Annotated in this window: 221 protein-coding genes, 1 tRNA gene, 2 pseudogenes and 1 riboswitch (2 of these 225 running past the window's edge); of the genes and pseudogenes, 113 read left to right on the forward strand and 111 right to left on the reverse strand. The window is 57.3% G+C overall.

From position 1 onward, the window contains the following. The 10 genes from GOX75_RS07820 to cbiE form a co-directional block, all read right to left on the reverse strand. On the reverse strand, window positions 1-902 hold the 5' portion of the coding sequence (locus tag GOX75_RS07820) for a tetratricopeptide repeat protein (RefSeq protein ID WP_171122024.1). Its footprint begins 469 nt before the window's first position; the window shows 902 of its 1371 coding nt (coding positions 1-902); it begins with the start codon at window positions 900-902; its stop codon lies off the left edge, out of view. Between the two features lie 182 nt (window positions 903-1084). Beyond that, the gene (locus GOX75_RS07825) at window positions 1085-2269 is read right to left on the reverse strand and encodes a CaiB/BaiF CoA-transferase family protein (RefSeq protein ID WP_171122025.1); all 1185 of its coding nucleotides are present in this window, start codon (window positions 2267-2269) and stop codon (window positions 1085-1087) included. After that, window positions 2256-3875, reverse strand: a complete 1620-nt coding sequence (locus GOX75_RS07830; protein WP_171122026.1) for a thiamine pyrophosphate-binding protein — start codon at window positions 3873-3875, stop codon at window positions 2256-2258. The genes GOX75_RS07825 and GOX75_RS07830 overlap by 14 nt, the downstream gene beginning before the upstream one ends. Before the next feature lie 78 nt (window positions 3876-3953). Then, window positions 3954-4412: a DUF302 domain-containing protein gene (locus GOX75_RS07835; protein WP_171122027.1), complete on the reverse strand. Its 459-nt coding sequence runs from the start codon at window positions 4410-4412 to the stop codon at window positions 3954-3956. Window positions 4413-4554: 142 nt separating this feature from the next. Continuing rightward, complete coding sequence (cobF, locus tag GOX75_RS07840) at window positions 4555-5304, reverse strand: precorrin-6A synthase (deacetylating) (RefSeq protein WP_171122028.1); 750 nt, start codon at window positions 5302-5304, stop codon at window positions 4555-4557. Beyond that, the gene (cobA, locus tag GOX75_RS07845; protein WP_171122029.1) at window positions 5297-6025 is read right to left on the reverse strand and encodes a uroporphyrinogen-III C-methyltransferase; all 729 of its coding nucleotides are present in this window, start codon (window positions 6023-6025) and stop codon (window positions 5297-5299) included. The genes cobF and cobA overlap by 8 nt, the downstream gene beginning before the upstream one ends. Then, window positions 6022-7344: a cobyrinate a,c-diamide synthase gene (locus GOX75_RS07850; protein WP_171122030.1), complete on the reverse strand. Its 1323-nt coding sequence runs from the start codon at window positions 7342-7344 to the stop codon at window positions 6022-6024. The genes cobA and GOX75_RS07850 overlap by 4 nt, the downstream gene beginning before the upstream one ends. Then, the gene (gene cobM / locus GOX75_RS07855) at window positions 7331-8125 is read right to left on the reverse strand and encodes a precorrin-4 C(11)-methyltransferase (protein ID WP_171122031.1); all 795 of its coding nucleotides are present in this window, start codon (window positions 8123-8125) and stop codon (window positions 7331-7333) included. The genes GOX75_RS07850 and cobM overlap by 14 nt, the downstream gene beginning before the upstream one ends. Next, window positions 8122-8490 carry a cobalamin biosynthesis protein gene (locus GOX75_RS07860; RefSeq protein ID WP_171122032.1) on the reverse strand — a complete coding sequence of 123 codons (369 nt, stop codon included), beginning with the start codon at window positions 8488-8490 and terminating at the stop codon, window positions 8122-8124. The genes cobM and GOX75_RS07860 overlap by 4 nt, the downstream gene beginning before the upstream one ends. Next, the gene (cbiE, locus tag GOX75_RS07865) at window positions 8487-9686 is read right to left on the reverse strand and encodes a precorrin-6y C5,15-methyltransferase (decarboxylating) subunit CbiE (RefSeq protein WP_171122033.1); all 1200 of its coding nucleotides are present in this window, start codon (window positions 9684-9686) and stop codon (window positions 8487-8489) included. The genes GOX75_RS07860 and cbiE overlap by 4 nt, the downstream gene beginning before the upstream one ends. Between cbiE and GOX75_RS07870 the strand changes: the two genes are divergently transcribed. After that, window positions 9685-10416 carry a cobalt-precorrin-6A reductase gene (locus GOX75_RS07870; protein WP_171122034.1) on the forward strand — a complete coding sequence of 244 codons (732 nt, stop codon included), beginning with the start codon at window positions 9685-9687 and terminating at the stop codon, window positions 10414-10416. The genes cbiE and GOX75_RS07870 overlap by 2 nt on opposite strands. Here GOX75_RS07870 and cobJ read toward each other — a convergent pair. Genes cobJ through GOX75_RS07905 form a run of 7 tightly spaced genes read right to left on the reverse strand, consistent with a single transcriptional unit; the run spans window position 10407 to window position 18390 of the window. Beyond that, window positions 10407-11183 carry a precorrin-3B C(17)-methyltransferase gene (gene cobJ, locus GOX75_RS07875; RefSeq protein WP_171122035.1) on the reverse strand — a complete coding sequence of 259 codons (777 nt, stop codon included), beginning with the start codon at window positions 11181-11183 and terminating at the stop codon, window positions 10407-10409. The genes GOX75_RS07870 and cobJ overlap by 10 nt on opposite strands. Further along, window positions 11180-11908 carry a precorrin-2 C(20)-methyltransferase gene (locus tag GOX75_RS07880; protein WP_171122036.1) on the reverse strand — a complete coding sequence of 243 codons (729 nt, stop codon included), beginning with the start codon at window positions 11906-11908 and terminating at the stop codon, window positions 11180-11182. The genes cobJ and GOX75_RS07880 overlap by 4 nt, the downstream gene beginning before the upstream one ends. Further along, window positions 11905-12534 carry a precorrin-8X methylmutase gene (locus GOX75_RS07885; RefSeq protein WP_171122037.1) on the reverse strand — a complete coding sequence of 210 codons (630 nt, stop codon included), beginning with the start codon at window positions 12532-12534 and terminating at the stop codon, window positions 11905-11907. Before GOX75_RS07885 ends, GOX75_RS07880 begins: the two co-directional genes overlap by 4 nt. Next, on the reverse strand, window positions 12534-13655 hold the full coding sequence (locus tag GOX75_RS07890; protein WP_171122038.1) for a cobalamin biosynthesis protein CobG: 1122 nt from the start codon (window positions 13653-13655) through the stop codon (window positions 12534-12536). Before GOX75_RS07890 ends, GOX75_RS07885 begins: the two co-directional genes overlap by 1 nt. After that, window positions 13652-16945 (reverse strand): cobaltochelatase subunit CobN, encoded by a 3294-nt coding sequence (gene cobN / locus GOX75_RS07895; protein ID WP_171122039.1) that lies wholly within the window; start codon window positions 16943-16945, stop codon window positions 13652-13654. The genes GOX75_RS07890 and cobN overlap by 4 nt, the downstream gene beginning before the upstream one ends. A gap of 3 nt (window positions 16946-16948) precedes the next feature. Continuing rightward, entirely contained in the window at window positions 16949-18004 is a 1056-nt protein-coding gene (cobW, locus tag GOX75_RS07900) for a cobalamin biosynthesis protein CobW (RefSeq protein WP_171122040.1), read from the reverse strand. Then, window positions 18001-18390, reverse strand: coding sequence for a DUF1636 domain-containing protein (locus GOX75_RS07905; protein ID WP_171122041.1), 390 nt, complete (start codon window positions 18388-18390; stop codon window positions 18001-18003). The genes cobW and GOX75_RS07905 overlap by 4 nt, the downstream gene beginning before the upstream one ends. 84 nt (window positions 18391-18474) lie before the next feature. Next, a riboswitch (cobalamin riboswitch) is annotated at window positions 18475-18684 on the reverse strand. Window positions 18685-18822: 138 nt separating this feature from the next. On the opposite strand from GOX75_RS07905, the gene GOX75_RS07910 reads away from it, so the two are divergent. Next, window positions 18823-19779, forward strand: coding sequence for an NAD(P)-dependent oxidoreductase (locus tag GOX75_RS07910; protein WP_171122042.1), 957 nt, complete (start codon window positions 18823-18825; stop codon window positions 19777-19779). A gap of 6 nt (window positions 19780-19785) precedes the next feature. After that, window positions 19786-21588 (forward strand): AAA family ATPase, encoded by a 1803-nt coding sequence (locus tag GOX75_RS07915; RefSeq protein ID WP_171122043.1) that lies wholly within the window; start codon window positions 19786-19788, stop codon window positions 21586-21588. A gap of 328 nt (window positions 21589-21916) precedes the next feature. On the opposite strand, the gene GOX75_RS07920 is transcribed toward GOX75_RS07915, so the two are convergent. Further along, window positions 21917-22885, reverse strand: coding sequence for a Cfr10I/Bse634I family restriction endonuclease (locus GOX75_RS07920; protein WP_171122044.1), 969 nt, complete (start codon window positions 22883-22885; stop codon window positions 21917-21919). Window positions 22886-23154: 269 nt separating this feature from the next. Here GOX75_RS07920 and GOX75_RS07925 point away from each other — a divergent pair, with 269 nt between their 5' ends. Continuing rightward, window positions 23155-24363 carry a DNA cytosine methyltransferase gene (locus tag GOX75_RS07925; protein WP_171122045.1) on the forward strand — a complete coding sequence of 403 codons (1209 nt, stop codon included), beginning with the start codon at window positions 23155-23157 and terminating at the stop codon, window positions 24361-24363. Between the two features lie 43 nt (window positions 24364-24406). Here GOX75_RS07925 and GOX75_RS07930 read toward each other — a convergent pair whose 3' ends face one another. From GOX75_RS07930 to GOX75_RS07945, 4 genes are all read right to left on the reverse strand, one after another. Further along, complete coding sequence (locus GOX75_RS07930; RefSeq protein ID WP_171122046.1) at window positions 24407-24982, reverse strand: site-specific integrase; 576 nt, start codon at window positions 24980-24982, stop codon at window positions 24407-24409. Between the two features lie 128 nt (window positions 24983-25110). After that, on the reverse strand, window positions 25111-25458 hold the full coding sequence (locus tag GOX75_RS07935; RefSeq protein WP_171122047.1) for a hypothetical protein: 348 nt from the start codon (window positions 25456-25458) through the stop codon (window positions 25111-25113). Between the two features lie 635 nt (window positions 25459-26093). Continuing rightward, window positions 26094-26393: a hypothetical protein gene (locus GOX75_RS07940; RefSeq protein WP_171122048.1), complete on the reverse strand. Its 300-nt coding sequence runs from the start codon at window positions 26391-26393 to the stop codon at window positions 26094-26096. A gap of 58 nt (window positions 26394-26451) precedes the next feature. Continuing rightward, window positions 26452-27279, reverse strand: a complete 828-nt coding sequence (locus GOX75_RS07945) for a hypothetical protein (RefSeq protein WP_171122049.1) — start codon at window positions 27277-27279, stop codon at window positions 26452-26454. Window positions 27280-27431: 152 nt separating this feature from the next. On the opposite strand from GOX75_RS07945, the gene GOX75_RS07950 reads away from it, so the two are divergent. Both GOX75_RS07950 and GOX75_RS07955 read left to right on the forward strand, forming a co-directional pair. Continuing rightward, window positions 27432-28358 carry a hypothetical protein gene (locus GOX75_RS07950; protein ID WP_171122050.1) on the forward strand — a complete coding sequence of 309 codons (927 nt, stop codon included), beginning with the start codon at window positions 27432-27434 and terminating at the stop codon, window positions 28356-28358. A gap of 130 nt (window positions 28359-28488) precedes the next feature. Next, window positions 28489-28911, forward strand: a complete 423-nt coding sequence (locus GOX75_RS07955; protein ID WP_171122051.1) for a hypothetical protein — start codon at window positions 28489-28491, stop codon at window positions 28909-28911. Window positions 28912-28945: 34 nt separating this feature from the next. Here the strand turns inward: GOX75_RS07955 and GOX75_RS07960 are convergent, their stop codons facing one another. After that, on the reverse strand, window positions 28946-30361 hold the full coding sequence (locus GOX75_RS07960) for a tyrosine-type recombinase/integrase (protein ID WP_171122052.1): 1416 nt from the start codon (window positions 30359-30361) through the stop codon (window positions 28946-28948). Window positions 30362-30525: 164 nt separating this feature from the next. Further along, a tRNA-Cys gene (locus tag GOX75_RS07965) sits at window positions 30526-30599 on the reverse strand. Between the two features lie 225 nt (window positions 30600-30824). Between GOX75_RS07965 and GOX75_RS07970 the strand changes: the two genes are divergently transcribed. The 3 genes from GOX75_RS07970 to GOX75_RS07980 all read left to right on the forward strand — a co-directional run bounded on the left by GOX75_RS07970 (window position 30825) and on the right by GOX75_RS07980 (window position 33808). Then, entirely contained in the window at window positions 30825-31478 is a 654-nt protein-coding gene (locus GOX75_RS07970) for a protein-L-isoaspartate O-methyltransferase (RefSeq protein WP_171122053.1), read from the forward strand. Window positions 31479-31573: 95 nt separating this feature from the next. Beyond that, complete coding sequence (locus GOX75_RS07975; protein ID WP_171122054.1) at window positions 31574-32992, forward strand: TolC family outer membrane protein; 1419 nt, start codon at window positions 31574-31576, stop codon at window positions 32990-32992. Window positions 32993-33067: 75 nt separating this feature from the next. Continuing rightward, window positions 33068-33808 carry a hypothetical protein gene (locus tag GOX75_RS07980; RefSeq protein WP_171122055.1) on the forward strand — a complete coding sequence of 247 codons (741 nt, stop codon included), beginning with the start codon at window positions 33068-33070 and terminating at the stop codon, window positions 33806-33808. A gap of 3 nt (window positions 33809-33811) precedes the next feature. Here GOX75_RS07980 and GOX75_RS07985 read toward each other — a convergent pair whose 3' ends face one another. Beyond that, window positions 33812-35269: a cobyric acid synthase gene (locus GOX75_RS07985; protein ID WP_171122056.1), complete on the reverse strand. Its 1458-nt coding sequence runs from the start codon at window positions 35267-35269 to the stop codon at window positions 33812-33814. 41 nt (window positions 35270-35310) lie between these two features. Here GOX75_RS07985 and GOX75_RS07990 point away from each other — a divergent pair, with 41 nt between their 5' ends. Further along, window positions 35311-35901: a cobalamin biosynthesis protein CobQ gene (locus GOX75_RS07990; protein WP_254428704.1), complete on the forward strand. Its 591-nt coding sequence runs from the start codon at window positions 35311-35313 to the stop codon at window positions 35899-35901. 74 nt (window positions 35902-35975) lie between these two features. Here the strand turns inward: GOX75_RS07990 and GOX75_RS07995 are convergent, their stop codons facing one another. Next, window positions 35976-36296, reverse strand: coding sequence for a DUF6280 family protein (locus GOX75_RS07995; RefSeq protein ID WP_037310273.1), 321 nt, complete (start codon window positions 36294-36296; stop codon window positions 35976-35978). Window positions 36297-36514: 218 nt separating this feature from the next. On the opposite strand from GOX75_RS07995, the gene efp reads away from it, so the two are divergent. Then, on the forward strand, window positions 36515-37078 hold the full coding sequence (gene efp / locus GOX75_RS08000; RefSeq protein ID WP_170325421.1) for an elongation factor P: 564 nt from the start codon (window positions 36515-36517) through the stop codon (window positions 37076-37078). A 58-nt stretch (window positions 37079-37136) separates the two neighbouring features. Here efp and GOX75_RS08005 read toward each other — a convergent pair whose 3' ends face one another. Further along, window positions 37137-38081, reverse strand: coding sequence for an ABC transporter transmembrane domain-containing protein (locus GOX75_RS08005; protein ID WP_171122057.1), 945 nt, complete (start codon window positions 38079-38081; stop codon window positions 37137-37139). Between the two features lie 105 nt (window positions 38082-38186). Then, window positions 38187-38924 (reverse strand): folate-binding protein YgfZ, encoded by a 738-nt coding sequence (locus GOX75_RS08010; protein WP_171122058.1) that lies wholly within the window; start codon window positions 38922-38924, stop codon window positions 38187-38189. Window positions 38925-38996: 72 nt separating this feature from the next. Here GOX75_RS08010 and GOX75_RS08015 point away from each other — a divergent pair, with 72 nt between their 5' ends. Further along, window positions 38997-39671 (forward strand): TIGR04283 family arsenosugar biosynthesis glycosyltransferase, encoded by a 675-nt coding sequence (locus GOX75_RS08015; RefSeq protein WP_171122059.1) that lies wholly within the window; start codon window positions 38997-38999, stop codon window positions 39669-39671. Window positions 39672-39678: 7 nt separating this feature from the next. Here GOX75_RS08015 and GOX75_RS20565 read toward each other — a convergent pair. Further along, window positions 39679-40434 (reverse strand): annotated as a pseudogene (locus tag GOX75_RS20565) (hypothetical protein); the annotation flags it as partial. Window positions 40435-40509: 75 nt separating this feature from the next. After that, window positions 40510-41379 (reverse strand): MurR/RpiR family transcriptional regulator, encoded by an 870-nt coding sequence (locus tag GOX75_RS08025; protein WP_171122060.1) that lies wholly within the window; start codon window positions 41377-41379, stop codon window positions 40510-40512. 155 nt (window positions 41380-41534) lie between these two features. Here GOX75_RS08025 and GOX75_RS08030 point away from each other — a divergent pair, with 155 nt between their 5' ends. From GOX75_RS08030 to GOX75_RS08070, 9 genes are all read left to right on the forward strand, one after another. Continuing rightward, window positions 41535-42290, forward strand: a complete 756-nt coding sequence (locus GOX75_RS08030) for an N-formylglutamate amidohydrolase (RefSeq protein ID WP_254428705.1) — start codon at window positions 41535-41537, stop codon at window positions 42288-42290. Window positions 42291-42298: 8 nt separating this feature from the next. Further along, complete coding sequence (locus GOX75_RS08035) at window positions 42299-42871, forward strand: TRAP transporter small permease subunit (protein WP_171122061.1); 573 nt, start codon at window positions 42299-42301, stop codon at window positions 42869-42871. After that, window positions 42868-44187: a TRAP transporter large permease subunit gene (locus GOX75_RS08040; RefSeq protein WP_171122062.1), complete on the forward strand. Its 1320-nt coding sequence runs from the start codon at window positions 42868-42870 to the stop codon at window positions 44185-44187. Before GOX75_RS08035 ends, GOX75_RS08040 begins: the two co-directional genes overlap by 4 nt. Window positions 44188-44238: 51 nt before the next feature. Then, on the forward strand, window positions 44239-45273 hold the full coding sequence (locus GOX75_RS08045) for a TRAP transporter substrate-binding protein (protein WP_171122063.1): 1035 nt from the start codon (window positions 44239-44241) through the stop codon (window positions 45271-45273). 148 nt (window positions 45274-45421) lie between these two features. After that, the gene (locus GOX75_RS08050) at window positions 45422-47107 is read left to right on the forward strand and encodes a Na/Pi cotransporter family protein (protein ID WP_171122064.1); all 1686 of its coding nucleotides are present in this window, start codon (window positions 45422-45424) and stop codon (window positions 47105-47107) included. Window positions 47108-47163: 56 nt separating this feature from the next. Then, window positions 47164-48525 (forward strand): glutamine synthetase family protein, encoded by a 1362-nt coding sequence (locus GOX75_RS08055; protein ID WP_171122065.1) that lies wholly within the window; start codon window positions 47164-47166, stop codon window positions 48523-48525. Window positions 48526-48619: 94 nt separating this feature from the next. Beyond that, complete coding sequence (locus tag GOX75_RS08060) at window positions 48620-50002, forward strand: aldehyde dehydrogenase family protein (RefSeq protein ID WP_171122066.1); 1383 nt, start codon at window positions 48620-48622, stop codon at window positions 50000-50002. After that, a complete protein-coding gene (locus tag GOX75_RS08065; RefSeq protein WP_171122067.1) occupies window positions 49999-51144 on the forward strand; it encodes an iron-containing alcohol dehydrogenase in 1146 nt (381 codons plus the stop codon). The genes GOX75_RS08060 and GOX75_RS08065 overlap by 4 nt, the downstream gene beginning before the upstream one ends. A 58-nt stretch (window positions 51145-51202) precedes the next feature. Further along, window positions 51203-51982: an alpha/beta hydrolase gene (locus GOX75_RS08070; protein ID WP_171122068.1), complete on the forward strand. Its 780-nt coding sequence runs from the start codon at window positions 51203-51205 to the stop codon at window positions 51980-51982. Here the strand turns inward: GOX75_RS08070 and GOX75_RS08075 are convergent. The 3 genes from GOX75_RS08075 to parE all read right to left on the reverse strand — a co-directional run bounded on the left by GOX75_RS08075 (window position 51972) and on the right by parE (window position 55205). After that, window positions 51972-52253: a hypothetical protein gene (locus GOX75_RS08075; protein WP_171122069.1), complete on the reverse strand. Its 282-nt coding sequence runs from the start codon at window positions 52251-52253 to the stop codon at window positions 51972-51974. The genes GOX75_RS08070 and GOX75_RS08075 overlap by 11 nt on opposite strands. A gap of 298 nt (window positions 52254-52551) precedes the next feature. Further along, on the reverse strand, window positions 52552-53196 hold the full coding sequence (locus tag GOX75_RS08080) for a HEPN domain-containing protein (protein WP_171122070.1): 645 nt from the start codon (window positions 53194-53196) through the stop codon (window positions 52552-52554). Between the two features lie 50 nt (window positions 53197-53246). Next, window positions 53247-55205, reverse strand: a complete 1959-nt coding sequence (gene parE / locus GOX75_RS08085; RefSeq protein WP_171122071.1) for a DNA topoisomerase IV subunit B — start codon at window positions 55203-55205, stop codon at window positions 53247-53249. 174 nt (window positions 55206-55379) lie between these two features. Between parE and GOX75_RS08090 the strand changes: the two genes are divergently transcribed. Together GOX75_RS08090 and GOX75_RS08095 are read left to right on the forward strand one after the other, a co-directional pair. Continuing rightward, window positions 55380-56192, forward strand: coding sequence for a class I SAM-dependent methyltransferase (locus GOX75_RS08090; protein WP_171122072.1), 813 nt, complete (start codon window positions 55380-55382; stop codon window positions 56190-56192). Between the two features lie 119 nt (window positions 56193-56311). Next, complete coding sequence (locus GOX75_RS08095) at window positions 56312-56920, forward strand: carboxymuconolactone decarboxylase family protein (protein WP_171122073.1); 609 nt, start codon at window positions 56312-56314, stop codon at window positions 56918-56920. 4 nt (window positions 56921-56924) lie between these two features. On the opposite strand, the gene GOX75_RS08100 is transcribed toward GOX75_RS08095, so the two are convergent. Next, window positions 56925-57800, reverse strand: a complete 876-nt coding sequence (locus GOX75_RS08100; RefSeq protein WP_171122074.1) for an alpha/beta fold hydrolase — start codon at window positions 57798-57800, stop codon at window positions 56925-56927. A gap of 126 nt (window positions 57801-57926) precedes the next feature. Here GOX75_RS08100 and ppk2 point away from each other — a divergent pair, with 126 nt between their 5' ends. Next, complete coding sequence (gene ppk2 / locus GOX75_RS08105) at window positions 57927-58850, forward strand: polyphosphate kinase 2 (protein ID WP_171122075.1); 924 nt, start codon at window positions 57927-57929, stop codon at window positions 58848-58850. 104 nt (window positions 58851-58954) lie between these two features. Continuing rightward, on the forward strand, window positions 58955-60328 hold the full coding sequence (locus GOX75_RS08110) for an MATE family efflux transporter (RefSeq protein ID WP_171122076.1): 1374 nt from the start codon (window positions 58955-58957) through the stop codon (window positions 60326-60328). On the opposite strand, the gene GOX75_RS08115 is transcribed toward GOX75_RS08110, so the two are convergent. Further along, a complete protein-coding gene (locus tag GOX75_RS08115; protein WP_171122077.1) occupies window positions 60329-60730 on the reverse strand; it encodes a hypothetical protein in 402 nt (133 codons plus the stop codon). It lies immediately after the preceding gene. A gap of 11 nt (window positions 60731-60741) precedes the next feature. Next, window positions 60742-61944, reverse strand: a complete 1203-nt coding sequence (locus tag GOX75_RS08120; protein WP_171122078.1) for a pyridoxal phosphate-dependent aminotransferase — start codon at window positions 61942-61944, stop codon at window positions 60742-60744. A 91-nt stretch (window positions 61945-62035) separates the two neighbouring features. On the opposite strand from GOX75_RS08120, the gene GOX75_RS08125 reads away from it, so the two are divergent. The 3 genes from GOX75_RS08125 (at window position 62036) to GOX75_RS08135 (ending at window position 63258) form a co-directional block, all read left to right on the forward strand. Continuing rightward, a complete protein-coding gene (locus GOX75_RS08125) occupies window positions 62036-62428 on the forward strand; it encodes a helix-turn-helix domain-containing protein (protein WP_171122079.1) in 393 nt (130 codons plus the stop codon). Continuing rightward, the gene (locus tag GOX75_RS08130; RefSeq protein WP_171122080.1) at window positions 62425-62682 is read left to right on the forward strand and encodes a succinate dehydrogenase assembly factor 2; all 258 of its coding nucleotides are present in this window, start codon (window positions 62425-62427) and stop codon (window positions 62680-62682) included. The genes GOX75_RS08125 and GOX75_RS08130 overlap by 4 nt, the downstream gene beginning before the upstream one ends. Window positions 62683-62760: 78 nt before the next feature. Beyond that, complete coding sequence (locus GOX75_RS08135) at window positions 62761-63258, forward strand: MarR family winged helix-turn-helix transcriptional regulator (protein WP_171122081.1); 498 nt, start codon at window positions 62761-62763, stop codon at window positions 63256-63258. Here the strand turns inward: GOX75_RS08135 and GOX75_RS08140 are convergent, their stop codons facing one another. The 3 genes from GOX75_RS08140 to GOX75_RS08150 are packed head-to-tail and all read right to left on the reverse strand — an operon-like array spanning window position 63259 to window position 65107. Next, window positions 63259-63981: a DUF1194 domain-containing protein gene (locus tag GOX75_RS08140; protein WP_171122082.1), complete on the reverse strand. Its 723-nt coding sequence runs from the start codon at window positions 63979-63981 to the stop codon at window positions 63259-63261. Next, on the reverse strand, window positions 63978-64682 hold the full coding sequence (locus GOX75_RS08145; protein WP_171122083.1) for a DUF1194 domain-containing protein: 705 nt from the start codon (window positions 64680-64682) through the stop codon (window positions 63978-63980). The genes GOX75_RS08140 and GOX75_RS08145 overlap by 4 nt, the downstream gene beginning before the upstream one ends. Further along, complete coding sequence (locus GOX75_RS08150; RefSeq protein WP_171122084.1) at window positions 64679-65107, reverse strand: VOC family protein; 429 nt, start codon at window positions 65105-65107, stop codon at window positions 64679-64681. Before GOX75_RS08150 ends, GOX75_RS08145 begins: the two co-directional genes overlap by 4 nt. A gap of 175 nt (window positions 65108-65282) precedes the next feature. On the opposite strand from GOX75_RS08150, the gene thyX reads away from it, so the two are divergent. Then, window positions 65283-66194, forward strand: coding sequence for an FAD-dependent thymidylate synthase (thyX, locus tag GOX75_RS08155; RefSeq protein WP_171122085.1), 912 nt, complete (start codon window positions 65283-65285; stop codon window positions 66192-66194). Between the two features lie 61 nt (window positions 66195-66255). Then, window positions 66256-66564, forward strand: a complete 309-nt coding sequence (locus GOX75_RS08160) for a hypothetical protein (RefSeq protein ID WP_171122086.1) — start codon at window positions 66256-66258, stop codon at window positions 66562-66564. 78 nt (window positions 66565-66642) lie between these two features. Here the strand turns inward: GOX75_RS08160 and GOX75_RS08165 are convergent, their stop codons facing one another. Further along, complete coding sequence (locus tag GOX75_RS08165) at window positions 66643-66849, reverse strand: cold-shock protein (RefSeq protein WP_170382500.1); 207 nt, start codon at window positions 66847-66849, stop codon at window positions 66643-66645. 215 nt (window positions 66850-67064) lie between these two features. On the opposite strand from GOX75_RS08165, the gene GOX75_RS08170 reads away from it, so the two are divergent. Next, window positions 67065-67382 (forward strand): ArsC/Spx/MgsR family protein, encoded by a 318-nt coding sequence (locus tag GOX75_RS08170; protein ID WP_171122347.1) that lies wholly within the window; start codon window positions 67065-67067, stop codon window positions 67380-67382. Between the two features lie 41 nt (window positions 67383-67423). After that, the gene (locus tag GOX75_RS08175; RefSeq protein ID WP_171122087.1) at window positions 67424-67792 is read left to right on the forward strand and encodes a hypothetical protein; all 369 of its coding nucleotides are present in this window, start codon (window positions 67424-67426) and stop codon (window positions 67790-67792) included. Between the two features lies 1 nt (window position 67793). Here the strand turns inward: GOX75_RS08175 and GOX75_RS08180 are convergent, their stop codons facing one another. The 5 genes from GOX75_RS08180 to thrS all read right to left on the reverse strand — a co-directional run bounded on the left by GOX75_RS08180 (window position 67794) and on the right by thrS (window position 72476). Next, window positions 67794-68312, reverse strand: coding sequence for a DoxX family membrane protein (locus GOX75_RS08180; protein WP_171122088.1), 519 nt, complete (start codon window positions 68310-68312; stop codon window positions 67794-67796). Further along, window positions 68309-69070, reverse strand: coding sequence for a DNA-binding domain-containing protein (locus GOX75_RS08185; protein WP_171122089.1), 762 nt, complete (start codon window positions 69068-69070; stop codon window positions 68309-68311). The genes GOX75_RS08180 and GOX75_RS08185 overlap by 4 nt, the downstream gene beginning before the upstream one ends. After that, a complete protein-coding gene (locus GOX75_RS08190) occupies window positions 69067-69924 on the reverse strand; it encodes a DUF692 family multinuclear iron-containing protein (RefSeq protein ID WP_171122090.1) in 858 nt (285 codons plus the stop codon). The genes GOX75_RS08185 and GOX75_RS08190 overlap by 4 nt, the downstream gene beginning before the upstream one ends. A gap of 70 nt (window positions 69925-69994) precedes the next feature. Beyond that, window positions 69995-70297, reverse strand: coding sequence for a DUF2282 domain-containing protein (locus tag GOX75_RS08195; RefSeq protein ID WP_171122091.1), 303 nt, complete (start codon window positions 70295-70297; stop codon window positions 69995-69997). A 220-nt stretch (window positions 70298-70517) separates the two neighbouring features. Further along, window positions 70518-72476 carry a threonine--tRNA ligase gene (gene thrS, locus GOX75_RS08200; RefSeq protein ID WP_171122092.1) on the reverse strand — a complete coding sequence of 653 codons (1959 nt, stop codon included), beginning with the start codon at window positions 72474-72476 and terminating at the stop codon, window positions 70518-70520. A 253-nt stretch (window positions 72477-72729) separates the two neighbouring features. Between thrS and GOX75_RS08205 the strand changes: the two genes are divergently transcribed. The 4 genes from GOX75_RS08205 to GOX75_RS08220 all read left to right on the forward strand — a co-directional run bounded on the left by GOX75_RS08205 (window position 72730) and on the right by GOX75_RS08220 (window position 75903). After that, complete coding sequence (locus tag GOX75_RS08205; RefSeq protein WP_171122093.1) at window positions 72730-73479, forward strand: carboxylesterase; 750 nt, start codon at window positions 72730-72732, stop codon at window positions 73477-73479. Beyond that, window positions 73476-74459, forward strand: a complete 984-nt coding sequence (locus GOX75_RS08210) for a carboxylesterase (protein ID WP_171122094.1) — start codon at window positions 73476-73478, stop codon at window positions 74457-74459. The genes GOX75_RS08205 and GOX75_RS08210 overlap by 4 nt, the downstream gene beginning before the upstream one ends. Window positions 74460-74490: 31 nt before the next feature. Further along, complete coding sequence (locus tag GOX75_RS08215; protein ID WP_171122348.1) at window positions 74491-75105, forward strand: hypothetical protein; 615 nt, start codon at window positions 74491-74493, stop codon at window positions 75103-75105. A gap of 81 nt (window positions 75106-75186) precedes the next feature. Then, a complete protein-coding gene (locus tag GOX75_RS08220; protein ID WP_171122095.1) occupies window positions 75187-75903 on the forward strand; it encodes an alpha/beta fold hydrolase in 717 nt (238 codons plus the stop codon). On the opposite strand, the gene GOX75_RS08225 is transcribed toward GOX75_RS08220, so the two are convergent. Next, on the reverse strand, window positions 75894-76466 hold the full coding sequence (locus GOX75_RS08225; protein ID WP_254428706.1) for a DUF6151 family protein: 573 nt from the start codon (window positions 76464-76466) through the stop codon (window positions 75894-75896). The two genes, GOX75_RS08220 and GOX75_RS08225, sit on opposite strands and share 10 nt — an antisense overlap. A gap of 17 nt (window positions 76467-76483) precedes the next feature. Then, window positions 76484-77755: a polyhydroxyalkanoate depolymerase gene (gene phaZ / locus GOX75_RS08230; RefSeq protein WP_171122097.1), complete on the reverse strand. Its 1272-nt coding sequence runs from the start codon at window positions 77753-77755 to the stop codon at window positions 76484-76486. A gap of 110 nt (window positions 77756-77865) precedes the next feature. On the opposite strand from phaZ, the gene GOX75_RS08235 reads away from it, so the two are divergent. From GOX75_RS08235 to phaR, 3 genes are all read left to right on the forward strand, one after another. After that, on the forward strand, window positions 77866-79668 hold the full coding sequence (locus tag GOX75_RS08235) for an alpha/beta hydrolase (RefSeq protein WP_171122098.1): 1803 nt from the start codon (window positions 77866-77868) through the stop codon (window positions 79666-79668). 130 nt (window positions 79669-79798) lie between these two features. Further along, complete coding sequence (locus GOX75_RS08240; protein WP_171122099.1) at window positions 79799-80245, forward strand: phasin family protein; 447 nt, start codon at window positions 79799-79801, stop codon at window positions 80243-80245. Between the two features lie 139 nt (window positions 80246-80384). Next, the gene (gene phaR / locus GOX75_RS08245) at window positions 80385-80939 is read left to right on the forward strand and encodes a polyhydroxyalkanoate synthesis repressor PhaR (protein WP_171122100.1); all 555 of its coding nucleotides are present in this window, start codon (window positions 80385-80387) and stop codon (window positions 80937-80939) included. A 62-nt stretch (window positions 80940-81001) separates the two neighbouring features. On the opposite strand, the gene GOX75_RS08250 is transcribed toward phaR, so the two are convergent. From GOX75_RS08250 to GOX75_RS08280, 7 genes are all read right to left on the reverse strand, one after another. Beyond that, window positions 81002-82216 (reverse strand): DegT/DnrJ/EryC1/StrS aminotransferase family protein, encoded by a 1215-nt coding sequence (locus GOX75_RS08250; RefSeq protein WP_171122101.1) that lies wholly within the window; start codon window positions 82214-82216, stop codon window positions 81002-81004. A 104-nt stretch (window positions 82217-82320) separates the two neighbouring features. Then, window positions 82321-83625, reverse strand: coding sequence for an FAD-binding oxidoreductase (locus GOX75_RS08255; protein ID WP_171122102.1), 1305 nt, complete (start codon window positions 83623-83625; stop codon window positions 82321-82323). Window positions 83626-83634: 9 nt separating this feature from the next. Beyond that, complete coding sequence (locus GOX75_RS08260) at window positions 83635-84993, reverse strand: glutamine synthetase family protein (RefSeq protein ID WP_171122103.1); 1359 nt, start codon at window positions 84991-84993, stop codon at window positions 83635-83637. Continuing rightward, the gene (locus GOX75_RS08265) at window positions 84993-85673 is read right to left on the reverse strand and encodes a type 1 glutamine amidotransferase (protein ID WP_171122104.1); all 681 of its coding nucleotides are present in this window, start codon (window positions 85671-85673) and stop codon (window positions 84993-84995) included. The genes GOX75_RS08260 and GOX75_RS08265 overlap by 1 nt, the downstream gene beginning before the upstream one ends. 59 nt (window positions 85674-85732) lie before the next feature. Beyond that, on the reverse strand, window positions 85733-87052 hold the full coding sequence (locus GOX75_RS08270) for a glutamine synthetase family protein (protein WP_171122350.1): 1320 nt from the start codon (window positions 87050-87052) through the stop codon (window positions 85733-85735). 110 nt (window positions 87053-87162) lie between these two features. Further along, entirely contained in the window at window positions 87163-89349 is a 2187-nt protein-coding gene (locus GOX75_RS08275) for a xanthine dehydrogenase family protein molybdopterin-binding subunit (protein ID WP_171122105.1), read from the reverse strand. Between the two features lie 3 nt (window positions 89350-89352). Then, window positions 89353-89817: a (2Fe-2S)-binding protein gene (locus GOX75_RS08280; RefSeq protein WP_171122106.1), complete on the reverse strand. Its 465-nt coding sequence runs from the start codon at window positions 89815-89817 to the stop codon at window positions 89353-89355. Between the two features lie 141 nt (window positions 89818-89958). Here GOX75_RS08280 and GOX75_RS08285 point away from each other — a divergent pair, with 141 nt between their 5' ends. From GOX75_RS08285 to GOX75_RS08305, 5 genes are all read left to right on the forward strand, one after another. Further along, window positions 89959-90561, forward strand: a complete 603-nt coding sequence (locus tag GOX75_RS08285) for a TetR/AcrR family transcriptional regulator (protein WP_171122107.1) — start codon at window positions 89959-89961, stop codon at window positions 90559-90561. Between the two features lie 155 nt (window positions 90562-90716). Then, window positions 90717-91751 (forward strand): tRNA dihydrouridine(20/20a) synthase DusA, encoded by a 1035-nt coding sequence (gene dusA / locus GOX75_RS08290; RefSeq protein WP_171122108.1) that lies wholly within the window; start codon window positions 90717-90719, stop codon window positions 91749-91751. 31 nt (window positions 91752-91782) lie between these two features. Further along, window positions 91783-92607 carry a sulfite exporter TauE/SafE family protein gene (locus GOX75_RS08295; RefSeq protein WP_171122109.1) on the forward strand — a complete coding sequence of 275 codons (825 nt, stop codon included), beginning with the start codon at window positions 91783-91785 and terminating at the stop codon, window positions 92605-92607. Further along, window positions 92604-93386, forward strand: coding sequence for a hypothetical protein (locus tag GOX75_RS08300; RefSeq protein WP_171122110.1), 783 nt, complete (start codon window positions 92604-92606; stop codon window positions 93384-93386). Before GOX75_RS08295 ends, GOX75_RS08300 begins: the two co-directional genes overlap by 4 nt. 34 nt (window positions 93387-93420) lie before the next feature. Then, entirely contained in the window at window positions 93421-94149 is a 729-nt protein-coding gene (locus GOX75_RS08305; protein WP_171122111.1) for an STAS/SEC14 domain-containing protein, read from the forward strand. Window positions 94150-94403: 254 nt separating this feature from the next. On the opposite strand, the gene GOX75_RS08310 is transcribed toward GOX75_RS08305, so the two are convergent. The 3 genes from GOX75_RS08310 to ccmI are packed head-to-tail and all read right to left on the reverse strand — an operon-like array spanning window position 94404 to window position 96343. Beyond that, window positions 94404-94637: a DUF1289 domain-containing protein gene (locus GOX75_RS08310; RefSeq protein ID WP_171122112.1), complete on the reverse strand. Its 234-nt coding sequence runs from the start codon at window positions 94635-94637 to the stop codon at window positions 94404-94406. Between the two features lie 15 nt (window positions 94638-94652). Next, a complete protein-coding gene (gene ruvX, locus GOX75_RS08315) occupies window positions 94653-95117 on the reverse strand; it encodes a Holliday junction resolvase RuvX (RefSeq protein WP_171122113.1) in 465 nt (154 codons plus the stop codon). Further along, the gene (ccmI, locus tag GOX75_RS08320) at window positions 95114-96343 is read right to left on the reverse strand and encodes a c-type cytochrome biogenesis protein CcmI (protein WP_171122114.1); all 1230 of its coding nucleotides are present in this window, start codon (window positions 96341-96343) and stop codon (window positions 95114-95116) included. Before ccmI ends, ruvX begins: the two co-directional genes overlap by 4 nt. Before the next feature lie 196 nt (window positions 96344-96539). On the opposite strand from ccmI, the gene GOX75_RS08325 reads away from it, so the two are divergent. The 4 genes from GOX75_RS08325 to GOX75_RS08340 all read left to right on the forward strand — a co-directional run bounded on the left by GOX75_RS08325 (window position 96540) and on the right by GOX75_RS08340 (window position 101806). Beyond that, window positions 96540-97784, forward strand: coding sequence for a sarcosine oxidase subunit beta family protein (locus tag GOX75_RS08325; protein WP_171122115.1), 1245 nt, complete (start codon window positions 96540-96542; stop codon window positions 97782-97784). 75 nt (window positions 97785-97859) lie between these two features. After that, window positions 97860-98189 carry a sarcosine oxidase subunit delta gene (locus tag GOX75_RS08330; RefSeq protein WP_171122116.1) on the forward strand — a complete coding sequence of 110 codons (330 nt, stop codon included), beginning with the start codon at window positions 97860-97862 and terminating at the stop codon, window positions 98187-98189. Between the two features lie 43 nt (window positions 98190-98232). Continuing rightward, window positions 98233-101247, forward strand: a complete 3015-nt coding sequence (locus tag GOX75_RS08335) for a sarcosine oxidase subunit alpha family protein (protein ID WP_171122117.1) — start codon at window positions 98233-98235, stop codon at window positions 101245-101247. Next, window positions 101240-101806, forward strand: coding sequence for a sarcosine oxidase subunit gamma (locus GOX75_RS08340; RefSeq protein ID WP_171122118.1), 567 nt, complete (start codon window positions 101240-101242; stop codon window positions 101804-101806). The genes GOX75_RS08335 and GOX75_RS08340 overlap by 8 nt, the downstream gene beginning before the upstream one ends. A gap of 102 nt (window positions 101807-101908) precedes the next feature. Here GOX75_RS08340 and GOX75_RS08345 read toward each other — a convergent pair whose 3' ends face one another. Continuing rightward, window positions 101909-102676 carry an FkbM family methyltransferase gene (locus GOX75_RS08345; protein ID WP_171122119.1) on the reverse strand — a complete coding sequence of 256 codons (768 nt, stop codon included), beginning with the start codon at window positions 102674-102676 and terminating at the stop codon, window positions 101909-101911. Window positions 102677-102775: 99 nt separating this feature from the next. On the opposite strand from GOX75_RS08345, the gene GOX75_RS08350 reads away from it, so the two are divergent. The 3 genes from GOX75_RS08350 (at window position 102776) to GOX75_RS08360 (ending at window position 104925) form a co-directional block, all read left to right on the forward strand. Next, window positions 102776-103375, forward strand: coding sequence for a superoxide dismutase (locus GOX75_RS08350; protein WP_171122120.1), 600 nt, complete (start codon window positions 102776-102778; stop codon window positions 103373-103375). A gap of 3 nt (window positions 103376-103378) precedes the next feature. Continuing rightward, window positions 103379-104260, forward strand: coding sequence for a metallophosphoesterase (locus GOX75_RS08355; protein ID WP_171122121.1), 882 nt, complete (start codon window positions 103379-103381; stop codon window positions 104258-104260). A 212-nt stretch (window positions 104261-104472) separates the two neighbouring features. Then, complete coding sequence (locus GOX75_RS08360; RefSeq protein ID WP_171122122.1) at window positions 104473-104925, forward strand: host attachment family protein; 453 nt, start codon at window positions 104473-104475, stop codon at window positions 104923-104925. 35 nt (window positions 104926-104960) lie between these two features. On the opposite strand, the gene GOX75_RS08365 is transcribed toward GOX75_RS08360, so the two are convergent. Further along, the gene (locus GOX75_RS08365; protein ID WP_171122123.1) at window positions 104961-105524 is read right to left on the reverse strand and encodes a TIGR00730 family Rossman fold protein; all 564 of its coding nucleotides are present in this window, start codon (window positions 105522-105524) and stop codon (window positions 104961-104963) included. Window positions 105525-105647: 123 nt separating this feature from the next. On the opposite strand from GOX75_RS08365, the gene GOX75_RS08370 reads away from it, so the two are divergent. Beyond that, window positions 105648-107036 carry a LysM peptidoglycan-binding domain-containing protein gene (locus tag GOX75_RS08370; RefSeq protein WP_254428707.1) on the forward strand — a complete coding sequence of 463 codons (1389 nt, stop codon included), beginning with the start codon at window positions 105648-105650 and terminating at the stop codon, window positions 107034-107036. Between the two features lie 78 nt (window positions 107037-107114). Then, window positions 107115-108920 carry an ABC transporter ATP-binding protein/permease gene (locus GOX75_RS08375; RefSeq protein WP_171122124.1) on the forward strand — a complete coding sequence of 602 codons (1806 nt, stop codon included), beginning with the start codon at window positions 107115-107117 and terminating at the stop codon, window positions 108918-108920. A gap of 57 nt (window positions 108921-108977) precedes the next feature. Here GOX75_RS08375 and GOX75_RS08380 read toward each other — a convergent pair whose 3' ends face one another. After that, a complete protein-coding gene (locus tag GOX75_RS08380) occupies window positions 108978-112766 on the reverse strand; it encodes an efflux RND transporter permease subunit (protein ID WP_171122125.1) in 3789 nt (1262 codons plus the stop codon). Continuing rightward, window positions 112763-113995 (reverse strand): efflux RND transporter periplasmic adaptor subunit, encoded by a 1233-nt coding sequence (locus GOX75_RS08385; RefSeq protein ID WP_171122126.1) that lies wholly within the window; start codon window positions 113993-113995, stop codon window positions 112763-112765. The genes GOX75_RS08380 and GOX75_RS08385 overlap by 4 nt, the downstream gene beginning before the upstream one ends. Before the next feature lie 225 nt (window positions 113996-114220). Between GOX75_RS08385 and GOX75_RS08390 the strand changes: the two genes are divergently transcribed. From GOX75_RS08390 to GOX75_RS08410, 5 genes are all read left to right on the forward strand, one after another. Continuing rightward, complete coding sequence (locus tag GOX75_RS08390; RefSeq protein WP_171122127.1) at window positions 114221-114892, forward strand: hypothetical protein; 672 nt, start codon at window positions 114221-114223, stop codon at window positions 114890-114892. Between the two features lie 41 nt (window positions 114893-114933). Then, window positions 114934-116256, forward strand: coding sequence for a PQQ-like beta-propeller repeat protein (locus GOX75_RS08395; RefSeq protein ID WP_171122128.1), 1323 nt, complete (start codon window positions 114934-114936; stop codon window positions 116254-116256). A 48-nt stretch (window positions 116257-116304) separates the two neighbouring features. Continuing rightward, on the forward strand, window positions 116305-117768 hold the full coding sequence (der, locus tag GOX75_RS08400; protein WP_171122129.1) for a ribosome biogenesis GTPase Der: 1464 nt from the start codon (window positions 116305-116307) through the stop codon (window positions 117766-117768). A 165-nt stretch (window positions 117769-117933) separates the two neighbouring features. After that, window positions 117934-118920 carry a fatty acid desaturase gene (locus GOX75_RS08405; protein ID WP_171122130.1) on the forward strand — a complete coding sequence of 329 codons (987 nt, stop codon included), beginning with the start codon at window positions 117934-117936 and terminating at the stop codon, window positions 118918-118920. A 92-nt stretch (window positions 118921-119012) separates the two neighbouring features. Beyond that, the gene (locus GOX75_RS08410) at window positions 119013-119606 is read left to right on the forward strand and encodes a helix-hairpin-helix domain-containing protein (protein ID WP_171122131.1); all 594 of its coding nucleotides are present in this window, start codon (window positions 119013-119015) and stop codon (window positions 119604-119606) included. A 54-nt stretch (window positions 119607-119660) separates the two neighbouring features. Here the strand turns inward: GOX75_RS08410 and serS are convergent, their stop codons facing one another. Both serS and GOX75_RS08420 read right to left on the reverse strand, forming a co-directional pair. Beyond that, window positions 119661-120953: a serine--tRNA ligase gene (serS, locus tag GOX75_RS08415; RefSeq protein ID WP_171122132.1), complete on the reverse strand. Its 1293-nt coding sequence runs from the start codon at window positions 120951-120953 to the stop codon at window positions 119661-119663. A gap of 72 nt (window positions 120954-121025) precedes the next feature. Next, a complete protein-coding gene (locus GOX75_RS08420; protein ID WP_171122133.1) occupies window positions 121026-122687 on the reverse strand; it encodes a mechanosensitive ion channel family protein in 1662 nt (553 codons plus the stop codon). Between the two features lie 202 nt (window positions 122688-122889). Here GOX75_RS08420 and yajC point away from each other — a divergent pair, with 202 nt between their 5' ends. The 10 genes from yajC (at window position 122890) to GOX75_RS08470 (ending at window position 129915) form a co-directional block, all read left to right on the forward strand. Beyond that, window positions 122890-123177, forward strand: coding sequence for a preprotein translocase subunit YajC (gene yajC, locus GOX75_RS08425; protein ID WP_155151194.1), 288 nt, complete (start codon window positions 122890-122892; stop codon window positions 123175-123177). A gap of 33 nt (window positions 123178-123210) precedes the next feature. Then, window positions 123211-124872: a protein translocase subunit SecD gene (gene secD / locus GOX75_RS08430; protein ID WP_171122134.1), complete on the forward strand. Its 1662-nt coding sequence runs from the start codon at window positions 123211-123213 to the stop codon at window positions 124870-124872. Between the two features lie 2 nt (window positions 124873-124874). Continuing rightward, complete coding sequence (gene secF / locus GOX75_RS08435) at window positions 124875-125843, forward strand: protein translocase subunit SecF (protein WP_171122135.1); 969 nt, start codon at window positions 124875-124877, stop codon at window positions 125841-125843. Continuing rightward, entirely contained in the window at window positions 125836-126582 is a 747-nt protein-coding gene (locus tag GOX75_RS08440; protein WP_171122136.1) for a sulfite exporter TauE/SafE family protein, read from the forward strand. The genes secF and GOX75_RS08440 overlap by 8 nt, the downstream gene beginning before the upstream one ends. Window positions 126583-126591: 9 nt before the next feature. Beyond that, window positions 126592-126945 (forward strand): Mth938-like domain-containing protein, encoded by a 354-nt coding sequence (locus tag GOX75_RS08445; RefSeq protein WP_171122137.1) that lies wholly within the window; start codon window positions 126592-126594, stop codon window positions 126943-126945. Window positions 126946-127125: 180 nt separating this feature from the next. After that, a complete protein-coding gene (gene ccmA, locus GOX75_RS08450) occupies window positions 127126-127740 on the forward strand; it encodes a heme ABC exporter ATP-binding protein CcmA (RefSeq protein WP_171122138.1) in 615 nt (204 codons plus the stop codon). Continuing rightward, entirely contained in the window at window positions 127737-128393 is a 657-nt protein-coding gene (gene ccmB / locus GOX75_RS08455) for a heme exporter protein CcmB (protein WP_171122139.1), read from the forward strand. Before ccmA ends, ccmB begins: the two co-directional genes overlap by 4 nt. 61 nt (window positions 128394-128454) lie before the next feature. Continuing rightward, a complete protein-coding gene (locus tag GOX75_RS08460) occupies window positions 128455-129228 on the forward strand; it encodes a heme ABC transporter permease (protein WP_171122140.1) in 774 nt (257 codons plus the stop codon). Continuing rightward, window positions 129225-129383, forward strand: coding sequence for a heme exporter protein CcmD (gene ccmD / locus GOX75_RS08465; protein ID WP_171122141.1), 159 nt, complete (start codon window positions 129225-129227; stop codon window positions 129381-129383). Before GOX75_RS08460 ends, ccmD begins: the two co-directional genes overlap by 4 nt. Continuing rightward, complete coding sequence (locus tag GOX75_RS08470; protein ID WP_171122142.1) at window positions 129376-129915, forward strand: DsbE family thiol:disulfide interchange protein; 540 nt, start codon at window positions 129376-129378, stop codon at window positions 129913-129915. The genes ccmD and GOX75_RS08470 overlap by 8 nt, the downstream gene beginning before the upstream one ends. A 106-nt stretch (window positions 129916-130021) precedes the next feature. Here the strand turns inward: GOX75_RS08470 and acnA are convergent, their stop codons facing one another. Then, the gene (gene acnA / locus GOX75_RS08475) at window positions 130022-132712 is read right to left on the reverse strand and encodes an aconitate hydratase AcnA (RefSeq protein ID WP_171122143.1); all 2691 of its coding nucleotides are present in this window, start codon (window positions 132710-132712) and stop codon (window positions 130022-130024) included. Between the two features lie 229 nt (window positions 132713-132941). On the opposite strand from acnA, the gene GOX75_RS08480 reads away from it, so the two are divergent. Beyond that, window positions 132942-133643, forward strand: coding sequence for a thioredoxin family protein (locus tag GOX75_RS08480; protein WP_171122144.1), 702 nt, complete (start codon window positions 132942-132944; stop codon window positions 133641-133643). On the opposite strand, the gene GOX75_RS08485 is transcribed toward GOX75_RS08480, so the two are convergent. From GOX75_RS08485 to purB, 4 genes are all read right to left on the reverse strand, one after another. Beyond that, window positions 133644-134567 (reverse strand): lysophospholipid acyltransferase family protein, encoded by a 924-nt coding sequence (locus GOX75_RS08485; protein WP_171122145.1) that lies wholly within the window; start codon window positions 134565-134567, stop codon window positions 133644-133646. It lies immediately after the preceding gene. A gap of 107 nt (window positions 134568-134674) precedes the next feature. After that, window positions 134675-135766, reverse strand: a complete 1092-nt coding sequence (locus GOX75_RS08490) for a flagellar motor switch protein FliG (RefSeq protein ID WP_171122146.1) — start codon at window positions 135764-135766, stop codon at window positions 134675-134677. A gap of 68 nt (window positions 135767-135834) precedes the next feature. After that, the gene (locus GOX75_RS08495) at window positions 135835-136377 is read right to left on the reverse strand and encodes a hypothetical protein (RefSeq protein ID WP_171122147.1); all 543 of its coding nucleotides are present in this window, start codon (window positions 136375-136377) and stop codon (window positions 135835-135837) included. Window positions 136378-136753: 376 nt separating this feature from the next. Then, the gene (gene purB, locus GOX75_RS08500) at window positions 136754-138058 is read right to left on the reverse strand and encodes an adenylosuccinate lyase (RefSeq protein WP_171122148.1); all 1305 of its coding nucleotides are present in this window, start codon (window positions 138056-138058) and stop codon (window positions 136754-136756) included. An 88-nt stretch (window positions 138059-138146) separates the two neighbouring features. Here purB and GOX75_RS08505 point away from each other — a divergent pair, with 88 nt between their 5' ends. The 5 genes from GOX75_RS08505 (at window position 138147) to GOX75_RS08525 (ending at window position 140620) form a co-directional block, all read left to right on the forward strand. Further along, window positions 138147-138479, forward strand: coding sequence for a hypothetical protein (locus GOX75_RS08505; protein WP_171122149.1), 333 nt, complete (start codon window positions 138147-138149; stop codon window positions 138477-138479). Then, complete coding sequence (locus GOX75_RS08510; RefSeq protein WP_171122150.1) at window positions 138476-138898, forward strand: DUF6314 family protein; 423 nt, start codon at window positions 138476-138478, stop codon at window positions 138896-138898. The genes GOX75_RS08505 and GOX75_RS08510 overlap by 4 nt, the downstream gene beginning before the upstream one ends. A 76-nt stretch (window positions 138899-138974) precedes the next feature. Next, entirely contained in the window at window positions 138975-139562 is a 588-nt protein-coding gene (locus tag GOX75_RS08515) for a biotin transporter BioY (RefSeq protein ID WP_171122151.1), read from the forward strand. A 133-nt stretch (window positions 139563-139695) separates the two neighbouring features. Further along, window positions 139696-140253 carry a hypothetical protein gene (locus GOX75_RS08520; protein ID WP_171122152.1) on the forward strand — a complete coding sequence of 186 codons (558 nt, stop codon included), beginning with the start codon at window positions 139696-139698 and terminating at the stop codon, window positions 140251-140253. Between the two features lie 10 nt (window positions 140254-140263). After that, window positions 140264-140620: a hypothetical protein gene (locus GOX75_RS08525; protein ID WP_171122153.1), complete on the forward strand. Its 357-nt coding sequence runs from the start codon at window positions 140264-140266 to the stop codon at window positions 140618-140620. Between the two features lie 5 nt (window positions 140621-140625). Here the strand turns inward: GOX75_RS08525 and GOX75_RS08530 are convergent, their stop codons facing one another. Further along, window positions 140626-141840 carry a bifunctional alpha/beta hydrolase/OsmC family protein gene (locus tag GOX75_RS08530; RefSeq protein WP_171122154.1) on the reverse strand — a complete coding sequence of 405 codons (1215 nt, stop codon included), beginning with the start codon at window positions 141838-141840 and terminating at the stop codon, window positions 140626-140628. A gap of 241 nt (window positions 141841-142081) precedes the next feature. On the opposite strand from GOX75_RS08530, the gene GOX75_RS08535 reads away from it, so the two are divergent. After that, on the forward strand, window positions 142082-142270 hold the full coding sequence (locus GOX75_RS08535) for a hypothetical protein (protein ID WP_171122155.1): 189 nt from the start codon (window positions 142082-142084) through the stop codon (window positions 142268-142270). Window positions 142271-142274: 4 nt separating this feature from the next. Here GOX75_RS08535 and dddP read toward each other — a convergent pair whose 3' ends face one another. Next, window positions 142275-143618 carry a dimethylsulfonioproprionate lyase DddP gene (gene dddP, locus GOX75_RS08540; RefSeq protein ID WP_171122156.1) on the reverse strand — a complete coding sequence of 448 codons (1344 nt, stop codon included), beginning with the start codon at window positions 143616-143618 and terminating at the stop codon, window positions 142275-142277. A 123-nt stretch (window positions 143619-143741) separates the two neighbouring features. On the opposite strand from dddP, the gene GOX75_RS08545 reads away from it, so the two are divergent. Next, window positions 143742-144485 carry a DUF3445 domain-containing protein gene (locus GOX75_RS08545; protein WP_171122157.1) on the forward strand — a complete coding sequence of 248 codons (744 nt, stop codon included), beginning with the start codon at window positions 143742-143744 and terminating at the stop codon, window positions 144483-144485. Between the two features lie 36 nt (window positions 144486-144521). Here GOX75_RS08545 and GOX75_RS08550 read toward each other — a convergent pair whose 3' ends face one another. The 5 genes from GOX75_RS08550 to GOX75_RS08570 all read right to left on the reverse strand — a co-directional run bounded on the left by GOX75_RS08550 (window position 144522) and on the right by GOX75_RS08570 (window position 148993). Continuing rightward, complete coding sequence (locus tag GOX75_RS08550) at window positions 144522-145436, reverse strand: hypothetical protein (protein WP_371808144.1); 915 nt, start codon at window positions 145434-145436, stop codon at window positions 144522-144524. Between the two features lie 198 nt (window positions 145437-145634). Further along, entirely contained in the window at window positions 145635-146396 is a 762-nt protein-coding gene (locus tag GOX75_RS08555) for a lytic transglycosylase domain-containing protein (protein ID WP_171122354.1), read from the reverse strand. A gap of 95 nt (window positions 146397-146491) precedes the next feature. After that, window positions 146492-147121: an MSMEG_1061 family FMN-dependent PPOX-type flavoprotein gene (locus GOX75_RS08560; RefSeq protein ID WP_171122159.1), complete on the reverse strand. Its 630-nt coding sequence runs from the start codon at window positions 147119-147121 to the stop codon at window positions 146492-146494. Window positions 147122-147215: 94 nt separating this feature from the next. Then, complete coding sequence (gene glnA, locus GOX75_RS08565; protein WP_171122160.1) at window positions 147216-148622, reverse strand: type I glutamate--ammonia ligase; 1407 nt, start codon at window positions 148620-148622, stop codon at window positions 147216-147218. Window positions 148623-148654: 32 nt separating this feature from the next. Then, window positions 148655-148993 (reverse strand): P-II family nitrogen regulator, encoded by a 339-nt coding sequence (locus tag GOX75_RS08570; protein ID WP_170354532.1) that lies wholly within the window; start codon window positions 148991-148993, stop codon window positions 148655-148657. 169 nt (window positions 148994-149162) lie between these two features. On the opposite strand from GOX75_RS08570, the gene GOX75_RS08575 reads away from it, so the two are divergent. From GOX75_RS08575 to tig, 3 genes are all read left to right on the forward strand, one after another. Further along, a complete protein-coding gene (locus GOX75_RS08575; protein ID WP_171122161.1) occupies window positions 149163-150788 on the forward strand; it encodes an NAD(P)H-hydrate dehydratase in 1626 nt (541 codons plus the stop codon). A gap of 301 nt (window positions 150789-151089) precedes the next feature. Beyond that, window positions 151090-152214 carry a porin gene (locus GOX75_RS08580; RefSeq protein WP_171122162.1) on the forward strand — a complete coding sequence of 375 codons (1125 nt, stop codon included), beginning with the start codon at window positions 151090-151092 and terminating at the stop codon, window positions 152212-152214. Between the two features lie 182 nt (window positions 152215-152396). Then, window positions 152397-153728 (forward strand): trigger factor, encoded by a 1332-nt coding sequence (gene tig, locus GOX75_RS08585; RefSeq protein ID WP_171122163.1) that lies wholly within the window; start codon window positions 152397-152399, stop codon window positions 153726-153728. Window positions 153729-153825: 97 nt separating this feature from the next. On the opposite strand, the gene GOX75_RS08590 is transcribed toward tig, so the two are convergent. The 6 genes from GOX75_RS08590 to rpsF form a co-directional block, all read right to left on the reverse strand. After that, window positions 153826-154680, reverse strand: a complete 855-nt coding sequence (locus GOX75_RS08590; protein WP_171122164.1) for an acyl-homoserine-lactone synthase — start codon at window positions 154678-154680, stop codon at window positions 153826-153828. 95 nt (window positions 154681-154775) lie between these two features. Beyond that, window positions 154776-155477: a LuxR family transcriptional regulator gene (locus GOX75_RS08595; RefSeq protein WP_171122165.1), complete on the reverse strand. Its 702-nt coding sequence runs from the start codon at window positions 155475-155477 to the stop codon at window positions 154776-154778. A 196-nt stretch (window positions 155478-155673) separates the two neighbouring features. After that, complete coding sequence (locus GOX75_RS08600; protein ID WP_171122166.1) at window positions 155674-156150, reverse strand: lytic transglycosylase domain-containing protein; 477 nt, start codon at window positions 156148-156150, stop codon at window positions 155674-155676. A gap of 154 nt (window positions 156151-156304) precedes the next feature. After that, window positions 156305-156928, reverse strand: coding sequence for a 50S ribosomal protein L9 (rplI, locus tag GOX75_RS08605; protein ID WP_171122167.1), 624 nt, complete (start codon window positions 156926-156928; stop codon window positions 156305-156307). 12 nt (window positions 156929-156940) lie between these two features. After that, window positions 156941-157168 carry a 30S ribosomal protein S18 gene (rpsR, locus tag GOX75_RS08610; protein ID WP_005608650.1) on the reverse strand — a complete coding sequence of 76 codons (228 nt, stop codon included), beginning with the start codon at window positions 157166-157168 and terminating at the stop codon, window positions 156941-156943. A 27-nt stretch (window positions 157169-157195) separates the two neighbouring features. After that, entirely contained in the window at window positions 157196-157549 is a 354-nt protein-coding gene (gene rpsF / locus GOX75_RS08615) for a 30S ribosomal protein S6 (RefSeq protein ID WP_171122168.1), read from the reverse strand. A 288-nt stretch (window positions 157550-157837) separates the two neighbouring features. Here rpsF and GOX75_RS08620 point away from each other — a divergent pair, with 288 nt between their 5' ends. Next, window positions 157838-158356, forward strand: coding sequence for a hypothetical protein (locus GOX75_RS08620; protein WP_171122169.1), 519 nt, complete (start codon window positions 157838-157840; stop codon window positions 158354-158356). A 126-nt stretch (window positions 158357-158482) separates the two neighbouring features. After that, on the forward strand, window positions 158483-159055 hold the full coding sequence (locus GOX75_RS08625) for a YceI family protein (protein WP_171122170.1): 573 nt from the start codon (window positions 158483-158485) through the stop codon (window positions 159053-159055). Window positions 159056-159112: 57 nt separating this feature from the next. Here GOX75_RS08625 and GOX75_RS08630 read toward each other — a convergent pair whose 3' ends face one another. After that, a complete protein-coding gene (locus tag GOX75_RS08630) occupies window positions 159113-160339 on the reverse strand; it encodes a cytochrome b/b6 domain-containing protein (protein WP_171122171.1) in 1227 nt (408 codons plus the stop codon). 171 nt (window positions 160340-160510) lie between these two features. Between GOX75_RS08630 and fabD the strand changes: the two genes are divergently transcribed. The 7 genes from fabD to mltG all read left to right on the forward strand — a co-directional run bounded on the left by fabD (window position 160511) and on the right by mltG (window position 166841). Further along, complete coding sequence (fabD, locus tag GOX75_RS08635) at window positions 160511-161449, forward strand: ACP S-malonyltransferase (RefSeq protein WP_171122172.1); 939 nt, start codon at window positions 160511-160513, stop codon at window positions 161447-161449. Window positions 161450-161490: 41 nt separating this feature from the next. Continuing rightward, the gene (gene fabG, locus GOX75_RS08640) at window positions 161491-162228 is read left to right on the forward strand and encodes a 3-oxoacyl-[acyl-carrier-protein] reductase (RefSeq protein WP_171122173.1); all 738 of its coding nucleotides are present in this window, start codon (window positions 161491-161493) and stop codon (window positions 162226-162228) included. 209 nt (window positions 162229-162437) lie between these two features. Continuing rightward, window positions 162438-162671 carry an acyl carrier protein gene (locus GOX75_RS08645; RefSeq protein WP_008756330.1) on the forward strand — a complete coding sequence of 78 codons (234 nt, stop codon included), beginning with the start codon at window positions 162438-162440 and terminating at the stop codon, window positions 162669-162671. 140 nt (window positions 162672-162811) lie between these two features. Then, window positions 162812-163351 carry a GNAT family N-acetyltransferase gene (locus tag GOX75_RS08650; RefSeq protein ID WP_171122174.1) on the forward strand — a complete coding sequence of 180 codons (540 nt, stop codon included), beginning with the start codon at window positions 162812-162814 and terminating at the stop codon, window positions 163349-163351. 118 nt (window positions 163352-163469) lie between these two features. Then, window positions 163470-164213, forward strand: coding sequence for a HisA/HisF-related TIM barrel protein (locus tag GOX75_RS08655; RefSeq protein ID WP_171122175.1), 744 nt, complete (start codon window positions 163470-163472; stop codon window positions 164211-164213). Between the two features lie 201 nt (window positions 164214-164414). Then, window positions 164415-165680, forward strand: a complete 1266-nt coding sequence (gene fabF, locus GOX75_RS08660; RefSeq protein WP_171122176.1) for a beta-ketoacyl-ACP synthase II — start codon at window positions 164415-164417, stop codon at window positions 165678-165680. Beyond that, entirely contained in the window at window positions 165681-166841 is a 1161-nt protein-coding gene (gene mltG / locus GOX75_RS08665) for an endolytic transglycosylase MltG (RefSeq protein ID WP_171122177.1), read from the forward strand. Between the two features lie 34 nt (window positions 166842-166875). Here the strand turns inward: mltG and GOX75_RS08670 are convergent, their stop codons facing one another. Then, entirely contained in the window at window positions 166876-168138 is a 1263-nt protein-coding gene (locus GOX75_RS08670) for a DEAD/DEAH box helicase (protein WP_171122178.1), read from the reverse strand. Between the two features lie 515 nt (window positions 168139-168653). Here GOX75_RS08670 and GOX75_RS08675 point away from each other — a divergent pair. Beyond that, the gene (locus GOX75_RS08675) at window positions 168654-169016 is read left to right on the forward strand and encodes a hypothetical protein (RefSeq protein ID WP_254428708.1); all 363 of its coding nucleotides are present in this window, start codon (window positions 168654-168656) and stop codon (window positions 169014-169016) included. A 52-nt stretch (window positions 169017-169068) separates the two neighbouring features. Further along, a pseudogene (locus GOX75_RS08680) lies at window positions 169069-170295 on the forward strand (DNA-packaging protein). Window positions 170296-170369: 74 nt separating this feature from the next. On the opposite strand, the gene GOX75_RS08685 reads toward GOX75_RS08680, so the two are convergent. After that, the gene (locus tag GOX75_RS08685) at window positions 170370-171263 is read right to left on the reverse strand and encodes a class I SAM-dependent methyltransferase (protein WP_217354423.1); all 894 of its coding nucleotides are present in this window, start codon (window positions 171261-171263) and stop codon (window positions 170370-170372) included. Between the two features lie 348 nt (window positions 171264-171611). Here GOX75_RS08685 and GOX75_RS08690 point away from each other — a divergent pair, with 348 nt between their 5' ends. Further along, the gene (locus GOX75_RS08690) at window positions 171612-173255 is read left to right on the forward strand and encodes a hypothetical protein (protein WP_171122179.1); all 1644 of its coding nucleotides are present in this window, start codon (window positions 171612-171614) and stop codon (window positions 173253-173255) included. 155 nt (window positions 173256-173410) lie between these two features. Here the strand turns inward: GOX75_RS08690 and GOX75_RS08695 are convergent, their stop codons facing one another. Next, the gene (locus GOX75_RS08695) at window positions 173411-173749 is read right to left on the reverse strand and encodes a TraR/DksA C4-type zinc finger protein (RefSeq protein ID WP_171122180.1); all 339 of its coding nucleotides are present in this window, start codon (window positions 173747-173749) and stop codon (window positions 173411-173413) included. Window positions 173750-173833: 84 nt separating this feature from the next. Here GOX75_RS08695 and cysE point away from each other — a divergent pair, with 84 nt between their 5' ends. Continuing rightward, entirely contained in the window at window positions 173834-174643 is an 810-nt protein-coding gene (cysE, locus tag GOX75_RS08700; RefSeq protein WP_171122181.1) for a serine O-acetyltransferase, read from the forward strand. 7 nt (window positions 174644-174650) lie between these two features. Here the strand turns inward: cysE and GOX75_RS08705 are convergent, their stop codons facing one another. From GOX75_RS08705 to pgk, 7 genes are all read right to left on the reverse strand, one after another. Further along, window positions 174651-174887 carry a hypothetical protein gene (locus tag GOX75_RS08705; protein ID WP_171122182.1) on the reverse strand — a complete coding sequence of 79 codons (237 nt, stop codon included), beginning with the start codon at window positions 174885-174887 and terminating at the stop codon, window positions 174651-174653. A 156-nt stretch (window positions 174888-175043) separates the two neighbouring features. Then, the gene (locus GOX75_RS08710; RefSeq protein WP_171122183.1) at window positions 175044-176342 is read right to left on the reverse strand and encodes a pyruvate dehydrogenase complex dihydrolipoamide acetyltransferase; all 1299 of its coding nucleotides are present in this window, start codon (window positions 176340-176342) and stop codon (window positions 175044-175046) included. Between the two features lie 12 nt (window positions 176343-176354). Further along, window positions 176355-177725 carry a pyruvate dehydrogenase complex E1 component subunit beta gene (locus GOX75_RS08715; protein ID WP_171122184.1) on the reverse strand — a complete coding sequence of 457 codons (1371 nt, stop codon included), beginning with the start codon at window positions 177723-177725 and terminating at the stop codon, window positions 176355-176357. A gap of 3 nt (window positions 177726-177728) precedes the next feature. Further along, the gene (locus tag GOX75_RS08720; protein WP_171122185.1) at window positions 177729-178118 is read right to left on the reverse strand and encodes a VOC family protein; all 390 of its coding nucleotides are present in this window, start codon (window positions 178116-178118) and stop codon (window positions 177729-177731) included. Between the two features lie 3 nt (window positions 178119-178121). Beyond that, window positions 178122-179117: a pyruvate dehydrogenase (acetyl-transferring) E1 component subunit alpha gene (gene pdhA / locus GOX75_RS08725; protein ID WP_171122186.1), complete on the reverse strand. Its 996-nt coding sequence runs from the start codon at window positions 179115-179117 to the stop codon at window positions 178122-178124. Window positions 179118-179269: 152 nt separating this feature from the next. Next, window positions 179270-179569, reverse strand: a complete 300-nt coding sequence (locus tag GOX75_RS08730) for a septum formation initiator family protein (protein ID WP_171122187.1) — start codon at window positions 179567-179569, stop codon at window positions 179270-179272. 125 nt (window positions 179570-179694) lie between these two features. Continuing rightward, window positions 179695-180885: a phosphoglycerate kinase gene (gene pgk, locus GOX75_RS08735; protein ID WP_171122188.1), complete on the reverse strand. Its 1191-nt coding sequence runs from the start codon at window positions 180883-180885 to the stop codon at window positions 179695-179697. A 132-nt stretch (window positions 180886-181017) separates the two neighbouring features. Between pgk and GOX75_RS08740 the strand changes: the two genes are divergently transcribed. Then, window positions 181018-181524: a peptidylprolyl isomerase gene (locus GOX75_RS08740; RefSeq protein WP_171122189.1), complete on the forward strand. Its 507-nt coding sequence runs from the start codon at window positions 181018-181020 to the stop codon at window positions 181522-181524. Then, window positions 181517-182065, forward strand: a complete 549-nt coding sequence (locus GOX75_RS08745) for a peptidylprolyl isomerase (protein ID WP_171122190.1) — start codon at window positions 181517-181519, stop codon at window positions 182063-182065. The genes GOX75_RS08740 and GOX75_RS08745 overlap by 8 nt, the downstream gene beginning before the upstream one ends. A 51-nt stretch (window positions 182066-182116) precedes the next feature. Here the strand turns inward: GOX75_RS08745 and aqpZ are convergent, their stop codons facing one another. From aqpZ to GOX75_RS08775, 6 genes are all read right to left on the reverse strand, one after another. Continuing rightward, the gene (aqpZ, locus tag GOX75_RS08750) at window positions 182117-182803 is read right to left on the reverse strand and encodes an aquaporin Z (RefSeq protein ID WP_171122191.1); all 687 of its coding nucleotides are present in this window, start codon (window positions 182801-182803) and stop codon (window positions 182117-182119) included. A gap of 89 nt (window positions 182804-182892) precedes the next feature. After that, on the reverse strand, window positions 182893-183702 hold the full coding sequence (locus tag GOX75_RS08755; protein WP_171122192.1) for a zinc-dependent peptidase: 810 nt from the start codon (window positions 183700-183702) through the stop codon (window positions 182893-182895). Window positions 183703-183823: 121 nt separating this feature from the next. Further along, window positions 183824-184324, reverse strand: coding sequence for a polymer-forming cytoskeletal protein (locus GOX75_RS08760; protein WP_171122193.1), 501 nt, complete (start codon window positions 184322-184324; stop codon window positions 183824-183826). Further along, complete coding sequence (locus tag GOX75_RS08765; protein ID WP_171122194.1) at window positions 184314-185639, reverse strand: DUF5930 domain-containing protein; 1326 nt, start codon at window positions 185637-185639, stop codon at window positions 184314-184316. The genes GOX75_RS08760 and GOX75_RS08765 overlap by 11 nt, the downstream gene beginning before the upstream one ends. Before the next feature lie 179 nt (window positions 185640-185818). Then, window positions 185819-186655 (reverse strand): ferritin-like domain-containing protein, encoded by an 837-nt coding sequence (locus GOX75_RS08770; protein WP_371808145.1) that lies wholly within the window; start codon window positions 186653-186655, stop codon window positions 185819-185821. A gap of 63 nt (window positions 186656-186718) precedes the next feature. Beyond that, window positions 186719-187180, reverse strand: coding sequence for a peroxiredoxin (locus GOX75_RS08775; RefSeq protein WP_171122195.1), 462 nt, complete (start codon window positions 187178-187180; stop codon window positions 186719-186721). Window positions 187181-187248: 68 nt separating this feature from the next. Between GOX75_RS08775 and GOX75_RS08780 the strand changes: the two genes are divergently transcribed. The 4 genes from GOX75_RS08780 to GOX75_RS08795 all read left to right on the forward strand — a co-directional run bounded on the left by GOX75_RS08780 (window position 187249) and on the right by GOX75_RS08795 (window position 193796). Next, window positions 187249-190635: a DUF3971 domain-containing protein gene (locus tag GOX75_RS08780; protein WP_371808146.1), complete on the forward strand. Its 3387-nt coding sequence runs from the start codon at window positions 187249-187251 to the stop codon at window positions 190633-190635. A 44-nt stretch (window positions 190636-190679) separates the two neighbouring features. Next, the gene (gene queA / locus GOX75_RS08785; RefSeq protein WP_171122363.1) at window positions 190680-191726 is read left to right on the forward strand and encodes a tRNA preQ1(34) S-adenosylmethionine ribosyltransferase-isomerase QueA; all 1047 of its coding nucleotides are present in this window, start codon (window positions 190680-190682) and stop codon (window positions 191724-191726) included. A gap of 112 nt (window positions 191727-191838) precedes the next feature. Next, window positions 191839-193110 (forward strand): MFS transporter, encoded by a 1272-nt coding sequence (locus GOX75_RS08790; protein ID WP_171122197.1) that lies wholly within the window; start codon window positions 191839-191841, stop codon window positions 193108-193110. A gap of 110 nt (window positions 193111-193220) precedes the next feature. Continuing rightward, the gene (locus GOX75_RS08795) at window positions 193221-193796 is read left to right on the forward strand and encodes a DUF924 family protein (protein WP_171122198.1); all 576 of its coding nucleotides are present in this window, start codon (window positions 193221-193223) and stop codon (window positions 193794-193796) included. Here GOX75_RS08795 and GOX75_RS08800 read toward each other — a convergent pair. Continuing rightward, a complete protein-coding gene (locus GOX75_RS08800) occupies window positions 193793-194227 on the reverse strand; it encodes a hypothetical protein (RefSeq protein WP_171122199.1) in 435 nt (144 codons plus the stop codon). The genes GOX75_RS08795 and GOX75_RS08800 overlap by 4 nt on opposite strands. A 216-nt stretch (window positions 194228-194443) precedes the next feature. Between GOX75_RS08800 and lpdA the strand changes: the two genes are divergently transcribed. Continuing rightward, window positions 194444-195838 (forward strand): dihydrolipoyl dehydrogenase, encoded by a 1395-nt coding sequence (gene lpdA / locus GOX75_RS08805; RefSeq protein WP_171122200.1) that lies wholly within the window; start codon window positions 194444-194446, stop codon window positions 195836-195838. A gap of 141 nt (window positions 195839-195979) precedes the next feature. Here the strand turns inward: lpdA and GOX75_RS08810 are convergent, their stop codons facing one another. Further along, on the reverse strand, window positions 195980-197365 hold the full coding sequence (locus GOX75_RS08810; RefSeq protein ID WP_171122201.1) for a dipeptidase: 1386 nt from the start codon (window positions 197363-197365) through the stop codon (window positions 195980-195982). A gap of 332 nt (window positions 197366-197697) precedes the next feature. Here GOX75_RS08810 and hemA point away from each other — a divergent pair, with 332 nt between their 5' ends. The 4 genes from hemA (at window position 197698) to GOX75_RS08830 (ending at window position 202219) form a co-directional block, all read left to right on the forward strand. Next, window positions 197698-198921 carry a 5-aminolevulinate synthase gene (gene hemA / locus GOX75_RS08815; protein ID WP_171122202.1) on the forward strand — a complete coding sequence of 408 codons (1224 nt, stop codon included), beginning with the start codon at window positions 197698-197700 and terminating at the stop codon, window positions 198919-198921. 128 nt (window positions 198922-199049) lie between these two features. After that, entirely contained in the window at window positions 199050-200264 is a 1215-nt protein-coding gene (locus GOX75_RS08820) for a helix-turn-helix domain-containing protein (RefSeq protein ID WP_171122203.1), read from the forward strand. 71 nt (window positions 200265-200335) lie between these two features. Beyond that, window positions 200336-201457, forward strand: coding sequence for a flavodoxin-dependent (E)-4-hydroxy-3-methylbut-2-enyl-diphosphate synthase (gene ispG / locus GOX75_RS08825; protein WP_171122204.1), 1122 nt, complete (start codon window positions 200336-200338; stop codon window positions 201455-201457). Window positions 201458-201550: 93 nt separating this feature from the next. Next, window positions 201551-202219 (forward strand): DUF1194 domain-containing protein, encoded by a 669-nt coding sequence (locus tag GOX75_RS08830; RefSeq protein WP_171122205.1) that lies wholly within the window; start codon window positions 201551-201553, stop codon window positions 202217-202219. A gap of 42 nt (window positions 202220-202261) precedes the next feature. Here GOX75_RS08830 and GOX75_RS08835 read toward each other — a convergent pair whose 3' ends face one another. Both GOX75_RS08835 and GOX75_RS08840 read right to left on the reverse strand, forming a co-directional pair. Continuing rightward, on the reverse strand, window positions 202262-203020 hold the full coding sequence (locus GOX75_RS08835) for a DsbA family protein (protein WP_171122206.1): 759 nt from the start codon (window positions 203018-203020) through the stop codon (window positions 202262-202264). Then, window positions 203017-204399 (reverse strand): M48 family metalloprotease, encoded by a 1383-nt coding sequence (locus GOX75_RS08840; protein ID WP_171122207.1) that lies wholly within the window; start codon window positions 204397-204399, stop codon window positions 203017-203019. Before GOX75_RS08840 ends, GOX75_RS08835 begins: the two co-directional genes overlap by 4 nt. Between GOX75_RS08840 and GOX75_RS08845 the strand changes: the two genes are divergently transcribed. From GOX75_RS08845 to GOX75_RS08870, 6 genes are all read left to right on the forward strand, one after another. Beyond that, the gene (locus GOX75_RS08845) at window positions 204398-205555 is read left to right on the forward strand and encodes a pyridoxal phosphate-dependent aminotransferase (protein WP_171122208.1); all 1158 of its coding nucleotides are present in this window, start codon (window positions 204398-204400) and stop codon (window positions 205553-205555) included. The two genes, GOX75_RS08840 and GOX75_RS08845, sit on opposite strands and share 2 nt — an antisense overlap. Before the next feature lie 72 nt (window positions 205556-205627). Then, entirely contained in the window at window positions 205628-206848 is a 1221-nt protein-coding gene (locus tag GOX75_RS08850) for an N-acetylmuramoyl-L-alanine amidase (RefSeq protein WP_171122209.1), read from the forward strand. A 95-nt stretch (window positions 206849-206943) separates the two neighbouring features. Further along, a complete protein-coding gene (locus GOX75_RS08855) occupies window positions 206944-209433 on the forward strand; it encodes a PBP1A family penicillin-binding protein (RefSeq protein ID WP_171122210.1) in 2490 nt (829 codons plus the stop codon). 90 nt (window positions 209434-209523) lie between these two features. Next, complete coding sequence (gene prfB / locus GOX75_RS08860; RefSeq protein WP_171122211.1) at window positions 209524-210648, forward strand: peptide chain release factor 2; 1125 nt, start codon at window positions 209524-209526, stop codon at window positions 210646-210648. Window positions 210649-210834: 186 nt separating this feature from the next. Beyond that, window positions 210835-212229 carry an amidase gene (locus tag GOX75_RS08865; RefSeq protein ID WP_171122212.1) on the forward strand — a complete coding sequence of 465 codons (1395 nt, stop codon included), beginning with the start codon at window positions 210835-210837 and terminating at the stop codon, window positions 212227-212229. Window positions 212230-212265: 36 nt separating this feature from the next. After that, window positions 212266-213048 (forward strand): DUF2189 domain-containing protein, encoded by a 783-nt coding sequence (locus GOX75_RS08870; protein WP_171122213.1) that lies wholly within the window; start codon window positions 212266-212268, stop codon window positions 213046-213048. A gap of 9 nt (window positions 213049-213057) precedes the next feature. Here the strand turns inward: GOX75_RS08870 and GOX75_RS20330 are convergent, their stop codons facing one another. The 3 genes from GOX75_RS20330 to GOX75_RS08885 form a co-directional block, all read right to left on the reverse strand. Continuing rightward, window positions 213058-213810, reverse strand: a complete 753-nt coding sequence (locus tag GOX75_RS20330; RefSeq protein WP_254428709.1) for a helix-turn-helix domain-containing protein — start codon at window positions 213808-213810, stop codon at window positions 213058-213060. A gap of 292 nt (window positions 213811-214102) precedes the next feature. Then, on the reverse strand, window positions 214103-214663 hold the full coding sequence (gene ilvN / locus GOX75_RS08880) for an acetolactate synthase small subunit (protein ID WP_171122214.1): 561 nt from the start codon (window positions 214661-214663) through the stop codon (window positions 214103-214105). A gap of 67 nt (window positions 214664-214730) precedes the next feature. Then, a complete protein-coding gene (locus GOX75_RS08885; protein ID WP_171122215.1) occupies window positions 214731-216482 on the reverse strand; it encodes an acetolactate synthase 3 large subunit in 1752 nt (583 codons plus the stop codon). 422 nt (window positions 216483-216904) lie between these two features. On the opposite strand from GOX75_RS08885, the gene GOX75_RS08890 reads away from it, so the two are divergent. Further along, entirely contained in the window at window positions 216905-217750 is an 846-nt protein-coding gene (locus GOX75_RS08890; RefSeq protein WP_171122216.1) for a hypothetical protein, read from the forward strand. A gap of 91 nt (window positions 217751-217841) precedes the next feature. On the opposite strand, the gene GOX75_RS08895 is transcribed toward GOX75_RS08890, so the two are convergent. Beyond that, window positions 217842-218489 carry a response regulator transcription factor gene (locus GOX75_RS08895; protein ID WP_171122217.1) on the reverse strand — a complete coding sequence of 216 codons (648 nt, stop codon included), beginning with the start codon at window positions 218487-218489 and terminating at the stop codon, window positions 217842-217844. Continuing rightward, the gene (locus tag GOX75_RS08900; RefSeq protein WP_171122218.1) at window positions 218486-219919 is read right to left on the reverse strand and encodes a cache domain-containing protein; all 1434 of its coding nucleotides are present in this window, start codon (window positions 219917-219919) and stop codon (window positions 218486-218488) included. Before GOX75_RS08900 ends, GOX75_RS08895 begins: the two co-directional genes overlap by 4 nt. Before the next feature lie 248 nt (window positions 219920-220167). On the opposite strand from GOX75_RS08900, the gene GOX75_RS08905 reads away from it, so the two are divergent. The 3 genes from GOX75_RS08905 (at window position 220168) to GOX75_RS08915 (ending at window position 224671) form a co-directional block, all read left to right on the forward strand. Further along, window positions 220168-221250 (forward strand): TRAP transporter substrate-binding protein, encoded by a 1083-nt coding sequence (locus GOX75_RS08905; protein ID WP_171122219.1) that lies wholly within the window; start codon window positions 220168-220170, stop codon window positions 221248-221250. 122 nt (window positions 221251-221372) lie between these two features. Next, window positions 221373-222299: a TRAP transporter small permease subunit gene (locus tag GOX75_RS08910; RefSeq protein ID WP_171122221.1), complete on the forward strand. Its 927-nt coding sequence runs from the start codon at window positions 221373-221375 to the stop codon at window positions 222297-222299. Window positions 222300-222316: 17 nt separating this feature from the next. Further along, window positions 222317-224671, forward strand: coding sequence for a TRAP transporter large permease subunit (locus tag GOX75_RS08915; RefSeq protein WP_171122223.1), 2355 nt, complete (start codon window positions 222317-222319; stop codon window positions 224669-224671). Window positions 224672-224809: 138 nt separating this feature from the next. On the opposite strand, the gene GOX75_RS08920 is transcribed toward GOX75_RS08915, so the two are convergent. From GOX75_RS08920 to GOX75_RS08935, 4 genes are all read right to left on the reverse strand, one after another. Continuing rightward, window positions 224810-225199, reverse strand: a complete 390-nt coding sequence (locus tag GOX75_RS08920; protein ID WP_171122225.1) for a VOC family protein — start codon at window positions 225197-225199, stop codon at window positions 224810-224812. Window positions 225200-225205: 6 nt separating this feature from the next. Further along, the gene (locus GOX75_RS08925) at window positions 225206-226030 is read right to left on the reverse strand and encodes an arginyltransferase (RefSeq protein WP_171122227.1); all 825 of its coding nucleotides are present in this window, start codon (window positions 226028-226030) and stop codon (window positions 225206-225208) included. Window positions 226031-226108: 78 nt separating this feature from the next. Further along, window positions 226109-226540 carry an RDD family protein gene (locus GOX75_RS08930; RefSeq protein ID WP_171122228.1) on the reverse strand — a complete coding sequence of 144 codons (432 nt, stop codon included), beginning with the start codon at window positions 226538-226540 and terminating at the stop codon, window positions 226109-226111. Between the two features lie 67 nt (window positions 226541-226607). Continuing rightward, window positions 226608-226641: the 3' end of a DUF2852 domain-containing protein gene (locus tag GOX75_RS08935; RefSeq protein WP_171122230.1), read on the reverse strand. The gene runs 389 nt beyond the window's last position; 34 of the gene's 423 nt are visible here — the last part of the coding sequence; its start codon lies beyond the right edge, outside the window — the gene reads right to left on this strand; the stop codon is at window positions 226608-226610.

The raw sequence follows: 226641 nt of genomic DNA on the forward strand, positions 1-226641 counted from the left end.
CTGAGATCGGCCAGTTCTTCCCAGCGGTTGCCAACATTGACGCCCTCAAGCTCAAGCCGCGATAACAGAGAGGTGGCGTTCGAGATGTCGCGGTAGTCGTCGGTTTTGTCCTGACGGATATAGTTGTCATACAACTCCATCACCTGATCGACCTGACCCAGATCCAGATGCATCAGCGCCTTGTGCCACCAGACGTGGTAGCGGAAGTTGTTGCAATGGGTCCAGGCGTCCTCGCGCCCGGCCAACCAGTCCAGACCCAGTTGTGCATTGCCTGTCATCTCATGCACATGTGCGACGGCGTGCAGGCCCCATGCATCGTCGGAGGCCATCCACAAGGCCTGACGACCTGCGATCTCGGCTTTTTCATAGGCGCCCGTTTCTTCCAGCGCGAAAGAGTGGCAGCCCAGCAGATAGCCGCGCCCCGCGTGATCAGGTTCATACGCGGGCATCACCCTTTCGATGGATCGGCGCATCCCGGCGGAGTCACCCAAAATAAACCGGGTGGCATGGCTAAGCTTCATTGCTAGCGTATCTTGCGGATGCGCGCGCAGGACCTCTTCGAACTTCTGTACAGCCTGCGAAGGCAGATCGGCCAGATAAAGCTCCAATGCATCAACATACAGACGCTCGCGGTCTGTGACTGGCTGACGCTCCATCGCGGCCTTTGCAGAGACCAGCGCGTCGGTTGCAACAGGCATCATCTCGCGCCGCCCCAAGAGGATCATGAACAAGCCTTTGACCGCGTGACCCAGCGCAAAGTCGGGCTCAAGTTCCAGGACAGCGACCAGGTGCTGCGGGGTGACCGCCGCGTGCGCCATGAATCCAAGCAGCACCCCGTTCCATGCTTCGACGCTTGTCGGGTGGCTCAGAGTGTTCATCTGTCCGAAAACGTCTTGTTTCATGCTCGTGGTCCGATCCAGTTTTGAATATGTTGCTCTATTCGACTTACCAGAGACTCTAGCGGCGTCGTATCAGTATCGACCAACCTCTCGAATTGGTGAAAGGCTGTGTGCCTAAAACGTGAAAAAAACCGCCGATTCAACGGCATGTTTCAGCAACATGCCGCCTAATTCGGCGTTCTGTTTCAATCTTTGAACGGATTTTCAGCGTTCAGAACTTCCTGTGTGTCCGCCCCAAAGACCGGGGGAGCGGCACGATATGTAACCCGTGTGCGCGAGAAATTGAGCGGATTTCCGATCAGTTTCACTTCGGCTGGACCGGCCTGCATTGCAATCTGCATTTGCCGCGCCGCGACCTGTTCGGTGTCAAAAACCTGATCCATTGTCTGCACGGGGCCGACGGGCACTTTGCGGTTTTCAAGCTCGGATATCACCGTTTCAGTATCAACGGATCGAACGGCGGGGCGAAGTATTGCGTTCAGCGCATCCCGGTTTTCAAGACGCGAAGGGTTCGTGGCAAACCTCGCGTCATCGGCCAGTTCGGGGCGATCAACAAAGTCGCAGAAACGCCTGAACTGGCTGTCATTCCCGACTGCCAGAATGACGTGGCCGTCTGACGTTTCATAGACATCATAAGGCACGATATTTGGATGGCCGTTTCCGCGCCGCTGCGGAACGTCGCCAGAGGTCAGGTAGTTGACCCCTTCATTGATCAGCCACGCAATCTGAGCATCCACAAGCGCAAGGTCGATCTGCTGGCCTTCTCCGGTCAAGTCTCGGTGACGCAGCGCGGCCAGAATGCCAACAGTTGCGTACATCCCGCACATGACATCCGCGATGCCCACACCCACTTTCATCGGAGCGCCCTCGGGATCACCTGTCAGGGACATGATGCCGCCGTAGCCTTGCGCCATCAGGTCATAGCCGGGTTTTGACGAATTGGGGCCCGTCTGCCCATAACCCGAAATGGAACAATAGACGAGGCCGGGAAGGTCTTTGGACAACGCCTTGTAATCCAACCCGTATTTTGCCAGCCCCCCGGGTTTGAAGTTCTCGATCAGGATATCCGCATATGAGGCCAGTCTTTTGATCTCGGCCTGACCCTCGGCTGTAGCGATGTCTATGGCGACGGATTTCTTGTTGCGGTTGGCCGACATGAAATACGCGCTCAGGTCCGAGGGGTTTCCGTCGGCGTCCGCCACATAGGGCGGCCCCCATTGGCGCGTGTCGTCGCCCTTGGTTGCTGGGTTTTCGATCTTGATCACGTTGGCGCCCAGATCCCCCAGAAGCTGAGTGCAAGTCGGCCCCGCAAGGATGCGGGACAGGTCCAATACCTTTACGCCTTTCAGCGGGCCTTCAGATACGGCCATCATAGCCTCCACGGTCAATTTCTGCGGCAATCACAGTGAATGTGTCAGATTTCATCGCTGCGTCCAGTGCTGCGCGCAATTCGGAACGTGTGCGAACCGTGTGGCCGCTGCCGCCAAATGCGCGGCCCATTGCCGCAAAATCGTGTCGGTCGAAGTCCACACCTTTGTTTCCCATCTGACGTTGCCGCTGTTTCAACTCGATCAGGGCAAGGCTTGCGTCCACGAAGACCAGAAAAATGGGGTTACCGCCCATTTCGGCGGCGGTCGAAAGCTCTCCGGCGACCATCAGGAATCCGGCGTCCCCCGAAAAGCTGATCACGGGGCGGTCGGGCTCTGCCAGTTTTAGACCGATCGCCATCGGCACGGCGCACCCCATCGTGCAAAGGGCCGAAGATTGGATCAACCCGCGTTCCTCGGAACATTCCCACATCTGGCTGAGAAGGATTCGATGGGCCCCGCTATCTGCCGTGGCTAGTGTTTCCGGTGGCAGTGCAGCGCGTGTTTCAGCGATAACGGCTGCCGGTCCCCACTCATCATCAGCCGGAAAGGCCTGTAACAATGTAGACTTGACCTTGTCCGGTTCACCGCCGGGCCAGGTTTTGCGGGCGGGGTTGCCCTTGGCAATCGCTTCAAGTGTCGCGCCTGTATCGGCCACCAAATTCAACCCGGCCTGATGCATGTAGTGGTCATTAACCACGGCCGAGATATCAATGACCCGCTTTTCATCTGGGTCCCAAATCTCGCGCCAGCCGGGGCGCATTTCGATTGGGTCATAGCCCAGACACAAAACCAGATCAGCCTGTTCAACCAACGGCACCAGATGCTTGTCGGCCAACGGTGACAGACCCGCGCCACCCAAGCACAGGGGGTGATCTTCGGGGACGACGCCCTTGGCCTTGTAGGTGGTGACGAATGGAATGTCGAAATGTTCCAGAAACGCCTGCACGACGTTGCGCGAGTCATCGTAAAGAACATCAAGCCCGACAATGGCAATGGGGCGTTCGGCCTCGGTGACCCAGCGGCGGGCTTTCTCAATGCAATTCCCTTCGGGCGCGACCGCACCGGGTTTGGTAAGTCGGCGGCGTTTTACGCCCGATACGCATGTATCCGCGACCGAGATGGGCACATCAATATGCACCGGACCGGGGCGGGGCTGGTTGGCCAGCGAGACGGCCTTGTCCGCAATGATATCCGCGCCCTTTGCGGTGAGCGTAAAGGTCCCCTTGGTGATCGAGTGATAGACCTGCGCGTGATCCATGACCTGATGGGTATAGGTCAGCGCCTCATCCGCGTCGACGCACCCGGTCAGAACGATCATGGGCACCCTGTCCTGCAAGGCGTTGGCAACCACATTGATCCCGTTCATCGCTCCGGGGCCGAGTGTTGCGACAAGAATTGCAGGCGCGCCGTCGCGGTGATGCACAGCCTCAGCCATGAATCCTGCTGCGTTTTCGTGTTTGGTCAGGTGAAAGGTGATCCCGGCCTGTTCCAGCGCGTCCACCAGTGTCAGGACTTCGCCGCCCGGCATGCCAAAGGCGTGGCGGCACCCGGCCTCATAAAGACGTTCGGCCAGAAGGTCCGCAGCGCGGGGCGAAAGGTCCTGCATCAGTCGTGCTCCGAAAATATGTTTCAAAGCAGATTGCGGAGGACGGCCCCGGACGCAAGGCGGATCACGCCAGTGTGACTATTTGACTGCGGTTTCGGCTATGGACTGAAACTTTGTATCCAGATCAGCCGCGATGTTTCGCAACGGTTCGCCGCCTTCCAGCAGATAGGGTGAAAAAACAAAGCTGGGTGTCTTGTAGGACAAAGTGGCGGTGCCATCGGGGTTTTCTGTCACATAGAACCGGATCGGGGCCTCGATCATCGCGTTCACTGACGTTTCAAGAACGCGTACCGCGTAGTCATTGTTAAAGACACCAATGACCCGGTTGCCGGGAATGGTGATCCCACGTGCTGCGGCAGCCTGTGTCGGCCCGGCCTGAGTGACCACGATCAACCCGTTTTCCTTCACGGCGGCTTTTGTGTCTGTCAGCAGGTCCTCGTAGGATTTCTGCGTTGGATAAACGGCCCATCCTGACGGCGCGTCGTCTGCCCAGGCAGGCAAGGCCAAGAACCCCAACGCAAACAAAGCAGCTTTCATAATAAGTCTCCTACGAAATACCCGAACGTGTCTTGCAAGAAATAGAACAGGCTTCGGTCGCAATACTGCGCGCATTCCAAACGGATTAACAGTTCGGAACCTAAGGGATCACAGCATTGTAGGTAAGAACCAAGACTGGGGACTAGCCTTGGTCTTCGCGCTTTTTCAACAAATAGACGTCCATGATCCAGCCGTGATCCGCCCGGGCGGTGGCGCGTGTGTCCACAATCTGCTGGGCGACCTTTGCCAAAGCCCCTTTGATCAGGATTTCCTCGGTCATGCCGACGTAAGCGCCCCACCAGATGTCATAATCCGCCATCGACAGGTGCTGGAATGAGCATTCCCCGTCCAGCATAACCGCGACTGTCGACGCATCCTGTGGCCATCCTTCATCCCGAATGCGCCGTCCGGTTGTGACAACATATGGCGCACCAAGGTTGTTGATCGGGATGGCATGAGCCGCAGTAAGGGCCTGCAAAGCAGTAATGCCCGGTATGACACGGGTCTCGGGGTAAGGGTTCAGCCGTGACGCGATCCTGAGAGAGCTGTCATATAATGACGGGTCACCCCAAATCAGCAACGCAACGTGGCGCGCGCCAGGATGGGCGGAAATCGCATCGCGCCAGCGCTGGGCGATAGCGTCATGCCACTCGTCGACGCCCTGTAGATACCCGTCTTCCGAGCGGCGTTCGGGGATGTCAAAATACGCGATTTGCGGCGGTGTGTCCGTTACTGCATTGATGATTTCTTCGCGCAGCCCGGCAAGATCGGCTTTGTTCTCGCCTTTTTTCGGAATCAGGATCAAGTCAGCCGCCCGAATGGCCTGCGCGCCTTGAAAGGTCACGTGGTCCGGGTTACCCGAGCCGATGCCGATCAGGGTTAGGTCAAACATCGTCAAACTCTGCCAACGGACCATAAAGGATCAGAGCTGGGGCTGTGCCGATTTCTGCCGCTAACTTCTCGGACAGTGCGCCGACCGATGATCGGTGCAATTTTTGGTCGGGTGTAGATACGGATTCAGCCATCAAAGCAGGGGTTTCCAATGGTAAGCCATGATCGTGCAACGCTTTGACCAGAAGGGGAAAAGTTCGCTTGCCCATGAAAACAACAGTGGTTGCGTCTGGGTCGGCCAATGCGGGCAGGTTCAGATTGTCAGGAAGTTTTCCGCTGACATCGTGGCCCGTCACAAATTGCACACGCCGGGCGGTCAGTCGCCGGGTCAGAGGGATACCGGCCGCCGCCGCAGCGGCAACAGCCGATGGAATTCCGGGTATGATTTCGTACTCGATGCCGGCTTCTCGCAGGGCGACAAGCTCTTCCTCGAGCCGTCCGAATAAGCCTCCATCGCCCGATTTCAATCGCACCACACGCGCACCGGTATTTGCGTAGTCGACCAGCAATCGGCTGACGTGATCCTGTTTGGGCGACGGACGTCCGGCCCGTTTGCCGACACCCACCAGATCGGCGTCGTCCCGCGCATGAGACAGGATCGGACCGCTGCTGAGATCGTCAAACAGCACGGCGTCAGCCTTTTGCATTCTGTCCACAGCCTTCAGCGTCAACAGTTCCGGATCACCGGGCCCCGAGCCTATGAATGAGACAAACCCGCTCATGCCGAGGCTTCCGCGATCAGGTGAAAGAACGTGCCGGTTACGTTGCCGCGTACCGACCCGGTTTGCGGTCCTTCAGCCCCTTCAGCGTCGAATACGCGTGCCAATGGCGCATCTGGCTGCTCGAGAATGGATGAATAATGGAACTCATGCCCCCTCAGCGGTGTCTTGGCGTCATAGCCGGGCATTGGGGCCAACAGTTCTGCCCGGCGGTACCCAAGGTTGAACTTGCGTTTCTCATAGGACGTGACCAGTCCCAGCAACCCTGCCATCTGATGCCGGGTGCCATCCTTGTCGATAAGGGCTTCTCCCAAGGCCATGTAACCTCCGCATTCACCGTGAACGGGCTTGGTTTCCGCGTGTTTACGCAGGCCGGACAGAAATGTTGCAGCAGCGGCCAGTGTGCCCGCGTGAAGCTCGGGATAACCGCCCGGCAACCAGACCAGATCCGCGTCGGGTGCGGGCGGTTCGTCCGCAAGTGGTGAAAAGGGCAGAATTTCCGCCCCGGCGGCGCGCCACCCTTCCAGCAAGTGCGGATAGGTAAAAGAAAACGCCGCGTCCCGTGCCAGCGCGATCCGCTGCGCAGGAGGCCGCGGCAGCGCGGATGACGATGGCCTCTTGGGGCCTGAGGAAGCCGCATTCTTGATGGCCTCAAGATTCACGTGTTCCCGAAGGAACGCGGCATATCCGACGATTGCGCTTTCAAGGTCAGGATGTTCAACAGCCTGAATTAGGCCCAGATGCCGTTCAGGAAGCGTCAGGTCGCCCCGGCGCGGCAAAACGCCCAGAACAGGCAATCCGGCGCGCTCCATGCCCAGCCGCGTCAAACGTTCGTGACGTGGGCTGGCGCATCGGTTCAGGATTACGCCTGCAAAGGGAAGATCGGGATTATACATCCGAAATCCCAGCGCGGTTGCAGCGGCTGATTGAGCCTGCCCTCCGACATCCAGCACCAACACGACGGGCCAACCCATCCGCTGCGCGGTTTCCGCGCTTGAACCGTGCCCAAGCTCGCCTGGTTTGGCAACACCGTCGAACAGGCCCATCGACCCTTCGGCGACGACGATATCCGCGCCCTCAGCTTGCGCGGAAATAGCTGTCAAAAGCGGCTCTCCCATCGCCCAGCTATCAAGATTGAACGAGGCGCGCCCGGCAGCCGCCCTGTGGAAGGCCGGGTCGATATAATCCGGCCCGCTTTTGAACGGCTGCACCGTCAGCCCATCTTCGGCCAGCGCCCTTAGAAGCCCCAGCATGACTGTCGTTTTCCCAGTCCCCGAAGACGGTGCGGAGATCAACAGGCCCGGAGGGTTAGTCATCGCCATGGCTCCAGCTTGACCACAGGCTATCCGCGCTTTGCGGGCGATAGCGGCGGTCGTAATCCTTTGAATACAGGCAGCTTTCGTCAAACCCTTCACCTGCCAATGAGGGGCCAACCAAGATCAGCGCCGTGCGCGAGATACTTTCGTCCAGCGCATCTTTCAGCGTTTCCAGCGTCGCGCGGATGATGCGTTCATCCGGCCAGCTTGCGCGATAAACAACGGCGACGGGGCAATCTGCACCGTAGGCCGGGGTCAGGTCGGCGATCACCTTGTCCAGATTGCCGATCGACAGATGAATGGCCAGCGTTGCGCCTGTGCGGGCAAAGTTTTCCAGAGTCTCGCCTTCGGGCATCGAGGACGCACGGCCCGGTGTCCGGGTCAGAACCACTGATTGCGCAAGCCCGGGCAGCGTCAGTTCGGTCCCCAGCGCTGCCGCTGCCGCCGCGAACGAGGGCACGCCCGGCGTGACGCTGACGGGGATCCCCATCTCTTTCAGCCTGCGAATTTGCTCGCCCATGGCCGACCAGACCGACAGGTCGCCGGAATGCAGGCGCGCAACGTCGTGGCCTGCTTTGTGCGCAGCCTCGATCTCGGCCATGATCTGATCCAGATCCATGGGGGCAGTATTGATGATTTGCGCCCCTTCGGGGCAGTGGCCAAGGATTTCCTCGGGCACCAGCGAGCCCGCGTACAGGCACACTGGGCAGGACGCGATGATATCGCGTCCGCGCAGGGTCAGCAGGTCGGCGGCACCGGGTCCGGCACCGATGAAATGAACGGTCATGATTGTCCTCCGATGGCTATGGCGCAGGTGGCCAGCCGGTCGTCCGATATGTGTCTGGGGGAAAGCAACCGGGCCTGAGGCCCGGCGGCCGCAAGGGCGGATGCTTCGGATACGCTGCCAGTGCCATATGTGGCACGGCTGCGGTTCGAGCATGTCAGGGTGCGTTGTCCGGCCAGTTCACCGGCCGCCACATAGCGCAAGGGCAGGGCCAGTGCGTCCGCAAAGGCCGCTAAGGCCGGATGCCCCTTTTTGTCGCTGGCCGTCGCCAAGGCTGAAACGTCGTGACCTATCGTTGCCGCTTCATAGGCAGCCCGCAGGCTTTCAACCGTCGCAGATGACGAAAAACCAAGGCCCGCGACAATCATAGCGTCACGCTCCACTGGACGACCGGGTAGGATGACTTCCACCCGCGGCGAGGGCCCAAAGCCGAAGCCTGCGCCAATTCAATCCGCAACAACTCACCGCCCAGCTTCTCGTGCCATTGGGTCAGCATTGCCTCGCTTTCCAATGTCACGGCGTTTGCCACCAACCGCGTCCCTGCCGGCAGTGTTTCACTGATCCATTCCAGAAGGGCGGTGCTCAGGCCGCCACCGATGAAAACAGCGTCGGGCTTTGGGAGCGCGGCCAAGGCTTCAGGTGCAGTGCCATGCACTACCTCCAGCCGGTCTTGCCCCAACGCGTCCGCGTTGCGCCGAATGCGGTCAGCGCGGTCCTTGCGCGGTTCGATGGTGGTGGCGCTTAGCGTCGGATCACACATCAGCCATTCGATACCGATCGAGCCAGTGCCGCCTCCGATATCCCAAAGGTGCTCCCCTCTCTGAGGGGCGAGGGCAGACAGGGTCAATGCGCGAATGGGCCGTTTTGTAATTTGGCCGTCGGTTTCAAAAATCTCATCGGGTTTGCCAGAGGCCTTGGGAATGGCGTTGCCGTGTCCCGCCACGTCCAGTGCAACGCAAACGGGGTGGTCGAAACCGCCTTGCAAGGCTTCGGTCAGAGTCAAGCTGTGGGATCGCTCTCGGGGGCCACGCAAAGCCTCCATCACGTGAAACTGGGTGTCGGCAAATCCGGTTTCGGTCAGATACTGCGCCAGCTCTGCGACCGCAGCCCCGTTGCGCAGCAGAAGTATCGCACGAAGCCCCGCTGCCAAATGGGGGCGCAATCGCGTCAGGGGCGCGGCGTGCAAGCCGAAGGTCTGAGTCCCTTCCAGCGGCCAACCCAAGCGCGCGGCGGCCAGTGAAAACGTCGATAGCCCGGGCAGAGCCGTCCACTCACCGGCCTCAAAATTGCGGGCAATCACCGAGCCTGCGCCGAACCAGAAGGGATCGCCCGAGGCCAAAACCACGGTCTTGCGCCCCCTCAAACCGCTCAGGATAGGCAGGCCGTCGGAAAATGGGACAGGCCATTCGATCCGTTCGGCCTTGCCTTGGGGTATCAATGCAAGATGGCGTGGTGGGCCCATGATAACTTCGGCCTGTTCCAGCACTTGACGGATTGCAGGCGAAAGGCCATCCAGTCCATCTTCACCCAAGCCCAAAACGGTCAACCACGGAGTATCAGACATGCCTAACCTCCTGATTCTTGGTGGTACAACCGAAGCGAATGCATTGGCTCAAGCCACAGCGGATCTGGGGATGCCCGCGATCTATTCCTATGCTGGCCGCGTGGACAAGCCGCGTCCGCAACCCTTGCCGGTGCGGGTTGGCGGTTTTGGCGGCGTTGATGGGCTGGTTGCTTACATTCATGACAACGAAATAACCCACATTGTCGATGCAACCCACCCGTTTGCCACCCAGATGAGCCGAAACGCGATTGAGGCCAGCGCGGTTGCACAAACTAAGCTCGCTGCGCTGACCCGTCCCCCCTGGGCAGCCCAAGCCGGTGACGATTGGCGCCACGTTCCGGACATTGCGGCGGCGGTTGCAGCGTTGTCTGGCGACCCTCGCCGCATTTTCCTGGCGGTTGGACGTATGCACCTTAAGGACTTTGCCGCACAACCCCAGCATCATTATCTGTTGCGGCTGGTGGACGCGCCCGGCGCGCTGCCCCTGCCGAACTGCGAGATTGTCGTGGATCGCGGGCCTTTCGACGAAGCGGACGACCGCGCGCTGATGCAGAGGCACGGGATTGAGATGGTTGTCTCTAAGAATGCTGGCGGAACCGGGGCACGCGCCAAACTGGACGCGGCCCGATCTTTGGGTTTGCCGGTCTTGATGATCGGCCGGCCGGTCCTGCCGCAAAGAACAGAACTGACGAGCGTTGCTCAGGTTCTGGACTGGTTGGATCATTCCTGAACCTCGGCCTGATCCTCGTCCGGGGTAAAGCGCGGCGTGTAGATGATGGGTGTTCCGTCCCGCTCGATCAGGCGTGTTCGCGAGGAACCGACCAGAACGACGGTTTGCATATCGGCCATGTCCGGCGTTGCTTCGGCCAAAGTCGAAACTCGGATCGCCTCATCTGCGCGGGATACGGCGCGGGCAAACAGAATTAACCGTTCGGGTTCGCATTCGTCACGCAGAATTTCCAGCGTTTTTACAAAGCCTTCGGGACGAGACTTTGAGCGTGGATTGTAAAACGCCATCGAGAAATCCGCCTGTGCAGCCAGACGCAGACGTTTTTCAATCAGCCACCACGGTTTTAGGTTGTCGCTCAGGTTGATCGTGCAAAAGTCATGACCCAGCGGTGCGCCCGCCCGCGCCGCAGCCGCTAGCATCGCTGTGATCCCGGGTAGAACGTCTATCTGGAGATTGCACCATTCCTCCGGCCCATTCTCCAACGCTTCAAACACTGCGGCTGCCATCGCGAAAACGCCGGGATCGCCCGAGGATACCACGACCACGCGCTTACCTTCCGCTGCCAATTGCAACGCATGCTGCGAGCGGTCGATCTCGACCCGGTTGTCACTGGCGTGCAGGGTCAGGCCGGCGCGTTCGGCGACGCGCGCGACATAGGGGATGTAGCCGACAACATCCGTCGCCTCATCCAGTGCTGCCGTAACTTCGGGTGTCACAAGTCCTTCGTTGCCGGGGCCGAGTCCAGCAATTTTGACCCAGCCGCTCATGGTCGCCGCCCTTGTCCGTGTACAATGATGATCGAGAAGTAAGGCGTGACCTTGTCCTCAGCTTCGGACAATTTCATCACTTTCTGGTTGGGCATCTGCGCAAATTCGACGATCCAAGCCCTGTCATACATTCCTGCCGTCCTGAGCGCCCGCTTAACCTTGTCAATGTTGCGACCGATCTTCATGACCACCAAAGCATCGGTATGCGCCATGCGCTGCGCCAGATCGTCTTCGGGCAGCGTGCCAACCAACACGGTCAATACGTCGTCGCCCCATGTGATCGGGTCACCCGTGGCCGTCCACGCGCCGGACATTCCGGTAATTGCGGGCACGACTTCCACGTCAGCTTTGGTTCGCAAGCGGTTGTAAAGATGCATGAAAGATCCATAGAAAAAAGGATCTCCTTCACACAGAACCACGACATCCTCGCCTTGTTCCGTCAAGGATTTCAAATGCGCGGCGCAGCCTTCATAGAAGGCCGACAGCATTTCGTTATAGCGCGGATCACTTAAGGGGATTTCGGTCGTTACCGGGTATTCCATCGGAAATTCCACGGCGTTTTCTGGGATCATCCCGTTGACGATCTTGCGTGCCTGCCCGCTGCGACCGGGCTTGCGGAAAAACGCCACATGTCGCGCGTTGCGCAGCAGGCGGTCGGCTCGGACGCTCATCAAGTCCGGGTCGCCGGGGCCAAGGCCAACGCCGTATATTTTGCCCGCTGTCATTCGGCGCGGCTCGCGATGGCGTTAACGGCGGCGACGGTGATGGCGCTGCCGCCCAGACGCCCCTTAACGATGCACGAGGCGACGGGTTGCGCCTCCCACAGGGCGTCCTTGGATTCAACCGCACCGACAAAGCCCACGGGACAGCCAATGATAGCGGCTGGGCGAGGACAATTGGGGTCTTCTAGCATGTTCAGCAGGTGGAACAGCGCGGTGGGTGCGTTGCCAATGGCGACCAGAGCGCCTTCCAAATGCGGGCGCCACAGCTCCAGCGCGGCGGCGGATCGTGTGTTGCTCATCTCGGCGGCCAGCGGGCGCACACGTTCGTCGTGTAGGGTGCAGATCACGTCGTTGTCGGCAGGCAGGCGGAACCGGGTCACGCCTTCGCTGACCATGCGCGCATCACACAGGATCGGTGCGCCAGCCTCCAGTGTAGCGCGTGCGCTGGCGACAAAACCGGGCGAGAAATGCACGAACTCTTCCAGCCCCACCATGCCTGCTGCGTGAATCATGCGAACGGCGACCTGCTCTTCATCGTTGTCAAAACGTGCAAGATCGGCCTCGGACCGGATGGTGGCAAAGCTTTCCTTGTAGATCGCCGCGCCATCGGTTTCGTAAGTGTAAGGCATCAGGTGAAATCCATATTCAACAGTGTTTCTTCGGTCAGGCCGGTCTGGCAGGGCTCATCCCCCGCTCGGCCTAGATTTACAAGATCAAAACGCCCAGCATTCCCGATCAGAGTCACATCGGCAGGGCCCATCCGCGCGCATCCCTTGGAACAGCCCGAGACATGCAGGTTGCCCGGTACGCGCGCTGCCAAAGCGCGGGCGATATCACGGGTTTCCACTTGCGCTTGCGGGCAGAATGGCGCGCCGGGGCACGCGTCGGTGGTCATCAACGGATCGGTGCCGTCCGTGACAAAGGCTGGAGCGGGTATCGCCGCCCCGCCTTCCAGCAGGACCAGACGCCATGGGGTGACACGCAGAGCTTGGGCCCCGCTGTGCGCGATCAGGTGTTTCAGGGCGCGTGCAGGCAGTTGCCCAAAGGCTGCACCATAGAGCGTCCCCTGATCGCAGGGCCCGGGTTGCAGCGGGGTGCCCACTGGGCCCGGTGTTGACCCTTGCCACTCCGGCGGCAAGTTCGAGACCACGCGGGCCATGCGCCTGCTTTCGGGCGAGTAGGTTTGGGAGAACCATGCGGCTAGGGCGATCAGATGGTCGATGGCTTCGGTGTCTTGGATCAGACGCCCGGTCTCGGCCCCATCGGCGCGCAGGATCATGCCTTCCGGACCGATTTCCAACCGGATATCAGCGGAATCACCTGCCAGCAGGCGCTCAGGTCCGGTGTCGATGGCAAAGCCGAATTTGGCGGGCAGGGCGGGCAATTCCGCCAACCGGTCAATCAGTTCCTGTGTCAGCCGGGCGGTCATGTCGCCAGCTTGATATAGGGGCGAGACCAGAATGTTGCGGCGCACCTCGATCCCCGGCTCGGCGTCCAGCAGGTTCAGCGCGGCCAGTTCGGCCAGCAGGGATTGATGATCCGCCTCGGCCACGCCCCGCAGCTGCAGGTTAGCGCGGTTGGTCAGGTCGATGGTGCCATTGCCGAAACGCTCGGCCAGATCACACAGGCCCATGGCCTGCGTGGCATCCAGACGGGCCAGCCGAGGCCGCACCCGTACCACCAGCCCATCGCCCGACATCATCGGTCGATGCGCGCCGGGGCACCAGCCCTGGACGATGGGCGCGCTCATCGCAGCCCCTCCAGATCGGCGCGGATCGAGTTTCGCCGCGTGTTCCAAAGCCCGGCCTCCATTAAGGCGCGGAACCGGTCCTGCATGGCCTGATGCGCCTTGGGGTTGGCCTCGGCCAGAAAGGCGTCGACGTCTTCGTTGCCCAGCGTGGCATCGTGGTAGAGGTCGAACAGATGCGGTGCGACGGTGCCCGATAGATGCGCGAATGAGGCCATGTGATCCAGTGTCGCGGCGATCTCGGCCGCGCCCCGGAATCCGTGGCGTTGCATCCCGGCGATCCAGCCCGGATTGGCGGCGCGGGCATGGACGACGCGGCTGATTTCCTCGGGCAGGGTCCGCGCTCGGGGGGTGTCGGGGTTGGTATTGTCCAGATGATAGAGCTGCGCCGTGCCGCCGGTAATCTTCTTGGCGGCGGCGAACCCGGCCTCGTGCGTGGCGTAGTCATTGGCCAGCAGCAGGTCGGTTTCCGTCAGGTCCTGTAGGTGAACAAAGCTGTCAGCTTTGGCGACGCGCTGGGTGATGCCGTCCTTGTCTTGCGCAATATGCTCGCCTTCCAGCGCGTAGGAACTGGCGTCCAGCCATGCCTCGCCCGCCTGCGCGCGCGCTTCGTCGGTGTAAATTTCCGACAATTGCGTCATGTTCACGCCATAGCTGCCAGGCGCGGGGCCATAGACGCGGGCGGCGGGTTCGTGACCAGAATAAGGGTTCCAGTCAGCGGCCTCGTCCCGCGCCGACAACGCCCGCACCGCCTGACCGTACAGCGCCGAAAGAGTCGGGAACACGTCGCGGAACAGGCCCGAGACCCGCAGCGTCACATCCAGACGCGGACGGCTGAGGTCGGTGATCGGCAGAACCTCAATCCCCGAAACCCGCTCAGACCTCTTGTCCCAGACTGGTTTGACGCCCAGCAGATGCAGCGCCATGGCAAATTCCTCACCCGCCGTGCGCATGGTGGCCGACCCCCAAAGGTCAACGATTAGGCCTTTTGGGTAATCGCCTTCCTCTTGCAAATGTCGCCGCACAAGCTCCTCGGCCAGTTTGACGCCCTGCGCATAAGCCGCGCGGGTCGGGACCGAACGCGGGTCGGTGGTATAGAGGTTACGGCCCGTAGGCAGCACGTCCGAGCGCCCGCGATAAGGCGAACCGGACGGCCCAGCTTCGATCCGCTTTCCGGCCAGCGCGTCGATCAGAGCGCTTCGTTCAGATTGGGCCGAGGGCGCGGGATCGAAACCGCCAGTGATTTCTGGCACGCGGCCGAAGATGTGCAGACCGTCGCCAAACTGGCTTTCCTTGATGTCGCAGACAAAGCGGTCGATGCGGGTGATTGCCTCGGCGGTGCAGGTGGCCTGATCCAACCCTAGATCGCTTTCCAACCCGATGGCCCGCGCCTCATCCCGGATATCCTCTTGCAGCCGGTCACGGCGCTTGGGGTCCAGACCGTCGGCATTCGAGAATTCGTCCAACAGGGATTCCAGCCGCACCATCCGATCCGGCGTGCCGCTTTCCTTCAGCGCGGGTGGGATGTGGCCCAGCGTAACCGCGCCGATCCGGCGTTTGGCCTGCGCGGCCTCGCCGGGGTCATTGACGATGAAGGGGTAGATCACGGGCAGATCGCGGATCAGTGCTTCGGGCCAGCAAGCAGCGGACAGGGCGACGGATTTACCCGGCAACCATTCCAATGTGCCATGCGCACCGATATGGATCAGCGCATCGGCGCGCTGGCATTTGCGCAGCCACAGATAGAAGGCGACATAGCTGTGGCGCGGGGTGCGCGACAGATCGTGGTAGTCGTCATCGCGCAGTTCCGGCGTGCCGCGTTCGGGTTGCAGCGCGACCAGAGCTTTGCCCCGGCGCAGGGCGGTGAAGTGGAATGCGCCGTCAGTGCAGGCGGGATCATCCTCGGGCGCGCCCCAGACCGTTTGCAGGTCGGTGCGCAGTTGTTCGGGCAGGTCCGCCAGTGCGGTTTGATACTTAGTCAGTGGCCATGAAATGCGCGCGTCCAGAAGCGTATCGGCAATTGGTTCGGCGGGCGCGGTATCGTAGCCCTCGGCCCGAAGGTCACGCAGCATCGCCTCGGCCGAGGCCAGCGCGTCCAGACCAACCGCATGGGCCATCTGCCAGTCCTTGCCGGGATAGGTGGACAACACCAGCGCAGGCAACCGATCGGATTTGGGTTTGTCCTGCAGATTCAGCCAGCCGGTGACGCGGTCAAGGATAGCTTCGATCCGTTCCTCCTCGGCCCGGTGGGCAAAGCGGGAATATTCCAGATGCGGATCACGCTTGCCCGGTTCCTTGAACGAGGCGATGCCTGCGTTGATCCGCCCGTCCACCTCGGGCAGAACGACATGCATGGCAAGGTCGGCGGGGGACAGACCTCGTTCCGCCTCGGCCCAGGCTTTGCGGCGCGAGGTGGCCAGCGCGACCTGAAACACGGGGACATTCGCTGCGTCCAAGGGCGAGGTACCAGAGGCGCCCTTTCCCGAGAAAGACGTGGCGTTGAGGATCGCCGACGGAGAAAGCGATACGATGGTGTCGCGCAGCCAGTCGGCGGCGGCGGGGGCTTTCAACGAGGGGGCGAACAGGCCCACAGCCTGAAACCCGCGCGCGCGCAGGCTGCGGATCAGGGCCGCCACGGGGGCGGTGTCTGCGGATGTGAGATAGGCGCGGTAGAAACTGACCACAACGCGTTTCGCATGGCCGGAAAACGCCTGTTCTGCCGGGATCACGCCGCGATCCGGGCACCAAACACCGCAGTCGGGGATGGTCTTGGCCCCCATCACCGGACCCGCATACAACCCCGCTGCCAGCGCCATCTGCGCCAAAGCGGCTTGTGCTGCGACCTCGCCCCCCGTGTCGCACAGATGTGCCAAGCGCCGCAGGGTTGACACGGGCAGGGTGGAATAGTCATCCAGCCGCGTATCCTCGCGCCCATCGGCGGGCAGCACGGCCACAGCAATTCCTTTGGCCTGCGCCAGCGCCAGAACCTGTTGCAAGCCATAGGCCCAATAGGGCACCCCGCCAATCAGGCGGATCAGGATACCCTTGGCACCCTCCAACGTCTGCTCCACATAGGTGTCAACGGACAGAGGATGTTTCAGCGCCGTCAGATTGGCCAGCCGCAGGGTCGGCATCCGCCCCTCGGGCCCGCCACCGCGATGCCAGCCCGCCGCGAATGCGCCTAGGTCACTGTCGGAAAAAGACAGCGCCACCAAATCCGCCGGGCTTTGGCCCAGATCGGTCGGGGTCTCGGATTCCTCGAGCCCGTGGCTTTCGCGGAAGACGACGTGCATGATTTACTCGGCGGCCTCTTTCACACCCACAAGGATATCACGGATTTCCGCTTCCTTTATATCGTCATGCTCGGCGATGATGACCAACCGCGAGCGGCGCGCCTCATCCGGTTCCCAAAGGCGATCATACTGATGACGCACGCGCGCGCCCACGGCCTGCACCAGCAGGCGCATCGGTTTGCCTTGAACGGCGGCATAGCCTTTGACGCGCAGTATGTTCAGTTCAGACGCCAGACGTTCGATCTTGGCCACCAGATCGGCCGGGTCGGACTGTTCCGGCAGTTCGACGATGATGCTTTCGAAATCGTCATGTTCGTGGTCGTCGTGACCGTCATGATGGCTGGGGCGCGCATCCATGTCATCCTCGGCGGCGGCTTCAAGGCCCAGCACGACGCGCACGTCGACGACACCTTCGGCAACCTCAACCACGGGCAGAGGGCGCGGGGCCTCGGCGGCGATGATCTCGCGCGCTTTGGCGACGCCTTCGGGACCGGCCAGATCGGGCTTGGTCAGCAGGATGATGTCGGCGCAGGAAATCTGATCCTCAAACACCTCGGACAGGGGCGTTTCATGGTCGATCGAGTCATCGGCCAGACGCTGAGCGTCCACGGCCTCGACATTCGGCGCAAAGCGACCGGCAGCCACAGCCTCGGCATCGGCCAGCGCGATCACGCCATCGACGGTGATTTTCGAACGGATATCGGGCCAGTCGAACGCCTTCAGCAGCGGCTTGGGCAGGGCGAGGCCAGAGGTTTCGATCAGGATGTGATCGGGACGCGGCTCCAGCGCCATCAGAGCTTCGATGGTCGGGATGAAGTCGTCGGCCACGGTGCAGCAGATGCAGCCGTTCGCCAGTTCCATGATGTTCTCTGCCGGGCAATCCGGGATCGCGCAGGATTTCAGGATGTCGCCATCGACGCCAACATCGCCGAACTCATTGACCACCACGGCCAGACGTTTGCCCTGCGGGTTCTGCATCAGGTGCTTGACCAAGGTTGTTTTGCCCGAGCCCAAAAAGCCGGTGATCACGGTGACGGGGAGTTTTTCCAAGTTGCTCATTTCTGGGCTCCAATCGGGGGAATGCGGGCCGCGCAGTTTTTGCGGAAATGTTCGGGGCGTTCGCGCCATTTGACTAAGCCGTCTTCAGTCGCAAGGTACTTGGTCGCACCTTCGACGATGGTTTCGACATGGTCGCTTTCATTCAGGTGCTCATACACGAACGTCCAGCGTTCGGGCCCACCGCGTAGAACGATGGAACAGCCCTGATCACAATTCGACAGGCATTCTACGGCTTTCAGGACAACGCCCTCTGGCAGCGTGGCCTGTTCAAGGGCTTTGTGCAGCAATGCGCCGGGCCGCTGCGCGTCGTCCTCGACGGGCAGTCCTCGGCGACAGGTGGTGCAGACCAGCAGCTCGACTGGTGCAGTATCGGTCACGTCTCTCATCCCCCCAAATCCTCTTTGTGGGGGACGGGGTCTCATGCGGGCCACGCGTTGCGACATGGACCCGACACCGGAACACCCCGTCCGGTTACATCTTCGGGCGTTGGCAGGTCTCCCGGCTTGCGGATATCGGGGCATAGCCCTGTCAGATGTCCCGCCTTCCCGACCTTTTTGGCCAGTGGCTTTGGGCACCCTCTCCGGTCACGGTCGCGGGGGCGGCTGTGTTTCACGGAAGATCCGCTGACACATTCCCTTTTCATCCATCCTAAGATGGACACCAACGGATCGGACATGCGGCACCCGGCAGGGGATTGTCAAGCGACTCGCAGATATCTGCGCTACCAGAGTGAAAAAGCGACCTGACAGCGTCGCTGGGCGGCATGACTTGGGGGCAAGCGTCATGCTGCCATGCCCTAAACAAGAGAGGTATGTCGCATGAAGGTAGGCTTTATCGGGCTGGGCAATGTGGGTGGCAAACTGTCGGGATCCTTGCTTCGCAACGGGATCGACCTGACCGTACATGATCTGAATCCCAATCTGGTCGCTGAATTTGTAGCGCGGGGTGCAAAGGCCGCCGAAAACCCTGTGCAGTTGATGCGCGACTGCGATGCGGTCATTACCTGCCTGCCATCACCCGCCGCGTCGGATGCGGTGATGCAAGAGATGCTGCCCAATGTCCGTACCGGCAAGATCTGGATGGAGATGTCTACCACCGACGAGGCCGAGGTCAAACGGCTAGGTGCCCTTGTTATCGAGCGCGGGGGCGCAGCGGTGGATTGCCCTGTGTCGGGCGGGTGCCACCGCGCTGCGACGGGCAACATCTCGATCTTTGCGGGCTGTGACCGGGATACCTTTGAGCGTATCCTGCCATTTCTGACGACAATGGGCCGGCGCATCCTGCACACCGGTGATCTCGGCTCGGCCTCGGTGCTGAAGGTCCTGACAAACTATCTGGCCACGGCGAATCTGATCACTTGCGCCGAAGCATTGGTTACCGCCAAGGCGGCCGGTATGGACCTGAATACCACGTATGAGGCCATCAAGATCTCTTCGGGTACATCCTTTGTCCATGAGACAGAAAGCCAGGTCATTTTGAACGGATCGCGGGATATCTCATTCACAATGGACCTTGTGAAAAAGGACATCGGTCTGTTTCAGGAGGTGGCAGACCGCGCCGGTGTTCCGCTTGAAATGAACCCGCTGATGATCCGCATTTTTGACGACGCCATCGCACGTTACGGAGAGCGGGAGCTTTCGCCGAACATCATCCGGCGCCTGGAGGATGCGACTGGGCTGGATGTCAGCGCCCCAGGGTTTCCGCCCGAGATGGAAGACGATGAACCCGAAGAGCCAGGGTACGAGGTCGTCCCTCAGGGTCGCAACGCCGTTTAGTTATTCATGAAGTCCGTCACCTTGCCGCCGCGCGCTCTTGTGCCACATATCTTGCCAATGGCCCCGTTCGGGTTTGTCGGGGCAGGGGGCGCCTCCAAAACCACCACCGCCATCAAAATCGGATTGCACGTCATCACTGGGCGACCGCTCTGGGGAGAGAGCATTCTGTTTCCTGGTCCTGTGGTCATGATCACGAAAGAGGACACAGCCGATGAGTTCGCGCATCGCATTCAGCAAATAGTGAAGCAGGAGCGCGAACCGTTCACCTTGGAAGAACGCAAGGACATCTGCGCGAACTTCTATGTTGAGGACTTGTCAGGGGTGGTCGGGAACCGTTTTGTCGAGATGGATAGCGACAACATGCGCGAGACCGAAATTATCGAACACCTCATCATGACCTACCGTGACATAAAACCATCGCTCATTTGGATTGACCCGGCGGTATATTTCGGCCCCGGCGAGCGATACGTGAATGACGGCGAGGCAGCTCTCATGATGGCATGTCGTAAAATCTCAAATATGTTCCAGTGCGCCGTGGGCGTCATTCATCACGTCAGCCAATCTGCAGCAAGAACTGGTATCGCCGACGCACACACAGGTCGAGGTGGTACGGCATTCGGAGACAATGCGCGTGGGATGCTCGTTCTGAGACCTCGCAAAAAGGTCGATAGCGAGGACCCACTGTCGAATGGCATCTCACAATCGGACGTGGACTTGGACTTGGTCACCGATATTCAGGTGGTCAAATTGTCCCACGGTCGACCTGTACGCGAAACTCTGTTCGTGAAACGAACCGACAACCGACCGTTTCGGCTGGATTTCATCCGAGGAGCAAAGGTAGCCACCTCACGCGGTCAATCAGTGATGATGAAGGAAGAACCAGGCACACCTGAGTTCTGGGATCACTACAAGCGGCTATTGAAGGGCAGGGAGCCAACGCCATCAAAGCGGACCGTTGAAGCATTAGCGCTCAGCTACTTTGAGAGTGACGCGTACAAGAAGCTTAAACCGCGCACCAAGTCTGACTATCGGAAGTACATCGAGCACATTCGCAAAATCTGGGGGAACAAGGATCCGGCCCGGATTGAGACGCATCACATCTACGAATTGCACCGCGCCAATGCTGAGCATTGGCGTCAGGCAAACTATCTGGTGCAGGTGATGGTCGTTCTGATGAACCACGCGCGGTTGATAGGGTATCTCAAGAAAGAGCAGGGCAACCCGGCCAAAGGGATTCCACTCTTTAAGCAGCAAAGCGATGGTTGGGAGCCATGGCCCGACGATGTGCGCGTAGAATTTGAGGAAGCGGCCACGCCGCGTGGCAGGCTGGTCTATGAACTTTGCGTGGGCACAGGGCAGCGCATAGGAGACGTCCTCAAGATCAGATGGAACCACATCAAAGACGGCGCTTACGACTTCACTCAGGGCAAGACAGACAAGCCCATGTGGGTGCCGTTAACGGATCGTTTGAAAGTATACCTGACCACAGTCGAAAAAAAGGGCCTGACTGTTATCACTGACGAGAAAGGCAGGCCAGTAAGCTACCGGACGATTGCGGAAGAAATGCGCAAGATCAAGGCGGGAATGAAGCACCCGGATGCATCGAAATACGTCACGCACGGGCTGCGCAAGAACGCGACAATCGAGCTTTATCAATCAGGTTGTGACGACGAGATGGTTAAGGCTGTCACGGGTCACTCCGGTGTCGAAATGCTGACGAAATACGGAGGACAATTCAGGCAAAGAGAGTTGGCGGCAAGGGCGCAGGATGCCCGAAATCGCTATGAACAGAACAAGACCGAAACATGAAAGTTTCAACGGTTGTTTCAAAAATCGAGCAAGTGGAGAAAAGCTATGGCGCAAGTCATTGAAAGTATTGGAGGCGAGTACCGGAATCGAACCGGTGTACACGGATTTGCAATTCGCTTACACCTATGTTTAATAATAAATTACAATGGCTTAATCAGTATTTTTGACGGTGTTAATAAAATTGTGTACAGCGTGGCCTATCGCTTGTACGCACAAGAAAGCCCCGCGTGGGGAACGTTTGACGGGCTTAAGGCAGCCAAATTCATCACGACAACGCCATCCCGCTTCTTCAGTTCAAAACTGAGCAACTGGAAGGCAGAGAGCTCGTTTATGCTGCACCGTATTGTTCGTCCATCTCCGCAATTCTTTCAACAAGCCAACCAATCAAGGCCGCTGGTGTGTCAAGATGGAAGACGCCATCAATAGCTTTGCGTGCTTGGTCAAGTCCAGTTTCGACGCTGGAGAAATCAACGGACGAGAGTTTCTTTGGATCTGCTCCAAAAACTTGAGACGTCAGCACATAGTAAGCGGACGGTTCTGTACGAAAGGCTCTAGACCAAAGGAATTTCCAAGAATTTGCTTCGTACAAAAATTGATACATTCTATCAGATCGAATTGATGTTTTGATGCCACCAGCAAACTTGATGTCAGATGGATCAACTTTTCCTTCTATCATTGTTCTAGCGTGTACCAGACGCTCTTGATTATCAGAATTTAAACTTTCGATTAGATGATCAAAGTAATCGTTAACCTCAGTGCCGTAGGAGGTTGTGTCTACGCAGATGATGTCAGGAGTTGAATACTTTATTGAAGTACCTCTTTTTTGAAGGCCTTTTTCAAATTCAGCCAGTTTAAGTGCGCTCTTTGGCCTAAGAAGTTTTTTCAAATCGTAATTGTCACCTAAGGTGAGCAACGCCAAATTCTTTTGTCCACTCAATCCTGACAAGCTATCAGGAATTTCAAAGTTCTCACTTTTTGATTGCGAGGTACCTCCACGGACAAGTGCCCCGCAATTCCACAAAACTGCGCGGCACAGCATCTCAAAAACGTCACCCCTAACTTTCCCAGTTTGACCAGCAGTAACCTGAAATGGAGCCTCTACCTCACCAAAGTAGGATGCATCAAACTCTTCTATATACTGTCCTGCGCTTGTTGCATTTGAGATCACCTTTTCCGCAAACTGCACAAGGGGTGTCGTTGGAGACTGCGCACGTGCAAAGCCAGGAATTTGATTGTCAAACGCGCAAGCCATCCCTGGGATTTGCTTGATGCGATAGAGCGTATCACGATCCTTCATCTTCTTTGATTGCTCTCGAATGTAGACAACGCAGTAGCCGTGTGGGCATGTGGCGCAGTCAACGCTAGGGTCGACTTCAAATGGCATGGGCAAACTCGAACGAATTGGTTTGCTTCATGCATATCTCAGTGGACTTTGGCGTGCCAGACGTCTTATTGTGCTTGAGCGCCTAACAACGTTCCATGCGGCGCAACGTGTTGACAGAGACACGCTGCGAAACTAGAACAAAAATAGAACATTGGCGCGCGAGCAGCACTAAGGAGAACGTTTTGCAAGGTTTGTCACTCTTCTCAGGCATTGGTGGTTTGTGCGAAGGTTTCAAGCTTGCAGGGTTTGATGTGCTTGGCGCTGTAGAGCAAGATAAGTACGCTTGTGAGAGTTACCGCGCAAATTTTCCGAATGTACCGCTCTTTGAGGGCGATGTTCAGGATTTCATGACTGGTTCTGTCGAAGAGCAGCATCTTAAGGAGATGGCGGCAGGCGGTGGTATTGAGGTTGTATTTGGTGGTCCACCTTGCCAAGGATATAGCCAGATAGGGCCCCGTGACGTCAGTGATCCTCGCAATGCACTCTACAAAGAGTTTTGCCGAATTGTGCGGGCGGTTCGTCCAAAGTTTGTGATTATTGAAAACGTTCCAAATATGTTTTTGATGAACAAGGGGAAGTTTAAAGACGACATATTTGAGGAGTTGAGGAATTCAGGTTACGGCAACATAGGCTGGGTTAAGCTAGATGCTTCCAATTATGGAGTTCCTCAAGCGCGAAATAGAATTTTCGTTTTGGCGTGCCCCTCAGAAGTAACGGATTTCTCTTCCCAGTACTTGCTTGACGAGACAGCGCAGTCATTAACGCGGACCGCCGTAAATGTAGATGATGCTATAGGCGACTTGCCCAAGACTGTTGCGCCAGGAAGTGGGCAAATTCTTTCATATGATGCAAAGGATATTTTAAGCAGTTATCAGAAAGAGATGCGCTTAGATCAAGTTGGTGAATTCTACGATAAGTCGTCCAAAACTGCTGTCTACAACCTTCACCAGAAAGAACTGGCACTTCATAATCATCATACCAAAGAGATTGGTGAGAAGCGTCTCGCACTAATTAAGCTCTTGGCACAGGGAGCGAAGGCTAATTCTCTTCCGAAAGAAGTGTGGAACCGTGCAAGGCCAGAGAAATGGCGAAGGTTTGATCCAAAAAAGCCCGCGCATACGCTACTGGCGCAAATGCACAGGGATTTGAGTGAGTGGATACATCCCCATCACGACCGCTGGATTACTGTACGAGAGGCCCTTAGGCTACAGTCGTTCCATGACGGGTTCGTCTTAAAGACGAGTGAGTGGCAACAATTAAAGCAGGTGGGCAATGCAGTGCCGCCATTGCTTGGGTTCGTTCCAGCCATGGCTGTTCGTCTTGGCCTTGCCTTACAAAAAGGCGAAGAAAGACCGTTCGAACCAAGTGGGCAAGCAAGCCTTTCCATCTAATTCTTGCTCACCACAATAGTGCTGCCGCGGCTTAGGCCTCCATTCAACCAGCTAAGTCTATCGCAGCTCGTAGTTTGCGATCATTGATATCAATGTAGCGCATCGTGGTGTTGAGGTGCTTATGGCGGGCTAGCGCTTGGATCACCCGCGCATTGATTCCTTTGTCAGCAAGCTCTGTGAGAAATTGGCGGCGACCACTATGCGAACTCGCCCCCCTGATGCCAGCAAGCGCGTAGAAGCGCGCAAACAGGTTGACTATGGTCTGCGCGCTGAAGCCGCCGCGCTTGGCGCTGAAGAACAGCGGTGCGTCATGTCTACTGATATGGCGGGGGTAGGCCACTGCATACTTACTCAGTATTTTGCTGAGCCGCTTGCTTACCAGAACGGTGTTTGCCTCGCTGCCTTTTGTCTGTTCCGCTCCCAAAAGGATCGTGTCACGCACTTGCCCGCTAGCTTCGTACACGTCTCCAACTCTTAGCGCGGCAATCTCGCAAGCGCGTAGTCCCGCGAAGAAACTGAATGCGAATATTGCGTGGTTGCGCGCGCTGTAGCGGTGCGCATTGATAACCGCCTGAACCCTTTTTTGTTCCGCCTGGGTTAGTAGCTTTGCTTGTTTCATTGATCACCTAAAATGTGTGGTTGTGTTTTAAGTCATTATAATTCCACACATTTTGCAAAACGATCAGAAAGTACTGCGATACTAAACCACTGATTTCCAAAGCGGATAAACCAAGATGTTATGGTCTACTAATTTCCTAACATTTTGGTTTTGGGCGGTGGTGTTTCCGTCACTGCTGCAATCCTGTGGTGCTCCAGCAAATACTCTTCAAGCTGATCTCTGACAGCATCTAAAATTTGAAGGTCACTGTCAGCGACACTGCCAAACTTTTGCCGCCGCAAATGGGCTAATGCGATCTTCACCTTCACAGCGTTAAGGCAATTGATCGCAACAGGTATTGAAAGATCGCCATTCTTTTTCTTTTGTACTGCGTACCAACTTTTGCTGCGTCTGCAAAAGCTTGTGCTGAATTCTTCAGCTGTCTCTACGAAAGCATTTTCGTTTAGTTGCTCGTAGACTTTACTCATTACTGACATTTGACTTCTCCTTAAGTTTGTCTTTCTGGCTGATAATGCCAACCTTTTTATGCCGCTGCTTCGCATCAGCAGCCGTTACGGCTCTTCGCCTCGCTATCGCTCTGCATTCGCCGTACGGCGTTTTCTTCAGTCAGAAGTTGCCTTCAAAGGTTTTTGGTTTGATTTCAGGTGAAGGCCATTTCGCAGAGCCAATAGATCACGCCTATATCTTGGCGTGATCTACCAGCGCGCTATTTCGCGTCGCTTTATAGGCTACACTCACCAAACCTCAGGGGAAGAGCAGGTTTTGCTATCATCTCAATTACAGGGGCATCATACGCACGCGCTGGAGCTGGTGTAGCAAAGCTGGGTCCAACGCGATGACGGGTACTGCTAGGCAGCGTGTCGTTCCGTCTCACTCAAATTCACGCATCTCTGCGCTACAACCTTTACGACAACAGTAAGCACGGTTCCGCTGTGGCGGCTTGCTTTGGGCATCCTGCGCGTGATGGCAGGGTAGACTGTTGAAGCGCATTACTGACAATGCGTTTGCTTACCGTCACACAGCAGAACGGGATCACAGCACGATTACAACTGGCGTGCCAACCTTATGGTCAGTTTGTTGTGGCTAAGGCGTGCTGCCTTAACCTGTTTATTTATCTTTTTGGCGCAGAAGGTGCGTGATTGCCTGAATATTTGGGTTTCTTTGGCTTGCTGGGTTCAGCGACACGAACGGGCTTTATTGGTGGCTTGGGGTCAAGCTCTGTTTCCTGCCGTTTGGCTTTGCGGCGCTTGCTTGCAGCATCTTCTTCGTTCAGTTTTTGTCGAATGCTTTCTAAACAGCTGTTGGCGGTCCTTATCAGCAAGCGCGCAATCCTAATGCGATCTTGTTGGGACAGGTTTTCCTGATTTGCCTCATAGGCTCGCAGGCTGCGATTTAGTCGTTCAAAGTTCATTTCTTTCTCCTCCCGCTATTTAGCTTTAACGGGCTAAGGAGTATTGAAACGGCAGCGTTTAGTTTCGTTTTGGAAATTGGCCGCGTCCAACGTTTTCAATGTAGTCCTTTGCGGCGGCTAAGTGGCGGTTGAAGCTAGCAGTTTGCCTGCGGCGAACTTCACGCTCCTCTTTATTGTGGTCTAGGCCATCACGTTTCAGCATTTCCACCGTCCAACCGTCCACAACCTTGTTCACATGCAAGCCTGCAAGCTCAGCCAGTTCATACTTCTTTTTGCGCTTCTTATGTTCCTGCCAAACGTCCCATACGCATAGAGTTTGATGCAGGGACACTAGCCGTACCTTAGCGGCGACGGGATACAACGCTCTGCTCACCTTCCGCGCTGCGGCCACATCTTTTTTGTGTTCGTTTAGTAAGTCGCGGAAGTTGCGAACCAGTTGTTTGGTTCTCACCTCAAGCGGGATCGTCAACGTGATGGTGCCGTCAGTTTGGTCGTTCAACGACCTATCTCCCAACTCTATGCGCCGCGCAGCTGGCTCTGCAAACAAGAGCTGTCCACGCGTCAGGTCGTCTTCAACTTTCGCGCTCCACCATTTCCAAAAATCCTTCGTGTCGTACGCGTGTACATCGCCAAAGTCTGAGTAGAGCTTTTTGTAACGACCAAGGCCGCCGCGGTCACAGCAATCCTTGTAGCCTTCGTGCCTCCGCAAAAACTCCCACCAGAAGTAAAACACGGAGCATTGCCAGGGCTCTGCATCGTGGAACGGTGGCTGGATGCGGGCAAGACGCTTTGAAATATATTCGCCCGTTTCACGCGAGCGTACGCCCTTGAACGGTGGCGCATGAATGAAGAGCTTTGGGCCTGCTCTATGTCGTCTATCATCCATATTAAAATCAAACAGTTATGTGAAAAAATAAACATTCAAGTAGAGCGTATTTCACTAAACGTAGAAAGTCAAAAAGGTACGTTAAATTGATGGTGTTGATGGCGATGAGGCCACAACGACAAACCAAACAAGCATTACAAAAGGATCTGAGAATGCAAAATTCTTTCGAAAAAAAAATCAATCAAACCGTGCAGAAATGGCTGCCAACCCAAAACCAGAGCGAAGCACCGCTTAGCGTGGAAAAAGCAGTAGCGTGCTATATGCTTCGCCCTGCACAAACTGTTCATGAAGAAGTAGATGCTGCCATTGAGCTTCTAGGTGATCTGCGCGGTGTTTATGGCGAATACGAGCAACTGCAAGTAAAAGCTAACATTGCTTTGTATGATTTTCTGCAAGGCGTGTTTAGCGTAATTGTGCGTATGAATGTGCAGCGCAAGGACCGCAAGGGCGCTGAGCTTGGCCGCCTGCGTACCGCTTTTGAAACAACGATTGCGCAACTTAAAAAGCAAGACCAAATCAGCTTTACCGCTGGCACTTCCTTCGAAGCAAAAGTGCTACGCTTTGTTTGTGGCGATATTACCAAGTCTCGTGAGAAGGCGTGGGTACGCGTGCTGAAAATCGCGCTGGCAAATAAGGATCTCACAAGCGGCAACACCTTTTTTGCCACTTGGTTGGCGGCTGAAGGTGGAGTGTATGAAGTAGCAAACACAAACAAAGATGGAATGAAGCCAAGTGAGCGGCATCAAGCGAATGTAGAAGAGGGGTTGAAGTTTGTGGACAGCTGGCTGGGCACAGAAGAGCATCAGCAGCTGAAAAACAAGTTTGCCTGTGAGCCCAATCTTCGCGACGACCAGTTTAGAGGGCTTTCTGTTGCTCTAATTCGCTACGACAATGAAGGAGAGCCTGAGTTAGTTTTTGAGCATGGCGAAGAGAAAACAATTGAGTACATGCTGGCGATTATTGGCAAGGCGCAGGATGAGCCCGTACGCGACAGAGCGGAAGTACTTGCTGAGGAAGCTGCCAAGATGAAAGCTTTCACAGACATTACAGGGTTTCCAGTTGAGATGCACCGCGAGTAACTGCCGCAAACCACAACTGCTCAAGGCCAGCGTACAGCTGGCCATTTTTGTGGCTCCGTATCTGTCTGTTTTTGATCGTATTTTTGACGCGAATGCAGCAGGCATGTGAGGCAGCAGAAGGAGTATAATCATGTCAGTACTTTCAAAACTCACCGTCAAATCTGTCACTCGTGCCAACAAACAGAACCCGTTAATGCAGCGTCGTCTGAAGCTCGCAGTTGCGGTGGATGAGCAGTTGAAAGTGGCAGAAGCCGCGATCAAAGGAGAACACTACGAAGTGCAGCGCAGGACGTGGGCGAAAAACGATTACGGAGACAGCGTGCTTGTTGAGCGTATGCGTAAAGTGCGGCCTTGGTTTTTTGAGCAAGACGGCGGCTGGTATGTACAGTGCAAATACGGGAACAAACCGCTCGCTCTAGGTAAGGGCAATGCGGTTTTCGTGAAGGCGTTGAAAGATGTGCAAGGCGCGCTGACGACTTTGAAGGCGGCTATTGACGCTGGCGAACTGGACGAAGCTATTAGCGAAGCAGTGCAAAGGAAGAAAGCAAAGTAAGGCGCTTTGGTTGGCGCGGCGTCCGTCGCGCCAGCTATTCACTTAACAGCTTGAGCAACGCCTCGTCACCAATCAAGCTGTCTTGCTTCGCAGCCAAAGCTTTCACCGTAATTTCTTTCGTTACGACGTAACCTTCACGCTCAGCGCCAATAGCTGCGAGCAGCCCAGCTTCATTTAACTGTCCGCCAGCTAGCATGTTGAAAGCTGTTTCCACCACATCGCCGTCGTTCACCTCCAGTTCCTTCTTTGGAATTTTTCGCATGTCGCGCCCGCTGTGCATTTCAGCATTCAGCAACGGGCTGTACTTGCTGTAGTATTTGTCCACCATGGTTGTGCTATTGCCCAACTGCCTGCTCAGTGCGTGCGTTGTAATTCCGCGCTTCAAGTCTCGCGTCGCATAGTAGTGTCGCAAGCTGTACAAAGTGCGCGCTTTGCCATCAGCGCCAACTTTCAAACCCAAGTCATCCAGCAGTGGTTCAAATGCCCGTCGTAAGCTCGCAATATTAGCCACTTGCCCCAAGCGTGTCGTAAATACATGTTCGTCGCTTTTGGCTGCGATGAGCTGAGCGAAGCTGTCGTAGCTTAGATTGGGGTTCAGCTTACTTTGTCTGTCCAAGTAGCCCTCCACAGTGTCTCGCGCCACTGCCGCTCTCTTCCGCGTTTTCCCGTCTACATTGACAACCAAATAGCGCTCTTCACCACTCGTTTGCCATTCAATGTTCTGCCAACGTAGTCCAAGCGCTTCTGTTCCGTGCCGCACGCCAGTATTCGCTAGGAATAAAACGTAGTTGCGCAACACCTCCCGCGTGGCCGCTGCCTTCTTGTTGCTGGTCTTTTTGTGCCAGCCACGCAGTGCCGTGTAGATTTTCTTGTATTCCGCGTCTGTAAAGCTGCCCCTGCTTTCGCTTTTGACGCCTTTGTTGAGCAGGGTAGGGCGCATTGATTGTACGAGCCATTTTTGAAGCACGGCTTCGTCAAATACTCTGTTCAATGCTGCGTTGTGATTGTTTATGCCGCTTTGCGAAAACGGTTTCTTGTTCGCGTCCGTGCGCCACGCGTCAAATGCCTTCAGCGCAGGCATATCAATCTTATCTACGTCCGTTTTGCCAAAATATGGGATGAGCCAGATACGCAGGGCTGAGATGTAGTCTTTGTAAGCTTGCTTGCCCGTCCCGTTTTCCAAAGCGTCTTGCATCCGCTTTATGGCGTACTCAGCAACATGTTTGAATTTTCGTGTTTGGGCTGGAAGGTTGTTTGCGATGCGCGCCTTGGTGTCGTGGTAAAGCTCAATCGCCCGCTCTTTCGCTTCCTCCAAGTCATCAGTCTTCGTGCTTTTGACGATGCGCTTGCCGTTATCCAGCGTCAGTCGCGCATACCAATTATCACTGCCGCTGCGCTTATCTAACTTCAGTTTTTTGTGCACATTTACAGTGCCTACGCCGTAGCTCATCGCCTGAAATCCTCGTTAAGTGTCTGTTGCTGAAAACTATACGGGGAAATGGGGTAAAAGTGCGACTGAAACTGCACGCGGACTGTGTACGAATTGTGTACAGAGTTAGGGCGACTACATATTGTATGCAACGCGCCGAATTCTGGGGAAATATACTAAATTTATGGAGGCGAGTACCGGAATCGAACCGGTGTACACGGATTTGCAATCCGCTGCGTCACCACTCCGCCAACTCGCCTTTTCAAGTAAAATCAAATACTTGCTGTGGTGTGAGGGGCGTTTTAACAGCTTTCGTCTGGGGCGTCCAGAGGGGTGCCTCAAAAATTCATGCAGAACGCTCTGGTTGGTTGTAGGTGCGCGGGAAATATTGGTTCTGCGGCAAAAGTTCTCTGCGCTGGCCGTTGCTGGTTCCTCCTTGATATGGCACAAGCGCATCATCCAAGGGAAAGATACGAGCGATCCAATGACAGACTTCGCAGCCCGCCGCCGCACGATGGTTGATACACAGATTCGACCCTCTGATGTGACCAAGTTTCCCATTATCGACGCGATGTTGAACGTGAGACGAGAGAACTTCGTGCCGGATTCCCAGCGCGAGGCGGCTTATGTCGAAGGATTGATAGATATGGGTGCGGGGCGCTGTATGCTAGAGCCTAGGACCCTGGCTAAGATATTGGATGCGCTGAACATTTCTAATGATGAAATTGTTTTGGATGTCGGCTCGGCAATGGGGTATTCGACAGCAGTTGCGGCGCGCATGGCGCAATTGGTTGTCGGCGTCGAGGAAGACGAGGACCTTGCGGTCGAGTCTCAGACCGTCCTAATGGAGGCGGACGCAGACAACGCCATCGTGCATGTCGGACCGCTGGCGCAAGGTGCGACCGAGCATGGGCCTTACGACGTGGTCATGATCCAGGGCGGGGTCGAGCAGGTGCCAGACGCCATTATTGATCAGCTCAAAGAACACGGCCGGATTGCTTGCCTTTTCATGGAAGGTGAGCTGGGAACGGTCCGCATTGGCCATAAATCCGGAGGTCGGGTGACCTGGCGCCATGCTTTTAATGCCAATGCGCCGGTATTGCAGGCATTTTCCGCGGATCGTGCATTTTCGCTATAATTCTACGGCAGATTATTCTGCTGCCTTGATTAGTTGAAAACAAAGGCGCAAACTGCGCCTAGGGCTGCGTAATTTTGATTTGAGAGGATTTCGTTATGAGTTCTAAGTCGGGAGGTAAGCTGGTCAAGGCCTTGGCGCTTACGGCTGGTATCGCACTCAGCGTTGTTCCGGGACGGGCGGTTTGGGCAGATAATCTGACCGACGCCTTCATTGGTGCATATAACACAAGCGGATTGCTGGAACAGAACCGCGCGCTGCTGCGTGCAGCGGACGAAGATGTGGCAATTGCCCTGTCTGCGCTGCGGCCGATCATCAACTGGACGGTGCAGGTCAGTCAGGATTACACGCGTTCCACCACGGATGACGTCGTAGTCAGGAACGAACCATCGTCCTTTTTCACCGGACTGACGCTGAGCCAATTGATTTATGATGGCGGCTTCTCGGTTCTGGGCAAACAGTCTGCGCAGGAAATCGTTCTGTCCACCCGTCAGAACCTGATTGATATTGAACAGCTTGTCCTGTTCCGCGCCGTGAATGCGTATCTGGAAGTCGTTCTTCAAGAAGAAACCGTTCAGATTCAGCTCAACGATGTTGATGTGTCCGCCGAGGAACTCCGGGCTTCTCAGGATCGTTTCGACGTGGGCGAAGTCACACGAACCGACGTTGCTTTGTCCGAAGCGCAGCTTGCCAGTGCTCAGGCGGAACTTGCCATTGCTCGCGGTAACCTGAGCCGCGCGCAGGCTGAATATGTGAACGCCGTGGGCAAGGCGCCGGGTGCGACAGCGGGCCAACCCAGCCTGCCGAACCTTTCTGGTTCGGAATCTGAAGCGATCGCCTTCGCTCAGCGGAACCACCCCGCAATTCTGGCCGCGCAGCACGAGGTGCGGGCATTTGATCTGGCCGTGCAGCAACAGCGTGCCAACCTTGGCCCGAACGTGAGCCTGAACGCGGATGCGGGTATTCGCGAAAGCTATGACAATGATGACAACCTCGAAGACGCGTCGATTTCGCTGAACTTCAACCAGCCGATCTATGCTGGTGGCCGTCTGGCGGCAAACGTGCGTCGGTCTATGGCGACCCGCGACGCCTCGCGCGCAAACCTGTTGAACGTGCAAAAAGACATCACACAGGGCGTGGCAGATGCCTATGCGCGTTTTCAGGCCGCAACCGCAAGTCTGAGGGCGTCGACGGAACAGGTTCGCGCCTCGCAGGTCGCGTTCGATGGTATCAGGGAAGAGGCGACATTGGGCGCTCGGACCACGCTGGACGTTCTGAACGCTCAGCAGGACTTGCTGAACGCGCAGTTGACCGAAGTTGGATCACGTACAGAGCGATCACGTGCGGCCTATGATTTGCTGCAGGCCCAAGGTCTGCTAACGGCCGAGCGGCTTGGTCTTGCTGTACAGATCTATGACCCGACGCTCTACTACAACCTGGTCAAGCGCGCGCCGGCGCAGGTCAGCAAGCAGAGCAAGGATCTGGATCGCGTGCTGAAAGCGTTGCGTCGCGACTGAGGGTCCAAGCTGACGGTTGTGAGGTCCGAAGTGTTTGGCTACACTCGATTCTGAGGACAGAGTGGTAGTGAAAAGATGACGGACAAGGTGGTAAATGGGAGCGTAGAGGACGTTTTGTCCTCTATCAAACGGCTGGTCGGTGAAGAAGGCCGCAAGATCCCGGACCTTGTTCCAACAGCCATGTCCAGAAAGCCGGGTCGCTTGGTCCTAACGGATGCTTTGCGCGTAAGCGAAGCAGCGGAGGACGAAGACGAGGCGGAACCCAAGGCGGAATACACCGCGGATGCGTCCATCAAGCCAATGGTCCTGCGTGCCAGCGACATTGTTAAGCGTGACGAACCTGTCGCCGAAGAACAGCAAAGCACTGACCCAGCGGATAGTTTGAGCGCGAAGATTGAGGCGCTGGAAGCTGCAATTGCCCGCACCGAAGATCAGTGGGAACCGGACGGCGATAGCGAGGACGAGTATTCCGGCACGCGCACGACGTCGCTGGAATGGAGCGCGGATGAGGAAGCAAGCAGCGCCAAGGAAGATGTCCGCGCCGACAATGATGACTCTGCGCCCGAGGCCGAACCACAGGTTTCCGAAACGAAGGCAATGTTCATTCGCGATCCCGAAGTGACCGCTGCCGCTGTATCATCCACTGAACAGCCCAGGGACGTAACCGCCCTTGATGAGGCCGCGTTACGTGACCTGATAGCGCAGGTTGTGCGTGAGGAACTGCAAGGCGTTCTGGGTGAGCGGATTACGCGCAACGTCCGCAAAATGGTCCGGCGCGAGATTTATCGGGCGCTTGCCGAACACAAGCCGGATTGACCGTTATCCGTGCGTAGGACTCTCTGCAAGGTCCAGCAGTTGATCCAGGTTCATATGCGTTTCAAGATGGTCCGCCAACGCGTCGAGTGTGTCCTCAACCCCATCTTCATAGCCCAAATCCGATGCTGCGCCGAGCTGTGACAAGTAGCTGGCGCGAAATGCGTCAGAAGAGAAGATGCCATGCAAATAGCTGCCACGAATGCGGCCGGACTTGTCAGTGGCGCCTTCTGGCCGCCCGTCGACTTCCAGCCAAGCGAGTCGGCAATCGGCCCCCTCTGTTTTACCCATGTGAATTTCATAACCCTGTACCGGCTCGCCACCCGGGACAGTTCGGGCGTTGCGCAGAGTGAGCGTCTTTTGTCTCGACATCACCGTGTCGACATCCAAAAGGCCTAAGCCTTCGACAGTCCCCGGGCGACCATCCACCCCGTCCGGGTCTGCGATTGTCTTGCCCAGCATTTGATACCCGCCACACAAGCCTAAGACATGGCCGCCCCGACGAACATGTGCATACAGATCCACATCCCAGCCCTGCGCGCGGAAATAGGCCAGATCGCCTATGGTCGATTTGCTGCCCGGCAACAACACCAGATCAGCATCACCAGGCAGAGCGCGACCAGCAGGCACGATCTCTACAGTGATGCCCGGTTCGGCGGACAGGGGGTCGAGATCGTCGAAATTCGCCATCCTCTCCAGTTGCGGGACCACGACTTTACAGGCCCCACCGCTATGCGAGCGGATGTCCATCATGTCTTCGGCTGGAAGACGCCACGCATCGTGGAACCAAGGAACGACGCCCAGACAAGGCCATCCGGTTCGCGCTGCTATGTCATCTCGTCCTTCGTCAAACAGCGAAACATCGCCCTTGAAACGGTTGACCGCGAAGCCCCGGATCATGGCCAGATCGCCTGCGTCAAGCACGGCCTGTGTTCCGACGATCTGGGCTATCACGCCGCCGCGATGGATGTCGCCGACCAGAACCACCGGAACCCCGGTGGCGCAGGCGAAGCCCATGTTGGCAATATCGCCTTTGCGCAGGTTGGTTTCAGCCGGGCTTCCGGCGCCTTCTATCAGGACCAGATCGGCGCCGTCGCACAACCTGTCAAAGCTTTCCAAGGCAGCACTCAGCAGCTTGGATTTGTCCTTGCGGTAATCTCCGGCTTTCATCGTCCCGGCGCGTTGGCCCTGTATGATGACCTGAGCGCCGGTATCCGTTTCAGGTTTCAGCAGAATCGGGTTCATGTCGGTATGCGTTGGTCGTTTGGCGGCGCGGGCCTGCAATGCCTGCGCCCGCCCAATCTCGCCCCCGTTTTCGGTGACGGCGGCATTGTTTGACATGTTTTGCGGCTTGAACGGTGCGACACGCAGGCCGCGCCGCGTAAAGGCTCGGGCCAATCCTGCCACCAGAACCGACTTGCCGACATTGCTGCCGGTGCCCTGAATCATGATGGCGCGAACCATGCCGAGTCTCCTATAACCTGAAGGGCACATGACCCGATTTGATGGCTGAGGAAAAGCCCCGGATGAACACACCTGCACATCTTTTGATCGGGGCTGCTGCCTTTGCCAATCCTCCTCGTGGGCGGATTTTGTGGGCTGCTTTGCTAGGCTCTGCGCTGCCGGACGTGTCGCTTTACCTGATGGCCGGGGTGTCTTTGTTCGTTTTGGGGATTCCTGAGCAGGTGGTTTTCGGTCAGCTTTATTATTCCACGGAATGGCAGACCGTATTCGCCATCGACAACTCATTTTTTGTTTGGGGATTGGTGCTATTGGCTGGGGGCTGGCTCCGCATCAGGCCGCTGATCGTCGGCGCGTCGGCTGGCTTGCTGCATCTGTTACTGGACTTTGTGTTGCATGCCGGGGACGGGCGGCCCCAGTTCTGGCCGTTCAGCTCGTGGGTCTTTGACAGCCCAGTCAGTTATTGGGACAGCGCACACCACGCCTATTGGGTGGCACCTGTGTCACTGACAGTGTGCGCGGTGTCTTATCTGTTACTGTGGCGGCGGGGCATGGCATGGTCGGCGAAGGTGTTCTTTGCCATGATGCTGTGCGCCGAGGTTTGGGTTGCGCGACAGTGGTTGCTGTTTTTCTGACGCAAAGCTCAGGGTAAACGAAAAGCGCGCTCCAGTGGCAGGAGCGCGCTTTTTCATTCGATCAGCAGTTTGGGTCAGGCTGCTTCTGCCTGTTGTGCGGCGTTGCGACGCTCGCTCTCTTCACGCGACAGGGCGACCGAGGTGCGTACACCACGACCAACGAACTCCATCAGTCCGCTGACAACGCGTTCGTTCGGGTCAATCCCTGCACAAGACAGGACCTCGCGACCATCGCGCGAGCGGGCCCACCTAGCGATCTGTTCGGGGCCATTGCCGTACTTTTTATCGTCGGCGATTGCGTCATCCAGTGCAGCCAACACAACGGCTGCGAAAAGTTTACGAGCACGGTTGCCTTGCTCATTGTTAAAGGCGGTGCCGTCAACGAAATCTCTCATCTCGTCTTCCTTGTTGTTCTTGCTCTTGCATTTTCGGCGTGACGGTCCTTATGACCGATTAAGTGCGATTCGGATACACCTAATATGCATAGTTGCGTTGCGTTATTTGCATGGCTTGCTGCAGCTGCAGCACAAGGTCTCGTTGTCTTGCCAGGTGCAGCCACGCCAGATATAGGGAGCGCAACTTACGCATCAACCGTTTGTGAAGGATTTATGTCATGCCCAAGATAAATGGGAACGAAATTCGCCCCGGCAATGTGCTTGAGCATAATGACGGTCTGTGGGCAGCCGTAAAAGTCGATCATGTAAAGCCCGGAAAAGGCGGTGCTTTTGCGCAAGTCGAATTGCGCAACCTGCGGAATGGGTCAAAATTGAACGAACGGTTCCGTTCGGCGGATAAAGTTGAACGTGTACGGCTAGAGCAGAAGGACCAGCAGTTCCTATACGAATCTGACGGTATGCTGGTGTTCATGGACTCTGAGACCTACGAACAGATCGAACTGCCCGCCGAACTGCTGGGCGAGCGCCGCCCGTTTCTGCAGGACGGCATGACCATCGTGGTCGAGTTCTACGAATCCGAGGCGCTAAACGCCACGTTGCCCCAGAAAGTGACCTGCAAGATCGTCGAGACCGAGCCGGTCGTCAAAGGTCAGACCGCTGCGAATTCGTTCAAACCGGCAATTCTGGACAATGGTGTTAAGGTCATGGTGCCGCCGTTCATCGGACAGGATGAGATGATCGTCGTGAACACCGAAACCATGGAATATTCCGAGCGCGCCTAAACGGTTGCCTTGATGGAAATGAAAAAGACCGCGACGGCAGGGGCCGCGCGGTCTTTTTTTATCTTAACCTTCTTGGGTTCCGATATTGTTCAGGATTGGGGCCGAACAATTCCAGCATCAACTCGTACTTGATGCGATTGGCGCTGACTTGCCGGTAGAACGCGATCAGAAAGGCGGTTGGTCCTTGGATGCGGCTTAAGCCGCTGGTAGCGGCGACCACAGTGCCCACATCCGTTTTGCCCTGTACAACGAGATAACCGCCCAGCATCAGAACGCCGACGGTGCCCGCGCCGTTGATGACGCTAAGCAGGAACTTGGCGGACAGTTTCCACAAAAACATACGTCGCCGTGTCTCAAAGATTTCGTCGAACTGCGCTTCGATGTCTCGTGCGACGGCGTCGATATCTTCGACCGTCAGCTTGTCGGTCGCGCTGCGCAGGATATGGACGCGCTCGGCCACAAAGGTGTTTACTTTGCGCTGCGAGATCAGAACGATGACGATCTGCGGCACAATCATCGAAAATGCAATCAGGCCAAGTCCCGGCTGCGTCGATGAAATATACCCGATCACACTGATCAGAGTTCCCACTTGCACCACAGGGTCCGAAAACGCCCCGCCTGCAAATTTGCCTAGCTCTTCGGCTTCGGCCGAGATGGCGGTGGTCATTGTTCCCTTTCGGACGGTTCCGCCGGTTTCACCCAGATCCGATGAGCGCAATAGCAGCCGCTGCCGGATCATGCGGATCATGTCTTCGCCCAGTGTGCCAGCCCGAAAGCCCAGCAGCCATTTCAGAGCGAGACTCAGCAGGATCACGGACATCATGCCGCCTCCGAGATAGATCAGGTGATCCGTGTCGACGTTATCCTCGGTCAGGTGGTTGATGATGTCGCGCTGAAACTCCAGCGGCACAGCAGCCAGACCCGCGATGGCTATGGATAAAATAATAAGGATGATCTGACGCCCGGCACTGGCACGCCAGATCGCTCTGTATAGTTTGAACATTTGTTTTTCCGGTTCTTGAACCTGCGCACAGTGTGGCAGCGCCTTTGGGCGTGTTCAAACTATACCTCAAAAACCGTGGGTTACGCCGTGCTGGATTGGCAACAATCAAATCTCAACGGTGATAGGGACCCCGTCAGCGGTTAAATCGCCTTTGGCGCGGTCCAGTCTAAGATATGCGATGCCCCGACCATCAGACTGGGTAAACAGCGTGCCTGCGGGTTTCCCATCGGACAGAATTTCCGCCCCGACCGGGGCCGCGCCGCCGACCCGGACGCTGCGCAGACCCTTGCGCAACTCGGTCTTGTGTTTCATACGCGCGGTGACTTCCTGCCCGACATAGCAGCCCTTTTTGAAGTCGACACCGTTCAAGACCTCGAAACCGGATTCAAGGATATAGCTGTCAGGTGTCAGTTCGATTGCAGTCTCGGGAATGCAGTGACGCACGCGGATCGCGTCCCAATCGGTGCCGTCGTCGCCCTCGGTGCTTTCCGAGTAGATGCGCCAGCCCATTTCGGGATGACGGGGATCCGACAGCGCGCCTTGGGGGGCAGGGCCCGTGCCGCGTTGAAGGTTCAGGCCGCTATCTTCGATCGTGACATCGGCCCGCAGCTTGTACATGTTCAATCGCTTGACGAGATCGTCAGCCAGTTCCTCTGCCACGTCCAGAAGAACGGTCTCTCCGTCCCGCAGCAGAAAGAAATCTGCCAGATACTTGCCCTGAGGTGTCAGCAGCGCGGCGTAGACGATCCCGTGTTCCATCCCGGCGATGTCATTTGTCACCAGTCCTTGCAGGAAACTGTCAGTGTCCGCGCCGCCAAAGCGCAGGATGCGGCGATTGGGCATGTTACGTCCTCGTCTTTTCCCTGAGCCACGTGATATAGGAGTTCACGCCGACAAGACCAGAGGGTTTCAATCATGCCAGCGCCGATCAGCATCGTCATCCCTACGCTGAATGCGGCGGACAGCCTTCCTGAAACGCTGCAGGCTTTGATGGAGGGGCTGCATACCGGACTAATCCAGGAACTGATTGTCTCTGATGGTGGCTCTACCGATTCTACGTTGGAAATTGCCGATGACGCCGGGGCCGAGATTGTGACCGGTGCTGCGTCACGCGGGGGACAACTGCAGCGCGGATGCGCATTGGCCAAGGCTGAATGGTTATTGGTTTTGCACGCGGATACCGTCTTGCAAGAAGGGTGGAGCAAGGCCGTGGGTGATCACTTGCGGACCGGCGGCCCGGCTGCCTTTCGTCTTGCTTTCCGCGCGGCGGGGTTTGCGCCTGCGTGGGTTGCGGGTTGGGCCAATTTGCGCAGCCGCCTGTTTCGGTTGCCGTATGGCGATCAGGGGCTTTTGATCAGGCGCAAGGCTTACATGGATGCAGGGGGATACCCGGACCAGCCATTAATGGAGGATGTTGCGCTGGCGCGTCGGCTGCGGGGTATAACCCTGTTACCCGTTCGTGCCTTCACAAGTGCGGATCGATATCAGAGGGTGGGGTGGGCCCGTCGGGGTGCGCGGAACTTGTGGACACTGACGCGGTATTTTCTGGGTGGTGATCCCGAACGGCTGGCTCAGTCATACCGGCGCTGAGGCTTGTGCGCAGTTCAACGATCGACTTACCCAGCCGAAACGGGGCCGCGAAACTAACCAGACAGAGGGCGACGATCTGGAGCACCAGAATATGTGCATTGGCCTGCAGGTATTCCCATTCGTCCTTTAGCTTCCCAACCTGCGCGATCAGATCGTCATAACTCTGGGCAAGAATGACATAGTCCCCGGCGATTGCCGGAACTTTTCGGCGCATGTTGTCGATTGCAGCCTGCGTTTGTTCGTCGAGTGACGTGAAAACCAGAAACTGATCTAAGTCGAAGGATTCAACCTTTGAGGCCATTGCCCGCATATCGTCCTGCTCGGCCTTTGCGCTTTGTCCGAACAGGAAATGCAGACCCTGAAGCGGCGCGACCTCGTTGGTGACGGCGATAAACAACGGAAGCTCGGAATTACTGGCGGTGGACGCCGACAGGAACTCCACCTTGTCGCACAAAACCCCGATATCTTTGTCATAGGCGGGGTCGCAAAAACGCAGCCGGAACCGTGCGGCATCCCGGTCGAACGCAAGCGTTGCGGCATAAGCCACGTCAATCTGCCGGTCCAGCCGCGAACTGTCCGAGGTGTACAACCCCGCAAGAACAGCAACCAAGGCACCGATTCCGCCCAGAACAACCCAAACGAGATCAGCCAGTTTCCACGCACGGTGGCCAGCAGGTTTACGGAACAGAAACCCGGTTCCAACCGATCCAATCAGAAAGAACAGGATTAACAGGGGCAGTTGATTGTCGGCAATAAACGTCATGCATACAAAGTGACGACGCGTTCACGACGTGGCAACACTCTTCACGGGCTGTTGTTCTTTTTGTCGGATCAGAAATCAAGAGCCAGAGCTTTGGCCAAACTTCCGAAATAGTTTGGTGCGGTCAAAGGCTTGCTCCAATTCGTCAGTGCGTTCCTTGACCGAATCCCAAAGCCGCTCCTGCACTTCAGCGATGGCGCATTCCATCAACGCAAGGATCGAAGCCATCGAGTCCCAGGCCGAAGGCACGGCAATCCGTGCCGCAAACGTGTGCCTGGCGAGCCGGTGAATAGGCGAGCGCCACTGGTCGGTGAACAGCACAATCTCGGCCTCGCGTTCCTGGCAAAGCTGTCCGATCAACATGGTCGCGTTCTCGTACCTGCGCACGTCCAGCGCAACCAGAACGTCATTTTTTCGAACATCCAGCAGATCATGCGTCCACGAGGCCGCAACGGGCAGCAACCGGACGTCGGGCCGGATCATTTGCAAGTGCAGATAGAGGTACTGCGCCAAGGTGCCCGTTATTCGCCCCCCGGTGATGAAAATCCGCCGATCCGGGTCCGATAACAGGTTGCAAAAGCTATCGAATTCGCCGGGATCAACTTCGTCTATCGTGCGCTTCTGGTTGGCAAGGGATTGCTGGGAATAGCGATTCAGGATGTGTTCTTCGGGCAGGTCATTCTGCCAGACGTCGCGCTTGGCGACGGGCCCCGAGATCATCTCTTTCACCTCGCCGCGCAGGGCGGCCTGAAACTGAGGGTAGCCGTCAAACCCGGTTTTTTGCAGCATCCGCGCGACCGTGGTGGTCGAGACCGAGGCGGTGCTGGCCAATTCGGTGATGCTGCCCAGCCCGGCCATCGGGTAATCATCCAGCAGAACACTGACGAGTTGCCGTTCAGAAGGGGTCATCTTGTCCCGATGGGCCAGCAGCCTGTCCGTCACCCGCACTGAACGATCCTCCTGTATGCGACAGGCGCATAATGTGAACAATTTTTCATCAAGATCAAGCGTGGAAAAATTTATACAGGAAAATTATTGACAGGAGATTGCCGAGTGTGGAAATTTTTCCACAACGATCACGCATGGAATCGCAGGGCTTAGAATTGGACTTCGGAAAAGTCGTTCACACGGATTTGGCAGACGATGCGCCTTCGGTGGCGCTGGTTTGTGAGCACGCGTCCAATCGAATCCCTGCATGTCTTGGGGACATGGGATTGGAGACAGATGCGTTGCAAAGCCATATCGCCTGGGATCCCGGCGCATTGGCTGTGGCAAAGCTGATGGCAGTGTGCATGTCGGCCCCCTTGGTTCATGGCGGTGTGTCGCGTCTGGTTTACGACTGCAATCGCCCGCCCGAAGCCGCCGGGGCCATGCCGGTAAAAAGTGAGAACTGGGACATTCCGGCCAATGCGAACCTGTCTTCGCAAGAGCGTAAAGCGCGTATCGAGGGGGTTTATGAGCCGTTTCGTGCATCCCTGTCGGATGTGTTGGACCAGTATCGGCGCTCGCTAGAGTTGATGGTCACTGTTCACAGCTTCACGCCCATTTATCTTGGCAAAAAGCGTAAGGTGGAACTGGGTATCCTGCACGGAGAGGATGACCGGTTCGCGACCTCAATGATGGCCCAACAGCCAGCCCAGAACCCATACGTCACCCGTTTGAACGAGCCCTATTCGGCCGTCGATGGTGTTGCGCATACACTGGACGCGCAGGCCGCGCCGCGCGGGTTGCTGAACGTAATGATCGAAATCCGCAACGACCTGATCGAAACGCCTGAACAGCAATCGGCTGTGGCTGACGCGCTGGTTCCGTGGATTGCAAGTGTCTTGTCGGGCATCAAAAAGAAGGTGGCGATGTGATCCGGGTCATGAGCTCATATGTCCGCGTCGTCGATGCGATCAATTATAGGATCGGGCGGGTGATGATGTGGGGCCTGTTCGTGATGATGGGAATCCTGCTGTGGTCTTCGATCTCGAAGACGTTTTTCCTGCCGTCGCTGTGGACGCTGGAAATGGCGCAGTTCGCGATGGTGACCTATTACATCATGGGCGGGCCATATTCGATTCAACTGGGGTCGAACGTGCGGATGGACCTGTTCTATCACAATTGGAGCCACACGAAAAAAGCGTGGTTCGACGCCTTCACCGTTTTGCTGCTGATCTTGTATCTGGGCGTGCTGTTTTACGGCGGGCTGGGATCAACCGCCTATAGCCTTGGCTATTGGGGGGATTCGCCGATCTCGTACTTCACCGGCCTGCTGACCGGCAGCGAAGAGATCGGGCGCCTCGAACGATCCTCGACCGCGTGGCGTCCTTATATCTGGCCCGTCAAGGCGATCATGGTGTTCGGCTTCTTCCTGATGCTGCTACAGGCGATATCGGAATTCTTCAAAGACATAGCCCGGATCAACGGGCAGGAAATCGGGGTTCGTCGGGCATGAGCCAGGAATACATTGCCATTTTCATGTTCGCGTCGATGATGCTGATGCTGTTCACAGGTCAGCGCGTCTTTGGCGCGATCGGCGCGGTCGCTACTGTCGCTGCGCTCGCCCTGTGGGGAACGGGCGGGCAGGACATAACATTCTCGGCCGCTATGAAGCTGATGAAATGGTATCCGCTGCTGACCCTGCCGATGTTCATTTTCATGGGCTATGTGTTGTCGGAAAGCCGTCTGGCCGATGACCTGTATCGGATGTTCCATGTGTGGATGGGGCCGGTGAATGGTGGGTTGGCGATCGGCACGATTGGCCTGATGGTTCTGGTTTCGGCCATGAACGGTCTCAGCGTCGCGGGGATGGCCATTGGCGCAACCATTGCGCTGCCGGAACTGCTGCGGCGGGGCTATGACAAGACGATGGTGACGGGTGTTATTCAAGCCGGGTCCAGTCTGGGCATTCTGGTGCCGCCCTCGGTTGTGCTGGTGCTTTATGCGATGATCGCGCGGCAACCGGTGGGGCAGTTATGGCTGGCCGGGATCGTGCCGGGACTGCTGATGGCAAGCTTGTTCATCCTCTATATCTGGATCCGATGCCGTATTCAGCCCGAACTTGGCCCCGCAATGAAAGACGCGCATGAGGTGCCGAGGGCCGAGAAAATCCGCCTATTGGGCGCCGGTGCGCTACCGCTGATCATCTTTGCCGCGATGATGGTGCCGTTTGTGAACGGCTGGACTTCGCTTGTTGAAAGCTCGGCGATCGGGGCGCTGACTGCTCTAGTCGTTTCGGTTGTCAAACGGCGCATGACGTGGAAGATTTTCGAGGATTGCACAAAGCAAACGCTGGCAATCTCATGCATGTTCATGTGGATCATCCTCGCCGCCCTTGGCTTTGGCGCGGTGTTCGATGGGCTGGGCGCGGTGAAAGCCATCGACAATCTGTTCACCGATCAACTGGGCCTGTCGCCGTGGATGATCCTGATTCTGATGCAGCTCAGCTTTATCGTCATGGGCACGTTTCTGGACGACACGGCGATGCTGGTGATAGTGGCGCCGCTCTATGTGCCGCTGGTGGGGGCGTTGGGTTTTGATCTGATCTGGTATGGGGTGCTTTATACGATCACCACCCAGATCGCCTATATGACGCCGCCATTCGGTTATAACCTGTTCTTGATGCGGGCCATGGCCCCGCCTGAGATCACGCTGCGCGATATCTACCGCTCGATCATTCCGTTTGTCGCGGTGATGGTGCTGGCGCTGACGATCATCATGATCTTCCCGGAAATCGCCCTGTGGTTGCCCGGCTATGTCTATGGAAATTAACAAGAATGCCCGTCTAAGCGGCACGAAAAACTACAACAGAGAGGAAATGACATGACAACAAGACGTAAGTTTCTGAAAACAGCCGGGGTAGGTGTTGCCGCCGCACCTCTGGCTGCGCCTGCACTGGCGCAGAGCACGATCACCTGGCGGATGCAGACTTATGCCGGTCCTGCGCTTGCCGCCCATGTGATCGACCCCGCGATCGAGATGTTCAACAAGATCGCTGGCGACCGGATGCAGATCGAGCTGTTCTATGCCGATCAGCTTGTCCCGACCGGAGAGTTGTTCCGCGCCATGCAGAAGGGCACGATTGATGCGGTTCAGTCCGACGATGACTCGATGGCGTCGCCCACCGAAGTCACCGTGTTCGGCGGCTATTTCCCGTTTGCGTCGCGCTATTCGCTGGACGTGCCGGTGCTGTTCAACCAGTATGGCCTGAACGAGATCTGGGACGAGGAATATTCCAAGGTCGGCGTCAAGCATATCAGCGCCGGTGCATGGGACCCCTGCCACTTTGCCACCAAAGACCCGATTAACAGCCTGGCCGACCTACAAGGCAAGCGCGTCTTTACCTTCCCGACAGCGGGCCGCTTCCTAAGCCAGTTTGGTGTCGTGCCGGTGACCCTGCCTTGGGAAGACATCGAAGTCGCCGTGCAGACCGGCGAGTTGGACGGCATCGCATGGTCCGGCATCACCGAGGACTACACTGTCGGTTGGGCAGATGTGACCAACTACTTCCTGACCAACAACATCTCGGGTGCATGGGCGGGATCGTTCTTTGCAAATATGGATCGCTGGAACGAGCTGCCCGAAGACCTGCAGACCCTTTTCCGCGTCTGCTGTGACCAGTCGCACTACTATCGTCAGTGGTGGTATTGGGGTGGCGAGGCCAGCCTGCGCGTCAACGGCGATAAGATGCAGCTGACCTCGATCCCGGATGAAGAATGGGCGACGGTTGAAGAAGCGGCCGTTGCCTTCTGGGATGAAATCGCAGCCGAGTCCGAGACCAAGGCGAAGGTCGTCGAGATCTTCAAGCAGTATAACGCAGACATGCTCAAGGCCGGGCGGCCTTATCGTTACGGCTAAAATCCAAGCGACTACGGCGCGCGGCCTCGGTCGCGTGCCGGTATTGAACCACTGGAACCCCTGTCCCCAATGCTAGGCTTGCCTCCGAAACAGACAAGAACGCTCCGGTCACGCTTTGGCGTGAACCGAGTCCGAGGGGTATAGGCAAATGGCAATCGCCGGGTTCCTGATCGAGATTTTTGCGGCAACCATGTTGTTGCTTTTTGCGGTGCGGCTGGTCCGCACGGGCATCGAACGGCGCTTTGGTGCGTTGTTTCAGTCGCTGTTGACGCGCCATTCAAACGTATTTGTTGCAGGTGGGGCCGGTATGGTTCTGGCCACGATCCTGCAAAGCTCGGCCGCGGTGACGGTATTGCTGACCGGTTTTGCGGCGGCTGGCATGGTCAGCTTTGGCATCGCATTGGCCGGGGTGCTGGGTGCGGATCTGGGGGCTGCGCTGGTCATTCAGGTTTTGTCTTACGATCTTGGCTGGCTGCAACCCGTTTTGCTGGCGCTTGGTGGCTGGCTTTACCTCAAATCCGATCGCGCCAATGTGCGGCTGATCGGGCGCATTGTTCTTGGCATTGCGTTCATTCTGGTCTCATTGCAGTTCCTGCGGGATGCGGTTGATCCGATCCGCGAAAGCTCCTTTTTGCCCGCGATCGCGGGCTATCTGGAAAGCGACTATTTCAGCGCCTTCATCGTGGGCGCTGTTTTGGCCTTTGTTATGCACAGTTCCGTGGCGACGATCCTGATGTGCGTAACACTGGTTCAGGTCGGAGCAATCCCCTTTGCGGCTGGTCTTTCGCTGGTGCTTGGGGCCAATCTGGGTTCGGCCTTCATTCCGATCTGGCTGACGCGTGACCTGACGGTTTCCGCGCGTCGCATTCCGCTGGCCAACCTTCTGCTGCGCGGCAGTGCGGCGCTGGTGATGCTGATCGCGGTCAACGTGACCGGCGCGCATCAGGCGCTTATGGTGGCCGGGGCAGGGCAGTCGTTGATCCTGGCCCATATCGGGTTCAACCTTGCCGTATTCGTGCTGGCCACAGGGTTCGTAAATTGGTTGGAACGCCCGATGACGCTGTTGCTGCCCGAGCCAAAGGACGAGGCAGGCGTGATGGATCAGTTCTCGTACGCGCTGAGCCCACTGAACGATCCCAGCGCGTCAGGGGCGAATGTCGCGATGTCCTCGGTCCGGCATGAGCTGTTGCAGATGGTCACGCAGGTCGAGCGCATGTTCCGCCCGGTTCTAGATATCTACGAACAGGATGATAGCGACGCGATCTCGGCCCTGTGGCAGCAAGATGAACGGGTGAATGCGCAGTTGACCGAAATCCGACGTTTTGTCGCCCGGATGCCGCGCCAGAACATGAGCAAGGCGCAGATCAAGGCGGCACGCGGCTTGGTCGAATACGCGATCCGGCTTGAGGCTGCGGGCGACGTGGTATCCAACCGCATGACCCGAACCGCGCAGATCAAACACACTGAACGTACCGAATTTTCGGCGCAGGGCTGGAAGGAGCTCAAGGATCTGCACGCGACTGTGCTGGCTAGTTTCTCGCTTGCTCGGCATGTGCTGCTGGTTGATGACATGGATTGCGCGCGCCGATTGGTGCTGGACAAGGTCGAGGTCAAGCGGATGTCACGGAAGAGCCGCAAGGCGCATCTGAAACGGCTTGAGAGAGGCCAGGCCGAGAGCTTCGCCTCTAGCGATCTGCATCTTGAAACATTGCGCGCCATGCGTGACCTGCACGGGCATATCGCCGCCGTCGCCTATCCGATCCTCTATCAAAGCGGGCAGGTGCTGGAAACACGTTTGGTGATGGAAATGGAAAACGAAGCGGTCGAAGACTAGGGCCGCGGGACAGAGTTTGGGGCGATAGCCCCAGAAAATAACAAAGGATGAACGGGATGGGCAATGACGCACGTTTGGACGATCTGAAAGCCAAGGTCGAAGCCGGTGAGGTCGATACCGTGCTGGTCTGCATGGTCGACATGCAGGGGCGCTTAATGGGCAAGCGTTTCCATGCAGGGCATTTCGTGGCTGGCGCATGGGAGGAGACCCATTGTTGCAACTACCTGCTGGCGACAGACCTCGAGATGGCGACCCCCGATGGCTATGCCGCCACAAGTTGGGAACGCGGCTATGGCGATTACGTGATGAAGCCCGACCTGAGCACTCTGCGCCCGGTGCCGTGGCTTGAGGGCACCGCTATGGTGATGTGCGATGTGCTGGATCACCACACGCATGAGGAAGTACCCCATGCGCCTCGGTCCATTCTGAAAAAGCAGGTGAACCGGCTGAAGGCTATGGGCTATGACGCAATGTGCGCCACCGAGTTGGAGTTCTTTCTGTTCGAGAAGAGCTTTGACCAGATCCGCAAGGAAGGCTTCCGCGATCTGGAGCCGATCTCGGGCTATAACGAAGACTATCACATCCTGCAGACCACCAAGGAAGAGCATGTGATGCGCCCGATCCGCAATCATCTTTGGAATGCGGGAATTCCGGTTGAGAACTCGAAAGGTGAGGCCGAGACCGGTCAGGAAGAGCTGAACATCAAATACGCACCTGCGATGGACACGGCCGAGTATCACTCGATTGCTAAGAACGCGGTGAAAGAGATCGCATGGCAGCATGGTCATGCGGCGACGTTCCTGCCCAAATGGCATCATGAGAAAGTGGGCAGTTCGTCCCATGTGCATCAGTCGCTTTGGGCGGATGGGCAACCGGCGTTTTTCGATAAGTCGGATGCGCTGGGCATGTCGGCTCTGATGAAAAGCTACATGGCTGGATTGTTGAAATACGCGGCCGATTACACTTATTTCATGGCACCGTACGTTAACAGCTATAAGCGGTTCATGAAGGGCACCTTTGCGCCTACACGGATCATCTGGTCGGTGGACAATCGCACCGCGGGGTTCCGTTTGTGTGGGGATGGCACCAAGGCGGTACGGGTAGAGTGCCGTATTCCGGGTTCGGACATGAACCCTTATCTGGCTATGGCAGGGATGCTGGCCGCTGGGATTGCCGGGATTGAAGAGGGGCTGGAGTTGCAGCCTCCGACGCAGGGAGACGTCTATCAGGGCGAAACGGGTATGATCCCCGGCAATCTGCGTGCGGCGCGGGATGCGTTGTATGGGTCAGCCATGTTGCGGGCTGCCATGGGCGACGAGGTGGTCGATCATTATTCCCGTGCGGCAGAGGTCGAGGTTGAAGAATTCGAGCGTGTGGTGACCGATTGGGAAATCGCGCGCGGGTTTGAGCGGGCTTGAGACGGGTTGGCTGGGGGCTCTGCCCCCAGACCCCCGGGATATTTTTTGGCCAGATGAAGCAGGGGATCCTGCTTCTTTCGGAAATGGAGTGAAGATGGGGCAGATGTTGAAATGTGTCTCGCCGATTGATGGATCGGTTTATGCAGAGCGTGAAGTGCTGTCGGCTGAGGCGGCGTTTGAGGCTGCTGCGCTGGCGCGGGCGGCACAGGCGGATTGGGCGGCACGTCCGTTGCAGGAGCGGACCCGCCTTGTGATGGCAGGCGTGGCTGCTGTGGGTGCGATGAATGATGAGATCGTGCCCGAGCTTGCGCATATGATGGGTCGCCCCGTGCGCTATGGCGGTGAGTTTGGTGGGTTCAATGAGCGTGCCAGCCATATGGCCGAGATTGCCGAGGTTTCGCTGGCTGATATCGCGGTGGGTGAGGATGAGACCTTTAAGCGCTATATAAAGCGTATCCCGCATGGGGTCGTTTTTGTAGTGGCGCCCTGGAACTATCCTTACATGACGGCGATCAACACGGTCGCGCCTGCGTTGATTGCGGGCAATGCGGTGGTGTTGAAACATGCCACGCAGACTTTGTTGGTGGGTGAGCGGATGACGCAGGCATTTCATGCAGCGGGCGTGCCGCAGGATGTGTTTCAGAACGTGTTCCTCAGCCATGACGTGACCAATGATCTGATCGCGGGCAGGGCGTTTGATTTTGTGAACTTCACCGGCTCGGTCGGTGGCGGGCAGGCGATGGAACGCGCGGCGGCGGGCACCTTTACCGGCGTTGGCACCGAGCTGGGCGGCAAGGATCCTGGCTATGTCATGGAGGATGCTGATCTGGATGCGGCCGTGGATACGTTGATCGACGGTGCGATGTTCAACTCGGGTCAGTGTTGTTGCGGGATCGAGCGGATTTATGTGCATGAGAGCCTGTATGATGCGTTTGTTGCCAAGGCGGTTGAGGTCGTGAACGGCTATAAGTTGGGCAACCCGCTGGATGCCGAGACGACGATTGGTCCGATGGCCAATGTCCGCTTTGCCGATGAGGTGCGCGCGCAGATTGCCGAGGCCGTTGCGGCGGGTGCCGTTGCCCATATCGAGACCTTCGCCGAGGATGATGGTGGGGCCTACCTGACCCCGCAGATCCTGACCAACGTGACCCATGACATGCGTGTGATGCGGGACGAAAGCTTTGGCCCGGTGGTGGGCATCATGAAAGTCTCGTCCGACGAAGAAGCCATCGCGCTGATGAATGACAGCGAGTTTGGCCTGACCGCCAGCCTCTGGACCCGCAATGTGGATCGTGCTGCGCGGGTGGGCGATCAGATCGAAACTGGCACCGTGTTCATGAACCGGGCCGATTATCTGGACCCGGGCCTGTGCTGGACCGGTTGCAAGAATACCGGGCGCGGAGGGGGATTGTCGGTCATCGGCTATCACAACCTCACACGCCCCAAATCCTACCATCTGAAAAAGGTGACATCATGAGCCTTGTTGGAAACTGGTCCTATCCGACCGCGATCAAGTTCGGCGCTGGCCGGATCAAGGAATTGCCCGAAGCTTGCGCGGCTGCCGGGATGAAACGCCCTCTGTTGGTGACCGACAAGGGGTTGGCCGATCTGCCGATCACGACGGCGACGTTGGATATCCTTGAGGCTGCGGGACTGGGCCGCGGTCTGTTCAGCGACGTTGACCCGAACCCCAATGAAAAGAACCTCGAAGCCGGGGTTGCCGCCTATAATGCGGGCGGCCATGACGGCGTGATTGCCTTTGGCGGTGGCTCGGCGCTGGATCTGGGCAAAATGGTTGCGTTCATGTGCGGCCAGACTCGTCCGGTGTGGGATTATGAGGATATAGGCGACTGGTGGACCCGTGCTGATGCCGATGCCATCGCGCCGATCATCGCCGTGCCGACCACGGCTGGGACGGGGTCCGAGGTGGGGCGCGCAAGCGTCATCACCAATTCGGAAACACATGTCAAAAAGATCATCTTCCACCCGAAAGTGCTGCCGACGGTCGTGATCTGCGACCCCGAGCTGACCGTGGGTATGCCCAAATTCATCACCGCAGGCACCGGTCTGGATGCATTCGCCCATTGTGTCGAGGCGTTCTCGAGCCCGCATTACCACCCCATGTCCCAAGGCATCGCGCTGGAGGGGATGCGGCTGGTTAAGGACTACCTGCCGCGTGCCTATAAAGACGGCTCCGATATCGAAGCGCGCGCCCAGATGATGAGCGCGGCGGCGATGGGGGCGACGGCGTTTCAAAAGGGCCTTGGCGCGATACACGCGATGAGCCACCCGATTGGCGCGGTGTTCAACACCCATCACGGCACCACGAACGCCGTTTGTATGCCGGCCGTTCTGGACTTTAACGCCTCCGCCATCGCCGACCGGTTCCAACAAGCGGCGGCCTATCTGGGCATCGAGGGCGGTTTTGAGGGCTTCCGCGCCTTTGTGCAGGAGTTCAATGACAGCTTCGCCATCCCGCGCAAACTGTCCGATCTGGGTGTGACCGAAACGTCGATCCCCGCGTTGGTCAAAGGCGCGATCATCGACCCGTCCTGCGGCGGCAACCCGATTGAATTGACCGAAGACAACCTGACCGCGTTGTTCAAAGCCGCGTTGTAACAGGCTTGCAGACACGCTCCCTCACCTCGCATACTGTGTGCAGGTGAGGGAGATTTTCATGACCAAAGAGATAGTTCTGATCCACGGGGCCTTTGCCGGGCCGTGGTGTATGCAGGATTACGCGGACTTCTTCCGCGCGCGCGGCTGGACGGTTCACACCCCCGCGCTGCGCTACCATGGCGGCGACCCTAAGGCCGATCCCGATCCCGGCCTGACCGACACCAGCGTCATGGACTACGCCGATGACATCGCTGCATTCGTGAAGGGGCTGGACAGCAAGCCGGTGCTGCTGGGCCACGCCATCGCGGGGGTTGTGGCGCAGCAGGTGGCGTCTCGCGGTTTGGCCAGTGCCATTGTCCTGATCAACCCGAACGCTGCTTGGGGGACGTTGCCTGAAACTGACGACGAACGCGCCGTGCCGCGCGCGTTGATGGAGGGCGGGGCGTTCTGGAAACAGCCCATGCGCGTCGATTTCGACCTGATGGCCCCCTTTGCGCTGAACAAACTGCCCAAGGCGCAGCAGCACGCGGTGTTCGACCAGCTCGGCCCGGAAAGCGGGCGGGTGATGTTCGAGATGTTCTTTTGGATGTTCGACGACCACCACGCGATGAAGGTGGACAGGGACAAGGTCGACTGCCCCGTTCTGATCGTTTCCGGCACCGAGGACCGGGCCGTGAACCCCAACACCTGTCGCTCGCTAGCCAATCTGTACGGAGAACGCGCAACCTTTCTGCCCGTAGAAAACCACGCGCATTTTCTGTTCATGGAGCCCGGCTGGGAAGGCCCGGCCGGACAGATTGCGGACTGGCTGGATCAGACGTCGGGTGTCACCGGCTGATCTGGAAGCTGCTCTGGGGTTTCCAACTGAGCGAGCCGTCGTCGTTCTTGACGCAGCGCAGCAGGTGTTCTTCGCGCGTGCTGATCGTGTCGGTCACAGTATTGTCGCCGAAGATCACGACAAAAGCGTCCTGTGAATAGGCCATGCCTGCGTAATAGCAAAACCGGGTCTCAGCCCCATCCGGAATTGGCGATGCAGTGCTGATCGTTTGTTGCGCGGTCACTTGGCTGGCCATCAGGGCCAGCGCCAGCCCAAGGGTTACTGTCTTCATGTCGTCCTCCCGTTGATAAATCAGTTGGTCAAATGGGTCTTGGACGCTCGAGTACCTCAGACGTCGTTCTTGAATGACGGGTTGAGGGTAAGTGTGAACGAGATCAACGGGTTAGGCAAGGGGATAGCGGTCGCCGCTTACGATGACCTGCGCTGCCCAACCAACGCTTGGCGTAAAATATAAAATTTGCGCCTGACCCTTACAAAGGCAAGCCCGATTGAACAATTGCTCATTGGAGCAATTTTCTCTTATTTCAAACTTTCTTTAGTTTGGTTTCAGTTTCTGATTGCTTCGCACATTATGTGTTCCGCCATGGTCGAACACCAGAAATGTTCTGCAAGTGACCGCATAAGAATCTGTCAGTATCGACGACGAATTGGTCAATTGCTTCCTTGTAGGCCCGTAGCGTGGAAACTCGAACATATTGAGCATCAGCGCCACGATGAGCTATTTCACCACGTAATGTTACGAATTCATTGAGGTGTGCGCGATCATGCCGCCAAGAATTTTCTAGAGCTTCAGAATCCACGCCAAGCCAGTCGTGCAATAATTCGGTAACTTGACCGAACTTTGGTGTGTTCAGTCTCTCGCAAAGCTCTGCTGAATGAGTCTTCAAAACGAGTTCCCAACCATCTCCAGATAAATTTAAAACTCCAAATTCATGTTGATCCTTCTTAGCAGCCTGAGCCAATTTCCCTTTGACCCTGTTTGGTAGAGTGTGAGGGGTGTCAAGTTCATTGGTGAGATGCTCAACGCCTTCTTTTATTATTTCTTCGATGTAAACTTCCCAAGCAGCACATAGCATAAGAACACCACTTCGAGTGATATAGCCTAGGCTCCTTCTGCCCCGCCCAGTTGGATTAAGTGTTCGATGTGCTGCTAGAAGATTTGTTACATCGGGTAAAAGTTTATCTCTAAATAGTTTTCTTGCCTTGGTAGGCATACTACACTCCGTACCGAATAAATGGTTGTTGAAGTCATATCTGTTGGAATTTAAACATCCAACTCCTCCACAAACCGCGCGTTCTCCTGAATGTACTGGAACCGCAGTTCGGGTTTTTTACCCATCAGACGCTCGACCAGATCGCCGGTCTCGCCGGGTTCATCCTCGTCAATTGTGACGCGGATCAGTTTGCGCGAGGCCGGGTCCATCGTGGTCTCTTTCAGGTCTTTGGCGTCCATTTCACCCAGACCCTTAAAGCGCGAGACGTCGATCTTGCCCTTGCCGCCCAGACCTTTTTCCAGCCATTCGTCGCGCTCGGCCTCGTCCAGGCAGTAGACGCGTTTGGCGCCCTGGGTCAGGCGGTACAGAGGCGGGCAGGCCAGATACAGGTGGCCCGCGTCGATCATGGGCCGCATCTGGGTGAAGAAGAACGTCATCAGCAAGGACGCAATATGCGCGCCGTCCACATCTGCGTCGGTCATGATGATGACCTTGTCATAGCGCAGGTCGTCGACGTTGAACTTGGTGCCAAGCCCCACGCCCAGCGCTTGGGTCAGATCGTTGATCTCGGCATTGGTGCCCAGCTTGGAACTGGCCGCACCCAGCACGTTCAGGATCTTGCCGCGCAGGGGCAAAAGGGCCTGTGTTTTGCGGTCCCGACCCATTTTTGCGGAGCCGCCCGCAGAATCTCCCTCGACGATGAATAATTCGGTGCCGTCGCGTGTTGAACTAGAGCAGTCCACCAACTTGCCGGGAAGACGAAGTTTTTTAGTGGCGGACTTGCGTTGTGTCTCTTTCTCGGCCCGTCGGCGCAGACGTTCCTCGGCTCGGAGTATCACAAAGTCGAGTATCGCGCCGGCGGATTTCGTATCCGCCGCCAGCCAGTTATCGAAATGGTCGCGGACCGAATTCTCGACCAGTCGCTGCGCCTCGACCGTGGCAAGGCGGTCTTTGGTCTGGCCCACAAATTCCGGCTCGCGGATAAAGCACGACACCAGCGCGCAGCCGCCGGTGATCAGGTCATCACGGGTGATCTGTGCGGCTTTCTTGTTGTTGATCAACTCGCCATAGGCCTTGATCCCTTTGAGGATCGCGGCCCAGAATCCCGCCACATGGGTGCCGCCTTCGGGGGTGGGGACGGTGTTACAGTAGGATTGGATGAACCCGTCGCGCGAGGGCGTCCAGTTAATCGCCCATTCGACCTTGCCCGGTGTGCCGAATTTCTCGGTGAAGTCCACGGTGCCCGCAAAGGGCTGCTCGGCATAGGTGGACGAGCCGTTCATCGTCTCCTTGAGGTAATCGGACAGGCCGCCGGGGAAGTGGAACGTCGCCTCGGTCGGGGTCTCGCCGTCGTCGATATGCGATTTCCAGCGGATTTCGACGCCCGAGAATAAGTAGGCCTTAGAGCGGATGGACTTGAACAGACGGGCCGGTTTGAATTTGTGGTGGCCAAAGATTTCGGCATCCGCATGGAAGGTGACCGTGGTGCCGCGCCGGTTGGGGGCTGCGCCGACCTTTTCCACTGGACCCAAAGGGATACCGCGCGAGAACCGCTGTTCGAACAGCGTCTTGTCGCGGGCCACCCGCACAACCATAGAATCCGACAACGCATTCACCACCGAAGCACCGACACCGTGCAGACCGCCCGAGGTCTGGTAGGCCTTGCCCGAGAACTTACCGCCCGCATGTAGGGTACACAGGATGACCTCAAGCGCGGATTTGTCCGGGAATTTGGGGTGCGGATCAATCGGGATGCCGCGTCCGTTGTCGCGCACGGTCAGCGCATAATCTTCGTGCAGCTCAACCTCGATCCGGTTGGCGTGACCGGCGACCGCCTCATCCATCGAGTTGTCGAGGATTTCCGCGACCATGTGGTGCAAAGCGCGCTCATCCGTGCCGCCGATATACATGCCGGGGCGTTTGCGAACGGGTTCCAGACCTTCAAGAACCTCGATTGAAGAGGCGTCATATGTAGCGGTCGCGCTGGGCGTCAACAGATCGTCGGGCATCGGTGCTGCTCTTGTTTTTGGGTTTTGCCCATTATGGCAGGTGATGTGGTCCGGGGGAAGAGGGACGCGAAGTGTTGTGGGATTTTGCCAAACCCAGGCCGCCATTCGCGCGTTAGCCCGTTTTCGCATAAGATTGGGACACTTGGCATTATCAATTAATTGGGGGAATTTGAAATGACCACGAACTCGGCCAGTTTCGTAGGAGATATACCGACACATTACGACAAGGGTCTGGGGCCAAATATCTTCGTCGACTACGCGGCACTCATTGCTGAAAAGTGCTGCGATGAGCCCGCCAGTTCGGTGATTGAACTGGCGGCGGGTACCGGAATAGTCAGCAGATTCTTGCGGGATAAGTTACCGGCAGAGGCAAGTCTGTTGGTGACCGACCTGAACGCGCCGATGCTGGAAGTGGCGAAGGCCAAGTTTTCCGGTGACGAGAACATTCAGTTTGCGGTTGCCAATGCGATGGAGCTTCCGTTTGACGGGCCGGAATTTGACTTAATGGTCTGTCAGTTCGGCGTAATGTTCTTTCCCGACAAAATCGCATCATATCGAGAAGCAGCCCGCGTTTTGCGGCCGGGCGGCAGATATGTCTTCAATGTCTGGAGCCCAATGTCAGAGAACCCATTTTCGCAGATGGCACACGAGCTTATGCAGAAGGTTTTTCCTGACGACCCGCCTGGGTTCTACAAAGTTCCTTTTCACTATGGCGATCCTGCCACCGTTCTTGGCGATCTGTCTTCCGCCGGGTGGAGCAACGTAACGCATGAAACCATTAAAATTCAAAAGAAGATTCAGGATCTGGAGGTGTTCTCCAGATCGTTGGTTTTTGGGAACCCGCTGATTGACGAAATCAATGAACGCGGCGGTGTCGACCCCGAGGACGTCGTTAAGGAATTTAGGGCCGAATTGGAAAATCGCTTTGGCCCAGATGGCATGACGATGCCTTTGTCCGCCACAATGTTTGTTTGTCGCTTGGACTGAGAAATCTCGGCACCGCATTCGGGGTGATAAACAGAAAACTGGTCCGCGATAGGCCCTCGTAGATCTTGTCGCGGGCGTCTAAGGTGCGCTCGTTGTGTGTGAAAAAGCAAGGAAACCGAATGAGTTGGATTAAGACAATTCCGTTCGATCAGGCATCTGGCAGGTTGAAAAAACTGTACGACCGTGTGACCGGCCCCGGAAATAATGTGGACAATATTATGATGGTGCATTCCTTGCGGCCGCATTCGATGGAAGGCCACATGGCACTTTATAAGAATGTCCTGCACCATTCTGCCAATACGATCCCGAAATGGTTTCTTGAGGTGCTGGGTGTTTGGGTAAGTTCCTTGAATCGCTGCGCCTATTGCGTTGAACATCATTTCAGCGGATTGCAACGCCTGTTGAACGACCCCGATCGCGGCAATGCCATTCGCTCCGCAATCGAGGCAGGTTCCCCCCAATCCGCCCCACTGGACGCGGCACAAATCGCCGCGATGATGTATGCGCGCAAATTGACAGAAGCCCCGTCAGACATGGTTGCGGCCGATGTCGAGGCGTTGCGGAAGGCCGGGTGGGATGACGGCGAGATCCTCGAGATCAATCAGGTCTGTGCGTATTTCTCCTATGCCAACCGGACGGTTCTGGGGCTTGGCTGTTCGACGGATGGTGATGTTCTTGGGCTATCGCCGAACAACTCGGACGACCCGGCCGATTGGGGGCATCGCTAGGCGGTCAAGACGCCATCCAGTTCTTGATTTCCTGCGCCAAAACCTCGGGGCGCTGATGGTGCAGCCAATGATCAGCGCCGGGAATGTCGATCCTGGTCAGGTCCGGGGCAAAGTCCTCCAGCCCGGCAGTCGACTCGGGCAGCAGCGCGGTGTCTTCCGGGCCCCAAAGCAACAGGTGCGGACATTTGATCATCAGCCTATCCAAGGGCAAGTCCGGCAGGTCAGTCAGGGGCTTATCCGGGTCGGCAACGATCAGAGGTGACGCGCGGTACAAATTCAGCATCGCATCAAGCCGCCCGGGGCGCGCCCATTCGGTGCGGTAGTCCTGCATTTGTTCGTCAGATAGCCAGTCAACCCCCATGCCGCGCCGGAAAAAGCGTTCCAATAGGGAAAAATCATCGGCCGAGAACCGCTGGGCCGCGTTTGGGTCGCGCAGGTCGTTGATGTATTGGGATGCTTTTGACTGTGCGCCTCCTTCCGCAAGGGCACGTTGAAACGGAACCGGATGAACCCCGTTTGCGATAATCAGCTTGCTGACCAGTTCCGGCCGGAACATGGCTAGCCCGTAGGCCACTGCCGCGCCCCAGTCGTGACCCAGAACGCAAACGGGTGCACCGGCATCCTCGATGAGGGCTGCCATGTCGGAAACCAGTTTGGACAGGGCATAGTGATCAGTTCCCGCTGGGGCCCAACTTTGACCAAAGCCGCGCTGATCGGGGGCGATGCAATGGAAGTGTTCTGACAGGTGCGGGGCCAGATCGCCCCACGCACCGCCATATTCAGGGAAGCCGTGCAGCATCAGCATCACCGGCAGCGAAGGGTCGCCCCAACTGCGCAGATAAAAACTCTGACCATTAAGCTCGATAAACCTGTTTTCCATAGCGGAACCCCTTGGAGTGTTTACGTAAACGCGACAAGAAAGATGTAGCAGTTTGACACCAATCAAAGCGCGTTTTTTCACATTCTGCTAGATGCCTTGTCGGACAGTGTAGCAAGGAGAGACTGAATGGAAACAGCGGCGCAGATCGAACAGAAAAACGGTCAGGTTCAAATCGTACCACCTTTGGCCGACACAGAACGCCAGCCCAGCCCGGACAAGATTCGCCATGCTTTCGAAAGCGGCAAATATCCTTATGACCGCAAGTTGGCCCGTAAAACGTACGAAGAACAAAAGGCCCAGTTGCAGGCCGAATTGCTGAAAGTCCAGCTATGGGCGCAGGAGACCGGTCAGCGGTTCGTGTTGCTGTTTGAGGGGCGCGATGCCGCAGGCAAGGGTGGTACGATCAAAAGGTTCATGGAGCATCTGAACCCCCGGCAAGCCCGCGTTGTGGCCCTGAACAAGCCGACATGGGAAGAAAAAGGCCAATGGTATTACCAGCGTTACGTGCAGGAATTGCCAACGGTTGGGGAAATGGTTTTCTACGACCGCTCCTGGTACAACCGTGCGGGTGTCGAGCGGGTCATGGGGTTCTGCTCTCCGAATGAATACCTTGAGTTCATGCGGCAAACCCCAGAGCTAGAGCGTATGTTGGTTCGTTCCGGCATTCAGCTTTACAAATACTGGTTCTCGGTCACGCAAACCGAACAGCAGCGCCGGTTCAAAAGCCGCGAGACTGATCCGTTGAAGCAGTGGAAGCTGTCTCCCATCGACAAGGCCAGCTTGGACAAGTGGGAGGACTACACCGAGGCGAAAGAGGCGATGTTCTTCTATACAGACACAGCCGACGCCCCGTGGACCATCATCAAGTCGAACGACAAGAAGCGCGCGCGCCTCAATACGATGCGTCACTTCCTGTCGACGCTGGATTATCCGGATAAGGACCATGACATCGTGGGTGAACCCGATCCGCTGATTGTCGGACAGGCACATCACGTGATCCATCGGTCCGAGCATATTCTGGGTAACTCGCTGCACCCTGACGCGCGATAAGGGGTGTCCGGGGCGTGGATTTTGCCTTGGGTTTCATAGTCTCACTGTGAAATTTCACTGTTCTGGTCTTGTCCCGGCCTCTGGCCGGGCATAAGGCTGGGGCAATGAACAAGGTGATGACATATCGCGGCCATTTCCGGGCCATTGCCGTACTGGGCCTGCCGTTGATCGGCGGGCATCTGGCGCAGTTTGCCATCGGTCTGACCGATACCATCATGCTGGGATGGTATGGGGTCGAGGCGCTGGCCGCAGTCACGCTGGCCAGCAGCTATTACTTTGTGTTGTTTCTGTTTGGTGCTGGGTTTGGGTGGGCCGTCATGCCCATCGTGGCCACCGCCGCCGCCGAAGAGGACGAGACGAGCATTCGCCGATCAACCCGCATGGGGCTGTGGTTGTCGCTGATCTATGCGGCGTTGATGATGCCGCTTTTGTGGTGGTCGTACCCGATCCTGATTGCATTGGATCAGGAGCCGGAGGTGGCCAAAACCGCATCCGAATACCTGCGGGTTGCAGGCTGGGGGTTATTTCCGGCGCTTATAGTAATGGTGTTGAAATCCTATCTGGCGGCGCTCGAACGCACTCAGATCGTGTTGTGGATCACCGTCACAGCCGCCGTGGTCAACGGGTTCACCAACTATGCGCTGATCTTTGGAAACTGGGGCGCGCCAGAGCTTGGCGTTATTGGTGCGGCTATTGCCTCGGTCGTGACACAGATCGTTTCATTGGTATTCGTCGTAATCTATGCAGTGCGCGTTTTGCCTGAACACAGCCTGTTTCAACGCTTTTGGCGGCCGGATTGGGAATTCTTCTTCAGCGTGCTGCGTTTGGGCGTGCCCATCGGCTTGACCACATTGGCCGAGGTCAGCCTGTTTGCAATGTCAGCGATCATGATGGGCTGGCTGGGGCAGGTGCCGTTGGCGGCCCATGGGATTGCACTGAACCTCGCATCGGCCACGTTCATGGTGCATCTGGGCCTGTCCAATGCGGCCACGATCCGCGCGGGTAATGCGCTGGGGCGCAAAGATCGGGCGCATCTTGAAAAAGGGGCGATCGCGGTGACGGGGATGTCCTTAGTGATGTCGATCCTGACGGTGATCCTGTTCCTGACCTGCGCCGAACCGTTGATTTCGCTGTTCATGGAACCCGATGATCCGCAGCGCTCGCAAATCCTGCTGATCGGCACCGGGCTTCTGGCGATGGCGGCACTGTTTCAACTGGTGGACGGAGCGCAGGTTATCGCCCTGGGCCTGTTGCGAGGGTTGCAGGACGCCAAGATACCGATGGTGATGGCGGGGCTTAGCTATTGGGTGATTGGAATCCCGGCCTCGTATTACTTTGGCTTTGTCCGCGGGATGGACGGCATCGGCGTCTGGCTCGGTCTCGTTCTGGGACTGGCCTGCGCGGCCGTTCTTCTGATGGCCCGGTTCTGGCTACGGTCCGTTCGCGGGGTTCCGATGGCCGCCAGCAATTCGGCCTGATCAGCTTTTGTCCAAGCGATCAGCTTTCTTGCGCACCAGCACCGACCGCAGATCGTGCATCGCCAGCAGCAACCGGTTCGTAACGTCTTCAAGCTGTTCGTCGGTTGCCTTGGATTGCGCCCATTGCGCGGTCAGATTCAGGTAGTCGACCGCCCGGTGAATGTCGTCGATATCCCGGCGGGCCAACAGCTCTTTGCGCTCGTCCATCCACCGCTCGATTTCAGTCCGATCCGTCTCGGACAGCGAGCGTTGGCCATGTGGTTTGACCTCACCGTTGCGGATGTTGATGACAGCAATCTGATCCATCTCGATCCGGCGCTGGCGGTTTTCAGTGTCGATCTTGAAAACCACTGCACCGTTTTCTCGAACACGGAAATAGTATTCAGGCAACATTGCTGTCATGAAACCTCCGATCAGGTCAGGGACGCGCAAAAGCGTTGTATGCGTGTGCAAGCTTCGGTCAGCGCCTCGTCCGACGTTGCATAGCTGACGCGGAAATTCGGCGACAGACCAAAGGCTGCGCCGAACACGACGGCCACATCCGCCTCTTGCAGCAGGGCGGTTGCGAACGCCTCGTCGTTTTCGATCACAGTGCCCGCAGGTGATGTCTTGCCGATTAGCCCCGCAATGGATGGATAGACATAGAATGCGCCCTCGGGCGTGGGGCAGGTTATGCCGTCAATATCGTTCAGCATCTGCACCACCAGATCGCGGCGACGTTTGAACGTCACGTTGTTCGGGGCCAGAAACGCCTGTGTTCCATTCAAAGCCTCGACCGCTGCCCATTGGCTGACGGAACAGGGGTTCGACGTCGACTGAGATTGGATTTTGCGCATCGCCGCAATCAATTCCACCGGCCCCGCCGCGTATCCGATCCGCCACCCGGTCATGGCATAGGCCTTGGACACGCCGTTGCAGGTCAGTGTGCGTTCGTACAGCCCTGGTTCAACCTCTGCCGGGGTGCAGAACTCGAACCCGTCATAGGCCAAGTGTTCATACATATCGTCCGACATGATCCACACATGCGGGTGACGCATAAGAACATCCGTCAACGCCTTCAGTTCCGCGCGGCTATACCCTGCGCCGGTGGGATTGGACGGAGAGTTAAAGATGAACCACTTGGTCTTAGGCGTGATCGCGGCCTCAAGCTGGTCTGGGGTCAGCTTGAAGCTGTTTTCAAGCGTTGTTTCCACGATCACCGGAGTACCGCCCGCCAGCAACACCATATCAGGGTAGCTAACCCAATAGGGGGCGGGGATAATCACCTCATCGCCTTCGTTTATCGTGGCCATCAGCGCGTTATAAAGCGTCTGCTTGCCCCCGGTGCCAACTGAAATCTGCGCAGGGGTATATTCCAGCCCGTGATCGCGCTTCATCTTGACGCAAGCGGCCTCTTTGAGTTCGGGGATGCCGTCGGGTGCTGTGTATTTCGTCTTGCCCGCGGCGATGGCGGCGACCGCTGCGTCCTTGATATTCTGAGGGGTGTCAAAGTCCGGTTCCCCGGCGCTTAGACCGATAACGTCACGTCCGGCGGCCTTCAATTCGGCGGCTTTGGCCGTCATTGCGATTGTAGGCGACGGTTTTACGCGTGACAGTGTCGCAGACAGGAAACTCATTGGGGCCCTCTGTTTGAATGATCAACTTGTCTGTCATAGGGTGCGCCCGAATGACGATCAAGCAATATGACCTATAGAATTGGAGACCCGAATGAACGATGAAAACGACTGGTATGGGCCGGACGCTGCAACATTCGGGGATCGGTTGGCTGGCGCGCGGGAAGCCGGTGGAATGACACAGTCTCAATTGGCGCGCCGATTGGGGGTAAAGAAGGCCACGATCGCGGCGTGGGAAAATGACCTGTCCGAGCCTCGGGCCAACCGTCTGTCGATGCTGGCTGGCATGGTCAATGTCTCGATTATGTGGTTGCTAACGGGCGAAGGCGAGGGGATGGATGCGCCTGTCGAAGCCGACGAAAGCGCGCCCGAACTGGCTGAGGTCGTTGCTGAACTACGCTCGATCCGGGGTGAAATGCGCGCCAGTTCCGAGCGCGCAGCGCGTCTGGAAAAGCGCGTCCGACTGATGCTGGAGCAAAGCAAATGACCGAAACCCGGGACGTTAGGATCAAACGCCTGAAAATGCGCTCTATGCGTCGGGGGATCAAGGAAATGGACTTGATTTTGTCGGCATATGCGGATCGGAAACTAGCTGGAATGGATGGGGGCGGGTTGGATAACTATGACGCGCTTCTGCACGAAAATGATCAGGACCTCTATCAGTGGGTGACAGGTCAGGTCGCGCCGCCTGCGCGATATTCCGATTTAATTTCGGATATCGCTCAAACGTTTCAAAAATAACGAGAAACCGGACTTAACTGATTTTTCGGTTTTTCGATTCATGCTGCGTGAAACAGCGCGATTGAATCGGAGGATCGGATGAGTATGGAAATGCAGGTCTCCGCGCCGGCGGCCAAGGGTTTCATGACCAGTTACCTTGAGGCGCTCGCCTTGGTCGAGCGGCTGCACCGTCTGCTTCTGGATGTCATCAAGGATGAGTTTGAACGCGTCGGCGTGTTGGAAATCAACGCTGTGCAGGCGTTGCTTCTGTTCAATATAGGCGATCACGAGGTTACGGCTGGTGAATTGAAAAGTCGCGGCTACTATCAGGGCAGCAACGTCAGCTATAACCTGAAAAAACTGGTGGAAATGGGGTATATGCACCATCAACGGTGCGAGATTGATCGCCGTTCCGTTCGGGTCCGACTAACCCCACAAGGGCGACAGATCCGTGACATCGTATCCGAATTGTTTTCTCGTCATGCCGAAGGTCTGCAATCCCGCGGGGTGCTGGAATTCGAAGGGATCGAGGATATCACGGGGTCACTGCGCCGGGTGGAGCGGTATTGGACGGATCAGATCCGCTATATTTACTAGCTAGGGGCGGGCGGTCCGGCCGACCGCGGACAGGGACAGGCCCTCCAGTTCTCGGATCAGTTTGCGAGTCATCGCAGCTTTGTATTCGTCAAACCCCAGCGCGACTTCCAGAAAAGCATCGGGGCCCATTATGACCGAGGTAGTGAAATAGGCCGTCAGTTCACTAACCTGAACCGTGCGCTGATCGGACTGATCGGCGTCGTCGACACCGATGACCAGCCCATTGATGGTGATCCCACTTCGGGATAGCTCGTTCTTGACCTCTTGTGGATGGGGGCCAAGGTTGCGTTTGCCATCCCCCGACAGATCAAGTGTTTGTTTCCAGCATTCGGACTGTTGCGCCAATAGATCGGCCCCGAACCGCATCGCCGACCCTAGCGCCGTGCCTTGCGGCGCGTTGCTGCGGGTCACCGAACTTAATTTGGCTTCGATCCGCGCAAGGTCTTGGCGAACGCGGATATCGGTCCAGTTCACAAGGATACGCTGGTGATGAGTTTCACTCCATTCGAAGATCGCCATTCGCACCGGAGCTAACCCTTCGGACAGGATCAACTGTTGGACTTCCGGGCTTTGCAATGCAGCAGCGACACCGTCCAGTTGCAACCGGTATTCCGCCTGATCGACAGACCCCGATACGTCCAGACCCAGGGCCAGCGCCTGTCTGCAGTCACACGCCGCCGGGCTGCCCAGAAAAGAAGCCGCAATCGCGATCGGGCGTATCATTCGGGGTCGGCATCTTGAAGGGCGCCGATTTGCAGCCCTTTCAGTTCGCGTTCCAGTTTGCGGCGCATTGCGCGCTCAAAGTCCTCGAACCCCTGCGCGACTTCCAGAAACGCGCCGGGGCCATGCAAGACGTTGTTTTCGAAAAACGGGATGAGAAACAACTCTCCCTCAAAATCCGCGGCATTGATGACCAGACCGTTGACCACCGTGTTTTCAAACGGGAAGTGCCTGTACGCGGAATCTGGCCCGTACCCATCGTTGTTAGACCCATCACCAGACAGGTCGATGGTTTGGAACAGGCACGCTGGGGCCTGTTGCATCAACGTCGCCCCGAATGCCAGCGCGTATCCCATGGCGGTGGCTGAACCACTGTCGGTTCTGACCGAACCTTGAACTGTCGCGGCTGCGGTCAGCAGATCAGCCTGCGTTCGGATCATCGTCCAGTCCAGAATGACGTGTTGTGTGTCGCGGCCGCTCCATTCGTAAACGGCCAGGGCAACGGGCATGGGCGACGAGAAAAACGCCTGCGTGACCTCGGGCGCGATAAGGGCAGCGGCTAAACCCTGCCGCTGCAAGACATCCTCGGCCGCATCGACCGAGGTCGAGATATCCATAGCCAGCGCAAGGGCGAGGCGGCAGGTCTCGGCCTTCAGGGAGCCGGCTATAAAGGCCAAACCTAATGTTGCAAGCCAGCGGATCACCAGTGGCCAGTGCTGTCCATGCTGACCCAGGGCTCTGCTGGAGCCAAGGCTTCACCGTTCTGGAGCAGTTCGACAGAAATATTGTCAGGTGACCGCACGAAAGCCATTCTGCCGTCACGTGGCGGGCGGTTTATAACCACGCCATTGTCCTGCAACTGCTGGCAAATGTCATAGATGTTGTCCACGCCATAGGCGAGGTGCCCGAAATGCCGGCTGTCACTGGGCAGCGCATCATCGCCATCCCAATTGTAAGTCAGCTCGATCGGCCGATCCTCCTGTCCCGGAGGCGCCATGAAGATCAAGGAAAAACGCCCCTCTTCACTTTCGTAACGGCGTGTCTCTTTCAGGCCAAGCAGCTCATAAAACGCCATGGATTTCTCCAGATCTTTAACACGCACCATGGTGTGGAGGTATGTGAGCCCCATTGCGGCTTCCTTTCTATTTCGGTGATAGCCTGCAGATTAGCGCGCAGACCAAGCGTGTCGAGAGGCCGCCGGGGCACATTTTAAAATTTGCTGTGCAGGGCGCACATATCGCGGTTCCGGTCGTGGAGTTGTCGAGATATAGTGGTGGGCGACTCATTGCTGGAAAGGAATATTCATGCCGCTGTCCACCGACCAACTGGCCGAGATCGAAGCGCAACGGGCGCAATCGCATCCAACACGCCGCGTTGTGGCAGCGGGAATGGAGGATCACCTTTACACCGCGCATCAGGTCCTGGACCACGGTTTTGTGCGCGTGATCGACTATATGGGCGATGACGCCGCCATTTGTCAGGCCGCCCGCGTTTCCTATGGCAAGGGCACCAAATCCGTTCAGAACGACGAAGGCCTGATACGCTATTTGATGCGGCATTGGCACTCGACCCCGTTCGAGATGTGCGAGATCAAGCTGCACGTCAAACTGCCCGTCTTTGTCGCGCGTCAGTGGATTCGGCACCGGACGGCAAATGTGAACGAATACTCGGCCCGTTACTCGATCCTTGATCGTGAGTTCTACATCCCCGCGCCCGACCACGTCGCGGCGCAGTCCGAGATCAACAACCAGGGCCGAGGTGACGCCCTGCAGGGGGAAGAGGCCGCGCGCGTTCTGGAAATGCTCAAGGCAGATAGTGCCCGCTGTTACGACAACTATGAGGCGATGATCAGTCAGGATGGCCAGCAAGGATTGGCGCGCGAATTGGCGCGGATGAACTTGCCAGCAAATATTTATACGCAATGGTATTGGAAGGTGGACCTGCACAATCTGTTCCACTTCCTGCGTTTGCGCGCTGACCCGCATGCTCAGTATGAAATCCGTGTTTATGCCGACACCATGTGCAAGATCGTCGCCGACTGGGTGCCGTTTGCCTATCGTGCGTTCGAAGACTATCGGCTGGGCGCGGTGAACCTGTCTGCGCAGATGGTCGATTGCCTGCGCAGAATGCTGTCGGGCGAGACTGTGACACAGGAGAATTCAGGGATGACCGCGCGGGAATGGCGCGAGTTTCAGGGTGTCATCCAGAAAGGATGATGCCCGGATAAGGCATATCGGTTGTCTATACATTTTGTCATGAAACTGTTACGATCGGTGCATGACATTTGTGACAGCTCTTAGATACGTATGCGTTGGTTTGTTGTTGGTGACTCCGGTTTCTGCCAAGTCGCCAATAGCCGAAGTGATCTGCGAACCGACCCCGAAAATGCATGACAAGCTTCTTCGTCAGTTCGGGGCCAAGCGGCACGCAACCGGCCTGCGTGGACCCGAACAGTTGATGGAGGTCTGGACCAGTAAATCAGGTGACTGGACCATGGTCGTCACGTATTCGACGGGCACGTCATGCATTGTGGCAATGGGACAAGACTGGCATACCCGTGCCGAAGATAAACCGGCCCGAGGGTAAGGTCGCACACCTTTAGCGGCGGACAACGGCTGAAAATTAGCCGTTGGCCTGTTTTTAGTTCCCGCAGTAACGGGGAAATTAAAGCGGCTTCAAATCAGCGGCCATTTGGCGGCCATCACGTCCGTCTTGCAGCTCGTACGAGATTTTCTGATTGTCAGCGAGCCCGGTCAGACCGGACCGTTCTACGGCCGAGATATGAACAAATACGTCCTTGCCGCCCTCATCAGGGGCAATAAACCCATAGCCTTTAGTGGTATTAAACCATTTCACGGTGCCAGTTGGCATTTCCCGTGTCTCCTTCTACTTACACGTTGTCCCACAAATTGGTGGGGGTAGTGATTGACGCCACCGCAACACATCACCGCCTCGCCCACACGCCACGGCCCGGATTGCGCATTTCGTCTTTTTCAACATTGCACGGTGAAGTAAAAAATCAAGAATTACCGAGAGAAGCAGGCGAAAATGCTAAAAATTGGCTCAAAATCAGGAGTTGCCTAAAAATGCGCCTTTTTGGTCTAAAGACATGTGATACTTGCCGTAAGGCTTTGAAATCAATTCCTTCTGCCGAATTTGTTGATGTTCGCAGCCAAGGCGTGCCTGAATCTGTACTGTCTGAGGCGTTCGATATTTTCGGCGGTGGTTTGCTTAATACACGGTCCACCACATGGCGTGGTCTGGATGAAGAGCAGCGCGCGCGACCTCCGTTGGAGCTGATACAGGATCATCCGACCCTGATGAAACGACCGCTGATTGAACGGGATGGCGCGCTTTTTTTGGGTTGGACCCCGGAAACCAAGACAGCACTTGGCGTTTCCTGAAAGCGTACCTATCTGCTTTGACGCAAGAATGAGGACAAGAAATGCGTAACGCAGCGATGATTTTGGGTGTGATTGCCGGACTGATCGGTATGATTGTCGGCTTTTTTGGCTACGGCTATGTAGAGCTGATTGACCGGTTCGGCGAAGTCGAAGGGTTGGCCGAGCAAGTGGACAACGCCCAGCTTATTCAAACCATGTCCATCATTGCGCCCCTGCTGGCAATCGCGGGTGGGGCCATGGCTCATGCGCGGGCATTGTTCGGTGGGGTCTTACTGCTGATTTCCGCGGCTGGGATGTATTACGCGTTTGGGTTCAATGCGTTTACAATGTTCCCTGTGGCATTTGCTGCAGTGGCGGGCCTCCTTGGGCTGGCCGCGGGTAAACCGGACGAGCCCAAGGCGCATTTCTAGATCACTTCAGGCGCAGCAGACGATCAAGCGAGATCGGGCCTGCGCCGTTGATAACGATCACCAGGAACAGGAACGTCCACATGACGCGCTGATCCATCAGTGTGATAGCATTGTCGAAAAGGCCGCCCAGTTTCACACCGTGGCCGGTTACATCGACAATCGTTTGCACCCACACAAACCCGATCATGGCCAGCGCCGCGACCCGAGTCAGCAGTCCAACCAGCAACAAGACCGGCAGAACAAACTCGGCAACCGTACCCAGAAAGATCACTATGCGTTGAAAGAAGGTCATCTGGGTGACGTCGTACAAAACAGCCTCAGCCGCCTTGGGGAATATCTGACCGAACGCACCGGCAGAGGCCGAGAAAATAGATCCATCTATTTTCAGCGTCGCAGAGTTCCAATAGTAAACAAACAAAACAGCAACAAAAACCAACCGTGCAAGCGTCGGGGTCAGCCAGTTGGCTGAGCTGTCCAGCCGTCCCAGAACGTTGTTGTGAAGAGAGATCAGGGCAGTCATTGTGCCAGCCTTTCGATAGTCACAGAAGTAATGGCGCCACCTTGCAGCAGTAGCGCCAGAGTGTTCCCGAGATCAAACTCGGGGGTCATCGCAGATGTGTTTTCAAACGCCTGACCAATGGTCAAACCGGTCATCATATCTGCGATCCAATCCGCGCCGCCTGCGGGCAGCAAGTGCGGAGCGGGATCGTATTCGGGTCGGGTGACCAATACATCTTCGCCGATGGCCTGAGGCTTTGGTGCATCGTCTTGCGTATTAAAGCGCCAGATCGAGAATATCGGCCATTCGGACCGGATAATTTGCATCGACGGAGCGAATTCCAGTTTCGCCTGCATGACTTCTTCGGGAGAAACGGTCAGAGCCTCGGCGTCGACTGCCGTGCTGTCAGCGGCGTGGTAAGAGCGGCGCAGTGCCAATTCCAAACGGGCAACATCCGCGAGGTATCCAAGATGCGCCAACTGCTCCATCCCGGTCAGAAACTGGGGAAACTCCTCGCCATAGAACATCATCAGCGGGGTCGTCGGAGGGTGCTTGCGCAGAAATATCCCGGACAGCCCATCCATGTTCTGTGTACCGAGCAGCTTGGTGATCACCGGGAAGGCCTGATGCATCGCTTCGGTCAACGAAACGGCCACGTTATTGCGATAAACGCTGAAACGACGACCAGCAGGTTGATCGGATGAATCCACCAACCCGTCGGGAACCGCTTGGGAGGGATCCAGCAATGCAGTATGGAATGCGGTCTGAGATACACTCATGCCGGAATGCGGTCCAACGCCGTCTGCGCCCGTTCAGCCTCGGCCCTCAAGACAGGCCAGTCCGGTACGTCTGTGTCCCATTCAATCAAAACCGGCTTTGGGCCTGATTTTTCGAGTACATAGTCCAATAGCGCCCAGACAGGGTCAACGACTTCGCGCCCGTGGCTGTCGATCAGCAAAGGGTGGCCGTGGTCATCTTCGTCTTCGTCATGGCCGCCCAAATGAATCTCTCCGACCTTGTCCAGCGGATAGGCATCTATGTAGCCCTGTGGAGAGAAATCCAGATTGGTGGCCGAGACAAATACGTTGTTCACGTCCAGCAACAAACCGCATCCGGTGCGCCGGGTGATCTCGGCCAAAAACTCGGGCTCGGACCAGGTGCTTTCCTCGAAGGCGAGGTAGCTGGAAGGGTTTTCAAGCAGCATCTGCCGGCCAACAACGTCTTGCACCTGATCAATATGCTCGCAAATCCGGGCAAGGGTGGCGTCGGTATAGGGCAGGGGCAGCAAGTCGTTCAGGAAATGGCTGTCATGGGTCGACCAAGCCAGATGTTCCGAGAAACTTGCGGGGTTGAGCCAGCCGACAAGGTGCTTCAGGCGGGACAGATGATCGGAATCCAGCGGAGCCTCTCCTCCGATGGACAGGCCAACGCCGTGAACTGAAATGGGGAATTGTTCTGAAAGGTGACGAAGCTGCGCAAGCGGCCTGCCGCCGTCCCCCATATAGTTCTCGGCATGAATCTCAAGCCAGGCAACCGGGTTCGCGTGCTCGAGGATCTCGGCAAAGTGCTGGGGCTTGTAGCCGACGCCCGGTGCCGAAGGCAGTCTGTTCGATCGGATTGCATTGTCCAGCATGAGAATTTTCCCCGGTCACGAAAAAGAGGCGGGCGTTATGGCCCGCCCCCAAATTCTTCAAGGCTTAGGCTTATGCCGGCAGGTCGCGTTCCAGCGGCTCCAGCGAGCCTTTGCGGTCCGAACCATCTGCCGATTTCGGCAGTTCGATATCGGCGCAGGTGCCCGCATCGACAAGGGTCCAGGCGTTGCCCTGATAATCTACGGTCGATGTACCGGCGCAGGTGGTGCCGGGGCCCGCGGCGCAATCGTTTTCACCTGCTAGCGATACGCCATAGCACTTTTCCTTGGCTTGCGCGGTCGCGGTGGTGGCCATGCCAGATACTGCTGCAGCAACGGCACTTGCGATAACGAGGGATTTAGCGGTGTTCGACATCTCGGAAATCCTTTTGATGACTGCGTATGTCTGTGTTTGACAATGACAAAGGTAGTGGCTTTGAGGGCTCAGTTAAATTCACGAGCCCGTGTCTCACAACCCCGTCAGGCAAGGTCATGCCCTCTTGAAGGGTAACACATTGTTTTTGAAATCGAAAATGGAAAATATTTCAATCCGGCCCCGTCTTGGGGCCGGATCGCAGTCAAATTGATGCTGAATGTTACAGCAGATCGGGCGGAGTTGCCGCCTTTGACAGCTCAATTGTTACAGTCTCGAGGGATTGAACCTGAGTTTGTTTTTCACCCAGACGGCGCACGCTGACGGTACGGTCTTCGACTTCGCGGTGACCGACGGCCAAAATCACCGGCACTTTACCGACAGAATGCTCGCGGACTTTGTAGTTGATCTTTTCATTGCGAATGTCCGCTTCGGCCCGCACGCCTGCCGCTTTGAGCGTTTCCACCACTTCGGAGACATAGTCATCGGCCTCGGAGGTGATCGAGGCGACGACGACCTGACGCGGGGCCAGCCAGAAAGGCAGTTTGCCAGCGTGTTCCTCGATCAGGATGCCGATGAAGCGTTCGAACGAGCCCAGAGTCGCCCGGTGTAGCATGAAGGGGCGGTGTTTCGCGCCATCTGCGCCAATAAAGCTGGCGTCCAGACGCTCGGGCAGATTGGGGTCAACCTGCAGAGTTCCGCACTGCCATGTCCGGCCAATTGCATCGGTCAGAGTGAATTCCAGCTTGGGTCCGTAGAACGCCCCTTCGCCTTCGAGAACCTCATAGTCGTACCCGGCGGCCTTACAGGCATCCCCAAGGGCCTTTTCAACCAGATCCCAGCTTTCATCGGACCCGATCCGCTTTTCGGGGCGGGTGGACAGTTTGATCGTCCAGTCGTGGAAGCCTAGATCGGCATAGACCTTGGACAGGAACGCGATGAACTTGGCGGTTTCGGATTTAATCTGATCCTCGGCGCAGAAGATATGGCCATCGTCCTGCGTGAACCCCCGCACCCGCATGATACCGTGCAGCGCCCCCGAGGGTTCGTAACGCGCGCAAGATCCGAACTCGGCCATACGCAGAGGCAGGTCGCGATAGGACTTCAGGCCCTGATTGAACACCTGCACGTGGCAGGGGCAGTTCATCGGCTTCAGCGCGTTGATTGCCTTTTCGCGGGCATGCTCTTCGTCCACTTCGACGATGAACATGTTTTCCTGATATTTGTCCCAGTGACCCGAGGCCTCCCACAATTTGCGGTCGACAACTTGCGGGGTGTTGACCTCGACATAGCCGTCACGCTCCTGCATTCGGCGCATGTAGTCCTGAAGGGTGGTGTAGATTTTCCAGCCGTTCGGATGCCAGAAGATCTGACCGGGGGCCTCCTCCTGCATGTGGAACAGGTTCATCTCGCGGCCCAGCTTGCGGTGGTCGCGCTTGGCAGCCTCTTCCAGCATATGCAGGTGGGCTTTCAGCTTTTCCTTGCCGGTGAAAGCCACGCCATAGATCCGCTGCAACATCGCGCGGTCGCTGTCACCACGCCAATAGGCGCCCGCGATGGACATCAGCTTGAACGCATCGCCGGGCAGTTGGCCGGTGTGCTGCAGGTGCGGACCGCGGCACAGGTCTTGCCAGTGGCCGTGCCAGTACATCCGCAGCGGTTCATCGCCCGGAATGGCTTCGATCAGCTCGACCTTATAGGGCTCGTTATTGGCTTTGTAGAATTCGATCGCGCGGTCGCGGTCCCAGACCTCGGTGGTGACGGGGTCGCGCTTGTTGATGATCTCTTTCATCTTTTTCTCGATGAGGCCGAGATCTTCGGGCGTGAAGGGTTCCTCGCGGTCAAAGTCATAGTACCAGCCATTGTCGATCACGGGGCCGATGGTGACTTTGGTGGCGGGCCAGATTTCCTGCACGGCGCGGGCCATGACATGCGCCAGATCGTGGCGGATCAGTTCATTGGCCTGATCTTCATCCTTCATGGTATGGATGGCGATTTGGGCATCTGCTTCGATGGGCCATTGCAGATCCCAATGCTTGCCGTCGACCGTGGCCGAGATCGCTTTTTTGGCCAGCGAGGTCGAGATATCGGCAGCCACCTGCGCGGGCGTTACGCCTGCGTCATAGGAACGTGCATTGCCATCGGGAAAAGTGAGAGAGACGGATTTTGAATCCAGGGCCATGGTTGGCTCTCCTCGTCGGTTTGGCGCCCACTGAACGCCCGGTTGCGGGTTATTTGCGTTTGGCTGCTTTGGCAGGTGGGGGGGCGTGTGTCAAGGGCGGGAGCGAGGGGCGCTGCCCCGCCGCCATTGGCGTTTGAACCAATGGCGCACCAATGGCGGCACCCCGGGATATTTTTAGCCAGATGAAGGGCGGATCGGGGAATTGCGGTTGGGGTTGGGACGTGCATGATGTGGGCAAAGCAAAGAGGGTTTTATGGCTGTGGCTGAATTTCTGGACACCGCGCAGGGGCGGCGGTTGGCGTATCACAAAAGCGAGGGGGCGGGGCCGACGGTGGTTTTTCTGGGCGGTCTCAAGTCTGACATGGAGGGCACCAAGGCGGTGCATCTTGAGGCCTGGGCGAAGGAGCGCGGGCAGGCGTTTTTGCGGTTCGACTATTCCGGGCACGGTGAAAGCGGGGGCGCTTTCGAAGAGGGGTGCATCGGGGAATGGCATGAGGATACAGCGGCTGCGGTTGCCGAGTTAACTGAGGGGCCTTTGATTGTCGTTGGGTCTTCGATGGGCGGATGGCAGGCCTTGTTGCTGGCCAAGATGATGCCGGATCGGATTGCAGGCTTGGTCACGATCGCGGCCGCGCCGGATTTTACCGAGGATGGATACTGGGCCTCGTTCACGGATGCTCAGAAACAGGCGCTGGAGGAGGTGGGGCGTGTTGAGCTGCCGTCGGACTATATGGAGCCCTACATCATTACGAAACGGATGATCGAAGATGGCCGTGCCCGACTTGTCCTGCGTAGCCCGTTGGAGCTGCCATTTCCGGTGCGCTTTTTGCAGGGCACCGAGGATACTGCGGTTTCAACGGCAACTGCGGTCAGACTGCTAGAACATGCGTCTGGACCCGACATGAGGTTGCTGCTTGTCAAAGATGCGGATCATCGGTTTTCGGACGGGCCGTGTCTTGGGCTGATCGAGCAGGCCGTCATAGATGTGATGAATGCGTCATGATGCGGCTAATAGGTCGTCTGTGTTTGGCTCTTATCGCTATTGGGGGCCTAATTTACTGGTTTGGCCCACGCGAAGACGTAGACCTTCATCCTCAGTTTGATCCTCGGAAATTTGGCGAGGGCGTCCAAGTCTATTTCGAAAGCGTCGAGTCGGCGTTTGAAGATATCGTCCCTGGTGTTGAGAAACGCGTGATCTGGCAGGACGGTTTCAAAGAGCGCAGAACTCCGGTTTCTGTTCTCTATCTGCACGGATTCTCCGCGTCATCCGAGGAAATTCGCCCGGTGCCCGATATGGTCGCTGACGCGCTGGGGGCAAATCTGGTCTATACGCGGCTGCAGGGGCACGGGCGTAGCAGCGAGGCAATGGCGGATGGAACGGCCTCGGGCTGGATGCAGGATCTGGCCGAGGGGCTGGCTGCGGCGCGTGCGGTGGGCGATCAGGTTGTCGTGATTTCGACGTCGACAGGCGGAACGCTGGCGGCAGCCGCTGCCGTAGACGAAGACCTGAGCCGGGATCTGGCGGGTATTGTCTTTGTCTCGCCCAATTTCGGAGTGAACACACCTGGTGCCTGGATACCCGGATTACCTTGGGCGCGGGATTGGCTGCCTGTTCTGATGGGAGAGACACGGGACGTCTCTGGCCCGGACCCAGAGAAGAACCTGTATTGGTCAACGACCTATCCTTGGGAAGCGGTCGTGCCAATGACGGTGTTGGTGGATGCGGTGAATAGGCTTGATTTCTCTGGCGCAAAGGTCCCGGCGTTGTTTTGGTTTTCGGATGATGATCAGGTTGTACGGCCAGATATCACGCACGAGGTTGCGGCGGCGTGGGGCGCGCCGTCGACAACAGAATTGGTGACAATGGGCCCCGGAGATGACCCCGCCTCGCATGTTGTCGCCGGGAGGCTGATGTCACCAGGGCAAACGGATGCGACTGTAGCTGGTATCTTGAACTGGCTAGAAACATTGGGGATCAGGTAACGCAGGGGGGGTGATGCGTAAACCAGCCAGCATGTGGAGCCTTGAAACCCTTGGCAGGGTGCGTCTGTCTCGTCATTTTTTTATGCGCGATTTTCTGTATTCCGAGATTGGCAACTTTCACGAAAAACAGAACATTCCCGACAATCCCGATTTGGCGATCCAGACGGGTCGTGCCCTGTGCTCAACCCTTCTAGATCCGCTGGAGGAAACCTTTGGCCGGGTCGCGGTGCGGTCTGGTTATCGCTCACCTTCCTTGAACCGGTTCGGAAATGAAAACCGTCTGAACTGTGCCCGAAATGACAATCCTCTGGAATGCCATATCTGGGATCGTGGGGAAGGGGATGAGAGGATCGCCGGGGCCTCGGTCGTGATCCCATGGTTTGCGGATCAATACGAAACCGGACGCGACTGGCGCGATCTTGCGTGGTGGATGCATGACCATCTGGATTACTCCGAAATCTGGTTTTTCCCCAAGCTGTGCGCGTTCAATCTGGTCTGGAGGCCGATACCCCTTCGCCGGATCGACAGCTATATCGTGCCGCGCGGCACCTTGTTGCGCGCAGGTGCCAAGCCGACTGAAAATCTAAGCACCCGGAAGGCGCGTTATGCGGATTTTCCGAAGTTCCGGGGAATAGACTATCCCTGAGTTTTTTCTTGCCGACATTAGAAAAACCTCACATCCTGCGGAAAAGTAACGCCAAGGTGGTCGAATTTAAGGAGGCCCTGCGTGATCGAACCGTTGGTTTTTCTACCCGGGTTCATGTGCGACGCGCGGTTGTTCGGAGCTCAGATACTCTACCTGTCTTACCAACGCGCGGTGACGGTTGCCCCGGTGACGACGGGTGACCGCATCGAAGAGATCGCCTCTGGCTTGCTGGACCAACTACCGCATCGTTTTGCCCTGGGTGGGTTCAGCATGGGCGGCGTTGTCGCGTTAGAGATCGTTCGGCGTGCACCTCAGCGCGTGTCCCGATTGTGCCTGATGTCGACAGACGCGCAGGCCGATACACCTCAGATCGCTGCGGACCGGGAAGAGCTTATCGTAGGCGCAAGGTCGGGGCGGCTTGAGGATGTCATGAACAGGTTGATTGGTTCCGAGACTTTGGCACCGGGTCTGGGGCGCGTTCCCGTCTTGAAAGAAGTCATGGCGATGGCAAGGGAAATGGGGGCAGACGTCTTCGAACGTCAGATGCGCGCCCTGCAACGGCGTCCTGATCAGCAAGGCGCGCTGAGGCATATCAATGTACCAACGCTGGTTTTATGCGGGGCGCACGATCAGCTTACGCCCGTGCGTCGGCATGCGTTCATGGCGGAAATGATCCCAAATGCCGAGTTGAAAGTCATTGACGAAGCTGGGCATCTGCCCCCGCTCGAGGCACCTGCAGCCGTGAACACGGCACTTGAATCCTGGCTGAACACCCCGGTTCGGCTGCCCTATTTGTAAAACGCTGCCCGTTCAGATTGGCTAAGGATTACAGGCGTTGCCACGGGCTGTCTGGTATTGGGGTCGAAGAAGACGGAGTTCTTCCAACTTCCGGAAATCCGCGACTTGAGCACGCGCGAAATCAATCCTTTGACAGCTGGCCCCAGCTTTTCATGGGATTGTTTGCCGTCGGGTTGCGGAACAAACCCTCGGGTCGTGATGGGACCCAAACCGCTTGGGTCTGCAATTCGTTTCACGATGAACCCCGCAAAGGGGAATTTCGGCGTTCGGGTCGTCACTGCAAGTGGCGCGTTACAGCAACTTGCGTACCAGCGCAGCATACCCTTGGGGCTGAGTTGCATCAGCGCCAAGTGTTCGGCCCCGCCGTCGATCCTGATTTCTTCTGGCAGCATCTGCAGCACCTCGACAGGGCCGGGGGCCGGGTCGGGTTGCCCGAAATACAGCTGAGCGGCGCGGCAGTCATGGCAGAAACACACAGTATGCGTTCCAGATTTCGCGCCCGCAGCGGTGATCGCGCCGTGAAGCGCGCCACAATTGCAGGAAAAAGCGAAATCCTTCGCCATGGAATTTGGCATGGTGATCAGGCGACTTTGTTCTTGTTCGCCGCCCGACGGCGCGGTTTACGCGTGTTGGCGTTCATGAAGTCGATGACCAGCGGGCGGATGTTGTCGCGCCAACTGCGGCCAGCAAAGATACCGTAATGTCCCGCGCCGGGTTCAACATGGCTTGCCTTTTTCGAATCTGGCAGCCCGGTGCACAGGTCAAGCGCCGCGATACATTGACCGGGGGCAGAGATATCGTCATTTGCCCCCTCGACTGTTTTCACGGCGACGTCGGTGATTTTCCCGATATCAACCTTGTGGCCTGCAACGACAAACTCGTTCCGCGCAATTTCGCGGTTTTTAAAGACACGTTCGACCGTCGACAGATAGAATTCCGCGGTCATGTCCATCACCGCCAGATACTCATCATAGAACCGGTTATGTGCGTCATGATCCGACGCCTCGCCGCGCATGACGCGCTGAATCTGATCCGAAAACGCCTTGGAATGGCGATCCGCGTTCATGGACATGAATGACGCCAGTTGCAGCAGGCCGGGATAAACCATGCGACCAACGCCTTTGTACTTGAAGCCGACGCGCTGAATCATGGTCTCTTCCAGCTGGCCCATTGTCACGCGGCGGCCAAAATCGGTTACGTCAGTGGGTGTTGCGTCCGGGTCAACAGGTCCGCCGATCAGCGTCAGCGTGCTGGGCTGCGCTTTGGGCTCTACCTCGGCCAGATACGCGGTGGCGGCCAGTGTCAGCGGGGCGGGTTGGCAAACTGCAACAACATGCGTCTCTGGTCCCAGTTCTTTCATGAAATCGACAAGATAGAGGGTATAGTCCTCTACATCGAACTTTCCTTCGGACACGGGGATATCGCGCGCATTATGCCAGTCGGTGACGTAGACTTCGCAATTGACCAACAGGCTTTTGACTGTCGAGCGCAGCAGCGTTGCATAGTGGCCGGACATGGGCGCGACCACCAGAACCTTGCGCGCTTGTTCTTCGCGCCCGTTCACGCGGACGTGGATCAGGTCGCCGAACGGACGCTCCAACACGGGGACGATATCGACAATATGGTCCCGGCCGTCCTCGCAGGTATAGGTGCGAATGCCCCAGTCGGGTTTGGCAATCATGCGCTGAAAGGTGCGTTCTGTCACCTCGCCCCAGGCCGCCATCATGCTGAACACTGGATTGGGAACCATCGAAAACAGTGGGTAAGAGGCCATCGCACTGGCGGTTGCACCCATCCACTGGTTGGTGTTGCGCATGGTTTCCATCAAGTCGTAGGTCATCATGTAGCGCATAAAATGGGTCTCCTGGGTATCAGTCTGAAAGTTCGGACCATTCGCCGCTTTGCCCATGGCATTTGCGACGTTATTCTGCATAGCAGCGAGGTTAGGGGGGAATTGTTAAAATGACAACAAGTCAAGACCAGAGTCCGGAGCTAACCGAGGAACACCTTGAACGGCTTAAAGAAAATATGAACAAAGTCGAAGAGCTTTCAAAGCGTCTGGTGAAAGTGATGGCCGGAAAAAAGGGCCACAACCCCGCGCTGGACGGTCCGAATCAAGAGCTTTTTGCACGAGCAGCAACAGCGTATTTTTCCGAGGCATGGCAAAATCCCGCCAAGCTGATGGAACATCAGATCGAATTCTGGGGAAAATCCGTTCTAAACTTTGCTGAAGCGCAGAAGGCCATGACGACGGGCGAAGTTGATGACAGCGATACCGCCCCTAAAGACAAGCGCTTCAGCAATCCTATGTGGGAAGTAAATCCCTATTTCCGCTTTATCCGCCAGCAGTATCAAACCAATGCCGAGGTCATCACACAGGCCGTCGCGTCGGTTGAAGATATGGACGACAAGGACAAAAAGCGCCTGCGGTACTTCTCGCAACAGATCATCGAAATGATGTCTCCGACCAATTTTCTGGCAACCAATCCGGACGCTTTGGAGAAGGCGGTCGAAACCGAGGGGCAATCGCTGATAAAGGGGCTGGAAAACCTGGTTGCCGATCTTGAAGCCAATGATGGTGAAATGGTTGTCAGGCTGGCGGATGAGAGCGCCTTTGAAGTGGGTGGCAACATCGCCACAACGCCGGGTGAGGTTGTGTATCGCAACCGGCTAATGGAATTGATCCAATACAAGCCTGCAACCGAGACAGTTTGCGAAACGCCGCTTGTTCTGTTCCCGCCCTGGATCAACAAGTTCTACATTCTGGATCTCAAGGCGCAGAACAGTCTGATCAAATGGGTGACCGAGCAGGGATATACCTTGTTTGTCGTAAGCTGGGTGAATGCAAATGAATCCCACGCTGATATTGGTATGGGGGATTACGTCGAAGAAGGGTTCCTGACCGCGATCGAACAGGTCAAGTCGATCTGCAAGGTCAAGCAGGTGAACGCTGTAGGTTACTGTATCGCGGGAACCACGCTTAGCCTGACCCTGTCCCTTCTCAAGCAGCGGGGGGACAAGTCGATCAAGTCGGCCACGTTTTTTACCGCCCTCACGGATTTCGGCGATCAAGGAGAGTTCACGCCCTTCTTGCAAAACGACTTCGTGGACGGAATCGAAGATCAGATTTCCAAGGATGGAATTCTGAAAGCCTGGCTGGTTGGACGAACGATGTCGTTCCTGCGCTCGAATGATCTGATCTATGGTCCTGCGATCCGCAGCTATATGATGGGCGAGACACCACCCGCATTCGACCTGCTGTTCTGGAACGGAGATGGTGCGAATTTGCCCGGTCGCATGGCTGTGGAGTATCTGCGCGGCTTGTGCCAGAGCAACGACTTCGTCAACGACGGGTTCGAGTTGCTGGGGCATAAACTGCATGTCCGTGATGTCGACGTTCCGTTGATGGCCATCACCTGCGAAACGGACCACATTGCAGCATGGAAGGATTGCTATCGCGGCGTGCAGCAGATGGGATCGAAGTCAAAGACGTTCATTGTGTCAGAATCCGGCCATATCGCGGGGATCGTGAACCCGCCCAGCAAAAAGAAATATGGGCATTACACCAACACCAATTTGAAAGCGGATGCCGAGACTTGGATGAAAGAGGCCGAGTACCATCAGGGATCGTGGTGGCCCCGCTGGGAGGCCTGGCTAAAAAAGCGGTCAGGCAAACAGGTTCAGGCCCGTACACCGGGCGATTCGGATCATCCGCCACTGGCGCCCGCGCCCGGAACGTATGTTTTGGTTAAGTCAACGAATTGATTTTGTGTGAGTTTTTATTTTTTGCTGCGGCGCAGCAATAAATTTCTTGCAATGCTGCGTTGCAGCAACCATATTGTCCTCAAGCTGATGAAAACCGGGGTGGGCCCGGTTCGGCAAAAGGATTAGGACAATGGCAAAGACTCAAGACTTTACCGCGACCCTGAAAGACATGATGGGCGCGTTCCCTGTTGACACCACCGCTCTGGAAGGTGCCTTCAAGTCGACCGCAAGCCTGAACGAAAAGCTGTCGGGTGTTGCGCTGGACGCCGCTGAAAAGTCGGCTGAAATCTCTAACAAATGGACCAAAGACACTCTGGCCAAACTGACCGAGATGTCGAAAGCAAAAGCAGAACCTGCTGAATACGCAAAAGCTGCGACTGATTTCGCAAGCGCGTCGGCTGAAGTTGCTGCAGAAAACCTGGCGGCCTTCGCTGAAATCGCGAAAAAAGTTCAGACCGAAACTGTTGAGCTGCTGATGGCTGCCGGCAAAGAAGCTGCGGAAGACGCAACTGCTGCTGTCAAGAAAGCAACCAACGACGTGACAGCCGCTGCCAAGAAAGCAACTGCTGCCAAGTAATAAAATGAATGCCGCGAGGCGCACCCATTCCTCCCAACCGGTGCAATCGCGCAGGGCAGGTCGAAAGACCTGCCCTTTCTTTTTGTGCTGCAGTCGCATAACCTCTGCTGCAACGCATCATCCTTGGGGAGGGAAACCGGTGGCAGACCAGGAAAAACCGTTACTAATCAAACGATATGCCAGTCGTCGGCTGTATAACACCGAGACCAGCGATTACGTCACGCTTGAGGATATCGCGGCGTTTATTCGTGACGGGCGGGAAGTGCAGATTATCGACCTGAAAACCGGGGATGATCTGACACGGCAATATCTGCTTCAAATCATTGCTGAACATGAAAGCCGGGGCGAGAATGTGCTGCCTGTGAATGTGCTGAATGATCTTGTGCGCAGTTACATGTTGCCGGGCGGGGGTATGATGCCTCAGTTCCTGCAAAGCTCGTTCGAGATGCTGCGCGAAAGCCAAAGCAAAATGATGGAAAACATGAGCGCAATGAACCCCATGTCTCAGATGCCGGGGTTCGAGGCAATGCAGGCGCAGCAACAGGCATTTCTTAAAGCGATGACCGGTGGTTTGTCCGGCGGTTGGTCCGGTCCGGACAAGGAAGACGAGGGTAAGTCAGAGCCGAAAGAGGATCTGGACGATATCAAAAAGCAGCTTGCCGAATTGCAGCAGAAATTGTCCAAGCTGAACTGATCCAGCCTTTCAAAACGAATAAAGCCCGCCTTTTGGCGGGCTTTTTTGTGATGGGCTGTCGTTCAGGTGCCGAAGGCCATCGCTGGTGCGGTAACCTCGCCGACGGATGCCAGCAGAATATCGGCAATTACGTCCAATTCTTCGCGGGTCAGGCGCACAGGCAAGCGAACGTCGCAAGCCTTCATCAACATTGCGCGGGTTTGCGGCAATTCGACCTGCTCAGGCAGGAATTGCCAGTTCCAAAAGGCGCGGGCATTGTCTTCGCTCAGACCAAAAACTTGGACTTTGACCCCGCGCGCCTCTGATGCCGCCGCAAAAGCGCGGATGTCATCATCGCTGAGGTCGACCAAGTTGAACTGGATCGAGTCCGGGGCCCGGCGTTCGGGCGACAGCGGGGCGGGCACGTCGATATTCGGCGACGTGTTCAGGCGATCCGCGACATAGTCGTGGTTGGACAGACCGTCGCGCACGCGACGCGCCAGTTCAGGGATCTGTGGTCGGATCACGGCGGCGCTGAGGTTGCTCATCCGCAGATTATAAAGCGGTAGCTTGTTCTGCCAGCGCGCAAAGGCTTGCTCCAACTCCGGCGAGTTGTCTCCGTGCGGGCCTTTATGCTTTTTCCAGTTATGCTCATAAGCGCCCGACATGATGACGGCGCGCGCCACCAAATCCGCGTCATCGGTGATCAGAATGCCGCCTTCGCCCGCGTTGATCATCTTGTAGGACTGGAACGAGAAACAGCCGACCTTACCGATCGTGCCAATATTGCGCCCGTGCCACGTGGTGCCCAGCGAATGGGCTGCATCCTCGATTACCGGAATGTCGCGAGCGTCACACAGCGCCATGATCGCGTCCATGTCGGACGTGTGTCCGCGCATATGGCTGATGATCACGGCCTGAACATCGTCCAGTTTGGTGGCAAAGTCTGCCATATCTATGCGGTAATTGTCGGCAACTTCGCACAGTACCGGAATGCAATCTGCGTGAACGACCGAGGACGGAACAGCCGCAAAGGTAAAGCCGGGGATCAGGACACGTGCGTCGCGCGGCAGGCCCAAGGCTTTGAGCGACAGGAACAGCGCAGCCGAGCAGGACGAAACCGCCAGCGCGTATTTGGTACCTAGCAACTCGGCGAATTCAGCCTCAAGCAAAGCAACCGGCGCGTCTTGCGGCGCGGTATAGCGGAACAGGTCGCCCGACTGCATCAAGGCGTCGATGGCTTCGCGGGCGGCAACGGGGATGGGTTCGGCGTCATGAACGTTTGGAGGAAGCGTCATATTTGGTTTTCTCGAATTCTATCTTTGGGAAAGATAAAGCTAATCCTCGGTCAATCCAAGTCTTCATTCGCCCTTACGGCGAAATTTCACCAATCTGTCGTAAATCAAAGGCCCAGCCGGTCCCGCAGCGCAAACCATGTCATCGCCAGCACCAGCAGGGGGCTGCGCAGGGCGGCGCCCCCTGGGAAGGGTAGGGTTGGGACGCGGGTCATCGTGTCGAACCCTTCGGCCTGCCCTTGAATGGCCAGCGCCATCAATTGCCCTGCATGGGTCGCAGTTCCAACGCCGTGACCAGAGTAACCCGAAGCTGACAGGATATTGGGCGCAACCCGCGTCAGATAGGGCATCCGCCGCATGGTGATCGCCAGCGTACCACCCCAAGCATAGTCGATCTTCACATCGCGCAGATGCGGAAAAATCTCGACCATCGGTTTGCGCACCTTGGCGGCGATGTCGGACGGGAAGCGATAACCATAGCTCTCGCCGCCGCCAAACAGCAGCCGGTTATCGGCGCTAAGGCGGAAGTAGTTCACCACGAATTTCGTATCGGCCACAGCGACGTCGCGCGTCAGCACACGAGCGGTGTCAGTGCCCAATGGTTCAGTCGCTGCGATGAAATTGTTGATCGGCATGACCCGCGCGGCGACCTTGCCGTTCAGGCCGCCCAAGTATCCGTTGCAGGCCAGAATGACGTGATCCGCGAAGACTTTGCCTTGCGCAGTATGGACGATGGCGGGCGTGGCTTCCTCGATCCCCGTCACCTCGGTGCTTTCATAAATCCGCACGCCCGCCTTGGCTGCGGCCTGCGCCAGACCCAAAGCATAGTTCAGCGGGTGCAGATGGGCGGCCCCCATATCCAGATAGCCTCCGCGATAGGCAGGCGAGGGGCATAGGCCATGGCCCGTACCTTCGTCCAGCAGTTCCATCTGGTCATAGCCATAGCGGTCGGACAGATGCGCCGCGTGGTCGTGCAGCTCCTGCTGTTCGCCGGTGCTGAGGCCCAGAACGGCAACGCCCGGTTTCAGGTCGCAGTCGATCTGGTGCTTGGCGATCAGCGATTTGACCAGAGCCTTTGCGTCTTCGGCCAGATCCCACAGCTTGGCGGCGTCGTCATCGCCCACCAGCCGCTCAAGATCTTCCTGATCCATCCGCTGTGCACTGCCCAATTGACCGCCATTGCGACCCGACGCGCCGAAGCCCACGCAATGCGCTTCAAGCAGGGTCACGCGGAATCCGGCTTCGGCCAGATGCAGCGCAGCGGACAAACCCGTGTATCCGCCGCCGACCACGCAGACATCCGCCTTTTCGTCGCCCGCCAGAACAGGAAAACGGTCGATCGGATTGGCCGTGGCCGCGTACCAACTGGCCGGGTACTCGGCCTTGCGGTCGTTGGAATAGAGCAGGTTCATCGCAATGCCTCAGACATTCAGCAGCAGATGCTCACGCTCCCACGGAGAGATAACCTGCAGGAATTCTTCATACTCGGCGCGTTTGACGATGCCATAGACGCGGGCAAACTCGGGGCCCAGAACCTTGTGCAAGGCGGTCGCCTCATCAAACAGGTCCAGCGCATTGCCCATGACCTGCGGGATATCGCCTTCGCCTTCGTAAGCGTCGCCATAGAACTGACGGCGTGGGCGTTCCTGTTGAACCAGTCCCAGATAGCCGCAGGCCAAAGACAGGGCGATGCCCAGATAGGGGTTGCAGTCCATCCCGGCGATGCGGTTTTCGACCCGGCGCGCTTCGGGGCCGGACAGCGGCACGCGGATGCCGGTGGTACGGTTGTCGCGCGCCCATTCCAGATTGATCGGAGCCGCATGGTCTTTCACGTAACGGCGGTATGAATTCACATAGGGCGCCATCACCGCCAGCCCCGAGGGCAGGTGGTTCTGCAACCCGGCGATGAAGTGATAAAACGCGTCCGTCTCACCCCCTTGCGGGCCGGAAAAGATGTTCTGCCCGGTTTCCATGTCGATGATCGAGTGGTGGATATGCATGGCCGAGCCCGGCTCATCCACGATCGGTTTCGCCATGAACGTGGCAAAGCAGTTATGGCGCAGCGCGGCCTCGCGGATCAGGCGTTTGAAGTAAAATACCTCATCCGCCAGCTTGACCGGGTTGCCGTGGCGCAGGTTGATTTCCAACTGCCCAGCGCCGCCTTCCTGCGTGATGCCGTCAATCTCGAACCCTTGGTGTTCGGCGAAATCATAGATGTCGTCGATCACCGGGCCAAATTCGTCCACGGCAGTCATCGAGTATGCCTGACGCGCCGCCGCCGGACGGCCCGAACGCCCCATCATTGGCTTGATGCCTTGCGCGGGGTCCACGTTGGGGGCGACCAGAAAGAACTCCATCTCGGGCGCCACGACCGGTTTCCAGCCCTTGTCGTGATACATCTGCACCACGCGTTTCAGCACGTTGCGCGGGCTGAACGGGATCGGGTTATCATCGCGGTCATAGGCGTCGTGAATCACTTGCAACGTCCAGTCGCCAGTCCACGGCGCGGCCGATGCGGTCGAGAAATCGGGTTTCAGGATCATGTCCCGCTCGATAAAGCCGTCCTCGCCCGCGGCCTCACCCCAGTCGCCGGTGATGGTCTGGTAGAAAATGCTGTCGGGCAGGTGGAAATAGGTTTGCTTGGCGAATTTCGAGGCTGGCACCGCTTTGCCCCGCGCAATACCGGGCAAATCCGAGATGATGCATTCAACCTCGTCCAAACGCTGACCTTCGATATAGGACTGTGCTGCCTGCGGTAGTTGATCTTTCCAGTCGGCCATCAGGCCCTCTCTTTCTTCAAAAACTCCGCCATGAATTTCCCGATCTTGGGGTTGTCGTCGTTGGCGGGCAGGCGGTTGGTCGCGGCCTGCATTAACTCATCTGGCACAAGACCTTTACCACGCGTGTCCATCAAACCCTTGATAAACCCGTCGCCGTATTCCGGGTGGGCCTGAACGGTCCAAATTGAATCACCATAAGCGACCATGGCGTTCTGGCAGAAGTCGTTGTTGCCGGTCACGCGAGCGCCGTCGGGCAGGGCAACCACCTGATCCTGATGCCACGCGTTCAGCGTAACGGTCTGCCCATCCAGGTCATAGTCGGTGCGTCCTACCGCCCAGCCACCTGTGAACTTTTCAACCTTGCCGCCCAAGGCTTGCGCAATGATCTGGTGGCCAAAGCAGACCCCGATCAGTGGCTGGCCCTTGTCGCGGATCGCGCGGATCAATTCTTCCAGCGGCGGTATCCACGCATGGTCCTCGTACGCGCCATGACGCGAGCCGGTGATGACCCAGCCATTGGCTGCATCGGTGCTGTCGGGGAACTGCCCGTCCACCACGTTGAAGGTTTCAAACGTAAAGCCGTTGCCACCCAGCAGGGTACGGAACATGCCGTCATATGTGCCGAATTCTGAACGCAGCTCATCGGGGGGGTGGCCGGTTACAAGGATGCCGATTTTCATGGTTCACCAAATTTGATCAAATTTATTCTAGCCGACCGCGCCGGGCCGGGCAAGAGGGGTCAGACGGCTTCGACATAACTCAGCCAGTGGTCCTCGGGCGGGCGCTCGGCAAAGCGGCGGATTTCCTGCCGTTTGGTCATCGCCAGAAAGCGGATCAGATCGGCAGGGAAGATGCGCGCGACATGTGGATCGGATTCAAAGACGGCGACGGCGGCCTCCCAATCGCTGGCCAGTTGCGGCAGGCCGTCAATGTCGTAGGCGTTGCCGGTGATCGGCGCTGGCGGCTCGGTTGCATCATCGATCCCGTTCATTGCTGCCCCCAAAACGGCGGCCAGCATCAGGTAGGGGTTGATATCGCCACCCGCGACGCGATGCTCAATTCGGCGGGCAGCGGGTGCGCCGCCGGGTATGCGCAGGGCGGCGGTGCGGTTCTCATAGGCCCAGCTTGCACCAGTGGGCGCGTGGGCGCCGGGCACAAGTCGGGTATAAGAATTGCCGTGCGGCGCAAAGATCAATGTGCTGCCGGGCATCGCCGCCAGACATCCCGCGATGGCGTGGCGCAACGTATCTGTCCCCTCGGGGCCGCCATTGTCAAAGACGTTCTGGCCGGCCTGATTGACGACCGAGAAATGCACATGCATCCCATTGCCTGCATCGTCAGCATAGGGTTTGGACATGAACGTCGCGGTGAACCCGTGTTTGCGCGCTAGCCCGCGTGTCAACACCTTGAAAAGCAACGTATCATCAGCGCAGCGCATTGCGTCCTGATGGTTCAGGTTGATTTCGAACTGGCCAATACCGCTTTCGGATATGGCGGTCTGGGCGGGGATGCCCATCGCGGCGCAACCATCATAGAGGTCGGTGAAAAACGCATCGAACGCGTCCATCTCGGCCATGGACAGCACCGCCTCATCCACCAGCCTACGCCCTGTCAATGGGTTCAGCGGCGGCTGCGGTTGCGCACCGGACGAATCCAGCAGCGTGAACTCCAACTCGGTCGCCGCGATCACCGACCACCCGCGCTGGGCGTATCGGTCCAGTACCGCGGTCAGCGCGTGACGGGGATCCCCAGCAAAGGGTGTGCCGTGGTCATCATACAGACACATGGGTACCAGTGCGGTGTCTACATCCAGCCATGGCATCGGAACGGGGTCGCGCTCGGTCGGCAGCAGCACGCCATCGGCATCACCGGACTCAAAAACCAGCGGGCTACCGTCAATATCCGCACCCCACAGGTCCACGTTTAGCGCCGAAAACGGCATCCGAACCGAACCCTTTTCCAGCTTGTCGGCGTAAGAAGGAGGCACGCGTTTGCCCCGCAGTTGACCGTTAAGGTCACAGGCTGCAACGCGAAAACTGTGCAAGGCGCTCAGGTCCATCGGGGTCTCCATCACTCTGGTTTCCCGAGGTGTAGTCGACGCAAAGCGTCTTGTCACGAAATTTGATCAAATTAACCCCGCGCCGAGAGGAGAAGGCGCGGGGTTTGGCGTCAAACGAAGTTGATGCCGTTTTCGGCCATCGGATGCGAGGCCACAAGAGTACCCGTCATCGCGTGGATGGCATTGGCCAGCGCCGGTGCCGAAGGAGGCGTTCCGGGCTCACCGACACCCGTCGGTGCCTCCGCCGAGGGTACGATGTGTACGTCGATGGCAGCGATGTCGCCGATGCGCAGCGGTTCGTAATCCGGGAAGTTGGATTGATCGACTGCCCCACTTGTCAGCGTGATCTGATCGCGCATGACATGGCCGATGCCATAACCGATGCCACCTTCCATCTGTGCCTTAACCACATCGGGGTTCACCGCAATGCCGCAATCGACGGCGCAGGTGACCTTTTCGATCTTGATGCCACTTTCCGCATCGCCCGAGATTTCAACAACCTCAGCCGCATAAGACCCAAAGGACTTATGCACCGCGATCCCTTGCGATCGGCCAGCAGGTGCGTTGCCCCAACCGGCTTTTTCAGCGGCCAGTTTCAGAACAGCCGCCTTGCGCCGCTGATCGGGGTTGGTGTCGTCGGACAGGTGGGCCAGACGGAACTCGATCGGGTCACGGCCCACAGCCTCAGCGACCAGGTCCATCATGGTCTCCATCGTATAGGCCGTATGGGTGTGCCCCACCGAGCGCCACCACAGAACAGTGGTTGCTTTGGGCGTGTCGGTCAGGCCAAGCGCCATGCCGGGGATGGCATACGGGCTATCGGCCACACCTTCGACCGAGCTGTGATCGACACCGTCATGGACCAGCGCCGCCTCGAACGCAGTGCCCTTGATCACCGATTGCCCGGCGATCTGGTGCTGCCATCCGACGATGTTGCCGTCCGAATCCAAACCCACGCGGACCTTGTGACCGAAAGCGGGGCGGTAATATCCGCTGCGGATATCGTCTTCGCGTGTCCAGACCAGTTTAACCGGGCGCGAGCGGTCGGTGCCCACAAAGGCCAGCGCCGCTTCGACCTGATAATCCGCATCAGGTGTGGCACGGCGGCCAAATGATCCCCCGGCCAGCATGGTCTTGATGTGGATTTTCTCAGGCGGCAATTGGAAGATTTGCTGGTAGGCCATATGCGGACCGGTCGGCATCTGCGCACCGTCATGCAGGACAATGTCGCCCTCAGCGGTTTGTTCAATAGTGCAGTTCAACGGCTCCATCGGGGCGTGGGCCAGCAGCGGGAAGTAGAAGGTCTTTTCGACCACCTTATCTGCCCCGTCGATGGTCGCCGAAACCGCCGCCACGTCTGCCTTGTTCACGTTGTACGTGGGTTCAGAATCCAGTGCGGCCATGATCTCGGCCTTGATCTGATCCGAGTCGCGGGTCTCACCGCCTGACATGTCCCATTCGACCTCAAGCGCGTCGCGCGCTTGAATGGCAGCCCATGTGTCTTCGGCATAGACCGCAACACCCGCTTGATTGGGCAAGATGGCGGCATTGATATAGCCTTTGACCTCTTTTGACGCGTTGTCGTCAAAGCCTTTGGCGATACCGCCCTTGGATTCGGGGCGCTTGATCATCGCGACCATCTGGTTGGGCAGATGCACATCCATCGCATACATGGCCTGACCATTGCCCTTGATGGCCGAGTCCTTACGGCGCACGGATTCGTTGCCAATCAGGCGGAATTCGGACGGATCTTTAAGGCGCGGCTCGGCAGGGGCCTCAAGCTGCGACGCCGCAGCAACGAACTCTGCAATCGGTGCGGATTTGTCACCGGCCTTTACAATGCCTTCCTCGATGGCGATGCCCGATGCGTCCACGCCCCAACTTTGGGCGGCGGCATTGATCAGCATCTCGCGCGCGGCGGCACCGGCCTGACGGTATTGCAGCCAGGAATTCGCCATCGCGGTCGATCCGCCTGTGCCCTGGAACGGACCGAACAGCAGGTTGTTATAGACGTTGGGATCAGAGGGCGCGAATTCGTATTCGATCTGATCCATGGTCAAGCCGATTTCCTCGGCGATCAGCGTCGGCAGGCCGGTGGCCGGGCCCTGACCCTTTTCAAAGTGTTTGACGATGGCGGTTACAGTGCCATCGGCGTCGATCTTTACGAACGGGTTAAACTGCGTGGTTTCGGACGAGGCTGCCGCCAGCGCGCCATCGGGGCGTGCGCCGACCAGCAGCACGGCACCGGCCGCAGCGGCGCCTTTCAGAAATCCACGGCGTGAGGTGTTGATGGTCATTGATCAGGCCTCCAGAATCTCGGACGCGCGCTGGATTCCGGCGCGGATACGTTGATAGGTGGCGCAACGGCAGGCGTTGCCGGACATGTATTCGTCGATCTCTTCGACCGACGGCTTGGAGTTCTCGGACAGCAGCCCGACTGCGGACATCACCTGACCTGACTGGCAATAGCCACACTGGACCACATCCAGTTCGACCCAGGCCTGCTGGACGGCCGCGCCGATCTTGTCGTCGCCCACGGCTTCAATCGTGGTGATCTCGGCATCTTCGACGTCTTCGATATATGTCTGGCAAGAACGCACAGGCTCGCCATTCAGATGCACGGTGCAGGCGCCGCACGACGCAACGCCGCAGCCGAATTTGGTTCCGGTCAGCTTAAGCTCATCCCGGATCACCCACAGAAGGGGCGTGCCGGGTTCGGCGTCGACCGTGTGGGTCTGGCCGTTCAATTTCAAGGTCAATGACATGAGGGGGATTCTCCATGTTGGGCTGGTTACCCGAGTCGGTAAACTGGCGGGTTTACCGTATGCGACAAATTCTACTCTGTAAACCCACCAGTTTACGTAGAGTTTGACCTCGATCTGTCAATGGGACTATAGCTATGAAATATGAATGACGTCAGCGCGCCGAATGCGGCCAAACATGCTCAGATCATCGAAGCAGCGGTTTCCGAGTTTCAGGACAAGGGATTTGCGGCGGCCAGCATGGATCGTATTTCCCTGCGGGCCGAAGTCTCTAAGCGCACGTTGTACAAGTATTTCGAAAGCAAGGAAAACCTGTTTCGCTCCATCGTGTTAGAGCTATCCAACAGGTTCGCCGGAGTGCAGGATGTTCGCTATCAGAAAGGCCGCGATATCCGAGAGCAATTGACTGAGCTGGCATGGGCCGAAGGGCGCATTCTGATGATGCCCGAGGTCATGGCCATGTCGCGGATGGTGATCAGCGAAACCTTGCGCAACCCGGATTTGGCGGCCGCGGCACAGGGCAAGCTGGACAAGACCGCGATTTTTGCCGCCATGCTGAAAGACGCCGCAGATGACGGGCAATTGCGGATCGAGGATCCTCAGGCCGCAGGGCAGGAGTTCATCGGCCTCATCAAAGCCAAGGCGTTTTGGCCGATTATTTTTTCCGGTGACGTTCTGAGCAAGGACGAGATGGAGGCCACCATCAACAGCAGCGTTGACATGATCCTTAGCCGTTACGGGGTTTGACAGTTTCGATGTCTCAACCGAAGCCCCGCAGGAGAGCAGGCTGAGCATTTACCCGGCTGTTGTCATTCCGTGTGGCGTTTGATCCCGAAACAGTGGTAGACGGCAATCTTGGAAACGGATCGTCTTGTTCAGGTTCGTGGCGAAAGTCGGGAAAGATGTCGGACGTAACAAAGACCCAAAAGCCATCGCAAGCTGAGATTTGGCGCGCGGCGCGACTGTCGGTTGCGCCGATGATGGACTGGACCGATCGGCATTGCCGTTACCTGCATCGGATGCTCAGTTCTCAGACCTTGTTGTACACAGAGATGGTCACCGCCCCCGCGTTGGTGCGTGGTGGGGCGTTGCATTTACTGGACTACAACCCACAAGAGCATCCCGTTGCGCTGCAACTCGGTGGGTCTGACCCTCAGGAACTGGCACAGGCCGCATGTTTGGGCGCTGAGGCCGGGTATGATGAAATCAACCTGAATTGCGGCTGCCCCTCGGATCGGGTGCAGTCCGGCACGTTCGGTGCCGTGCTGATGAAAGATCCGGCTCGAGTTGCGGAATGCGTGGCCGCGATGCAAGAAGCGGTTGATGTCGAAGTCACTGTCAAGTGTCGGATCGGGGTCGATGAACAAAACCCGGAAGAGGTCCTGCCCGAATTTCTGACCGCCATCCGTGATGCAGGGTGCAAACGCGTGACGATCCACGCGCGAAAGGCGTGGTTGCAGGGGCTTAGCCCTAAGGAAAACAGGGATATTCCACCGCTAGACTATGATCTCGTCCACCGAATGAAGGCGGATTTCAACGCGCTTCACATCTCGATCAACGGTGGGATTGCCACGCTGGAGCAAGCGCAGGCCCATCTGGATGCTGGGCTGGATGGGGTCATGATCGGACGGGCGGCGTATCACCAGCCTACCGAGATTCTGGCCGGGGCAGATCATCTAATCTTTGGGTCGGGCCAAGTGGCTGATCCGGTTGATGTCGTTCAAAAAATGGTGCCCTATGTTGAACGGCACCTTGCCGAAGGTGGCCGTTTGCACCAAATCACGCGTCATATGCTGGGCCTGTTCGCCGGGCGTCCCGGCGCACGGGCTTGGCGGCGAACTTTGTCCGAAGACGCGGTGCATGAGGGGGCTGGGTCCGAGGTTATGTTGCAGGCGCTCGAGCGCGTTGCGCCTTTGGCCGAGGCGGTGGTGAACTAGGATACGGCGATTAGGCCGGTATGGGGGAAGAATGCCCGAGACGATGTTGCTGGCCCAGATGTTGGGCCTTTTGCTTGTGATCGGGGCGCTGGCCGGTGTGCTGGCCGGATTGCTTGGCGTGGGGGGCGGCATCGTTCTGGTTCCGGCCTTTTTCTATGCTTTTCAAACGCTCGGGTATGGTGGGCCGCAGTTGATGCAATTGTGTCTGGCGACCTCGTTGGCGACGATCATCGTGACCTCGATCCGCTCGGTTCTGGCACATAACAAGAAAGGTGCCGTGGACTGGGATATCCTGCGCGGCTGGGGGCCGGGGATCGCCGTGGGTGCCGTTATTGGCGTGATGGTGGCGTCCGCGCTGCGGACCGAAGCGCTTCAGGCTTTGTTCGGTGTTCTTGGGATGGTCATTGGCGCCTATCTGGGGCTGGGTAAGTCTGAGTGGCGTTTGGGCGATGCCATGCCCAAAGGTGTCCGCCGGGCCGTTCTGTCGCCCAGCGTTGGGTTTCTGTCTGTATTGATGGGGATCGGTGGGGGCAGTTTTGGCGTTCCGCTGATGAGCCTGTTCAACACGCCCATTCACCGCGCCGTGGCAACGGCAGCCGGGTTTGGTGTGATCATCGCGGTTCCGTCTGTTCTTGGGTTTCTGTTTCTTGATATCGCGCCCGAGCATCGGCCCCCGCTGACGATCGGTGCGGTCAATCTTGTGGCCTTTGCGATTGTAGTCGCTATGACGATGATCACGGCTCCTTGGGGGGTGAAACTGGCGCACGCGATGGACCCGAAACCTCTGAAACGGGTATTCGCTGTGTTCCTGACGCTTGTCGCCCTGAATATGCTGCGCAAAGCACTGGGGCTGTGAGTGATTTTTGGCAATCGGGTTGGGTGAAATTCCCCTTTGATCCAGCCCTTGCGGATTGGGCGACGCATGCCCTTCTCGCTGCGCGCGCTGCGATTTCGGACCCCGCCCATGCCCAGTGGCTGGATTGTGAAGGCACTTGGTTCATCGGTGTGGATGCGCTGGATAATGACGAACGGGGCAGGGTCGGTCAGTCCGGGGATCTGTCCGGGGCTGCCATGGATTTCATCCGTGAACATTACGGCGATTTGCCACTGCACAAGGGACAGGTTTCGGTCATCTATCCCGGCTACCCCCGTCCACGGCACGGTGAAAGTGAGGCGGCTGGTCGGTACAGGTTGAACCGGGATGCCGCCCATGTGGATGGGCTGCGTCCAACGGGCCCCGATCGTCGGCGGCGTGTGGATGAGCCCCATGCCTGGATTCTTGGCATTCCCCTGACCGAGGTCAGTGATAACGCGTCGCCCATGGTTCTGTGGGAAGGCAGCCATAGAATTCTGGGGCCCGCGTTCGCCAAGGCGTTGCAAGACTCGCCAAAAGAAACAATGCACGAAGTCGATATCACTGACATCTACCAGGCCGCCCGCCGCGAGGTGTTCGAGATGTGCCCCCGTATCGAACTGCCTGCCAAGCCGGGCGAGGCTTATCTGCTGCATCGTCACTGTCTGCACGGCGTGGCGCCATGGCCTGACAGTGCTTCGGCAGGCCCGGATGGACGGATGATCGCCTATTTTCGCCCCGAATTCACCGATGGTGTAGCCGCTTGGATAGAATCCCCGTAACCTCCGGCCATTGTTCAGGTTAGGAGGTTTTTCGATGATGACGATCCATACGAATTCAGATGGTGCCTTGATCGAAGTTGAATTGTCGGGCGAAGTCACCAGCAGCGATTACAATGACACGCTTATTCCAGCTATCGAAGCAGCCTTGGCCGAGCATGACACGGTTCGTCTGATGGCCGTGGTTCAGCCGGAATTCAAGGGATACGATATCGGAGCCGCCTGGTCGGACACCAAGCTGGGACTAAGCCATTGGCGCGGGTTTGACCGTATTGCGGTAGTGGCCGATCAGGGTTGGGTGCAGACGAGCGTTCGGTTTGCTGCCCCGATCATGCCGTGCCCGATGCAGGTGTTCGAGCTTTCCGAGATCGAATCTGCCAGACGTTGGATGCGCGAGTCGCTCGGCTCGATCCACGTGACCGATTTGGGCGGTCCCTGCGTGCAGATCAGTCTGTTGGGCAAGCTGGATCCAGAGGAATATCAGAAGGCCGAGGCGAACCTGGACGGTTTGCTCAGCGCCAAAGACGGTTTCCGTTTGCTGATCGACCTGCGGGAATTTGACGGGTGGCAGGGATTAACCGCGTTAGCGGCACATTTCCGTCTTGCGCGCGGGCACGTTGGTATGCTCGACCGGGCCGCTATTGTTGGCGACAAAGCCTGGCAGCATCTGGCGCAAAGAGTCGCCAGTCATATTCTGGGGGCAAGGACGCAGTTTTTCCCGTCGGAAGAGTATCAAAACGCCAAATCCTGGCTGTCGGCTGGGTAACGGGTCAACCAGTTCAAACCGCGATGTCTTTTGACGTTCAGTAAGACGTTTTGTGTCCTTATTTTTGTTGATTGATGAGTCAACAACGGCCTATGTTGCTGGTGTTTTGCCGTGATACCACTGCGGGAAAACACCAAAGCTGAAGAGCGCTGCCGCGGGTTGCCACACACTCGACACACGTCGCTGGACTTTACCCCCTCGAAGTTCAGACCGACCCGCGGCAGCGCAGGCTCAGCCAGACCAAGCGAGCAGTTTCAGGATTTGTTTAATCGGGCCGAGCGACCGCCGCGGCGTAAGGCAAGTTGAGGCTTGCGGGAGGGCAGGGCCTCCATGATCTCGGCGCGTTCCGAGCTGTCCATTTTGGACCAGCGCGAGATTTCGTCGATGGTGCGGTAGCATCCGGTACAGATACGCTCGGTCGGGTGCACGACGCAGATCCGGATACAAGGGCTTTCGACCTCATTCCTTTTCCAAACCATGTTCGTCATTGGCGTATTCCGATCCTAAAGAAAGCGCAGCCTGTCCAGCGCTCCTTGCAAGATATAACCAGCAGCGACGTGATCAATAACCTGTCCGCGACGTTTTCGTGTCGTATCCGCCTCTAACAGTGCTTTTTCTGCCGCAACTGTGCTGAGGCGTTCGTCCCAGAACCCGATGGGAATATCCGTCAAACGCGCCATGTTTCGCGCAAATGCACGTGTAGATTGGCAACGCGGACCTTCCGAACCGTCCATGTTCTTGGGCAGCCCCAACAAAAGTCCACCAATTTCGCGGTCTGCGATGAGTTCCAGAAGCCGGGCTGAATCCAGCGTGAATTTCTTGCGCCGCACGGTTTCCAGCGGGCTGGCAACACCGCGCATTCGGTCGGACACCGCGACACCGATGGTCTTTTCCCCCAGATCAAGCCCCATCAGGGCGGTCATGGGGGGCAGCGATGCAGCAAAGTCTTCGAATGCGTCGTGGATCATTGCAAAATTCCGGCTCGTTGAGCAGCGGCAGAAAGAGTTTGCAGCGCGCCTTCGTTACCTGCGAAAACGGACAGAGACTCTTCATAGATGGCTACCGCGCGGTCCCGATCTCCGACTACGCCGAGGGCATTGATCAATCGCGCCCATTCTTCGGGCGCGCCGCCCTCGGTTGCCAGTCGATCCGACAATTGGTTGATCATCCCGCGGATCATCTCCTGACGTTCTTCGGCGGACAGTTCTGCCGCGGCGTCGATGTCATCCTGACTGGGGCCTGAAGGCGTTGAAGCAGAAGGGATGTCCGGAGGATTGAAGACACCTGCCCGAAACGCCAGATCATCCAGTTGCGCGCGAATGGCATCGACCCAAGGTGCCCCTGCTGGGGAATCCCTCAGGGTGTCCACCCATATGCGGTAAGCGATATCTGGACGCCCTAGCTGTGCCATCATTTGCCCCAAGTAATACTGCGCCGGGCCGTCCCGGGGATCGCGGGACAGGGCTTGTCTCAGCGCCTCTTCCGCCTCGGGCGAGACATATCCATTTGCGGCCAGAATCATCATTTCGGCCAAGTGTGAATAGGCGTCTGCCGACGCCGTCGAACCAGACAGCTCAATGACGCGCTCCTGCGCCTTGTAGGCCGCAGAAAAGTTACCTGCATTCGACTCGTGCTGCACCAAAAGAACATGACCCTGCAGGTCATCGGGCCGTTCCGCCACGGTGTCGCGCAATTGTTGCAACAAGGTGGCATAGCTTTCGTCCAACTGTGGCCGGGGTGCAGATGGCAAATCCGCTTCGAACTCAGATTGGCTGGGACGTTCTGCGCGCAAAACCTCGGCTCTTTCTATGCGTTGCGCCAAGGGCTGGTCCGGCATTCCGGCAGCCCCTGTCTGTCGATACATCCACGCGCCGCCACCAACCAGCACGGCTGCCACCACGACAATCGCAACACCCGTGGCCCAGCGGGGTGCGCCGCTTTGCGTCGTTTGTTTCTGCATCTGTGCGTCGGCTGCCAGAATGCGTCGCGAAATTTCCGTGCGGACGCGTTCGGCATCGGCCTGAGCGATTACTCCTCTGGCAAGATCGCGATCAACGCTGGCATGCTGTTCGCGATAAACGCGCAGGTCGTATGCCGCGGCCGGCTCGCGCGTTTTTTGTCCACGCAGCATCGAGTAGCCAAGAAACAACGTGATCAGCAAAGCTGTCAGAATTATAAGGGCCCAGAAGGTCATTGTATCTCCAAGATGGCTGCTCTGACTTAGACCTCTGCACCGCCAGAAAAAAGGGACAAATGGCCGCGAACCGACTTCATGTCGCAATAATTGGGGCTATGTCGCAATAGTGCGATATTACGGCGTTGCGTGGCAGGGGACTATTGTAGTTACACGGCATATCTTTGGCCAATCACCGAACCGGATGGATTCGCTTATGAAACACTATTCAGCCTTTGCTGTGGCGCGCGAAGCGTTGCGCTATCACACCGGATGGGAACGCGCGTGGCGTTCGCCCGAGCCCAAGAAGAAATACGACGTCATTATCGTTGGCGCTGGTGGTCATGGTCTGGCTACCGCGTATTACCTGGGCAAGAACTACGGCATCCAGAATGTAGCCGTGATCGAAAAGGGCTGGCTGGGCGGTGGCAATACCGGCCGGAACACAACCATTATCCGGTCGAACTATCTGCAAGATCCTTCGGCGGCGCTGTATGAAAAGGCGCGCGGCTTGTATGAGGACCTGAGTCAGGACCTGAACTATAACGTTATGTTCAGCCCACGCGGCGTGATCATGCTGGCGCAGACTCAGCACGAAATTCGCGGTTATCAACGCACGGCGCACGCAAATGCTCTGCAAGGCGTAAAAACTGAGTGGATTGGGCCTGAGCGCGTCAAACAGTTGGTCCCGATCATCAATCTGGACGGCCCGCGTTATCCGGTTCTGGGCGGTCTGTGGCAGGAACGCGGTGGCACCGCGCGTCACGATGCGGTGGCCTGGGGCTATGCCCGCGCGTGTTCGGCCATGGGCATGGACATCATCCAGCAATGCGAAGTCACTGGCGTACGTCAGGACAACGGTCGCGTTATTGGCGTCGACACCACCAAGGGTGCGATCGACTGTGAAAAACTGGGCATCGTGGTCGCGGGACATTCCGGTCAACTGGCTGAGATGGCCGGTTTCCGTCTGCCGCTTGAGGCCGTGGCGCTGCAAGCGCTGGTGTCCGAGCCGATCAAACCCTGCATGGATGTGGTCGTGATGGCCAACACCGTTCACGGCTATATGTCGCAATCCGACAAGGGTGAGATGGTGATCGGTGGCGGCACCGACGCCTATAATAACTTCAGTCAGCGCGGTTCGTTCCACCATATCGAGGAAACCGTGCGGGCGTTGGTCGAAACTTTCCCGATGATCTCGCGCCTTAAGATGCTGCGCCAGTGGGGCGGGATCGTGGACATGACCGGCGACCGCTCGCCAATCCTGTCCAAGACGCCTCTGCAAGGCTGCTTCATCAACGCGGGCTGGGGCACCGGCGGCTTCAAGGCCATTCCGGGCTCGGGCTGGGGTATGGCTCAGCTGATGGCCACGGGCCATTCGCCGCTGACCGAAGCCTTCACGCTGGATCGTTTCAAAGAGGGCCGCTTTATCGACGAAAGCGTTGCCGCCGGGGTGGCGCACTAAGGGCATTGTCCGAGGTGACCACAACACAGAATACAGTCGGCCCATGTGCCGACCGACCGACAAAAGGATGAACACATGCTGATCCTGAATTGCCCCTATTGCGGCGTCGATGCCGAAGAAACCGAACTGGCGGCTGGTGGCGAAGCGCACCTAAAGCGCTTTGGCCCCGGCTCGTCGGATGATGATTTCCACGACTACCTGTTCATGCGTGAAAACCCCAAGGGCGTTCATTTGGAACGCTGGCGCCATGCAAATGGCTGCGGCAAATGGTTCCACGCGGCGCGCTGCACAAACACGCTTGAGGTGTTCGGCACATATTCGGCGCAGGTGTCTGAACCGCCGCAAGAGATCAAGGATGCCATCACCGCCAAGCGTCCCGGCTGGACCTGGAGAGAGTTCGAATGATCCGCCCAGCCAACAATAACTCCGCCTGCGAAAGGTCCGCAACATGAGCACCCGTCTCGCAAATCAAGGCCGGCTGATCGACCGGTCGAAACAGGTTACATTCACCTTCAACGGCACCTCGATGCAGGGCTATGAAGGCGATACTCTTGCCTCCGCCCTGTTGGCAAATGATCAGATGATGATGGGCCGGTCGTTCAAATATCACCGTCCGCGCGGCGTTGTTGCCAGCGGTGCCGAGGAACCCAACGCTCTGGTCGGTTTGGGGCAGGGTAATCGGTTCGAGCCGAACCAGCGCGCCACCACGACCGAGCTGTTCAACGGTCTGACATCCGTGTCGCAGAACCACTGGCCGAACCTCGAGTTCGACATCGGGTCAATCAACACTCACCTGTCGCGCTTCCTGCCGGCGGGTTTCTACTACAAGATGTTCATCCATCCGAAGCCGTTCTGGAAACACGTCTACGAGCCGTTCATCCGTCAGTCTGCCGGATTGGGCAAAGCTCCCGACAAGGACAGCCGCGATGCGGACACCTATGAGCATTTCTATCACTTCACCGATGTTCTGGTGATCGGCGGTGGTGTGGCCGGTCTGCAGGCGGCCAAAGCCGCGGCTCAATCCGGGGCCAAAGTCATGCTGATTGAACAGACCGCCCATTGGGGTGGCCGCGCTCCGGTTGATGGCGGCACCATTGATGGCGCGCCTGTGGATAAGTTCGTGGAACAATTGGTTACTGAACTAGAAACAATGGACAACGTCATCCTGCGCAACCGCTGCATGGGTGCGGGTGTCTACGACCATGGGTATGCGCTGGGCTATGAGCGTCTGACGGACCACAAGCCGGGCACCCAAGGTCCGCGCCACCGCCTGTGGCGCATTCGCGCGAAACAGATCGTAACAGCCACCGGCGCGATCGAGCGTCCGCTGTCCTTCGCGGGCAACGACGTGCCGGGTGTCATGTTGGCCTCGGCCATGCGCGACTATGTTGTGAACTGGGGCGTGACCCCGGGTGAGCGTGTGATTGTCGCAACCAATAATGATGACGCTTATCGCACAGCCATCGCCTTGAAGAAGGCCGGTGTAGACGTGCTGCGCGTGGTCGATGCGCGCGACACGGCTGGTCCGCTGGCGGATGAGGCGCGCGAACTGGGTATCCGTGTCGACCCCGGCAAGGCGATTGCCAAGGTCAAGGGCGGCAAGCGTGTCAAGAAAGTTGCCATCTGTAACCAGGAAGGCATCGGCGGCGCGCGCGAAGAGGTCGAATGCGACGCGATCGCCATGTCGGGCGGCTGGTCTCCGGTCGTGCATATGTGGTCGCATTGCGGCGGCAAGCTGATCTGGGATGATGCTAACGCGCATTTCCGCCCCGATCCGTCGCGCCCCCCGCTAGGGGCCGATGGGGAAGGGTTCGTGCTGGCGGCGGGGTCGTCCAACGGCCCGCTGGCGCTGGGCGACGTTCTGACCGACGCAGATGCGGCGGGCAAGGCAGCAGCCAAGGCGGCTGGTTTCACAGCGAAACGCACCAAGGCACCGGTGGGTGAGACTACGGCCGAAGCTCCGATGGCCGCCGTCTGGCTGATGCCTGCCAACGCCGAGATCGGGCTGCGGATGAAGTCGTGGCTGGATTTCCAGAACGACGTCAAAGTATCCGACGTTCAACTGGCGGCGCGCGAAGGTTACGAAAGCGTTGAACACACCAAGCGTTATACCACACTGGGCATGGCGACCGACCAAGGTAAGTTGAGCAACATCAACGGCTTGGCGATCCTTGCTGATGCGCTGGATTCGGAAATTCCGAAGGTCGGCACCACCACGTTCCGCCCGCCCTATACGCCTATCTCTCTGGCGTCGATCGGTGGCGAGGCACGCGGTGAGGTATTCCAGCCGATCCGCCAAACCCCGATGCACAACTGGCACGACAAAAACGGTGCCGATTGGGAGCCGGTCGGCCATTGGCGCCGGACCTATGCCTATGTCCGTCGCGGTGAATCTGTGCATGACGCCGTGAACCGCGAGGTGAAGAACACCCGTGAAAACCTCGGCCTGCTGGATGCTTCGACTCTGGGCAAGCTGATCGTCAAAGGTCCTGACGCGGGCAAGTTCCTGGACATGATGTACACCAACATGATGTCTACGCTGAAGGTCGGCAAATGCCGCTATGGCCTGATGTGTTCCGAGAACGGCTTCTTGATCGACGACGGTGTTGTCGCGCGTATCGACGAGGACACGTGGCTGTGCCACACCACCACCGGCGGGGCCGAGCGTATCCATGGCCACATGGAAGAATGGCTGCAGACCGAATGGTGGGACTGGAAAGTCTATGTCGCCAACGTGACCGAGCAATACGCTCAGGTCGCCGTGGTTGGCCCCAATGCCCGCAAGGTGTTGGAAAAGCTGGGCGGCATGGACCTCAGCAAAGAGGCGCTGCCGTTCATGGAGTGGCGTGACGGGAAGATCGGCGAATTCGATTGCCGTGCCTATCGCATCTCGTTCTCGGGCGAGCTGTCCTATGAGATCGCAGTTCCTGCGAGCCAAGGGCAGGCGTTCTGGGATGCTTTGATGCAAGCAGGCAAAGAGTTCGGTGTGATGCCCTATGGCACCGAATGTCTGCACATCCTTCGCGCCGAGAAGGGCTTTATCATGATCGGGGACGAAACTGACGGCACCGTTATTCCACAAGATTTGGGGCTGCACTGGGCGCTGTCTAAAAAGAAAGAGGACTATCTGGGAAAACGTGCCCATTCGCGGACCCATATGGCCGATCCCGAGCGTTGGAAACTGGTGGGGCTTGAGACTGTGGATGGTTCTGTCATTCCCGACGGTGCTTACGCAGTGGGCGAAGGCGTCAATGCCAACGATCAACGCAACATGATCGGACGCGTGACCTCGACCTATTACTCGGCCAATCTGGACCGAGGAATTGCGATGGGACTGATCAAGTTCGGCCCGGACCGGATGGGCGAGATTGTTGAGTTTCCGGGAACCGACGGCAAAATCTATAAAGCCAAGATCGTCGATCCGATCTTCTTCGACAAAGACGGGGAGAAGCAGAATGTCTGAACCCATCAGCGCATTGAACCACGCCAGCTATGACGGCATCGCCAAGGTCGCGGAATGCGGCCTCCAGGGGATGATAACGCTGCGCGGCGATCTGTCTGATAAGGTGCTGGTCAAGGCCGTCAAGGACGCCACTGGACAGAAAGTACCCGGCCAGCGCGAGGCGTTCGTCGACGGGGACACTGGCGTTTGCTGGATGTCGCCGGATGAGTTGCTGGTGCTGGTGCCTTATGCCGAGGTTAACACAAAACTGGCTGCGATGACCAAAGCACTGGGCAGCAAGCATTCGCTGGCGGTGAATGTCTCGGATGCGCGGGCGGTGTTCAGCATTTCGGGCGCAAATGCGCGCGAAGTGTTGGGTAAACTGGCCCCGGTTGAGTTGTCAGCCGAGGCCTTCCAACCCGGTCAGATCCGCCGTTCACGTCTTGCGCAGGTGGCAGGGGCGTTCTGGATGGACGACGCCGAAACCTTCCGCGTGGTTTGTTTTCGCTCGGCCGCAGATTACGTTTTCAAGCTGCTGAAAGTTGCCGCCCAACCGGGCAGTGAGGTGGGCGTTTACTGAACCTGGTTTCGGTCTTGAGAGCTGGGTGAGGGGGCTTTGCCCCCTCGGCCTTGCGGCCTCACCCCCAGGATATTTTTAGCCAGATGAAGAGCGGATCTCTGGTCAGGGTTTTGTGCTGAACAGGAAAGTGGGGAACTGGGTCAGGGCGCGGTTTCCGGTGAAGATCGACGCCCCGGCTTCGCCGGTGAACGGATCCTGACACTGGTCATAGAAGGCCAGTGTGTCGGCCAGTTGTTTCATCGCGGGTGCGCGGTTTTCCGTGTCGAGATAGGGCGCGTGGGTCGACAGCAGCAGGGCGGGGTTCGTGGCCTGTAACCACGGGGTTAAAGACGGCAGGACCGGGTATTCGGCACCTTCGATATCCATTTTTACCAAAGCAACGTCCGACAGATCGACGGCGGTTGCGAATTGATCCCAGCCGATCGTCATTGCATCCGTTCCGTGGCTGCCGTCATGCAGCAGGGACGATGTTGAATCGCCAGCCTCGCCATGGGCGGACGCCATGCGCGTCACGCCGAACCCATCCGACAGGGCGATGCTGAAGGCCGAGACGTTTCGGATGTCGTTCAGATGCAGGTTCCAGACCAGATGGCGGTAGGCGACGGGGTCGGGTTCAAAACACCAGACATGCCGGGCGCGGCGTGCGGCATAGAGGACAGTGGGACCAATCCAAGCGCCGATATCCAGATAGTCGCGGTCGGGCGACAGGTATTTGTCCAGTACCTCAAAGGTCTCGGGCTCCCAATTACCTTGGGACGCCTTGCGCCAGAATTTCGAATGGTAGGGGTCCAGACGGAACCGCTCGCCGTTCAGATTGCCCGCATAGTACCCGCGGGCGCGGTAAAACATCTTGCGCGCCTGCGTCAGCATCGCGGACCTCCGGGTTTTCTTGTCTCTGCCCTTGACCTATCGGCGTAGCCAAAGCATTTAACCTTGGGAACCGCAACTTACATTTAACAGGGGGCCGACATGGCTTTTGAACTTCCTGATCTTCCTTATGCACATGACGCGCTGGCAGCCAAGGGTATGTCCGCGGAAACATTGGAATATCACCACGACCTGCACCACAAGGCCTATGTCGACAATGGCAACAAGCTGATCGCCGGGACCGAGTGGGACGGCAAGACGCTGGAAGAGATCATCGTTGGCACCTATGACGCGAACGCTGTCGCCCAGAACGGCATCTTCAACAACATCAGCCAATTGTGGAACCACAACCAGTTCTGGGAGATGATGGGCCCCGGCAGCAACGCAATGCCCGGCGAGCTGGAGAAGGCTCTGACCGAAAGCTTCGGCTCGGTTGACGAATTCAAGTCGCAATTCAGCGCCGCTGGTGCCGGTCAGTTCGGCTCGGGCTGGGCATGGCTGGTCAAGAACGCAGATGGCTCGCTGGCTGTCACCAAGACCGAAAACGGTGTGAACCCGCTGTGCTTTGGTCAGACCGCGCTGCTGGGTTGCGACGTGTGGGAGCACAGCTACTACATCGACTTCCGCAACAAGCGTCCGGCTTACCTGTCGAACTTCCTCGACAATCTGGTGAATTGGGAAAACGTCGCTTCGCGGATGTGATCCTTGACCCGTCGAGGGTTTATCAAGGGCCTGCTGGCGGTGACGCTGGCAGGTCTTTTTGTTGCGGCCTATGGGTTTTTCATCGAACCCGCGCTTCGGTTGCGTGTAAAGCGCTGGCGGGTTCGGCGTGATGACTGGGCTGCGCCTCCGCTTCGGATTGCGGTTTTGGCGGATTTACACGTCGGGGAACCCCATGTCGGGCTGAAACGCATCGAACAGGTTGTTAAGCGCACGAATGCGCTGGCACCGGATCTGATTCTGCTGTTGGGCGATTATACGGCCGGGCACAGGATGGTTTCCCAACCGGTTCCGATTGCCGATCTGGCACCTGTGCTGGCCGGGCTTGAGGCAAAACACGGCGTCTTTGCCGTTTTGGGCAACCACGATTGGTGGGATGATCTGGCTGCGCAACGGCGTGGGGGTGGGCCGAATATCTATGCTGAGGCCTTGCGCGAGAATGGCATCCGGGTTCTGTCGAATGACGCGGTGAAACTGGACGGCGCAGGGTGCTGGCTAGCCGGGGTTGAGGATCAGCTCGCCATTGTTACAGGGCGGGGGCGATATCGGGGGTTGGATGATCTACCCGCGACATTGACCCAAGTCACCGATGAAGCTCCGGTCGTATTGATGGCCCATGAGCCTGACATTTTCCCGAACGTCCCGGACAGGGTCGCGCTGACAGTGTCGGGCCACACACATGGCGGGCAAGTGCGCCTGTTCGGGTGGTCACCCATGGTACCGTCGCGGTTTGGCAACCGTTTTGCCTATGGTCATGTTCGCGAAGGTCAGCGCGATTTGGTTGTGTCCGGAGGCATTGGATGTTCGATCCTGCCAGTCCGTTTTGGCGTGACCCCTGAAATGACGGTCGTAGACCTGTCCGCCTGACCGATGGGTGGAATCCTGCCGCTCGGTTCGCTTTTGACTGCGAACGGGATTGTATGGACGGCAACAGTGCTTACGTAAGGTGAGCGGAGGGAGAGAGCCGCCAATCAAATGGATAACAGACTGGAAACGCGCAAAAAACCTTGGGCGCGTCACTGTAGAACTGTATCTGACGGATGAGGGATGGTCACATAAAACCATAGCAGGAGATCACAATGGCCGCACTTTCACAGGGAACTTGGGTTGTCATTGCCGACGGGGAAAAGGCGCTGTTCATGGAGAATATCACCGACGCCGACGACCCCAATCTGGTCGTTGTTTCGGTTGAGGAAAACGATGCGCCTGTGGCCCGTCCCACTGATCGGGCAGGGCGCCGCCCTGACACCGGACCGAACCAAAAATCGGCAGTCGAGGAGGCCAAGTGGAAAACCCATGCAAAATCCCTGTTTGTGCAGGATGTGGCCAACCTGCTGAACCGCAAGGGGCTGAAGGGCGCGTATAAGCGTTTGGTTCTGGTTGCGAGCCCGCACGTGCTGGGCCTGCTGCGTCGACGTCTTCACAGCGAAGTTCTGAGCAAGGTCGTCGCCGAAGTCGACAAGACCCTTACCAACCATCCACTTCACAAAGTCGAACAGGTCTTGACCAACCGTCTGAAATCGGCGGTTTAAGACCCAATCCCATAGCGGGCGGTGACGCCGCCTGTTTACGCACCGGGTTCGGACAGGAGTGGCCGCAAGGCAGACATCGCCGCGTGTGGGCTATCGACCCATGTGATGAAATCGGCCAGAGAGCTGTCTGCGAAACCCTGACCGATGACCTGCTGTACCAAGTCGTGCAAGGCGTTCCAGTATCCATCCACGTTCATGACCAGAATGGGCTTGTCATGCAGGCCCAACTGCCGCCATGTCAGCGCCTCGAACAGTTCGTCCAGCGAGCCCGGACCACCGGGTAGAACCACGACGGCGTCCGCGTTCATGATCATGACTTTCTTGCGTTCGTGCATCGTTTCGGTGACCACGAAACGCGTCAGGTCGGTTTTGCCAACTTCGCGCTGTAGCAGGTGAACGGGGATGACGCCGAACGTATCCCCTCCGGCGGCTTGTGCGGCACGCGCAACCTCGCCCATCAAACCTACATCCCCAGCACCGTACACCAGCCTCCAGCCTTCATTCGCAAGAAGCTGGCCGAATGTGCGGGCGGCGTCGGAATAGGCTGAGTTCACACCATTGCGTGACCCGCAATACACACAGACGGATTTCTGGGACATAAGAGGGCTTCTCCGGGGTTGTATCTGGGGTTTTGACCCCTGATAGCGAGATTGATAGATTGGCTCAACCGTCTGGCAGAATGCGTTGCTCTGAAACCATTTGCGCGACGGAGTGAAAGGAAAATGATGGACGCGAAGTCGGAAAACGAAAGCCCGGGCCCGAACACCTGGGTTGTGATTGTCGGTATTCTGGTTCTTGTCGGCGCAGGTGGTGCGTATTGGTCGGGTGTCTTTGACGCTGCCCCAGAGGAAGTCACGACAGAAACTGAAGTGGCGGCACAAGCACCGGACGAAGCTGCCGAAGAGGAAACCCCGACAGAAGCCGAGGTAACGTCGACCGAGTCGCAGCCGGCAGAGCCGTCCGTCGATCAGCCACAAACGACTGAACAGACCGCGAACCAAGCCGAACCCGAAGCAACGGATGGCGAAGCGCAGCCGCAGGTCGCGGCGGAAGCTACGCCACCAACCCTGGACCAGATTTTTGTAGAGCCGGACGGCAATGCGGTCTTGTCCGGAAACGCCGAACCGGGTGCCGTAATTCGCGTTCTGCTGGACGGTGAGGCTGTCCACAGTTTCACGGTGGACGGCAGCGGACAGTTCGCAGAGTTCGTCAGTATCCCGTTTTCCAACACCGCGCGTGGCCTGACGTTGGAAACAGATGCGGGCGAAGAACAACTGCGCTCCGATGACTACCTCATCGCGGCATTGCCGGAACCACAAGTCGAATCACCGGCGCTGGAAAACTCTGAGAGCGGGGAGGCACAGACCGACGTTGCGCAAGAGTCGAACACAGAAATCGACGAAGCCGCGCCGACCGACACAGCCGAAGCCTCCATCGAACCGCAGACAGAGCAGACCGCGCAAACCGCTGAGCCACAGACTGAACAAACCGCTGGGCCGCAGGCGGAGCAGACCGCGCAAACCGCTGAAGCTGCGCCTGAAGCTGTTCAGAACCAGCAGGTTACGGTTTTACGTTCAGGTGAAGATGGCGTGGAGCTGGTGCAGCCTCCGGCGTCTCAGGCAGGAGAGGCCGCACAGGTCGCGCTGGATACGATCGGGTATTCAGACGAAGGCGAGGTTGAACTGACAGGCCGCGTACCGGACGGGTCTGTTGTGCGTCTGTATTTGAACAACCGCCTTGTCGCGGATTTGCCGCCTGCGGATGACGGAAAGTGGCGCAGCGAGCTTGAGGGGGTTGATCCCGGTGTCTACACCCTGCGGGTGGATGAAGTCGGCTCGGACGGGACCGTCGTCAGCCGCCTAGAGACTCCGTTCAAACGCGAACCGCTAGAAGTTTTGCGCGCAAGTGATGCGCCAGACAGTTCCGCAGAGCAATCGACACAGGCCACCATCCGGTCGGTGACCGTTCAAGAAGGCGACACCCTTTGGGCCATTTCACGCGAGCGGTACGGTGACGGCATACTGTTTGTGCGCCTGTTCGACGCTAACCGGGACTCGATCCGCGATCCGGATCTGATCTATCCTGGGCAAGTCTTCACCATTCCGGAATAAACCTGTACCTCTGGCCCTCTTGGGTCGGGGGTCTATCTCTGACCGCAGTATTGGTACGTGATGAGACGAGCAGCCACTATGCATTCTGATGATATGTCCGAGATCGACGAGCAACGATCCGGTTTGCGCACGATCCGCAAAGTCGCGCCCTATCTTTGGCCCGAGGATGAACCCTGGGTAAAGCGGCGTGTTGTACTGGCAATGGGAATGCTGGTGCTGGCAAAGCTCATCGCGGTCTATACGCCGATTCTCTATAAAGGCGCGGTCGATGGTCTGGCGGGTGAGGGGGTGCCACCGCTGGCGTTGGGTGCCGTTGGTCTGACCGTTGCCTATGGCGTGGCCCGGATGATGACTGTGGGCTTTCAACAGCTTCGCGACGCGGCCTTTGCACCTGTTGGTCAGCGCGCGCTGCGCGCCTTGGCCCTTGAGACGTTCAGGCATATTCACCAGCTTTCTATGCGCTATCACGTCTCGCGCCGGACCGGGGGCCTTAGCCGTATTATCGAACGGGGTGTAAAGGGCGTTGAGTTCCTGCTGCGGTTTCTGCTGTTTTCGATTGGTCCTCTGATTCTTGAGCTGTTGCTGGTGGCTATCATCCTGATGTGGCTGTTCGATGTCTGGTATCTTGTGGTCGTGGCCGTCACGATCGCCCTGTATATCTGGTTTACCTTTGCGGTCACCGAATGGCGCGTGAAGCTGCGCCGCGAGATGAACGATCAGGATACCGAGGCCAATCAACGCGCCATCGACAGCCTTCTGAACTTTGAAACGGTCAAGTATTTCAATGCGGAAACGCGCGAAGCGGAGCGCTATGATGTGTCGATGAAGGCGTATGCGGGCGCTGCGCTAAAGACGGCTTATTCGCTGGCGTTCCTGAATTTCGGTCAGTCTTTCTTGATCACCTGTGGCCTGATCGGTGTCATGGTTCTGGCGGCAATCGGCGTGCAAAATGGCACCCTGACCGTTGGTGATTTCGTTATGGTCAACGCCTATATGATCCAGATTACCGTACCTTTGAACTTTCTGGGTACGGTCTACCGGGAAATCCGTCAGGCCCTTGTTGATATGGGCCAGATGTTTGACTTGCTGGAACAACCTGCCGAAGTCACGGACAAACCCGACGCGCCGGATTTGGTGGTTTCAGGTGGAGAGGTGACGTTAGAGGATGTCCGCTTTGGCTACGACGCGGATCGGGAAATCCTGAAAGGCGTATCTCTGACCGTTCCGGCTGGTCAAACGGTTGCGATTGTCGGAGCGACGGGTTCTGGCAAATCCACCATTGGCCGCTTGCTTTTCCGGTTCTACGACGTAACCGGCGGAACGCTCAGGATTGATGGGCAGGATGTGCGCGATGTGTCCCAAAACAGTTTGCACGCGGCCATAGGCGTCGTGCCGCAGGATACCGTGCTGTTTAATGACACCATCGGCTATAATATTGCTTATGGACGTGACAATGCCACGCAAGACGACGTGGAAGCGGCGGCCAAGGCGGCACAGATCCATGACTTCATCATTACTTTACCCGAAGGCTATGACACCAAGGTTGGTGAGCGTGGTTTGAAGCTGTCAGGCGGTGAAAAGCAACGCGTCGGGATCGCGCGGACGTTGCTCAAGAACCCGCCGATCCTCTTGCTGGATGAGGCGACATCGGCGCTGGACACAGACACTGAAAAGGACATCAAGGACGCCTTGGCGCGCGCGGGTGAAGGGCGAACCGTCATTACGATTGCCCACCGGCTCAGCACTATTGCCGAGGCGGATCGTATCGTCGTTCTGGAACGTGGTGAGATCATCGAACAAGGCACACATGATGAGTTGCTAGAGCAAAACGGGCGCTATGCCCAATTGTGGAACCGGCAGCAAAACGACTTGGAAGCCGCGTAGTATTCTTGTGCGGGGCGTAAAGAAATGGGGGCCGGTTCTTGACCGGCCCCTTCTGATTCATTCGGCTGCTTTGAGAGGAGAGCCCGGCGGTGCATCCAGTGTGCGATCCGTTTCGAGTTCCGCCGTCCATGGTTCGTCGGTCCAGATTACCTCGGTGGCTTGCGCCTGACGCGCCGCTTTTCCTATGGCCATATCCTGCGCGACCTGACTGGATCGACCCGCCGTTGCGCGTGCCAGAAGTTTGCCCAACCAGATCGTATAGGTCGAAACCCACACACGCAGCGCCAGGAAAGAAGGCGTCACGATCAGGGTAAGAACGGTCGCAATGCCAAGCCCGAACACCACCGCCGTTGCAAGCTGTTTCCACCACAAGGCGGTGGGGCTGTTGATGGAATAGCCGCCGTTGATGAAGTCGAGCGAAAGGCCGAACATCATCGGTGTCAGGCCTGCCATCGTGGTCAGGGTGGTCAGCAGAACCGGGCGAATGCGGGCTTCGGCGGTGCGCACAATGGCCTCAATCCGCGGCATATAGCGGCTGTATTCCTGATAGGTGTCAATCAGGACAATATTGTTGTTCACCACAATTCCTGCGAGGGCCACAATCCCCGTCCCCGTCATGATGATCGAAAACGGCTGTTGCATGACCAGCATCCCGATCAGGACTCCGGTGGTCGAAAGAACAACCGCCAACAGGACAAGAACGGAATTGTAGAACGAGTTGAACTGCGCCAACAGGATGACAAACATCAGACCCAAGGCACCGGCAAAAGCGTTCATGAGGAACGCACCGGATTCTTCCTGATCTTCCTGATCGCCGGTCCATTCCCAGCTTACTGCGCTGCCAAGCGGATCGGTCTCAAGCCATTCTGTCAGGACGGCGATCCGTTCATTGGGATTGATTGGCGCGATGCGCGCGTCACCCGAGGCGATCTGCGATCTAATCTGTTCGGCATCCAAGGCACCAGTTGTCTTTACGACCTCGTATTCGGATCCGTTGGGTCCGGTGACAGTCGTGCCTTCGGGACTTGCGTCGTCGGTCAACTCTCTGACGACGGCCACACGCTCTTGCGATCCATCAGAGGCTTCTATGGTCACCTTGCTCAGGCCGGGTTCTACGTCAGCTTTGACATCGTAGTACCGCTGCTGATTCACGCGGTCGATCTGGGCCAGTTTCGCAACGGGCTTGCGGGTGACAAAGTTCGACAAGGGTACAAGGCCATCCGGCGTTCGAACTTTGAGGGTATCGAGGGTCGAAAGAACGCGATCTTCGTCGGGCAGGCGGACGCGGATTTCAATTTCTTCATCCACGTTTTCCGGACGCATTTCACCCAGCAAAAGCCCACGGGTCACCAACTGAACCATGGCACCGACCGTGGCGACATCGGCACCAAAACGACCCGCCTTGGCCACATCGACGTCTATTTGCCAATCAATGCCGGGCAGGGGAAGCGTGTCTTCGATCTTGATCAGGCCGGGTGTGTTATCAAACACATCGCGTGCGGCCAGTGTTGCCGCGGTCAGCTCTTCCCAGCCATCGCCCTTGATGCGCAGATGCACCGGTTTGGCCGAGGCCGGACCTTGGGACAGCGGCAGAATCTCAACAATGATGCCCGGAATCTCGGCAAGTTCCGCGTTTAGCTGATCCAGCACGAAATCGCCGTCATAGTCTGGCGCAACAGTTTGCCGATCGACCAGCCCACCAAGGATGGGTTCGGACACGTTCGGTCGATCTTCCCATGGAATGATTTCAAACTGAACGCGACCAACCGTGTCAGCGGGCGCTTGTGCGCCGCCATTATTCTGACTTAGGCCACCTTCGCCCGCGAAGGAAAAGACATTGATGACCGCAGGGTGCGCGCTGATGATTTCTTCTGCCGCCAGCACCATCTCGTCTTTTTCCGCCAGAGAGATGTTGCCGCGCGCCCTGACATATGCCGTTGCTTGCTCAGGCTCATTCTCGACGAAAAACTCTACGCCGCGGTTGTTGCTGCCATAGATGGACATGACCGTGACAACGGCAAATCCGACGGCAACGATAGACACAATCGGCATGATCGGATTGCCAACGAGGAACTTGATGACGTGGCCAAAAGGTGTGTGTTCGCGGACCGTGTGCACATGCTGATCCGGGGTACGCTCGATCTTGGCCGCGCTCAGGGTCACGGACCCTGCAAACGCGCCAAGGATAAACAGAAGCGCACCAAAGAGCATTCCACCCGGCGCTCCCGCAGGCAGCAGATAGGCCGGGTTCAGAACCTGCATGGCCCCCAGGAAGATCATATAAAGCGACGGGGGCACCATCACGACGCGCAACCACCACGGGGTACGCGCTTTCAACCATTCAGAAGAATGGTCGAAGAAACGGCTCAGCCGCCCGGAAACACCGCCCATTACGGGCAGATAAATCAATGCCACGATCAACGAAGCAGACAGAACAAAGATCAGCGTGACAGGCAGCATTCCCATGAACTCACCCGGAACACCGGGCCAGAACAGCATGGGAAGAAAGGCGCAGAGCGTAGTCGCCGTGGATGACACGATAGGCCAGAACATCCGCTGCGCTGCCTCGACATAGGCGTGCATCGGGCCAACACCTTCCTTGATGCGCTTGTCGGCGTATTCCACCACAACAATCGCCCCGTCGACTAGCATACCCACCGCCAGGATCAGGCCGAACATCACGATGTTGGAAATACTGACGCCCATCACGGCGAGGAAGGCAAAGCACAGCAGGAACGATGTCGGGATAGCAAAGCCCACCAGCAGCGCCGCGCGCGTACCCAGCGACGCCAAAACCACGATCATCACCAGCGCAATGGCTGTCAGGACCGAACCCTCAAGCTGGCTGACCATCGAACCGACGATGCGGCTTTGGTCGTTCGACGTGCCCAGTTCGATGGCGGCCTGCATCTCGGGTGGCCACTTGGCCTGCGCTGCGGCAATGGTTGTTTTGACGGCCTCGACCGTGTCGATCAGGTTGTAACCTTTGCGCTTGACCACTTGCAGGGCGATAGTGGGCTCGCCGTTAAAACGTGCCGTGCCTTCGCGATCTTCGAATGTATAGTTGATCTGCGCCAGCTCGCCCATCGTGACGACCCGGTCGCCATTGACCTTGACCGGCAGGTCATAAACGTCTTGTGCTGTTTTGAAGGACGAAGGGATCTTGACCGAGAATGTTCCTTGCTCAGTCTCGACTTCGCCTGCTGCGATAAGCTGGTTGTTGTTTTGGACGACGTTGATCAGCTCGGCTGCGGTTACGTTGTACGCCTCGAGCCGGAGCGGGTCGATGATAACCTCAAGCAGTTCGTCACGATTGCCTGCAATCCCTGCCTCAAGCACCGAATCCAGCGATTCAAGCTCGTCCTGCAAATCTTTGGCGACGCGGGCCATTGTGCGTTCCGGCACAGCCCCGGTCAGGTTGACGATGACGATCGGGAATTCCGAAAAGTTGATCTCGAACAGTGAATACTGCTCAGCGCCTTCGGGGAATTCAGCCTGTGCGCTGTTCATCGCGTCGCGCACGTCGGCCATGATCGCGGTTTTGTCCCAGCCAAAATCGAATTCCAGCGCGACCCCTGCATAACCTTCCGAGGCCGTAGACGTCATTTCCTTTAGGCCGTCCAGATCGGCCAGCTCGGTCTCCATCGGCTTGACCAGCAGGTTCTCGGAATCTTCAGCCGAAATGCCGGGGAATTGAACCGAGACAAACAGGGCAGGGATTTCAATGTCGGGCTCGCCCTCTTTGGGCAAATTGACATAGGCAAACCCGCCCACAACAAGCGAGATTGCGATAAAGGCCAGAACCATTCGCGCCCGGCCAGCAGCCCAACTGACGATTCCGGTCATTTTGCAGCGTCCCGATAGGTGGGCTTAACGCTTACGCCACTTGTCACGAATTCCTGCCCGATGACGATTATATCCACGGTTTCAGGAAGGCCGCCGACCCATACGCCTTCCGACGTGTCACGCAATAGCTCGACAGGGAAGAAATCGGCAACGTCGCCTTGCCCGACGCTTCGAACGCCAACCTGACCTTCTTTATTGAGCGTCAGGGCAGATTGCGGCAGCAGATGCGCCTTGGCACCTTCGGCAGAAATGCGGATGTCTGCGGTTTGCCCGTCCCGAATGGCAAGTTCGGGGTTCGGAACAGTGATCTCAACTTCGAAGGTCCGGGTTGTTTCGTCGGCGGACCGGCTCAGGAATGTCACGCGACCCGCAACCTGCAGGCCTGTGACCAGTTGCGCCGAGGCCTCGGAGCCTACGATGACGCGGTTAACTTCGGCCTCCGGGACAAAACCTACCAGTTTGATCGGATCAAGCTGAATGACGGTTGCGCAAAGCGATCCGGGCTGCATCAGGCTGCCCAACTCAGCCGTGTCGCTTTCCAGCAGACCCTTGAACGGGGCCTCGATGGTCTGGCGGTCAATTTCCCGTTCTGCGGCGGCGACCTCGGCTGTTGCCGCTTCAATCCCTGCGCGCGTCGCCTCTAGACCAGCTTCGGCTGTCTTTACGCCTGCTTCGGCGCTTCGCATTGCGGCCTGGCTGGATATCCTGCGCGTTTCCGAGCCGAACCCGGTTTCCGAAAGTTTCTGCGCAGCCGTTAGGTTGATCTGAGCTTCGGCGACCAAGGCATGTGCTTCTTCAAGACGCGCTTCAGCTTCGGGGATGCGGCTCTCGGCCTCAAGCTTGCCTGCCATCGCCTCAGCAAGGCTGGCGGGGCGGGTGCCGGGATCCAGTTCACACAGCAGGTCGCCCGATTCTACGAACGTTCCTTTGCGCTTTGGTTCCGAAATGACCGTCGAGGTCGTTTCGGCCAGAACTTCGACCTGTCGGTTGGCTTTTGTTTGGCCGCGCAGCAACACGGCGCTGTCAATCTCGCGCGCTACCGAGCGAACGGCCACCACGCCGATAGCATTCCGATTCTCGGATGCGGAGCCTTCGGATTCATCCGCAGATGACGGGCTTGCCTCGGCTTCGGCCCGGCCAGCAATCGCAAATAGGGTATCGCGTTCAAACACAAGCAGGAATAGTGCAACGACCACCAGCAAAGCATTTACGATTGAAATCAAACGCATTCAGAATTTCTCCCCAAATTCTTCGCCCGGATTTCTACGGCGCCTAATCTTAAATGTGGGGCGCATTATGTATCTTTTCCACACTGAACTGAATAGTTCGGTTTGTTTTTTTCCGCAAGCGGTGTTCAACCCGCCTTAAATGCCCAAAATCGCACCCTTGGCTTGGCAAGGTCGCCGGGGTATGACATTGCGCCATACGTAATTGAATTAGCCCGGAGCGCAGGGATGAGCGACGTCGACAGTTTTATTGATGAGGTGACCGAAGAGGTGCGCCGTGACCGTCTGTTTCTGCTGCTGCGCCGGTGGGGATGGGTTGGTGTGCTGGCGGTTGTCCTGATTGTTGGCGGCGCCGCATTCAATGAAATCCGCAAAGCACGCGCAACGTCGCAGGCCGAAGAACTGGGCGATGCGATTCTTTCGGCGCTAGCTCAGAATGACTCGGCTGAACGGGCCGGTAGCCTGGAAAGCGTCGCGGCGGCTTCACCGGGTGGCGATGCAGTAGTAGATATGCTGTTGTCTGCATCCCAATCCGAGGCCGGTTCGGTGGAAGAGGCCGTGAACAACCTGAATGCCATTGCGGTTCAGGGTGATCTGCCGGAAATCTATCGCGCGATTGCGACGTTTAAGGCGTTGCTTCTGCAAAGCGACACCCTGCCCTCGGCAGACCGGCGTCAGCAGTTTGAGGCTTTGGCTGCGCCCGGCGCTCCGCTTAGGTTGCTGGCCGAAGAACAACTGGCCCTAATCGACGTATCCGAAGGCAATGTCGATGCCGCCATCGAAAGATTGCAGGCGCTGCGGCAGGATGCCGAGATTGGCGTTGACCTTCAGCAGCGCGCAGCCCAGTTGATCGTGGCACTTGGGGGTGAACCCGAACCGTTGGTAGCCCGGCAGGGATGATCCGCAGCGTAACGAATAATGGCAGGCGAGTTCGGAAAACCATGGTAACAAATCTTCTTTCCCGAGTTGGATTGTCGGTTGCGGCTGTATCCCTGACCGTTCTCGCGGCTTGTGAGGAACCCGAAGTCATCCTGCCCGGTCCGCGCGAAGACATCCGTCCTGCGGCGGATACGGAAACCGTCGAGACGCGCGGGTCTAAGCCAATCAGCCTGCCGACTCAGAAGGCGAATGCAAGTTGGCCGCAAAGCCCGGGAACGGCAGCGTTTCGCACGACGAACGCTCAACTTCGGGCCACGCCACAGCGGGTCTGGTCCGCATCGATCGGCAAAGGCGACTCGCGCAAGCAGCGGATCACGGCGGAACCGGTCGTTGCCGGTGGATTGATCTACACGCTCGATTCCGGGGCGACGGTTTCCGCCGTTTCGCCCCAGGGTCAGCGGGTCTGGAGCACGGATCTTATTCCTGTTTCGGACGGTGACTCGGACGCGACTGGCGGCGGCATCGCTTATGCCGATGGTGTATTATATGTCTCGTCGGGATTTGGGCGGCTGACCGCGCTGGATGCCAGATCAGGGGCAATCCGGTGGCAAAAACGTCTGAATGCGACTGGCAGCGGCGCTCCGCTGGTGAATGGTGGCCTGTTGTATCTTGTGGCCGGTGATGAAACCGGTTGGGCCATTGATACCAAAGACGGCCGCATCGCGTGGCAGATTCAAGGCACGCCAAGCGTCGGCAATGTGCTGGGCGCGCCTGCGCCTGTGATCGCGTCCGAATTCGCGGTCTTCGCGTTCGGGTCTGGTGATGTTTCCGCAACCTTCCGCAAGGGCGGTATCCGTCGGTGGAACGCCTCGGTCGCCGGAGGACGGCGGGGTCGGGCCGCAGCTCAGATCATTGACGTGACCGGTGGTCCGATGGTGTCTGGTGATACGATCTTTATTGGGAACCACTCGGGCCGGACCGTGGCCTTTGATGCAAGCTCGGGCGAGCGGAAATGGACGGCGGATGAGGGTGCGGTCGATACCGTTTGGCCCGCCGGGAACAGCCTTTTCCAAATCAGTGACCGCAGTCAGCTTATTCGTCTGGATGCTGCGACGGGTGAAGTTGTCTGGGCGCAGGACTTGCCCGGCTTTGTGAAGGACAAGCCTAATCGCCGGGGCCCCATTGTGGCGCATTACGGGCCGATCATGGCTGGGGGGCGTCTGGTGATTGCATCCAATGATGGATACCTTCGGTTCTTCAGCCCGGTTGACGGCACCCTTGTGCACCGCGTCGAAGTACCCGGCGGTGCGACCACGGCACCGGTTGTTGCCGGGCAGACGCTTTATGTCGTGTCCACAAAAGGTGATCTACACGCTTTCCGTTGACCGAAAGATGCGCTAAAGGGCGCGTCTGAGTCTTGAAAGTTGAGTATCATGTCGCTGACCCTCGCCATTGTGGGGCGCCCCAATGTGGGCAAATCCACCCTGTTCAACCGCCTTGTGGGTAAACGTCTTGCTTTGGTCGACGACCAACCCGGCGTGACGCGTGACCTGCGCGAAGGCGAAGGGCGCTTGGGCGATCTGCGGTTCACCGTAATCGACACCGCTGGGCTTGAGGATGCGACGGACGATAGCCTGCAGGGCCGGATGCGTCGCCTTACAGAACGCGCCGTGGATATGGCCGACGTGTGCCTGTTCATGATCGACGCGCGGGTGGGGCTGACGCCGACGGATGAGATGTTCGCCGAAATCCTGCGCAAGCGCTCCAAACACGTTATCCTTGCGGCCAACAAGGCAGAAGGCAGTGCGGCGGATGCAGGTGTGCTTGAGGCCTATAACCTTGGCCTTGGCGAACCGGTGCGTTTGTCCGGCGAGCATGGCGAGGGGATGACAGACCTTTATGCGCAATTGATGCCTCTGGCCGACGCTGCGGCTGAAAAGGCGCAGGATGATGCGCCGGAAACCGATATCGAATTGGATGAGGATGGCGAGGGCGAAACGCCGCTCATCACCGCTGACAAGCCGTTGCAGGTCGCCGTTGTGGGCCGTCCGAATGCCGGGAAATCCACGCTGATCAACAAGATCATGGGTGAAGATCGCCTGCTGACCGGCCCCGAGGCCGGGATCACCCGCGACGCGATCAGCCTTCGGATCGACTGGGCCGACCCAGATGGCAACAGCACCCCGATGCGCATTTTCGACACCGCCGGGATGCGCAAAAAGGCCAAGGTGCAGGAAAAGCTGGAAAAACTGTCGGTCTCGGACGGTCTGCGTGCCGTGAAGTTTGCCGAGGTCGTGGTGGTCCTGCTGGATGCGGCTATTCCGTTTGAACAGCAAGACCTGCGAATTGCGGATCTGGCAGAGCGCGAAGGGCGTGCTGTGGTCGTCGCCGTGAACAAATGGGACATCGAAGAGGACAAGCAAGAAAAGCTGCGCGACCTCAAAGAATCCTTTGAACGCCTTCTTCCGCAACTGCGCGGCGCGCCGTTGATTACCGTGTCAGCCAAGACGGGCAGGGGTTTGGAACGTCTGCGTGCCGCCATCCTGCGCGCCCATGACGTGTGGAATCGTCGTGTGCCGACCGCTGCGCTAAACCGCTGGCTGACTGTAATGCTGGAACAACATCCACCTCCAGCACCGCAAGGCCGTCGCATCAAGCTGCGTTATATGACTCAGGCCAAAACCCGCCCACCTGGATTTGTCGTCATGTGCTCGCACCCTGACAAGATGCCCGAAAGCTATAACCGGTATCTGGTCAACGGACTGCGCGAGGATTTTGATATGCCGGGCACTCCGATCCGCCTGACGTTGCGTGGGCAGGGCGACAAGAACCCCTATAAGGGACGCCGCAAGAAAAACGCGGGCGCGCTGGCAAAGCATCTCAAGGGCCGCGCGTAACTGCGCCAATTTTCAGCATTTTTGGCTCAGGGGCGTGACAGCCCGAGTTCCCCGCGCTAGCATTCAGGTGCGTGCATTTGTTTTCGCACGCGCTGCTTGTTTGCGGAGTTTCCGCACATAGTTTCGAACCCATATTGAAGCGGGCCATCGTGGGGAGCGGACGTGATGGATTTGAGGGAATACACTAGGCAATATGCGGTGCAAGATAATCGTCTGGCCGCGCTAAGTTACTTCGGGACTTTTGCGGTGTATTTTGCATCGCTGGCTTTGGCGATCATCTATGTGGATCGCTGGTACATCATGGTCCCCGCCGGAATCGTCTTCGCGTTCTCGGCTGTGCGTCTTTACGTTCTGCAACATGACTGTGGGCACCATTCCCTGTTTGAAACGCGTCAACAGAATGAATGGGCCGGGCATGGGCTGTCTCCGTTCACATTTGCTCCGTTTGAAGTGATGAAGCAAAACCATAACCTTCATCATTCGGGCATCGGCAACCTCGAACATCGCGAGACCGGCGAGATTCATACGATGACTGTGCGCGAGTGGAATGAGGCGGATTGGAAGGCGCGGTTATTCTATCGCCTTTACCGCAACCCGTTTATCCTTGTCCCGGTGGGCGCGCTATTTACCTATTTCATCCGGTACCGCTGGCCCAAGAATACAGTCCGGTTTGGTGTCACGGGTGTCCTGTTGCACAACCTGTCAATTGTTGTGTTCCTTGGGCTGCTTTACTTGATCGCAGGGATGACCGGTATTCTGGTCTGGCTTGTATTTTCCCTTTTGGGCGGGATGTTGGGTGTGTTCCTTGTCTACCTGCAACACAATTTCGAGGACACTTATTGGGACCGCCGCCCGGATTTGGACCCCAAGCTGGCAGCGTTGCAAGGATCGTCGGCGCTGGATTTCGGCTGGTGGTTTGACAATGCCGTGGCCTGCATCACGTTACACGATATTCACCACTTCAACGCACGTATTCCGTCGTATCGACTGCGTGCATGTCATTATAACCTGCCACCGGAATACACCCCGCGGCGGATCAAATTCCCCGAGGCGGTCGCGGCCCTGAACCTGAAATTATGGGATGAGGATGCAAAGCGCCTTGTTCCGTTTCCCAAAAAGGATCGGTCTGCCGGGCTTGCCCACAGTAATTGACGCCCGAGCGGGTTCTACGTGTTACCCTGTCTTGTGGATGTGTATATCCTGCGTATATACGTATGTGCAGGGAGAAACTGAAAGGACAAAGAATGACCGCAGTGACCGACGTAAATGGTGTAGGTGAGGCGCTTGGCCAATTGCTGATCGCCAATGGCTTCAAAACGGCTGAAGCCATCGCCAAGGCAACCCCCGACGCTCTGGTCAAAGTCCCTCGAATAGGTGCGGCACGTGCGCAAGTGCTGATCGCCGCCGCGAAACAGGCGATCGCAGCCAAACCCGCTGCGAAGCCGGCGACGCGCCGTGCGCCTTCGCGAAAACCTGCGGCCCGAAAGCCAGCCGCGCGCAAAACCGTGGCCGCCGCCGCGGCAGAAAAGCGAGCCGAGGAAGCGGCCCGTAAAGCAGCCGAAGAGAAAGCAGCGGCTGCGATGGCAGAGGCTAAAGCCAAGAAGAAGGCAAAGGCCAAAGCCAAGGCTGAGAAAGCTGCCAAGAAGCGCGCCGAAATGGAGGCTGTGTTCTCGAAAGCCAAGGACAAGGTAAAGGCCAAGGCGAAAAAGGATAAAAAGTCCCAAAAGGACGGCAAGAAGAAAGACGATAAGAAAAAGAACGATAAGAAAAAGGGCGACAAGAAGAAAGACGCCAAAAAGAGCGATAAGAAGAAGGACAAGAAAAAAGCGAAGAAGTAAGCCTTCCTCGCCTTTGATCGAATAGAAACCGGCGGCTGTGGCGCGCCGGTTTTCTTATGCCAATGTGCCGTCCAGTTGCAGCGTCAGCTTGCCGCCCAGATAGGGGGCCAACACCTCGGGCAGGGTGACGGTGCCATCGGCGTTCTGGCCGTTTTCCAGCACCGCGATCAGACAGCGCCCAACAGCCAGCCCCGAGCCGTTCAGCGTGTGGACATATTCCGGTTTGCCGCCACCTTCGGGCCGGAAGCGCGCATTCATGCGGCGGGCCTGAAAATCGCCGCAGGTCGAAACCGAGCTGATTTCACGATACGTGCCCTGACCGGGTAGCCATGCTTCGATGTCATAAGTACGGCGCGCGCCGAAGCCCATATCGCCGGTACACAGGATCACGGTGCGATACGGGACGCCCAGTTTCTCAAGTATCCCTTCAGCGCACCGCAACATACGCTTTTGTTCATCGTCGGAATTGTCCGGGTGCGTGACCGAGACCATCTCAACTTTCTCGAATTGGTGCTGGCGCAACATCCCGCGGGTGTCCTTGCCCGCGCTGCCTGCCTCGGACCGGAAGCACAGCGAATGCGCGGTATAGCGGCGGGGCAGGTAGCTTTCCTCGATCATCGTGTCGTTCACGATGTTGGTCAGCGAGACTTCGGAGGTCGGGATCAGCCACCAACCTTCACGGGTCTGATAGCTGTCTTCGCCGAATTTCGGCAACTGGCCAGTGCCCTGCATCATCTCGGACAGAACCAGAACGGGACCGTTGACCTCGGTCAACTCGTTTTCGTTGATATGCGTGTCCAGCATGAACTGCGCCAACGCGCGGTGGATGCGTGCAACGCCGCCCGACAGCAATACAAAGCGCGAGCCGGACAGTTTGGCAGCGGTCTCGAAATCCATGCCGGTTTGGACGGCCTCAACCTCAAAATGCTCTTTCGGGGCAAAGTCCAGTTCGCGCGGGGTGCCCCAGCGGTTCACCTCGACATTGTCGTTTTCATCTGCGCCTTCGGGCACATCCTCGGCGGGTAGGTTGGCGATGCGGATCAATTGATCTGTCAACAGCGCGTCCAGATCCTTAGCTTCGGTCTGCATCCGGGCGACTTCGGCCTTCTTTTCGGCGACCAGAGCCCTCAAACGCTCGAATTCGGCCTCATCACCGCGACCCTTGGCAGCGCCGACTTCTTTGCTGGCCTTGTTCTGCTCGGCCTGCGCAGTCTCAGCCGCCAAAATCTTGGCGCGGCGGCTTTCGTCCAACCGCAACAGGTCTGACGACACCGGCGCGTCCCCACGGCGCGCAAGTGCGGCGTCGAAGGCGGCTGGGTTTTCGCGAATGGCGCGGATGTCGTGCATGGTTCAGGTCCTTGAATGCGTGAATCACTGAAACCGCTTATGCACCATCTGAAAGGCGGGGTGTAGCACCGGTTACGACTTATCGGTGTCCTCGTGGGTTTCATGCGCCAGATGCCCGTTCCAGTCCTCGGTCGGGATTTTTGGTTCGGGCGGGTCAGCCATGTAAGAGGGCGTCATGATCTGCACGTTGTTCTCATTGAACACAGCGACGATGTTGCGATGCAGGTCCGAGCGGATCTTTGGGATAATACTGCCGCGCGTCGAATATCCGTTGATCTGATAGTTGATCGCGTAATCGGCCAAAGCCGTCCATAAAACAAAAGGTTCCGGCTTGGCCTTGATCCCCTTGGTGCGGCTTGCTGCTTCGATCAGCATGGCCTCAACTTTTTCAGGCGGTTCCTCGTATCCGATTCCCACGGTGGTGTGCAAAAGCAACCCGCTGCCGTCGGTTTTCTTGGAGAAGTTCACCACATCCGAATTCATAAGCTGCGCGTTGGGGATCGAGATCAGCTCGTTCTTTATCGACTTCAGATGTGTTTCCATCAGCTTGATCTGGACGACATCGCCGATGTGATCGCCGATTTGAATCCGATCCCCGATTGAGGTTGACCGGCGATAGATCACGAACAGCCCGGCTAGCATGTTTGATACGACCGAGTTCGCACCCAGCGAAAGCATCGCGCCGACCAGAATGGTCAGCCCTTGGAAGGCGGCAGAATCTGAACCGGGGATGTAAGGCACGGCAAATACAAGCGCGATCAGGATGACGACGACGCGGGCGATGTTGAAGGTCGGGTTGACCCAGTGACGCTCGAAATCGCCCATGTCGAATGTGCCAGCCTCGACGGCATCGAAGAAAACGCGCATTCCCTTGATGATGTACATCGCCACCCACGAGATCAGCGCAAGCATGATCAGGTTGGGGATATAGCTGATGATCCCCTTGAAGATCAGAAGAACCGGCTCGGTCAGGTACGTCAGCAATAATTGGGCGAAATAACGAGTCTCGGCAAAGGCCAGCAGGACGAAAGACAGGTAGTAGTAGAACCCAAGGAAGAAAATCACGAGCAGGACGAAGTTCAGCCCGTACCGTACTAAGGCTGCGATTGCTTCGGCCTGAACGCTTTTGGCTGTGGCGGTCTCGACATCTCTCAGATGACGCTTCACGAATTTTACGGTTCGGCGTCTGATCCGTCGATGTATCCAAAGGATCAGGGCGACGAATGCTGCAAAACCGGCGGTCCACGCGATGGCTTCGATTGCGCCGGACACTCGCGCCTGGTCGGTCCGATTGGCCCTGTATGCCACGATTGCATCTTCGATCGCTTCACCATGGAGGAAGCTGAGAACGTCCAGCTCCATTTGTTCCAGTTCGGAATCGGCGACGGTGACCACTGAAACCGCAAAACCGTCAACAAGGATGCGGGTGCCAAGATCCGTTTCCTCGTAGGCAATCGTCACGGTCGGGCTGTCGGAGGATTCGGCCGCTTTGACGATGTTGTCCTGAACGGTTTCGGCTCGCTCTTGCGCGGGAAGGGCGCTTGAACCCCTTAGGAAAAACAGCGTATCGCCATCCACGATCACGGGGGCTTTGAACGTATCAGATTGTTCTTCGGCAATTTCGGTTTGCGTGTCCGTTTCCTGCGCAAATGCCAAGGGTGCCAGCAACGCGAAGAATAAGACTGCAATCAGCAGTTGGCGAAACAGGCCAAGGGTATGGATTAATTGCGTCATTCGCCCTCCCACGGCTCAACTATATCTATCCAATCCGGTGTTCCTAGAACGCAGTCGCAACTTCGGCCTGCCACTGTGATTAATATGAGCCAATCATTGAAAAAACCTGCGCCACCATTCCTTGCAAACAGGCGGTTCAAAGAATAGGTTCTCGCCAAATTTGCGGAGCGCTTCCGCAAGACCAAACCAAAAGGAATATCCCATGGAAGGTGGCGCAATCGCCCAGTTTCTCCCGCTGATCCTGATCTTCGCGATCATGTATTTCCTGCTGATCCGTCCGCAGCAGAAGAAGATGAAGGAACATCAGGCCATGGTCGAAGCCGTGCGCCGGGGCGATCAGGTGGTCACCCAGGGTGGCCTGATCGGCAAGGTGTCAAAGGTCAAGGAAGGCGACAACGAGATCGAGGTTGAGATCGCAGAAGGCGTCAAGGTCCGTGTGGTCAAATCGACCATTGCGCAGGTTCTGAACAAGACCGAGCCAGCGAAGTAACTTCGCACGACATCTCGTTGAAAAGGCAGGGTAATGCTGCAAATTGATACCTGGAAGCGGGTTCTGATCTGGGCGGTCTGTGTGATCGGTCTGCTGATGGCCCTGCCGAATGCGTTTTACACGCGCGTCGAGCAATCCAACGATGCCAAGGCCGCAATTGAGCTTGGCATCGACACCCCCGAGATGCAGGCCGAGGCGGGGCAATGGCCGAATTGGTTGCCGTCATCTCTGGTCAATCTTGGCCTTGATCTTCGTGGGGGCGCGCATCTGCTGGCCGAAGTGCAGGTTGGCGATGTCTACGAATCCCGCATGGATGCGATGTGGCCGGAAATCCGCGACGCATTGCGTGATGAACGGGGCACAGTTGGCACTATTCGCCGGCAGGATTCGGCTCCGGACGAGATTCGGGTGCGCATCAGCCAGCCCGAAGGCATGTCCCGCGCGCTGGAAGTCGTGCGCGGACTGGCCCGTCAGGTGCAGACGCTGACCGGCGTAGGCGCAACGGATATCGAAGCGCGGGCCGAGGGTGACACGATCATCGTGCGATTGTCCGAGGCTGAACAGCTTGCCTCGGACGACCGCACAGTGCGTCAGTCGCTTGAGATCATTCGCCGCCGGATCGACGAAGTCGGCACCCGAGAGCCGACGATTCAGCGTCAAGGCACAGACCGGATTTTGATTCAGGTTCCGGGCATCGGCAGCGCGGGTGAGTTGAAAGAGATTATCGGCACAACCGCGCAACTGACGTTTAACCCGGTTGTCAGCCGTGGCACCAACCCCGATGCGGTTGCTGGTGTGGGTGAGAAAGTTGTCCCGTCCATCGACGAAGATGGCGTGTATTACACGCTTGACGCTGCGCCCGTGGTGACGGGCGAAGAATTGGTGGATGCGCAACCTGCGTTCGACCAGAACGGTCGCCCTGCGGTGAACTTCCGGTTCAACACGTCCGGAGCCCGCAAATTCGGCGACTATACGCTGGAAAATATCGGTGCGCCCTTTGCGATTGTACTGGACGATGAGGTCATCTCGGCCCCTGTCATCCAAAGCCATATTCCGGGCGGATCGGGGATCATCACCGGTAACTTCACCGTTGAAGAAAGCACCAATTTGGCTGTTCTGTTGCGTGCGGGTGCTTTGCCAGCCGGGTTGGAGTTCCTGGAAGAACGCACCATCGGCCCGGAACTGGGGCAAGACAGCATCGACGCCGGTAAGGTCGCAACCATCGTGGCATTCGTCGCCGTGCTGGTCTTTATGGCGCTCAGCTATGGTCTGTTTGGTGTTTTTGCCAATATCGCGCTGATCCTGAACGTGGGACTACTGTTTGGCCTTCTGTCTATGATCGGGGCCACGCTGACCCTGCCGGGGATCGCGGGTATCGTACTGACGGTCGGTATGGCGGTGGACGCCAACGTGCTGATCTTTGAACGTATCCGCGAGGAACTGAAATCCGCCAAAGGCCCCGCCCGCGCCATCGAACTGGGCTATGAAAAGGCGCTGTCAGCCATTCTGGACGCAAACGTGACCACCTTCATCACTGCCGTGATCCTGTTTGCCATGGGCAGCGGGCCGGTGCGCGGCTTTGCCATCACTCTGGGTCTGGGTATCCTCACCTCGGTCTTCACCGCGATCTTCGTGACGCGCCTGATGATCGTGATGTGGTTTGAACGCCGCCGCCCGAAAACGATCGAGGTTTGATCATGAGACTGAAACTTGTCCCGCAAAACACCTCGTTCGATTTCTTCAGTCGCTGGAAGATCTGGCTTGGCATCTCGGGGCTGATGATGGTGATCGCCTTCACGTCTTTCCTGTTGCAAGGGCTGAACTTCGGTATCGACTTCCGAGGAGGCACTACGATCCGCACCCAATCAGCGCAGGAAATCGACGTAGGCGCTTATCGCGATGCCATTGCGCCGCTGGAATTGGGTGATGTAACTATCACAGAGATTTTCGATCCGACCTTCGGTGAAGACGAAAACGTCGCAATGATCCGTATTCAGGCGCAAGTCGATGCCGAGGCTGTTTCGGCCGCAACCGTCACGGCCGTAGAAGCAGCGCTAAAAGGGGCGGCCCCGGACATTGTTTTCGTATCCGTCGAATCCGTCGGCCCCAAAGTTTCGGGTGAGTTGATTCAGACTGCTGTGATCGCCGTTGTCCTCGCGATCGGGGCCGTGCTGGTCTATATCTGGCTGCGCTTTGAATGGCAGTTTGCTTTGGGTGCAGTCGCCGCACTTGTGCACGATGTGATCCTGACAATCGGTATCTTCTCGGAACTACAAATCCGCTTCGATCTGGCCATCATCGCGGCGCTTTTGACCATCGTGGGCTATTCGCTGAACGACACCGTGGTTGTCTTCGACCGCGTCCGTGAAAATCTGCGCAAATACAAAAAGAAAGAGCTGAAAGAGGTTCTGAATATCTCGATCAACGAAACCCTCAGCCGGACGGTCATGACCTCGGTCACAACCCTGCTTGCGCTGATATCGCTGTACGTACTGGGCGGGGACGTCATCCGAGGCTTTGTCTTTGCGATGATCTGGGGTGTGATCGTGGGGACGTATTCCTCGGTCTTCGTGGCGTCGACCATCCTGCTGTGGCTGGGGGTCAAACGCGACTGGTCCAAGCCGTCGAACACGGCGGGCAACCAGTTTGCCAACGTCGATGCCTGATGTTTTCGGCCAGTCCCCGACGGGGCTGGCCGTCATTATTTTCGCGGCCTTTCTGGGCGGTATAGTTCGCGGCTTTTCCGGCTTTGGAACCGCGCTGATCTTTTTACCGATCGCAACACCCTACCTTGGCCCGTTTGGGGCGCTGATCGGCCTGACCATTATGGATATCTTCGGACCCCTGCCGAATTTGCGCCGCGCTTGGGGGGCTGTCGATCGAGGCGACTTGCTTCGGCTTGTCGGAGGCTGCGCGATACTGCTGCCTGTGGGATTGTGGCTGCTGACCCAAGTTGAGCCGGACGTTTTTCGCTATACGGTCAGTATTCTGGCGATTGCAATGCTGGTGATCTTAATTTCGGGGCTGCGCTATCACGGTCACGTCGGTCGAAAGATGGTTATGAGCATCGGTGCCGCGGCAGGTTTTCTGGGCGGTGTGGCGGGGCTGCCAGGGCCAGCCGTCATTCTTTTCTACATGTCTCGCCCTCTGCCGATTGAAGTTATCCGCGCCACTATTTTGCTTTTTCTGTTTGCCTTCGATTTCCTGATCTTGGGTTATTTGTCCGGCATGGGATTGGTCACGCTGTCCGCGGCTGCATTGGGATTTCTGCTGGCGATCCCGAACTTTTTGGGCAATTGGCTCGGTGGTTGGCTGTTTCGCCCTTCGCGTGAAAAAGCCTATCGCATTGCTGCCTATCTTGCGATCGCGCTTGCGGCCTTGTCCGGCCTGCCTCTTTGGGGCTAGAACGCATCCATGCGCCTGAATGAGATCACGTATAACAACGCAGTACCCATTGACGGCTATGGCCCGGGGTTCTTCCGGATTGGCGGTGAGATCCACGAAGGCACGGTTCTGACCAGCCCTCAAGGGACAACGGTTTGGAATGGCTATTCGGACGAAGCCGCATTGTTGGCGTTGGCCGATCACATAGATGTACTGTTCATCGGTACCGGGGCCGAACTTGCCCATATTCCGGCCGATCTCCGGACCAAACTTGAAAGCGCGGGCATCGGGGTCGAGATCATGAGCTCTCCCGCTGCCTGCCGCACGTATAATGTACTGCTGTCCGAGGGGCGCCGCGTCGCGCTGGCCCTAATCCCTGTCTAAGGGATCCGTCTTCATCTGGCCAAAAATATCCCGGGGAGCCGGCATAGGCGCGCCTTTGGTTCAAGCGCCATTGGCGGCGGGGCAGGCCCCTCGCTTCCTCCAGTGTCACCACAAACCCTATTCAAGTTCTGCTGCAAATCCTTCCTTTTGTCCTTTCGTGCAATCCGTTAAGCGAAGGACATGACACTGACTGTAACTGAACTGGCTATCGCCCGAGGGGGCGTTCCCGTGCTCGAAGGGCTCAACTTTGCGCTTCAGCCCGGCAAGGCGCTGATCCTGCGCGGCCCGAACGGGATCGGGAAGACAACCCTTCTTCGGACACTTGCGGGGCTGCAACCTCCCATCGCAGGTCAAATCGAGGGGGCAGAGGATCAGATTGCCTATGCGTCGCATTCTGACGGGATAAAGCCAACTCTGAGTGTGGTCGAGAATTTGGCGTTTTGGGCATCGGTTTTTGGCACAAGGGGAATACAGCCTGCATTGGACGCATTTGCTCTGAATGAGCTATCGGACCGGCATGCGGGCAACCTGTCGGCCGGACAAAAGCGGCGGCTGGGGTTGGCGCGGATGCTGGTCACGGGGCGGCCGATCTGGATGCTGGACGAACCCACCGTATCGCTGGACAAAAATGCGGTGAGAATGTTCGCTGATGCCGTACGTGCGCATCTGAGGCAGGGGGGCTCGGCCCTGATCGCCACCCATATCGACCTCGGCCTGGATGGAGAGGTTTTGGATGTCGGCCCCAACAAGGCCAAACCCAAACCCATTGACGATTTCGACGGAGGTTTCCTGTGATCGCTCTGCTGCAGCGTGACCTGAAACTGGCCTTCCGCGCGGGCGGAGGGTTTGGCCTGGGACTGGCCTTCTTCCTGATTGTCACTGTGCTGGTGCCGTTCTCAGTCGGGCCGCAATCCTCGCTGTTGTCGACCATCGCGCCGGGTATCCTGTGGCTAGGCGCGCTGCTTGCCTGCCTGCTATCGCTGGACCGCTTGCTGGCATTGGATTGGGAGGACGGCTCGCTTGACCTGCTGGCCACCGCGCCGCTGCCACTGGAATCGGTAGTGACGATCAAGGCTCTGGCCCATTGGCTGACCACTGGCCTGCCGCTGGTTCTGGCCGCACCCTTTTTGGGCGTTCTGCTGAACCTGCCGGTGCCGGGGTATTTCTGGCTGGTCACCTCGCTGCTGATCGGCACCCCGGCCATGAGTGTGATCGGCACCTTCGGCGCAGCCCTGACCGTGGGTCTGAAACGCGGCGGCTTGCTGCTGTCGCTGCTGGTTCTGCCACTTTACGTGCCCACGCTGATCTTCGGCGCCGAAGTGGCCCGCCGGGGCGCCACCGGGATGGAAACCCAGACCCCGCTGCTCATGCTGGCCGGGATCACCGCCGCGACAATTGCGCTGTTGCCCTTTGCCAGCGCCGCCGTTTTGCGTATCAACCTTCGGTGACCCATTTAAAGATTGACCAAGGTCAATTGAGAACGAAACCGACTCGGACTAGATAAGGCCCATGTCTATCGCAGCGAAAGCCAACGCCCTCTGGGAATACGCCAACCCGCGCAAGTTCCTTGCCACCAGCGAACGGGTGATGCCGTTTTTCTGGATCACCTCTATCGCGTGCATCGTGGTGGGGCTGGTGTGGGGGTTTTTCTTCACGCCGGATGACTACAAACAGGGCTCGACCGTCAAGATCATCTACCTGCACGTTCCTGCGGCGCTGATGGCGATCAATTGCTGGCTGATGATGCTGGTAACCTCGTTGGTCTGGCTGGTACGCCGTCACCATGTCAGCGCGCTGGCGGCCCGCGCGGCTGCCACCATCGGCATCGTGATGACACTGATCGCATTGGCGACGGGCGCAATCTGGGGCCAACCCATGTGGGGTACCTGGTGGGCGTGGGATCCGCGCCTGACCTCGTTCCTGATCCTGTTCTTGTTCTACCTGGGCTACGTGGCCCTCTGGGAAGCGATCGAAGACCCTGATACAGCCGCCGACCTGACATCGGTCCTGTGTCTGGTGGGCTCGGTCTTTGCGATCCTCAGCCGCTATGCGGTGAATTTCTGGAACCAGGGCCTGCATCAGGGGGCTTCGGTAATGCGCGCTGCTGCGATTACCGGAACGGATACAGAAGAAAAGGTCAGCAACATCTATTTCTACCCGCTGCTTCTGTGCATCATCGGGTTTGTCCTGCTGTTCATTGCGCTGGTGCTGTACCGCACGGGTACGGAAATTCGCGCGCGCCGGATCAAGGCACTGCTGGCACGGGAAAGGGTAAACGGATGATCCCTGATCTTGGAAAATACGCCGATACGGTTATCTGGTCTTATGTCGTATCCATCGGCCTGTTGGTGGCGCTGGTCGCATTTAGCGTAATGCGAGGGCGCAAGGTTAGGGCCGAACTTGAGAAGGTCGAGGACAGGATGACCCGAAATGGCTAAAATCTCGCCGTTGATGATCGCTCCGCCAGTGATCTTTGGAATTTTCGCGATCACAGCCTTGGTGCAATTGCAAAGCGGGTCTGATGAAACACTCCCATCGGCTTTGGAGGGGCATCCGGCGCCGCCCGTCGTTTTGACCGAATTTCCCGGCAAAGCCAGCTTTGATGACGCCACGCTGCGCGATGGCGAGGTCAAGTTGGTGAACTACTGGGCCAGTTGGTGCGCGCCTTGCCGGGTCGAGCATCCTAATCTGCAAGCTCTGTCGGATGAGGGTATCCCGGTTTATGGAATCAACTACAAAGATCAGTTGAACAATGCCGAAAGCTTCCTGTCCGAACTGGGCGATCCCTATGCCGGGATTGGACGGGATGAACAGGGGCGGTTGGGCCTTGACTGGGGCGTTTACGGCGTGCCTGAAACCTATGTCATAGACGGGCAGGGCACGATCATCTTGCGGTTTCCCGGACCAATAACGCAGCGCGTGATCGAAAGCACGATCCGAACGGCCCTAGAAAAAGCGGCAGCCAACTAAACCTCGCCCCTTCTTCTGTTGAAAAATACTTCGGAGCGCGAGGCAGAGCCTCGCAAGAATAAAGGACGCCCGCAGGCGTCCTTTATTGTTCGGGCTTACCCAACGATCACCCCGCCTTGGCGAGGTTCCGCAGAACATATTGCAGCACACCGCCGTTTTCGATGTATTCGATCTCGGGCGCGGTATCGATGCGGCACTTCAGAGTGATGGTTTTCTCGGTGCTGTCACCGTAGACGATTGTGCAGGGCACCTCTTGCAGGGGCTCGACCGCATCCAATCCTTCAATCGAAACAGTCTCGTCGCCCTTCAGGCCCAGCGTCTTGCGGGTGTCACCGCCGGTGAATTCGAACGGGATCACGCCCATTCCAACAAGGTTCGAACGGTGAATGCGCTCAAAGCTTTCGGCAATTACGGCCTTGACGCCCAGCAATGCTGTTCCTTTGGCGGCCCAATCCCGCGAAGAACCCGCGCCATATTGTTCACCGCCAAAGACAACCAGCGGGGTGCCTTGTTCTTGATAAGCCATCGATGCCTCGTAGACCGAGGTTTGCTGCCCATCGGGGCCTTTGGTGTAGCCGCCTTCAACACCATCTAACATCTCATTCTTGACGCGGATGTTGGCGAAGGTGCCACGCATCATGATCTCGTGGTTGCCGCGGCGCGACCCGTAAGAATTGAACTCGCGCGGCTGAACCTGCCGGTCGATCAGATACTTTCCAGCCGGCGTAGTCGTCGCAAACGACCCAGCGGGTGAGATATGGTCGGTGGTGATCATGTCACCCAGGATCAGCAGAACCTTGGCTCCTTCGATATTCGAGATGGTGCCCGGCTCAGCGCCCATGCCCTGGAAATAGGGTGGGTTCTGGATGTAGGTCGACGCGGGTGGCCAGTCATAAGTTTCCTGCTGCGGAACCTCGACGCTCTGCCATTTCTCGTCGCCCTTGAAAACGTCGGCGTATTTTGACTGGAACGCTTCGCGCGTCACTGTCTGTTCAACCAGTTCGGCAATCTCTTGGGTCGACGGCCAGATATCCTTCATGAAGACATCGTTGCCATTCATGTCCTGGCCAATCGGTTCCGACGTCAGGTCAATGTCCAGAGTGCCGGCAAGTGCGTAGACCACGACCAGCGGCGGCGAGGCTAGATAGTTGGCGCGCACATCGGGCGAAATGCGGCCTTCAAAGTTGCGATTGCCCGACAGAACCGAAGTGGCGACCAGATCGCCCTCGGCGATGGCTTCCGAGATCTCTTTCTGGATTGGACCTGAGTTACCGATGCATGTGGTACAGCCATAACCAACAAGGTTGAATCCGATCTTGTCCAGATCTTTCTGAAGACCCGCGGCCTCCAGATAGGCGGAGACGACCTGCGACCCCGGCGCCAGTGAGGTTTTGACCCACGGCTTGCGATCCAAACCCAATGCCGCTGCTTTGCGTGCCACAAGCCCCGCGCCGATCATCACGTAGGGGTTCGACGTGTTGGTGCAAGAAGTGATCGAGGCGATCACGACCTTGCCCGATTCCATGCCATAGTTTTCACCTTTGACCTCGACCTGCTTGCCCATCGGGCGCTTGAATGTCTCGGCCATCTCTTTGGTGAACGCGGCCTTCGCATCCGTCAACGCCACATAGTCCTGAGGACGTTTCGGACCCGAGATCGCGGGGACAATAGTCCCCATATCCAGCGAGAGGGTGTCGGTATAGATCGGCGTATAATCCGCGCCGCGCCAGAACCCGTTTTCCTTGGCATAGGCTTCGACCAGCGCAATACGATCCTCGTCGCGACCGGTATTACGCATGTAGCGCAGCGTTTCGCCGTCGATTGGGAAGAAGCCGCAGGTTGCACCGTATTCCGGGGCCATGTTCGCAATGGTCGCTCGGTCGGCCAGCGGCAGACAGTCCAGACCCTCGCCGTAGAACTCGACGAATTTGCCTACCACGCCTTTCTCGCGCAGCATTTCAACCACTTTCAGCACCAGATCAGTTCCGGTTGTGCCTTCAACCATCTCACCGGTCAGTTCAAAGCCCACAACCTCGGGGATCAGCATCGAGATCGGCTGACCCAGCATCGCAGCCTCGGCCTCGATCCCGCCACCGCCCCAGCCCAGAACGGCCATACCGTTGACCATGGTGGTGTGGCTGTCGGTGCCAACCAGCGTGTCAGGGTAGGCGACTTCGTTGCCGTCCTGATCGGTGTCGGTCCAGACGGTTTGGGCCAGATATTCCAGGTTCACCTGATGGCAGATACCGGTTCCGGGGGGCACAACGCGGAAGTTGTTAAAGGCATTCTGGCCCCACTTCAGGAACTGATAGCGTTCCATGTTGCGCTCATACTCGCGGTCCACGTTCATCTGGAACGCGCGCGGGTTGCCGAACTCATCAATCATGACCGAGTGGTCGATGACCAGATCAACCGGGTTCAGCGGGTTGATCTTTTGCGCGTCGCCGCCCAAGCCCTTGATGCCATCGCGCATCGCGGCCAGATCAACCACCGCCGGAACGCCGGTGAAATCCTGCATCAGCACGCGGGCCGGGCGATAGGCGATCTCACGCGGGTTCTGACCGCCATTCGCGCCCCATTCGGCAAAGGCTTTGATGTCGTCGACGGACACGGAAAACCCGTCATCCTCGAACCGCAGCATATTCTCTAGCACCACTTTCAGCGCGGCTGGCAATTTGGAAAAGTCACCCAGACCGGCATCCTGCGCCGCGGGGATAGAATAATAAGAGATGGACTTGCCATTCACGTTCAGGCTGCGACGTGTCTTGGCGGTATCCTGTCCGACTTTGATGGGCATAATTTTGGCCTCCCTCTCAAATGACTTGGATTTTGGGACTCGCTGATGGTTATCTGCATTACCACAGCGCGCGGTTCAAGGTTCTAGGCGCTCAACCCCCTGCTTTTTGTATACCATTGCACACATTTTTCCCCGGCGCCTTTGTCCAGACTCTCAAGAAACCTTGATTGGAGGTTGAACGGCGATCCGTTTAAACCGACTGGGCACCGTACAAAATCTTGAGACCCAAATGTCCAGAATCGCTCAGTTGACTGCGTTCGTTTCCCTGCTTTTGGCTACGTCAGCCGCTGCTGAAAGTGATCCTGTCGTGGTCGAGTTGTTTACATCTCAGGGGTGTTCGTCGTGTCCGCCTGCGGATCGGATCATGCACGATCTTGCAAGCCGAGAGGATGTTATCGGCCTGGCCTTGCACGTGGATTACTGGGACTACATTGGTTGGAAAGACGAATACGCCGACCCCGGTCATACAACACGGCAGAGAGCCTATGCCCGCGAGGGCGGTCGGACAATGATCTATACGCCGCAGATGGTGGTCAATGGCCAGCAGGACGTCGTTGGCGCGCAATCTCGTGAATTGGACAAACTGATTGATGCGCATTTGAAGGCAGCGCCCGAGGCATCTGTAACGGCGAAACATGCAGGGGATCAGGTGACAATCGACGTGACCCCGGTTGATGTGCCAAAGGGCGCGCTGTTTGACGTTCGGGTTGTCCAGTATTCGCCGATGCGCCACGCGTCGATACGGCGCGGTGAGTTGGCCGGGCATGAACTGGATTACGCAAACGTGGTCGAAAGCTGGCAGATCGCCGGTCAGTGGACCGGCGATGCCCCGCAAGAGTTTTCCGTCTCATTAGTATCCGACCTGCCAGCCGTTGTTCTTGTTCAGAAGGTGGGGCACGGCCCCATCATTGCCGCTGCTCGGGTGGAATGATCAGGGCATGTCTTGGGGTTGAACCCCAAGCCCGTTCCATGGTTTCCAGCGTCGGTGAATCCAGAACCACTGTCCCATGTGCTGTCTGACTACGGATTCCAGATCGTCATTGGTGTACTGAGTCATCGTTTTGGCATCGGTGTGTGGCACCGGATCGTGGAGCACAATTTCAAAATCCAGCCCATTTTCTTGCCGCACGGCGTAACAGGGGATCATGACTGCCTTGTACTTCATCGCAAGTTCCGCGTTCAGCACTGATGTGACTGCGGGTTTGCCAAAGAACATCAGTTCCTCTCCGCCATGGGCATGGAGATCGGAAACGATCGCGATGATCTCACCCTTTTTCAACGAGCGCACCATTTCAACCATGCCACGGCGTCCTTGTTCGAACATCGGAGCTCCGGTTTTGTAGAAGGCATCCACATACATGTCGTTGAAATAGGGGTTCGCCATACGGCGGTACAGGCAACCAATTGCTTTTCCGCTTCGTGCCTGTAGTGCAACGCGCGCTGCAAGATAGTGCCCGAAATGCGCCGTGATCATCATGATCGGCTTTCCCTCGGCAATGGCTGCATCAAATGCCTCGACCCCGGGGCCCGAGATTTTTGCAGTGCGCTGACGCTCAGTAAACCCTTCGGGCGAAAAATGCTCCATGATCGCCCGGCCCGCATTGTCGGGAACGGCACGGCAAATACGCGCCACTTCGGCTTCGGAAAGCTCGGGGCAGGTCAGGTTCAGGTTGTTGCGGACCCGTTTCGAGAAGCCCACTACAGGGGCAAGACCGCGCACAATAGCACCCATCGTAGCGATGCGCCGTTCATAAGGCAAAAGCCGCATGGTTCCCACGACGCCCTTGAGAAACAGGCCTGTCAGGTAGTATTTGCCAAGCTCAAAGCGGCTGAGTTCAGACTTTTCAACGGGCATCAGGGGGTCTCGGCGACTATTTGAAATTGCCGGGTCAGACATACAAGCCGGAACCCGTAACCACAAGCATTCAACGCAGAGCCAGTGGTTTGCGCAGTTGCGTCGGCCTATTCTTCTTTCTCTTCCTCGATCAATGTGATGGTTTCGGCTTCCACCAAGGCCCGAACGGCGCCAACGATTTGTGCCATGGCGTCTTCGGCCTCGGCCTGTTTGACCTTGCCGCGTTCGCCGATTTCGTCGCGCAGATTTTCAGCCATGCGCGACGACATGTTGGACAACATAAAATCCACAGCAGCCTTGTCCCCGTCGGTTTCTGCGCCTGCGAGGGCTGTGACCAATACGGGCTGGTCCACCCCTCGTAAAACAGCGGGTACATCCCGAGGCATCAGGCGCGCAGGGATATGCGCGAAGGTAAAGATCGACTGTCTTACGATAATGGCAAAATCCGAATCCTCTTCGTCCAGCGCGACAAGCAATCCGTCTCGCATTGCGGCGGCAGATTGGTTCAAGATGGCGCCTACGCGTTCCCCGGGCCCGTCAGCGAAGGCTGTGGCAGGGCGCTGATCGAGCTGCGCCGCAAGAGACCACCCGATCTGTTCAACGGCCTCGGGGGTGACATTGGCGGTTTTTGAAATGGCATAGGTAATACGTCGCGCGACCGGACCCGGAAGTTGCCCCAGAAGCTGCGCGGCCTTTGCTGTTTCAAGTTTTGACAGCATGACAGCGGCGATTTCGGTGCTTTCCGCTTGAACCATCTCTGCCAATTCCTCGGGCGGGATCTGGCGCAGGCGTTCCCATGGATCACCAACCTGACGCACACCTGCGACCTTGCGCAGGCGCGCTGCCGTTGTCGGTGCAATTTTCCCGTTCACCGCGTCCAGTGCACCCGCAAGCCCATGCGGAAAAGACAGGCCGACGCTTTCCAAAGCCTCAGCAAACTCTTGCGCGACCGCGTCAAGTGTTACGCGGTCCACCAAGCCCATCTGGCCAAGTTGGTGGGTCAGCGTTTCCTGCAACGCATCCGGAAGCTCTTCCAGGGGTATATCCGCGCCATCGTTCAACAAAAGGCGCACGACGACCGCAGCCTTTTGCCTGTAGCTGAGCTTGCGTGGAACTACACGCGGCGTTTCGTGGTTTTGTTCGGGCAACGGGGCGTTTGCGCCCGATGCCACCTGTACCAAAGTATTCGCGTCCTGCATCTGCCCGCGGTGCCACTCTTTTGTTCCGCAGTCAGGTTAGCGAGAGTCGGGTAAAGAAAGACTGAACCTCAGTAGCTATATGTCAGGCCTGTGCGGATCGCTTCGCGCAGCGACGCTTCGGCCCATGTACCTTCGCCGCCGCGTGCTTTGATTTCACGCCACTGCTCGATCGCGAGGTCGGTTTTTCCTTCTGAAACAAAACCCTGTGCCATGTAGGACCGGGCCAGCAGGTTGTCCGGGTTCGCCTGAATCGCGTTGGTGTAGAAAGCATTCGCCAACTCTAGTTCGCCTATCTTACGGTAGGTGAAGCCCCAGTATGTCATCACGCGATCATCGTTCTGATCCATGACCTGCAGAATGCTTTGCGCATTCTCAAACTGCCCGTCATAAGCCAGTTCGCGAACGGCCTCATAAAGTTCGTCTTGGGTGAAGTTTGTTTTGTCAGGCTTGACGCAGCGACCGCGTTCTTTGTCAAAAACGCGTCCGAACAGGCATTTCTTGGTGGTGTTCGTCGGCTTGGGAGGGCTTGCGCTGTCCCCGCCTGCTGCGTGCAACGCAGGTGCGAATGCGAATGCCTGAAGGACAATAGCTGAAGCGAATACGATGCGCATTTTCCTACTCCGTTATCTGGGCCGTTCTGACCAAACTAGCGCGTTCTGGCGAAAAGCTACCAGCAGTTCGCTCGCTTTTATTCACAAGTAGGAAAGATATTCTCAGCTATTCACAATTTTTGCGCAACTATGGCTATCGGCGTCCCAATAGGTGCCGGGCGCACAGGATTGCGTTTGCTTTGAATGGCCGCTGCAGGCCAACGCGGCGGAAGTTGTGCAAGAAAGTGCAAGTGCGCAAAGAAGGATGCGGATCATCTTTGGGTCTCCTGTTCGGAAATACACCGACATGTTACCCGAAAATGAACGTTCTGGCAAAAAGAACGGCCCGGACCTGATCTTGAGGTCCGGGCCGTTTTCGCTGTTTGAATAGGCTTACTTATTCTCCAAAAACACGGGCGAAGATCGTATCGACGTGCTTTGTGTGGTAGCCGAGGTCGAATTTCTCTTCGATTTCATCAGTGCTCAGGGCGGCGGTAACGTCGGCATCCCCAAGAAGCTCGGTTTTGAAGTCCTTGCCTTCTTCCCAGACCTTCATCGCGTTGCGCTGTACCAGACGATAGGCGTCTTCGCGGCTGACGCCAGCTTGGGTCAGGGCAAGAAGCACGCGCTGGCTCATGACCAGACCACGGAACTTGTTCATGTTGGCCAGCATGTTTTCGGGGTAGACGACGAGTTTGTCGACCACGCTGGTCAGACGCGACAGGGCAAAGTCCAGCGTAACGGTGGCATCAGGGCCGATGTTGCGCTCGACCGAGCTGTGCGAGATATCACGCTCGTGCCAGAGGGCCACGTTTTCCATTGCGGGTACTACGGCCATACGAACCAGTCGGGCCAGACCAGTCAGGTTTTCGGTCAGAACCGGGTTGCGCTTGTGCGGCATCGCGGACGAGCCTTTTTGACCTTTCGAAAAGAACTCTTCGGCCTCCAGAACCTCGGTCCGCTGCATGTGGCGGACTTCGATGGCGATGTTTTCAATGCTGCTGGCGATGACGCCCAGCGTTGCAAAGAAGGCTGCGTGGCGGTCGCGGGGGATAACCTGCGTGCTGATCGGCTCGGGCACCAGACCCAGTTGATCGCAGACATGTTCTTCGACGCGCGGGTCGATATTGGCGAATGTACCGACCGCGCCACTGATCGCGCCGGTGGCGATCTCGGCACGCGCGTCGCGCATACGGGACAGGTTGCGGTCCATCTCAGCATAGAAACGCGCAAAGGTCAGGCCCATAGTTGTGGGTTCGGCGTGGATGCCGTGGCTGCGGCCAATACGAACAGTTTCCTTATGCTCGTAAGCGCGGCGTTTCAGGGCAGCCAGCAGACCTTCGAGATCAGCGATCAGGATATCTGCCGCGCGGGTAAGCTGTACGTTGAAGCAGGTATCCAGCACATCCGAAGACGTCATGCCCTGATGCACAAAGCGGGCCTCTTCGCTGCCCACATGCTCGGCCAGGTGGGTCAGGAATGCGATGACGTCGTGCTTGGTGACGGCCTCGATCTCGTCAATGCGGGCCACGTCGAATTCCACGTCCTTGGCTTTCCACACAGCATCGGCGTTTTCGCGCGGGATCACGCCCAGATCGGCCATGGCTTCGCAGGCATGGGCTTCGATTTCGTACCAGATACGGAACTTGGTCTCGGGCGACCAGATGGCGACCATCTCGGGGCGGGAATAGCGGGGAATCATTGGCGGCAGCACCTTTTTGTGATTGGGATGAGGCGTTGGCGCGGGGTTTAGCCGTGCAGGTCTGTGGGAACAAGGTACGAGTGCAGGTATGAGACGGTTTGCCCTGATTTTGTTGCTCTGGCCTAGTATTTTGGCCGCAGAGGAGTTCCGCGCGCTGATTGGAGATGAGATTCTGGAGGCTTTGACCGGCCATAAGCTTGGCTACGGCAAAGGCATCTGGCAGACATTCGACGCATCTGGGGTGACAAACTACTTCTCAGGCGGTCCAAGCGCGGGGCGTTGGGTTGTGCGGGGGGACCAATACTGCTCGGTCTGGCCCCCGTCAGAGCTTTGGGCTTGCTATGACGTGCACCGTTCGGGGCGTATCATTCGGTTTGTCGACAGCAATGGCGAGCTAACAGACGGAACTTACGCTAAATGACCGTGCCGCAAAGCCTTTCGGACTTTGAGGGCCGCTGGAGCCTGACCCGTGTCATTCGCGATGCCAGGGCAGGGCACGTCGTGCGCGCAGACGGAACAGCAATCCTGAGCTGGTCCGACGATGGGCTGGTCTATGATGAAGACGTTACTTTGCGCCTTACGGGGCAACCAGCTATGAAGGGAACGCGTCGCTATCTTTGGCGTGATGGCGGCGATGGTATTGCCGTGCATTTCGAAGACGGCCGCTTTTTTCACACGCTAAAGCTGGGAAAGACGTTTGCGTCGGATCACCATGACTGCCCGCCGGACAGCTATGATGCAGAGTACGATTTCTCGAACTGGCCGCATTGGACGGTGCGGTGGATCGTGTCCGGACCTCGGAAATCCTATGAAATGGACACGGAATTTATGCTGCGGTAGCGTAATCATCTTGCAGAATTAGCTACGACAGGGCATTGCTGTCGCAGAATTTCGGTCCGAATTGGGAGAAGTGAAGATGAATGCAAATGTTCTGGCCAACGCGATTGGTCCGCGCGAGGGAACAGCGCTGCGCGTCAAGCAGGTTGTTCTGGTTGCGCTGGGCATCGTTGCCCTGGCCGTTGCCGCGAAAATCAAAGTACCGATGTGGCCTGTGCCGATCACGATGGGTACCTTTGCTGTTTTGACCATCGGCACCGCCTATGGCGCCCGTTTGGGTCTGGTGACGATGCTGGGTTACCTGCTGGTTGGGGCGCTGGGCTTTGACGTTTTCGCCGGGTCTTCGGCTGAAAAATTCGGTCTGACTTACATGATGGGTGGCACTGGCGGCTATCTGGTGGGTTACCTGATGGCGACCGTCCTGCTGGGCGCTCTGGCTGCGCGCGGCTGGGACCGTTCGGTTGGCAAGCTGGCGCTGGCACTGGTTCTGGCCAACGTCCTGATCTATGTCCCCGGCCTGCTGTGGCTGGGTCAGCTTTATGGCTGGGACAAGCCAATCCTGGAATGGGGTCTGACACCGTTCCTGGTGGGTGACGCGATCAAGCTGGCTTTGGCTGCGCTGTTGATCCCTGGCCTGTGGAAGCTGGTCGGCGACGCCCGCACCTGATCCACGGCATATTCGCAATGAATGAACCCGCGCCGGGAAGACCCGGCGCGGGTTTTTTGTTGCATTCAGATACTGGACAAGTCGCACCGCCACAGTTCAGTTTAAATTGACTGAAACAAAAGGTTTTTGAGACATGCATATTCGATTGGCTGCCGTCTTGCCCACGTGCGCGGCATTGCTGTTGGGCGGTGCTCCGGCTGTTGCGGATACTCCGATCACTTACACAGACCAAGGGCGTGCCCTGTTCAGCTTTGCAGTCCCTGATTTCTGGGCGGTCCGTACCGGCGGCCCGCGCGAGATTGAGGATACCGAACTGGGCGACCCGCGCGCCGTTGCGCGCGTGATTGGCGTTCGCCCCGTGACCGATGACGGCGCGTGGATGGGGTTTGTTTCGCCTGCCGGTGTCGCCTCAATCAACGGAGGGCTTCGTTACCTGCAGGATATAGACAAGTTCCTTGTAAAAGACCCCGACGTTTCCGAGACCGTCACTACGCAGATCGGTGGTTTGCCTGCCCGAGTGATCCGAGGGACAGGCACGCGCGAGGGGCGTGGCGTGAACTTTACCGCTACCGTGATTGACCTGCCGCGCGACCGTGTCGCGGTGATCATAGCCGTACTGCGCGACGGCGCTGATCCGGCCTATGTGGACGATCTGAACGCTGTGTTCGCATCGTTCCGGTCCGCGCAGTAGGGAGGCTTAGATGACACATAAACTGTTGAAACGGTCTATTCTGGCGCTGGGTCTTGGTGCTGCAAGTTTTACCTTGTCGGCTTGTGATGGCGTGACGGTCGGGGTTGGGTACGGGTACGATCCGTTCTACGACTCGATGCTGTGGAACGACTATTATCACGACGTGGACATCGACATTGACGTAGACCGCCCAGGTCGTCCACGTCCGCCCGTGGCCAAACCACCAGCACGTCCCAAACCGCCCGTGGCCAAGCCGCCCGCACGCCCCAGACCTCCCGTGGCCAAACCACCGGCGCGTCCGCGCCCGCCTGTCGCGCGCCCACCTGCGGCGCGACCGCCAATTTACCGTCCGGCCCCGCGGCGCTGAGTTCGTCAGGTCAGGAGCTCGGTTGTGATCTGAGCTGAGCCCTCAAGTGTCCTGTGTACAGGGCACTTGTCGGCAATCTCTAGCAGGCGCGCGCGTTGGGTTTCGTCAAGCGGACCTTCCAGACGGATTTTCCGCCGAAACAGGTCGACTTTGCCGTCACTGACCAGACCAGCGTCCTGTGCGTGAACCTTGTCGTGGCAGACGTCTACAGTGATGCCGGTCAGCGGCCAGCCCTTGCGCCGCGCATACATGCGGATCGTCATCGAGGTGCAGGCCCCTAACCCTGACGACACAAAGCCGTAGGGCGACATGCCCTGATCGGTGCCTCCGTACGAGGCGGGCTCGTCGGCTACGGCGTGATGCCGGGGGCCGGACTGGATATCCTGCAGAAACCCCGCAGGATCAGCCTCGGTCACGCGCACGACACCTTCGGGCGCGCCCGGCGGAGGGGCTGGCGGACACAGAGGAACATAACGTGTGACCCATGCCGCGATTACGTCAGCGGCATATTCAGCATCCGCTGCTCGTGTGATCAGGTGATCCGCATCGTCCAGCGTCACAAAGCTTTTGGGATGTTTGGCTGCTAGAAAGATCGTGCTGGCGTTGTCTACACTGACCGTTTCATCCAACGGGGCGTGCAAAACCAAAAGCGCGGCTTTCAGATTAGCAATGGCAGGTGTCAAAGCGGATTCCGAGATGTCGTCTACGAAGGTTTTGCCAATACGGAAAGGGCGCCCGCCCAGCGTGACCTCGGCAGAGCCTTGCTGTTGAATCTCGGGTAGGGCGTTTTCAAAGTGGTGCGACACATGCCCCGGATCGGCCGGGGCACCCAGTGTTGCGATGGCTTTGACGGTGGGAATGCCCGCGCGCGCGCGCAATACGGCTGCGCCCCCCAGCGAATGACCAATCAACAACGACGGAGCCATGTTGCGCCCGGCCAGATACTGGGCTGCGGCGATCAGGTCCTCGACATTCGACGTGAAAGTGGTGTTTGCAAACTCGCCTTCCGAATGGCCAAGGCCGGTAAAGTCGAAACGCAGAACGGCAATACCCATACCCGCCAAGCGCGCCGCAATCCGGCGGGCCGCAGGAATATCCTTGGAACAGGTAAAACAATGCGCGAACAAGGCTGTTGCCAGAACTGGTCCGTCCGGAAGATCAAGGCGAGCCGCCAGCTGGTTGCCGTCGTGACCGGCGAATGTGATGCGTTCCGTAGGCATGGCGGCTCCTTTCACTTCTTGATGCCGTCAATATTGTGGTCAACAAGTAGGCTGCTCAACCCCTATGTAGGAAGCGTCACGGGAAGGTGAGCCGACAGTGGGAGGTCGGGGACGCCTGATGTTGGGGAGTAAATTAAAGTATCAATGTTTGTGATGTTGACGCGAATAAATATTCGTTTTTAAAATTGATCTCTCACCCTCATCTTTTGCCTGTCATTAGTTTGCAGCCAAGGAGGGTATCATGGCGCATATCATCACAGCATCACGCGGATTTGCCCCGCGTCCTGACATTCTGATCGCGATTGTCCTGACCGGGATTATCGGCTTCGCTGCCGGTCAGTATTCGTCGCAACCTTTGGTGACCCCGTCGGTTGGCACGGAAGTCGAAGACTGGCACGGCAATGTGCGGCGTTCAAACTGGCCCGGCTAAGGGGTCAGCTTTGTCCCATCAGCATCGGATCGAACGGGTAGGTGGTGAGGTTTTCGTACCCATCCTCGGTGATCAAAACCTGATCTTCGAGTTTGATTGAAAAGTCACCACCAACCTCTCCGACTGCGGCTTCGACGCATAGCACCATGCCGGGTTCCAGTGGGTAATCATAAGCGCCTTCCACCGCCTTGTCCGGGTAAGCAACCAGCGGCCATTCATCACACAGTCCGACCCCGTGCATCAGGCAGCCATATTTCTGAGCCTGAAATTTGTCGTCCAACCTGTGGGTGTTGGCGGTCAGGTCGGGGATCATCACGCCGGGTTTCAGCATCTCCATGTTGGTCATGATGTGCTCGTGCGCGTGCTGCATGGCATAGACCATATCGGCCCGAGGTTTCTTGTCCCCAACCCACCAAGTGCGCGAGATGTCGATGCAGATGCCGTAAGATCCAATCAGGTCGGTATCAAAGGCGATGATTTCGTTCTTTTGCGTGATCCGAGGCCCGCATTCCTGAAACCACGGGTTCGTGCGTTGCCCCGAGGCCAACAGGCGGGTTTCAATCCATTCACCGCCACGTCGGATGTTTTCCGCGTGCAGAATGGCCCAAATATCATCCTCGGACGTCTTTCCATCGCCCACATTGGCGCGGGCGAACTTCTCCATCTCGGCCACGGCGGTTTGGCAGGCATGGTTGGCGCAGCGCATGGCCAGTATTTCATCAGGGCCTTTGATCGCGCGGGTTTTCTCGGTGACCTCTTCGCCCTCCGTGATCTCGAACCCTTGTGCCTCAAGCGCGCGCAGGCCGTGCAGCATGATCTTGTCGACTGCCAGCCGCTTGTTGCCGCCGCCATGCTCTTCGATCAACACACGTACTTCGTTTGAAAACACATCTGCTGCGATATCAACCTTGTCGCCTCGGTCGAAGTAGAACAGATCAGCACCGGATCGTTGCTCGCGCACCAGCGGGTTGAACGTCGAAAGGAACGGTGAATTTTTGTAGTCCCAGATCACCATGTAGCCATCGGCGCACAGCAGAACCGCGCGGAACGGGTTATGGGTGTTCCAAAGTTGCATGTTCGTGCTGTCGGTCGCATAGCGGATGTTGAGGGGGTCAAACATCAGCAAACCGCCATACCCCCGGTCCACGATTGCCTGCGTCAAACGTTTCCACCGAAACTCTCGCATCTGGCTCAGGTTGGGTAGGCTCAGGCCCGCTGCCTCCCACTCGGCGAAGGCGAGTTGGGTGGGGCCGATCTCGATCCGGTCCAAATCGTTCGGGGTGCCGTCCCCAAGAGTGGCTCCTTTTGTCGGGTCGATCTTGCGGTTGTCCCGATAGTGTTCGTTCATGTTGGGCCTCCCTGCTTGTTCGTAAACCGTGGAGAAACATTACTGTCTCGTCTGGAAAAAATGCGACGACCTGTTCGTCGCTTTTTGACCGACAGGAAGGGCTTCTGGTGATAGGTGAATCTCATGACGATCATACTGCAAAACTCGATCCCTTATGACCCGCTGACCCCCCGGCCTTTGCCGGGCATTCAGCCAACGTCGCTGGACACTTGGCTGTACCGCGATGACGCCTTTGCCGCCCAGATGCAGCACCGGGAAGCCCTGCTAAGGGAAAGGCGCGACGATGTTCTGGCGCTGGATACTTCCGCCGAACCCGCAGCGCAGGAGGTTCTGGACCTCGTGCTGCAACACGCCTATCCGGGGTGTTCGGATCACGTCGTTAGACCGGATGGCAAAGAGGTGTCGGTCGACCATAAAAATCCGATGGATACTTTGTGCCGCCTGGTTCAAGAGGACATCTGCATTCTGCAAAAACATGGGGATGAGCATGTACTGACGGGTGCAATTCTGTGTTTTCCTGCCAGTTGGCGCTTGTCCGAAAAGTTCATGCGCCCCTTGGTCGATATCCACGTGCCGGTTGCGAGTTATGACGAGAATATCGCGCGTCGTGTCCAGCGTTTGTTCGACGGGATTCAACCTGACCGTCCGCTCTGGCGGTTCAATGCGTTGTGGTATGAGGATGCCGAGCTGCACCAACCCCGAAGTGAAAACGCACAGCGCGAAACAACGACGCCCGGCGACGCCCGGTATTTACGCAGTGAACGGCAAACCCTATTGCGACTGCCCAAGACCCGAGCGGTGGTGTTTTCAATTCATACCTATGTTCTGGAGGCAAGCAGCCTGCCAAAAATGGAAAACCCCGCCTGATGGCGGGGCCTCCTAGGAGGGTCTTGGGAGTGTGAACTACATGCCCAAGGCGCTGGCAACGCCGGCGAACGCACCGCTTGTGCTGAGAGCGGATATCGCGACCGTATAGGCAAGTACCTGCGTGTTCAGACGAAAGTCTTCGCCCCTGATCAGGTTCACAGCGGCCATGGACGCCGCAATCGGGACCGACACACTAGCCACGGCACCCGTGAGACCCCAGCTTGTAAGCCGGAGGATATCACTGGGTTGGTCGTGGTCGAGGGGGGGCGTGTCGTCCCGATCTGATGACTGCTCGGTTGTTTCTGTTTCTGTCCGAAAAGCGATGCTGAGCAACTGCTCATCCGACAACTGGATCGGCCGGGCTGCTGGTTTCAGCGCCGTTTTTTGTGGCTCGTCCAGGACTTCTTCATTAATTTTCTGCCCCGCGAAAGGGCCGGAAACTGCCTCGAAAATCTGTTTTCTATTCCGCTTTTTTGCGGGCGGTAGAGTGTCAAAGGCACTCAGGAACTGTTCGATTGTCAGTACGGTATTGGGTGTTAGCCATTCAACCCGCTGTGTCGCACAAATGTCGACCATACGGTACAGGATCACAACCAGCATAAGCTCGGAGATCTCACTGTCGTCCAACAGGGCGGATACCGGGCTGATCGTGATTGTAAGCCGGTTTTCAGGCAGCGTTACAGCGGGTCTTTCAATGGTTTTCAAACCCGCCGCACGATCCATACGTTCAAAGCGGTCTTCGGTCTGAACAACCTGCGTGTCCAAAGTCATGCGCACGAGGTATTGGCTGGATACGATGCTGGCCTCGGTTGTGTCCCGAACGGTCTTGCGCTCGACCAGATGACCGTAGTCTTCCAGCGTGGCCGCGACGATTGCTGCGAACCGCTCGATCGCGCCATCGGTATTACCGTTGAATTGCAGACCGCCATGGTAGCTGTGCTTCGGTGTCACTGCTTTTTCCTTTGTCGCATCCCGTCGTGCAAACAAATTTACCAAGCGATATTGGGCAGATTTAGGCGAAAATGGAAAAAAATCAGAAAACGCCAAGATTGATTACGCTCTGGAAACCTAGGCATTTTAGGGGCCTTTTAATGTATATGGCAGCAATGTGGCGGAATTGAGGAGGTCTGGCTTGAAATTGTGGCGCCTTCAGCCGTCGATTCGGGCGGCCATGATCGCAATAGATTGCTGATACACAGTGGCCGCGTTCCACTGTTGAATGACGGCAAAATTAGGTTGTCCGGGCTGATAGCCCCGGCCAGGTTTCCAACCCTTCTTGCGCAAAAAATTGGCGGTTGAGGCCAATGCGTCAGTCATATTGTAGAAATCGACCTTGCCGTCGCCTGTGGCGTCGACCCCATATGTCAGAGCGTTACCGGGCAGGAACTGCGTGTGCCCCAATTCGCCATGTTTCGCCCCCTGTGTCGCTGTCGTAATGCTGCCTTGATCGACCAGTTTAAGGGCGCCGATGGCATGAGGGACAAAGAACTCGGATCGGCGACAATCATAGGCAAGCGTCGTTATTGCTGACACTACCTGACTGTCCCCCATAAAGTTGCCAAAGCCGGTTTCCATACCGTGGATCGCGATCAGTACACCCGCCGGCACCCCGTATTGCCGCTCAAGAGCTGCATAAAACTGTGGGTTGCGGGCTTTGCGTTTGCGGCCTTGTGCGACGATCGCACTTGCGCCGCGCACCTGCATGAACTTGTCCAGCGAGTACTTAAAGCTCTTTTGGTTGCGATCAGCAGCGATGGTGCGCGTCGCGTAAGTTGTCTGGGATAAGGCTTGCAGCCCCCGCTTTTTCACTCCGGCGCGTTTGGCTGTCCGGGCAAAGTCGGACTTCCACGCCTCAAAACCTGCGCCGGTATTTCCGCAGGGCGCTGCTGCGCCAATCGTTGGAAGCGACATGGCAAGGATGAAGGCTAATCGAAGCACGGTCAAAATCCGGTCGGCTGAAATACTGTATCCAAGCCTATGCCGTATTCCCCGATGCGCAAAGAAGTTTAATACAGGTCCAGTTCGCCTGTTCCCTTCAGGCTTTCAAACCACTCATCAGGCGTTTTGTTGATTTTGGCATGTTTGACCATCATCGCGTTCATGTTTGGCAGATCCGACGAGTCCGGCCAAGCGTCCGGCTGCCAGATGCCTGATCGGATGACGCATTTGGGGCAATGGGCAAAAACGGTCTGAACCTGAATCAGCAGGGCGAGTTTGGGAGGGTGATCCTGCACCGCCATTTTACGTAGCAACGCAGGGTCCGCGCAAATACGGGCTGCGCCGCGGATACGCAGTGTCTCCATCTTGCCAGGAATAAACAAAATCAGGCTGACGCGGGGGTCTTTCAGAACATTGTGAAACGTATCCACGCGTTTGTTGCCGGGGCGGTCGGGAATTGCGATCAAACTGTCCGACAACACGTGAACAAAACCTGCCGGATCGCCGCGCGGTGAAACATCCAAATGTCCGTCGGGGTTGGCCGAGGCGATCACGCAGAAGGAAGACTTGGCGATAAAGTCACGGCACATCTGATCCAGCGCAGGCAGCTCTTTGGCGATAACCTGAGGCAGAGGAGCGCCGGTTATCTGCTCTAACTCTTCGGTGGTGGTCACGAAGTCTGAAAATTCAGTGTCCATGCGATCTCCTCCTGTCGTCCCAGTCTGGAAGATCGCCCCAAATGAAACAAGGGCGCCCGAACGGACGCCCTTGTAGATGTAAACCCAATCCGGATCAGCAGCTATAGTACATGCCGTATTCTACCGGGTGCGGGGTGTGCTCGTAGGTTTCGACCTCTTCCATCTTCAGTGCGATGTAGCCGTCGATCTGGTCTTTGGTGAACACGTCGCCCTGCAGCAGGAAGTCGTGATCGGATGCCAGAGCTTCCAGAGCCTCACGCAGCGAACCGCAAACGGTCGGGATGTCGGCCAGTTCTTCGGCAGGCAGATCGTACAGGTTCTTGTCCATGGCTTCGCCCGGATCGATCTTGTTCTTGATGCCGTCCAGACCAGCCATCAGCAGCGCAGCAAACGCCAGGTAGGGGTTCGCGGCTGGGTCGGGGAAGCGGGCCTCGACGCGCTTGGCTTTCGGGCTTTCGGTCCACGGAATACGGACACAACCCGAACGGTTACGGGCCGAGTAGGCGCGCAGAACGGGGGCCTCAAAGCCCGGGATCAGACGCTTGTAGCTGTTGGTCGACGGGTTGGTGAAGGCGTTCAGCGTCTTCGCGTGCTTCAGGATGCCGCCGATGAAGTAGATCGCTTCGTCTGACAGGTCGGCATATTTGTCGCCAGCGAACAGCGGTTTGCCGTCTTTCCAGATCGACATGTTCACGTGCATACCGGTGCCGTTGTCCCCTGCAATCGGCTTCGGCATGAAGGTGGCCGATTTGCCGTAGGCATGTGCAACGTTGTGGATGACGTATTTGTACTTCTGCAGCTCGTCGGCCTGTTTGGTCAGGCTGTCAAAGATCAGGCCCAGTTCGTGCTGACAGGACGCAACTTCGTGGTGGTGCTTGTCGACTTTCATGCCCAGACGTTTCATGGTCGACAGCATTTCCGAACGCAGGTCCTGCGCTTCGTCAACCGGGTTCACCGGGAAGTAGCCACCCTTGACGCCCGGACGGTGGCCCATGTTGCCCATCTCGTACTCGGTGTCGGTGTTCCACGACGCGTCGGTTGCATCAACTTCGTAGGATACCTTGTTGATGCTGTTCGAGAAACGGACGTCGTCAAACAGGAAGAATTCAGCTTCGGGGCCCATGTAAGCCACATCGCCGATACCCGAAGATTTCAAATAAGCTTCGGCTTTCTGGGCGGTGCCGCGCGGGTCACGCTCATAGGCTTCGCCAGTGTCGGGCTCAACAATCGAGCAGTGCAGGCAGATGGTCTTTTCCGCGTAGAACGGATCGACATAGGCGCTTTCCGTGTCGGGCATCAGTTTCATGTCTGATGCTTCGATCGACTTCCAGCCAGCGATCGACGAACCGTCGAACATGAAGCCTTCTTCCAGGAAGTCTTCGTCAACCTGATCGGACATGATGGTGACGTGCTGAAGCTTGCCGCGCGGGTCGGTAAAGCGGATGTCGACGTATTCTGCGTCTTCATCACGGATCAGCTGAAGAACTGCGTCCTTGCTCATACTTTCTATTCCTCTGATTTGAGTGCGTTCGATTACAGTGCTTCCGAGCCGGTCTCACCGGTCCGAATGCGAATGGCTTGTTCAACGGGCGAGACAAAGATCTTGCCGTCGCCGATCTTGTCGGTCTTAGCGGCTGAGACGATGGCGTCGATGGCAGCATCGACCTGATCGTCGTCCAAAACGACTTCGACCTTCACCTTGGGCAGAAAGTCGACCACATATTCCGCACCGCGATACAGTTCGGTGTGGCCTTTCTGACGACCAAACCCTTTCACCTCGATCACGCTGAGGCCCTGGACGCCGACGTCCTGCAAGGCCTCTTTCACTTCATCGAGTTTGAACGGTTTGATGATCGCTTCGATCTTCTTCATCCCGGGCTCCCTTTAACTCTTGTCAGACTGGGACTGACCACGTCTAAGATCGGTCGGCAATCTGATTGCGTAATTGCCCCTGTTTGGGTGAAGAGAAAATAGTACGCCGGTTAAATTTTGATCGATTTGCACAAAAAGTAATCAGTATTGAAACGACTGGAGGATTGAGATGACGGAATTACCGACCGCCGCGCAGATGAGGGCCATTGAACAGGCAGCAATTGAGTCTGGTGAAGTCACCGGGCTGGAGTTGATGGAGCGCGCCGGGCAGGGTGTTGTCGAGGCAATTTTCGAGGAATGGCCGGAGTTGGACAGGCGAGGGGCCAGCCCCTCGCGCTCCCCGGGATATTTGGGGCCAGATGAAGGGGATCCGCTGCGCGCTGTGGTGCTGTGCGGGCCGGGAAATAACGGCGGTGACGGGTTTGTCGTGGCGCGGCTGTTGCATGGGCTGGGGTGGCAGGTTGACGTGTTTTTGTATGGGGACGCCGAGAAGCTGCCGCCGGATGCAAAGAAGAATTTTGCAAATTGGTCAGCCTCCAACGTCGTTCATGATTGGGATGATGAAGAAATCGAGGACATTTTGGATGAGCAAGAGCATGACCTAGTTGTCGATGCGTTGTTTGGGACAGGAATAACCAGATCAATGCCGGATGATACATATCGAACATGGAATGGGTTCGTTCCAACGGTCACCGGTACTCATCCACAAGATCGCAGGCCGAAATATGTAGCAGTGGACTGCCCTAGCGGGCTGTGTTGCGATTCCGGAATGAATTTCGGCGCTCTGCCAACGGATTTGACCGTTTCGTTTCACTCTCCAAAACTGGGACTTTTCTTGATGGGAGATGGTCATTATGGAGGAGGACCGGGGCTTTCGGGTAAACTTGTGATTTCCGATATCGGCCTAAAGCCCGCCTATGCCAAGAGTATTGTTCAGTTGGCGCCTGATCCTGCAAGTAGGGGATTCCACGGCAAGTGGACTGGACAGCACAAATACACCCACGGTCACGCCCTTATCCTCTCAGGTGGTCCAGCCAAGACTGGCGCGGCGCGGCTTGCTGCGCGGGGGGCTTTGCGGATTGGGGCGGGGTTGGTGACGCTGGGTGTTCCTCCGGGTGCTCAGATGGAAGTGGCGGCGCAGGTGACGGCGATCATGTTGCTGCGGGTCGAAGGGGCGGACGGATTGTCCGATGTGCTGAGGGATGAACGTCTGAATGCCCTGTGTCTTGGTCCCGGTATAGGGGTTGAGCGAGCGCGGGAATTGGTGCCGGTTGCGCTTGAGGCAAGGCGGGGAACGGTGCTGGATGCCGACGCGCTGACGGCTTTTGCGGATGATCCGGCGGCCTTGTTTACCCTTCTGCATGAAAATTGCGTTTTGACCCCGCATGGGGGAGAGTTCGCGCGGCTGTTCCCGGATATTGCCGAGAAACTGTCAGCCACCCCGACCACAGGCCCGGCCTATTCCAAAGTAGACGCCACCCGCGAAGCCGCCGAAAGGGCGGGATGTGTCGTGTTGTTCAAAGGGCCGGATACAGTCATTGCTGCTCCGGACGGGAGGTGCTCGATCAACGGGGCATTCTATGAGCGCGCGGCGCCCTGGCTGGCGACGGCAGGGTCGGGGGATGTGCTGTCAGGGTTCATCGCAGGGCTTTTGGCGCGGGGATTTGACCCGATGCAGGCAGCGGAATTTGCCGCCCGGTTGCATGTTGAATGCGCGCTGACATTCGGTCCCGGGCTGATTGCAGAGGATTTGTCCGAACAATTGCCTTGCGTTTTTAAAAAAATGAATATGTGATTGTTTCGGCGGTATTTGGCCGAGCGTAATCAATCTCGGCGGCTATTGGCTTACCGAAGCATTGCGGATCAGCAGCGAATGTTTGCAACACGCGTGGCTGGGCGGCACTCTTTAAGCGTAGGGAGGGAATAAACGAAACACCTTTTGAGATTTTAAATAATATAAATATTACAGGCGTTTGGTTGCAGCGGTTGCGCTCGACTTACGCGACTTCATCTGAATGGCTGGATGCTTGTGAAAAATGGGGATTGGTGCGCGATTGGGCAGTGCCGGAAACCGGAATTTTTTCATGGTGAGTGAAATGACCCAGAGAATTGTGCTTAGTTCAGTGGCAACTGTTTTGGCGGCGTCTGCAGCAGCGCCTGCTGTGGCAGAGCTTAAGTATGAAAACAACAGTGGTGGATATGTCGAGTTATACGGGCAATTCCACCCGGTGATTGTCTCTGTTGACGATGGCGAGGAAACGGAAACGCGCCTGCTTGACAACGATCTGTCGAACAGCCGCGTTGGGCTGCGTCTGATGCAACCCTATGGCAGCAACGAGTTTACGTTCTGGTTCGAAACCGGCCTTGGCCTGCCTAGTACAGGTTCGGCCAACCAGGATGGAACCAACAACGATGGTTGGTCACGAGAAGATCTGCGCCACGTGGATTTTGCGCTGCGGGGAAGCTATGGAAAATTCTCGGCAGGACAGGGCAGCATGGCGTCGGACGGCGCTGCCGAAGTTGATCTGTCTTATGTCGGTACGACGCTCTATTCGTTCACAAACGATGAAAACGGGGCGTTCTTCTACAGGCAGCCTGACGGTCTGCTGAGTGCGATCACGGTTGGCGATTCAGCCAGCAACTTCGACGGTGGTCGCAGGGGAAGAATTCGCTATGACACCCCGGATTTCAACGGGTTTTCTGCGGCCATCGCATACGGCCAGAATATCCTGTCCGACAGCGATGATGATGACTATTACGATCTCGCGGTCTCATACGGGAACACCTTTGCCAACGGGGTAGAGTTCGCCGCAAGCATTGCTTACGCGGTACGTGATTTCGATGACAGTTCTGGAGAGCGGAAGGACACGATCGGGTCGGCCTCTGTTCTGTTGCCCAGCGGATTTAGCTTTACGGCGGCCTTGGGTACACGTGATGACACAGCCGCAGGCGCAAGCGACCCCGATTACTGGTATGCCAAGGTTGCCTATGAAGACGACTGGATTTCGTGGGGGCAAACCGGGATCGGCATCGACTATTTCGACGGTTCTGACTTCAATAATGAAGGGTCCAACACCAAGTCCTGGGGGATCGCGGTCGTTCAGCGGATCGACAGCATCAATACCGATGCTTACCTGAAATATCGCAGCCATGATTTCGATGGAACTGTGGATTTTGACAACAACGAAGCCTGGGCCTTGGGTGCGCGCTGGCGCTTCTGATCTGTTGTAAAACGGCCTGAAACGTCCCGGCGCATTTCGGGGCGTTTTTTTGCCCTTTTCGGCGGTAAAACAAGGTTGATCCCGGCTTTGCCTCTTGCACGCGGGCTACAGGACAAATAGAAGGCGTCAAATTTGCCCGGCGCGCCGTTTTGCGCGCCCCGAATCCTATGGGGACTACCATAATGCAGGTTACCGAGACGCTGAACGAAGGTTTGAAACGCGGCTACAACATCGTCGTATCCGCCGCTGAGCTGGATGAAAAGGTCAACGAAAAGCTGACCGAAGCGCAGCCGGAAGTCGAAATGAAAGGCTTCCGTAAAGGTAAGGTGCCGATGGCGCTGCTGAAAAAGCAGTTCGGTCAGCGCCTGCTGGGCGAAGCGATGCAGGAAAGCATCGACGGTGCGATGAACAAGCACTTTGAAGACAGCGGTGAGCGTCCTGCGCTGCAGCCCGAGGTCAAGATGACGAACGAGGACTGGAAAGAAGGCGACGACGTCCATGTCGAGATGTCTTATGAGGCGCTGCCTGCGATCCCCGAAGTTGACCTGAAATCGGTTGAACTGGAAAAGCTGGTCGTCAAAGCCGACGACGCGGCCATCGAAGAAGCACTGAACAATCTGGCCGAAACCGCGCAAGACTTCAAAGCGCGCCGTAAGGGTTCAAAAGCCAAGGATGGCGATCAGGTCGTGATCGACTTTGTCGGCAAAGTGGACGGCGAAGAATTCGAAGGTGGCTCGGCCGAAGATTACCCGCTGGTTCTGGGTTCCAACAGCTTCATCCCCGGTTTTGAAGAGCAACTGGTTGGTGTGAAAGCCGAGGAAGAAAAAGACGTCAACGTCACTTTCCCCGAAGAATACGGTGCCGAGCATCTGGCGGGCAAAGAGGCTGTCTTTACCTGCACTGTGAAAGAAGTGAAAGAGCCTGTAGCAGCCGAAGTAAACGACGAGCTGGCCACTAAGTTCGGTGCCGAAGATCTGGAAGCCCTGAAGGGACAGATCGCCGAGCGTCTGGAAGCTGAATATGCGGGTGCTTCGCGCGCGGTGATGAAACGTGCGCTGCTGGACGTGCTGGACGAGAAGGTTTCGTTCGACCTGCCACCGTCGCTGGTGGAAGCCGAAGCTAAACAGATCGCGCATCAGCTTTGGCATGAGGAAAACCCGGACGTGGAAGGCCACGACCATGGTGAGATCGAGCCTACAGACGAGCACAACAAGCTGGCTGAACGTCGCGTACGTCTGGGCCTGCTGCTGGCGGAGCTGGGCCAGAAAGCCGAGGTTGAGGTGACTGATGCCGAAATGACTCAGGCGATCATGAACCAGGCACGTCAGTACCCGGGTCAGGAACGTCAGTTCTTTGAATTCGTTCAGCAGAACGCCCAGATGCAGCAGCAACTGCGCGCGCCGATCTTCGAAGACAAAGTCATCGACTATATTGTCGAGCTGGCTCAGGTGGCTGACAAAGAAGTCAGCAAAGACGACCTGCAAAAAGCTGTAGAGGCTTTGGAAGAGGAATAAGCCTTTTCCGCCCATCTTGGGTGGGCAAAGAAAAACGCGGAGCCGTCTGGTAATGACGGCTCCGCTTGAGTGGCTTCAGTTGAATGAGGTAAGGGGGTTAGGCCTCATAAGCTAAAGCACGGGGAGTATTCAGCAGAGCTATCTTTTGCTCTGGCGTGAAACTCGCGGACAGCGTTTCAATCAATTGCAGAACGGATTTGACCTCTGCTTTGGTTGTGGCGGCTTTCATCTGTTCCACAAAATATTTTTCCAATTGGGTCAGTGGCTTGCGGTCGAAGTTTGCAGCCTGCTTTGGCTTGATTTTCGTTCCGGCGAACAGATCCAGCGCAGCCTCGTCGCTTAGAAAGACATCATGATTGATACCCGCGTAGTCCCGAATTCCTGAAATCCGCTCTTCGGAGCAATCCATCAACGCCGCCATTGCGACCACTTTGCCCATCGGCTTGGCAGTGCCGACATAGTCGTATGGTGCGTTGCCGGACCGTTGCAGAACCCGGTTCATGACGGGATCAATCACGGCAACAGAGTCCAATACCCCGGCGGCCATCGCATATTCGAAAGAGCCGATCATGACTTCGCTGGTGACATATGAAACGGTGTTCTTGCCACGACCATGCGATAATTTTTTGGTGTCGACGCAAAACCGGGTGGCTTCCCAGACCTGCGCGCTGCGGATCGGAGGTTCACCGTCCAAAATCGAATGAAACACATCGGACAGCATGTGTGGCCCCGTGGTCTGCAACAGCCGCATGCAGCCAACGACATCCCCATCGTCGTTGATGCTGACAACATGTGCAGGGTGCAAATCGTCGAACTGATCGCGTTCGCGCCCGTTTTCAATGTTTACATCCCATCCCAACCGGTCGCCGAATACACGCGCCCGCAATTGGTACATTTCATCAAGGACATCTTTGAATTTATGTTGGTTGATACCATCAATTACGATGATCATATCCATCCCCCTACAGTCTGGTTACCGTGGAGGCAAAATTAACCATGTTCGAATCTTAGGCTATTGGGGGTATCCCGTAGGGTTTTGTGGTTTTGTTAACCTGGAGCTATCAAACCAAGACCAATTGCGCGCCCAATCGCCTGCGGAGTCGTCAAGGCCCCAAGCTTTTCCCGACCAGACCGCATGTGTACTTCAACGGTACGATGCGAAATTGAAAGGATGTCGCCGATGTCCTGCTGAGACTTACCTTCCGCGACCCATTGCAGGATTTCTTTTTCCCGCGTCGACAAGGCGGGCAGGTATAGCGCTTTGGCCAACAGGCCGGATTGCATGACCGTGTCATGGGCTTGCACCGCGGCCAGTTGCAAATCGCCCATGATATGTCTTTTCAGCCTTTCCCACTCGTCATCCGAGCAGTCCCGGGTAACATTTAGCAGCCCACAATCGCCGTAAGGCCCCCGCACCGGCACCGTTAATCCGCGGGACGTAATCCCGAAATCATGCGCGTCGCGAAATACGGTGTGGAATTTTTCGTCGTGATGGAACCGGCTCCAATCCACAGGTGCGATGCTGAGGAGGGATTGATGCAGGGTGGGGTCAAAATGGTGAAAACCTTGGTTACCATAGTGAATCTTCCATTCATCGGGATAGTTCGCGTACCCCTGCACATCCCCCTTGACGGGATTGAACGTGGCGTAAGACGCATAGTCAAAGCCGAGCTCCTGGCAGACGGCATTTAATATGTCGGCGGCCGACTTCTCCTCATGGTCGATCGCGGCCAAGTCTATTAGTTTCACTTGTCCAACCTTTGTGGCGGCAGTTCTTTCCCCAAAGAAAAGCCATATCTGTCCATACTAAATCATACGTTGTGTCACCTATGCCATGAAGGGCAAGCAATTTGTGAGGCTTCGGCAGGTGTGTCGCAGGGAAATAGCTGCAAACAAAGGGCAAACGTGACATTTTGTCGGTGGATTTTTGCTTGTCGCGACGCCGCTATTCTGACCTCAGGCCGGTCTCGACAAGCATCCCGCGCGCTTTCGCCTCGGGGTAATACCCTTTCGCGTACAAAAAGATTGCGCGCTGCTGATCGCCGTCAGACAAAAGCCAAGCGCCTCGCAGGTATTTTCCTGCAAACTCCAGATTGGTATCCGCATCAAGCAAGCCTTTGGGGGTACCGGTATATCCCATTGACCTTGCAGTCGCGGGAAGGATCTGGAGCAAGCCATAATAAGGCCGGTTTACTGCCCATGGGCGGTGGGTGCTTTCCCGGATTGCCAGTTTGTGGACAAGCTCGCGCGGCAATTCATAATGATCGGCCCATTTGTTGATCGAAGCACGCAGTTCGGGCGTTTCGTTGGGGTAAAGCGGCGGATCGAACTGGGCGCGGGTTGGCGTTTCAGGGCCACCGCAAGCGGCTAGGGGGGCGGCAAGCAGCATGGCCAAAACGCTGCGTCGTAGGAGGAGGGGCATAAAAGGTCTCCGGTCATTCTGGGCGTGATGATAGGAATCAATCGTCAGACTGCAAGCGTAGGTGAAAAATCTGGCCGAATTTTGCCCGTAAAACGAGCCGACAAAAAAAGGCCGCACGAACCGTGCAGCCTTTTCATAGGTTAGACTACCAAAATCAGGCTTTGGTTTCGTCTTCTTCCTCAGCCGGAGCTTCTTCGGCCACCAGATCTTCGTCTTCAGACGCAGCGGACCCAATATCATCAAACAGCTCGGCGATCTCGAACTCTGCGGCGGCTTCTTCTTCAGCCGCCAGTTCTTGAATCGATTTGCCCGAAGCCTGCAGTTCGGCTTCTTCTTCCGAGCGGGCGACGTTCATCTTGATCTCAACTTCGACTTCGGGGTGCAGTTTGACTGCAACCGCGTGAAGGCCCAGCTCTTTGATCGGGGCGACCAGAGCGACCTGTTTTTTGTCGACGGTAAAGCCAGCTTCGGTCGCGGCGTCTGCGGCGTCACGCGGGGTGACCGAGCCGTACAGCGCGCCAGCATCCGATGCCGAGCGAATCACGATGAACTGCTGACCGTCCAGCTTTTCAGCCAGCGCTTCAGCTTCTTTCTTGGTTTCCAGGTTGCGTGCTTCAAGCTGTGCTTTCTGGGCTTCGAACGACGCGATGTTGGCGTCCGATGCGCTCAGGGCTTTGCCTTGGGGCAGCAGGAAGTTGCGGGCAAAGCCGGGCTTTACGTCAACGACGTCGCCCATCTGACCCAGTTTCGCAACGCGTTCCAGCAGGATAACTTGCATGTCAGTCTCTCCTTACTTCACGGCGTAGGGCAGCAGGGCGAGGAAGCGGGCGCGCTTGATAGCACGGGCCAGTTCACGCTGCTTTTTGGCCGAAACGGCGGTGATGCGCGAGGGAACGATCTTGCCACGCTCAGAGATGTAGCGCTGCAGCAGACGGGTGTCTTTATAGTCGATCTTCGGCGCATTCTCACCCGAGAACGGGCAGACCTTGCGGCGGCGGAAAAATGGTTTTGCGGCCATGGTTTATGTCCTTTCGTCAGGCGTTGATCAGCGGCGCTCGCGGCGGCCTTCGCGCTCATCGCGCTTCTGCATCTGGACCGAAGGGCCCTCGGCATGCTCGTCGACCTTGATGGTCAGAACGCGCATAACATCGTCGTGCAGTTGCATCAGGCGCTCCATCTCGTCTTTCGCAGCCACAGGCGCGTCAGTCTTGAGGAAGGCGTAATGGCCTTTGCGGTTTTTGTTGATCTTGTAAGCCATCGTCTTGACGCCCCAGTACTCGCTGTCGACGACGCTGCCGCCGTTGTCAGCCAGAACGGTGCCGAAATGTTCGACAAGGCTTTCTGCCTGCGCGTTGGACAGATCCTGACGCGCGATCACTACATGCTCATACAGTGGCATGTGCACTCCTGTTTATATCAAGGCGCACTTCAAAGGCGGGGCCATTCAACCCTTCGCGACCCTGCCACGAGAGGCTGCGCGATTCATACGATTAGCGAAGGATGGCCCCGTATACACGTTTATGGCCGGGGGGCAAGTCCCGTCACATATGCCTTGGTGAAGTCCTGCTATTTCCTTTGGGTTGCCCAATTCCTGACGCTTTTCAATTCGAAATTGAATGGCATACCGGGACAAAAACCGGACCACACACCGGACCCAAGTCGGCAACCTGAAAACAGGGTGAGAAAAATGACCGCGATTAATACGAATACGTTTGAACAGTCCGCGAGCAACGCGGCTTTTGAAAAATCAGTTCCAGTCCTCATCACTTTCGCCCCCAACTGGAAGGTGCGGATGGTTCTGGCCCGCGTTGTAGGCGCCTTTCTGATTGTAATGTCCTTTTCGATGTGGCTGGCACCGGGCTCGGTCATGGCTGCGGAAGTATGGCCAATCAAACTGGTTGCATCGCTTGCTTTCTTGATCGTTGGGGTCAGTCTGCTGACAATTCAGGTTCTGGATGCGCGGCCTGATGCCTATTTCGACCCGATCCGCCGCGAGGTTCGGGTGTTGCAAAAGAACGAAAATGGACGCCCTCAGACCGTACTGCGTCGTAGCTATGACACACTGGGTGGTGCCAAATTTTCCGACGATCAGGTTGAGCTTTTCGATGTCGATGGCAGCCTGCTGATGAAGTTGCCGCTACAGTCGGCGGATGTCAGCCGAGCGCTCAAGGGTCAATTGAGCGGAAGTGTAACAATCTTCGCGTGATTTCCACTCTGTTCAAAAAGGAACAGATGTTGTGAGAGAATAAGACTTGTGTGCCGCCCTAGGGCGGCACATTTTCGTTATCGAGCAACCCAACAGGTTTGCATCCATAACATTGCGGAGATTGTCATGAAATCCACACTTCTTGCTGCTGCACTGGCCGTATCAGCGACTTCGGTGTTTGCGAGCGCTGAAAAATACGTTCTGGACCCCAGCCACAGCCAAGTCATCTTCAGCTATAACCACCTTGGCTTTTCGACCACTTACGGCATGTTCTCGGGTTTTGAAGGCGAGATCATGTTTGATCAGGAAAACCCGGCAGCTTCGAGCGTGACCGTGTCCATGCCTGTTGTTGAGATGTTCACAGGTTGGAAGCCGCGCGAAGATCACTTCATGACCGAGGATTTCTTTGGCGCAGTTGAAGGTGATCTGGTGACATTCACCTCGACTGGTATCGAGGTCACTGGCGAGAATACTGCGAATATCACAGGTGACCTGACCATGAATGGCGTGACCAAGTCGGTTGTACTGGACGCCAAGCTCAATCAGGTTGGCGAACACCCGATGGCTGGCAAGCCTTGGGCGGGTTTCGACGCAACAACGACACTTGTGCGCAGCGAGTTCGACCTTGGCCAATTCGCGCCTTTCGTTGGTGATGAGGTTGAGGTGCGCATTTCCGTCGAGGCCCAGAAAGCCGACTAAGGCAATCTCAGATATCGAATGCGAAACCGCCGGAGCCATAAGCTCCGGCGGTTTTTATCATTCGCCGCGTGTCGCGGTCAGGTCCACCGAGACAACAACAGCAAAGCCCAAGGAATCTTCGGTGGGCTGTGATGTGCCGATGTCGAAATCCATACGGTTCAGCTCTAATTGCCCGTTGACGGTTGCGCGATCGCCTTCAAGGTCCAGCGTGAATGGCAGAATGACATCTACGGATTTGTCACGGATTGACAGGGGCCCTCGTGCCTCATACCCGGTTTCGGTTTTGTACAGGTCTGCTTTGAACTGGGCTGTTGGAAACTGCGCGCTGTCAAAGAAATCCGCGGCCATGGCCTGACCGCTGACAGTGCCAAGGCTGAGCGATGGGATAGCAATCGTCACCTCGGCTGACCCGGCTAGCCCGGGCTGTTCCGGCTCATCAAACGCGATGGCGGCGGTCCATTCCTCGAATTGACCTGTCACGGGGCTGCCCAATTGTGCGATCGTTATGGCTAGGGTGCCCTCTTGAACTTGCCAGTCGGATTGTACCTCGGCCAGTTCGGTGGTGTCGGTGTCGGCGTGGGAATGATGGTCGAATGCACCGATGCTCCATCCGCTGATCAGAACTGCGCCCCAGACAGCCAGTGCTGTAAAAGCCGGAATGGCCGAGTGATGTTGCGCAGGTGGTTCAGGTGCCTTTGCGTTGCCCGGCAGCATTCGCCGAAGGGTGCTGTCCTTGTCGACGACATGGTGCTTGAGTGCCCCGGCAATGTGCAGGACCAGAGATCCCGCAAGTGTCCAGACGAACAGCCAATGCAGACTGGCTGTGAGCTCTGCCAGATGCGCGGATTTTGGAACGAATGGCAAGTTTTGCCCGAACGGCCACAGGATCGGCGCAAAACCTTCCGCCGCTGCGTGATGCACCCAACCGGTCAGAGGGACCAGAACCAATGACCCATAGAGAAGCCAATGAACGGTCTCGGCGGCGAAGGCTTCGGGTTTGTTATCGGCGTTCAAGAGGCCGGGCTTGGTTTGTGAGAAAGCCCAAAGGATACGGGCGAGCGCGACGAAGAAAACCGTGATGCCCAAAGTCTTGTGCATTGAAAACAGACGAGCAGCCCGCGCGATGTCGTCCTCGGTGGTTGGGACCGTCGGATCATAAATGGCATGGGCAATGTCGTTTGCGATCCAGCCCAGCGGTAGGGCGGTCAAAATCAACAGGGCGGTCAGCCAATGAAAGGTCTTTGTGACGCTGCCATAACTGGAGAAGGTATTCGTCGCGGACATCTGATGCTCCGGAGGTAGTATCAATTAGATCAACCTATCGCCATACAGTCAGGACACAATAGCGGGCCGCGCACAGCTATGGTGCCAAGGCGCAGACCCAAGGCAGTGCTTGTGCCGCGCGGTCACACGGTTTACACCCCGCCGCAACCTAACGTCATCCAAGAGGTTGCAATGACACGCGCATTTGTTTTCCCCGGGCAGGGCGCCCAGACCATCGGAATGGGCAAGGCTCTGGCCGAGGCGTATCCCACCGCGCAGGCGGTATTCGACGAGGTCGATGAGGCATTGGGCGAAAAGCTGAGCAGCCTGATCTGGGAAGGCGATATCGCTGAACTGACTCTGACCCAGAATGCACAGCCCGCATTGATGGCCACGTCGATCGCAGCGATGCGCGCATTGGAGGCTGAGGGCGTTTCCATCACGGATGCCGCATTTGTGGCGGGTCATTCGTTGGGCGAGTATTCGGCTCTGGCAGCGGCTGGTGCGTTGTCTGTTTCGGATACGGCGCGCCTGTTGCGCACCCGGGGACAAGCGATGCAAAGCGCTGTTCCAGTGGGCGAGGGCGCAATGGCCGCGATCCTTGGGCTGGATTTGGATGCCGTCCGCGCTGTGGCCGACGAAGCCGCGCAGGGTGAGGTTTGTCAGGCTGCAAACGACAACGATCCGACGCAGGTTGTGGTTTCGGGCGCGAAGGCCGCTGTGGAACGCGCTGCTGAAATTGCCAAGGAAAAAGGTGCCAAGCGTGCCGTGATGTTGCCGGTGAGCGCGCCTTTCCACTGCGCGTTGATGCAGCCTGCGGCGGATGTGATGGCTGAAGCTCTGGCCGGGGTTGAAATCAAGGCGCCTGCCGTGCCGGTGATTGCGAATGTGCGGGCCGAGGCCGTTAGTGACCCGGATCTGATCCGCCAGTTGCTGGTCGAACAGGTCACAGGCTCGGTCCGTTGGCGCGAAAGCGTTCAGTACATGGCCGCGCAGGGCGTGACCGAAACGTGGGAGATTGGGGCAGGCAAAGCCTTGTCGGGTATGATCCGCAAAATCGACAGCGCGATCGCGGGTAAAGCTGTTGGCACGCCGGATGACGTGCAGAATGTGACCCAGGCCGAATCGTAAGACACAGCGCATCGCTGGATGCGTATGAAAAGGATAATCGAATGTTTGATTTGACAGGTAAGAACGCACTGATCACCGGTGCCTCGGGCGGGATTGGCGGTGAGATCGCGCGCGTTTTGCATTCTGCGGGCGCGACTGTTGCGCTGTCGGGTACTCGGGTTGAGCCGTTGGAAGCCCTTGCTGGCGAACTGGGTGGTCGCGCCCATGTGCTGCCCTGTAATCTGAGTGACCCCGAGGCTGTGGCAGCCCTGCCGAAGCAGGCGGCCGATGCAATGGGGTCGGTCGATATTCTGGTCAACAACGCAGGTATTACCCGCGACAACCTGTTTATGCGTATGTCGGACGAGGAATGGCAGAGTGTGATCGACGTCAACATGACCTCGACCGCGAAGCTGTGCAAAGGCGTGCTGCGTGGCATGATGAAGGCGCGTTGGGGCCGGATCATCAACATCTCGTCTGTTGTGGGGGCCACGGGCAACCCCGGTCAGGCGAACTATGCCGCGTCCAAGGCGGGAATGGTTGGTATGACCAAGTCTCTGGCCTATGAGGTTGCCAGCCGCGGGATTACAGCGAACGCTGTGGCACCGGGGTTCATCACGACCGCAATGACCGACAAGCTGACAGACGACCAGAAGGCGGGAATTCTGGGACAGGTTCCTGCAGGTCGCATGGGGGATGCCTCGGAAATTGCGGCGGCGGTTCTGTATCTTGCCAGCCCCGAAGCTGGATATGTTACCGGAACCACCTTGCATGTTAACGGCGGTATGGCCATGTTGTGAGCGCGGATCGGGGCAGGTGCGAAAGCGTTTGCCTCGAGCGTTGTCTGTGCTATAGGCGGCGCATAAATGCAAGGGTCGGCCACATGGTCGGCCTTCTACTTTCCCGGTAATCGGGGACCTTAACCGCCCGGATCGGGCAAATCAAAGCCAGCCTGAGCGGGCAAGGGCAGAACCGGGCACTACGCCCTGAAACGGAATGAGGAATAGACATGAGCGACGTCGCAGATCGCGTTAAAAAGATCGTTGTTGAGCACCTGGGTGTCGAAGAAGACAAAGTAGCGGAAAACGCTTCTTTCATCGACGATCTGGGCGCGGACAGCCTGGACACTGTTGAACTGGTCATGGCCTTCGAAGAAGAGTTCGGCATCGAAATCCCCGATGACGCAGCCGAGACCATCCAGACCTTTGGCGACGCCGTCAAGTTCATCTCTGAAGCGTCCTAAGACCTTCGAATTCAGTAAAAAGCGGCGCTTCCGGGCAACGGAGGCGCCGTTTTTTGTGCCCCAGCGGAATTCTTGCTTGTCAGCCGTGATATTCCTACGCAACCATTTGGGCGAGGCATAAATATCTGAGCGGGCAGGGCATGATACGATCCACCCCGATGATCAACACGGCACGTCTGACGCTTTGCGGCATGCGGCCCGAGGATTTTAACCGGTTCGCCGAAATCTGGCGCAACCCCTGTGTCGTGCGCCATATCGGCGGCACGCCTCGATCCCGTGGCGAAGCGTGGGATTCGTTCCTTAGAAACGCAGGGCACTGGCAAATGGCCGGATTTGGCCAGTGGGCGGTCATTCAACAATCGAATCGTCAGATGATCGGGCAGGCGGGGTTTTTCTATGGAAATCGTGTCTTGGGCGACGACTTTGACAGTTTTCCTGAGGCTGGATGGGTTCTGGCACCCGAAGCGCAGGGTCGGGGTTTGGGCTTGGAGGCGGCGCAGGCCGCGCATGATTGGTTTGATCGAATTATGCCTGGGCCATTGGTTGCATTGGTGAATTCTTCGAATTCGTCTTCTCAGAAGCTGGCGGAAAAGCTGGGGTACGAGTTGATAAGAGAAAGCGAGTTCCAAGGTTCACCCGTTCATCTTTTGCGTCGAAACGGACCTCCTATGCGCCACTGAAACGCAAGGTGCGATGCCGCAAATTGCCCGTAGTTTGCCGAAACTGGAAGAACGCGGCCGCTGCTCTCTGACTATGATATTCTGGATTTCCAGATTGATTGGGCGGAGGAGCAAGCTCATGAGGATTTACCCCACGATGGAACTGCAGGGCGGCCGGTGCGTTACGCTGGACAAGGGCCGCTTGGACGAGGCGATGATTTGGCATGTGAATCCTTCAGAAACGGCGCATGGCTGGGCCACCGCCGGAGCTGAGTGGATGCACCTGACGGATTTCGACGCAATCGAAGGGCGCGACACGAACTCGGAACTGGTCGAAGAGATTATCCGTTCGGCAGAGATTCCCGTGCAGTTGGCGGGTGGCATGCGGACCCGCGAGCAAGTTGAATATTGGATCGACAAGGGCGCCGGGCGGATCGTGATCGGTACCTTGGCGGCCTGGGACCCCAATCTGGTCAAAGAGCTTGCCAAGCTGCATCCGGACCAGATCGTTTTGGCCGTGGACGTCTGGCAGGGTCAGGTCATGACCGAGGGCTGGCGCAGTCAGAGCGCCTTTACCCCCGAGGCATTTATTGAGGCATTCGCCGACACGCCTTTCGCCGCCATTCTCGTGACTGATATCGACAGCGATATGGAAGACGTTGAGGCGCAGTTGGGTTTGATCTCGGGTCTGGCCGAAAAGTCTCGTACGCCTATCATCGCAAGCGGCGTTGTGCGTACTGCGGATGACATTTCTCGTTTGGCCTACATCCCCAATATCTCGGGTGCACTTGTCGGTCGGGCGTTGTTCCGCAAGACAATTGACTTGTCAGAAGCCCTGAGCGTCGCAAGCGCGGCTCATGAGCCCGTGGCGGAATTTCAGTAAGATAAGTCCGAATCCTCTGTCCGCCTCCTCATCTATTTTGAGGGGGCGGATTATTTTTTAGGCTTGGGGTTACCGCTTTCGGCATTTCTTTGCCTTTCGCAGCGTCAGGTGTTCAACGCAGAATTTGCTGTTGCTCTTGCCCCCGCACCCCGGCACGGGGTATGAGCGTTTCTTAAACACGAAGCAGGCAAGAGGCACTTCATGCGCAGAGTCGTTGTAACCGGTCTGGGATTGGTCACTCCGTTGGCCAGCGGGGTCGAGGAAACCTGGTCACGGCTGTTGGATGGAGAATCCGGCGCGGGACCAATCACGCTGTTCGACGCCGAGGCAAGTGGGGTCACGACGACCTATGCCTGCGAAGTCCCCCGCGGCGATGGAACAAACGGGACGTTCAACCCCGATGAATGGATGTCGCCAAAAGAGCAGCGTAAGGTTGAAGACTTCATTCTATATTCGATCGCGGCTGCTGAAATGGCCTGCAAGGACGCGGATTGGCTTCCCGAAGATGAAGAGGCACGCCTCCGTACCGGTGTTCTGATCGGTTCGGGGATTGGTGGTCTGGGATCCATTGCGGAAACGGCGAACTTGATCCGTGACAAGGGGCCACGCAGGGTGTCCCCGTTCTTTATTCCCGGCGCGTTGATCAACCTGGCCTCGGGTCAGGTTTCCATCCGCCACGGTTTCAAGGGGCCGAACCATTCGGTGGTGACTGCATGTTCGACAGGCGCCCACGCAATCGGCGACGCAAGCCGGATTATCCGTGCAGGAGACGCCGATGTCATGGTCGCAGGTGGCGGCGAAGGCTGCATTTGCGAGATCGGCATCGCGGGTTTCAATGCCTGCAAGGCGCTATCGACCAAATATGCAGATAACCCCAAAGCCGCGAGCCGTCCTTACGATGTTGATCGTGACGGGTTTGTCATGGGTGAGGGGTCCGGTATCGTCATTCTGGAAGAATACGAGCACGCCAAGGCGCGTGGCGCGAAGATTTATGCCGAAGTGTTGGGATACGGCATGTCCGGCGACGCCTACCATATCACCGCCCCCAGCGAGGATGGTGATGGTGCAGAGCGTTCAATGCAGGCCGCGCTGCGCAGTGCCGGGCTGGAGCCAAAGGATCTGGACTATATTAACGCGCACGGCACGTCGACCATGGCGGACACAATTGAGCTGGGCGCAGTTGAACGTTTGCTAGGCGAACACGCCGCAAACGCGACCATGTCCTCGACCAAATCCGCCACAGGCCACCTGCTTGGGGCTGCTGGCGCGATTGAGGCGATCTTTTCTATCCTGGCAATCCGGGATCAGGTGGCCCCGCCGACGATCAATCTGGACAATCCCGCTGTTGAAACACCTATCGACTTGGCTCCGAACGCCAAGCGAGAGCGTGAGATCAACGTGGCACTGTCCAACTCGTTCGGGTTTGGTGGCACGAATGCCAGCGTGATCTTCGGAAAGGCCAGCTAAATGTGGCGCGCTCTGGCGTCCAATATGCTGACCATTCTGGTGGTCGGCCTGTTCTTGTCGGGCGGACTTATCCTTTGGGGGCAGTCGCGTTACAAAAACGAAGGCCCACTGGAAACCGCGATCTGCCTTCAGGTCGAGCGCGGGTCCAACATGACCGAAGTCAGTCAGAAACTGGAGGATCAGGGCGCGATCAGTAGCGCGATGATCTTTCGTATGGCGGCAGATTACACGGACAAAGCCCCGCAGTTGAAAGCGGGTAGTTTCCTGGTGCGCGAAGGTTCGTCGATGGAGCAGATCATCGACGAAATCACGCGTAGCGGTGCCAGTACCTGCGGGTCCGAAATTGAGTACCGCATTGGTGTGACGCGTATCCAGACTCGGGTGCGTGAGCTGAATCCTGCAACGCTCGATTTTGATGAGATTGCGTCATTCGATGTCGCCGAAGAGGAGGCACCCGCGGCCTATACCGAGAAACGCAATGACGCTGATACGCGCTATCGGGTTTCGGTGGCCGAAGGCGTTACCGCGTGGCAGGTGGTCGAAGGGCTGAAGCAGATTGATGCGCTGACCGGGGAAGTTACCGAAATTCCTGCAGAGGGAATGTTGGCACCCGACAGTTATGATGTGGTACGCGGCGCTGACAGGAACGCCGTTCTGCAGGGTATGCAGGACAGGCAGCAGTTGCGCGTCAACGCGGTCTGGGAAAAGCGACAGGATGATCTGCCAATCAGCAGCCCGGAAGAAATGCTAATTCTCGCGTCGATCATCGAAAAGGAAACAGGCGTTCCGCATGAGCGTGGACAGGTGGCCAGTGTTTTCGTGAACCGTCTTGAGCGTGGCATGAAGTTGCAGACAGACCCGACCGTCATTTACGGCGTAACGAAAGGTCAAGGGACCTTGGGTCGCGGCTTACGTCGGAGCGAACTTCGCCGCGCAACGCCTTGGAATACGTATGTAATTGACGGTTTGCCGCCAACTCCGATTGCAAGTCCAGGTCTAGCAAGCCTGGAAGCCGCCGTAGCCCCGGAAGACACGAACTATGTGTTCTTTGTTGCGGACGGTACAGGCGGGCATGCTTTTGCGGAAACGTTGGACGAGCATAACCGTAATGTCGCCAAATGGCGTGAGATAGAAGCCGAACGCCAAAGTTCAGGAAACTAAAAAAGGTGCCGCGTGTTGCGGCACCTTTTTCAATTCATGCGGCCGGTTTTCTTTTCTGCCGCCGACGCTGGTTTGACCTGGGCTTGGCCGACGCGTTGGCTGCCTGTGGCTTTGGCCCACGACGGCGGAACCCGCCACGTTTGCGCGGTTTTTTGGGCTCTGCAAACTCGGGCATTGTGCCGCTGGCGACGGGGATTTCGATCTTCATCAGCTTTTGAATCTGCTTCAACTGATCCAGTTCATCCGGCGCACAGAATGCAATAGCTTCACCTTCGCGACCTGCGCGAGCGGTGCGGCCGATCCGGTGCACATAGTTGTCGGGCACCTCGGGAAGATCGTAGTTAATTACATATGCCACGCCGGGAATGTCGATGCCGCGCGCGGCCACGTCAGTTGCCACAAGCACGTTGATCTCACCCGCGCGAAACGCCTTGATTGCACGGTCGCGTTGGCCTTGGCTTTTGTTGCCGTGAATGGAGGCCGCGTTAAAGCCGTCAGCGACGAGGTCTTTCATCAATCGCTCTGCGCCATGCTTGGTGCGCGCAAATACCAATGTCAGAGCATCGGCGTCTTCAGACAGAATCTTGCGCAGCTTGGCGGGCTTTTCAGTCCGGCTCAGGAAGTGGATCGACTGTGTGATCTTGTCAGCCGCCTTCCCCGGAGGAGAGACCTGAATGCGCTGTGGGTTCGTTAGATAGGTCTGGCTGATTTCTTCCATCTGCTTGGGCATCGTGGCGGAAAACAACATGGTTTGACGCGGTGTGCCAAGTTCGGGCGCGATACGGCGCAAGGCGTGAATGAACCCCATGTCCAGCATCTGGTCAGCCTCGTCCAACACCAGATGGCGGACCGAGCTGAGATCAACAGCGCCGCGTTCCATCAAATCAATCAGGCGACCGGGTGTTGCGACAAGGATATCGGTTCCGCGTGCAAGGAAGGCAATCTGCTTGCCGATGGACTGACCACCCACAACGGTTGCGACGCGGATTTTTGTTTTTTTTGTCAGGGTTCGCAGGCTTTCCGCGATCTGATTGACCAGCTCACGCGTCGGCGCAAGGATCAACGCCTTGGCTGTCTTGGGGGCAGGTTTGCCGGGTTGCGCCAGCAGGTGATCAATCAGCGGCAACCCAAAGGCCAGAGTTTTTCCGGTGCCGGTTTGCGCCAGCCCCATAATGTCGTGACCCTGCAGCGCCATCGGAATGGCCTGATTCTGGATCGGTGTGGGTTGCGTAAAGTTTGCGCATTTCAGCGCGTCATTCAGGGCCGGGGCAAGGCCCAGCATGTCAAAGTCGAACAAGTAATCATCCTTTTCAATCCGTGGCCGCCTATCAGCCACGAACAAATACATCGACACGTGCGCACCGCACGAGCCTACAGGGTTTCGCGAAGCCTCGGGACGCACAGGCGAGCCCTGTGCCGTCCGGCCATCGCAACAAGAACCCTGCGTGAAGGGGAACTGGAGAGGTTTGGGCGCTGTGAGGTCGAATACGACCATCTATGCTCACGCGGCAGCGCTGTGTTTCGGGGCACATGCGTGTTTGGCGAGGGAATGTCAAGTTTGCCGTTGTGTAATAAGCGAGTTTCCCAATCGGTGTGCTTGTTATCAAGGATATGGCGGGTCGTGACCCAGAGGTGGAAGGTCTTGAGAAATAGTTGATCTACAGGTCGGTTCCTGTTGCGTAAGTGTTGCGTAACTATTTGACTTTACGAACTTATTATCTTAGCCTTGGCGTTATGCTAGAAGAGGTGGGTATCGGCCGCGGGTAAGCCGGTGGCCGATTTTTGCTTCTCTCGTGCGGAGAAAACTCACGCATGAGGTCACAGGCACACATGACTTTGATTACCCCGGAAGATCGGATTACCCAGACGGCTGACTTGTTGCAGTCGCTTGAGCGATCCATTCGCGATCTGCGCGAAGCAGCGGAAGAACTGCGCAGGCAGATCGGTGCCGGGGAGGATGCAGACTTTGCCGGAGCAGGCAAGCAACTGGGTCAGTTAGAGGGGCTGATCCGAAGTTGCCAGAAAGTGGAGATAAGCTTTGTCGAACAACATCACAGACAAGCCGGAATTGCCCAAGGGGGCTATGCGCTCGACCTTCAGCGCGCTCGATTTGAAATCGGGTGCAGGCTGGCTCGCCTCCGCCGATGCTGCGGTGAGGGACAGATTTCTGAGTGAGATCGGGGAGGGGGGGCTGTGTGCCCTCCCTTTCCTGTTCGAGTTTTGGGCGCTGCCGCATCAATTGCCGCCCGAGGGGGACTGGCGGTCGTGGGTGATCATGGGAGGACGCGGGGCAGGTAAGACGCGCGCAGGGTCCGAGTGGGTGCGTGCGATGGTCGAAGGGTCTAAGCCGCTGGACAGGGGAGAGGCCAGTCGGGTGGCGTTGGTGGGCGAGACATTTGATCAGGTGCGCGACGTGATGATTTTTGGCGATAGCGGGATTTTGCAATGCTCGCCCCCGGATCGTCGACCTGTTTGGAAGGCATCGGAACGCAAGCTGATCTGGCCCAACGGAGCCGAGGCGCAGGCGTTTTCGGCGCATGATCCCGAAGGGCTGCGCGGCCCGCAATTCGATGCCGCGTGGGTAGACGAACTGGCCAAGTGGAAAAAGGCCGAAGAGACCTGGGATATGTTGCAGTTTGCCTTGCGTCTGGGTGAGCGGCCGCGGGTCTGCGTGACGACCACGCCGCGCAATGTGAAGGTTTTGAAGGATTTGCTGGCCTCTCCGTCCACCGTGCAGACCCACGCGCCGACCGAGGCGAACCGGGCCAACCTAGCGGACTCGTTTCTGGCCGAGGTACGCGCGCGCTATGCTGGTACGCGGCTGGCGCGGCAGGAATTAGATGGGGTTTTGCTGTCGGATGCTGAGGGCGCGTTGTGGACAGGCTCGATGCTGGATGCGGCTCGGGTAGATAAAGTGCCCGGTTTGGATCGTATCGTAGTGGCACTGGACCCTGCGGTGACAGCGGGGGCGCATGCGGATGCCTGTGGTATCGTAGTGGTCGGCGCGCAACTACAGGGGCCGCTTGAGGAATGGTGCGCCTATGTGCTGGCCGACCGCACTGTGTAGGGCGTTGGTCCTGCGGGCTGGGCGCAGGCGGCGATTGACGCGATGGATGAGTTCGGGGCCGAACGGCTGGTGGCCGAGGTCAATCAGGGCGGGCAATTGGTGGAAGAGGTCGTCCGGCAGGTGGACCCTCTGGTCCCGTTCCGCGCTGTGCGGGCCTCACGCGGCAAGGTGGCGCGGGCCGAGCCTGTGGCGGCGCTTTATGAGCAGGGGCGGGTGGGCCATGTGGCCGGGCTGGACGCGCTGGAGGAGCAGATGTGCCAGATGACCGCGCGTGGATTCGAAGGTCAGGGCTCGCCCGACCGGGTCGACGCGTTAGTCTGGGCGCTGCATGAGTTGGTTGTTGGGCCTGCGGGGTTGTATCGACGGCCTAGGGTGCGGAGTTTGTGAGTGCTCCACATGGCTCTAATGGATACCAAGCACTTGCGAAAGGGTCGCTATATTGCGGCTTATGACATGCCAATTCACCAATGGCGTCTTCCCTTTGTGTGTCTTGATGCTACAACTGCGAACTCGGGATGCTGTCCCGAGAAAGCTTGACCTGACACATCCCCGTAGAAATTCGTAACTTCGAGCCCTGCTGCTGAAAGCTCTGTCGACAAGCTCTGGGGGCTGAAATATTGCAACCAGTTATAGACCGTTTCCGGTTCGCTCTTTTCAGGAAAGATGCTGTATTTGTCCAGCACAACGGAATCAGCGTCGTATTTGAAGGTGTTGAGAAAGCAGTAGTAATCTTCCTTGTGCCAGAAGTGGTTCAACTGGTTTTTCTCATAAGTTCTAGATTCTTCACGCTGATCGAATGCTGCCATCGAATATACATCCAATAGGATAGATCCGCCGTCCTTTAGCAGAGTGCTGAACTTCGACAGGAGCCGGGACCGCTGTTCGGGTCCAAGAGCGCAAAAATCGCACATGATCATCGTGATCAGATCAAAGCGACCGGGCGTTTCAAAATCGAGGTAATTGATTTCAACATAGTCGACATTTTGCTTGGCGAGCTCAGCCTGTCGTCGGGCATATTGAATAGAATTTTTTGAGAAGTCTAAACCTGTAACTTGCGCACCGGATTTTGCGAAGCGAGACGTATACAAACCTGGGCCACACCCGAAATCGCATACCGATTTACCCATTCCGATTTCAAAGTGGTCTATAATCCAGTCACAAGATCGTTCAATGAAGTCGGCTCTTCTAGACGATAAATTGATGGCCTCATTCATGTGAAACTCCAGCATCTGTTTGGATCGGTACTCGTCAGCCCAAAGCGCACTGGCGGTGTAGGAACTGAATACGCCAGGTTTCGAATTGATTTCATCTAGAAGGACGAACATGTTGTCGCCTTTTCTTTGTTCTCTTTCCATCTCAGCGTCCTTCAGCTTAGTCTGAAAACTTGCGACCCTTTTGGGATGGTCATTCGCATCAAACCTTGAATGCAACAGAATTTCTTTTTGCGTGGATTGCGCAGCGTAGGAACGTGTTTGAGCGTTGCCTACCCGCGAGAATCGGAGTGACCAAAATCGCTTTCGGATGCTTCATTGGTGCAAGCCAAAAAGTTGTGAGGCGTCGATGAAGTGTTGCTTTATTCCGAATATTTGGCACGATGCGCCTGAAGATAATGGTTTTGCGCCGCCTCACAAGCTCGTTTGAATATAGTGTTTTTGTTAAGTAAACTGCAGAAAGTCGTAGTGCTAGTTGCAATAGCGTTGATCATGCCTGCCATCATGATTTTCGTCGGAGTTCCGCAGGGGCACAGCGAAATCTATAATTTTGCGTGGTTCACCCAATATTCTCAACAGTTTGACCAAGGAAACTGGCTGCCCAGACACTTACCTGAAATGTGGGCTGGGCTTGGAGGGCACGACTTCTTTTTTTATGCGCCATTGCCCTTTTGGCCCATCTCAGTCGCCACCTCTGCCATTTGTTCAGAGTGTGCTTTGGTAACTCAAATTGCTGTTGGTATGGTGTTCATACTAATTTTGAGTTCGCTCACCTTTTTCGTTTTTGCGAGATGTTTTTTTGGAAAATGGCCTTCGGCCGTGGGAGCTGTGGCCTATTCGCTATTGCCCTATCACCTCTTGGGAGACTGGTTCATAAGGCAAGCCGTCGGAGAGTTCACAGCTTTTTTGTTTATTCCTGTAGTTGCGCTTGGCGTAGAGAAACTAAGAAGAAATGAGGGGTTTGGTTGGGTTCTGGCCTTAGGGGTAGCCGGAACTTCGCTTAGCCATTTACCGACTGCGGTATTGGCAGTTCCTGTTTTTGGAACAATTGTTCTGCTGATATCCTTCTCTAGAGCTGCAACAGTCACCTCAACGAGAAAATTTCTAACGAATGTAATTTTTTGGTCAGCATTGGGACTGCTACTTTCCTGCTTCTATTGGCTGCCATCGATAGTGCTTTTGGATTCGGTTTCATCTGCGATTTTATTCAAACCGTATTTCAGCCCCGAAAATTGGCTTTTAGGTTGGGGAAGAGAAACCCCAAGTGGGCAAGACACCAAATACGTTGTTTTCGTATTTTTCTTTTATTTGCCCTTGGTCCTTGCTTCACATGCTATAACGCGGGGCGTTCTACGAACCTGGACCTTTGCGCCTATCATATTGGTTTTGGCGCTCAATACGTCGTTGGCGGAACTGTTTTGGCAGATTGAATTGTTTTCCAAAGTTCAGTTCCCATGGCGTTTGCTCGTCTTTTCGGACCTCGCGGTCGCTTTGAGCATTTCGGCCATTGCCGCTCATTTTTCTCAAAACACAAAGGCACATCTTGGTGCTTTGATAGCGATGGTTGCGTTGAACTTAGTTCTGTTGTTGGCCATAAAGAACAAAAATAGTCAAAACTCGATAGGTCTGGATGCTGAGGCGGAACTGGTTTCCTGGAACGGAGCCCGTGAATATCTAAGTCCTGAGCTGCGTTCTGCGCTTGAAAGCCGGTTGGAAGTAAACAGCCTAGAGTTGATAGACTTTGACGTTCTTGTTCAAGAAATATCGGTCTTTGCCAAGGAAGTGCAGGACGTAGAAAACGGGCCACTGGAAATTGTTAGTTCGTCGAGACACTTGCGAGTGAAGCCGAGGCAAAATGATTACAGAGTAGTATTGCCTATACAATACTGGAGCTTGTGGAGGGCCGAGACTGAGAATGGCATTGCGCTTGAAATTGAGTCTAATCCGGAATTTGGGACACTGGATATCTTGGCAGCCGAAAATGGTTTCGATGATGGAGAAATATTCGTCTACCTTCCTCTTCATATCAGTGAGAAGATCGGATCTTTCGTTTCGGCTATTTCCTGCATCCTTCTTTTAATTGTAAGTTTTTTTGGTCGTAAGCGGCGAGTTCTTAAGGTCAAAAAAGCGGGCTAGCAGATACAAGTTCTTATACAAGTATTCTTTCGCACTGTTGCCCATCCTCAGTACGCCCGATTCCCAAGCCTTAAACTTCTTTCCTGCATAACTCCTTTCAACAAGCCGGGCAGAGCGGCGGTAGAAAGGAATGCAAAAATAACCAAGTAAACGGCTCACCCGGATGCGCAGCTAACGCACTTGGTGGCCGCATGATCCAAGTTCAGGCGACCAATTGGGATCTCTTCACCGCAGTCTTCGCAGAATCCGTATTCTCCCTCGTCGATCCTAAGCAATGCCGCCTTTAATCTGTTCATTTCGACGTCCCTGTTGGCTTGCTGAGCCTTGGCCATTGCCTGGTTCTGCAACGCGTCCATCCTGCTAAGGCGCCCTATGGCTTGTTGGTCCAGTTCAACAATGGCTTGCGCCTTCTTTCCTGCTTCCGAGTTGTCAGCAAGTTCCGCTAAACGACTGCGTATTCGGGCCTCGAATTCGGCCATCAAAGAAGCATTCATTTTCGTTATCCTGCTGATCACGGGTTTGCGTTTGGCGTTTTTGCCTCTAAATGGCATTCTAGGCGCAGCAAAGGATCAAAAGCCATGTTGGAAACGCGCAGTCACGTTACACCCGTCGACCCCGTCTGGGATCGCATCACGACCGAAGCTCAATTGGCCGTTGAGAATGAGCCGTTGATGGGCGGGTTGGTGCACGCCTGTATTCTGCACCACCGCAGTCTAGATAGGGCATTGTCCTACCGGGTATCGGCCAAGCTGTGCTCGAATGAAATGTCCATGATGGTATTACGAGAGATCGTGGACGAAGCTTATGCGGATGATCACTCGCTGATCGAGGCGGCCCGTGCCGACTTGATGGCTGTGTACGAGCGCGACCCGGCTTGCCATCGCCTGCTGCAGCCGATTCTGTACTTTAAGGGCTATCAGGCAATGCAAGCCTATCGCGTGGCGCATTGGCTATGGCAAAAGAAGCGCTACGATCTGGCGTATTTCTTCCAGATGCGTTCATCCGAGATTTTCGGGATTGATATCCACCCGGCCGCGAAAATAGGCAAAGGGATCATGATTGATCACGCCCATTCCATCGTAATCGGCGAAACTGCGGTTGTCGGTGACAATGTGTCGATGCTGCATTCCGTCACGCTTGGCGGGACCGGCAAGGAAGAAGAACAGCGCCATCCGAAAATTGGTGACGGTGTTCTGATCGGTGCAGGTGCCAAGGTGCTCGGCAATATTGAGGTGGGTCATTGCAGCCGAATTGCTGCCGGATCGGTTGTCTTGCAGGCCGTGCCTGCGTGCAAAACCGTTGCGGGCATTCCTGCAAAGATTGTCGGCGAAGCAGGTTGTGATCAGCCTGCAATTTCAATGGACCACATGCTGGGCAAAGATCAGTAACTCACACTCAGTTCGGGCGGTTGTTCTTTTCGTTCAACCGCTTGAGCCGCTTTTCTTCCCGCCGTTTCTTTCGCTCTTCAATCCGCTTGCTGCGCTCGGCTTCCCATTTGGCAACCGCGCTTTTGGAATTGAACTTCGAGTTTTCACCTGGATAGCTGTTGGGCTTGGCATAGGCATCCGCAGGTGCAATTGAAGCCAGCATCAACAAAATCAAACCTGTCCGAGTAAGCCGTGTGAAGGTCATGGGGCACCTTTGCATCCGTGTCTGATTTGCAAACAACTTGACGCCCCGCGCGTGCCCAAACAACAGTTGGCCGGATCACGTTTCCTCACTTCCCGGCCAGACACGAAAAAGCCGCGCCAGAACGTGCGGGCGCGGCTGTTGCGGTTTCTCTTGGTGTTAGGCCAGCATGACCATGGGGTTCTCAAGGTTTTCGACAATGGCTTGCAGCAGTTCCGCGCCAAGCGCTCCGTCGATCACGCGGTGGTCCACGGACATCGTTACGGACATCACTGTTGCAACGGTCAGCTCTCCGTCATCGCCTACAACTGGTTTTTTGACGCCTGTACCCACTGCAAGAATGCCAGCGTGCGGCGGGTTCACGATGGCGTCGAAATTGTCGATGCCAAACATGCCCAGATTCGAGATTGCGAATGTGCCGCCCTGATATTCATGCGGTGCCAGTTTGCGTTCACGAGCGCGACCGGCAAGGTCTTTCATCTCGGTCGACAACGCGGACAGCGACTTGGTGTCGGCATCCTGTAGAACCGGGGTGAACAGACCGCCCTCGATAGCGACAGCCACGGCCACGTCCGAGGGTTTCAGTTGCAGCACCCGGTCACCGGCCCAGACCGCGTTGCAGGCCGGAACCTGCTGCAACGCGTTTGCGACAGCCTTGATGATGAAGTCGTTGACGCTCAGCTTCACGCCACGGCCTTCAAGCTGTTTGTTCAACTGGCTGCGGAACTTGAGCAGCGCATCCAGCTTAATATCGCGACGCAGGTAGAAATGCGGGATGGTCTGCTTGGCCTCGGACAGGCGCGCGGCAATGGTTTTGCGCATCCCGTCCAGCTTGATTTCTTCGTAATCGCGGGTTTCGTACATTTTTGCCACGGCATCCGCCGACGGGCCAGCCGGGGCTGCCGCTGCCGGAGCCGCTGCTGCAGGTGCAGGGGCCGGAGCAGGCGCGGTGGCTGTAGCGCCTTCCACATCTACTTTGACGATACGGCCATGCGGTCCCGAACCGGTGATCTGCGCCAGATCAAGACCCTTTTGCGCAGCGATACGACGGGCCAGCGGCGAGGCGAAGATACGACCACCGTCGGCTTTGGCCGGTGCTGCCGGAGCAGGGGCAGGTGCCTCGGACGCCCCAGAGGCGGCCTCGTTACCCGCGGCGGCTGCCGGAGCAGCCGCGGGGGCTGCGGTATCTGACGCGCTGATGTCGTCAGCACTTTCGCCATCTTCCAGCAGAACTGCGATGGCGGTGTTGACCTTGACTCCTTCGGTGCCCTCGGGGATCAGGATCTTGCCGATGGTGCCTTCGTCAACGGCCTCAAACTCCATCGTGGCCTTGTCGGTTTCGATCTCGGCCAGCAGGTCGCCGCTTGATACGGTGTCGCCCTCTTTGACCAGCCATTTGGCAAGGGTGCCTTCCTCCATTGTGGGGGAAAGGGCGGGCATCAGAATTTCTGTGGGCATCTGTGTCGCTCCTTACCGGTAGGTCACTTGTTTGACGGCTGCGATCACCTCATCGGTGGTGATCAGTGCCAGTTTTTCGAGGTTCGCTGCATAAGGCATCGGAACGTCCTTGCCGGTGCAGTTGATGACCGGAGCATCCAGATAGTCGAACGCCTCTTGCATCACCACCGAACTGATATAGCTGCCGACCGAGCCTTGCGGCCAGCCTTCTTCGACTGTCACCAGACGGTTGGTTTTCATCACCGAGTTAATGATCGCGCCGGTGTCCATCGGGCGGATAGTGCGCAGGTCGATCACCTCGGCGCTGATACCTTCCTCGGCCAGCTTGTCAGCGGCTTCCAGCGCGTATTGCATGCCGATGCCAAAGCTCACGATGGTCACGTCCGAGCCTTCGCGCCAGATGCGCGCCTTGCCCAGCGGGATGGTCAGATCATCCACTTGCGGGACATCGAAAGAGCGTCCGTAAAGGATCTCGTTTTCAAGGAAGATCACCGGGTTGGGGTCGCGGATCGCCGATTTCAGCAACCCTTTTGCATCAGCAGCCGAGTAAGGCATGACCACTTTCAGACCGGGGATCTGCATGTACCAGGCGGCATAGTCCTGAGAATGCTGTGCGGCCACGCGGGCGGCAGCACCGTTGGGCCCCCGGAACACGATGGGGCAACCCATTTGACCGCCGGACATATAAAGCGTTTTGGCAGCAGAGTTGATGATTTGGTCAATCGCCTGCATGGCGAAGTTAAAGGTCATGAACTCGACAATCGGCTTCAACCCACCAAAGGCCGAACCAACTGCGATCCCGGCAAAACCGTGTTCGGTGATGGGCGTGTCGATCACACGCTTGCTGCCGAATTCGTCCAGCAGGCCTTGGCTGATCTTGTATGCCCCCTGATATTCGGCGACCTCTTCGCCCATCAGGTAGACGTCTTCATCGCCGCGCATTTCTTCGGCCATCGCGTCGCGCAGGGCTTCGCGAACGGTTTCGGATTTCATCTCCGCGTCCGCAGGCCAGTCCGGGGATAGATCGACCACCGGTGCAGCAGGGGCAGCGGCAGGAGCGGGGGCCTCAACCGCCGCAGGGGCGGCCTCAGCCACCGCTGCGGCTGCGGGCGCAGCCGTGGGCAGGGCAGAGGCGTCCTCGCCTTCTTCCACGAGGACCGCGATAGGTGTGTTCACCTTGACCCCTTCGGTACCTTCCGCGATCAGAATTTTGCCGACGATGCCTTCGTCAACGGCCTCGAACTCCATCGTGGCCTTGTCGGTTTCAATCTCGGCCATGATATCGCCCGAGGATACGGTGTCGCCTTCTTTGACCAGCCACTTGGCCAGCGTGCCCTCTTCCATCGTGGGCGAAAGGGCGGGCATGAGAATTTCGGTTGCCATGTCTCAGTTTCCTTCCGGGGCCGGGGTAATCATCCCGACGATGTTTCCTTGTCCATCTTCCACATAGGCGCAGCGGCCTATGCCAGGATAATCGGTTGGCGGCAGCGCTTCGGCGCCGCCATTTGCCAATGCCCACGCATAGCGTTCGTCGCAATCACCGACCTCAAAGGTCATGGTGCCGCCGCGCACCGGGCTACCGGCAGCGGGCGCTTCGCCATGGCGCTGCATCAGGCCACCAGTCAGCCCTAGGCTGCCGCCGATCTGGTCGCCACTGATCAGATGATAGCTGACTTCTTCGCCGCCGGGCATTGGTGTGAACGCCCAGTCGAATAGGCCGGTATAGAACGCTTTGGCCTGTTCGACGTCACTGACGTGAATTTCGAAATGCGGCATCTGTCAGGCCTCGGCGTAGATATCTGTCCAGAGCTCTTCCACAGAAGGCTCGGGGCTTTCTTTCGAGAATTCGGCAGCCTGATTGACGATCTCTTTGATCTCTTTGTCGATCGCCTTCAGGTCGTCCTCGGTCGCGTGTTTGCCGGTCAGCAGCAATTCGCGCACATGCTCAATTGGATCGCTTTGCTCGCGGACCTTCTGAACCTCTTCGCGGGTGCGATACTTGGCCGGGTCGGACATCGAGTGGCCGCGATAGCGATAGGTTTTGACCTCGAGGATGTAGGGCCCCTTACCAGCGCGACAGTGGGCGACGGCTTTCTCACCGGCCTCTTTGACGGCCAGAACGTCCATGCCATTGACAATTTCACCGGGGATACCGAAGGCCTCACCTCGGTGGTAGATGTCTTTGGTCGAGGTCGAGCGCGCCTGAGAGGTCCCCATAGCGTATTGATTGTTTTCGATCACGAATACGACGGGCAATTCCCACAGGGCGGCCATGTTGAATGTCTCGTAAACCTGACCCTGGTTGGCCGCACCATCACCGAAATAAGTAAAGGTGACTCCACCGTTTTCCTTGTACTTGTCGGCAAAGGCCAGACCTGCGCCCAACGGAACCTGCGCGCCAACGATGCCGTGCCCACCATAGAAGTGCTTCTCTTTAGAGAACATGTGCATCGAGCCGCCCTTGCCCTTGGACAGGCCGCCAATACGTCCGGTCAGTTCGGCCATCACACCGCCCGGATCCATGCCGCAGGCCAGCATGTGACCGTGGTCGCGGTAAGAAGTAATCCGCTTGTCGCCGTCCTTGGCTGCGGCCTCGAGGCCCACAACAACGGCTTCCTGGCCAATATACAGGTGACAGAATCCACCAATAAGACCCATGCCATAAAGTTGACCGGCCTTTTCTTCGAATCGGCGGATCAGCAGCATCTCTCGGTAGTAGGTGGTCAGTTCTTCCGACGAAACGTTTGGTTTCTTTGCGGTTTTTCGCGCAGCCATTGTGGCGATCTCCCCCTCTCGGCAAGATAGTTTAGCGTTAAACTATCTCATAAAGCATTTGCCGCTTTCTGGCGAGGGTAAATGTGACGCAGCGTCCGATCTTGCGAAAATCGGGTTGCGGCTTGCTAAAAAACGATCGATTCAGTGGAGGATCAACGGATGACAACCTCATCTGAGCGGATCATTCCCAGCACAGAGCGTGCTTGCTGGTCCAACAAATCCAAGTCCAGATAAGTATCCGACAAACGGCGGGTCAGGTTCTCCATCTCTGCAATTTCAGCCTCGAGCTTGTCGAGGTCGCGCGACAGAGCGTCCCGTTCCGCTGCAATCTCGACCCGTCGGAACAGGCCATAGTCACCTTGCACGGCGGCAAAGGTGAAATAAACACCCAGCATAAACGCCACCATAAAGAATGCGACTGCGCCCAAACCGGGCCGATTGGAACGGGACACTCTGTTTACCGCCGTATGAAGTCTGCCTCAATAACGGGTCCTTTTTGGACCTCTGAAAGCACTATGTCACAGGTGATTCGGGTTGTGAATCCCCTGATTCTACAAAAACGCGCGGGCTAGTGGATTTATTGCTCTAGCGCGGCAACACCGGGTAGGGTTTTGCCTTCCATCCATTCCAGGAACGCGCCGCCTGCAGTCGAGATGTACGAGAAATCCTTGGCTGCACCCGACGCATTCAAAGCCGCGACCGTGTCACCCCCACCCGCGACTGAGACCAATTGCCCGGACCGCGTCAGTGCCGCGGCTTTCAGCGCGGCCGCGTTGGTTGCGGTATCGAAAGGCTCAATCTCGAACGCGCCCAGCGGCCCGTTCCAGATCAGGGTATGGCTTTGTCCGAAGATGTCTGAAATCGCTGCCACGCTGTCGGGGCCTGCGTCAAGGATCATTCCGTCATCCGTACATTGATCGGCGGGCAGAACCTGATGAGGGGCACCTGCTTCGAACTTTTCGGCCACGACGATGTCGGTGGGCAGGACGATGGTACAGCCCGAGGTTTCGGCCTTGGTCATGATCTCGGCTGCGGTGTCTTTCATCGCTGTTTCCGCCAGCGATTTGCCCACGTTCAGACCCTTGGCCACCAGAAACGTGTTGGCCATGCCGCCACCGATAACCAGGTAGTCCACCTTGTCGATCAGATTGCCCAGCAGTTCCAGCTTGGTCGAGACCTTGGCCCCGCCCACAACGGCTGTCACAGGGCGTTTGGGCGCGCCCAAAGCGCCCTCAAGCGCCTCAAGCTCGGCCTGCATCAGCCGACCAGCGCAGGCAGGCAGCATGCGGGCAATAGCCTCGGTCGAGCTGTGAGCGCGGTGCGCGGCGGAAAATGCGTCGTTGCAATATACATCTCCCAGACGCGCCATACCGGCAGCCAGATCAGCGTCATTCTTGGTTTCCGCTGCGTGAAAGCGGGTGTTTTCCAAAAGCAGCACCTGACCGGGTTGCAACTGTTCGGCGGCCAGTTCCGCCTCGCAGCCGACGCAATCGGCGGCGAATAGGACAGTCGAGCCAAAAGCGGTCTCAAGCGTCGGGACCAGTTGATTCAGCGACAGTTTCTCGCGGCGTTCACCGCCGGGGCGTCCAAAATGCGCCAGCAGGATCGGTTTGCCGCCCGCCGCAAGGATGTCGCGTACCGTGGGCACGATGCGCTGGATGCGGGTCGCGTCGGTCACAACGCCGTCAACAACTGGTACGTTGATGTCCACGCGTACCAGCACACGCTTGCCGTTCAGGTCCATATCATCCAGCGTTTTCCAGCCCATCGTTTCATCCTTGTCGTTACAACCGCTTTAGGCGGTTCTTTTCCTGCATTTTGCCCTCAGGTCAATGCGTCACTTGGCATTCATGCGTCCGCGTCATAGGTATTTGCGCAAGATAAACGACAGGAGGGCCTCATGGCCGAGATCAAGGATCCCGAAAACACCATCATCATCGAACTGAAAGACGGCAATGTCGTCATCGAGCTGCTGCCCGATGTGGCCCCCCAGCACTCGGCCCGGATGAAAGAACTGGCCCGTGGTGGTGAGTATGACAACGTGGCATTCCACCGTGTGATCGACGGTTTCATGGCGCAGACAGGCGACGTGCAGCACGGCGATATGGAAAACGGATTCAACATCCGCATGGCCGGTACAGGTGGGTCGTCGCTGCCGAATGTTCCGGCAGAATTTTCGAAACTGCCCCACGATCGCGGCACATTGGGCGCGGCCCGTTCGCAGAACCCAGACTCGGCCAACTCGCAGTTCTTCATCAACTTCAAGGACAATCACTTCCTGAACGGCCAGTACACCGTCTATGGCCGCGTTATCGACGGGATGGAGCACGTGGACGCCATCGTCCGGGGTGAGCCGCCGATGAGTCCCGACCGTATGATCAGCGTTAAGGTGGCAGCCGATGTATAAGCTGGCAGCCGCATTTGCTTTGCTGGCCAGCCCCGCGTTGGCCACTGGGTTGCAGATCGAGATCGAGGGCGAGGGGGCTAATGGCACCGTAACCGTTGATTTGTTTGACGATCTGGCTCCGAAGCACGTTGAACAGATCAGCACCCTTGCCGCCGAAGGCAAGTATGACGGTGTGGTCTTTCACCGCGTGATCGATGGCTTCATGGCACAGACCGGCGACGTGGAACATGGCCGTCTGGGCAGCGATCTGCGTCGTGCTGGCACCGGTGGGTCGGACCGGCCTGACCTGCCTGCCGAGTTCTCGGACTTCAATTACGACCGCGGTGTCGTGGGCATGGCACGGGCGCAAGACCCCAACAGTGCCAATTCGCAGTTCTTCATCATGTTTGCGCCCGGTCCGTTTCTGAACGGCCAATATACCGTTGTCGGACAGGTAACCGACGGGATGGACATTGTCGACGCGATCAAGCGTGGCGAAGGCCCCAACGGAGCAGTCATCGGACAGCCCGACGTGATGAAAAAAGTTACTGTAACCGAGTAACAAAAAAGGCCCCGACGCAGATTGCGTCGGGGCCTTTTTGTTAGACGGGGCTTAGTCGTCGCCCATGGCTTTCCAGATCACGGCCCCAATCGCACCGCCGATCAGCGGGGCCACCCAGAATAACCAGAGTTGTGAAAGGGCCGGGCCGTCGGCAAACAGCGCAACACCGGTTGAGCGCGCCGGGTTTACGGATGTATTCGTCACCGGGATCGAAATCAGGTGGATCAGCGTCAGGCCCAACCCGATGGCGATGGGGCCGAAACCAGCCGGAGCACCCTCAGACGTCGCGCCCAGAATGATTACGATGAAAAACGCCGTCAGTACGATCTCGATGATCAAGGCGGACATCATCGAATACCCTTCGGGGGACGCTTCGCCATAGCCGTTGCTGGCAAAGCTTCCGACCCCAGTGAATTCGGGTGCGCCGCTTACGATCAGGTACAGGACGACCGCTGCGGCAATTGCGCCGACGACCTGGGCGATCCAATAGGGAATAAGGTCTTTTGCCGGGAACCTTCCACCGATCATCAGGCCAAGACTGACGGCAGGATTGAAGTGCCCGCCCGAAATATGGCCCACCGCGTATGCCATTGTCAGAACGGTTAAGCCAAAAGCGAAAGATACACCCAGCCAGCCGATGCCGACATCGGCGACGCCTGCCGCTAAGACGGCGCTGCCGCAGCCGCCCAGTACCAGCCAGAACGTGCCGAAGAATTCGGCCATGAGTTTTGATGACATGAAAAGCCCTCCGAAAAACAATGGGTTCAGTGTAATTCAAAAAACCTGTTTTGTGAAATTTTTACGGAACCCGGTTCCGCCAAGGCAGGTTAATTCCAGGTTACGGGATCCAGCCGGAACAGCTTGGCCAACTGCTCGTAAATGCCGGGCGCCTCGGACTTCAAGGCGCGGGGCCGTTCAAAAAAGACCTCGACCGATACCGCAAAGAACTCTTCGTGCCCGACGGCGCCATATGGGTCGATGGCCGTGTGCCGCCCTTTTTCTACGGATTGAACATGGGCGTCGTAAGCCGCCAGAAATGCTCGTTCCCACTCGGCGAAGGTCTGGCCTTCGCTGAGGATTGGAACGCCGTTGGTTCCGCCCGACAGATCGTCGATCTGATGTGCGAATTCGTGCAGGACTACGTTTTGTCCATCATGATCATCTAATGCGCCTTGCCTGCTGTGAGACCACGACAGAATGACCGGCCCCCGGTCCCAGCTTTCCCCGGTGCGGATGATTTCCTTTTCGCTGACCACATAGCCGTCGTGCCTGCGTTGCCGGGACTTGAAGGCGTTGGGGTAGATCAGGATCGTGGTGAGGTGATCGTACCAGAGCGTGTTGTTGATAATCAGGAGACATGCCTGCGCGGCGATGGCCAGACGCATTTCTTCCGTGACCTCAAGACCGTCACAACCAAAAAACCGGACCTGATTCAGAAACAGGTTCACCTTGCCGTCGAGGCCTACGCGCAGGTCAGGCGGCAAACGGCGCACCAAGGGAACCTGGGCTTCGATTATGGCGCGCTGTTCAGGGGTAAGTGGGGTGGACAGCAGGGCCTTACGCTCCTGTGTTCTGGCCCAATGGCGATAGGTAAAAAAGCCTGCGATCAACAGAACTAAGGCAAAGAAAATCCACATTTCACAAGCTTATACAGGCGGGTTGCGTCTTGGAACCTGAAAGTGCGCCGTGGTCCAAGGCAAAAAGAAACGCCGCAGGTTTCCCTGCGGCGTTGAATTTTCAATTCGGGCGAAGCAGGTGTTACTGCTTGACCTCAGCCGCCGGATTTGCGCCGCCCTTGGCACTGCGGCCAGGGTTCAGCGGGTCGTCCTGACGCTGGACCGAACCTTCGAAATGCGCGCCGCTTTCGATGGCGATGGTCTTGTGGATGATGTCGCCTTCGACACGTGCGGTCGAGGTTAGGCGTACTTTCAGACCACGCACACGGCCAACGATGCGACCATTGATTACCACGTCATCTGCGGTGACTTCGCCCTTGATGGTCGCGGTTTCGCCGATCGTCAGAAGATGCGCGCGAATGTCGCCTTCGACAGTTCCTTCAACCTGGATATCGCCCGAGGTTTTCAGGTTGCCGGTGATGTGCAAATCCGAAGACAGAACCGACGCCGGAGGCTTGGGCTTGGGCGCGGTGCTCGCCTTGTTTTCTGACGGTGCAGGGGCAGCCGGTGTTGCTGGTGCGGCGGGTTTTGCCGCTTCTGGTGCATTCGAACCGGGCTCGTTGATTTTGCTCTTAGAAAACATTTCTCGCAGCCTTGATGTAAGTCATTGGGTTAACAGGTTTTCCGTTCACGCGTACTTCATAGTGCAGATGCGTGCCGGTCGACCGTCCGGTGCTACCCATATCAGCAATATGATCCCCGCGCGAGACCCTTTGACCAACCTTTACCTTGATCTTGGTATTATGGGCGTAAAGTGTCTCAATTCCGAAGGCATGCTTGATTTTTACCAGCCGTCCAAACCCGGATTGCCAGCCTGCATGGGTGACCACTCCGTCAGCGGTCGCAAATATATCCGTTCCATGTGCACCTGCAAAATCAGCACCGTTATGCATGCGGCGACCTCCGGTCTTGGGGTCGCGGCGTGTCCCGTAGCCACTGGTGAAGCGGACAACCGCGTTTACCGGGCTTGCAAACGGCGCTTTTTCTGCAGCAATGCGATAGAGGTTCAGCTGATCCATCTGCTGCAGCAGGGTATTCGCGCGGATTTCGTCGGGGGTCAGTTCCTCACCGCGCGTGCTGAAGGATATGGGGGTTAGGGGGCCACCCATGCCACTGTACCCACGCCGCACTTCTTCGATGATACGGTCGGTGGGCATTCCTGCTTTGCGGAACATCTTGTCGAGCGGCTCGACAGAGACGACCATTGCCTCTTCTAGCTGACGGAAAATTTCGTCGCTGCGTTCCTGCATTAGCTGGATTTCCAGTTCCAGCTCGTCGCGCTGATCCAGCGCATCCTTGGCATCGGCCGCGATCTGATCACGTTCCATCGCGGTCCTGACCAATGCCTCGGTCATGAAGTTCATTTGGGCAGGGTTAGTGGCATATGCCATCTGCACCTCGCCCGAACCTGCCTCTTGGTTCATCTTGGCCAGCTCTGTGCGGGCTTCTTCGCGCTGCTTCATTGTCGCGCGCAAGGTCGTCTGGATCACTTCGATCCCGGTCTCAAGCTCGCGGCGGCGGTTTTCCGAGGCCAGCAGCTCGGACTGCATGGCGGAAATCTGTTCGAGCGCCGCGTTGAACCGGTCTTGCGCCATCAACGCTTCTTGCGCGCGGACGTCCCGTTCGGCCGAAAGAACATTCAGCCGTTCCTGATAGGTGGCCTGATCTCGCTTCGCCTGTTCGCGGAAGTTGCCGGATCCGATGCTGTCCATCAGCAAGATCGCGGTCGCGACAGCGGTCCAGCCAACAATCACCGCAACGCCAGCAACAGCAGCGATCTGCGTTTCCGAACTAAGCCGGATGAACCGTGTGTCGTTGTCGGATTTCAGAAAAACCCTGCGTTCCGGAAAATGCCGTTCAAGCAGCGAGTGTAGTTTGATTGCCAGACGTGTTCGCACGCGTCTTCCCTCTTCATCCCCAAGATCGGGATCGGTCGTGAGTGATAGCCGTCCCTTGGCCGAAGTGCATAGAGGGAGCTCAGGTTTTGGGCAAGTTTGTTAACCAGTTTACCCAACAAAGTAGGTTTTTCCCGCCAATTCTCGGCGGGAAATTGCCGATAACGTCAACTTGAGCACGTTTAATGGTCGTGTCCGGGCTGAGGCAGGTCTTCAGTCAAAGGCCAGTAGAAATCTGGCGGCAACCCCGCTTCGGCGCGTTTTTCCTCGTTGAAAGGGGGCTTCAGGACGCCGTGGAAATACCGCCGGACCAATTCGTGAAACACATCCTTTGGGTCGGCATTCTCACGCCCACATAGGAAATGAAACCACTTTGATCCATAGGCCACGTGCCCGACTTCTTCGGCGTAAATCACCTCGAGTGCGGCGATGGCGTTCTCAGCCTTCGCCTTGCGGAAGATGTCAATCATTCCGGGGGTTACATCCAGCCCGCGGGCTTCCAGCACCATCGGAACCACAGCCAGCCGTCCCATCAAATCCTCGACCGTATCTTCGGCCGCGCGCCACATTCCCGAATGGGCGGGCAGGGCACCGTAATAGCTGCCCATCTGCTCAAGGCAGTCGCAAACCATCTCGAAATGACGTGACTCTTCTTCTGCGCATTTCACCCAGTCGTCGTAGAAACCGATTGGCATCGGCACATGTCCGAACCGGGCGATGATGTCCCAGTGCAGATCAACGGCGTTCAGTTCGATATGAGCCACGGCGTGCAGCAGGGCAATCCGCCCGGCCTCGGTTCCTGGTCGGCGTTTTGGAACATCGCGGGGCGACAGCAATTCAGGCTTTTCTGGCCGCGACGGGTAAAGCGGTGGGGTCGCTGTCCCAATCTCAATCTCAGGTGCATCACCCTTGCGCGACGCGAACCATTCAGCGGCATAGCGTTTGGAAAGGGCGGTTTTTGCGCGCCCTTCTGCAGTGGTCAGGACTTCGGTCGCCATCTGGGTCAGTGTTTTCGACACCGGGTTTCTCCGCTTTTGCGTTTGCGCGGGTCTTAGACTGGATGGCGGTTGCAGAAAAGAGGGTCAGAGCGCGCGAGCAGCCTCAAGTACCTCATCCACGTGACCGGGAACTTTGACCTTGCGCCAGACGCGGGCGATCTTGCCGTCGGCGTCGATCAGAAAGGTCGAGCGTTCGATCCCCATCGATTTGCGCCCGTACATGTTCTTTTCCACCCAGACGCCAAAGTCCTCGCAAACGGTTGACCCCTCGTCAGACAGTAGCGGGGTGGTCAGGTTGTGCTTGGCTACAAACTTGTCGTGCTTGGCAATGGTGTCCCGCGAAATGCCGAAAACTTGAGCGCCCGCCTCGGCAAAGGCTTGAAGTTGTTCCGAGAAACCGATGGATTCCTTGGTGCAGCCCGGCGTATCATCGCGGGGATAGAAGAAAAGAACGACGGCACCGCCGCGCAGGTCTGACAACGTGACCTCGCCACCGCCGTCGCGGGGCAACGTGAAATCAGGGGCGGTGTCTGTAACGTCGGGCATTGGAAACTCCGTTAAAGGTTTTTAAGTGCTGCCCGTCATCATAGGGCGGCGCGAGCGGGTTGAAAGGCGTGGATAGAAAATTGGTGCAGCACGAAGACAAAAGTGCAGACCATCCGGGCAAACCCCGGCGCGGTCGGTCGCGTCGTCGTACTGCCTTTCGCTGGACGATGTGGTTCGCTCTTTCGCTTGCTGCTATGGCTTTTGCAGTGTGGTTCTTTCTGATTGGTCAGCAACTGCACGCCCCGAACTGGATGCGGGTTCAGGCTGAAAAGCGGCTTGATCAAACGCTGGGCGGGCTGAAAATCCGCTTCGGGGATGCCACCTTTTTTGTAAATGAGCAGTGGCGCCCCCGGCTTCGCCTGACGGATGTGACCATTAGCGATGCCGCCGGACAGCAGATCGCTCAAGTGTCGGACTTGCGCACACGCCTGTCGATGCGGGGGCTTTTGCGGGGGCAAATCCGGCCAAGGCGCATAGTCTTGCAAGATGCCCAGATCGCCCTGACGCGCGGCGAAGATGGCGCGCTATCGCTGACGGTCGGCACCGGCAGCTCGCCTGTACAGCAGGCACCCACACTGGCTGAACTGATCGAAGAATCCGACGATGTATTTCTTTCTCCGATCCTGTCGGGCCTTAGATCGGTTGAGTTGCAGAACCTGACGTTGGACTATCAGGATTTGCGCCTGGGCCGTGCCTGGGTGTTCGACGGAGGGCATATTTCGATTGCGCGCAGCGGGGACGAAATGCGCCTTGCCACCGGGTTTTCGGTTTTGACCGGCCGGGATTATGCCAGCTCGATCGAGGCCAATTATTCCAGCGTTTTGGGCACGCCCGAGGCAAGTTTCGGCATTTCCATCACCGATCTGCCCGCCGAGGATATCGCAGGACAAAGCCTTGCGCTGGCGTGGTTGCAAGAGCTTGACGCGCCGATTTCCGGCGCCCTTCGCGGCAGCGTCGACGATCAGGCCGCATTGGGCCCCCTGTTCGCGACACTGAATATTGCCGCAGGTGTCATCCAGCCGACGCCCGAGACACAACCCATTCGATTTGACTCTGCGCGGACCTATTTCACCTATGATCCCGCTGCTCAGGTGCTGGATTTCAACGAAGTCTCGATCGTTTCCGATCTGGGGGCGGTTCAGGCCAGCGGCTCGGCTTATCTGCAGGGGATTGACGACGGGACATTGGAAAGCCTGACGGCGCAACTGGATCTGAACAAAATTGATATCTATCCCGGTGGTCTTTTCCCCGAGTCACTTGAATCCGCACGGGCAAATCTTGATTTCCAACTGAAGCTGGCACCGTTCGAGGTGCGATTGGGGCAACTGACGCTGGTCGACGCAGACCACACTTTGCGTGCTTCGGGTAATTTGATCGGCCGCCCGGATGGATGGGTGGCGGCGCTGGATGCGCATCTGGATACAATGACTGCCGACCGGTTGCTGAATTACTGGCCTGAAATTCTGGCCCCGAAACCACGGCTCTGGGTGTCTGAAAACCTGTATGAAGGCCAATTTAGGAACGTCGAGTTTGCATTGCGACTGCAACCGGGGCGCAAGCCGGACATTTACTTGGGGCTTGGGTTCGAAAACGCCAAAATCCGCTACGCCAAGACCTTACCCCCCATTCAGGACGCGCAGGGTCGGGTCAGCTTGCTTGACGATCGGTTTACCGCATCTGCCGAAAGCGGGGTGGTGATCGCCGATGCTGGCGGGGCGGTCGATGCTTCGGGCACGTCGTTCATCATTCCCGATACAACAATCAAGGGTCCGTCACCGGCCATTGCCCGGATAAAAGCGCGGGGTTCAGCGACTGCGGCGCTGTCGCTGCTTGATCGTAAGCCTCTGGAGTTGTTGACGAAAGCCGGGCTGCCTGTGGATCTGGCTCAGGGTGAGGTCAACCTGTCGGGTACTTTGGCGTTGCCTATGAAGAAAGGTTTGAAATTCGAAGAAACAGAGTTCCACTTCACCGGCGAAATCGACAACGTTGCAAGCGACCGGTTGGTGCCGGGATTCTCGGTCAGTTCAGACCGCCTGAATGTACAGGGCGATCAGAATTCGGTCGAGATTGGCGGGTATGGTCTGTTTGGTGATGTTCCGGTTGACGTGACATGGCGCCAACCCATCGGTGGTTCAGGCCCACAACGCAGCGAGGTTACCGGTGAAATCGAACTGTCGCCCCGTCTGATGACCGAGCTGAAAGCCGGATTACCGCAGGGTATGCTGACGGGGCAGGGAACCGCACAGGTCTCTATCGGCATCGGAGCAGGCGATCCAATAAAGCTGGCAGCGACCTCTGATCTGGTTGGTGTTGCCTTGGCCATACCCGAACTTGGCTGGCGCAAAGGCAGACAGACCACCGGAACATTGAACGTCGACGCCACGCTGGGCGATCAGTTGCGTGTGGATGAGCTAAAGCTGGATGCGGCGGGTTTGCGTACCACGGCTTCGATCTCGTTTCGCGAAGGGGGGGATTTTAACAAGGTTCAGTTCAGCTCTTTCGATCTGGGCAACTGGCTGGCCGTCCCTGCCGAGCTGGTGAATCGTGGGTCGTCCTTGCCGGATATCCGCGTGCTGGGCGGTGTCATGAATTTGGGTGGTGCCACTTTCGGCGAAGGTAGCAGCGGTGGTGGAGGCGGCGGGCGCGGGCCTGCACTGGACGTCGTGCTGGACCGCTTGCAGGTCACAGAATCGGTCGCGCTGACGGGATTCAACGGATCATTCCAGACGTCGGGCGGCATCACTGGCGCATTCACCGCCGGCGTGAACGGAGGCGCGTCGGTTCGCGGGCAGGTCACCCCACGCGGTGGGCGCAGCGCCGTGGAATTAAAGTCGTCCGATGCCGGTGAGGTGCTGCGATCGGCAGGGGTCATCACTCAGGCACGTGGCGGCTCGCTCGATATGAGCCTCGAGCCCGTTGGCGCGCCCGGGAACTATGACGTTAACCTAAAGATCGTGAATACGCGGATCACGGATGCCCCTGCGATGGCCGCCTTGCTGAACGCGATCAGCCTTGTTGGTTTGTTGGATGAAATGGCGGGGCAGGGTATCTTTTTCTCGACCATTGAAAGCCGGATGCGCATTACGCCGACCGAGGTCAAAGTCCTCAGCGGAAGCGCGGTTGGCCCGTCCATGGGGCTGTCTTTTGATGGGACGATAGATACGGTCGCGGGAATGCTGAATCTGCGGGGTGCGATTTCGCCGATATATCTGGTCAACGCGATCGGCAGCGTTTTCACCAAAAAGGGTGAGGGCGTTATTGGCTTCAATTATAATCTAACGGGCCCACTGACTTCGCCCAAAGTGTCTGTGAACCCCTTGTCGGGCCTTGCGCCGTTGTTCTTGCGCAACCTCTTGCGCGCCCCGGCTCCCACTGTGACCGACGGCCCAAATTCCCTGCCTGTAAAGCCTGATGAGCCGAAAAAGACCTTTGGCTCCCCTCCGAAGGATCATTGATCTGGGCTGTTGCTGAATCCGGTCTGGCCTTGTATGGCGCGCGCATGAAACTCAGCGATTTCGATTTCCACCTGCCCGAAGATCTGATTGCCACGCGCCCGGCAACGCCGCGTTCGTCGGCGCGATTGCTTGTGGTCGATGGCGACGCAATCTCGGACGCGCATGTGTTTGATCTACCCGATTGGTTGCAGCCCGGGGATCGCCTTGTCCTTAACGATACGCGTGTGATCCCGGCGCGCCTGAACGGACGGCGGCACCGTGACAGCGCACAGGGCCCCGTTTCAGCGGCGATCGAAGCAACCCTGCTAGACCCGAAAGCCGATGGAACCTGGGCCGCGCTGATCAAACCGCTGAAGAAGGTGAAGCTGCACGAAGAGATCAGGTTCTCGGACCAACTCAGCGCCACTTTGGAGCGGGTAGATGACGGGCAGGCGTTTCTGCGGTTCAACCTGACCGGAGAGGATTTTGACGCCGCGCTGGAACATGCCGGTGCGATGCCCTTGCCGCCCTATATTGCGGCCAAGCGTCCGGCGGACGATCAAGACAAGACAGATTACCAGACAATCTGGGCCCGAAATTCGGGTGCGGTGGCTGCACCGACCGCGTCGCTGCATTTCGACGACGCGCTTATGCGCGCGTTGGACGAGCGCGGTGTGCAAATCACTCATGTCACACTGCATGTCGGTGCCGGGACCTTTCTGCCGGTGAAAGTCGAAGACGTGACTACGCATAAAATGCACGCTGAATGGGGCAGGGTCAGCGCGCAGGCTGCCCACGAAATCCATAAGACCAAGGCCGCTGGCGGACGGGTCATACCAGTTGGAACCACTGCGCTGCGCCTGATCGAAAGCGCCGCGCGCTCTGGCCGGATCGAACCGTGGGAAGGCGAGACAGACATATTCATCTATCCCGGCTTCCAATTTCACGTCACCGACGCGCTGATGACCAACTTTCACTTGCCGAAATCCACGCTTCTTATGCTGGTGTCGGCCTTGATGGGGCAGACTCGCATGAGCGATGTCTACGCCCACGCAATCGACCAGAAATATCGGTTCTTTTCCTACGGAGATGCGTCGCTTTTGATACCGTGACCGCCGCGTTGTCGGGATCGCATTACGGTTATGTCGTAGACAAGCATGCCCAGAGCCGTTTTTCATATCAAAATGAATCCGTAATTCAGACCGATTTTTCGCGGAGGTCCCAATGATCCAGGTCCTGTCCAGCGCATGGGCGCTTCTTCTTGGCGTGGGCCTGCTTATGGTCGGCAACGGTTTGCAAGGCACGATCCTTGGTGTTCGCGGCGAGATTGAGGGGTTCTCGACTCTCGAGATGTCCTTTGTGATGTCGGCGTATTTCGTGGGTTTCCTCGGCGGATCGCGCTTGGCGCCTGAGATGATCCGGCGCGTGGGGCACGTCCGTGTCTTTGCGGCGCTGGCTTCGTTCATTTCGGCCGTGATGATCATGTATCCGATGCTGACCGAGCCTGTGGCTTGGATCCTGGGCCGTGTCGTTATCGGGTTTTGCTTTTCCGGCGTGTACGTTACGGCCGAAAGTTGGCTGAACAATGCCGCCAGCAACGAAAACAGGGGGCAGGCGCTTTCGCTGTATATGATCGTCCAGATGACCGGGATCATTACGGCGCAAGGCTTGATGCTGGTCGGAGACCCCGCGGGCTATGAGACTTTCGTGATCGCGTCGATTCTGGTTTCGATTTCCTTCGGGCCGATCCTGTTGTCAATTTCACCTACACCAGCCTTTGACACGACCAAGCCGATGACCCTGCGCGAATTGATGGGTAAGTCACCGCTCGGCTGTGTCGGCATGTTCCTGTTGGGCGGCGTGTTCTCGGCTCAGTTCGGTATGGCGTCGGTGTATGGTGCACGGGCTGGGCTGACGTTGGTTGAAATCTCGACCTTTATCGCCGCGTTCTACGTCGGGGCCGTCGTCTTGCAGTATCCGCTTGGCTGGTTTTCCGACCGCATGGATCGCCGGTTTCTTATCATGCTGGTCGCCATCGCCGGGGCCGGAGGGTCGATTGCCGGCATGTTGTTCGGAACGACATTTCCGATCCTGCTGATTGCCGCTTTCGTGATCGGTGGGATGTCGAATCCGCTCTATTCCCTGTTGATTGCGCATGCCAATGACTTCCTCGAGCATGAGGATATGGCGGCCGCTTCTGGCGGTCTGGTTTTTATCAACGGGTTGGGTGCGATTGCCGGGCCGCTGATCACCGGTTGGTTAATGGGCGACGCCGTGTTTGGCCCTCAGGGGTTTTTCCTGTTCATTGCGATGTTGCTGGTCATAACCGCAGGGTACGCAATGTATCGCATGACTCAACGCGCCGCGATCCCGGTCGACGAAACGGGTACGATGTCTCCGCTTTACCCCACAGCCTCACCCGTTGCGTTCGAAGTAGCGCAGGAAGTGGCCATCGAGGCGGCGGAAGCCGAGCAGGACACGCAAGATATTGCCTAAGACACGGATTTATGTCGCAAGTGTTGCAATATGTTACTGTAACAAACCTGTAAAACGTCCTTAAATGACGTTACGTCCCTGGGGGAGGCGAACAGACGGAGTTTAGGGCAATGGCAGGGCCTGAAGACGTACTGAGTTTTTGGTTGGATGAAGTCGGTCCCAAGGGTTGGTATTTGCAGGACGATGCGCTTGACGCTGAAATCCGCGAAAAATTCCAAACCATGTGGGAGGCAGCAAATGAGGGCAAGTTTTCCCTTTGGCTGACCCATCCCAGTGGTGCGTTGGCGTACATCATCCTGATGGATCAATTTCCACGCAACATGTTCCGAGGCAGCGCCAAGGCGTTTGCATCTGACCGTGCGGCCTTGTCAGCGGCCAAATGCGCTGTGGACAAGGGGTGGGATCTGAAGATCGACGAGCCCGCAAGGCAGTTCTTTTATCTTCCCCTGATGCATTCGGAAAATCTGTGTGATCAGGAACGCTGTGTGCGGTTGATGTGTCAGAATGTCAGCAAGGATTCGAGTAATCTTTTGCATGCGCGTGCACACCGTGAGGTAATCCGGCAATTCGGGCGGTTCCCATATCGCAACGAAGCGCTATCGCGGCCAATGACCGAGCCTGAAGCGGCGTATGTGGACATGGGCGGCTATGGCGCGACGGTCCGAGAGTTGCAGGCCGCCGGTTAAGACGCAGGCACGCATCCACGTATTTCAATGATCCGGTCGGCGATTGCGTCGGCCGAGGCCTCAATGGCCGTATTGATCAATTCGTCTGGTGATTCAGTCAGTTCCGAAATCCGGGCCTGCTTTGCCTGTAGCTCTTTTTCCAGATTGTCGAGCTTGGCTAAAGCGGTCGAGATTTTCTGTGCTGCCGCGCTATTCGCAAGGCTTTCGCCAATTTGAATCGAGGACAAGTCGCTGCGCAAAGCCGCCAACTCACCTCGTACCCCCTGGAGTTCCTGTTTGAGGGGAGCAACAATCTGGATATTCTCAGCGAAGGTTGTCGTGATGCCTTCGACCGTTGAGGCCAATTTCCACCCCAGAAACAGACACAGCGCTACCAGGATGAGTGTGGCGTTCAGCAATGCAAGTAACAGATCTTTAAGCGTTCTGGCCATGATAAGCCTCTTGAATTTCTTGGGTTAAACAATTGCCATCGACGACTGGCCCCTAACTTCTAGCCATAGAAGGCCGCTGGGTATAGGCTCAAATCAGTGCATTTGGCGCCACTTGACCCTGCGTCGCTTTTGTCGCGGGGGCAATGTATTGATGCGTTAAAGCAATTAGTTTAATGGTAAACTAATTTCTGAATCGACCTGCGCCGAGAGGGAAACATGGCTGCACAATCTTTTGATCTGATCGTAATTGGCGCCGGTCCCGGCGGGTATGTCGCTGCTATTCGCGCGGCCCAGCTAGGCCTGAAAACCGCTGTAGTAGAACGTGAACATCTTGGCGGCATCTGCCTGAACTGGGGATGTATCCCGACCAAGGCGCTGCTGCGGTCGTCAGAGGTATTTCACCTGATGGAACGGGCCAAGGATTTCGGACTGAAGGCGGACAAGATCGGCTATGATCTGGACGCTGTTGTCAAACGTTCGCGCGGGGTTGCCGCGCAGTTGTCCGGCGGCATTGGTCATCTGCTGAAGAAGAACAAGGTCACCGTGGTGATGGGCGAGGCGACAATCCCTGCCAAAGGCAAGGTTTCAGTTAAAACCGACAAGGGAACCGAAGAGCTGACGGCCAAGAATATTGTTCTGGCCACAGGCGCCCGCGCTCGTGAATTGCCGGGCCTTGAGGCGGACGGCGATCTGGTCTGGACCTACAAGCACGCATTGCAGCCGCCGCGCATGCCCAAGAAACTGCTTGTCATCGGGTCCGGTGCGATCGGTATCGAATTCGCCAGCTTCTACAACACGTTGGGGGCAGATACGACAGTGGTCGAGGTGATGGATCGCGTGTTGCCCGTTGAAGATGCAGAAATAAGCGCCTTTGCCAAAAAAGCGTTTACCAAACAGGGCATGACCATCATGGAACAGGCGATGGTCAAACAGTTGGACCGTGCCAAGGGCAAGGTGACCGCACATATTGAGGTCAAGGGAAAAGTGGAAAAGCACGACTTTGACGCTGTAATCTCAGCGGTCGGAATCGTTGGCAATGTCGAGGGGTTGGGCCTCGAAGCATTGGGCGTCAAGATTGACCGGACACATGTGGTGACGGACGAATACTGCCGGACCGGGGTCGATGGCCTATACGCCATTGGTGATATCGCAGGCGCTCCGTGGCTGGCGCACAAGGCCAGCCACGAAGGGGTCATGGTTGCCGACCTGATCGCGGGCAAGCACGCGCACCCGGTCAAGCCAGAAAGCATCGCGGGCTGTACCTATTGCCAGCCGCAGGTCGCGTCAGTGGGGTATTCCGAGGCGAAAGCCAAAGAGCTAGGCTATGATATCAAAGTTGGCCGCTTCCCTTTCATCGGCAATGGCAAGGCGATCGCGTTGGGCGAACCTGAAGGGATGATCAAGACTATTTTCGACGCCAAGACCGGAGAGCTCTTGGGTGCACATATGATCGGCGCCGAAGTCACGGAGTTGATTCAGGGGTATGTTGTCGGGCGTCAGTTGGAGACAACCGAAGAAGACCTGATGAATACGGTCTTCCCGCATCCGACACTGTCGGAAATGATGCATGAAAGCGTACTGGACGCCTATGACCGGGTAATCCATATGTGATGGGCCGAGCATGGGGGCTCTGCCCCCGCCGCCCGTACCGGGCGACTCCCCCGGGATATTTTTAGCCAGATGAAGCGGGGGATCCGTACTTCATCTGGCCCCAATTATCCCGGAGCGCGAGGCAGAGCCTCGCATTAAAGTCTATCTGGTCAGAGCGTCCAGAATGCGCGCCCACGATCGGATGCCCTTGTGGAAGCTTTTGACGTCGTATTTCTCATTGGGGGAATGGATCGCGTCATCGTCGTTGGCGAAACCAACCAGCATCGAGTCCAGCCCGAGTTCAGTGTTGAAATAGCCGACGACCGGGATAGAGCCGCCCATACCTGTGAAGACGGCCTCGCGGCCCCATTCATCGGATAAGGCACCCCGCGCTGCTTCGAATTCGGGGCGGTCCAGATTCATGACAGAAGCGGGCGAGCCTTCTAGGTCGTTATCCCATTCGATTTTTGCATCCGTCGACAGGCGTTGTTCGACATGTTTTCGAATCTTGTCGCGCAAGTCATCCGGATCCATCTCGCCGACAAGACGGCAAGTGATTTTGCAATGGGCTCGCGACGGGATAACCGTTTTTGACCCGGCACCGTTGTATCCACCCCAAAGCCCGTTTACCTCAAGCGTTGGGCGGGCCCATTGCTGTTCAAGCGCGGAAAACCCTTTTTCGCCGTGTGGCTGCGTGTATCCAACTGAGTTGAGATATTCGGCCTCATCAAACCCGCAGCCTTCCCATTGGCGAAGCTGTTCGGCTGGAACGTCGTGGACACCTTCATAAAAACCGTTAACGGCGACGCGGCCAGTTTCTTCATCGTAAAAGGACGCCACAATTTTAGATAATTCGCGAAGGGGATTCAGGCCGGGGCCACCATAGTGACCCGAATGCAGGTCAATCCGGGGTCCGATGATTGTGAATTCGTCTTTGAGCATTCCGCGTAGTTGAGATGCGATGGAGGGAACGCCACGCGACACCATTGACGTGTCGCAGACTAAGGCCAAATCCGCCTTTAGTTCGGCAGCGTTTTCGCGCAGGAACGGGACCAGTGAGGGTGAGCCGGATTCCTCTTCACCTTCAAAGAAGAAAGTGATGCGACAGGGTAGGGTGCCGTGAACGGCTTTCCAGGCGCGGCATGCTTCGACGAAGGTCATCAATTGACCTTTGTCATCGGATGAGCCTCGGCCCCGGATAACCGGGCCATTCTCGGTCTCTTCGATCGCCGGGTCGAACGGGTCACGATTCCACAGGTTCAAAGGGTCGACAGGCTGCACGTCATAGTGACCATAGAACAGCACATGCGGCGCGTCGCTGCCCTCACCTATATGTCCCACGACCATGGGATGCCCGGTGGTTTCCCGCTTTTCCGCCGCAACTCCGATGGATTTCAAATCCGAGACCAACCAGTCGGCGGCCTGACTGACATCAGCGTCATAGGCCGGATCCGTTGAAACCGAAGGAATGCGGAGCAGTTCCATCAGGCGGTCAATTGAGGTTTGAAGATCGGCGTCGATACGGTCCAGAACAGAGTCCAGCGACATTGGGGGGCTCCTGCCATGATGATTTGGCGGAACCCTATCAGCGCTATCGGCGCCGTCCAGTGCGCTTTTGACGATCGTAGGGCGGGAGGCGAAAATAGTAGGTGGATTTTCCGTATTGCCTGCGTCGTTTCCCCGCGTCTGTTTGCCGAAACTTTACTTGTCGAGTGGGATGCAAAAAGATATTTGATGCAAATCAAATACGCATTCTCTTAGCTCGTTATATGTCTTGAGCTTAAATTGAGTGCATCGGTGCAATTTCGGATCTTCCGGAATCGGTGCCATGAAAGACGTTCGACCGTTGTGAACAAGGTCGGGCAAGTAAGGAGAAACCGGTGGACTATACTGCTCAGCTTGATTCAGCGATCGCAAGGCTACATGACGAAGGCCGCTACCGGACTTTCATTGATATCGAACGGCGCAATGGTCACTTTCCTCATGCTGTTCGGACGCGTCCTGACGGGTCGCAGCAGGATATCACCGTATGGTGTGGCAACGACTATTTGGGTATGGGGCAACACCCGGTCGTACTAAACGCGATGCACGAGGCCGTTGACGCCGCCGGAGCTGGTTCGGGCGGCACGCGCAACATCTCGGGGACGACTGTGTATCACAACCAGCTTGAAGCCGAACTTGCTGATCTGCACGGGAAAGAAGCGGCGCTGCTGTTCACAAGCGCCTATATCGCCAATGACGCAACGCTGAGTACGCTGCCAAAGCTGTTTCCGGGTCTGATCATCTATTCTGATGCATTGAACCACGCCTCAATGATCGAAGGTGTGCGCCGCAATGGTGGTGCCAAGCGCATATTCCGCCACAATGATGTCGCCCATCTGCGAGAGTTGCTTGAGGCTGACGATCCCAAAGCGCCCAAGCTGATCGCATTTGAATCCGTGTATTCGATGGACGGTGATTTTGGCCCGATCGAAGAAATCTGCGACTTGGCGGATGAATTCGGCGCGTTAACCTACATTGATGAGGTCCACGCTGTTGGCATGTACGGGCCGCGTGGCGGCGGTGTGACCGAGCGGGATCGTTTGGCGCATCGTATCGACATCATCAACGGCACATTGGCAAAAGCTTTCGGCGTGATGGGCGGCTACATTGCCGCGAGCGAAAAGATGTGCGACGCCGTACGCTCTTACGCGCCGGGCTTCATCTTCACGACCTCTCTGCCGCCTGCGGTCGCAGCGGGCGCAGCGGCGTCTGTCGCGTATCTTAAGAATGCGACAGAACTGCGCGAACAGCATCGAACTCAGGCACAGATCCTCAAATTGCGCCTCAAGGGGCTGGGACTGCCTTTGATTGACCACGGCAGCCACATCGTTCCTCTGATCGTCGGTAACCCGGTCCACACCAAAATCCTGAGCGATCGGTTGCTGGACGACCATGGAATTTACGTTCAGCCGATCAATTTCCCGACGGTTCCGCGTGGAACCGAGCGCTTGCGATTCACCCCTTCGCCGGTGCATGGGCCCGACGAAATGAACCGTCTGGTGGTCGCGATGGACGAACTTTGGTCACATTGTGCGCTAAATCGCGCCGAACTTGCTGGTTAACCTCACGCCAAAGTGTGCAACTTGTTTGTCGCGTGTTAAGCTTACGCTAACAAAATCAGTGTTCGAATCATTTAGGCAGTGATTCGGCGCTAGCGTAAAACACGCGTAGGCAAAATGGGGCAGCAGGGATGATTGGGCGCAGATCTCAGCGCGAATCCGAAGACGACGTTGACGTCCGGCCGAAAGGCTATGACGATTATGAGGTGCGACTTGGTGATATGATGCGCGGCGAACGCGCCACCATGGGCAAATCTCTACTGGATGTTCAGCGAGAATTGCGGATCAAAGCCAATTACATCGCAGCCATAGAAGACTCTGATCCAGATGCCTTCGACACACCCGGCTTCATCGCCGGGTATGTGCGTTCTTACGCGCGTTATCTGGGTATGAACCCTGATGAGACATTTGCGGCCTTCTGCAAAGAAAGCGGATTTGAGGTCGCGCACGGCATGTCCGCAGAGGCGTCCGTTGTCCGCAAACCGGTGGGCGGCTTGCCCGCCCGGGGTCCGATGGGCCGCGACCCGTTCATTTCGCCGAATACGCCGTATATTCCAGGCAAAGAGTCTCTGGTCAGCCAAATTGAACCTCGTGCGATTGGATCGTCCGCCGTGCTGTTGGCTTTGATCTGCGGTATTGGCTACGGCGGGTGGGCAGTTCTGAACAAAATCCAGCAAGTGCAGGTTAGCCCGGTTGAACAAGCCCCTGTCGTTCTGTCCGACCTTGACCCGCTAAATGTCGCGCGTGCTGACGGGTCAGTGGAAGAGGTGGCGACCATTCAAACCCCCAGCGCCGAAGCATTGGATCGTTTGTATCGGCCACAGGCCCTGGATGTTCCCGTGCTTGTCGCACGTGACGCACCGATTTCCACGCTTGATCCGCGTTCGGTCGGAACATTCCTTCCACCAGAGCCGCCAAAGATCGAAGTGGCCGAGGTGCACACTGTCGAACGCCCGGCACTACCGCAGGTGGTTGAACAACTGGACACGACGCTCAAAATCGTAGCCGTCAACCCGGCATGGATGCGGGTTACAGCCGCGGATGGCAGTATCATATTCGAAGGCACTCTTGGCACGGTCGAGCAGGGCAACACGTTCGAAGTTCCGCTTACAGAAGAACCTCCGCAACTGCGCGCCGGGGCGTCCGGTTCGGTATATTTCTCGATGAACGGTGAACATTTTGGCCCTGTTGGAAATCCTGGAACGGTCGCAAAAGGCGTAATCCTGTCCAAGGATGCCGTGGCTGAGCGTTACGATGTTGCCGATCTTGAGGCTGAACAGAATAGCGCCCTTAAGCGTTTGGTCGCCGAATTGCAGGCTGAGGCGCTGCAAGACCCGGCTGAGTGATCTTGCCATTGCGGAGCCTTGGCAGGCGAACTATTTAAAGCTGCAACTCAGGCTGCCTTGGACCCGATCCCATGTCCCTTAATCACGTTCGCCCGTGGCGAAACATCTATCGCCGCAAGTCCCGACAGATCATGGTTGGCAGTGTTCAAGTCGGGGGCGATGCGCCCATCGCCGTGCAGACGATGACGAACACCCTGACGACGGATGTCGCGGCGACCGTGGCGCAGGTTCAGGCGGCGGCCGAGGCAGGAGCGGATATTGTGCGGGTTTCGGTCCCTGATGAGGCGTCCTCAAAGGCCCTGAAGGAAATCGTGCGCGAAAGCCCGGTTCCGATCGTTGCCGATATCCATTTCCACTATAAACGCGGGATCGAGGCTGCTGAGGCAGGTGCCGCCTGCCTGCGGATCAATCCGGGCAACATCGGTGATGAAAAACGCGTGCAGGAGGTTATCAAGGCCGCGCGTGACCACGATTGCTCGATCCGTATCGGGGTTAACGCTGGGTCTTTGGAAAAGCACCTGCTTGAAAAATATGGCGAGCCGTGCCCCGACGCGATGGTCGAAAGCGGATTGGAACATATCCGCATTCTACAAGACAACGACTTTCACAACTTCAAGATCAGCGTGAAGGCCAGCGACGTGTTCCTGTCAGCCGCCGCCTATCAGGGTATTGCCGAGGCCACCGACGCCCCCATCCATCTGGGCATCACCGAGGCTGGGGGGCTGGTCAGCGGCACAATCAAATCGGCCATCGGTCTGGGCAATCTGCTGTGGATGGGTATCGGCGATACGATCCGTGTCAGCCTGTCCGCCGACCCGGTCGAAGAGGTGAAGGTGGGCTATGAGATTCTGAAATCTCTGGGCCTGCGCCATCGCGGCGTGAACATCATTTCGTGCCCATCCTGTGCGCGGCAGGGATTCGACGTGATCAAGACAGTTGAAGCATTGGAGCAGCGACTGGAACACATCAAGACGCCCATGAGCCTATCCATCATCGGCTGCGTCGTGAACGGGCCGGGTGAGGCGCTGATGACCGATGTTGGCTTTACCGGCGGTGGAGCCGGTTCTGGCATGGTCTATCTTGCGGGTAAGGCCAGTCACAAGATGTCTAACGATCAGATGATCGAGCACATCGTAGAAGAGGTCGAGAAGAAGGCCGCCGAACTGGATGCAGCGGCCGAGGCTGCGGAATAGCGCAAGCACACGGCTCTGGGCAGGGCCGGGTTCTCGACAGGGTGAAGAGGTCTGTGTTGACAGGCCGCGCTGTTCTGGGGCCAAGTCGGGCCTATGAAGGATTTACTCGTCCTTGTTTTACTGATGTGGACCGCCCCCTTTGGCGCGGCGCGCGCGTGTGAATTGGCCTTGGCCTTTGCGTTGGATGTGTCGGGCAGCGTCGATGAGAGCGAACATCAGTTGCAACGCGATGGCGTCGCCGCCGCCTTGCTGGACCCTGACGTGGTGACGGCGATTTCTGCCCAACCCGGTGGTGTGGCCTTGATGGTGTATGAGTGGTCAGACTCGCGGCAACAGACGCAGATTTCGGCCTGGCGTCTGGTCCGAGGGCTAAACGAATTGAAAGCGATCGCCGCCGAGGTGCTGGCGGCCCCTCGAAGTGCAACGGGTGGAACCGGCATCGGTCCGGCGGTGGCGTTCGGGGCGTTGATGTTCGACTACGGGCCGGATTGCCGTCGGCGCGTCATTGATGTGTCGGGGGACGGCAAACACAATAACGGCTATCGTCCCCATGTCGCGCGCGAGATGCAGGTGATGCAGGGTGTCACCGTGAACGCGCTTGTGATTGAGGGGGCCGAGCCCGAAGTGCTGGCCTATTACGTCGACCACGTCATTTCAGGGCAGGGCGCGTTTGTGGAAATTGCCGCGGGTTACGAGGATTATGCCGCAGCCCTTCGGCGCAAATTGCTGCGTGAAATTCCGATGGCTGTAGCAGATCGGTAAGGGATAGGGCGGCGCACAGATGCGCACCGCCACTATTCAAATTCAGCCCTGTTCGGCCCGCACAGCGTCTGCGATTTGCAGCATCTGGTCAGCCGTCAGGTATCCGCGCAGCATCTCGGTTCCCAGAACAAACGAAGGCGTGCCGGAAATCTGCATGCGCCGCGCCAACTCGCGCGTTTGGTTGATCTCATTCGTCACCTGATCACTGTTCATCGCTTCGAGGATTGCGTCGCTGTCCAGACCCAACCCGTCCGAGATACGGCGCAGGGTCACTTCGGACGGCTCGCCGCCGAATTCCAGAAGTGCGTCGTGAACCTGTTTGTAAGCGTCGTCGCCAGCCACATGTTTGGTTGCAACGGCAAAGCGCGATGACAGGACCGATGCATCGCCCAAAATCGGAAACTCTTTGATAACCAACCGGATATTGCCGTCTTCTGACAAAAGCTCGGCCACTTCGGGGACGGCCCGGCGGCAATAGCCACAGCGATAGTCCATGAACTCGACCAGGGTGATATCGCCGTCCGGGTTGCCGCCAACCCAGCTATATCCATCATTGAACAACTCATCGGCGTTGGCGCTCACCAACTCCTTGTCGGCCTGTGCTTCGGCCACTGCATTTCGCTGCTCAAGGATATTGATGGCCTCGATGATCACTTCCGGGTTTTCCAGAAGATACTCGCGAACCTGTTCTCCGAATTGTTGCTTTTCAGCCTCGGTCATGGCGTTCAGGTCCAATGCCTGAGCGGGGCCTGTGATCAACGAAAGCCCCAGCAGGGCTGGCGCAGCGTGTCTGAGGATCATTTTCGTTTCCTTTTTGTTTTCTTAGCTTGTTCTGAGGCAATCAGCACATCCTGTGCACGTTGCCAACCAGGTGAGCCTTCGGGCAATTGCCCGACAGCCCGTCTTGCGTGAATACCTGCATCTGCCAGCCGACCTTGCAAGGCATATCTTTCGGCCGTCACGGCCGAGGCCATGCCTTTGTTGCCGATTTTCGCATATGCAACGCCCAAATCCTGCATCAATCGGGCGTTTCGGTAGTCTCTATTTCTTGCTTTTTCAAGGACTTGTAAGGCGTTATTGGTCTGACCTTGTGCCAGGAGCGCCCGACCGTATCCGGCAAGGATCAGCGCATTGTTGGGGGCCAGATCCACTGCCTTGCCATATGCAGCAACCGCGTCTTGTACCTTGCGGTTTTCCAACAATATTTGCCCTTTGAGTTCGTAGTAGAACGGATCATCGGGCCGAATATCCAGTGCTTGGTTGACTGCGGCTCTGGCGTTCGCCAGATCGCGGTTCTGGTGATAGGCCGCCGCTTCGCGCATGAGGCGGATGTCCCGCGCGCTTTCTTCCTTAGCCCGGCGCATGGTCCAGGTCGGTGACCGTAGAAAGGCCGACAGTTTACCCTTTGTGCGCGCGAACCAGTAATCAGCACTTTGGTTGGGTTGCGCTTTATCTCCGAATTCTTCCATGAAAGCTTCGGCAGCCCGCAGGCGCTCACGGCTGGTGGGGTGCGAGCGCATGTAGGGGTCTTGATTGATTGTGCTTAACAGTTCCTGTCCCGCAAATTTCTGGTGCAGCGCAACCATTCCGCTGGGCGAGATACCCGCCCATCTGAGGTAGCTGGCAGCACTGCGATCAGCCGAAGATTCTTCGGCACGGGTATGTGCCAGAAAACTGCGCAGGGCCGAGCCGGAGGTGCCCGCCGCGATGCCAGCAGCAGCCTCGCCACCGCCCGCAGCGGCCACCACAAGGGCAAGTGCGGTTCCCAACTGCGCGTTCCTTTGCGCGGCTTTCAGGTTCGCCACCCGCCGCGCCAGATGGCCATTGGCGATATGCGCGGCTTCGTGTGCAATCACCGCCTGCAGCATTTCCGGGCTTTCGACAGTCAGGATCAGACCGTAATTCAGGTAGATCGCGTTATAGTCGATGACGAAGGCGTTGAATGTGCTGTCATTCACCACCAGAATTTGCACACGATTGGTGTTCAGCCCCGCTGCGCGCAAGACGGGAAATGCCAGTTCACGCAGCCCGTATTCGATATCGGGGTCACGGATCAGGCTTTGCGCTGCGGTTTGAATGGCGCTTGAAAACCATGTCACTGCGATCAGCAACAGGGCCGGGATTGACGCCAGCCTGGATACGCGTTCAAAAGCCATGGCTGCAACATGGGAGATGGGCATGAGAAACTCAACCCGGTCCGGGGTCGATCCCTTTATCGTGATGGACGTTATGGAGGCCGCGCGCCGAGCTGAAGAGGCCGGACGCACCATCATTCACATGGAGGTTGGCCAACCGGGAACCGGTGCGCCGCAAGGGGCGACTGATGCTCTGGCAAAGGCCATGAAAGAAGGGCCACTGGGGTACACAGTTGCTCTGGGCCTTCCGGCTTTGCGGCAGCGGATCGCGCGGATGTATGGTGAGTGGTATAATGTCGACCTCAACCCCGAACGTGTTGTGGTCACGCCGGGCTCATCAGGCGGTTTCCTTTTGGCCTTCACGGCGCTATTTGACAGCGGGGATCGTGTTGGTATAGGCGCACCGGGTTATCCGTCCTACCGGCAGATTTTGAAGGCTCTGGGGCTTGTGCCGGTCGATCTGCCAACCGCGCCGGAAAACCGTCTCCAGCCTGTGCCGTCAGATTTCTCGGGGCTTGATCTTCAGGGGCTTATGGTCGCGTCGCCAGCCAATCCAACTGGGACAATGCTGGATCATACGGCGATGCAGGCGCTTATCGGGGCCGCGCACGAGCAGGGCGCCTCGTTCATCAGTGATGAGATTTATCATGGGCTGGAACATGAGGCCAAGGCCGTCACAGCGTTGGAGGTGACGGATGACTGCTATGTGATCAATTCGTTCTCGAAATATTTCTCGATGACGGGCTGGCGTGTGGGCTGGATGGTTGTGCCCGAAGATCAGGTACGCGTTGTCGAGAGGATCGCCCAGAACATGTTCATCTGCGCGCCGCACGCCAGTCAGGTTGCGGCTTTGGCCGCGATGGAGTGCGAAGATGAATTGCAGGCAAACCTTGATGTCTACCGGGCCAACCGCGCCCTGATGCTTAAGGGGTTGCCCAAGGCAGGCTTCACGAACATCGCACCGCCTGACGGGGCATTTTATGTCTATGCCGATGTGTCCGACCTGACGCATGATAGCCGTAGCTTTGCTGCGGAAATCCTTGAAAAGGCGGGTGTGGCGGTCACTCCGGGTCTCGATTTCGATCCTGTGCGTGGCCATACGACATTGCGGTTTTCCTACGCCAGATCGACGGCAGACATAGAAGAAGGCCTGTTGCGTCTGCAGCGGTTCATGGCTGAACGCTCTGTGTCGGTGGGTTGAGCGCGGGGCGTTCACAAGCGGGCGTTGTTCGGCTAAGCTGGGCGTCAAACGATCTCGGGAAAACTTGAGGCCATGAGCAGGATTCTATTCGCCATTGCGCTGATCTGGGCGCTGAACGGTGCTGCCGTTGCGCATGATTTCAGTGCGCTTGCACGCGTGTTGCCCGATGACAGCCGTGTCGCTGATAACGGGCGCGCCGGAGTTCAGGTGCAGCTTGGTCTCAGTCAGGGTGTGCCATACCGGGTATTCACCCTGCGCGATCCCTATCGAATGGTTCTGGATTTCCAGGAGGTCGACTGGACCGGCCTGGACCGCGACAGCTTTTTGCAAACGGATCGCGTCAGTGGAGTGCAGTATGGGGCCTATGTGCCCGGGTGGTCGCGCATGGTTCTGGAGCTTGGGGCGCCTTTGGCGGTTGAGACTTCGGATATGCGCGTTGATCCGGTATCGGGTAAGGCGCAGTTGATCTTGGACTTGACAGGGGCTGATTTTGATACGTTTTCCGCCAGCGCGGGCGCGCCGCGCCAGCCCGGTTGGGATCTGCCGGAAGCATCGGTTACCCCTCCGGCGCGGGATGAGGACGGAACACGCCTGCTTCGGGTGATGCTGGATCCTGGGCACGGCGGGATCGACCCCGGTGCCGAGGTTGGCGGGCTCAACGAAAAGACCCTCATGCTGACCTTTGCGCGCGAGCTGCGCGAAATGCTGTTGCGTGCTGGGGGATACGACGTGGTCATGACCCGCGTCGACGATCAGTTCGTGTCGTTGGAGCGCCGCATCACGCTGGCGCATCGGGCAGGTGCTGACGTCTTTATCTCGTTGCATGCAGACATTCTGTCCGAGGGGCGGGCGCACGGTGCTGCCGTCTATACTCTGTCCGAGGATGCGTCGGATGTGGCCAGCCTCAGACTGGCGGAGCGTCATGATCGCGGCGATCTGATATCTGGAATTGATCTGAGCGGTTCGGACGATCAGGTGGCGGATGTTTTGTTGGACATTGCCCGCAGGGAAACCAAGCCGCGCACCGACGCGCTTGCGCGAGCTTTGGCCGAAGGGATGACACAGCAAGGTGGGCCGATGAACAACCGCCCGATCCGAACGGCCTCGTTTTCGGTGTTAAAGGCGGCTGACATCCCATCTGTTCTGATTGAACTGGGGTTTCTGTCCAGCCCCAGAGACCTTGAGAACATACGAAACCCTGAATGGCGTACCGGTATGGCGCGCGGCATTCGCGACGGGCTGGAGCGCTGGCGTCAGGATGATCTGGTCAGACGGTCGCTTATTGGGCAGTGACCCTGCGGCGCAAAACGGCTAATATTGGCCATCGTGTTTTGACCCCGGGCAGGGGCATCACTATATAGGCGGCACCGCGAGCAAAAGGCAGTAACGTGATCCGTTTCATTCTATCCATTTTCGGGGCGATCTTTAGCCTCGTGACCTTGGGCATTTTCATGGCCGCGCTGGTGATTGGTGCGGTCTTTTGGATGTATGGGCGCGATCTGCCCAGCCATGAATCGCTGGCGCAATACAAGCCGCCGACGATCAGCCGGATTTATTCCGGCGAGGGTCAATTGATCGACGAATTCGCGCAGGAACGCCGCCTGTTCACACCGTCCGAGGAAATTCCGGATCTGGTGAAACAGGCGTTTATCTCGGCCGAGGACAAGAACTTCTACACCCATCAGGGCTATGACCCGCGCGGCATCATTGCGGCGGGCGTCGAAGCGGTGAAATCCAAGGGTGAGAATGTGCGCGGGGCGTCCACGATCACACAGCAGGTGATGAAGAACTTTTTGCTATCCGGCGACCGTCGGGCCGAGCGAAAGATCAAGGAAATCATCCTCGCCACGCGGCTTGAGGATACGCTGGACAAAGAACAGATCCTTGAGCTGTATATGAATGAAATCTTTCTGGGTCAGAACTCATATGGTGTGACCGCAGCGGCCCAGACCTATTTCAACAAAACTTTGCAGGAACTTGCCCCGCATGAGGCGGCAACCCTTGCCGCCATGCCCAAGGCACCGTCCGATTTCCACCCGGTGCGCGAGAAAGACCGCCTGTTGGCTCGCCGCAACTATGTGCTGCGTGAGATGAACCAGAACGGGTATATTGATCAGGCGACCTATGAGGCAGAAACCAACATGCCTCTGCGCTCGGTCCAGAACGGCGATTTTGAAAGCTTCCGCACCGCTTTGCCGCCGCGCGATTACTTCACCGACGAAATCCGCCGCCAATTGAGTGAGGATTTTGGTGAGGGCGAATTTTTCACCGGTGGCTTTACCGTCCGCGCCTCGGTTGACGAAGAGATGCAGGTCGAGGCGGCCCGAGCTTTGCGCGTAGCATTGCAGAAATACGACCGTTCCCGCGGTAAATGGCGTGGCACGGGCGAGGTGATCCCTGTAGACAAACTGACGGATGAGGTGCAGTGGCGCGAGGCGCTGGCCATCACCGAAGTCCCGCGTGACGTGGTCCTGCCAACGCAATGGTATCCTGCCGTCGTTTTGAATGTCGCCGATCAGTCACTGACCGTGGGTATTGAAAATGGCCCGGCAGACGGCACTGTCCCGCGCTCTGACATTCAGTGGATGCAGGGTAATTTTCAGGACAATTTCAAGCGCGGAGATGTCATTCTGGTCATGGCCGGGGAAGAGGGCCAATGGTCCGCCCGTCAGGTGCCCGAGGTACAGGGCGGTTTCGTCGCGATGGACGTAAACTCGGGGCGTGTTCTGGCGATGCAGGGCGGGTTCTCATACCAGGACTCGGTGTTCAACCGAGCGACGCAGGCGCAACGTCAGCCGGGGTCGAGCTTCAAGCCCTTCGTCTATGCCGCGGCGCTTGACAGCGGATACAGCCCGGCAACGATCGTTGTGGACGCCCCGATTGAGGTGAATACCCCGCAAGGTTTGTGGCGGCCCAAGAACTCGTCCAACAAGTTCTACGGCCCGACTCCGCTGCGCACCGGGATTGAACAGTCGCGGAACCTGATGACCATTCGTCTGGCGCAAGAGGTCACGATGCCTGTGGTAGCCGGATACGCCGAACGCTTTGGTGTGTATGACCGGATGGGTGCGTTCCTTGCCAACTCTTTGGGGTCCGAGGAAACGACGCTTTACAAGATGGTCGCAGCCTATGCGATGTTCGCAAACGGGGGCGAGCGGGTTGAACCGACACTGGTTGACCGGATTCAGGATCGGTTCGGCAAGACAATCTACCGCCACGATGACCGGCAATGTCTGGATTGTAACTCAAGCTGGCTGGAACCGGACGAGTCGCCCACCATCGAAACCAACCGTAGTCAGGTCATGGATGCGATTACAGCTTATCAGTTGACCTCGATGATGAAGGGCGTTGTCGATCGCGGTACAGCGTCGAGCCACGTCAATCTTCCGGTGCCGACGGCTGGCAAAACCGGCACGACCAATGAATCCAAGGACGCTTGGTTCATTGGCTTTACATCAAACATCGTCGCTGGTTGCTACATTGGATATGACCGCCCGCGCCCGATGGGGCGGGGGGCGTACGGTGGCACGATGTGCGGCCCGGTGTTCCAGAGCTTTATGGAAAAAGCTGTCGAAAAGTATGGTGGAGGCCCGTTCGAAGTTCCCCCGGGTGGGCATTTCATCAAGATTGACCGCTTCAGCGGCGCGCGCCTGCCTGCGGATGCAACCGGCGAATACGTTGTGGCCGAGTATTTCCGTGACGGCGTAGATGGCTTTATCGACCGCGTTTACGACGGCGGTTTTGCAATGGGATCAGATCTGCCTTTGTTTGAAGAGGTCCACAGCTCAGGCCGACAGGTGACCACATCGACAGGCAACACAGTCACCGTCGGCCCAAATGCCAGCCAGGGTGAGTTGCAGGGCGGCGGGCTATATTAACAATGCGCAGTATTCGGGGTCACGCCGTCTTGTGGTGACCCCACGCACTTGCTATCACGCAGGCCTGATTGAGCAAGTTGGGACGTAACCATGCGCGCCGAAACCCAGAATATCGTGGCGGAAATCGAAAAGTCTCTGGAGCTGCTTGCGCAGCGCATGGACTATGAAACTGCGCCGCATCGGTTGGAGGAATTCAACGCGAGGGTTGAGGACCCCAACCTCTGGGACAGCCCGGAAAATGCGCAGAAACTGATGCGCGAGCGTCAGATGCTGGTAGACGCGATCGAGACATATGAGTCGATCAAGACGGATTTGAGCGACAATATCGAACTGATCGAACTGGGCGAGATGGAAGAGGACAACGAGGTTGTCGGAGACGCCGAGTCTGCGATCAAGTCCTTGCAGGCCAAAGCCGCCAAGAAAGAGCTTGAAGCGCTGTTGGACGGTGAGGCGGACAGCAACGACACCTTTCTCGAGATTAACTCGGGCGCGGGCGGCACAGAAAGCTGCGACTGGGCGTCAATGCTGGCGCGGATGTATGTGCGTTGGGCCGAGAAGAAGGGTTACACGGTCGAGCTACAATCTGAGACCGCCGGAGAAGAAGCGGGGATTAAGTCCGCAGCTTACAAGATTTCCGGCCATAATGCCTATGGCTGGCTGAAGTCGGAAAGCGGTGTGCATCGGTTGGTGCGGATTTCGCCCTATGACTCGGCGGCCAAGCGGCATACCTCGTTCAGTTCGGTCTGGGTTTACCCGGTGGTGGACGACAATATCGAGATTGAGGTGAACCCGTCGGATATTCGAATTGATACCTATCGGTCTTCTGGCGCAGGTGGTCAGCACGTGAACACCACGGATTCTGCCGTGCGGATTACGCACATCCCAACTGGCATTGTTGTGACGAGTTCCGAGAAATCGCAGCACCAGAACCGCGATATTGCGATGAAGGCCCTGAAATCGCGCTTGTACCAGCAAGAGCTGGATCGCAGGAACGCCGATATCAACGCCGCGCACGAGGCCAAGGGTGACGCAGGTTGGGGTAACCAGATTCGGTCTTACGTGTTGCAGCCCTATCAGATGGTCAAGGATTTGCGGACGAACCACGAAACTTCGGACACCAAAGGTGTACTTGATGGTGATCTGGATGAGTTCATGGCGGCGACGCTGGCGCTGAACGTGGCGGGCAAAAGCCGGTCCGAGGCGCAGAGCGATTAAGCTGGGTAGGGGGCGCTGCCCCCGCCGCGGCAAGCCGCGACTCCCCCGGGATATTTTGGGCCAGATGAAGGGGATCCCCAGGTTGCGGGTGGCCGGGAAAGATACATCTAAACAGTGGGTTTTATTGACAGGGCACCCCCGCTAGGCTGACCACTACAGAGTGATGAGAATGCCAAAGAGCCCCGAATGGACCTAAGACAAACGAGCGCGACTGCATTGTTGGCAGAGATGTCCGGGCGACGTGTTTCAGCAGTCGCCGTTATGCGCGCAACCCTGGACAAAATCGCTGAGGTCAACGGAGCTTTGAATGCTATCGTTGCTTTGCGCGACGAAGATGATCTGATGGCAGAGGCGCGGGCCTTGGATGAGGGGTCGATCAAAGGACCGCTGCATGGGTTGCCCGTCGCTGTCAAAGACCTTGTGAATGTGGCGGGGATCCCGACCTCGCAGGGGTCGCCATTATTCAAGGATGATGTGCCTGACGAGGACGATCTGATCGCGGCGCGGATGCGGGATGCTGGTGCGATATTGATCGGTAAGACTAACACGCCCGAATTTGGGCTTGGGTCGCATACGTTTAACTCTGTCTACGGGGCTACACGAAACCCCTATGACTCGGAACGATCCTGCGGTGGATCATCCGGAGGCGCTGCTGTTGCGTTAGCCACCGGGATGGTTACTTTAGCGGATGGGTCGGACATGATGGGCAGTCTGCGTAACCCGGCTGCGTGGAATAATGTCTACGGGTTCCGCCCGTCGTGGGGGTGCGTACCCGCGCAGCCCATTGGGGATGGGTTTCTGCACCAATTATCGACATTGGGGCCGATGGCCCGAAGCCCTGAGGATCTTGGGCTTTTGCTGGACGTGATTTCCGGCCCCGATAAGCTGCAGCCTCTGAGCGCGCCAGTTCAGGCCGTATCACCGGTTACACCGGCTGATCTGAAAGGGGTGCGCATCGGCTGGTTGGGGGATTGGGGCGGCGCATTTCCGTATGAGGATGGAATATTCGATCTTTGTGAGGATGCGCTGAAGGTTTTCTCGCGCTTAGGGGCCACTGTTGAAGCCGTAGATGCGCCATTCGAATCTGAGAGGATGTGGAAAAGCTGGGAGACTCTGAGATCATGGAGTGTGGCCGCGGGTCTTGCACCGCTTACCGAGCACAGGTCGATGCTGAAGGATACAGCCCAGTGGGAGCTTGATCGCGGGCTGGGGTTGACTGCAATGCAGCTGCATCGGGCAAGCCTCGTGCGGTCGGACTGGTTTCGTCGCGCAGTTGAGGTGTTTGACGAATTTGATGTCTTAGCCCTGCCTTCTGCGCAGGTTTGGCCTTTTAATCTGGATACGCCGTACCCCACCGAAATCGCCGGGAAAAAGATGGATACCTACCATCGGTGGATGCAAGTTGTTGTGCCCGTCAGCCTGATCGGACTTCCAAGTTTGTCGGTTCCGGCTGGGTTTGGGCCCGACGGGATGCCGATGGGTATGCAGATTTTTGGACCTCGTGGTGCGGACGCGCGTGTTTTGTCCATTGGGGCTGCGTATCACGAAGCTACGAAATGGCCGCAGAAGCGACCCGCCTGACGAATTCGGGTGGAATAAGGGGAGGAGAGACTGAGAATGGAAAAGCCTTTTGGCGTTCCGAAGATGGGGCCCGCCACGACGGACATGCTGCGCGAGGCCATGCGCCGGGCCTGGGTGGATTTTCGTCGCGCGCCGATGTTCGGGTTGATGTTTGCCGGGGTCTACGTGGTGGCGGGTTGGGCCATTGCCTGGGTCACGATTCAGACGCAAACGTCTTACTGGCTTGTGTTGGCCGCGATTGGGTTTCCTCTGCTCGGTCCGTTTGCCGCTGTTGGATTGTATGAGGTGTCGCACAGGCTAGAGCAGAATGAGCCGCTGGGATTCGGGGCAATCTTTGGGGTGGTTGTACAACAAGGTCGGCGTCAACTGCCATCTATCTGTGCGATCATCGTCGTGATGTTTCTGTTTTGGTTCTTTCTGGGTCATATGATCTTTGCCCTGTTCATGGGATTGTCCACCATGACCAACGTATCCACCTCGCTTGAGGTGTATCTGACGCCCAATGGACTTACGATGCTGGCAGTGGGATCGGTGGTCGGGGCGGTTTTCGCAACCGTTCTTTACATGATCACGGTGCTGTCGATTCCGATGCTTTTGGATCGGGAATTGGACTTTGTGACCGCCATGATTGCCAGTTACAGCTATGTCAGCGCAAATTTTCCAGTCATGCTGGGGTGGGGCGTGTTCGTGGCTGTTCTGACTTTTGTCGCGATGGTGCCCTGGTTTCTGGGCTTGTTTTTGGTGTTGCCTCTGCTTGGCCATGCAAGTTGGCATCTCTACCGCTTGATTACTCAGGCAGAAACGGTAGAGCCGGATTAAGTTTTCAGTTCAGGCCACTATTTCTTCGGCTGTTCGTTCCGCGCGTCGGGCGGCCCTTGCCGCTGAAAGCGCCGCCTTGGGTTTGGGGCCAAGATAGCGCAGCGCAAGCCTGCGCATTGTTGTGTCATTCGCGGTGGTTTTTGACAGACAAATCGCAACGCCTCGCCATTGATCAGATTGCGCGTCGTTCCCGCGTTTCACGAGGTAAATTCGACTGTTCTGCGATGCGCGGCTGGACATGAGGATATAGATCTGGCGGCCAGCGCATGCTGCAATACCCTGAACCTCACGCAGGTTGGACGCAACGCTATCTTCTCCTGAGGGTGGTTCATAGCTTCGGACCAGTGTGCATTGCGGTAGCCTGCGCGCATGCAGGACCCTGTGCCGGGTCGCATGGGGTTCGTCCAGCCCTGTCTCGGAGACAAAATAGAAACCCGCCGGAAGCAGGTTTTCCGTAAGTGTCCCGGGGCCGGAACCCAGAAATTCAGTCAGCGCCGAGGCTGCTGGGTGGACCGGGGGCAAGTCGATCTCGTCAATAGGGCGCAGAAGAATGCGCGCGTCGACCTCGAAGAAATTGCAAATCCGGTCCAGAACGTCCGGGCGCGGAAAGCTTTCACCGCCGAGATATCTGTTGAATTGCGTCCGGTTTATTCCAAGCTGGCGGCAGAGTTCGGAAACCGAGGGGTACTGCCTTGCCAATCGCCGTAGATTTGCGCCGAACATCTTGCGCAGTTCCGCCGGGCTGCGAGTGTTATTCGTCATTTGTGTCCCAGGTTCTTATTGTGACTTTGCAGGGTAACAAACAGCGCACGGGCCAACGAATGGTATTGCGCTTAATTTCACTGAATACGCTAACGGGCGCATCCCAACGCCACGCTACTCCATGAGGCTAGCGTGCAAAAGCGTAAACGCAATAGGCTTTAGTTCGTTTTGTTTGATCTTTATGGCGGTTTTCCGCAGAGGGCGGAAAAGGGAATCCCGAAATCCTGCTAGGTGCGGATTTTGGAAACAGATACCCCGCCCACGGGGTCGTCCAAGGGCGGGGTGGATATTATCAGTCACCGCGCAGCAGGGCTGCGACTCCGGTGCGGGCCACTTCGACCAATCCCAGCGGGCGCATTAGATCGGCAAAGGCGTCGATCTTGTCCGGTGCGCCGGTGATTTCGAAAATGAACGAATTCAAGGTGCTGTCGACCACGTTGGCGCGGAAAATATCGGCTAGACGCAGGGCTTCGACCCTCTTGTCGCCTTCACCGACGACCTTGATGATCGCCAATTCCCGCTCGACCGAGGGGCCTTCGACAGTCAGGTCGTGGACATCGTGCACAGTCACGATCCGACCCAACTGCGCTTTGATCTGTTCGATCACCTGTGGGGTGCCGGTGGTGACGATGGTGATACGGCTGAGATGGCCGGTATGATCAACCTCGGCCACGGTCAGACTTTCGATGTTATAGCCGCGACCAGAGAACAGCCCGATCACACGCGCCAGTACACCGGGCTCATTCTCGACGAGAACTGCTATCGTGTGACGTTCCTGAACGTCTGAGAAGGTGGGCCGTAGGTTATAGGCCGAATGGCGGGTGGCGCCTTTTTTGATATGTAGGGCAGACATTTACGTCCCTTTCATCATCCTGCGAAGGTCGGGCACCGGGGCGCCCGACAAAATTCGACGAATTTTGTTAAACCAGAACCGAACCTTTGGAGTCGATCACGCCCTGTGTCTCGGCCTCGCCCAGCAGCATCTCGTTATGGGCCTTACCTGATGGGATCATGGGGAAGCAGTTCTCGTGCTTTTCGACCAGACAATCAAAGATGACGGGGCCGTCATAGTTGATCATTTCCATGATCGCGTCATCCAGATCTGCGGGGTCGGAACACAGGATGCCCTTGGCTCCGAAGGCCTCGGCGAGTTTAACGAAGTCGGGCAGCGCTTCGGACCACGAATGCGAGTACCGCTCGCCATGCAGCAGCTCCTGCCACTGGCGGACCATACCCAGACGTTCGTTGTTCAGGATGAACTGTTTCACAGGCAGGCGGTACTGAACGGCGGTGCCCATCTCCTGCATGTTCATCAGCCACGAAGCCTCACCCGCGACGTTGATCACCAGCGCGTCCGGGTGGGCCATCTGCACACCGATCGAGGCCGGGGTGCCATAGCCCATGGTGCCCAGACCACCGGATGTCATCCAGCGGTTGGGGTCTTCAAAGCCCAGATACTGCGCGGCCCACATCTGGTGCTGGCCGACCTCGGTGGTGATATAGCGATCGTGTTTTTTGGTCAGCTCTTCAAGGCGTTGCAGCGCATATTGCGGTTTGATCGTCTTTTCGCTGTTGGTGTAAGCCAGACAGTTGACCTTGCGCCAGTCACTGATCTGTTCCTGCCATTTGGAAACTGCCGCAGCATCGGTCTTGCGACCGCGCGCTTTCCAGACCTTCAGGATATCCTCAAGAACATGCGCGACGTCGCCCACAATCGGGATGTCCACACGGATCACCTTGTTGATGGACGAGGGATCAATGTCGATATGGGCCTTCTTCGAATTCGGCGAAAAGGCATCAATCCGCCCCGTGATCCGGTCATCAAACCGAGCGCCGATATTGATCATCAGGTCGCAATCATGCATCGCCAGATTGGCCTCATAAAGGCCGTGCATGCCCAGCATGCCCAGCCAGTTTTCACCCGAAGCTGGATATGCACCTAAACCCATCAGGGTCGAGGTGATGGGAAAGCCGGTCGAATCCACCAGTTCACGCAGCAACTGGCTGGCCGCAGGGCCTGAGTTGATCACGCCACCGCCAGTATAAAAGACGGGCTTCTTGGCGGTCTCCATCGCGGCGACCAGTTCGGTGATCTCTTCCAGATCGCCCTTCATTACCGGTTGGTAATGCGAGGTCGAGGGTTTCGGGCTGGTATATTCACCCGATGCGAATTGCACGTCCTTTGGAATGTCGATCAGCACCGGACCGGGGCGGCCCGAGGTGGCCACGTGGAACGCCTCGTGCATGGTCTCGGCCAGCGAATCCGTGTCTTTCACCAACCAGTTATGCTTGGTGCAGGGGCGGGTGATGCCAACGGTGTCAGCCTCTTGGAACGCGTCCGAGCCGATCATGAAGGTCGGTACCTGACCGGTCAAAACAACGATCGGGATCGAATCCAGCAACGCATCGGTCAGGCCGGTCACCGCGTTAGTGGCACCGGGACCCGAGGTCACAAGCGCAACGCCGGGCTTGCCGGTTGACCGGGCATAGCCTTCGGCGGCGTGGACGGCCCCTTGTTCGTGACGCACCAGAATGTGGCGAATGTCGTTTTGCAGAAAAATCTCATCATAGATCGGTAGCACGGCGCCGCCGGGGTATCCGAATACCGTGTCCACGCCCTGATCCTTGAGGGCCTGAACCACCATCTTTGCGCCGGTCATCTCACGTGTCATCTGCTTTGCTCCGTTCGCGACATGTGTCTTGCGTTTTGCCAAAAAAAAGCCCCCGAGATTTTCGGAGGCGCATGGGTTGGATTATGGTTTACCGTTACCGGCCCATGCGCGTGTTTCCTACGATTACGACTAGCGCTTTCATCGCCAGAGGCTCCTTTTTTGCGTGCAGGGACATTATGGGCGGTAAAAGGGGGCGTCAACAGGCAATCGTACCAATTTTGTATCTTGAGCGGTGAATTTTGCGACATTTTATTGCGCGTATTGGCGCCTGGCCGGAAGATTCGAGAAGATTTCCTGTCGTCTGCATGTGCATCGCAAAAATAACAGTGTCGGAAAGCGTCATGGCAATGTCCCAAACAAGCATGATCGGCCGATTGGGTTGAGTACGCTGACTTTGTCTTTGCAGGCAGAGGAGGCGGGAAATGTTGCACGATCTTGTGGATCTGGGACGGTATCCGATCGATTGTCCGGGCTCGCGGGCGTATGATCAATTGATCGGCGATTTGCGGCGTGAACTGGATCAGGACGGATGCGCCGTCCTGCCGGGTTTTGTGCACGCCGAAGGGTTGGCGCAATTGCTGCAAGAGGCGCGGGCGACCGCCCCAAAAGCGCATCGCTCGTTCAATCGAACAAACGCCTATTTCACGAAGGATGATCCTGGGTTGGCGGCGGATCATCCTGTCCGGCGGTTCTATGATCGGTCCAATGCCTTTGTGCCGGCTGATAATTTCAAAACATCCGGACCTTTGCGCCGAATCTATGAATTTGAGGGCTTTCTACCTTTCATCCGCGCGGCCTTGGATGAGGCCGAGGATCGGTTCTTTCGCTATGATGACCCGCTGGCGGACGTCATTATCAATGTCGTTGAGGAAGGGCAGGGCTTCCCTTGGCATTTCGACACCAACAACTACACCGTGACATTGGCCATCCAAAACGGAGAGGAGGGCGGCGCGTTCGAGTATGTGGCGAACCTGCGCAGTTCTTCGGACGAGAATTTTGACACGGTCGCTTCGGTGTTGGACGGGAACAGAGCGCGGGTGCGCAAGCTTGAACTGCAACCGGGCGACCTGCAGATATTCAAAGGGCGCTACTCCCTACACCGCGTTGCGCCTGTCAAAGGGTCGTGCAGCCGGTATGTGGGGATTTTTTCATTTGTCGAGGCCGAAGGTATGTGCGGCGGGGTCGAACGAACTCGGCAATTATATGGCCGTGTTTTGCCGCATCACCTTGAGCGGGAAGGGGTAAGGCGAGACAGTCTGCTTGACTGATGCTGGTCGGCGGAAGGCCCCCCCGCCCATTGTCGACGCGCCTTTGGCGCGCCTCCGCTGGTTGGGCGTCGCTGCGCTGCGCGCTGCGGGATCAAAATCCGGGGCTTGTGCCTTGTAGGACGCCGTGTTCCAGCGCATAGCGTGTAAGACCGGCTGTCGATGATATGCCCAGTTTGCGTTTGATGTTCTTGCGGTGCGTCTCGACGGTGCGAACAGAGATATCCAGCGCCTGAGCGACTTCTTTATTCGACTTGCCTTGGGCGAGCTCCAGCAGGATTGTCTGCTCGCGCCCAGTCAGCGCCTCACGGGTGCTTTCGCCCTTGGGCTGTAACGAGCCGCTGGCACCCGTGCAAAGGTATTGTTCCCCGCGCATTACGGCGTCGATGGCCTGTTTGATCTCTTCGGTTGGGACGTCCTTGAGGACATATCCCTTGGCACCATGACTTAGCGCGGTCGAGATGTATTCCGGGCTGTCATGCATTGACAGGATAAGGATGCGGGTCCGGGGCAGGCGTTCCAGGATGATCTCGGTGGCGCTCAACCCGCCAAGCCCCGGCATATTCAGGTCCATCAGGATGACGTCTGGGGCCAGGTCTGTCGCCTTTTCCACCGCCTCTTGTCCGCTACTGAGCGTTCCGACGACCTGAATTTCGTCGTAGCTTTCAAGGATCGACTGAATCCCTTCGGCAACCATCGGGTGGTCATCTACAATAAGGACCCGGATCGTTTGGTCGCTCATGTACCGGCCTTTCGGTTTGGGGTCGCGTCTTCGCGTGGTGGCAACAAATGACTCAGGGGCAGGCTGGCCTCGATCACCGTGCCGCTGCGTGGGCCGCGTGATGACAGAATACGCAATGAGCCGTCAAGCTGTTCGATACGCTCTTGCATATTCCGCAATCCGATCCCGGCGCTTGCCTGTCCGGGGTCGCTACGCAGACCAGAACCGTTATCGGTAATGCGCATTGTCGCGCCTTTCTTATGACCGCGCAAATCAATTGTAACGCGCGTTGCCCCCGAATGACGCTCAATATTGGTGAGGGCTTCTTGGGCGATGCGATACAGCGCGATCTTGCTGTCCTGATCCAGACGGTTACGGAAGACAACGGTTGAAAACTCGGTCTCAATCCCGGTGCGTTCGCGGAAATCGTCGGTTAGCGCCTTGAGCGCCGGTCCAAGCCCCAGATCGTCCAAAACGCCCGGGCGCAGGTCGCGGCTGATGCGGCGGACCTCGGTGATGGCAGTGCCAAGGTGGTCGATCCCTTTCTCCAACGGAACGCGTGCGCCTGCGTCATCACCCCGCGCCAAGCGGCGACGGGCGTTGTCCAAAGCATAGCGCACTCCGACCAATATCTGACTGATCCCGTCATGCAGCTCACGGGCCACGCGACCGCGTTCTTCTTCCTGAGCGTCAAACACACGCTGGGTCAGCTCTTTCAGTTTGGCGTCAGCCAGCCTGCGTTCGCGGAAGTTCAGCAACATGCCCGAGGCAAAGACGATCAGCACGGCGGCCAGTACGATGCCGCCGATATACATGAAGGTACGCTGCACGCGGGCCTCGACCTCGGCGCGGGCATTGGCCACCGTTGCAACAATATCATCGATGAAAACGCCGGTGCCCACGGCCCAGCGCCAGTCTTGCAGGCCGACGACATAGGCGATCATCTGCGCCTCTTCCCCGGTTGAGGGCTTTTGCCACATGAAACTGTGCCATCCGGCCCCCTGACGGGCGAGACGAATGAACTCATCAACAATGGGCGTGCCGTCGCTGTCGGTTAGACCTTCCCAGTTTCGGTTGATGAACTGGGTTTGGCGCGGGCTGACCAGATTGTTACCGTCATAGTCATAAACGAAAAAGAACCCATCCTTGCCGTAGATCATCGCCGACAGGATTTGCGTCACAAGGTTCTGCGCCACCTTGTCGTCAGTTGATGCGCGGCCATAGATGTAAGCGAACCCGTTGCGGGCTTGGGTTACATAGTTGCGCAGTTCTTCCTTCTTGGCCTCGATCAGCCTGCGTTCCAGCGCCTGAATCTCGCGCTCGGCCGTTGCACGGGATTCATACGTCACGAACAGTGCGATCGCAGCGACGGCCACGACCAAGGGAATCGCCGCGACAAGCGACAATTTCTGGCCATAGGTCAGCGAAATCAGATTTCGGAATCCCCTCATGGTCGAATCGATACGCAAGCCTGCAGCAAATTGCAAAATTTTTGGACTTTTGATCGTTCTTCCCGGCCATAGGTCAGAAAATTGTGGTGTTTGGCGTCAAATTCACGACCCAAGCCGCCAAAAAACCGAGGTTCCTACGTAGTAGTAGGTATTCACATTCAATTCGGGGTCATTAGGCTGGCGCGCACTGACAACGACTGCCCCCGGCATCGGCTGGGGTATTGGATATGTAGGGGAGGAACACTCATATGGATCGTCGTTCATTTCTGAAAACATCTGCTCTGGGCGGCTCGGCAGCTGCGGCCACCACGTTGGCGGCTCCGGCTTACGCGCAGGGCAAGCGCACTCTGACCATGGTGACCTCGTGGGGTCGTGGTCTGGCAGGTGTTTTCGACAGCGCGCAGCGTTGCGCCGACAGCATCACCGCAATGTCTGACGGCAACCTGACCGTTGACATCAAAGCAGCCGGTGAACTGGTTGGCGCGTTCGAAGTTTTCGACGCGGTATCGTCGGGTCAGGCCGACATGTACCACGCGGCGGACTATTACTTTGTGGGTCAGCACCCGGGCTATGCCTTCTTCACAGCTGTTCCGTTCGGCATGACCGCGCAGGAACTGGTGAACTGGTACTACCATGATGGCGGCATGGAAGCTCATGACGAGCTGGGTCAGATCTTTGGCCTGAAGTCGTTCCTGGCCGGTAACACCGGTGCGCAGGCGGGCGGCTGGTTCTCGAAAGAGATCAACAGCCCCGAAGACTTTAACGGGCTGAAGTTCCGCATGCCGGGTCTGGGCGGTAAAGCCCTGGGTAAACTGGGCGCGTCCGTTCAGAACATCCCGGGTTCGGAAGTGTATCAGGCACTGTCCTCCGGCGCGATCGACGGGACCGAGTGGATCGGACCTTGGGCCGACGAAAAGGCCGGTTTCCAGGAAATCACCAAGACCTACTACACCGCTGGCTTCCACGAGCCGGGCGCTGGTCTGTCGCTGGCGACCAACCGCGACGTGTTCGAGGAACTGACACCCGCACAGCAGAAGATCATCGAGATCGCTGCCGCCGAAGCGCACCAGTGGAACCTGGCGCAATTCCTGGCCAACAACGGTGCGGCCCTGCAGCGTCTGCAGTCGGGCGGCGTGAAGGTCATGGAATTCCCGGACAGCGTTTGGGATGCCTTCGGCACCGCCAGCCAGGAAGTTCTGGACGAAAACATGGGCGACGAGCTGTTCAAGAAGATTCACGACAGCGCGATGGCTTCGATGGCGGCGTCTTCGGCCTGGTTGAACCTGTCGTCGGGTGCCTACACTGCACAGCGCGACCGCGTTCGCGGCTAATCGCAGGAACTAAACTCAATTGGTTTCCCCGCCTGGTGCGGGGAAACCTTTCCCGTTGCACATGCAGGGCTCGGACAAGCCAACAATAAGCTGCGGTGCAACTGACGCGACCTGGGGACAACATGCAGGACGAAAACGGTATCTCGTTCTTCGGCGCCCTGTGGAATGGACTGGTTTGGTTCATTCAGAACATTGCCGAAGCCTTCTATAATTTCGGATATGCCATCACGCATCCGCAACTCTGGCTGAACTGGTCGGACAAAGAAGCCATCATGCGCTTTGTCTATTATGGCGGGTCGGTCGAGTTCTTCTTTGTGATCTTCACCATCTTTTTGGTTCTGACCGCCATCGGTCTGTATTATCGGAACTTCATGTGGGGCATGGTGCGCGGCCTTGAGGGGTTCGCCAACACAACCGGACGCTTCTTTGCGTGGGCGGGCCTGTTGATGGTCATCCAGCAAATCGTCATCGTTTTCATGCAGCGGGTGTTCGCGCGGCCCGATATGGCCTTTGGTTTCGGTATCCCGATCCAGATGGATATCAGTTGGTATGCCGAAGAACTGAAGCTTTATAACGCAATGGTCGTGTGCCTGTGCTGCACCTATACCTTCGTGCAGGGCGGACATGTTCGGGTTGACCTGATCTATGCAGGCATCAGCCACCGGGCCAAACGTGTGATCGACATGCTGGGTGCGTTGTTGTTCATGATGCCGATGGCGGTGCTGACATGGATGTACGGATGGTACTTCATGTGGCGGCACCTAATCGTGCCGAAGCCCTCGGCCAGCGATACGCTGGACAAGCTGGTTCTGAAATCCCGCGCGCTGCGTTGGAACGTGGAAACCATCGGCTTCAGCCCGAATGGGTTCAACGCCTACTTCCTGTTCAAGATCCTTCTGGTGGCCTTCGCGGGCATGGTGTTCCTGCACGCCATCGCGTTCCTGTACCGGTCGTATCTGGAATATGTGGAAGGGCCAGACAGCGTTGGAAAATACCTCGACAAGGACAGCCTTGGTGAGGGTGAAGAAGCCTACGAAGGCGCACATTAGGGACGGGGACCCAGACTATGTTATTCGGACTTGATGGCGTCGAGATAGGCCTCATTATCGTGTTCTTCTGCCTTTTCGGAGGCATTCTGTCCGGCTTTCCGGTGGCCTTTGCCATCGGTGGGGCGGGAATCATCTCATTCGGGATAATTGCGGCGCTGGACAGTGCCGGGCTGCTGATACATCAGGCGATTGATACCAGCTCACAAGCCTATCGGGATGTGGTGAATTCTGGGATCAAGCCAGATGTGATATCGGTGTTCCGATACCCGGACTTACCGCGCATAGCTGAACCGGTCTTTGTATCGGGCTGGGAAACGGCCCTTGACCGCAACGTCTCGTTCATCGTGAACCGCATGAATGAACGTGTTCTGGCGGGGCAGTCGATCGAAACTCTGCTGGCCGTGCTGATGTTCGTCCTGATGGGCATCACGCTTGAACGCTCGAAGATTGCAAACGATCTGCTGACGACGATGGCGCGCGTTTTCGGACCGCTGCCGGGCGGTCTGGCTGTGTCGATTGTTGTTGTGGGCGCGTTCCTTGCGGCCTCGACCGGGATCGTCGGGGCCACCGTGGTGACCATGGGTCTGCTGGCGTTGCCGACGATGTTGCGGAACAACTATTCGCCTGAACTGGCGACGGGTGTGATCGCCGCTTCGGGTACGTTGGGGCAGATTATTCCGCCCTCGATCGTGATCGTTCTGCTGGGAACTCTGGCGGGAGATTTGTATTCAACCGCTCAGGAAACCCGCGCAGTTGAAGCGGGCTGTACCGACGCGCTGACCTATCTGGGTGAGCCGGCGGTGGTTTCGGTCGGCACGTTGTTCCAGGCGGCGCTGCTGCCGGGGATCATGCTGGCGTTGCTCTATGCGCTCTATGCGTTCGGATATGCGTTGCTTAACCCCGATAAGGCTCCGGCTGTTGAACTGTCGGGCGGCAGTGGCGAAGTGATTACTCGCGCCGAAGGTCTGACCTGGTTGCTGGGCGCGCCGGTCGCCCTGATCGTGGGCGCGGTAATGCTAAGTAGCGCCGGTATCATCGGCAGCCAGAACATCAGCGTTTCGGCGTTCTCTGACATTGGAGAGGGCGCATCCCTGCGCACCAACGTGTCTGCGGAATGTAAGGCCTCGATGATCGACCTGCATGGTCAATCCGCCTGGGATCAGGCCGTGGCCGAGCAGGAGGCCATCGACGCTGCAGGAGGAACCAGCGAAGCCACACGACTGACCGAAGAGGAACTGGCCGCTGCTCAGGAAGCCAAAATCGCAGCGGCTGCACCGATCGGAACAGGTGTCGCCGTGATGGTTGTTCTGCTGGGTCTGACGCTGGTCATGGGACGGGGAATTGCACCGTCGCAGTCTACGCAGCCCCTGATCGTTGGGGCCATTGGCCTGTTGCTGATGCTATTGGTGGATGTGCTTCTGATCGCGCCGACAACATCGTCCGGGGCGACCTTCCTGCTGTTGGCGGTGCCGTTTGCGCTGGCCATGTATGGCTGTAAGGAAGCTGCGGCGCGGTGCGCGACCAATGATCTGATCCGTGTGGTGTTCCCACCGCTGGTTCTGATCATCGCGGTTCTCGGCTCGATCCTGGGTGGTGTGACGAACCCAACTCCGGCGGCTGCGCTGGGGGCTGGTGGTGCGATCATGCTGGCGGCCTATCGCAAACTGCAGGATCAGGGACGATCCGGCAAGGTGATCATCTGGTCGACATTTGCCGTGATCATTGCCCTGCTCATGGGGGTCAACTTTGACCTGCGTATCAACCAGGGCGGTGTGACGGCGGAAACTTGGATTGCCTTCTTCATCGCGTATGGCGCTTACCTGTTCGCCCTGTTCGGCCTGATCTATGGGTGCTGGGTTCTGTTTACCAGTGGTGTTCTGACGCCGGTGGTACGGGAAACCGCCAAGGTGACCTCGATGGTGTTCACCATCCTGATCGGGTCGCAATTGTTGAACCTTGTGGTGATCTCGTTTGGTGGGGAACATTACATTCAGCAATTCCTCAGGAGCTTTGACAACGAGTTTACGGTTTTCCTGATCGTGATGCTGGTCTTGTTCATCCTTGGGTTCGTGCTGGATTTCCTTGAGATCATCTACATCGTGATCCCCATCGTAGGCCCGGTGATCTATGGCGGATCGTTTGATCCGAAATGGGTCACGATCATGGTCGCGGTGAACCTGCAGACCTCGTTCCTGACGCCACCGTTCGGATTTGCCTTGTTCTATCTGAGGGGGGTTGCACCGAAGGAGGTCACGACTGGGCATATCTATCGCGGGATCATTCCTTTCGTGCTGATCCAGGTGGTCGGAATCGCAATCCTGTGGTTCTTCCCGTCGATTGTGACAATCGTTCCGGATCTGATCCCGAACTGATCTTTGGGTGTCATTCAGTGAAAATGAAAAGGGGGCCTGCTGGCCCCCTTTGCTTCGGCGTTTTGGGAAGGGGCCAGCCCCTTCTTGGCCTGCGGCCAATTCAACCCCGGGATATTTTTGGCCAGATGAAGGGATGGATCAGGTGAACTGAATGAGGTCCCAGCGGTTTCCGAAGGGATCGCGCCAGACGGCGACCGTTCCGTAGGGCTCGTGTCGGGGGGCTTCCTCGAAGTGAACACCTGCGGCGTTCATTTTGGCGTGGTCGCGGTCGAAGTCATCGGTTTCCAGAAAGAAGCCTACGCGCCCACCGGTCTGGTTGCCGATTACTGCGGATTGGTCAGGTCCGTCCGCGCGGGCGAGCAGTAGCGATCCCTGCTTTGATCCTGGCGGTGCGATGCGGACCCATCGATTTCCTGCGCCCAGGTCAATATCCTGCAGCACGGTGAATTTCAGCGTTTTCGTATAGAAAGCGATGGCTGCGTCATAATCCGGGACCACCAGCGTCACCGCGTGAAGGCTTTGGCGCATGTTGCCTCAGCCCTTGGTCGGGTGGCGGTCGGGTAGTTGGATATTGGCTACCTGTTCGGCAATGGGGGCGGTGGACAAGGGGTGATGACTGGAGTCCGGCAATTCCGACGGATTGCCGACATTGATCCATTCGCCCCGAACGTACGCTTCGAGCCCGGAGAAGCGGGCCTTGTATCCCATTTTGGGGCTTCCGGGTACCCAATACCCCAAATAGACGTATGGCAGGCCAGCTTCGCGGGCGATGTCGATGTGATCGAGGATCATGTACGTCCCCAAAGAGCTTTGCGGCTGGTTCGGGTCGTAAAAAGAATAGACCATGCTAAGCCCGTCATCCAAGACGTCCGTCAGGCTTACGGCGATCAGGTCACCGGTGGTCGGGTCCGCGTACTCCACGACCCGGCTGCGGATCGGAGTTTCCTCGATCATCGCGGCAAATTCGAATACATCCATATCGGCCATGCCGCCATCCGCGTGGCGCGTGTCCAGATATCGGCGGAACAGTTCGTATTGTTCATCTGTTGCCCAAGGCGAGTTCGCCTTGCGCTGGAGGTAGGCGTTGCGTTTGATGGCGCGTTTCTGGCTTTTGCTGGTGCGAAACTCGGAGACGTTTATCCGGGCGGACAGGCAGGCTGCGCAATCGGCGCAAGACGGGCGGTACAGCACGTTCTGGGACCGGCGGAATCCTTGTTGAGACAGCGAGTTGTTGAGCTGATCCGCGCCTTCGCCCTGTAGGGCGGTGAACAACTTACGCTCCATCCTGCCCTCAAGATAAGGGCAGGGTTGTGGGGCCGTCACATAGAATTGTGGCGCTATTGGCAGCGTGTGTCGCATGAATGTTCCAGGTTTCCTGAAACGGATGATAACAACCGATCCCGGTACCGCCAAGTGATTCAAGCAGTTGGATAATTTTTACGCGCGCTGGTTGATCATGACCGTTCCAAGGAAAGCATCTGTTAGCCCCTGGCACCGCGCGCTGGTCAGCATCATGATGACCGAGATGATCTGCAGGACTGGGAAAGCCATGCTGACGAAATAGCCCGCGGTGTGTGCCAAGGCTTTGCCGGTATCCATGCGGGCCCCAAAGGAATCGCGCAATTCTATGCCCATGAATCGCATACCCAAAGTGGCTGAGCCATTTGCGATGGTCACAACGCGATAGATAAAGCTTACGACCGCGTAGATCAGGGCAAGAATAAACAAGCCCATGCCCAAGGTCAGAAAGATCGCAACTGTGCAGAGCAGTGAGACAAAGGCGATGTCAAACAACCACGCGACAAAGCGTTTGATCGCCACGGACTGATAGAACTCCGGCTGGCGGTCAGGGTCAGGCAAATGGGTCATGTAGGGAATTTCCGAGTTGTTGTGTGGTTTACCCTGTCCCGATCAGGCGGGGCAGGGCAAGTCTGGATCAGGCGTTCTCGCCGTTTTCGCTTGGATCGCGG

The organism is Ruegeria sp. HKCCD7251, assembly GCF_013031165.1.
Lineage (GTDB): Bacteria > Pseudomonadota > Alphaproteobacteria > Rhodobacterales > Rhodobacteraceae > Ruegeria.

Coding starts and splice junctions, on each gene's coding strand:
- secF (WP_171122135.1), top strand. CDS start 124,875: ATGAGACTGAAACTTGTCCCGCAAAACACCTCGTTCGATTTCTTCAGT.
- GOX75_RS08050 (WP_171122064.1), top strand. CDS start 45,422: ATGGCAATCGCCGGGTTCCTGATCGAGATTTTTGCGGCAACCATGTTG.
- GOX75_RS08485 (WP_171122145.1), bottom strand. CDS start 134,567: ATGCCCGTTGAAAAGTCTGAACTCAGCCGCTTTGAGCTTGGCAAATAC.
- GOX75_RS08740 (WP_171122189.1), top strand. CDS start 181,018: ATGGCCGAGATCAAGGATCCCGAAAACACCATCATCATCGAACTGAAA.
- GOX75_RS08175 (WP_171122087.1), top strand. CDS start 67,424: ATGCGTAACGCAGCGATGATTTTGGGTGTGATTGCCGGACTGATCGGT.
- GOX75_RS08235 (WP_171122098.1), top strand. CDS start 77,866: ATGACAACAAGTCAAGACCAGAGTCCGGAGCTAACCGAGGAACACCTT.
- GOX75_RS08265 (WP_171122104.1), bottom strand. CDS start 85,673: ATGAAAATCGGCATCCTTGTAACCGGCCACCCCCCCGATGAGCTGCGT.
- GOX75_RS08325 (WP_171122115.1), top strand. CDS start 96,540: ATGAAACACTATTCAGCCTTTGCTGTGGCGCGCGAAGCGTTGCGCTAT.
- GOX75_RS08285 (WP_171122107.1), top strand. CDS start 89,959: ATGAATGACGTCAGCGCGCCGAATGCGGCCAAACATGCTCAGATCATC.
- GOX75_RS08745 (WP_171122190.1), top strand. CDS start 181,517: ATGTATAAGCTGGCAGCCGCATTTGCTTTGCTGGCCAGCCCCGCGTTG.
- GOX75_RS08170 (WP_171122347.1), top strand. CDS start 67,065: ATGCGCCTTTTTGGTCTAAAGACATGTGATACTTGCCGTAAGGCTTTG.
- pgk (WP_171122188.1), bottom strand. CDS start 180,885: ATGGGCTGGAAAACGCTGGATGATATGGACCTGAACGGCAAGCGTGTG.
- GOX75_RS08890 (WP_171122216.1), top strand. CDS start 216,905: ATGTTGCACGATCTTGTGGATCTGGGACGGTATCCGATCGATTGTCCG.
- cobF (WP_171122028.1), bottom strand. CDS start 5,304: ATGTTTGACCTAACCCTGATCGGCATCGGCTCGGGTAACCCGGACCAC.
- GOX75_RS08185 (WP_171122089.1), bottom strand. CDS start 69,070: ATGAGTGTATCTCAGACCGCATTCCATACTGCATTGCTGGATCCCTCC.
- rpsR (WP_005608650.1), bottom strand. CDS start 157,168: ATGGCCGCAAAACCATTTTTCCGCCGCCGCAAGGTCTGCCCGTTCTCG.
- GOX75_RS08850 (WP_171122209.1), top strand. CDS start 205,628: ATGAGCAGGATTCTATTCGCCATTGCGCTGATCTGGGCGCTGAACGGT.
- GOX75_RS08180 (WP_171122088.1), bottom strand. CDS start 68,312: ATGACTGCCCTGATCTCTCTTCACAACAACGTTCTGGGACGGCTGGAC.
- GOX75_RS08905 (WP_171122219.1), top strand. CDS start 220,168: ATGGATCGTCGTTCATTTCTGAAAACATCTGCTCTGGGCGGCTCGGCA.
- purB (WP_171122148.1), bottom strand. CDS start 138,058: ATGATTCCCCGCTATTCCCGCCCCGAGATGGTCGCCATCTGGTCGCCC.
- GOX75_RS08705 (WP_171122182.1), bottom strand. CDS start 174,887: ATGACCTTCACACGGCTTACTCGGACAGGTTTGATTTTGTTGATGCTG.
- GOX75_RS08925 (WP_171122227.1), bottom strand. CDS start 226,030: ATGCGACACACGCTGCCAATAGCGCCACAATTCTATGTGACGGCCCCA.
- GOX75_RS08395 (WP_171122128.1), top strand. CDS start 114,934: ATGGTAACAAATCTTCTTTCCCGAGTTGGATTGTCGGTTGCGGCTGTA.
- GOX75_RS08710 (WP_171122183.1), bottom strand. CDS start 176,342: ATGCCCACAGAAATTCTGATGCCCGCCCTTTCCCCCACAATGGAGGAA.
- GOX75_RS08650 (WP_171122174.1), top strand. CDS start 162,812: ATGATACGATCCACCCCGATGATCAACACGGCACGTCTGACGCTTTGC.
- GOX75_RS08695 (WP_171122180.1), bottom strand. CDS start 173,749: ATGAATGCTTCTTTGATGGCCGAATTCGAGGCCCGAATACGCAGTCGT.
- GOX75_RS08840 (WP_171122207.1), bottom strand. CDS start 204,399: ATGCCCATCTCCCATGTTGCAGCCATGGCTTTTGAACGCGTATCCAGG.
- ppk2 (WP_171122075.1), top strand. CDS start 57,927: ATGGAAACAGCGGCGCAGATCGAACAGAAAAACGGTCAGGTTCAAATC.
- ispG (WP_171122204.1), top strand. CDS start 200,336: ATGTCCCTTAATCACGTTCGCCCGTGGCGAAACATCTATCGCCGCAAG.
- GOX75_RS07995 (WP_037310273.1), bottom strand. CDS start 36,296: ATGAGAGATTTCGTTGACGGCACCGCCTTTAACAATGAGCAAGGCAAC.
- GOX75_RS08405 (WP_171122130.1), top strand. CDS start 117,934: ATGGATTTGAGGGAATACACTAGGCAATATGCGGTGCAAGATAATCGT.
- GOX75_RS07870 (WP_171122034.1), top strand. CDS start 9,685: ATGCCTAACCTCCTGATTCTTGGTGGTACAACCGAAGCGAATGCATTG.
- GOX75_RS08080 (WP_171122070.1), bottom strand. CDS start 53,196: ATGCCTACCAAGGCAAGAAAACTATTTAGAGATAAACTTTTACCCGAT.
- serS (WP_171122132.1), bottom strand. CDS start 120,953: ATGCACGACATCCGCGCCATTCGCGAAAACCCAGCCGCCTTCGACGCC.
- GOX75_RS08580 (WP_171122162.1), top strand. CDS start 151,090: ATGACCCAGAGAATTGTGCTTAGTTCAGTGGCAACTGTTTTGGCGGCG.
- GOX75_RS08690 (WP_171122179.1), top strand. CDS start 171,612: ATGCCTGCCATCATGATTTTCGTCGGAGTTCCGCAGGGGCACAGCGAA.
- GOX75_RS08795 (WP_171122198.1), top strand. CDS start 193,221: ATGGCAGGGCCTGAAGACGTACTGAGTTTTTGGTTGGATGAAGTCGGT.
- GOX75_RS07830 (WP_171122026.1), bottom strand. CDS start 3,875: ATGCAGGACCTTTCGCCCCGCGCTGCGGACCTTCTGGCCGAACGTCTT.
- fabG (WP_171122173.1), top strand. CDS start 161,491: ATGTTTGATTTGACAGGTAAGAACGCACTGATCACCGGTGCCTCGGGC.
- GOX75_RS08120 (WP_171122078.1), bottom strand. CDS start 61,944: ATGAGTTTCCTGTCTGCGACACTGTCACGCGTAAAACCGTCGCCTACA.
- GOX75_RS08900 (WP_171122218.1), bottom strand. CDS start 219,919: ATGAGGGGATTCCGAAATCTGATTTCGCTGACCTATGGCCAGAAATTG.
- GOX75_RS08270 (WP_171122350.1), bottom strand. CDS start 87,052: ATGGACCTGAGCGCCTTGCACAGTTTTCGCGTTGCAGCCTGTGACCTT.
- GOX75_RS08055 (WP_171122065.1), top strand. CDS start 47,164: ATGGGCAATGACGCACGTTTGGACGATCTGAAAGCCAAGGTCGAAGCC.
- GOX75_RS08390 (WP_171122127.1), top strand. CDS start 114,221: ATGAGCGACGTCGACAGTTTTATTGATGAGGTGACCGAAGAGGTGCGC.
- GOX75_RS08045 (WP_171122063.1), top strand. CDS start 44,239: ATGACAACAAGACGTAAGTTTCTGAAAACAGCCGGGGTAGGTGTTGCC.
- GOX75_RS08250 (WP_171122101.1), bottom strand. CDS start 82,216: ATGACGCTTCCTCCAAACGTTCATGACGCCGAACCCATCCCCGTTGCC.
- GOX75_RS20330 (WP_254428709.1), bottom strand. CDS start 213,810: ATGACGAATAACACTCGCAGCCCGGCGGAACTGCGCAAGATGTTCGGC.
- lpdA (WP_171122200.1), top strand. CDS start 194,444: ATGGCTGCACAATCTTTTGATCTGATCGTAATTGGCGCCGGTCCCGGC.
- GOX75_RS08820 (WP_171122203.1), top strand. CDS start 199,050: ATGATTGGGCGCAGATCTCAGCGCGAATCCGAAGACGACGTTGACGTC.
- GOX75_RS08790 (WP_171122197.1), top strand. CDS start 191,839: ATGATCCAGGTCCTGTCCAGCGCATGGGCGCTTCTTCTTGGCGTGGGC.
- GOX75_RS08655 (WP_171122175.1), top strand. CDS start 163,470: ATGAGGATTTACCCCACGATGGAACTGCAGGGCGGCCGGTGCGTTACG.
- mltG (WP_171122177.1), top strand. CDS start 165,681: ATGTGGCGCGCTCTGGCGTCCAATATGCTGACCATTCTGGTGGTCGGC.
- GOX75_RS08755 (WP_171122192.1), bottom strand. CDS start 183,702: ATGTGGATTTTCTTTGCCTTAGTTCTGTTGATCGCAGGCTTTTTTACC.
- ruvX (WP_171122113.1), bottom strand. CDS start 95,117: ATGATCCACGACGCATTCGAAGACTTTGCTGCATCGCTGCCCCCCATG.
- GOX75_RS08420 (WP_171122133.1), bottom strand. CDS start 122,687: ATGACGCAATTAATCCATACCCTTGGCCTGTTTCGCCAACTGCTGATT.
- GOX75_RS08015 (WP_171122059.1), top strand. CDS start 38,997: ATGCCAGCGCCGATCAGCATCGTCATCCCTACGCTGAATGCGGCGGAC.
- GOX75_RS08010 (WP_171122058.1), bottom strand. CDS start 38,924: ATGCCCAATCGCCGCATCCTGCGCTTTGGCGGCGCGGACACTGACAGT.
- GOX75_RS08410 (WP_171122131.1), top strand. CDS start 119,013: ATGACCGCAGTGACCGACGTAAATGGTGTAGGTGAGGCGCTTGGCCAA.
- rplI (WP_171122167.1), bottom strand. CDS start 156,928: ATGCAAGTTATCCTGCTGGAACGCGTTGCGAAACTGGGTCAGATGGGC.
- GOX75_RS08675 (WP_254428708.1), top strand. CDS start 168,654: ATGAGGTCACAGGCACACATGACTTTGATTACCCCGGAAGATCGGATT.
- GOX75_RS07885 (WP_171122037.1), bottom strand. CDS start 12,534: ATGCCTTACACTTACGAAACCGATGGCGCGGCGATCTACAAGGAAAGC.
- cobM (WP_171122031.1), bottom strand. CDS start 8,125: ATGACCGTTCATTTCATCGGTGCCGGACCCGGTGCCGCCGACCTGCTG.
- GOX75_RS08100 (WP_171122074.1), bottom strand. CDS start 57,800: ATGGAAAACAGGTTTATCGAGCTTAATGGTCAGAGTTTTTATCTGCGC.
- GOX75_RS08920 (WP_171122225.1), bottom strand. CDS start 225,199: ATGCGCCAAAGCCTTCACGCGGTGACGCTGGTGGTCCCGGATTATGAC.
- GOX75_RS07955 (WP_171122051.1), top strand. CDS start 28,489: ATGTCAGTACTTTCAAAACTCACCGTCAAATCTGTCACTCGTGCCAAC.
- GOX75_RS07985 (WP_171122056.1), bottom strand. CDS start 35,269: ATGGTTCGCGCCATCATGATTCAGGGCACCGGCAGCAATGTCGGCAAG.
- GOX75_RS08375 (WP_171122124.1), top strand. CDS start 107,115: ATGCATTCTGATGATATGTCCGAGATCGACGAGCAACGATCCGGTTTG.
- aqpZ (WP_171122191.1), bottom strand. CDS start 182,803: ATGTCATCAAAACTCATGGCCGAATTCTTCGGCACGTTCTGGCTGGTA.
- thyX (WP_171122085.1), top strand. CDS start 65,283: ATGCCGCTGTCCACCGACCAACTGGCCGAGATCGAAGCGCAACGGGCG.
- GOX75_RS08135 (WP_171122081.1), top strand. CDS start 62,761: ATGAGTATGGAAATGCAGGTCTCCGCGCCGGCGGCCAAGGGTTTCATG.
- GOX75_RS08370 (WP_254428707.1), top strand. CDS start 105,648: ATGATGGACGCGAAGTCGGAAAACGAAAGCCCGGGCCCGAACACCTGG.
- GOX75_RS08305 (WP_171122111.1), top strand. CDS start 93,421: ATGATGACGATCCATACGAATTCAGATGGTGCCTTGATCGAAGTTGAA.
- GOX75_RS08110 (WP_171122076.1), top strand. CDS start 58,955: ATGAACAAGGTGATGACATATCGCGGCCATTTCCGGGCCATTGCCGTA.
- ilvN (WP_171122214.1), bottom strand. CDS start 214,663: ATGTCTGCCCTACATATCAAAAAAGGCGCCACCCGCCATTCGGCCTAT.
- GOX75_RS08115 (WP_171122077.1), bottom strand. CDS start 60,730: ATGACAGCAATGTTGCCTGAATACTATTTCCGTGTTCGAGAAAACGGT.
- GOX75_RS08620 (WP_171122169.1), top strand. CDS start 157,838: ATGACCGCGATTAATACGAATACGTTTGAACAGTCCGCGAGCAACGCG.
- GOX75_RS08340 (WP_171122118.1), top strand. CDS start 101,240: ATGTCTGAACCCATCAGCGCATTGAACCACGCCAGCTATGACGGCATC.
- GOX75_RS08480 (WP_171122144.1), top strand. CDS start 132,942: ATGTCCAGAATCGCTCAGTTGACTGCGTTCGTTTCCCTGCTTTTGGCT.
- GOX75_RS08865 (WP_171122212.1), top strand. CDS start 210,835: ATGGACCTAAGACAAACGAGCGCGACTGCATTGTTGGCAGAGATGTCC.
- GOX75_RS08215 (WP_171122348.1), top strand. CDS start 74,491: ATGTGGAGCCTTGAAACCCTTGGCAGGGTGCGTCTGTCTCGTCATTTT.
- GOX75_RS07850 (WP_171122030.1), bottom strand. CDS start 7,344: ATGGCGATGACTAACCCTCCGGGCCTGTTGATCTCCGCACCGTCTTCG.
- GOX75_RS08555 (WP_171122354.1), bottom strand. CDS start 146,396: ATGTCGCTTCCAACGATTGGCGCAGCAGCGCCCTGCGGAAATACCGGC.
- pdhA (WP_171122186.1), bottom strand. CDS start 179,117: ATGGCTGCGCGAAAAACCGCAAAGAAACCAAACGTTTCGTCGGAAGAA.
- GOX75_RS08510 (WP_171122150.1), top strand. CDS start 138,476: ATGACCGTGCCGCAAAGCCTTTCGGACTTTGAGGGCCGCTGGAGCCTG.
- GOX75_RS08195 (WP_171122091.1), bottom strand. CDS start 70,297: ATGTCGAACACCGCTAAATCCCTCGTTATCGCAAGTGCCGTTGCTGCA.
- GOX75_RS08625 (WP_171122170.1), top strand. CDS start 158,483: ATGAAATCCACACTTCTTGCTGCTGCACTGGCCGTATCAGCGACTTCG.
- tig (WP_171122163.1), top strand. CDS start 152,397: ATGCAGGTTACCGAGACGCTGAACGAAGGTTTGAAACGCGGCTACAAC.
- fabD (WP_171122172.1), top strand. CDS start 160,511: ATGACACGCGCATTTGTTTTCCCCGGGCAGGGCGCCCAGACCATCGGA.
- GOX75_RS08490 (WP_171122146.1), bottom strand. CDS start 135,766: ATGCAGGACGCGAATACTTTGGTACAGGTGGCATCGGGCGCAAACGCC.
- GOX75_RS08060 (WP_171122066.1), top strand. CDS start 48,620: ATGGGGCAGATGTTGAAATGTGTCTCGCCGATTGATGGATCGGTTTAT.
- GOX75_RS08295 (WP_171122109.1), top strand. CDS start 91,783: ATGCCCGAGACGATGTTGCTGGCCCAGATGTTGGGCCTTTTGCTTGTG.
- GOX75_RS07910 (WP_171122042.1), top strand. CDS start 18,823: ATGAAGGTAGGCTTTATCGGGCTGGGCAATGTGGGTGGCAAACTGTCG.
- GOX75_RS08275 (WP_171122105.1), bottom strand. CDS start 89,349: ATGACCATCAACACCTCACGCCGTGGATTTCTGAAAGGCGCCGCTGCG.
- GOX75_RS08530 (WP_171122154.1), bottom strand. CDS start 141,840: ATGCCTACGGAACGCATCACATTCGCCGGTCACGACGGCAACCAGCTG.
- GOX75_RS07920 (WP_171122044.1), bottom strand. CDS start 22,885: ATGAAGGATCGTGATACGCTCTATCGCATCAAGCAAATCCCAGGGATG.
- GOX75_RS08760 (WP_171122193.1), bottom strand. CDS start 184,324: ATGTTTTCTAAGAGCAAAATCAACGAGCCCGGTTCGAATGCACCAGAA.
- GOX75_RS08330 (WP_171122116.1), top strand. CDS start 97,860: ATGCTGATCCTGAATTGCCCCTATTGCGGCGTCGATGCCGAAGAAACC.
- GOX75_RS08255 (WP_171122102.1), bottom strand. CDS start 83,625: ATGAACCTGCTCTATTCCAACGACCGCAAGGCCGAGTACCCGGCCAGT.
- GOX75_RS08140 (WP_171122082.1), bottom strand. CDS start 63,981: ATGATACGCCCGATCGCGATTGCGGCTTCTTTTCTGGGCAGCCCGGCG.
- GOX75_RS07930 (WP_171122046.1), bottom strand. CDS start 24,982: ATGAAACAAGCAAAGCTACTAACCCAGGCGGAACAAAAAAGGGTTCAG.
- GOX75_RS08720 (WP_171122185.1), bottom strand. CDS start 178,118: ATGCCGCATTTCGAAATTCACGTCAGTGACGTCGAACAGGCCAAAGCG.
- GOX75_RS07940 (WP_171122048.1), bottom strand. CDS start 26,393: ATGAACTTTGAACGACTAAATCGCAGCCTGCGAGCCTATGAGGCAAAT.
- secD (WP_171122134.1), top strand. CDS start 123,211: ATGCTGCAAATTGATACCTGGAAGCGGGTTCTGATCTGGGCGGTCTGT.
- GOX75_RS08035 (WP_171122061.1), top strand. CDS start 42,299: ATGAGCTCATATGTCCGCGTCGTCGATGCGATCAATTATAGGATCGGG.
- der (WP_171122129.1), top strand. CDS start 116,305: ATGTCGCTGACCCTCGCCATTGTGGGGCGCCCCAATGTGGGCAAATCC.
- GOX75_RS08070 (WP_171122068.1), top strand. CDS start 51,203: ATGACCAAAGAGATAGTTCTGATCCACGGGGCCTTTGCCGGGCCGTGG.
- GOX75_RS07825 (WP_171122025.1), bottom strand. CDS start 2,269: ATGGCCGTATCTGAAGGCCCGCTGAAAGGCGTAAAGGTATTGGACCTG.
- GOX75_RS08830 (WP_171122205.1), top strand. CDS start 201,551: ATGAAGGATTTACTCGTCCTTGTTTTACTGATGTGGACCGCCCCCTTT.
- GOX75_RS08125 (WP_171122079.1), top strand. CDS start 62,036: ATGAACGATGAAAACGACTGGTATGGGCCGGACGCTGCAACATTCGGG.
- GOX75_RS08205 (WP_171122093.1), top strand. CDS start 72,730: ATGGCTGTGGCTGAATTTCTGGACACCGCGCAGGGGCGGCGGTTGGCG.
- GOX75_RS08240 (WP_171122099.1), top strand. CDS start 79,799: ATGGCAAAGACTCAAGACTTTACCGCGACCCTGAAAGACATGATGGGC.
- GOX75_RS08075 (WP_171122069.1), bottom strand. CDS start 52,253: ATGAAGACAGTAACCCTTGGGCTGGCGCTGGCCCTGATGGCCAGCCAA.
- GOX75_RS08360 (WP_171122122.1), top strand. CDS start 104,473: ATGGCCGCACTTTCACAGGGAACTTGGGTTGTCATTGCCGACGGGGAA.
- glnA (WP_171122160.1), bottom strand. CDS start 148,622: ATGAGCAAGGACGCAGTTCTTCAGCTGATCCGTGATGAAGACGCAGAA.
- GOX75_RS08810 (WP_171122201.1), bottom strand. CDS start 197,365: ATGTCGCTGGACTCTGTTCTGGACCGTATCGACGCCGATCTTCAAACC.
- GOX75_RS08130 (WP_171122080.1), top strand. CDS start 62,425: ATGACCGAAACCCGGGACGTTAGGATCAAACGCCTGAAAATGCGCTCT.
- GOX75_RS08350 (WP_171122120.1), top strand. CDS start 102,776: ATGGCTTTTGAACTTCCTGATCTTCCTTATGCACATGACGCGCTGGCA.
- GOX75_RS08165 (WP_170382500.1), bottom strand. CDS start 66,849: ATGCCAACTGGCACCGTGAAATGGTTTAATACCACTAAAGGCTATGGG.
- GOX75_RS08885 (WP_171122215.1), bottom strand. CDS start 216,482: ATGACACGTGAGATGACCGGCGCAAAGATGGTGGTTCAGGCCCTCAAG.
- GOX75_RS08385 (WP_171122126.1), bottom strand. CDS start 113,995: ATGCGTTTGATTTCAATCGTAAATGCTTTGCTGGTGGTCGTTGCACTA.
- GOX75_RS08600 (WP_171122166.1), bottom strand. CDS start 156,150: ATGCCCCTCCTCCTACGACGCAGCGTTTTGGCCATGCTGCTTGCCGCC.
- GOX75_RS08335 (WP_171122117.1), top strand. CDS start 98,233: ATGAGCACCCGTCTCGCAAATCAAGGCCGGCTGATCGACCGGTCGAAA.
- GOX75_RS07835 (WP_171122027.1), bottom strand. CDS start 4,412: ATGAAAGCTGCTTTGTTTGCGTTGGGGTTCTTGGCCTTGCCTGCCTGG.
- queA (WP_171122363.1), top strand. CDS start 190,680: ATGAAACTCAGCGATTTCGATTTCCACCTGCCCGAAGATCTGATTGCC.
- GOX75_RS08280 (WP_171122106.1), bottom strand. CDS start 89,817: ATGTCATTGACCTTGAAATTGAACGGCCAGACCCACACGGTCGACGCC.
- GOX75_RS07860 (WP_171122032.1), bottom strand. CDS start 8,490: ATGATTGTCGCGGGCCTTGGTTTTTCGTCATCTGCGACGGTTGAAAGC.
- GOX75_RS08470 (WP_171122142.1), top strand. CDS start 129,376: ATGGCTAAAATCTCGCCGTTGATGATCGCTCCGCCAGTGATCTTTGGA.
- GOX75_RS08630 (WP_171122171.1), bottom strand. CDS start 160,339: ATGTCCGCGACGAATACCTTCTCCAGTTATGGCAGCGTCACAAAGACC.
- GOX75_RS08715 (WP_171122184.1), bottom strand. CDS start 177,725: ATGGCAACCGAAATTCTCATGCCCGCCCTTTCGCCCACGATGGAAGAG.
- GOX75_RS08930 (WP_171122228.1), bottom strand. CDS start 226,540: ATGACCCATTTGCCTGACCCTGACCGCCAGCCGGAGTTCTATCAGTCC.
- GOX75_RS08645 (WP_008756330.1), top strand. CDS start 162,438: ATGAGCGACGTCGCAGATCGCGTTAAAAAGATCGTTGTTGAGCACCTG.
- GOX75_RS08150 (WP_171122084.1), bottom strand. CDS start 65,107: ATGGGGCTCACATACCTCCACACCATGGTGCGTGTTAAAGATCTGGAG.
- GOX75_RS07905 (WP_171122041.1), bottom strand. CDS start 18,390: ATGAGAGACGTGACCGATACTGCACCAGTCGAGCTGCTGGTCTGCACC.
- GOX75_RS07935 (WP_171122047.1), bottom strand. CDS start 25,458: ATGTCAGTAATGAGTAAAGTCTACGAGCAACTAAACGAAAATGCTTTC.
- GOX75_RS07945 (WP_171122049.1), bottom strand. CDS start 27,279: ATGGATGATAGACGACATAGAGCAGGCCCAAAGCTCTTCATTCATGCG.
- dddP (WP_171122156.1), bottom strand. CDS start 143,618: ATGAACGAACACTATCGGGACAACCGCAAGATCGACCCGACAAAAGGA.
- GOX75_RS08775 (WP_171122195.1), bottom strand. CDS start 187,180: ATGCCCGACGTTACAGACACCGCCCCTGATTTCACGTTGCCCCGCGAC.
- GOX75_RS07970 (WP_171122053.1), top strand. CDS start 30,825: ATGACAGACTTCGCAGCCCGCCGCCGCACGATGGTTGATACACAGATT.
- GOX75_RS08445 (WP_171122137.1), top strand. CDS start 126,592: ATGCGCCTGAATGAGATCACGTATAACAACGCAGTACCCATTGACGGC.
- GOX75_RS08005 (WP_171122057.1), bottom strand. CDS start 38,081: ATGTTCAAACTATACAGAGCGATCTGGCGTGCCAGTGCCGGGCGTCAG.
- GOX75_RS08065 (WP_171122067.1), top strand. CDS start 49,999: ATGAGCCTTGTTGGAAACTGGTCCTATCCGACCGCGATCAAGTTCGGC.
- GOX75_RS08040 (WP_171122062.1), top strand. CDS start 42,868: ATGAGCCAGGAATACATTGCCATTTTCATGTTCGCGTCGATGATGCTG.
- rpsF (WP_171122168.1), bottom strand. CDS start 157,549: ATGCCACTGTATGAGCATGTAGTGATCGCGCGTCAGGATCTGTCCAAC.
- GOX75_RS08870 (WP_171122213.1), top strand. CDS start 212,266: ATGGAAAAGCCTTTTGGCGTTCCGAAGATGGGGCCCGCCACGACGGAC.
- GOX75_RS08515 (WP_171122151.1), top strand. CDS start 138,975: ATGAATGCAAATGTTCTGGCCAACGCGATTGGTCCGCGCGAGGGAACA.
- GOX75_RS08210 (WP_171122094.1), top strand. CDS start 73,476: ATGATGCGGCTAATAGGTCGTCTGTGTTTGGCTCTTATCGCTATTGGG.
- GOX75_RS08160 (WP_171122086.1), top strand. CDS start 66,256: ATGACATTTGTGACAGCTCTTAGATACGTATGCGTTGGTTTGTTGTTG.
- GOX75_RS08685 (WP_217354423.1), bottom strand. CDS start 171,263: ATGGAAAGAGAACAAAGAAAAGGCGACAACATGTTCGTCCTTCTAGAT.
- GOX75_RS07915 (WP_171122043.1), top strand. CDS start 19,786: ATGAAGTCCGTCACCTTGCCGCCGCGCGCTCTTGTGCCACATATCTTG.
- GOX75_RS07975 (WP_171122054.1), top strand. CDS start 31,574: ATGAGTTCTAAGTCGGGAGGTAAGCTGGTCAAGGCCTTGGCGCTTACG.
- GOX75_RS08440 (WP_171122136.1), top strand. CDS start 125,836: ATGCCTGATGTTTTCGGCCAGTCCCCGACGGGGCTGGCCGTCATTATT.
- ccmI (WP_171122114.1), bottom strand. CDS start 96,343: ATGACCTTCTGGGCCCTTATAATTCTGACAGCTTTGCTGATCACGTTG.
- acnA (WP_171122143.1), bottom strand. CDS start 132,712: ATGCCCATCAAAGTCGGACAGGATACCGCCAAGACACGTCGCAGCCTG.
- GOX75_RS07880 (WP_171122036.1), bottom strand. CDS start 11,908: ATGACAGCGGGCAAAATATACGGCGTTGGCCTTGGCCCCGGCGACCCG.
- GOX75_RS08560 (WP_171122159.1), bottom strand. CDS start 147,121: ATGGACACTGAATTTTCAGACTTCGTGACCACCACCGAAGAGTTAGAG.
- GOX75_RS08545 (WP_171122157.1), top strand. CDS start 143,742: ATGACGATCATACTGCAAAACTCGATCCCTTATGACCCGCTGACCCCC.
- GOX75_RS08835 (WP_171122206.1), bottom strand. CDS start 203,020: ATGATCCTCAGACACGCTGCGCCAGCCCTGCTGGGGCTTTCGTTGATC.
- GOX75_RS08575 (WP_171122161.1), top strand. CDS start 149,163: ATGACGGAATTACCGACCGCCGCGCAGATGAGGGCCATTGAACAGGCA.
- GOX75_RS08260 (WP_171122103.1), bottom strand. CDS start 84,993: ATGGCCGACTGGAAAGATCAACTACCGCAGGCAGCACAGTCCTATATC.
- GOX75_RS08525 (WP_171122153.1), top strand. CDS start 140,264: ATGACACATAAACTGTTGAAACGGTCTATTCTGGCGCTGGGTCTTGGT.
- GOX75_RS08590 (WP_171122164.1), bottom strand. CDS start 154,680: ATGATCATCGTAATTGATGGTATCAACCAACATAAATTCAAAGATGTC.
- dusA (WP_171122108.1), top strand. CDS start 90,717: ATGTCGGACGTAACAAAGACCCAAAAGCCATCGCAAGCTGAGATTTGG.
- GOX75_RS08380 (WP_171122125.1), bottom strand. CDS start 112,766: ATGACCGGAATCGTCAGTTGGGCTGCTGGCCGGGCGCGAATGGTTCTG.
- parE (WP_171122071.1), bottom strand. CDS start 55,205: ATGCCCGACGATCTGTTGACGCCCAGCGCGACCGCTACATATGACGCC.
- GOX75_RS08505 (WP_171122149.1), top strand. CDS start 138,147: ATGAGACGGTTTGCCCTGATTTTGTTGCTCTGGCCTAGTATTTTGGCC.
- fabF (WP_171122176.1), top strand. CDS start 164,415: ATGCGCAGAGTCGTTGTAACCGGTCTGGGATTGGTCACTCCGTTGGCC.
- thrS (WP_171122092.1), bottom strand. CDS start 72,476: ATGGCCCTGGATTCAAAATCCGTCTCTCTCACTTTTCCCGATGGCAAT.
- GOX75_RS08535 (WP_171122155.1), top strand. CDS start 142,082: ATGGCGCATATCATCACAGCATCACGCGGATTTGCCCCGCGTCCTGAC.
- GOX75_RS07950 (WP_171122050.1), top strand. CDS start 27,432: ATGCAAAATTCTTTCGAAAAAAAAATCAATCAAACCGTGCAGAAATGG.
- GOX75_RS07980 (WP_171122055.1), top strand. CDS start 33,068: ATGACGGACAAGGTGGTAAATGGGAGCGTAGAGGACGTTTTGTCCTCT.
- GOX75_RS08800 (WP_171122199.1), bottom strand. CDS start 194,227: ATGGCCAGAACGCTTAAAGATCTGTTACTTGCATTGCTGAACGCCACA.
- GOX75_RS07890 (WP_171122038.1), bottom strand. CDS start 13,655: ATGAGCGCGCCCATCGTCCAGGGCTGGTGCCCCGGCGCGCATCGACCG.
- efp (WP_170325421.1), top strand. CDS start 36,515: ATGCCCAAGATAAATGGGAACGAAATTCGCCCCGGCAATGTGCTTGAG.
- GOX75_RS08225 (WP_254428706.1), bottom strand. CDS start 76,466: ATGGCGAAGGATTTCGCTTTTTCCTGCAATTGTGGCGCGCTTCACGGC.
- GOX75_RS08095 (WP_171122073.1), top strand. CDS start 56,312: ATGAGTTGGATTAAGACAATTCCGTTCGATCAGGCATCTGGCAGGTTG.
- GOX75_RS08090 (WP_171122072.1), top strand. CDS start 55,380: ATGACCACGAACTCGGCCAGTTTCGTAGGAGATATACCGACACATTAC.
- GOX75_RS08495 (WP_171122147.1), bottom strand. CDS start 136,377: ATGCGCATCGTATTCGCTTCAGCTATTGTCCTTCAGGCATTCGCATTC.
- GOX75_RS08365 (WP_171122123.1), bottom strand. CDS start 105,524: ATGTCCCAGAAATCCGTCTGTGTGTATTGCGGGTCACGCAATGGTGTG.
- prfB (WP_171122211.1), top strand. CDS start 209,524: ATGCGCGCCGAAACCCAGAATATCGTGGCGGAAATCGAAAAGTCTCTG.
- cobN (WP_171122039.1), bottom strand. CDS start 16,945: ATGCACGTCGTCTTCCGCGAAAGCCACGGGCTCGAGGAATCCGAGACC.
- GOX75_RS07990 (WP_254428704.1), top strand. CDS start 35,311: ATGGCTGAGGAAAAGCCCCGGATGAACACACCTGCACATCTTTTGATC.
- GOX75_RS08190 (WP_171122090.1), bottom strand. CDS start 69,924: ATGCTGGACAATGCAATCCGATCGAACAGACTGCCTTCGGCACCGGGC.
- GOX75_RS08910 (WP_171122221.1), top strand. CDS start 221,373: ATGCAGGACGAAAACGGTATCTCGTTCTTCGGCGCCCTGTGGAATGGA.
- yajC (WP_155151194.1), top strand. CDS start 122,890: ATGGAAGGTGGCGCAATCGCCCAGTTTCTCCCGCTGATCCTGATCTTC.
- cysE (WP_171122181.1), top strand. CDS start 173,834: ATGTTGGAAACGCGCAGTCACGTTACACCCGTCGACCCCGTCTGGGAT.
- ccmD (WP_171122141.1), top strand. CDS start 129,225: ATGATCCCTGATCTTGGAAAATACGCCGATACGGTTATCTGGTCTTAT.
- cobA (WP_171122029.1), bottom strand. CDS start 6,025: ATGAGCGGGTTTGTCTCATTCATAGGCTCGGGGCCCGGTGATCCGGAA.
- phaZ (WP_171122097.1), bottom strand. CDS start 77,755: ATGCGCTACATGATGACCTACGACTTGATGGAAACCATGCGCAACACC.
- GOX75_RS08915 (WP_171122223.1), top strand. CDS start 222,317: ATGTTATTCGGACTTGATGGCGTCGAGATAGGCCTCATTATCGTGTTC.
- cobJ (WP_171122035.1), bottom strand. CDS start 11,183: ATGAGCGGCTGGGTCAAAATTGCTGGACTCGGCCCCGGCAACGAAGGA.
- GOX75_RS08460 (WP_171122140.1), top strand. CDS start 128,455: ATGTCTATCGCAGCGAAAGCCAACGCCCTCTGGGAATACGCCAACCCG.
- GOX75_RS08345 (WP_171122119.1), bottom strand. CDS start 102,676: ATGCTGACGCAGGCGCGCAAGATGTTTTACCGCGCCCGCGGGTACTAT.
- GOX75_RS08895 (WP_171122217.1), bottom strand. CDS start 218,489: ATGAGCGACCAAACGATCCGGGTCCTTATTGTAGATGACCACCCGATG.
- GOX75_RS08845 (WP_171122208.1), top strand. CDS start 204,398: ATGAGAAACTCAACCCGGTCCGGGGTCGATCCCTTTATCGTGATGGAC.
- cobW (WP_171122040.1), bottom strand. CDS start 18,004: ATGAGCAACTTGGAAAAACTCCCCGTCACCGTGATCACCGGCTTTTTG.
- GOX75_RS08520 (WP_171122152.1), top strand. CDS start 139,696: ATGCATATTCGATTGGCTGCCGTCTTGCCCACGTGCGCGGCATTGCTG.
- ccmA (WP_171122138.1), top strand. CDS start 127,126: ATGACACTGACTGTAACTGAACTGGCTATCGCCCGAGGGGGCGTTCCC.
- GOX75_RS08310 (WP_171122112.1), bottom strand. CDS start 94,637: ATGACGAACATGGTTTGGAAAAGGAATGAGGTCGAAAGCCCTTGTATC.
- cbiE (WP_171122033.1), bottom strand. CDS start 9,686: ATGTCTGATACTCCGTGGTTGACCGTTTTGGGCTTGGGTGAAGATGGA.
- GOX75_RS07960 (WP_171122052.1), bottom strand. CDS start 30,361: ATGAGCTACGGCGTAGGCACTGTAAATGTGCACAAAAAACTGAAGTTA.
- GOX75_RS08570 (WP_170354532.1), bottom strand. CDS start 148,993: ATGAAGAAGATCGAAGCGATCATCAAACCGTTCAAACTCGATGAAGTG.